Below are 230,686 nucleotides of genomic sequence, written 5' to 3'. Positions count from 1 at the left end.
AAAATCAAGCCAAAATCATTAAAGACCAGCGTATTGTTATTAAGTGCAATACCATCCTTAACATTGATAATATAGCCCTTATTATTAAAAATTGTTGAATTGATCACTTTGGCATAATTGAGATTAGTCACCTTAGTTTCATCTTCACTCAACACTTTATGGCTATAAATTGCGAAACCTTCTGAATCTGTTATTTTATTACCTTTAATAACAGAAGCACTAATGTCAAAATCAGGAAATTCACTATACAAAACAGCACCTTGTTGTGCTTGATTGTTCTCTAATAATGAATTAACTAGATTCACTCGCGCGGAACGAATTTTGCTGGTTTCAGACTCAATAAATGATTCAACATTATAAATCGCACCACCAAAATTTGCTTTGCCATTGATAAGATAGCTTTTGTCAAATTTTAGCCGTTCATAATTGAGAATTAATCCACCTTTGTCTTTGCATAAAGACGCAGTACAACCTTGCAAGGTAATTTCGTAAAATTCCACACCAATTGCAGCATCTCTAATTTCATCATCAGCTTTAGGACGAATTCGCTCAATATGGAAAATTCTATCAGTACCCTTCATTGTTATGACGGCATTTTTTGTACCAGGAATATCATCAACAATGGTAGTTTCATACTGCGTTCTAAAAACCATCGGTTTAGAGATGCGAACTTGCTCGTTTAGGAGATATTCTTTCGTAGATAAGATAATATTATCTGTGGCATCTTTACCACCACAGCCATTGAGACCTGCTTCAGGTTTACCCTGATTAATATATTCAATTGCTTCACGTAACGAACATTGATCATCATTTTTGGTGATATCTTCAGTGGTCGTAACCACAATATCTGCACTGAATACATGCCCTGTTGCACACAACAATACAAGACCTAAGCCCCGTCTGAGCATTACCATCTCCTTAATTTTTCTTTATTTTTTTAAGTAGCGAACTTTAATTATGTAGCGCTATTTGTCCATTTTGACTAATCTGTCACAAATTTTTAGAATTCTCAATTATTTTTAAGTAAAAAATTGCCGAGTTCAGATAAAGTCTACATTTTGAGTTTTGAATAACATTTAAAAAGCATTTAAGCACTATACTGATCGATGAGCGCGTAGATTTGCTTAAGGGTTGCGTTGGATAGCTTAACTTTTTCACCCTGTAGTAACTTTGATAATTGATCAACCGTTTGTAATAAGGTACTGGTCTGTATCGGGCCATTGGTCAGCAGATAATCAATAATTAAAGGATCAAAATGCACACCTTTACGATCTAACACAGAATGTAATAAGGCATAGCGGTCAGCATAGGATTGACCTGTTGGCACTTTAACACTCACCGCTTGAGTTAATCTCGACTGAAGATCTGGTAACTCAAGTTTCAGTTCAATTGGCGCAGATCTAGATGAAAAGACTAGTTGTCCTCCACCATCATTATTATTATTTATTAAATGAAATACCGCCTTTTGCCAATGCGGTACACCACTAATCGCTTCAATATCGTCTAGAGCGACCAAATCATAACGATCCAATGAAGTAATCGCCTCAATTGGAGCATCGAGCAATTCTAGCAATGAAACTTTAATTGCAGATTTCCCTACATCTAGATATGAGTCACATATCGCAGTTAATAAGTGACTCTTACCTGTGCCCGCACCGCCATAAAGGTAAAATCGATTCATTAATCCAGCATGAAGTTGGCGAACTGCATCAATGACGGGTCCCCAACCTGGGCCGGAAAAATCACTGATCCGTGCATCAAGTTGAGGTTCTATATCAAGTTGCAGTTGCCGCATAAATGCTTGGTCACCTTAAGGTTCTTTATTTTGTTTCTGCACATCGATTTTTTCAGATGTTGCAATATCTTGTTGATTATTGATTGATTGTGGTTTGAGATCAAGCTCAATATCAACCTGATCGGTTTGGATTGTAATTTCACCACCACCATGATCAGCTACGGCAACAGCTGGCGTACCATAAATTGTACTCCTTTCATAAGTGTCACGTGCATGTCGGAGCAGTACCACGATTACAGCTGCAACAGGTAATGCAATCAACATACCCAAGAAACCAGCCAATTGTGCACCAGCCAATACAGCGAATACGACCGCTACTGGAGAAAGACCAATTTTATCTCCCAATAAGAATGGCTGAAGCACATAACCTTCAACAGCTTGCCCTACCATGAACACCACTGCAACTAAAAGGAGTTGAGTCCAATCCATACCAAATTGGAAGAAAGTTGCTATCACGGCAGCAATAATTCCTACTGCAAATCCTAAATATGGGATGATACTTGCCAAGCCTGCAATCATGCCAATAATCAAACCAACTTCCAGACCAATCAGTTGTAGACCAACGGCATAAACAATACCCAAAAGGATCATCACGAGGAATTGTCCTTTTACAAAAGCACCTAGTACGCTATGGCACTCACCTACGATTTCAAGCGTTGAAGCTTCATAAGGACGTGGAATGAGTCGACGCAAACTATTGAGCATTCGATCCCAATCTAAGAGGAAATAAAATGCAATAATTGGAATCAGTACAATTGTCCCACCAATCTGAATAAAATTCAGACCAGATTGTGCCAATTTGAGTGCCATCGCTTGGATACTGTCAGCACTATAATTAGTTTGAACATACTCCATAACAGCTGCTGAAATTTGATCTACATCCAACTCTAATGGCACTAAATTGAAAGTGTCTGATAACCACGGTAAGAAGCTATAATTTACCCAGTGAACTACTTTCGGGATGCTTGATTTGGCATACATGAGCTGTTCCCAGATTAAAGGAACCAAATACCACATCGCCCATGTGATCACGACACCAATACCGATAAATACCAAACTGATGGACAACCAACGAGGTAAACCTATCTTATGCAATCGATCAACCAATGGACTGAAAAGATAAGCTATTAAAAATGCACCAATAAATGGGATTACGACCGGTTTTAATAAGTATAAAATCCAGAGAAATAAAGCTATCCCTGCAAGGATAAAAACACGGCGTAGGGTACGATCTACCATAGAAACTCGCCTTTTTTAAGATTATTCGTTATGTAAAGGAAAATATTTTAGTAAAGATAACATTTTAGTGCATAAATAACATAAGAGTTTCGTATATTCAGGTTATAATCCCCGCGCGAATGCGGAGACTTCAATATGAGCAACTCAACTTCTACCCCAAACACTGGTTTAAGCTACAAAGATGCAGGTGTCGACATTGAGGCGGGCGACGCGTTAGTCGATCGTATCAAATCTGTCGCTAAACGCACGACTCGTCCTGAAGTAATGGGCGGTCTTGGTGGCTTCGGTGCACTTTGTAAAATTCCTAAAGGTTATGAAGAACCTGTTCTCGTATCTGGCACAGACGGTGTTGGTACAAAATTACGTTTAGCATTGAATTTAAACCGTCATGACACAATTGGTCAGGATTTGGTTGCAATGTGTGTGAACGATTTACTTGTCTGTGGTGCTGAACCACTCTTCTTCCTTGATTACTACGCAACTGGTCACCTCAATGTTGATGTCGCAGCAAATGTAGTGACAGGTATCGGTCAAGGTTGTGAGCTTGCTGGATGTGCATTGGTCGGTGGTGAAACTGCTGAAATGCCAGGCATGTATGAAGGTGAAGATTACGATTTAGCTGGTTTCTGTGTAGGTGTTGTAGAACAAAGTAAAATTATTGATGGCTCTAAAGTTAAAGCTGGTGATGTATTAGTTGGTGTTGCTTCAAGCGGCGCACACTCTAATGGCTACTCTCTTCTTCGTAAAATTTTAGATGTAAAAAATGTTGATTTAACTCAAATTGTTGATGGTCGTCCACTTGCTGATGTTGCAATGGAGCCAACTCGTATCTACGTTAAACCAATTCTAGAGCTTCTCAAACAGGTTGATGTTCACGCGATGGCACACATCACAGGTGGCGGTTTACCAGGTAACTTACCTCGCGTATTACCAAATGGTGCCCAAGCTGTAGTAAACGAAACTTCTTGGGAATGGCCTGAGCTGTTCAAACTTCTTCAACGTGAAGGTGGTGTAGAACAATTTGAAATGTACCGCACATTCAACTGTGGCGTAGGTATGGTTCTAGTTGTTGATGCTGCTGAAGCTGATAAAACTGTTGAAATCTTAAATCAACTCGGCGAAAAAGCATGGACAATGGGCCACATTGTTGACAATGCTGAATCTGTCGAAGGTGCAGACGAAAAAATTCGTGTGATCTTCGCTTAATCTGTTTATTGTTATAACATGATTAAAATTGCTGTTTTAGTATCAGGTAACGGATCAAACCTACAAGCGTTAATCGATGCAAACCTTTCAGGTCAAATTGTCGGTGTGATCTCGAATAAACCTGCTGCTTACGCACTTGAGCGTGCTGCTCATGCCAACATTGCAACTGCAGTGATTGAACATAAAAACTTCCCAGATCGTGAAGCATTTGATGATGTTATGCATCAGCAACTGCTCGACTGGGAAGCTGATCTTGTGGTTTTAGCGGGCTTTATGCGTATTTTAAGTGCTAAGTTCGTTAAAGCATGGGAGGGTAAAATGATCAATATCCACCCTTCTCTACTGCCAAATTACAAAGGAATGCATACACATCAACGTGTATTAAATACCGGTGATTTATGGCATGGATGTACAGTACATTATGTCACTGCAGAACTAGATGCAGGTCAAGCACTTGCTCAAGGCGTACTCAAAGTGTCGCACCATGATAATGTTGCATCTTTAGCTGATCGTGTACATCAACTTGAACATTTAATTTATCCTCAAGTTGTAGAATGGATTTGTAATCAAACCATTCGAGTCACATCCGAAGGCGTGCACTATAAAAATCAACTTATGAAAGATCCCATACAGTTCTGTCATATTTGATTTGTAAAAACGCAGCTTAGGCTGCGTTTTTTAATGGATTCAAAATAGTTTTTAAATGTTCAGCCAATCGCTCAGGATGCTCGAGTGGGAACATGTGTCCACCTTCAAAAACACTAAAAGGCACACCAAACTTCTTCGTCACTTTATGAGGGAATTTTCGTGCTAAGAATGGACCTTGAGATGCAGCAATTAATTGACTCGGAACTTTGAGCTTGGGTTGAGGCAACCACCACAATGAAGGATTAGTTCTAAAAATATCAACTTCTATAGATTTTGGAATCGCCAACTCAACGCCGCCACGCGTTGGATCTTCAACTAATGCAAATTGAATATAGTCATTAAAACATTGCTCATCAAATGCAGCATATAATGCTTTGGGTCGAAGTAATGTTGCAGCTTGCTCTCGACTATCCCAATGATCACGTCGACGTTTAGACAATGCCGCTGGCGACATTTGATCCACTGCTTTTAACTTCAAAGACTTTGCAATATGCATAGCAAATGATTCCACCCCCATAATGAGAGGTGGATCTAAAAGAATAGTTTGACTAAAAAGTTCTGGGCATTTCAACGCAGCTTTGAACGTCAAAACTCCTCCTAAGGAGTGCCCGATACCAATCACTTTACGACCATGGGATTTCTGAACAATATTATCAATCACTTGCTGTGTCATACCTTCCCAGTGTTGATCTACAGGATAGCGTTGATCAACACCAAGATTGGTCGTATAAATCACATCGAATTGATCAGACAAAGCATCAAAAAATTTTTGATAAACTTTCGATGGAACCCCGTTGGCATGAGCAAAATGGATCAATGGTTTCATTGGATTCGATTCACCTGCTCAGATTGAATCTGCTTGGAAATTGAAGAAGCAAAACCTTGACCAATTTCACTTCCAAGTCGTCCAAGCACAGAATCAAAGGGGCTACGTTGAATAGTATAATCTACCGTTTTTTCGACTTTTAATTCGCGTTTCAGTGTGTGAATACTGCCAATCCGATCTGCTATACCGAGCTTCACAGCCTGCTCACCAGTCCAAAACAAACCTGAAAATATAGCAGGATCTTGCGATTTCAATTTATTGCCACGACCTTTTTTGACTGCATCAATAAAATGTTGATGAACATTATCCAATACACCTTGTACGTGTGCACGTTGTGCAGGATCAACTGGTTGTGTCATCGACAACAATGCTTTGTTCTCACCTGAAGTCATGGTGCGATCTTCAACGCCAAGTTTTTGCATCAAACCACTCACTCCATAGTTTGGCATAATGACGCCAATAGAGCCGACTAAACTTGATGGATTAACAATAATTTCATCCGCAGCAGACGCAATGTAATATGCACCTGAAGCACCTGTGTCACCAATTAATGCATAAAGTTTTTTATCTTTATAAACTGACTTTAAATATTGGATCTCTTGCCAAATTTCATCAGACTGAACTGGAGATCCACCTGGAGAGTTAATATTTAAAACAACAGCTTGCGATTGTTTGCTTTCAAATGCTTTTCTCAGACCTTTAATGGTGTCTGCACTATTCACACTTTGCTGATCTGCAGCAATCGTTCCCACGATATCCACCGTAGCAATATGCTGTGATGACACAGCACTTTCAGTGGAAGTCGTTGAGCAACTTTTCCCCATGACCAAAACAATAAATAACAGATATGCGAAAGTAAGAAATTTAAAAAAGATTCCCCAACGTCTTGCACGTCTCTGTTCTTCTACAGATGCGAGAACAGCTTTTTCTAAAATTTGCCATTCTTTTCCGTTAGGTTGGTTATTTGGTTTTTGATTTTCATTTTGTGGTTCAGGCGGCCAAGCGGACATACATACCATCCAAATTAAATTTAAGCTGACATTATATACAAGGAATGCGGTCAAACTATTTATAAGTCAAGATTTAACATATAATAAACCCAAATCACAATATTCTATGAACTTACCAAATTTTGAATCTAATGCCTGAAACCAAAACATCGACCACCACCCGCCTGTTAAATTTCTTCAGTCGCCGTCCGATTCGTTTTTCACGTTTTTTTGCAAAAATGCTTGCAGGGCTGATTAATACGCTAAAAATTACAAAAACTACGAACACCATCCGCCTCAATATCGACATTTGCTTACCACATCTTTCTGATGAAGAAAAACATTTAGTGACTCGTGCAGCGGTAAGAAACGAACTTCAATCTTATATGGAGTTTTTTAGTATTTGGGGAAGCTCAAACGAAACCAATATTTCAAGAATACGCAATGTCACTGGTGCTGAATATTTTCATGAAGCAATGGCTGAAAAGAAAGGTATTATTTTACTCGCACCACATTTTGGTACATGGGAAGTCATGAATGCGTGGTTCGCACAATATACCAAGATGACCATCATGTATAAACCCATCAAGAATGAAGAAGCAGATCAATTTGTGCGCCAGGCTCGTAGTCGTGAACAAGCGACTTTAGTCCCTACAGATGAGAGTGGCATAAGACAAATTTTTAAAGCCCTTAAATTAGGGGGGACAACTGTGATTCTTCCAGATCACAATCCTAAACACGGTGGTGAAATGATCGATTATTTCGGCATACCACTCGAGTCCAGTAATTTAAGTGCCAAACTCATCCAAAAAACTAAAGCCAAAGGCCTTTTGGTCTATGCAATTCGCAATGAAACTGAAGATTTTGATGTATTTATTGAGCCAATGGATGCTTCGATTTATGAAGGCACGCCCGCTGATGGAACGTTAGTAATTCACCGTGCAATAGAAAGTCTGATTCATCGTTATCCTGAACATGCTCATTGGAGCTACAAACGTTTCCGTGCAAATCCTGATCTACATAACATTTATCGTATCCCTGCAGAACAAGCCAGAGCAAAAATAGAGCAAGTCAAAAAAGCAAGTTAATCTATGGGGATATTCCGAGTTAACCACGCATTTTGATCTCGATGATATCGAAATTGTACATCTCCGTTTTTATCGAAGGTCATTCGAATGCTGCCCTTCAATTGGGTATCGAGTAGCGGAATATTAAGGGCTTTTAAACGCTCTTTGACAACAGGATGTGGATGATTATAGCGGTTATCAAAACCAGCCGATGCAATGGCAATTTTAGGTTTAGTATTTTTTAAAAAGTCGTAAGATGAACTATGCCGACTGCCATGATGTCCCAAGATTAAAATATCTACTTTAAGTTCAGGATACTGCTTTAAAATAAGATACTCTGTCTCCCACCCTGCATCTCCCATAATCAGAATATGCTTAAAATCGTTAGCATAGGGTAATGTCAGATATATTACGCAAGAGAGCTCATTACGATTTTGACTGACAAAATTTATTTGTGATTCAGCTGGTGAGAGAAATTGTATATTTATCTTACCCAATTGCACCTGTTGATGCTGTCGACAATAATCAAATTTCACTTGCTGAAACCTATCATCTTTTTCATTTGAGATAACTTGATCAATTTGTATATGTTTTTCGATAGCGCGGTATGCACCAGCATGATCTTGATCAAGATGACTCATAAAAATTTGATCTAATTTTGATATGCCACGTTGAATTAAGAAAGGGACAACTACACGTTCTCCAATACTAAATGTATTCTCATCAAAGCTCCCGCCTGTATCAACTAAAGCATTTCTCCCTGATGACTGTAAGAGTATGGACTGTCCCTGCCCTATGTCCAATATTTCGATAATGTCGTATCCATCATCACGTTTAGGCATCAGCAATGCCAAACCTAAAACGGGTATCCATAATCGAGGGATTACATTGTTTGGCATAAAGAACATCAATACTGCCAAAGCGAGCAAAAACATTTGTGCTTTCGTTAACGCCACCCATTTCAATGGATTGTCTAATATTGCTCCCAGCTTATTCAGCATCACCAAAAGAATAGATATCAACATATCAGCCAGATGAAACAGAAATTGACCAAAAAAAGGAATAAAGCTGAGACAATAGCCCAGTACTTCTAAGGGCACGATCAAGGTCCCAATCATTGGAACAGCAACTAAATTAGCAAATGGCGCAAGCAAAGAAATCTGTTGAAATATCAGTAAAGTGAGTGGGATCAGTGCAATAAATATTTTCCATTGGGATTGCAAAAGTATTTTAAGATACATTTTTGCTTTATCTAGAAAATGATGCTTATTGATTAAAGAGGTGTTTTGCTGTTCATGAACGATCGTTTGGTATACACGAATCAAAATCAAACATGCGCCGTACGAAAGCCAAAATGCAGCAGATAAAATACTAAAAGGGTCTAAATAGAGCATTAAGCTCGCACTGATAAGTAATAGCACAAAAGGCTTAATCTTAAATTTAAATAAAATAGCGATACTAATTAGACAAACTGACAATGTAGTTCTTAGTGCAGGAATTTCAAGCCCTGAAAAAAAACTATAAATAATTACCCCACATACAAAAGGGATTAAAAGTAAATATGTTTTGGGAACTTTTAGAAAAATATGAGGGCGAAAAATTGATACAAGATACCCCATGAACCACGATAATAAGCCAGCAAAAATTAGAACATGTGGACCTGAAATAGCCAATAAATGCGTAATGCCTAGTTTTTTAAATAATTCTTCTTGTTGCTCCGTCAGTAGACTCTTATCACCTGTGAGTAACGCGACTAGCAAACCCTTATTCCTGAATACTCCCTGTTCGATATCATCCCTAAAAGCTAAACGTGCTTTTTCAATGCTCAGGCTCAATCGTGCGAAAAGGCTCCGATGCACATCGGTTGAAGATAAATAACCTTCAGAATATAACACCGCTTCACTTACAGGTACGATCCAATCTACACGCATTGTTCCAGCTATATTTTGCTGCAACAACCATTTCTCTTGATCAAATACCCCATCTACTGCATAACTATGTGCGGGTCTTAATTTTCCCGTAACTTTATAATAGCGCCCTAGATCTAATGTCGTATCAAGTTTTGACTCTCGCAAATATAATAATAGCGTTTGAGATTGTCCTTGATTCTTGTCGATCACTTGCGCAAGCTGCTGTATTGATCGAACTTCCTGATCGATTTTCAGCTGATTAATTTTATTGATATAAACAACTATTTCTTTTTCTTCAATATATTGAACACGTTTCTCTAAACGATCGTGTAAGGCTATTTTTGCATGTTGATGCCCCAAAACAAATGTGATCAGACAAATTCCCGTTAGCACAAGCATTCTTGATAATGACTGGACAATACTTGAGGTGTGAGGATAAATGAATCGATCAGGTTGCCTCATTAATCGTACAAAGTAACCCATGATCAAAATGATACTTGCCATACCCAGCATGAGAGTTGAATATTCAGCTTCACCCTGAAAGCTGATCGTAGCAACACCAATGATCCAAAAGATGAGAATAAATATTAAAAACATCTAACTTTTATGTTTATTTTTCTTAAATAGATTAAAGCCCACCTAAGTGGGCTTTAACAAGACTGTTAATCGGATTTTTAGGCTATACCCACAATCCATCTTGCATATGCAAAATCTTATCAGCAGTTTGTGCGAGCTGCTCATCATGGGTCACGATGAGCATTGCCATATTAAATTCTTTACGCAGATCGGAAAGCAATTCAAAAATTGTGACGGCAGTTTTACGATCTAAATTTCCAGTAGGCTCATCTGCCATCATCAATTTAGGTTGAGCCACTAAAGCCCGTGCAAGTGCAACGCGTTGTCGCTCACCGCCAGATAACTCACCTGGTTTATGCGTTAAACGATGTGACAAACCTACTTTATTCAACAAATATTCTGCACGTTCTTTTACTTCTTTAAAATTTGCATCTTTACGTAACATCAGCGGCATTGATACATTTTCTAAAGCCGTAAACTCAGGAAGTAAATGGTGAAATTGATACACAAATCCGAGGTGTTCATTACGTAGGAAACCGCGTTCGGCTTCGCCTAAAGTGTCAAAACGCTGCCCATTAAGCATCACTACACCTTCGGACGGACGATCAAGCCCCCCTAATACATGTAACAGCGTACTCTTACCTGAACCACTTGATCCGACAATCGAAACGAATTGTCCTTGCTCAACAACTAAATCCAATCCCTTAATCACTTCAACAGTTGATTTACCATCTGTAAAATGTTTATGAATATTTTTGGCTTCTAAGACAATATTACTCATAGCGTAAAGCCTCTGCTGGTTGAACTTTGGCAGCACGCAGCGCTGGATAAATTGTTGCAAGGAAACTTAGCGCTAGTGATAAGCTAACAATCACCACCACATCTTGCCAACGTAGATACGATGGTAAATAGTTAATGAAATATGCATCGAACAAATTTAGTCCAAAAGCGGTGTTCAGCCAGCCAATAAATCCACTGATGCTCGTTGCAAAGATGATACCTAGTGCTGCTCCTGCCAGTGTTCCTACAACACCAATCACCGTACCCTGTACCATAAAAATCTTAGTGATCGTTGCTGGTGACGCACCTAAGGTTCTTAAAATAGCAATGTCGGATTTTTTATCAGTAACCACCATCACCAATGAAGATACAATATTAAATGCTGCAACCAAGACAATGAGGAAAAGTAAAAGGCTAACCATTGCTTTTTCCATCTGAATGGCACTAAAGAGATTGCCGTGCGTATAAGTCCAATTTGATGGATAGAAATTGCCTGGTAAATCCATAACAACTTCTTCAGCGACTTGTGGAGCTTTGAAGATATCATCTAGCTTCATACGGATACCTTGTGCACCATCCGGCAGTCTCAACAGTGTCGAAGCATCATTTAGCGCGATGTAACCCATCATCGAGTCCACTTCCGCACCAATACTAAAAATACCGACAATTTTAAAACGTTTAAATCTTGGAACAACGCCAGCGGGTGATGGTGTCGCTTCAGGTAATACCAATGTTACATTGTCATTGAGACTTAAACCTAAAGCATCCGTCATCTGCTTGCCCAAAACAATCCCGAACTCACCTTTCTTTAATGAGTTGAGGTCGCCTTGAACCATATGATTTTGAATAATAGATACATTTTTTTCATAGTCAGGCTCAATACCCGTAACCATTATCCCTGCAACCTGTCCTTGGGCTGTTAACATCCCCTGCAACTGTGTAAAAGGTGCAACACCCGTCACATGTTCATGTTGGTCTATTTTCTTTGCAAGCTCAGGCCAGTCTGTTAGAATTTGTGTAGAGGAAACAGTCGCTTGAGGTACCATTCCCAAGACACGGTTTTTTAATTCACGATCGAAACCGTTCATTACAGATAACACAGTAATGAGAACAGCGACGCCCAAAGTCAGACCGATCATGGAAACTAAAGCAATAAAAGAAATAAAGTGATTACTTCGCCGTGCGCGAGTGTATCTCAACCCTATATACAGCGAGATCGGTTTAAACATACCATCTAGTCCGAGGTGTTTTAATGGAAAATCTTCAGCATCAAAGTGGCAATATTGAAAGACGCGTCATGTCACGTATTGATGCTGCCTTAAGAATAAATTATCAGATCATCACTAAAGATGTCGCTTTGAATGATCCCTATGATTCAAATTTTGTACTACCGCGCTATTTTCTCTTACTTGCAGAATTAGATCAATTTGATCATGCGCTTATGTACGAATTAGAACAATTAAATCAAAAAGATCAACAAATTGCTCGGATATTATCCTTATTTAATCAAAAATTAAACCTGATTACGGGCTCACTTTACGACTCTATTGTACAAACCATGTTACCAGTACCTACTCAAGTCAATTTGTCTGAAACGGGTTTTAGTTTTTATGCTGAGCAACATATCCCTGAACAAACCTATATACATATCACATTGAGTCACCCTGAAAATGATTTTCATATCGCTGCAACTGCACAGGTTGTCTACAGCAATCAAGAAGAAAATGGGCTGTTTAGAACTGGTGCATATTTTCTAACGTTACATCCCCAAGACAAAGTAAAGTTAACAGAAGCCTTGAAGCATTTAAAAAACTCACAGAACCACTGAGCATTAAACTTAAGGTTTTAATACTTTTTGTTTAAATTTCCGATTCGCTTCTATATCCCGATAAAAATACATAAATAATCCCAGAAGTAGAATCATTGCTCCCAGTATCATGCCAAGCGTTAATTTCTCATGATTAAACGCAGCACCTATACCAAGTGCTAGAACTGGAGTCATTACATTTGTAAGGGACAATGTGGTGGGTTGTATTTTTTTGACCAAGTAAAAATAGCAAAACATAGCGACTAATGAAGCCATAACAACAGAATATATGATCGCAAGTAACGACTTCATTGAAGGTAATTCAGTAGGTAAGTATTTCCATATAAATGGCACAATTAAACATGCAACGATAGTAGAAACAAGTATTGAACCAGTCGCCTGAGCCATTGGTGCTACATCAGCATTTATTTTTTTTACCCAAAAAATTGACATTGCGTATGAAAAAACGCTGAGCAACATTAAACCAATTCCAATGGGATGGATATGTTGTGCTGATCCAGTAAAACTGATCACTACGAGCCCAGTAATCGCGACGATCATTCCTAACCATTGAAGCTTATGCAAATCATGTTGAAAGATAAATTTTCCAATAAGTCCTGCCATAATTGGTGCTAATCCAAACATCAATGCAATCATGCCAGAACTTAGGTAATCAGTAGCCACATAAGTAAAAAATTGCGAACCAATCAAACTAAATGACCCAGCAAAATAACTATGCAATGCAACTGAATTTAAAGGAAATTTCACCTTTAAAACAATGAGAAGTAATGCCGCGATAGGAAGTGCCAACCCTAATCGAATCACCAATGCCCACATTAAATAAATATCTTCTACACTCCACACAATCGCAAGTGGAGTTGTTGCCCAGATGATGACCAATAAGGCATAAATGAGCATAAGTTTAGATTTTTCTGGCATGTGAACTCGATTGATAAGATAAATCAGGCAGTTTTTCTTTTTTGTTTTTGAATTGTTTGATCCAAAGCACTTGAAAATTCACGCTTATCTCTTTCTGAAATTGGCGGTGGTCCACCGGTTTGAACGCCAGCCCCTCTCAAAGTTTCCATGAAATCACGCAAATGTAATCGTGCCTTGATATTAGCTTCTGTCCAAATTTCACCACGTGGATGAATTGCAACGCCACCCTTTTCGATGACTTGAGCTGCTAGAGGAATATCCTGCGTCATGACAATATCATGTTCTTTCATACGTTCGATAATTTCTTTATCAGCTTGATCTGCTCCACTCATCACTTGTATTGAATCAATACGAACGGAAGGAGTTATTCCTACATTTTGATTGGCGACAAAAGTTACTTCGAGTTGATAACGATCAGAAGCTCTTAAAATAACTTCACGCAAAATTTTAGGTAATGCATCAGCATCGACCCAGAGTTTAAATGGCAACACGCCTCTTTCCTTCATTGTCTTACCACGTCATCTTATCAAATTTTACAGATGGCTGGTTTGATATGATGAATATAAAGCGGATCGTTTTTTTATAGTGAGGAACTTCTCTCCATATTATTCAAATACATGAAAAACCTTATTGTTGTCAGTTTAATCAAAATTAAAACTAATTGTTTGTTTTTGCTTAATGTATGAACGATTAAAACTTTTTTTGATACGAAGCTTTTGACAATTGATATGTCTATCCTTAATATACAAGCACCTCGCAACGTCCCTATCGTCTAGAGGCCTAGGACATCGCCCTTTCACGGCGGTAACCGGGGTTCGAATCCCCGTAGGGACGCCATTATCGTTTCATACGATCACTCAATATTCAAAATTACTATTATTTCATTGAAGAATTGTAGTTTTTCACTACAATAACTCGCTTCATTTGTTTCGAATTTTCAATCCTATGCACTCATCTCCGAATGATGCTTCGCATCAGGGCAATTCTGCGCCTTTACAACGCGCTATGAGTACTCGACATCTGGTTATGATTTCGCTTGGCGGCGCAATCGGTACTGGACTTTTTTTAGGTTCGGGTGAAGTCATTGCACAAACGGGGCCTGTAGGTGCCATTATTTCTTATATCCTTGGCGGGATTATCGCCTACATGGTTATGCTGTGTTTAGGTGAGCTTGCCGTTCATATGCCTGAGTCTGGTTCGTTTGGTGCTTATGCCAAAAGATATATTGGACCAGGAACAGGCTATACCATCACTTGGTTATATTGGCTAACTTGGTCGGTTACTTTAGGAACTGAGTTTACAGCTGCCGCCCTCCTCATGCAGGAATGGTTCCCAGATAGTTCCATGTGGATGTGGACTATAGTCTTTGGTGTATTCGTATTTGTTTTAAATATGATTTCCACAAAATGGTTCGCAGAATCTGAGTTTTGGCTGGCATTAGTTAAAGTTATTACTGTTGTTGCATTTATTCTCTTGGGTCTACTCGCAATTTTTGGCGTAATTGGCTATCAAGGTTACGAAACGGCGCCTTTATTTAGCAATTTAACTGCTCAAGGTTGGTTTCCTGAAGGTCTATTCCCAATTTTTGCTACGATGCTTATCGTAAACTTCGCATTCTCTGGAACAGAATTAATTGGGGTTGCTGCTGGTGAAACTAAAGACCCAGCTAAAAATGTTCCTAAAGCAATTAATACAGCGATTTTTCGTCTGTTGATTTTCTTCGTCGGTACGATCATTGTAGTAACGTCACTTCTTCCACACCAAGAAGCTGGCTTAGCTGCTGAAGGTGTGAGTAGCTCTCCATTTGTGACTGTTTTCCAGCATATTGGTATTCCCTATGCAGAAGATATTATCCGTTTTGTAATTATTACTGCTTTATTGTCAGCTGCTAACTCTGGTTTATTTGCTGCGTCACGCATGATGTGGTCTTTGTCTTACAAGAAGCAGCTCCCTGCAGTATTTTCTAGAGTGAATGCACGTGGTATCCCCTATGTTGCAGTGATCGTGACAATGATCGGTGGTTTACCAGGCTTATTGTCAGAACAATTCGCACCTGAGACTATTTTTACCAATTTATTAGGTATTGCTGCTTTTACAATGGTCGTTGTGTGGATGAGTATTTGTTTAAGCCAATTTAATTTCAGACGCGATTGGTATAAGCAAGGGCGCAAAAAAGAAGAACTGGGCTTTGCTGCTCCATTATTTCCAATTGTCCCAATCTTAGGTTTTGTGTTCTGTTTTATCACATGCTTAAGTATGGTATTTGATCCGAGTATGCGTATTAGCTTTTTCGGGTGTTTAGCATTCATTGCTGTTTGCTATGCCAGTTATTACCTGTTTTATCACGATAAATCTTGATTTTTGAAATAGCGACTTCGGTCGCTATTTTTTTGCTTAGACAATTCCTATTTTTTCGATTGCTTTTCTAATATTTCTTAGAGATTTGATCTAAATTTAGCCTTAAAATTCAATATTGTTTTATTTTCATACGAACACACGTATTTTTTAATTTTTTTGCTGAAATGCGTTTGACACCCCCCTATTTTCACCCTATTATACGCCCACCTCTGAAACGTCCCTATCGTCTAGAGGCCTAGGACATCGCCCTTTCACGGCGGTAACCGGGGTTCGAATCCCCGTAGGGACGCCAATTTTCAGAAGTAGATTTTATTAAGTCCCTATCGTCTAGAGGCCTAGGACATCGCCCTTTCACGGCGGTAACCGGGGTTCGAATCCCCGTAGGGACGCCATTAATTTCAATTGAAATAACATGGTTTAAAATATATTTCTGTACTGTCCCTATCGTCTAGAGGCCTAGGACATCGCCCTTTCACGGCGGTAACCGGGGTTCGAATCCCCGTAGGGACGCCATATACGAGATGATACATCTCAAAGAAAAGCCCAAGCATTTAAGACTTGGGCTTTTTTTATTTATAACTTAGCCACCCCAAAAATCGAACATAAAATAAACAACACTATCATCTTTGCAGGTTATGGTGGTTTAAACCCTAAGTAACGCTTGGAGAAGATGATGTTGGACAACACCGTACTTAATCCCCTAGCATCCCCATCACAATTAAATACAATTAGTCCTAAAACAAATAAAGACTGGGTTGAGTTTTTTTTAGACCCTAAAGTGAATCGTGAATGTAAAAAAGAATATGCCGAAAGCTATGTTCTTTCACGATTCGATCAACTCGATACGACTCATTTAGCGTGGATTGATCAGGTAGACCAAGTTAGGCAACATATAAAACACGAACATGATCAAACATGTTCTAAATTTCAAAGTTATTTAGATCACCGAAAATCAGGCCTTGGGCGTGAATACTTTCCAACCATCTCTCATGCTTTAGAATTTTTATATAAAGTTGCTCCAGTAAAATATGCAGATGGCTCATGGCTATATTCATCGCTTACGCACCCCTCTCTGTTTGAGAGCAAAGATCTAAGTTATATCTACTTAGAAGAACTTGGCTTGGGAGATGCTAAAGCAAATCATGTTTGCATGTATCAAAACTTACTGCGACATTTCGAGCTTGAACCATACATTAATTATTTAGATGATATGTATTTTGAACAAGCCGCTGTTCAACTTGCTCTCGCATATATACCACATGATTTATTTCCACTGGTAATTGGATTTAACTTGGGTTATGAACAATTACCACTACACCTGTTAATCACCAATTATGAGTTAGCAGAACTTGGAATTGATCCTCATTATTTTAATGTTCATATTACAATTGATAATACACACAATGGACATGCTGAAAAATCAATACTGGCATTTATTGATCATTATCATCAAGCTCAAGATAAATCAAAATATCTTGAATTGGTTAAAATGGGCTTCCAAATGAATGATCTTGGCTTGAGCTCGACGAATATCATTCAAGAAATTGATCTCACTCAAAGCGTTTATCAACTTCTGCAAAGAAAAGCAGTTGTCGGTCAACATATCCATAACCAAAAATGTCAATTCAATGGCAGATCAATTAACGAATGGCTCGCTCAACCTGAATTAATATCAGAATTTGTTCAAATCTTGATTGATAAACAATGGATTATTAAAAACAGACCTGTCGAAGAAAGTCGTTTTTGGAAACTTATTCACGATAGTGATGGCAAAATGTTTGGTGTATTTAATGCAACAGAGAAAATGCTGATCAAAGACTGGATTCAAGGCGAATCATTAACTGTTCGTTTAAAAAGAATGCCTGTAACAGGAGATCAAAACTGGCTCTCAAAATACAATAATCAACATGAGCTTGAACAGATCAAACATCAATGTCATTCATTAGATGATACAAACGATAAACTCGCATTATTAATTCCATATCTCTCACCTTACTATCATCCACGAGCGATCGGATTATGGGCAACCCAAGAAGTCTCTAAGTTACTTTTCCCTTTTCAAACGCTTGCGCTTTAGTTTTAAGTCGCCTCATAAAATAAGGAGCCATAAAGGCTCCTTATATATAGATTCACACTATGCAGATTTTCTTGAATTAACTTTACCTTGAATGATAGCCTTCACATTTCCTTTTGCATAATTCAGAAAAACTTTTAAAGGTGAAAGTTTTGGATTAGGTTGATTACCCTCACCAATCGCTTTGAATTGTGCCGCATACCAAATAATTTCCATAATTGCCATTTTATCAATAAATGGAATTCCTGTTTTAATTGGTTTTACTGCATACCTAACATCGTGTCCTGCAATCAAACGATCAGTTAAATCCGTTTCTACAGCGAGCGGGCGTGCAATTCCAATAAAGTCACATGCACCACTTTCTAAAGCATCATTCATCCCTTTAACGGTTCTGAATCCACCTGTAACCATCAGTTTGCATTTTACTTCTTTACGTATTTTCTCTGCGAAATCTAAAAAGTAAGCCTCACGTGCAATGGTACTTGCTTTACGCTGTTCAGCTTTAGCACCTGCCATTGCGGGCGCTTCATACGTACCGCCTGAAATTTCAATTAAATCGATTCCTGCATCATCAATAGCTTTAAATACTTGAATCACTTCTTCTTCAGTAATTCCACCACGTTGAAAATCTGCGGAATTCAATTTCACTGAAACGATAAAATTATTAGATGTTGCAGCTCGAACAGCTTTATAAATTTCTAGTAAGAAACGCATACGATTTTCAATGCTGCCACCCCATTGATCATTACGTTTATTGGTCAGTGGCGATAAAAATTCACTGATTAAATATCCATGAGCACCGTGCAATTGAACACCCTCAAAGCCCGCTTTTTCGCAAATCGCTGCAGAGGTTGCAAATCGTTGGATTAGATCTAGGATTTCCTCATGCTCGAGAGCCCGTGGTGTAGCAAAGGTAGTTGCCAACATAGCACTAAATGGCACAGCAGACGGTGCAACAGTTTCTTTATTTAAGCCTTTAGGACATTGTCTGCCCGGATGAGACAATTGAACAAGCTGTACCATTCCATAACGTTTACCGAGGTCAGCCCAGGCCTTTAATTTAGGTAAATCTCGCTCATTTTCAACCACAACGACACCAGGCTCATTTTTCGCACGTAGATCAACCATCACATTTCCTGTGATTGAACACCCTAAACCACCTCTTGCCCAAGCTTCATACAAGCCTGTGTGCAAATGATTTGGTTCACCAGCAGCATTCGCCAGAGCTTCACTCATTGCGCCTTTAATAATGCGATTTTTGAAAGTTGTATTGCGAATTTGAATCGGCTCAGCAATTTTACTCATCTTGAAGTTCTCAATTTTGTGCTTATCTAAACCTAAAACCAATTAGGCGTGACTTCCCTGAATTTCAGTCTAGAATTGACAATCCTTCTTGTCAAATAACTTTTATAAACTACTTTGTATAAGATGTTGCGTATAAGCATGAATCGGTGCACTGAATAAACGTTCTGTCTCTTGAATTTCTACAACTTTTGCATCTTTCATCACCATAACTCGATGGCATAACGCTTTCACAATTTTCAGATCATGACTAATAAAGATGTAACTGATCCCTGTTCTCTGCTGTATATCTTGAAGTAAGTTCACCAATTTTATTTGTGTATTACGATCTAATGCAGATGTTGGCTCATCCAGAATGAGTAATTGAGGTTTCAGAATAAGTGCTCTGGCCAGTGATACTCTTTGTCGCTGTCCACCCGACATTTGATGAGGATAACGATGAAGAAATTCTTTTGTGAGATTAACCTCTTCAAGGGCTTGGATTGCGAGATTTAATTTTTCACTCTTTCTCAATTTTTTTAATCTTAACCCTTCAGTTAATAATGACAAAACATCCATTCTTGGGTTAAGACTCGAAAAAGGATCTTGAAAAACGATTTGAAAATCTTTTCGATGCGCTCTTAATTGCTTGTCAGACAAACGATTAAGATTGATACAATTTAATTCAATCGTACCTGTTGACTCTATGAGTCGTGCAAGCGCGAGTGCGGCACTGGTTTTTCCAGATCCACTTTCACCTACAATACCAAGCGACTCTCCTTGTTTAAGCTGAAAACATACATCTTCTACAGCTATAAATTGATTTTTAAATACATTCAGAAAATTCAGCTTAGGTGGATACTGCACTCGAAGATGTTCAGTATTTAAAAGTTCTTTCGCCTGTTCACTGATAGGTGAAATCGAATCAAACTGCTGATTAAGGAGCAATCGGGTATATTCATGGCGGGGCTGCTGGAATATTTGAGAGGCTTCACCCTGTTCAACTGTGACACCTTTTGACAGAACCAACACCTGATCAGCATATTGTTGCACCAACCTTAAATCATGACTAACCAAAACTATGGCCATATTTTTTTGATACGCTTGGTCTTTAATTAAATTTAAAATTTGCTTCTGTAGTGATACATCAAGGGCTGTTGTTGGTTCATCTGCAATTAAAATTTCAGGTTCCGAAATCAGAGCTGTTGCGATCATCACCCTTTGACGCTGTCCACCAGACAACTGGTGTGGATATCGCTTGCGGATGTCTAATGAATTCCCCAACCCTACATCACAAAGCACTTCTTCTATTTTTTTTCGAATGTCTTTTCTCTTAAGCCCCTTCGACCATAAAGGTTCTGAAATAATTTTTTCAATTGTATGTAATGGATTAAGTGCCGTCATTGGCTCTTGAAATATCATCGCGATCTTATTGCCACGTATTAAGCGCAACTGATCTTCGTGTTTTAGACGCAGATCTTCATTTTGAAATATGATTTCACCACTTAAGTCTAGAGCACGATCTTGAAGACCTAGAAGACTTAGACAAGCTAGAGATTTTCCTGAACCACTTTCACCAACAATCGCTACTGTCTCACCCGCATTTAGCTTAAAAGACAAATCAGTTAAGATTTTTTGTTCATTCAACTGAATATTGAGCTTGTTGACTTCAAGTATTGGTTTAGCCTCTTGGATCAAATGCATCTCGAGCTGCCTCTCCAATATAAATAAGAATAGATAACACAACTGCTAGACTAAAAAATCCAGATAAAACCAACCACGGTGCTGATAGATTATTCTTACCCTGCAGTAAAATTTCACCAATTGAAGCTGTATCAGGTGGCAAACCATAGCCCAGAAAATCCAAGGCTGTAAGTGCGGTAATATTAGCGGTAAGAATGAAAGGAAGCTGTGAGAGTGACGAACTTATAGCATTGGGTAAAATATGTTTGATAATAATTTGACTATCTGTAGCACCGAGTGATCTCGCAGCTCGCACATAGTCCAAATTTCTGGCTTTCAGAAACTCTGCACGAACAAGACCAACTAACGCAGTCCAACCAAACATCAGCATAATTAAAAACAGCCAATATACGCTTGGTGTAAACATGCTCACTAAGATCATCACAATAAATAACATTGGTAGACCACCCCACACCTCTAACAGCCTTTGACCGATCAGATCCAACCAACCGCCAAAGTAGCCTTGGATAGCACCAATGGTAATTCCTATGAATGCAGATCCAATAGTAAGTGCAATGCCGAACAACAAAGAGATACGAATACCATATATTAATCTTGCCAAGACATCACGACCTTGATCATCTGTGCCTAACCAATTCACGGAGGTCGGTGGAGATGGTACAGCTTCGGCCAATTCATAATTAGGTGTTTGATATGAAAATGGGATGATAGGCCAAATCTGCCATCCATGATCATTAATCAATTCTTGAACAGCTGGATCTTTATAATCAGCCTCAGTCTCAAAGACACCACCGAATGTTGTTTCAGGATAAGGCTTAAAAATTGGGAAATAAATTTCTTCTTTATAATAAATAAGTATTGGTTTTTCGTTGGCAATAAACTCTGCCCCCAAGGATAAAATAAAGATCGCGATAAATAAAATGAAGCTAAAGAATCCGAGTCGATGTGACTTAAATTTTGAAATTCGTTGATCGAAAAGTGGAGACATTTTTATGCTCCTTGACGATCAAAATTGATTCTTGGATCAATCAATTGATATAGAACATCACTGAGTAATCTCAAAATTAGACCGACCAACGTAAAGATAAACAATGTTCCAAAAATCACAGGATAATCACGCTGCTGAATTGCCTCAAATCCAAGCAAACCCAAACCATCAAGATTAAATATAATTTCTACAAATAGATTACCAACAAAAAAAATTCCGATCAGTGCTTCAGGTAATCCTGCTATAACGATCAACATCGCGTTACGGAAAACATGATTGTATAAAACGCGTTGCTCGGTCAAACCTTTAGCACGAGCTGCCGTCACATATTGTTTATTTAATTCTTCCATAAAAGAGTATTTTGTTAGATATGTGAGGGTCGCAAATCCACCTAATATAATAGTAAGGACAGGCAATGTAAGATGCCAAAAATAATCTTTAACTTTATCAATGAAACTGAGTTCAGCAAAATTCTCAGAGACCAATCCTTGTAATGGGAACCATTGTAAATAGGATCCCCCCGAAAAAATCATAATAAGTAGAATACCAAATACAAAAGTTGGCACTGCATAACCAACCGCCAATACTAGGGAGGTCGTTTGATCAAACAGACCGCCATGTTTATTCGCTTTTCTAATCCCTAGAGGAATGGCGATACTGTAGATCAGTAAGGTACTCCATAATCCAAGGGAGATCGTGACTGGCATTTTTTCCAAAATTAATGTTGTTACTGATTTATTTTTAAAAAAGCTCGTTCCAAAATCGAGTTGAAAATATCCTTTGAGCATTTGAAAAAAGCGCTCATGCACAGGGCGGTCAAATCCATATTGCGCTTTGATCTGCTCGACCATTTCAGGACTGAGTCCTCGTGTACCCTGATAATGACTCTGGACTTCATTGATGTGAGATGTCGAACCATACACAACACCAATGCCTTGAAACTGTTCAGCTCTCTGTATTGCCTGTTCAACAGGTCCACCAGGAGCAATTTGAACGACGGCGAAATTGATGAGTAATATCAAAAATAAGGTGGGAATGATCAGCAAAAGTCGTTTAAGTATATAAAGACCCATAAATTTAACCTTTAACGTGAGCCTTTACTTCGACCAAGATAAGCAGACACTTTGCGAGCTTGCTGTTGATCTACCCACCAATAATCTTCACCAACAGCGAGTTTGGGTTTAATCTGTGGTTGTTTATACATATTCCAATACGCATACCATTCACGATCATTTCCGTAAGTAAGTATCTGATAATATCCTGCACGTAATAAACGATCTAAGATACGTGTATTTAATATTAATTTTTCTCGATCGGGTGCATGAATAATACGTTGTATAATTTCATCTATAACGCTATTTTTCACACCAGAAAAATTATAATTTCCCTCTTCATCTGCAGCATGACTGCTCCAAAATTGCGCTTGCTCATTCCCAGGATTTAGTGATTGAGGCATCACCATCGTGGTTAAATCAAAATCATATTGACGCATCCGCTGTAAATATTGAGGCATATCGACTTGCCGAATCGAAACCTGAATACCCAATTTTTTTAAATTTCGAATATAAGGCATGAGCGTCCGTTGTAAGCCTTCTTGATGAAGAAGCAACTCTAATTGAATTGGTTTTCCATCACGCGCATGCAAATTACCATTTTTAAATGAATACCCCTGGTCAATTAAAATTTTCCGAGCAGTGAGTAAGCCTTTACGATTGTAGCCTGTACCATCAGTGATAGGATATTTCCACGCTTTTAATACTCCTTCTCGTTGTAAAGGATGTAACCGAGATAAATAAGGTTTTAATATTGTTAATTCTTTAGGACTTGGGACTGACTTTGCCTCTAGCTCACTAAACTGGAAATGACTTTGTAAACGTTGATATTGTTGATAAAACAATGCTTTATTTTGCCATTCAAAGTCATAAGCATAGGTCATTGCTTGTCTAAAATAGATATCATTTAGCGGTTTTTTTCGTGTGTTAAAAACGATACTTTGTGTCGGAGCAGGGTTTTGTAAAGCTACACTATATTTTTTAACCAACCCTGAGTTAAATGCTGGAAAGTTGTATTCCGTCTTCCATTTACGAGCAAATTTCTCTTGGTGAAATGTATATTGTCCAGCTTTAAATCCTTCAAATGCAATGTCCGAACTACGGTAATAAACATATTTAATTTGATCAAAATTATAACGACCACGATTTACAAGTAAATCCTTAGCCCAATAATGGGGATTACGCTGATAGGTAATACTACGACCAGCATCAAGATTTTTAATTGTATATGGCCCTGATCCTAAAATGGGTTTGAGTGTTGCTCGACTAAAATCTTTAGATTCCCAATCCTTTTTAGAAAAAATGGGCATCTGTGAAAGTATTGCTGGCATTTCTGTATTACTTTCTGATTTAAATACCATTTTTACGGCATGTTTAGACAGAACCTGAATTTTATCTAAATCAGACAAATACATCTGTAAACCGGGATTGGTTTTGGTTAAATACATTTCAAACGTGAATTTAACATCCTCAGCCAGTACAGGAGATCCATCATTAAATCGAGCACGTGGATTTAAATGAAAAATCACAAATTTTGTTCGGCTTGGATCAAACTGAATTTTCTCAGCCAAAAGTGGATAAAACACATTTGGTTCATCTAACGACTTTGAAAATAGCGTATCGAACAAGTAATTTGTGCCTTCAACCCAACTCCCTTGCCCATTCATACCGTTTAGATTATCAAATGTCCCATCAGCCGCTTTCACCAACTTTCCACCCTTTGGTGCATATGGGTTGGCATATGGCATCGCATCTAAATTCAGATATTTCGGTTTTGACTGTAAAGCAATATAAGGCGTGGTTTGAAGATTTGCCCATGCACTGATATGAATGGGCAAGAAGAGGAAAATAAACTTTGCTTTTGACAAAGTTGATGAAATGCACATCTCGAAATGAAATTCCTGATTGCTTAAGCAGACTTAAGAATGTGGAACTTTAATCGTAGCACCAATCTGTAAAGGTGTGTTTGGTTTCAAACCATTCATTTCTGCAAGCTGATCAATGTCTATACCAAATCGATTCGCAATTCTGTACAGGGAATCACCACTACGGACTTTATAATCTTTGACGACTTTAGGAACTTGAATAATTTGACCTCTTTGTAATCCAGCACGTAGGTTCAGCTTATTGAGGTCAGCAAGTTCTTTTGCAGTCATATCAAATCGTGTAGCTATAACATGAAGAGACTCGCCTGATTTGACAACATAATCCTCTGTATCTCGCGATTTTGATTGACGGACTGTTGTTTTTTCAGTACTCGCTGCTGTCTTTTCAACATCGCCACTTACTTTTAATTTTTGACCAATTTGAATGACTGATCTCGAGTTTAGATCATTCAACGTAAGTAATGATTGAAGCGACATATCATATTGTCGCGCAATGCTTGCTAAGGTCTCTCCACTTTTCACAGTGTGAGACTCCACTTTCTCAGCAACCGAATTATTTCGTGTCGAACTCGGCTTTGTGGAAGCTTTATTTTCATCTTCTTTCAAATTCAGCTTTTGCCCAACTTGTAATCCTGCATTCGTTCGTAAGCCATTCATTTCTGCTAACTGTGCAACAGAAAGATTATATTTGCTTGCAATGGCATTCAAGCTATCGCCTGATTGAACAACATATTGCTCTGGTACTTTAGATCCCGCTGGTACTTTAATGGTTTGACCAACCATTAATCCTTTTTCAATATCCAAATTATTCAGTGTCGCCAACTCAACAACGGTTAACTTATTCGCATTTGCAATGTTGTACAACGTATCTCCTCGTTGTACGCGGTAAGTTTCAGTCTGAATTTCCGGTACAGTTTTAGCATTACTCGCGCGAGTCGTTGATGAAGCTGTAGCAGATTGCACTTCTTCTAAAGGAACATTAATTTTTTGACCCGCGTACAGGCTACTATCAGCTTTCAGTCCTGAGCTTAATGACGCTAACTCTTGAGTCGAAAGTCCGTATCGATCAGCGATTAACTTTAAGTATTCACCGCGTTTGACCGTATAAGATTTCGTTTGAACCTTAGTTAGCGCTTGTTCAGTTTTGCTTGATTTAGATGCTTGAGACTGGATTAGATTTAACTTCTGCCCAACCAGTAAATTACTATTGATAGTCAGACCATTCAATTCAGCCAATTGTTGGACACTTAAATCAAACTGGTTTGCAACACTAGTCAGACTATCATTTGCTTTTACAATATAAGTTGCTGGCTTTACATCCGTTTTCTGAGCAGATGTCACTGGTTTAGCATCGTAGAGATATAGGGTCGCACCTACATATAAGGTTGCATTTGGATCTACTTGGTTCCATTTTGCAATATCTCTCCAACTTACGCCGTTTTTCATTGCAATAATTGCCAGCGTGTCACCAGGGAGCACCGTATACGTACTACGCTTACCCTTAGGTGGTTCTACAACCACTTCACTTTCAGTTTTCTTAAATGCCTTGCCTTGATTAAGCTGGGCTTCCTCAGAAGTAGGCAATGTACTTTCTGCTACAGATTTAGGATAAGCAAAGCCAACTTTAACTTCTGAACCTTGTCCTGCTGCCACAGACTGACTTGTTTGAATCGCAGTTAATTTAATCTTGCCATCCAACGGATCGACAATCTCAGTACCTTGAGGTGCAATGGCACTAATCTCTCTAACGACTTCCGCTTTTTCTGCTTCAGTGGCCTGTGGCTCAATGACCGAGGCAATAATTTGATCAGAACTCGTAGTTGTTGTGTTTTTTTCAGGTGCAATTGAAGCTAAGATTTTGGCTTTTTCTTCAGCAGTGATTTCTGGTTCTACACGTACAGGTTTAACATTTTGCGCCGGTGTAACAGCAACAGGTATACGAGGTGCGCTTGGCACCACTGCCGAAGCAGCAAAAGCTGCCAATGCATCAGAACCAGAAGGAGTCCTACCCTTCGAAGTTGAAATTGTTGTAGAAACTGAAGGTGTTTGAGTATTATTAACTGGCTTCGCTGTTTGAGTTGCCAATACGGAAGCATTTGAAGCTTTTGGTGTATTTACTGTCGTTGTAATTGTGGTTGCTGGCGTAGATGTAGAAACAGGGCTTGAAGCGCTCGCCCATAGACCTGTACTGCTTGGTTTAAGTGCTTTCAATTTACGATCAATATTTGGATTTAAATCTGCTGGAATTAAAATTCGCTGTAGACTTTGAGGATCAATAATATCACCACGATGCCCTGGATTCAGTTGATAAAGTTCTGCACGACTTAAGCCTGTCAAAGAAGCAATTTCGCTTAAACTCGCACCTGCTGGAACTGGAACTTCTCTAAAGTGAGGACGATTCGCAATTGGTGGTAATCTTACGCCATACTTTTCAGGGGATTTGATAATCTGTGCAACCGCAAGGAAACGTGGAACATAGTTCATTGTCTCTTGAGGCAAACGTAATGACCAATAATCTGTAGGTAACCCAGCAGCCTTATTACGGTTAATCGCTTGTTGAATACGTCCAGGACCAGCGTTATAAGCCGCTAAAGCTAATTCCCATGATCCGAATTGGTTATATAAACTTCCTAAAAACTCGTAGGCTGCACGTGTAGACTCAACTACATCACGGCGTCCATCATACAAATTAGTCTGTCTTAATCCATAAATACGACCTGTACTTGGGATGAATTGCCACATCCCTGCAGCTGCCGCTGAACTCGTTGCAGCAGGATCATAGGAACTCTCAATGACGGGAAGTAAAGCAAGTTCTGTAGGTAATCCACGGCGCTCTGCTTCCTTTACAGTATGATAAAGATAACGAGAAGCTCGAGCGGATAAACGATCCAGATAAGGCTGACGCGTAATAAACCAACTTCTTTGAGCATCAATCCGTGGATCCCACTTTGTTTCATCCATTTTAAAACCAACGGTCATACGTTTCCAAACATCGCCGTGCTTTAAAATAAGTAAACGATCACCTTCAACTGCACGCATATCAGTTGCAGATAAAAGATCTTCAAGTGAATCTAAACTACTGGCATCTAACATGCCGAGTTGATTCGTCTTTTGCGTCTTTGCAGAAGTGGGACTCGCTGTACAGCCAGTCATTACGCCTAATCCGGTTACTGCGGAAGTAATTACTGAAATTTTAAATAAAAAAGTTGCAGATGGCTGCCACACTGCGGTGGTTGTTTTAGACATACAAATTCCGAAAGACGCATAGTAAATTTATTTTATATAAGCCATTTTAGAGGAGCTCGTTGTTCAGGCAAGTCTCTTCTTGATGAGTAATTGCTTATAAATGTTACAAGACATTAAAAAATATCCAGTTATCGCACTGATGTTTCGCATTTACGTATACAATAAAATTTCCGAACTTGATGTTCAACACTTTATTCGATTGATTGGTTCAAACTATGTCTGAAATAACACTTTATGTTGATGGCGCATGTCGTGGTAATCCTGGGCTAGGTGGCTGGGGTGCATACATCATCACTAAGGATACAGAACATAAAATATGTGGTGGTGAACCAGACACGACCAATAATCGTATGGAGTTAACCGCTGCAATCGAAGGAATCAAATTTTGTCCTGTTGATACAAAGCTTATCATTTGGACAGACTCAAACTATGTAAAACGCGGTATTACTGAATGGATCAGTGGTTGGAAAAAGAAAAATTGGAAAGACGTAAAAAATCCTGATTTATGGCAAACTTTGGATCAAGTTTGTCAAGGTCGAGACATTGAATGGAACTGGATTAAAGGTCATGCAGGACATCCAGGCAATGAAATGGCAGATCAGTTAGCTAATCAAGGCGCTGACCAAACGGCTGAACAATTTAAAAACTCCCTGCAAGCGAATGATAAAAAAAAACAGTCTGAAGATTGGTTGCTCAATGATCCGTTTGGTTTAGATCTCAATGATCAAGATGAAGAAGTTGAAGAAGAAGTTGAAATTGAATTAGCAGAAAATGATGATCAAGCTGAATACAGCACGGACGAAGTCACCTCTAACTCCTCAGATATTGTTAAGGATATTATTAAGACAGTTGATGCACAGGACTTAAATTCTGAATCTGTAGAACAAAGCGTTCCTCAGTTAGCTGAAAAATCGCATCCACATATTGTGGTCACACCTGCTCGTTTAAATTTACAGGGACCACGCCAACTGATTTTAGATACGGAAACTACAGGTTTTTATTATCAAGATACAGACCGTATTATCGAGGTAGGTGCGATTGAAATGATCAATCGTAAACTGACAGGAAGTTCAATTCACATTTATATCAATCCCAAAAAACCAGTCGGTGAATCTGAAGCGATTCACGGTATTTCTGATGATTTTTTGAAAGATAAACCTATATTTGAAGAAATCGCTGCTGAACTGTACAAGTACTTAAAAGGTGCAGAAATTATCGCACACAACGCAACTTTCGATATGAACTTCTTAGATATGGAGTTCAAACGTGCTGGCTTTGGTACGCTTTCAGAAGTCTGCGCAGTGACCGATACACTTGCAATGGCAAAAGCGAAACATCCAGGTCAAAAGAACTCATTGGATGCATTAGTGAAACGCTACGAAGTTCCACAGCGTGATCGTACCTTCCACGGCGCCTTACTGGATGCAGAAATTCTGTCAGATGTTTATTTAGCCATGACAGGTGGTCAAGTTTCATTTGATATCGATGCACTCTCAGCGCATGATCATCATTCTGAAACTGGACAAAATCAGTATCAAAAAATTGAGGTAGATTTACCAATCATTTATGCTTCTGATGAGGAATTAGCAGCACACCAAAAATGGATCGAAGATTACCAAGAAAAAAATGGTGAGCCGTGTTTATTTGCTAAATAATCTGCCATCTGCTTGATTCATTTTGTAAAGTACGATCAGTTCGGCTATATTCATTTAGAGCAAAAATTCCCCTTATCTGGGCTCTAAGCAAAATTAATGGCCAACATAGGTTTCGATCGATGTCTTATCAAAGTTCAATTTATTTTGACCCTACAGCATTACTTATTGTTAAAAAAGAAATTGATCAAATCATCGATCAGGTCGAAAATACAGTATCAGAGCTTATCGAGGATCAAACACTTCCTTTTGGGATAGATGACGCATTCATTCGACTTGAGCAATCCAATCAAGTTTTTGCCATGATCGAGCTTCCTCATCTCGCACAACTTGCACACTACTGTGCGCAAGTCATGTCAAAGATGATGCAAAATCCAACTGCAAAAAACCTGAAATACGCTGCTGCATTAAGTGATGGTACAACGATGCTAAAGCGATATATCGAATTTATTTGCTTACGTGAAGTCGATGTCCCCCAATTTCTCTTAGATACACTTAACCATCTTGAGCGAGTATTGAACATCCCTTGCACAGCTTTGGGTAATGGAATTCAGACCACTCAGAAACAATTAACTTTAACACCGCAAGCTTCATCGAATCAGATTAATTCATCTGATTATTGGAATACACTATATAAAGATTGTTTAATAAAATTAGTGACGCAAAATGAAACTGAAGACGATTTTGATCGTTTTAAACTCATTGTAGATCATATAGCACTGCTCTCTCTTGAAACACCGAGTCAACAATATTGGCTTCTGATGCAAATCGCATTTAATCAACTTGACCAACTCATTCTCAGTGATGCACGCCTAAAATGGTTGGCTAAAATTGGCAGTCAAATTCGGGAGTTTTTAAATGCACCCCAGCATTTTCAGGTCGATGAAACTGACTTTGCTGATGCTTTAGCGATTTGTATTAGCCAAGAAAACTACGATTCACAAATGCTTCGTGAGTATTTTCAAATCTCGGACAACATTTTGACTGATGTTCAACTACAAATTTTTAGTCGCCATCTGTTTGGACCTGATCAAAGAACAATGGATACCGTTGCTCACTTGATTACAGAAGAATTGAATCAATTAAGATTAGATATAGAAAGTCACTATCAAAGTTTTACCGACGATCAAATTTTAGATATTCGCTTAAAGCTGTATCGTATGGCAAATATCTTTTTAGTCATGAATCTTAATGAAGCTTATGCAGAGATGAAACTGCAAGCAGATCATTTTCATCGAACCTATATTCAACAAAATGCCGATTTTGCTCAACGATTAATGAACAGCATGCTATCGGCTATGAACTCTATCGGGATTTTGAAGCGAAATTTTGCACCAACTCGCATTCAACTTGATGTGAATAATATGAATATATCACTGGATCGGCTAGATGATGCACATGAAACGCTGCAAAAAGAAGCTCGAATTCTCTTGCAAGAACTAGGCGATAAACTTTTTCAAAACAATGATGTTCAAGACACAAATGATTTATTAAACATCACAACCAATTTAAGACAATTAAGCGGTGCTGCTCTATTTCTTGATGCTCAAATATTAAGTAATGCGCTAAAAAATAGTGCTGAGGCGGTTGAACACTATTACGATATTCAGAAATCACTCACCCATCAACAACTTCAGCACATTCTAGATGTGCTTGCCAGTCTAGAACTTCATCTTGATGGCTTGAAGTATGATTATCCTATTCATAAATCAGTATCTGAGACTGCACTCATCAGCAGTCAAAAAATTAAAGCGGTTGCCTAATGTCTGAACTCTCTGTTGCTTATATTTTTAAACAACACCAACTTCTCGTCGATGAAAACTTCCAATTACCACGTGTTGAACGTTTAGAGAGTGATCTGATTTTCAAATCTGGTGATCAGGTAATTGCACGAGATCTACATATTGAAGAAGCGATTCCTGAAGGTTATCAACTTGTGCCAATTCGACAGTTGATCACTCAATGGTCTAAGCAACAATTTGAACAAGCGAGCCGAGCAGTTCAATTATTAGAATGGCGTCGTAATCATAAATTTTGCAGTCATTGCGGTACAGAAACAGATGTGCACCGTTCAGAATATGCCATGATCTGCCCAGCATGTAATTATCACCAATACCCTCGTGTTCAACCTTGTGTCATTACCGTAATCACACGAGGTGACAATGAAATTTTGCTGGCGAAAAATGCAAAAAATAAATCCAATATGTATGGATTAATTGCAGGTTTTGTCGAAGTTGGTGAAACTTTAGAAGAGGCTGTGCAACGCGAAACCATGGAAGAAATTGGTCTAAACGTTAAAAATATTCAATATCTTGCCAGCCAACCTTGGCCATTCCCAAGTAATTTAATGATTGCTTTTCGGGCCGAGTATGATTCAGGTGACATTGTGCTTCAAGAAGATGAAATTAGTGATGCCCAATTCTTTAAATTTGATGATTTACCAGAAATTCCATTTGCAGGAAGTATTGCGCATGCCATGATTCAACATGTCATTCACAATACTCCTTTCAAATCTGAATAAATCAAATCCGAATCGTTATAGATTTATTTGAAGGACTCTTCTAAAACTTTCAGGATGAGAGATCGAGTTTTGAAGAGTCGATCAAATAATGTGGCAGTTGTTGCCATGATTGATACATGTCCAGTACGAGGCACCCGAATGAGCTGGCTATGATTCTCTACAGCTAACAGTGCTTGATGCATCTCTTCAGAATTATGATCTTTTACCAACGTATCTTGATCTGCTAGAAAAATATAGTGCTGAATATTATTTTTCTCTACAAAATAGTATGGCATCACCGCTTTGAAATTTACTGCTTTATCGAATGCATGTTCAGATAAATGATCACCTAGATAGTTAAAGTGATAGGGTCCAGCCAAACCAATCAACGCTTTAATTCGATCTCGCCCTTCAAAGTCAATGAATGAAGGATGGTAAATCAGTGACATCACATTAAAAGCACCAGCAGAATGTCCGATAAGCGCTATTTGATCTGCACAAATACCATATTTATCAGCACTTTTGATTAAATACTGAATTGAATCTGCAAGGTCAGTTACGTAATGAGGAAAAATATGTTCTGGCGCCAGATGATAGTTTATTACGGCGAGGTTATATCCAGCACGTGTCAAACTTTCTCCAAGAAACTTGTAATCGTCCTTACTTCCTCTACTCCATGCACCACCATGCACGAATATAACTAAAGGTTTATTCGCTGGCGCTTGGCAAACATAAAGATCCAGTCGTTGCCGAGCTTTAAGACCATAAGCAATATTTCTTTTTACAGAATAGCCTTTATTTGAGGTCAATTGATTTAATGCCAAACCACCCAAATTATATGGGCGAAAAGCATTTAGTTTTTGATTCAATTCGGTCAGTTTTAACTGAACTGATTTCGGAAAAAATTGCGCAATCTTATTCGACATTATTGGTAACTAACACCAGCATCAGGATCAATTGCAACGGGTGTTTCAACATAAGGTTGAGTAGTCACCGCTGACGGGTTCATAAGTGATGATGATTGAACACCTGCGCCTACTTGAGCAGATTCCACATTATCAATCAAAGTGATAATTTTTGTGACATTTCCCACACGTTGCAACACTTCGATGAGATCTTGCTCTTCAGCTGTATTTAAGCGCCCCATCACATACAACACACCATCCTCAGTGTGAACCAAGACTTTACTGTCTGATACAACTGGCGCGCGCATAATTAAGCCACGTGTGTTCGCTGTCGCAGTCGCATCTTGCATAATGGTAGAGTAACCAATTTGAGGACCAACTGTGATGTAATTATGAATAGATTTCACATCACTCATCGCTCGAACATTATCTTCTGCTAACTGTTTCAAATGCGCATCAGGCACTTGACCTGTTAACAAGACATTACTGTGAAAGCTATTCACATTGACTCGAGATTGTTTAAAACGAGCATCCAATTTGTATAAATTGATTTTTGCTGTTCGTTCAATTGAAGAGTCAATAAATACCTGACCTAATGAACGAGCTCCACTCACCACCCCAACTGGTTCTGCGCCAGTTCCACCTGAAATAAAACTTGCACAGCCTGAAAGACTAGCAACACACGCCATCGAAATTACAATACGCTTCAACACTCAATCCGTCTCCTCGTGAAACTTGAATTTTTTCTATTGTTGGAAATGGCTTAGCTCATTCGGTTCATAGATTAATCAAGTCTGCATTTATTGTAAATGCATTTTCAATCCACTCGAGATCATAATCTATATCAGAAATTTCATGCTGTAACGGTTTTGCAATTTTTTTATGAAAATCAAAACAAAACACATCAAAACGATAATAAAACTCTGTATAGCTTGGAAATTTTTGAAGAAATGACATTGCTGTTTTCGCAATTTTAATTTGCTTGCTCGATGATATTGATTCTAGGGCTGAAGCATAGGTTGTTTTTGATCTGGCTTTGACCTCAACAAATACAAGCTCAGGATCACGTTGAGCAATCAGGTCTATCTCACCATAACGAGAATGAAAATTTCGAGCCAGCACAATATAACCCTGTGAGATCAATACTTTTTCAGTTTGGTCTTCAGCCCATCTACCTAATTGTTGAGAACTCATCCATTTAAGTCCTCTTAAATATTTTTTAATCTAAACCATGTTTTCTCGAAGCACGCAGGTTTTCTTTCGATCCGATGCTCTTTAAAACTCAAATGCCCAGTCTGACCTTGAATTGATATTTGATCAGGATTCTTCGTTTTCAACATCAAATCCGCCAAACGCCAAACATCTTGACCGAAGGCATTAAGACGTTGGAATGCAGCAGTATTTTCTGTTGTTTGATTAGTTTTTTTTAAAAATTGAACCATGACTGGTACATCACAGAATTTAGTTCCCTTCGGAATATCCATATTATGATCAATAGCAAAAGCCTGAACATACAAACGTTTTGAAGGCTTATTCTTCAATGAGTTGATCCACGCCATACTGCCTAAAAGCAACACCCCTTCATTTGACTTTATATCAGGCAATTGTTGGACTAGAGAAAATTTACCATGAAAATTTTTAAACACGGCATTTACAAAGCTTAAGCTCTCAGACTCAGTACCAGACTCACGCAATATATAGAGATGTTGAACTCGATCCTTTTCAATCTGTTTAATTAAGACTTGAGCATCATCAGTTTTCGATAAACTAAACTGCCACACTTTTGCATGCTTAGAAGGAACTTCATTCAGTGCTAAAACAGGAATTTTAAGCGGTTCTTTCATTATTGCTTCGACATCCTGTCTCGCTAGTGGACCAATAATAAGTTTGGTGTTTTGACTGACTTGCGTCTTTAGGATCTCTTTTAATCGTTTTTGATCCGAATTGACATATTTGATTGGCATTTCACTTTTAGACTTTTGATAAGCCTCATCAATACCATTTTTAATACTATTACTGGCTCGCGCCATAGGGCCTGAATCAGGTAAAATAACCAATACTTCCGCTTGGGCTTGGAAAATCATTCCCCATAAGCCAATACCAATGAATTCTTTTTTTATTCTTAATAGATCCAACATGGAGAAACCTTATGAGTGCTCAGTTATTTGTTGTAGCGACGCCAATTGGGCACTTAGATGACATGACTTATAGAGCAATTGATGTTTTAAAGTCTGTCTCTCTTATCGCGGCAGAAGACACACGTCAGTCCGCTCTTTTAATGAAACACTATGATATCTCAACTCCGCTTACAGCGTGCCATGATCACAATGAAAGTAACAAAATTGATATAATTATCGATAAGTTAAAAAATGGTGAAAATGTTGCACTCGTCAGTGATGCAGGTACACCATTGATCAGTGATCCTGGTTTTAAATTGGTTCGTGCAGCTCAGGACCATGGTATTCGTGTCGTTCCTGTTCCAGGTGCATGTGCAGCTATCGCAGCATTAAGCGCTGTGGGTCTACCCAGTGATCACTTTAGTTTTGAAGGATTTCTATCTTCGAAACAATCACAACGTCTTATTCAATTAAATAAACTGAAAGACAACACGCATACCATGATTATCTATGAGGCACCACATCGAATCCTAGACTCTGTAACGGATATGGTCTCTGTGTTCGGGGCTGACCGTGAAGTCGGGTTTGCACGTGAAATTACCAAAACCTTCGAAACAATCAAAAAAATGACCCTTGGAGATTTACAATCATTTATTGCAAATGATCATCACCAGCAAAAAGGGGAAATTGTATTGGTCATTGCTGGAGCAGCCACTGAAAAAGACATGCAGCAAGAAGAATTAGATAAATTACTCAATCGTTTATTGCAAAATTTATCTGTAAAAGCAGCATCTCAACTTGCAGCTGATCTCACTGGAATCAAAAAGAAAGTGGCATATCAACGCGCGCTAGAGCTCAGTGGCGCGAATGATTAAGCAAAATAAAAAAGCACCATATTGATGGTGCTTTTTTTATTAATCTTTTATTGATTCATCAGGTGGAACTTCAGTAATACGACCACCACGTGCTAGAAAAGCAGCAACTTCATCTTCCAGTGCCTGACGTTGTTTGAGTTTAGCTGTCACTGTTAATGTTTCAGCTTCAGCGACATCGGCATCAGATACAGTAACGTCACTTACGGCCGCACCTTTTTCTGCTGCTTGTGATTCATTTTCGTCTACAACACTGTCTTCGTTGTCATCAAAATCATTTGCGTCTGTCATTTCAAACTCCCCATCAATGTTTTCACGCACCTGATTGGAACGTGCTTTGATTTTTAGAGAAATGTATCAAGCTCTTTATCGTTCGCATAGTATCTAAAGCACCTCATTTGTATATTTTTTAATCATATTGGTAAAAAAATATATACTGATGATTCTTTTTAGATCAGATTTCAATTCACTTGATATCTTGTATTACTGAGCTGACTCAAACCATTCGCTTGCGACATAAACGCCGATTTTAACGCACTGATATTTTCAACTTGTTTCAAACCAAAGTTTCTCGCCCAAACAATAGGAAAAACAGGAGCAGATTCCATCCACCCAATCATAGACATACTATGCATCATGGCATCGTTTTGAAATTTACGGCGATGCTCATATTTCAATAAAGTTTGCTCATGAGCCCAAACGCCACGTGCGTAGTCCGAAAGTAGCGCATCGCATAGAATTGCTGCATCAAGGCAACCAATATTCACCCCCTGACCTGCAAGTGGATGAATAACATGGGCTGCATCACCAATTAGCGCTAAGCCATTTTTAATATATCGTTGAGCAGCTCGTGCTTTCAGTGGGAATTTTGCTCGAGGCGTTGCGGCTAATACTTTGCCCAACATATGATGACTCTCTCGTGTCAGTAATTGTACAAAATCTTCATCTGAGAGTGACGCAAATTCGTCTGCATAATCATCTGGTAAAGTCCATACAATGGATTGCCAATGACCATATTCTTGATCTTCTAAACTTGCCATTGGGAGAAAAGCCAGTGGCCCTGTTTCTAAGAAGATTTGTCTCGCAACATGTTGATGAGCTTGTTCCGTCTTGATCGCACAGCTAATACCAGCCTGATGATAATCCAAAACATCCAAATCAATCATGGCTTGTTCACGTACGAATGAGTTTGCACCATCCGCACCAATTAAAAGTTTCGTTTTCAATTGAGTTTGATCAGCGAGATGAAGAATCCAACAACCATTTCCTTGCTCAATACGTTTCACTTGAATCTGAGTACGGTAATCATCAATCTGGTCGATCATCATGCTCTGAATCGCAAGGTTTAAGATACTTGGTTCGACCATTGAACCTAATATTTGTGCTTGATCAGGTTTAGAATGCGCTGATGTTCCAAAATTGATTTCACCAAAGCCATTTTTGTTCCACACCTGCATTCCCGTGTAGGGTTGTTGACGAGCCAACTTATCCCATACATGAACATGCTTAAGCAAATGAATAGTGGCTTGACTCAATGCAAGTACACGAGGATTCAATGATTTTAAGGTCTTCTCGTGATCCAATATCGGTGCTGCATCAAGTACAGTCGCTTGAACTCCACCTTTAGCCAGCAATAAAGCCGTTAATCCACCAACTAAACCACCACCCACAATCACGACATCTAAAATAGCATCATTCATGCTTTTAACCCCATTGCATAATTGGCAACGAGTGGCTTAATACCTGGAATATTTTCAAAGCACATTAGACCTGTATTTCGCACAAATTTTAGGATTGGATTTTGATTACTAAAGCCTCGCACCACAGAATCACAAAACTTAATCACACGTTGCTGATCTTTGAGTCGAGATTTTTCATACTCTTTCAGTACAGCAGCTTCACCTAAATCGGCATTTTTGATGACTTGTTGTTTTAAATATCGGGTCAATACATATGCATCACGCATACACAAATTAAAACCCTGTCCTGCGACTGGATGAATCGTATGAGCAGCATTACCCATAAGTACAACACGTCCTACTGCTTGTTTTTCAGCCAAAACTTGAGATAAAGGAAAACTAAATCTACGACCAGTTTTCTCAAATTTACCAGCTCGATCGCCATAGGTTTTTTGAAGAGCATCTAAAAAATGCTGATCATTTTCATCACCTAACCACTCTCCCTCAGTACCTTTAGGCACTGGCCAAACAACAGAGCGACGGTATTCACCAGGTAAAGGCAACAATGCTAAAGGACCAAGTGGGCTGAAACGTTCAAAACCGACATGGGAGTGAGGTTTGGATGTCTGCACTGTAGTGACAATCGCCACTTGATCATAATCATGCACTGATGCACCAACACCAAGTGCTTTTCGACAGAAAGAATCACGTCCATCTGCTGCTATGACTAATTTGGATTTAAACTGCAAATGTTCATTCGCTTTTGATGCTTCGAGATAAGCTAAATGTTCATCCTGTTTAAGTGACGTCACTTGAACACCATCAATTAACTCAATGAGTGGATTTTTTTTGACTTCTGATAACAATACTCGTCCAAGCCATGCATTCTCAATCACTTGACCAAAGCTTTCTACTTTCTCTTGAGCCGCAATTAAACGTGCCTTACCGAAGCTTCCTTCTTCTGTGATATTTACTTCTAAAATAGGCGTTGCATATTGTTGCAGTGAATCCCAGATTCCCAATTCTTGATAAATTTGCACGCTTCGACGTGACAGCGCACTATTACGGGCATCAAAACTTGAATGATATGGTGCAAGGTTAGCATCATCATAGTTAGGATAGCTGATCGCCTCTAACAATTTCACTGCAATGTTAGTTTTAGCCAGCATAAGAGCAAGGCTTAATCCGACCATTCCACCACCGACAATGATGACTTCTTGTTGCATGTTTTGATCCTTATAAAAGCAAGCAATAGCTGCATACACATAAATTCTTAATCAAATTCATCTTACAATAAAGTTTTTACTTTTTATAATGAATTAGCGTTATTCAAGATGAAGCCATAATTCATTTTTCAATATTGAATATGACATTGAAAAAAAAGCCGATGCTTCCATCGACTTTTGAGATTTGTGACAATGGTTAACTCGCCATCAATGCTTCGATATCTTCAATAGTTTTCACTACTTTAGCAGTCAGGTTTCTCGGTCCATCTTGAGTGACAACAATATCATCTTCAATACGAATACCAATCCCTCTCCATTTTGGATCAACAGTTTCATCATCAGGAGCAATATATAATCCTGGCTCAATGGTCACCACCATACCTTCTTGATATGTTCGCCATTCTCCATCGACTTTATATGCCCCTACGTCATGAACATCCATGCCCAACCAGTGACCAGTTCCATGCATATAAAATTGACGATAGGCTTCTGTCTCAATGATTTCATCGAGATCACCCTGCATGATTCCAAGATTAAGCAAGCCTTGCACTAAAATACGAACAGCAACGTAGTGTGGCTCTTTGTAAGAGTTACCAATTCTAACCGCATCTATTGCAGCGATTTGTGCATCGAGCACTATATTATAAAGCGCTTTTTGTTGAGGATTAAATTTACCATTTACTGGAAATGTTCGAGTGATATCTGATGCGTAAAACTCATACTCACAAGCTGCATCTATTAAAACTAAATCGCCGTCATTGAGTTGTTTATTATTTTCAACATAGTGCAATATACAAGCATTTTCACCACCACCCACAATACTGTTATACGATGGTACACAGCCATTTTTACCAAAAATATAATTCAGTTCCGCTTCTAAAGCATATTCCATCATTCCTGGTCGTACAGATTTCATCGCTTGCATATGTGCTTGAGCAGAAATATCAGATGCGATTTGCATTAACTCTATTTCTTTTGGCTCTTTGTGTAGACGCATCTCATCTAAAATTGTATCTAACTGAATCAATTGTGTCGGTGCAGCGGTACCACGTCGGCTTTCACCACTTGCTTCTGCAATCCATTTTGTAATTTTTGCATCAAAACTGGCTTGTTGACCAATTCTATAAAATAATCTTTCTTTTCCTTGAAGCTTTGCGATGATTTCTTCGTCTAGTAGATCAATCGCATAAGCTTCATCCGCATCATAATCATCGACTGCACCATCAATCCCTGCACGGTAACCTGTCCAGATTTCCATTTCTCGATTGCGTTCACGACAAAATAAACTATAAGTATAACCTTCTTCTTCAGTATCAAATGTTTCAATTACAGCAACTGCTTCAGGCTCTGCAAACCCCGTTAGATAAAAAAAGCTACTATCAGCGCGATATTTATAATCAGCATCACGATTTCTAAACATTTCTTCACGTGTTGCAATAATTGCAATGCTTCTTAAGCCTATCTCTGCGGCTAATTGATCACGTCGTTTTTGAAAATCTGATTGAGTAAGTTTCATATCTTTTCTGCAGCTTAGGCTATTTAATTTAAGAAAATATAGTACTACTTATAAGTTAAGTAGTACTCTTGATTAAATGTAATCAACTTGGTCGATGAGGTGTAAACATCTCAACGACACTTTGCTCATTTTTTTTTGAAATTGTTGGTTTTGCATGTTTCAGTAATGAGCTTTCTTCAACAGCAATCTTGGTTCGTCCAACAGATAAACTCACTGGAATTAATCGAACAAATTCATAAAGTTCTTGATAGCTAATTTCACCTTCTTCATCATTATCAGAATCTTCAAACTCTACTGCTGCAATATCTTGCAAGTGTTCAATCAACTCAGATTCATCAGTACGAATATGCCCAGACGCTAATCCAAACCCCAATACTACTCCAGCACACCAATCTGCTAAAGCTTGAACACGCTCAGACAATACATGTTCATCATCAGGCAAAATGGGTAAATAATCTAATTCATCTTCTGATAAAGCATGCGAAACATCTTCAGATTCCTCAGCCAGTAAATTAAGCGCAGTAGGTTCTAATTGAGGCACATTCAATGTAGACAAAATTTGTATCCACTCCTCATGAGATGGCGGTTCAGTTACACAAACAATACCTGTAAGTAGACCATGTAACTCACTAGGACTAGTAATTTCCTCAATTGAACCGAATTGTTGGTTCCAATCTGTCCAACCTGAAATATCGTCTTGCATTCGCTTTTCCAATCTCTATACTTCTGTATATATTACCTTTGATTGCGAAACTACGCGACCTCGTTATGTTAGAACAATTACAGCGTTTACAAACGCATTTAGGCACGCTTAAACATCGTTTGTCCGAAACCGAACAAATGAATAGTTCTCTTGAAGCTAAGCAGAAAGAACTTCAGGAAACTCATCAAACTCAAACTGCTCAAAAAAATAGCGTCATCACTCAAAAGCAAGAACAGATTGAAAGTCTAAATGACAAATACAATCAATTGGATGGTATTTATAAAACTTTAAATCAAGATGCTACTGCTTTAGCAGAACGTTATAGTCGTTTAGAAAAGAGTTGTACTGATTTAAAAAATAGATTTCAGGAAATCTTGGCTGAAAGGAATGAGTTGAGAGTCATCAAAGAAAAAATGTTGGCTGAACAACGTCAAGCTCAAAAAGAAATTGATGAATTGAAGGCTGAAAATCAACGTTTAATCAAAAAAAATGAACTCGCTAAAACTAAGGTTGAGCAAATCATTCAACGATTGGCCATTTTAGGTACTGATCAAGATCATCATGCCCAAGAAATCCAACAATTAGAAAATCCGGCTGAACAAAATGAGGAAGCATAATTATGTCTGAAGTCGTTACAGTCGAGTTAAGACTAATTGAACAAACATTTAGACTTTCAACCACTCAAGATCGGAAAGATGATTTACAACGTGCTGGTGATTTGCTGAATGAGAAATTTCAAGAATTTCGTAGAAAAGCACCTAACGTAGAACACAATAAGCTCGTTATCATGGTGGCTTTAGAGCTTATGCAAGAAGTTTTAATAATGAACAAATCCTTACAAGAATATTCTCATTGTGAACGCTTACTTGCAACAATCTTGGAAGACGTTGAAAAAACTGTATAAATTTGATCTAAGTTTGCACAGTCAGTTTTACTGAGTGAATTATCACGCAAATAATGGGTACACCAAGGTTTGCCAATCTCACTCATTTCGTTATACTTAATTTCACTCTGGGATGTTCGCCAGCGGGTCTATTCCCCTGCCGATACTTAAACTTATGGATTGTGTTCTGTATATTTAGAGCGTATGCCCACCTCGAGTGGGAAACCCAGCAAGTATACGTCGCGTCCACCTTGAACTCGTCGGGTTCAGGGTAACGACACATGCAGCGGCATCTCCGGAGTCTTCAATTTCTCTATATTTATAATTCAACGTTTTCTTGTTTTATTTTTTCAATTCATACCATAAATTCTCAACTTACTCCTTTACTCAAAATATAAAAATTTATTGAAATAAGTCACACTATATTTTTATTTTTCAAATTAATTTATAATATTTATGTGTAGTGTTATTTAATTAACTTTTTTTTAGTTTTATTCTAAATAAATATTTAAATTATATTTAACAATATAAAAATAAAGCATTTAATTTGTAAATTTGGTTAATAATGACCTAGCAACTTTTCCAGAATTTAAATTATCATTCCTCTTAATAGAAATTACATAAAAAGTATTTCATTTTAATGTCTTCTTATTGTTTAAAGACTTCATATTAATAGTCAAACATCATAAACAATGAGAATAGATTTATATTTAAAGGAAGAGAATATGTCTAAATTAGTAAAATTGGCTGGGGTTGCGAGTATTGCTGCATTACTAAGTGCATGTGGTGGTGGAAGTGACTCGAAGCTTGACACGCCAAATGGTAATTATATTAAACCAGGCGATGTGAGCTCTACATTTATACCTTTTAAAGATAAGGATTTTTTAACAAAACTTAAAGAAAAGCTTGGTTTTTCAGAATCTTTGAATGTCATGGATGATCGATTTAATCAAGCATTAGGACATATGATTGGCGAAACATTGGGTGATGGACCCATTACTCGTACAGGTAGAGTAATTGAATTAACAGATCAAGGAACAAGTGCATTTACAATTTTGAGAAATTCAATTTGTACTGAGCTCACTAAAAGTGGAACTACTCAAACAATCAAGCTAAAAAGTGGTAATGATTCTTGTGCAACTAGTTTCGGCAAGGAAGTCGTAACATTTAAAGGAGGATCTATTTCGCTTACTGAAACATTAAGCTCTACCACAGTTGAGTTTAATAATGCGCTTTATACACCGTGGACTGATACATCTAAACTATATTTAGTCACTGGTAAAATTGTAAAAGATACAGTTGGTTCTAATGGCGCAATTTACTCTGTAAAAGATCCTTTAAAATTCCAGATTGTAGATAAAAATAACCCTAGCACTACATTGGAATATATGGGGCTACAGGATTATGAATACCGTTTTTTTGATGAACAATTACAAAGTGTGTCAAGTAAAGGTACAATCGTTGGCCAACCTAAAGATGCTAATTTTTCATATGCATTTAACTTCAGTGTAACTCAACCATTCGAAAAAGAGTGGTGGAGAATTTACCCGAAAGCAGGCGGTAAGTTAGAAATTATTGATGAGTACAATCAAAAGATTGTCGTTGAACAAACTAAAGATTATTCATCATCCGCATCAGTTCGCTTTAACTCAGGCGTGCCAACTAATGTGTCTTGGAGCGATATCGTTAAAAAGAAATAGGCATAAAGCCCCCATCTGGGGGCTTTTTTTAACCATTTAATTTCATATGTTGAGCATTCTCTGACATTCTGAGCTGCTCATAATGCACTGGATCATATGCGCATGCACTTATCAACAAAGTAGAAGTAACTACTGCGATAAAAATTTTCATCTCACATTTACTCTTTAACCTAGATGTGAGTAATTTAAAGCATGGCTAAAAACAAATAAAACCGATTAAAATTATAAAAACAATCTATTTTTTAGATTATTAGTTACTCATCTTGAAGCGCACACTCATAATTCTTAGGATCATCACTACATCGTATCTTTTTAAGAATAGACATCATTTCAGGATGATAATGCCCTTCTTTTGTCATCTGAATTCTAGCTTCGCGCATAATTTTCAAATATCCAGGTTTCTCAGCATCTCTTATATTCATCCAAAATTTAGGATCAATTTTAGATTCAGTTTGATCAATAAATCTATAAGCCGGTGTTAATTGCTTGGAAATAATCTCCCTTGCTATAGGCCCCATTCCAGCAGGAAATTTATTTCGATGCATAATCAATGTACCCGTTACTTGAACGAGTGGAAAACGAATAATTGCGCCTCGTACCTCGCCCTTGCTTGTCATTCCACGATAGAGTTCTAAAGGTTCAAATAAGATTGCAGGCGCTGCGATAATATCAACTTCCTTATTGTTGAATTTCCCGCCTACCGAAGTTAAATCCACTGTAACTGGTTGAGCACCAACATTTTGGACTAATTTTTTTTGGGTTGCGTCAAAACTCATTACAGCGACTTTTTTCCCAGCTGCTTTAGATAAAGTATCAATTTTACGATCATTTACCATAATATAAGCAGCACCTAAAGGCACAATACCGACAACCTCATAATCCTTATTGACCATTTTCGAGTCAAATTCAGGTCTTGCTAACAGCTGAATCACTTTAGTCAGTTGTTTATAGTTTTGAACTGCACCTATTGCATCAATACTTCCAACAAAAGAGTTGAATTGCTTGGCACGTAAATTACTTATTCCAGCACCATCACAACGTTTACTTCTAAAGTCTTCAGTTAAAACCCGTTCATCTATATAGACTTTTAAATTAACTTCAGTGGATGTTTTTTGCTTTAATTTTGGATAATTCAAATCTATCTGCATTTGTAGCTTAGCCGTACGATTGACAGTCATTTGCACGCCGAAATCTTGAGCAACTTTAGCAATTCGTGGTAATTCACTCATATAGCTCGTCGCTTGCTCAAATGCTTCACCATGAGCACCGCTCGGTGAATACACACATAAGGTGACTTGTTTCGGAATCTGTTGCCAAACTTTTGAATCATTCAGTAGTTTTTTTATTTTATTCACAGAATGGCTGGACAGTGATAAATCCAACTTAGAGCTAGTTTGAGCATTTACATGATTTGTGATTAGACCAGAAAGACTAATTACTGTCGTGAGCATAACCATACGATAAGCATGCTTGCTCTTTTTAAATAGAATACCGTAATTTTTATTTTTCATTATCGTTCCTTTTTTCTATTTTTTATGATCAGAACTTCATTGATCTGATTGAGTTCAGCTTATCGGCTTCAATTAAAAATTAAATTGACCCTAATCTTTTATTTGTTACACCTAGAGTAAATGAAAAATATACTATCGAAAATATTCAAATCAGGTTGATTAAACCTGAGTAAAAATCGATAAACTACTTACCCTTACACATTCACTTAGATTGGTATATTTTGAAATGCAGTTGCAGACACAGCTTTTAAGAAAAAATCTACGCTCTCGCAGAAGACAACTCTCAATTTTTACGCAACGACGTTCTGCTTTTCATGTTTTGTCAAAAATCCAATCTCACTCTAAATTTAAATCTGCACAAAAAGTTGGGATTTATTTAGATGCATTCGGTGAAGTCCAAACACATATCCTAATCATGCATTGCTTTTCGAAGCATAAAGTCGTTTATCTCCCAAAAGTCTCCAGACTTGATTCAACTTTAAAATGGGTTCCGATTTCAAAGCATCAATATCTAAATAAACGTTTTACTAAACATAAATTGGGAATGTATGAGCCTATGCATAGATTGGGGCAAAATGTAAAACAAATTGATGTACTGTTGATGCCCCTAGTAGCCTGTGATTATCATGGAACACGTATGGGTATGGGAGGTGGCTTTTATGATAGAACGTTAAAGCATGCGAGCAATCAACCCTATCGCATCGGTTTAGCGCATGACTTTCAATTAATCTTAGATCCTTTAAAGCGCCAACCTTGGGATCAGCCATTAGATGAGTTAATCACTCCTAAAATAAGATTAAAATTCAAACGAAGAATGTTAATTCACCCTAAATCCAATTGAATTTATCAAGATTAGTAGAAATAAATCGAATTTTATCGATTTTCACCCTTGTATTTTTTAAATTACACATCACTATAAAAATATGGCAACACCGTTGTCACTCATTAGGAGTGCTCATGACTGATATTATTATGAATGAAGAAAACTTAGAACTTCAGACCCCTAGCGTGTTACCGCTATTAGCTTTGCGTGATGTTGTGGTTTATCCCCACATGCAAATTGCGCTTTTTGTCGGCCGTGAAAAATCGATTAAAGCAGTTGATGTAGCTCGTAACAGTGACAATTTAGTTTTTGTAGTAGCTCAACAAGATTCTCTTACAGAAGAAATTGATCACGACAATTTATATCAATACGGTACTGTCGCGAAGATTGTACAAGTCGTAAATCATGAAAACGATGAAAACTGCATTAAGGTTTTAATCGAGGGTATTTATCGCTCTAAATTGGTTAACATTTACGATCAAAACGATTATTTAGAAGCTGAACACAGCCTTAGCCCAATGACGATCCGTATGGAGTCGGCAACTCAACAAACTCGCCTCGAAGAATTACGTGGTCTTTTCAGCCAATATGCTGAAGCGAAACTACGTAATGCGCGTGAGTTAATTAATGCTGCAAATAAAATCGATGATTTATTGCAACTCATGTTCTTTGTCGCTACACGCGTGCCGTTAAACATTGAAGTGAAACAAAAATTCCTCGAACACGATGAATTTGAAGCTCATTTACAAGAGTTAATGACTTATTTGCTTCAACAGTCTGAAGAACAACAGATTGAGCAAAATTTACATGACAATGTAAAACGTCAAATGGAAAAGAATCAGCGCGAATATTTTCTAAATGAAAAAATGAAAGTTATTCAGCGTGAACTTTCTGACATGAATGGCGGTGCTGAAGATGACATTGCTGAGATAGAAAAACGCTTAGCTGAAGCGGATCTTCCTGAGCATGTTCGTAAAAAAGCAGAAGGTGAATTCCGTAAGCTCAAAGCAATGCAGCCTGCATCGAGTGAAGCAGCCGTAGTTCGTAATTACATCGAAACTATTTTAGATACACCATGGAATAAGGCGAGCAAAGTAAGTATCAATCTTGCTAAAGCTCAAGATATTCTTGATGCTGATCATTATGGTTTGGATGAAGTTAAAGAGCGTATCGTTGAATATCTTGCTGTTCAGTCACGTGTAAAAAAACTACGTGGACCAGTATTGTGTCTCGTAGGTCCTCCTGGTGTAGGTAAAACCTCATTAGGTGAGTCTGTAGCTAAAGCAACAGGTCGCGAATTCGTTCGAATGGCACTTGGTGGTGTTCGTGATGAGGCCGAGATTCGTGGACATCGCAGAACTTATATAGGTGCGATGCCAGGTAAGATTGTGCAATCACTTTCTAAAGTCGGTGTAAAAAACCCTTTATTCCTACTCGATGAAATTGACAAAATGGCTCAAGATCATCGTGGTGATCCTGCATCTGCCTTGTTAGAAGTGCTTGATCCTTCACAGAATCACAAATTCAACGATCACTATCTCGATCTTGATCTTGATTTATCTGAAGTCATGTTTATTTGTACTGCAAACAGTATGAATATACCTGAAGCTTTGTTAGATCGTATGGAGGTCATTCGCCTTCCTGGTTATACAGAGGAAGAGAAAATCAATATTGCTGAGCGTTACTTAGTACCTAAAGCAATCAAGAATAATGGCTTACGTGCTAAGGAATTGAGTGTACATGAAGAAGCAATTCGAGATATCGTACAACGCTATACACGTGAAGCTGGTGTTCGAAGTTTAGAGCGTGAAGTTTCTAAAATCGCACGTAAAGTGGTTAAAGAAGCGGTTAGTAAAAAAGCGAAAAACCTTCAAATTGAAGTTAATTCTGCAAATCTACCTGACTACTTAGGGCCACATAAATTCGATTTTGGTATGGCTGAAGAAGAAGCTCAAGTCGGTCGTGTTAATGGTCTAGCTTGGACTTCAGTTGGTGGTGAACTACTGACAATTGAAGTTGCAGCAATGAAAGGTAAAGGCAAATTCGTAACCACTGGTTCTTTAGGTGATGTTATGAAGGAGTCTATTACTGCAGCGATGACCGTAGTGCGTACACGAGCTGATGTTTTGGGTATCGATTCTACTCGCTTTGAAGAAACCGATATTCACGTGCACTTACCTGAAGGCGCTACGCCTAAAGATGGTCCTTCAGCTGGTCTTGCTTTGACGACAGCATTAGTTTCAGCGTTTACTGGCATTGCGATTCGACCTGATATTGCAATGACTGGTGAAACTAGTTTGAGTGGCCGTGCAATGCGTATTGGTGGTTTAAAGGAAAAATTACTGGCTGCGCATCGTGGCGGTGTAAAAATGGTCTTTATTCCACAGGAAAATGCACGCGATTTAGTCGAAATTCCTGATAATGTGAAAGAAGGTTTAGATATCAAAGTTGTAAAATCAATTGATGAAATTTTACCACTAGCATTAACCTCTATGCCCAAACCATTAGTCAAAACACCCATTGTGAAAGCAGTTGACGAATCAAAATCTGCACGACACTAATCGGTCTTTTAAGTGAAGAAAGAGAGCTTAGGCTCTCTTTTTTTTATAAGATGTCAATGGATGCAAAATTAACAACTCATTATGTTTTAACTTTTGATTTTATAAATTCATCACTTTGAAATGTATAATATCGTGAAACTTCTAGTGACACATTTTCATGAAAATTCGTATCTTGACCATTGGTCAAAAAATGCCAGCATGGGTTCTTACTGGTTTTGAAGATTATTTCAAAAGAATTCAACCTTTTGTACAAACTCAAATTGTTGAGCTTCCTATGGCGAAACGCGGAAAGAATGACTCTGAAGCTGATATTTTAAAATACCGTAATATCGAAGGCGATAGCATTTTAAATGCACTGAAAGGAAATGAACTTTTAATTGCACTTGAAGTGGGAGGAAAAGAGTTTAATACAGAAAAATTAGCTGAAACCATGAAAGGTTGGATGCTTGAAGGGAATGATGTTGTACTCGCGATTGGTGGACCTGATGGACATTCTGATGCAGTTCGTAAAGCTGCTGCTTGGCACTGGTCTTTATCTAAATTAACGCTACCCCACCCTATGGTTCGCATTCTGTTGATTGAACAACTGTACCGTGCCATGAGCATTAATCATAACCATCCGTACCATCGTGCTGGATAATCGTTCCGAATTTGCAACATGATGTTCAAATTTAAATGGTTACTCTGACTTCTAAAATTTGCGATGATCACCTCATACATCTAAGAATGGAACCACCCTCATGACTATTCAAACGCTACCTGGCTTATTCATCTCACATGGCTCTCCAATGCTGGCTTTGAATCCTGAACAGGTTGGTCCAGCTTTACATCGCTTGAGTCTCAATTTGCCCAAACCTAGAGCGATAATCGTCATGTCTGCACATTGGGAAAGCAATGCACTCGAAGTAAGTACGGGGGCTAGACCTGAAACATGGCACGATTTTCGAGGTTTCCCAGATGAACTCTATGAAATTCGCTATCCTGCCCCTGGTGCTCCAGATGTTGCTGAACAAGTTTTAAATTTATTCGCTGAGGCACAAATTACTGCACATGCCAATAGTACACGACCTCGTGATCATGGCGTATGGATGCCTTTATTACATATGTATCCAGAAGCTGATATCCCCGTAGTCGAAATCTCTTTACCCATGACGATGTCTGCTGAAGCGATATTTAAAATTGGTCAAGCTCTCGCTCCATTAAGAGATCAGCAAATATTATTAATTGGCTCTGGAAGCATTACCCATAATTTAAGAGAGCTTGCTTGGCATGGTGAAACGAGTGAAGTTCCAGAATGGGCATCAACTTTTAGAAACTACGTAGTACAGAAGCTAACTCATTCGGATTATCCTGCTGTGTTAGCGTGGAATACGATTCCTTATGTTCATCGTAACCATCCTACGATAGAACACTTTGCACCTTTATTTTTCTCTATGGGCACTGGTGATCGTTTTAGCATTGTACATAGTAGTTTCACCATGGGTGCTTTAGGAATGGATATTTATCGCTTTGATTGAGAGAAAATAAAATATCATTTTTCAAATAACCATCACGAATTAATCATCGATCAATGGATACATTTTGATACTGAAAAGTGCAGAATGTATCCATATTTTTTTAGATGTCCTGCGTTATCCTTCCCCTGATCAATACAATTTAGAAAACTTGTTATGAAATTAAAATTAATTGCCTTGGCTATTTTGCCTATCACACTTGCTGCGTGTCAGACTTCCGATCTACAAAAAGCTGGGGATTTAGCTGTGTCTGTGCTTCAACAACAAAATGCTGATCAAACTCTCGCTGCATACCAATGGCAAGCCAATCCACAAAATGCGGCTCAACCAATCACTTTAAACTTCACCGCTGATAAAAAACTTTCAATACATACGAGCTGCAATACTTTATTTGGCGGGTTTGAGCTAAAAAACAATACTATCGTAGCGGCTCAACTTGCATCTACCATGAAGGGATGTAATGGTTTGGCTGCCGAACAAGAACGCTTTACTGGAAATCTATTTTCCCAAGCTGCTGTTCCTTTCGTGCTTAATTTAAATGATCGTGATAATCCAACGTTGACTTTGGTACAGCCGAATGGTGAAAAGATTATATTCACGGGTAAAATGACACCTGAAACAAAATACAAAACTCAAGGTGAAACCATATTTCTTGAAATTTCGCCAGAAACTAAACAATGTACTGGTGTAGCTCCCCAAACTTGTCTACAAGTCAGAGAAATAAAATACAACGATAGTGGTATTAAAACACAAGTCGATAAAGACTGGACTTTATTCTACGATCAAATTGAAGGTTTCTCTCATAGTCCGAATGAACGTCAAATCATTCGTGTAAAACGTTATGAAATTAAAAATCCTGCTGCAGATCAATCAAAGTATGCTTATATTTTTGATATGGCTGTAGAGCGTGAAGCTGTAAAAGGTTCTCTATAAAGAATAAAAAACCGAGGCTGAGCCTCGGTTTTTTATTTTTAAATATATTCTTAGAATACACCCTGAGCTAACATCGCATCAGCAACTTTTACGAAACCAGCAATATTCGCACCATCTACGTAATTCACAGTACCATCTTCTTGAGTACCGAATTTTACGCAGTTACGGTGAATTTCTTTCATGATTGCATGTAAACGCTCATCTACTTCTTCGAAAGACCAACCTAAACGAAGCGCATTTTGAGACATTTCAAGACCAGAAGTTGCAACGCCACCTGCATTAGATGCCTTACCTGGAGCATATAGAATTTTTGCTTCAACGAATTTTTCAACTGCAGCAAGTGTAGAAGGCATATTTGCGCCTTCAGCTACGCAAATTACACCATTTGCAAGCAATTTATCTGCATCATCAGCATCTAATTCATTTTGTGTAGCACATGGAAGTGCGATATCACACTTAATACCCCAAGGACGTTGCCCTTCAAGATATTCAAAACCATGCTTCGCAGCAAACTCAGAGATACGACCACGTTGAACGTTTTTAAGCTCCATGACTTCAGCTAAAAGCTCTGGAGTTAAACCATCTTTAATGTATACAGTACCAGCTGAATCTGAAAGTGAAACAACTTTTGCACCTAAATACATTGCTTTGTCAGCAGCAAACTGAGCAACGTTGCCAGAACCAGAAATTGTAACTACTTTATCTTTAAAGCTTTCGCTACGAGTTTTTAGCATTTCCTCAGCGAAATACACTGTACCGTAACCAGTTGCTTCAGGGCGCGCTAGTGAACCACCGAAAGTTAAACCTTTACCTGTAAATACGCATGAAGTGTCATTGCTGAGCTTCTTCATCATACCCGCCATGTAACCTACTTCGCGGCCACCAACACCAATATCACCCGCAGGGATATCTGTGTCTGAACCTAAGTGGCGATATAACTCGATCATTAATGCTTGGCAGAAACGCATAATTTCGCCTTCTGATTTACCTTTAGGGTCAAAATCAGAGCCACCTTTACCACCACCCATTGGTAATGTAGTTAATGCATTTTTGAAAGTTTGTTCAAAACCTAAGAATTTTAGGATTGAAAGGTTCACTGAAGGGTGGAAACGCATACCACCTTTGAATGGACCAATTGCTGAGTTGTACTGAACACGGAACGCACGGTTAACGTGTGTTTGACCTTGATCATCAACCCAAGAAACGCGGAATTGAATCGCACGTTCAGGTTCAACTAAACGTTCTAATAAACCATGAGCTGCATACTTAGGGTTCTTTTCAATAAAAGGCCATAAGCTTGTCATCACCTCTTCAACAGCTTGAAGAAATTCTGGTTGATGTGCATCACGTGTTTTAACGTAGTCTAGGAAGTCGTTAAGGCTGTTGTATTTCAACGCTTAATCCTCAGCAGAAAATGGATCAAAATTGGTCAAAATTTCAATATATTGATAAGTTTTGGCGCAAAGTATTAAATATCTTTTACAGGCACTGTACAATAGTTTTCATATTTTTTTTTAATATTTTTTTAATTTCAATTACTTAATTATAGCATTTAATAATTTTTAATTATCAAATTCATTACTTTTAATTATAGATTAATGCTTATTCGGCGCTTTTATTGCGCAATAAATGACCCATAACAGCGCACCCCAAACTAACATTAATCATGTTAAAATCATTCATATTTCGCACCTATGATCGATCTCCTTTTCGCTTTATTAAGTTTTAACGTACATGCACGCACAAATCTCATTGATACAACAAGTTGATGCTTTCCTACCTCAAACTCAATGTGGCCTATGTGGCCACCGTGATGGTTGTTTACCTTATGCTAAAGCTATTGTAGAAGGAGAAGACGCGAATAAATGTGTCCCTGGCGGCCAACCTGTCGCTGACGCAATTGCTCACTTACTGAATCGCCCTATACTTAAAGCTGAAGAAAGCGTTTGGCCAATTCAATCTGATGGTCGCCCACAGCGTATGAAAGCGATCATACGTGAAGACGAGTGTATTGGTTGCACTAAATGCATCAGTGCTTGCCCTGTAGATGCCATCATTGGATCAGGAAAGTTAATGCATACTGTTTTAATTGATCTTTGCACTGGATGCGAATTATGTATACCACCTTGTCCAGTCGACTGTATCGATCTTGTTGAAGATTTACAGCCCATACCAAATGAGCAATCCCGCATTCTAGAACAAAACGATCTTAGAAATCGATATTATGCTCATATTCAACGTGAGGAAAATCGCAGACTTCATCGCAAAGGTCCTGTTGTTAAAGCTGAAATTGATACTGCACTTTTTGCTCAATTTTCAAAACAATTACAATCCGTACCTACTATTCAAACGATAGAAAAAACAGCACTTCATAAGACATTAGATGCAAAATCTACAATCGAACTTGCCAAATTACGTACACAAATTAAAAAGCTTGAAAAACAACTTGCTGTACGTGAGAGTCTCGATAAGCAAGAGCAACTCAATACTTTATATGAAAAACTCAATTCAATTGAGGGTGTTTAAATGAACGTTAAAACACCTAAAACTATAAAAAACATGACAAAAAAGCAAATTCAAATTTTTTTTGAAAGATTAAGAGCTCAACGTCCAAACCCTAAAACAGAGCTGAATTATTCTTCACCCTTTGAGTTGTTAGTTGCTGTAACCTTGTCAGCACAAGCCACTGATGTAAGCGTAAATAAGGCCACAGATAAGCTTTTCCCTGTAGCAAACACACCTGAAGCAATCTATGCCTTAGGTGTAGAAGGATTAAAATCTTATATTAAAACAATAGGTCTCTATAACTCTAAAGCTGAAAATGTCATCAAAGCTTGTGAAATATTGATTAAACAACACAATAGTATTGTTCCTAACAACCGTGCTGATTTAGAAGCACTTCCAGGCGTAGGTCGAAAAACTGCAAATGTGGTATTAAATACTGCTTTTGGTCAACCAACCATGGCAGTTGATACCCACATCTTTCGATTAGGTAATCGTACTGGACTTGCGGTAGGAAAAAATGTACTCGAAGTTGAACACCGTCTAGTTAAAGTGATTCCAAAAGAGTTTATTGTAGACGCTCATCATTGGTTAATTTTACATGGACGATATTGCTGTATTGCGAGGAAGCCAAAGTGCAACGAGTGTGTTGTGAGTGATGTGTGCAATTGGCCTGAACGTTTCGAATATGGAGCGATAAGACAAATCGATTTAAAACAGATTTAACGATCAATAGATTTTCTTAGTTCTTTTTTCTCTTTATCTAATTTCATCTGTGTTTGACTATCGCGAAGTAATTTAAAACTTATAAATACCAAAAAAGACAATACTGCCAAGCATGCAAGCATCAATAAAATAATGGCAATATTTTGCACTTGTTTACCTTCACATCATAAAAAAAGAATCCCTAATATGACTTAGGGCTTCTTTTTTGTCAAAGCTGAATAATGATTATTTAGTTTGATCTAAAATTGCAAAAAGTTCTTTTTGAACTTCTTCAATAGGACGAAGTCCATTCAGCTTATCATACGTTGGCGCATTTTCACCTGAAGCTGCACGACCTTGGTAAAAGCCAACCAACTGTTCAGTTTCAGTATGATATGAACCTAAGCGCTTACGAATTGTTTCTTCTTGGTCATCTGGACGCTGAACTAAATCTTCACCAGTTTCATCATCTTTGCCTTCCACTTTTGGTGGGTTGTAAACGATATGATAAACACGACCTGATGCTGGATGTTGGCGACGACCCGATAAGCGTTTAACGATTTCTTCATCAGGCACATCAATTTCGATCACGTGATCAATATCAATGCCTTCTTTTTCCAAAGCTTCAGCTTGAGGAATCGTACGAGGGAAACCATCAAAGATACAACCATTTGCACAATCTGGTTGTGCAATACGCTCTTTAACCAGACCAATAATCAGTTCGTCAGAAACTAGACCACCATTGTCCATTACAGATTTTGCCTGTAGACCGAGTTCAGTTCCTTCACGAATTGCAGCACGGAGCATATCACCGGTTGAAATTTGTGGGACATTGTAGCGCTTGCAGATCAACTGAGCTTGAGTACCTTTACCTGCTCCAGGTGGTCCGAGTAATATAATGCGCATAAATAAACATCCTCATTTTAACTATATCGACGATACTTGGTTAATGTCTTTGGCAGGCACCAATCCAGCATCAATTTATAAGAAAGCCACAAATAAATGAATCAGACCCGCGAAGAAACCTGTTACCCCACCTAGCACAATTAAGATCCATTCGTCTTCCTGGAATGCAGGACGTAATAGATTTTGAAACTCGCGCGGCGTTAATTCACGGATACGTTCTTTAAACATTTGATAGATTTTCTGTGCGCGGCTCGCATTAAAAGCTGGGTCGCATACAGGCACCATCGTAATTTCAATTGAGCGATCGATCAAGTCTGTCTTGAGTTTTGCATACTCTTTTGGACCTAAAGATAGCTGTAATGATGTACGAACCAATGGTGTTTCCATGATTTCATTGATATGACGTTTAACAATACGGCGTGTTTTGTCTTTTTTTCCACCATACATCATTTCCATCATAATAGATTTCAATGTAATCAAATCTTCAGTCACTACACGGGCAAATACATCAGATACTTCTTCTTGGCGCTTCATAAACGCACCTTGAATATTATAAGAACCAATGCGTGGAATGACAGGTTTTATCCAAGGGAATTTACGATCTTTCGTTAATTCAAAGAATTGTGGATAACGTATATAGTGTGGTTCAACTGGATTAAATACCATCCAAATTGCAATCCAATTTGTTAAAAAGCCCCAAATTGCTGCCCAGAATGGTACAGTCCAATGCCAAGGCACGACAAACCAAACGATCATTTGGAAGATACCAAAGAACATACCAATTAATGCACTGATATGCCAAATGAAGTTAATTTCTTTTTGACCCACTTTTAGGAACATATTGACCATCAATTGACGGTCGCCTTCCATTTGACTCACTACCATCGCACGCATATCCACGAGCGACTCAACATTTAAAGTTAATTCGGTTACGAGCTCTTTCAAAACATTTGGAAGTTGCTTATGTGCTTGCGCATAAATACGTCGCTTGATTGAGTAAGGTAAGTTTTCCCATAGAACCGCATTGCGATCCATCATCACTTCATCAATTAAGTGCTCTAACTCAAAGCCAACCTGTTCACCAATGATACGAGCAGTATCCTCGGGATCCATCGCATCTAAGAACTCTCGTAAGGAGCCAAGTTTTGATAGTGTATTGTCGGTAATAATACCCGATATACGTCCTGCCTTACGTGGAACAATTCCTTGCCATCCCACCGGAAGCGGACCTAAGTGAAAACCCCAAAACTTAATTGGATAAAACACCATCTTGAGTGCCATCCAGACGTGAGCCCAAGTCACAAATGCGGTTACTGGGATAATACTCAGTACTGCATAAAAATCAGGTCGATTGACGAAGGCTTGCCACAAATCACTCACATATCCAAACATTCATGACTCTCATATTCATATATCTAATTGCAGTCGAACTTGAGGTATAAAACCATAAAGCTTTCTAAAATCCTACACTTAAGGTGTAAGCAAACTGTAGTTCTGGTTTAGTTTCAAAAATCACTTGGTTTCCTTGCGTGATTTCCTCTCCTGCTTTTATCCCTACACTAAATGTACTAATTCTTTCTTTATTCAGCATGACATAAGATAAATCTATACCACCACCGAGTTGAGATTCCTTTTCACCATTGACTGTTTTTGATTTTAGATGACCAGCAAATGCACCTAAATAAAATCCATTTAAGTCCTTAGTTCCGAGAATTATTGGGTAACGAAAACCGACTTGAGCGCCCACATCGTGGTCGTCATTTAAGAAAGCGCCAAGCTTTCCGTATCCAATAGCGTATGGAGTGACGTATTCTAAATTCCCATGCGCTAACCGTTGTGTAACACCAGCACCCACATTTATTTTAGAAAATTGCTCTGGTTTCAATTTTGCTTCAGGATAAAACGATGAAAAATCTGCGTATGCTAAATTCCCTACCCACATCACGACAGCAAAGGAAACGATTTTTCTCATTATTTTCTCCATTCTCTCAAACTGAGAACAATATTATTATTCATCCATAGTGCTTCGACTTTAACAGAATAATTTTCGTTCTTATATACAACAAGCTTTAAAATTAGTGTCTATTTGGTCAAATTTTAATTTTTATAACATACGAACTATTTATTAATTTTTCAAATTTTATAGTCAATCTGAGTTAAAATACTTTGATATAAAGTCAGCTTTTACCCGCAAAAAAGTAAAGATCTATGAAGCAGCAGTTCCCACTGAAGAATGTACAACAAGAAAAGCGAATTTTTCGCAGTCGAGTGGTTTTTGCTATTTGCGTGGTAATCTTTTTTTTACTTGTTCTATTGTCTCGATATGCGTATCTGCAAATTGTGCATTACGACCAGTTTAAAAATGCATCGGACAAAAACCGAATTCGTTTACAACCGATTTCCCCTGCACGCGGTTATATTTTTGATCGTAACGGCATTCTACTGGCTGACAATTATCCAGTTTTTACGGCTACATTAAGTAAAGCGGATGTGCATGATATTGAAGATACGGTAGAACGCCTTAGAAAGATTATTGACTTGAGCGAAGAAGACATCGAACGCTTCATGAGTCGTGTGAAAACCGCAAAAAAGACTGAACGTGTAACGCTTAAACTAAACTTAACTGAAACAGATATCGCCAAATTTAGCGAAGTAAAGTTTAAATTTCCTGGTGTTTCTATTGAAACCCAAATGACGCGTTATTACCCACATGGTGAACTATTTGCCCATGTTATTGGGTATGTCGGTCGTATTAACGACAAAGAACTCAAAAGCATTGATAAAGATGCTTACGCAGGTACAAACCTGATCGGTAAAATTGGTGTAGAAAAATTTTATGAAGACCTGTTGCATGGCTCACCTGGCTTTGAGTCTATTGAGACAGATGCTTTCGGTAATGTCTTACGGAAATTAGGGCGTAAAGATTCTGTACGCGGTAATGACCTCTATTTATCACTTGATTATGGTCTCCAAACCGTAGCTGCTGAGCAACTTGCGGGGCGTCGTGGTGCAATTGTTGCAATGGATCCACGTACAGGTGAAATTTTAGCGCTCGTTTCAAGTCCGAGTTTCAACCCAAATTTATTCGTAACCGGTATCAGTCATACGGACTACAGTGCACTTCGTGACAATTTAGATCAACCACTTTATAACCGAGCAGTTCAAGGGACTTATCCACCAGGTTCTACCATTAAGCCTATGGCTGCATTAGGGGGTATTCACTACGGTATTGTCGATTGGTCAACTGCTATTTCAGATCCAGGTTATTTCCACTTACCAGGAGACTCTCACAAATTCCGCGACTGGAAAAAAACGGGGCATGGTGTAGTCAATATGCATAAATCCATTGTTGTCTCTTGTGATACTTACTATTACGTTCTTTCTTACCAGATGGGGATTGATCGTATGAACACATGGATGCGTCAGTTTGGATTTGGTGAGAAAACGGGTGTAGACCTTCCTAGCGAAAGCACAGGCTTGTATCCTTCGCCAGAATGGAAAATGCGTACTCGCAATTCTAAATGGCTCAAAGGTGAAACAATCTCAGTCAGTATTGGGCAAGGTGCATTCACTTCTACCCCTTTACAACTCGCGATGGCAACTGCAATTACCGCAAATCATGGTGCCCATGTTACACCGCATGTATTGCGTGAAACCAAAGGAACAAAGCAATTCAAAGTCCACAATGCACCAGATTATAAAATTGCCTTCAATGGTACTGATGAAGATTGGATTAAGATGCGTGATGCCATGGTAGATGTGATCCAATCTGGAACAGGTAAAGGGATTCGTGGTGGACTGCAATATCAAATTGCGGGTAAAACAGGTACCGCTCAGGTCAAGAGTATTGCGCAAGGTAAAAAGTATAACGAAGCTTTATTAACTGAACGTCAACTCGATCACGGCTTATTTGTAGGCTTCGCCCCTGCCGACAACCCAGAAATAGCGATTGCAGTGATATGGGAAAATGGTCGTGGAGGTTCAGGAGCAACCGCGCTCGCACGTCCTGTATTAGATTATTGGTTACTCCATCGTGATCGTAAGCCAATAAAACCGATGAATCATGTTGTCAGCGGCGGCTTAATGACAGCAGGCATTAAGCCTGGTGAATTACCTAGCGGATCTACTAATTTGTCAGCCGATCCAAATGCACTTCCTCGTGAACTCCAAACATCACGTAACAGCAACAGTGCAACGAATGCAACGAATGCAACGAATGCAACGAATGCAACGAATGCAACGAATGCAACGAATGCAACGAATGCAACGAATGCAACGAATGCAACGAATGCAAACACTGACACTCAACGTAACACGAGTCAATAAATGAAAAATCAACTCCGCATCATTGGTGGTGAATGGAAACGCCGTGTATTACCTTTTGCCCCTATTGAGGGTTTAAGACCAACACCAGATCGTGTACGCGAAACTTTATTTAATTGGTTAATGTGGGATATTCAACAAGCGCAGGTGCTAGATGTTTGCGCTGGATCTGGTGCATTAGGTTTTGAAGCGCTATCTCGAGGGGCAGCTCATGTCACGATGATCGAACCTAATTTAGAGCAAAATAAATTTTTAAAATCAAACTTAGCGCTTTTAAATGTGAATAATGCAAAACTGATTCAAAGCACTGCCCAAATCGCGCTAAAACAACTCTCAAACAATCAATTCGATGTAGTTTTTTTAGATCCTCCCTATAGTTTAAATCTTTGGGAGGAGTTGGCTTCATTGATTGACCCAAAACTCAAAGCAGATGCATTTATTTATGTCGAAGCCGATCAACCATTGTCATCACTTAATCTACCTTCTTCATGGCACCTCATAAAAGAAACCAAAGCTGGAACAGTTAAATCAGGCCTTTATCGAAAAATAGATTAGACATTTAAAACGTCTGATTCCAAAAAATCCGAATCAATCTGCCTCGATCGTAGGGAAACGAGGATAAAAACTCGTACCCTATCGTTTGATTCTGTTTCAGCAAATACTCAACACCATATCCAAACGTAATGCTTAATTGTTCCAGATTTGATAAGTCAAAATGACCTGTATCAAGTTTATTCTTCAATTCATTCCGATCAAAAGCTGTGAAATTAAAAAACTTAATACGTTCGGATTGAAAAATTGAATGCGTCAATACATCAAATCTCGAATATTCTTTCTCATTTAATTCTGCAATCTTCGTCTGTTCACTATTTAAATCTTCTATGGCAGGCTCATAGTGAAGTTCTTGCTGAGCTTCAAAAAAATTAAAAATGAGATTTTGATCATTTGTATTTTCATCATGATCCAAGGAATTCGCGTGAACAGCAGAAATTGAATAAAACATCAAAGCTTGTAAATAAAGTTTTAAATTTTGAATCATATTAATTTTACGTTTCTATATCATATTATTATGCATGAAAAAAAGCCTCCACTCAGGAGGCTTTTTTACTTAAAGCATTAAGCTAGACCTTTTTCTTTAAGTACTTCTAGCATCGTTGAACCAAGTTCAGCTGGGCTACGTGTATATGCCATTCCAGCACGTTCAAACGCAGCGAATTTTTCTTCTGCCGTTCCTTTACCACCTGAAATAATAGCACCAGCATGACCCATTCGCTTACCTTTCGGTGCAGTCACACCAGCAATATAACCAACAACAGGTTTGGTCACATTTGATTGGATATATTCTGCCGCTTCTTCTTCAGCTGTACCACCAATCTCACCAATCATAATAATTGCATCTGTGTCTGGATCATCTTGGAACAGTTTCAAAGCATCAATCTGATTCATACCAGGGATTGGATCTCCACCAATACCAATACACGTTGATTGACCTAATCCTAACTTCGTAGTTTGTGCAACAGCTTCATAGGTCAACGTACCAGAACGCGAAATAATACCGATTCGTCCTGGCTGATGAATATGTCCTGGCATAATACCAATCTTACATTCACCCGGCGTGATAACACCTGGACAGTTTGGACCCACTAAGCGAGTGCCATTTCCATTGGTTTCTAGATAGCGTTTCGCTTTCAGCATATCAATGGTTGGTACACCTTCAGTGATAACAACAATCAGTCCAACGCCAGAGTCAACTGCTTCAACGATAGAATCCAATACAAATGGCGCAGGAACGTAAATGACCGATGCATCAGCACCAGTCTCTTTCACTGCATCTTTCATTGTATTGAATACAGGTAGATTTAAATGAGTTTGACCGCCTTTACCTGGAGTCACACCGCCCACAACCTTAGTACCATAAGCCAAAGCTTGTTCTGAGTGGAATGTACCATTTTTACCCGTAAAGCCCTGTACCAATACTTTAGTGTCTTTATTAATTAATACGCTCATGATTGATACTCCTTATGCTTTTACTGCAGCAACAATTTTTTCTGCGGCATCAGATAAGCCGTTTGCAGAAATTAGTTTAAGACCAGATTCATCAAGTAATTTTGCACCTAGTTCTGCATTATTCCCTTCTAAGCGAACAACAACAGGCACTGTTACATTTACTTCTTGAACCGCTGCAATAATTGCTTCAGCAATCATGTCACAACGCACAATACCACCGAAGATATTGATCAGCACACCTTGAACTGACTGATCCGCTAAAATGATCTTGAATGCTTCAATTACACGCTCTTTCGTTGCGCCACCACCTACATCCAAGAAGTTTGCAGGTTGACCACCATAGAGTTTAATGATGTCCATGGTTGCCATCGCAAGGCCTGCACCATTCACCATACAACCAATATTACCTTCTAAAGCAACATAGTTAAGGTCAAACTCAGATGCCTTAAGCTCACGCTCATTTTCTTGCGATTTATCTCTTAAAGCAGAAACTTCTGGCAAGCGATATAAAGCATTCGAATCAATACCAACTTTGGCATCGACACACAAAATTTCACCGTTTTCACGGACTGACAATGGATTAATTTCAAACAATGCGAAATCATTTTCTACGAACGCTTGATAAGCTGCAGACATAATTTTAACAAATTGATTAATCTGTTTATCTTTCAGCTCTAAAGCAAAAGCGACTTTACGAGCTTGGAATGGAAGTAAGCCAACCAATGGATCTACTTCAACTTTAATAATTTTTTCTGGAGTTTCTTCAGCAACTTTTTCAATTTCGACACCACCTTCAGTAGAAGCCATGAAAGTAATACGACGAGATGAACGATCAACAACTGCGCCTAAATACAATTCACGCTCAACTGGATAGACATCTTCTGCAACGAGTACACTGTTAACTGGTTGCCCATTTGCATCCGTTTGATATGTAACTAAACGAGTACCAATAATTTGCGAAGCATATTCTTTTGCTTCATCAGCTGACTTAACGACTTTAACGCCGCCAGCTTTTCCACGCCCACCGGCATGTACTTGTGCTTTCATAACAGCGAATTTTCCGCCTAGCTGTTCAAATGCTTTTACTGCTTCCTCTGCATTTGTAGCGATGATGCCTTCCTGAACTGGCATACCATATTTTTTTAACAGCGATTTCGCCTGATACTCGTGTAAATTCATTGTTTTACCTTTTACTACTTTTCACTTTTTATGACACACCAATATTTAAACTTCCTTCGCAATAAATATTGGCATTTATTAAATTTAGTCTTCTAGTTTTAGATGATTATTCAAACAAAAACAACCACCAAATGCAAAAAGAGCGACCTCAGCCGCTCTTTATTGTGTTATTTACGTTTACGCTGAATCGCATGAATTGCTCGCCCATCTACTGCTAACGCAGCTTCATGAACTACTTCAGAGAATGTTGGGTGACCAAATGTCATTAATTGAAGATCTTCAACGCTTGATACAAATTCAAGTGCGATCATACCTTGGTGAACGATATCAGACGCAGCAGGTCCAATCACGTGCATACCAAGCAAACGATCCGTTTTAGCGTCAGCAACAAATTTCACGAAACCAGCATTTTCTCCAGCTGCCATCGCACGACCATTCGCCGCGAAACCAAATTGACCTGTTTTAACTTCGTGACCTTTTTCTTTCGCTTGTTCTTCTGTTAAACCAACCCACGCCGCTTCAGGGTGTGTATAGATCACAGAAATAATCGTGTCATAGTTCACTTGAGCTGCGTGACCATGAATACGTTCAACAGCCATTACGCCTTCTTCCATTGCTTTATGTGCAAGCATTGGACCACGTACTAAGTCACCAATTGCATATACACCTTCAACAGAAGTTGCACACCAATCATTTACTTCAACCAAACCACGTTCAGTAAGTTTAATGCCAGAATCTTCTGCTAATAAACCTTCTGCATACGCTTTACGACCCACGCAAACGATCAATTTGTCGAAAGTCTGAGTTTTGTCTTCGCCACCTTGAGTGTACTTAACTGTCACTTCACGACCATTGATTTCTGTACCAGCTACTTTTGCGCCAACACGAATATCAAGACCTTGCTTCGTTAATACTTTTTGGTAATCTTTTGCCAAAGCTTTATCAGCCATTGGTAAAAATGCATCCATTGCTTCAAAAACAACAACTTCTGCACCCAAACGACGCCATACTGATCCTAGTTCAAGACCAATTACACCTGCACCAATTACACCTAAACGCTTAGGTACTTCTTGGAATTCAAGCGCGCCAGTAGAATCAACGATAAGATCTTGATCTACAGGAGCAACAGGAATATTTACAGGAACAGAACCAGAAGCAAGAATGACATATTTAGGTTCTAAAATTTGAGTTTCACCTTCATGTGGAACAAACTCAACTTTTTTACCAGCTAATAATTTACCTGTACCCTGCAACCATTCAATACCGTTACCTTTCAATAGGCCATCAATACCCATTGTAAGTTGGTTGACGATTTTATCTTTACGAGCAAGTAACTTTTGAAGATCGAATTTCACTTCGCCCGTTGTAATACCATGATCATCTAAATGATGAACAGTATCTTCATATCGATGTGAAGAGTCTAAAAGTGCTTTAGATGGGATACAACCCACGTTCAAGCAAGTACCACCTAAAGATGGTTTTCCTTTATGAATACGCTTTTCAATACACGCAACTTTGAAACCCAGTTGTGCTGCACGAATAGCAGCTTCATAACCACCTGGACCACCGCCGATTACTACTAAATCAAATTGTTGAGACATTCTTCTCTCCAAAAATGGGCCTAGAGGATCGCTCTAAGCCCATGGATTTATTCTTTAGAATTAAAGATCAAGGATAAGTTTAGCTGGTTCTTCTAACAATTCTTTGATTGTTACAAGGAAACCTACTGCTTCTTTACCATCAATTAAACGGTGGTCATAAGAAAGCGCTAAATACATCATTGGTAAGATTTCAACTTGACCATTTACCGCCATTGGACGTTCTTGGATTTTGTGCATACCCAAAATTGCAGTTTGTGGCGTATTTAAAATTGGTGTTGAAAGCAATGAACCGAAAGTACCACCATTAGTAATCGTGAATGTACCACCTGTCATGTCTTCAATGCCGAGCTTACCATCACGTGCTTTGAATGCGTAATCACGGATTCCATTTTCAACTTCAGCATAGTTCATGCGATCAGTATCACGTAATACTGGAACGACTAAACCACGGTCAGAAGATACCGCTACACCGATGTCATAGTAACCGTGATAAACGATATCATCACCATCAATTGAAGCATTTACAGCTGGGTAGCGTTTAAGTGCTTCAGTTGCAGCTTTAACAAAGAATGACATAAAGCCTAAACGAGCACCATGACGCTTTTCAAAAGCATCTTTGTACTGAGCTCGCATGTCCATGATTGGCTTCATGTTAACTTCGTTGAACGTCGTTAACATTGCTGTTTCTTGCGTTGCAGCAAGTAAACGCTCAGCCACACGCTTACGAAGACGTGTCATAGGAACACGTTTTTCAATACGCTCACCTACAGCTACACTTAATGGTGCAGCAGCAGGAGTAGCTGGTTTAGATTGGTGATTCGCCACATCTTCTTTAGTGATACGGCCACCACGACCTGTACCTGAAACTTCTGATGCATTGATACCAGTTTCAGTTAATGCCTTACGAACAGCTGGAGCTTGGTCTTGAACAGGAGTTTGAGCACGTTCAACAACAGGAGCAGCACCCGCTTCTGTAGCAGCAGCAGCTTGCTCAACTTTCTCTTCAGATTGAACAGCTTGAGTTTGAGAAGCACCTGAAACAGCACCTGCTTCAAATGTAGCAATTACTTCATCAGAAAGAACTGTGTCGCCTTCACCTTTGATGATATTTGCAATCGTACCATCTGCAGGAGCAACAACTTCAAGTACAACTTTATCCGTTTCGATATCACAGATCACTTCATCACGTGATACCGCTTCACCTGGTTGTTTGTGCCAAGTTGCAATTGTTCCGTCTGCAACTGACTCTGGGAATACCGGTGCTTTAATTTCGGTTGCCATTCTTAAGATTCTCCTGATTATTCTGCTACGATCGCAAGCGCTTCGTTAACGAGTTGTGCTTGTTGTTTTGCATGTAAATATGGTGAGCCACAAGCCGGTGCAGCAGATGCTTCACGTCCTGCATAGCTGATTTGAATTTGTTGACCTGACTTCATAACACCTTCGTACAAACGTGGTGCGATGAATAACCATGCGCCTTGGTTCTTCGGTTCTTCTTGCGCCCAAACAAGCTCTTTCAAATTTGGATATTGTGCAAGTACTTCCGCTAAACGTGCTTCTGGATATGGGTACAATTGTTCAACACGAACAATAGCAGTGTTGTTCAATTCATTTTCACGACGTTTTTCAAGTAAATCGTAATAAACCTTACCACCGCAAAGCACTACACGAGTCACATCCAACTTATTAATGTTATCAACTTCATCAATCACAGTTTGGAAAGTGCCGTTCGCTAATTCATTAAGATTAGATACCGCTAATTTATGACGTAATAATGACTTTGGAGACATGATAATCATTGGTTTACGAATTGGGCGAATCGCCTGACGACGTAAAGCATGGAAAATCTGTGCAGGAGTTGTAGGCGTCATCACTTGCATGTTTTCTTCAGCACATAGCTGTAAGAAACGCTCTAAACGAGCAGATGAGTGCTCTGGACCTTGACCTTCAAAACCATGTGGAAGAAGCATCGTTAAACCACAAACACGCTCCCACTTTGTCTCACCAGAAGCAATGAATTGGTCAATAACAACTTGAGCACAGTTCGCGAAGTCACCAAATTGTGCTTCCCAAATAATTAAGCTCTTAGGTAGAGTTGTTGCATAACCATATTCGAATGCCAATACTGCCATTTCAGACAATAATGAGTCATAAATCGCTGTACGCGGTTGATTTTCTTTAATATGACAAAGTGGAATATACGTCGAACCGTCAACTTGGTTATGTAGCTTCGCATGACGATGCGAGAATGTACCACGACCAACATCTTCACCAGTTAAACGAACAAGATAACCCTCGTCCAATAACGAAGCATAAGCTAGAGTCTCAGCTGCACCCCAGTTCAATGGCATTTCACCAGTTTGCATTTTAAGACGATCATCGATCACCTTAGAAACTTGACGCTGCATCACGAAGCCTTCAGGAAGCTCACGCATTTTGCGACCAAGTTCTTTTAAACGCTCTTCAGGGAAAGTAGTATCCCAAACGTCAGTGTATTCGTGACCTAAGTATGGCGTCCAGTCAACGAACATTTTTTTATTCGGTTCAAGTACAAGTGCATTCGCAACATGTTTACCTGCTTCTAAATCAGCACGGTAATCTTCGATCATCTGATCTGCAGTCGCACGATCAATTACACCTTCTTGTACTAATTTGTCAGCATATAACGCACGAGTCGTCGTTTTCTTATTAATGACTTGATACATCATTGGCTGAGTTGCTGCTGGCTCATCTGCTTCATTGTGACCGCGACGACGGTAACAGAACATATCGATAACAACGTCTTTACGGAAAGTATGACGGAAATCATGTGCAAGTTGAGCAACAAACAATACAGCTTCAGGATCATCACCATTCACATGGAAGATTGGTGCCTGAATCATTTTCGCGATATCAGTACAGTATTCAGTAGAACGTGCATCACGTGGATCTGATGTTGTAAAACCAACTTGGTTATTGACAACAATATGAACTGTACCACCTACCGTATAACCACGTGTTTGTGACATTTGGAAGGTTTCTTGGTTCACACCTTGACCAGCAAATGCAGCATCACCATGTACGATTACTGGTAATACGTCATCACCACCAATGTCTTTACGACGAACTTGACGAGCACGTACTGAACCTTCAACTACAGGCCCTACGATTTCTAAGTGTGATGGGTTAAATGCCAATGCCAAATGAACTTCGCCACCTGGAGTCATTACGTTTGACGAGAAACCTTGGTGATACTTAACGTCACCAGAACCTTTCTTGTGAAGTGATTTACCTTCAAATTCACCGAAAAGATCTGCTGGGTTTTTACCCATGATATTGACAAGCAAGTTGAGACGACCACGGTGTGGCATACCGATCACAACTTCTTTACATCCCACAGAACCTGCGCGTTGAATAACAGCATCAACCATAGGAATGAAAGATTCTCCACCTTCCACACCAAAGCGCTTAGCACCAACATACTTGTTGCCTAAGAATTTTTCTAAGCCTTCAGCTGCAGTTAAACGCTCAAGAACATGTTTCTTTTGTTCTGCTGAAAAACCAAACTGGCCTTTCACACCTTCAAGACGTTGTTGAATCCAACGTTTCTCTTTAGTGTCAACAATGTGCATATATTCAACACCGATAGAAGCGCAATACGTCGCCTCCATCGCATTGACCATTTCACCCAAAGTTGCTTCAGTTTTGCCAATTGCAAGATTACCTGTATTGAATACAGTATCTAAGTCAGATTTGGTTAAACCATGAGCCGCTAGATCAAGATCAGGCACTTCTTCTCGTTTTGCCAAACCTAATGGATCTAATTTTGCTTTTTGATGACCGCGGTTACGGTATGCAGCGATTAATTGTAATACGCCAATCTGACGACGCTCGTGCTCAGAACTAACTGAACTTTGAACGACAGGCTGAATACGGTTTGAGTTACGACCCAATAAAAGGAATTGCTCACGTACATTGCTGTGTGGTTGATCCCCTTTTGGGAACTTACCAAAGTATTCTTGCCAATCAGCACCGACTGATTCTGGAGCAACTAAATACTGCTCATAAAGTTCTTCAATATACGCTGCACTGTCAGCGGAAAGTTCAGTGTCAAGACGCAATGCGTCAGCAACTTCTTGCATTTGTGGACCCATTTCCTATTGCAAAACATTACAGGGAGCTTTCTAAGCTCGCCCATGATTGATAATGCCAAATCGGTAAATTGACATTCACCCATCTGGTACAAAAGACCATGGGGCGTATAGCATTAGAGAGTTTCTAATACCAATGACGAATCATAACGCCCTCATTGGCATCATCACTCTTCTTTATACTCGATAAAATTACCGAGCAATTTTTGCAAATTGACTTAGAAAAAATTAAAAATATTAGTCTTTTCTAAAACAACTTTTCAATTTCATTATCCCTGCTTTCAGCTTAACACCAAACCACCAAAATGTTGATTTAATGTACAGATTGAATAATATTCATGCTAAAAATTTTGTTCAAATCCTATCATGAACTTCACTTCAAACTGATTTTATTGACACATACCATTCATAAATTAGCTAAATACAACTATAAACCATTGAGATAATATTAAGGTGCATTTAGATAAATTCTATTAAAATTCATAATTATTAGACTAAAGCCTAAAATTATAGATTTAAATACATGCAACTTGGATCATAAAACCGATATCTTAACATTTTAAAAAGATATTTGCAGATGCAAAACGTTTTCATTTATCCCTAAAGTGCATATTTTTTTATGATTGGGGCAAATCTAACCACTTCAACCAAAATATCTCGAAAACAAAATTTAACACCAAGTTTTGATTAAAAAAAAAGCACACCAAAGTGTGCTTTTTTTTGGAACAGCATTAACCAGCTTGATCTAACAACATGCTACGAATGTGACCAATCGCTTTTGTTGGATTTAGACCTTTAGGGCATACTGATACACAGTTCATGATACCTTTACAACGGAATAAACTGAAAGGATCATCTAAACGAGCCAAACGGTCTTGAGTTGCAGTATCACGCGAATCAATAATGAAACGATATGCATTCAACAATGCTGAAGGACCCAAGAATTTATCAGGGTTCCACCAGAATGATGGGCAAGACGTTGAACAACATGCACAAAGAATACATTCATACAAACCATCAAGATGCTCACGCTCTTCTGGAGATTGTAAACGCTCTTTAGGTGGTGCAGGTTGATTATTAATCAAGAACGGTTGAATTTTGTCGTACTGATCATAGAACTGATTCATGTCTACAACCAAGTCTTTGATTACTGGAAGACCTGGTAATGGACGAATAGTAATTACTTCTGGCAAATCGTTTAGGTTCCAAAGACACGCTAAACCATTTTTACCATTGATGTTTACACCATCAGAACCACAAATACCTTCACGACATGAACGACGGAACGTTAAAGTTTCGTCTTGAACTTTCAATGCAAGTAGCGCATCAAGCAACATACGGTGCTTATCAGTCAACTCAAGCTTGAATGTTTGCATGTACGGTGCTTTATCCTTATCAGGATCGTAGCGGTAGATATTAAATGTACGAGTACCTCTACTCATCTTACTTCTCCCAATTAGAATGTGCGTGGTTTAGGTGGAATAGCATCAACTGATAAAGGCTTGTAACGTACTGGTTTGTACTCAAGACGGTTATCAGCAGAGAACCATAAAGTATGCTTCATCCACTCATCATCACGACGGCCGTAAGGATATGCTGGATGATCTGGAGATTCTTCAAAATCTACAACAGTATGCGCACCACGACATTCTTTACGTGCAGCAGCAGAGATTAAGGTTGCTTTTGCAACTTCGTATAAGTTTTCCACTTCAAGTGCTTCAATACGTGCAGTATTAAATACTTTTGATTTGTCTTTTAAGTGGATATTACGGATACGAGGCTCAAGTGCAAGAATCTCTTTCACACCTTTTTCAAGAAGTTCAGTTGTACGGAATACACCTGCATGGTCTTGAACGATATCACGAATTGCATCAGCAACTTCTTGCGCGTTTTCACCTGAAGTTGACTCATCTAAGCGACGGATACGCTCAACAGTTTGCTGAAGCACAGTTGTTGGAAGCGGCGCATATTCATCACCATGATGCTTAGTCACATAGTCAATGATATGTTCGCCAGCAGCTTTACCAAATACAACTAAGTCAAGCAATGAGTTTGTACCTAAACGGTTAGCACCGTGTACAGACACACATGAACATTCCCCAATCGCATAGAAACCTTTCACTGGTTTAGTGAAATTGCGATCCGCAGCATTGGTAGAATAAGTATCACTGTCTTTGTCGTAATGTGCTTCTAGCGGAGTAGTTTCAGGCGACTCAGGAACAACAACTTGACCATGAATGTTAGTTGGAATACCACCCATTTGATAATGGATTGTTGGGACAACAGGAATTGGCTCTTTTGTGATATCAACGTTCGCGAACTTCTTACCAATCTCAAATACAGATGGAAGGCGTTTCATAATCGTATCAGCACCCAAGTGCGTCATATCAAGAAGGATATAATCACCTTTAGGACCACAACCACGGCCTTCTTTGATCTCTTGGTCCATAGAGCGTGATACGAAGTCACGTGGTGCCAAGTCTTTCAAAGTTGGAGCATAACGCTCCATGAACGGTTCACCATCTTTATTACGAAGGATTGCACCTTCACCACGACAACCTTCAGTTAACAATACACCTGCGCCTGCAACACCCGTTGGATGGAATTGCCAGAATTCCATATCTTGTAATGGAATACCTGCACGAGCAGCCATACCAAGACCGTCACCAGTGTTGATATATGCGTTTGTAGATGCACGGTAAACACGACCAGCACCACCCGTTGCGAACAATGTTGCTTTCGCTTGGAATACTGCAATTTTACCTGTTTCTTGGTCAATTGCTGTAACACCAAGCACATCCCCTGCTTCGTTACGGATCAAATCAAGCGCGATCCATTCTACGAAGAATTGTGTACCCATTTTCACGTTGCTTTGATAAAGCGTGTGAAGAAGTGCGTGACCTGTACGGTCGGCAGCAGCACAAGCACGAGGAACAGCTTTTTCACCGTAGTTCGCAGAGTGACCACCAAATGGACGTTGGTAGATTGTGCCGTCAGCGTTACGGTCAAATGGCATACCTAGATGTTCAAGTTCATATACAACTTGTGGCGCTTCACGAGTCATAAACTCAATTGCGTCTTGGTCACCTAACCAGTCAGAACCTTTTACTGTGTCATAGAAATGGTAGTGCCAGTTATCTTCTTGCATGTTACCAAGAGAAGCACCAATACCACCCTGTGCAGCTACAGTGTGAGAACGCGTTGGGAATACTTTAGTCAATACCGCAACTTTCAAACCAGCTTGAGCAAGTTGGTAAGAAGCACGCATACCAGAACCACCACCACCAACGATGACAGCATCGAAAGTTTCGTGTGGAATATTTGTATAATCTTCTTTAGGGTTTATAGCGCCCATGATTGTTTCCTATCAATTCGCCCAAAAAATCTGGATTGCCCAGATCGCATATGCAAATACAGCAATAATTACTGCTGAAGTCAGTACAAGGCGTAAACCTGATGCTGATGGACCCATTTGACGAGTCGTCACATAGTCAGTGAATACTTGCCACATACCAATCCATGCGTGTGCAACAAGAGATAAGACTGCCAATAAAGATAAAATCTTCATCGGTAATGTCATCATAAAGCCGTACCACTGTTCGAAGTTGAAACCACCATTACAAAGGATCCAACCAAACACCACAACAGTATAAACAGCTAAAACTACAGCACTTACACGCTGGATAAACCAATCGCGAGAACCTGAACCCGTTAAACCAGTAGCACTTTTCATTAGAGTACGATCCATACAAATGATGCAACGATACCAATTGCAGATAAAATTAATGCGATTGTTGCTGCTACACGACCACTTTGTAACTCTTCAGCGATACCCATATCAGCAAGCAAATGCTTGATACCTGCGATGAAGTGGTAGATTAAGCCAGCGACAAATACCCATACGATGAAGCGCACGATAAAGCTATCAAAAATAGCTTGAACTTGTGCAAAGCCCTCAGGAGAAGACAATGATTTGTCTAAGATCCATAGAAGAACTGGTACGAGTAAAAATACGATGACACCTGAAAGACGGTGTAAAATAGATGCAATAGCCACAGGGGATTTTAAGTTTACGTCTAAAACTTGACCCATGGACAAATTGACAGGTCTGTTGCTTTTCACAGCGGGCATCCTGTAGTTAAAAACTCCATCCGGAGTTTGTTGGAATTAATTCGAAGGAAAGCTGGCATTTGTTAGACAAATAAATTGTCTAAACCTTTATACGACACGGAATTATAAAACGTGCAATTTCAAATTACAAACCTACAAAGCAAGCGTCAACCATAAAATATTTTTAAATAAGAATCATTTACATCTAGCTCTTCATAGTTAAATCATATGTACATTTAAGTACAGACACTAAGCTATTAATATTTATATCAATTTATTTTGATTTAACGATATTGAATTCAAATTTACGATTCATCATAATTAGACTAAAGCACAACTCACTACAAAAATATATTTTTTTAAGCATCAGAATATTTATTTTTATTTTTCAAAAACTTAAATTATATTCATTTTCAAATAATTTGTACTTTTAAAACTAATTAGAAAAATGAATATTTACCACATTGTCATTGTTTTTTTATCTAATTCAATTGGGGAATTGCAAATGTAAAAAAGGATTAAAATCATAAACACCTATAGCTTAATTATAGAATAAATTTGATTTTCCAATGTTGAATTCATGACTTAAAATGTAATGAAACATGATAAATTAGACACTTTTTAATCAATTAGTAAATAAAGTGAAAAAAAATATTTCATTGTCATTGTTACTCTATTTATTCAGTCTATCATCTTAAAAAAACAGACAAATTCTATAAACAATCGCTTTTCACAACCTTTTAACATATTGATAAAAGGTATTAATAATCAAGCATTACTTGGTTCAAATCATCAAAATATGCACGTTTTTGTCTTTTTTTTTATGCCACTACCGTTGAATTTGTCTTATTATACGGCGGCGCTAGTGAAAAGCAGATAAATTCCTACTGATTAACTGAGTTTAGAACCAGTCACTTTAGGTCGTCATTTTTATCCATAAGTATAATTGACAATTTTTGACTACTCACTAAGCTTAGAGCAAATTTTGAAACCGTCTAACTCACGGATTACAACAGATTATTTCGGGTTAGATAAAACATTCACCAGGACAGGAGATCTATTGAATGTCTGAAGCAACTGGCAAAAAAGCCGTATTACAGCTTGATGGCAAAGAAATTGAATTACCAATTTACAGCGGCACATTGGGCCCAGATGTAATCGACGTTAAAGATGTATTGGCCGCAGGTCACTTCACTTTTGATCCTGGTTTTATGGCTACAGCGTCTTGCGAGTCAAAAATCACATTTATCGATGGTAATAAAGGTGTTCTATTACACCGTGGTTATCCAATCGACCAACTAGCTACTAAAGCCGATTACTTAGAAACTTGCTACTTATTATTAAATGGTGAGCTTCCTACAGCTGAGCAAAAAGAAGAGTTTGACGCTAAAGTTCGTAACCACACTATGGTTCACGATCAAGTTAGCCGCTTCTATAACGGTTTCCGCCGCGATGCACACCCTATGGCTATTATGGTTGGTGTTGTTGGTGCGTTATCAGCGTTCTATCACAACAACCTTGATATCGAAAATGTTGATCACCGTGAAATTACTGCGATCCGTTTGATTGCTAAGATCCCTACGCTTGCTGCGTGGAGCTACAAGTATACTGTTGGTCAACCATTCGTTTACCCACGTAATGACTTAAGCTACGCTGAAAACTTCTTGTACATGATGTTTGCTACTCCAGCAGATCGTGATTACAAAGTTAACCCTATTCTTGCAAAAGCAATGGATCGTATCTTCACGCTTCATGCTGACCATGAACAAAATGCTTCTACGTCTACAGTACGTTTAGCTGGTTCTACTGGTGCTAATCCGTATGCATGTATCGCTGCTGGTATCTCTGCACTTTGGGGTCCTGCTCACGGTGGTGCAAATGAAGCTGTTCTTAAGATGCTTGATGAAATCGGCTCTGTAGAAAACGTTGCTGGCTTCATGGAAAAAGTGAAGACTAAAGAAGTTAAACTCATGGGCTTCGGTCACCGTGTTTATAAAAACTTCGATCCACGTGCTAAAGTAATGAAAGAAACTTGTGATGAAGTTCTTGGTGCTTTAGGTATCAATGATCCACAGTTAGCTTTAGCAATGGAATTGGAGCGTATCGCACTTTCTGATGAATACTTCATCAAGCGTAACCTTTATCCAAACGTAGACTTCTATTCAGGTATCATCCTTAAAGCGATTGGTATCCCAACAGAAATGTTCACTGTAATCTTCGCACTTGCACGTACTGTTGGTTGGATCAGCCACTGGTTAGAAATGCACAGCGGCCCATACAAGATTGGACGTCCTCGTCAGCTTTATACTGGCGAAGTTCAACGCGATATCGTTCGTTAATTCGAACTGCGTCGACAGTCAAAAAACCACCCTTTGGGTGGTTTTTTATTCTCTGATTAACAACAAAATATTGTTTTCAGCCCTGATGAAATAGAAACCTCGTATATCTAGAATATCTACAAACAAAAAAGCCTGATTAAATCAGGCTTTTTTTGATCAGTGTTGTGAATAATGATCCAAGTTTAATGAGCTTAATTGCTGTTTTAATTTTGCAAGAGACCATGGCCATGCTGCAAAGTTACGACCATTTTCATCCAAATAGTAACTCTTACAGCCCCCTGCATTAAATACAGTAGTTTTAAGATGCTTTTGAACCAATTGATTATGTCGCTTAACAACGTTGTCTTTAATCAAAAGCTTGTTAATATTTTGCTTTTTGATCTTTAGTAGACCATCAAGAATATAATCTAATTGAGCTTCAGCAATACCAATAAATGAGTCATAAACTAGAATATTTGGTCCTAACACCAAAAATGCATTTGGTACATTGGTAATACTTGCACCTAAATAAGCTTCTGGTGAACTATTTTTCCAGCGATCCGCCAAGAGCTTCCCATCCATATCATAAATGCGCTTACCAATTGGCGGATGCGATACCTCAAAACCCGTACCCCAAATGATGACATCTACTTCATGACGCTCACCATTGGCTGCAACGACCGTATTCCCATCAATCTCAACCAACCCCTCATTGATTAGTTTCACATTATCTTGTTGCAATGCTGGATAGTAATTGTTGGCAAATAAAAGACGTTTACAGCCAATATCAAAATTTGGTGTGACTTTTTTTCTTAATTCATCATCTTGAATTTGCAACTTCAATAATTGTTTGCTTAAGAAATTAACAGGTTTCAGCACCTTCGGATTACGCAAACCAAAGTTAATGCCATTTAAAATTTGGGCAATACTGCTCCGCCAAGTGGATTGAATAACGGGAAATTTCTGGATCAGTGATTTCGCTTGATCATTCAAATTCATATCAGCTTTTGGCAACACCCAAGGTGCTGTACGCTGAAACACAAAGAGTTCTTTCGCTAATGGCTGAACCTGAGGAATAAATTGAATCGCTGAAGCACCTGTACCAATAACAGCAATACGTTTACCTTTCAGATCGTACTCATGATTCCATCTTGCAGAGTGAAACATTTCCCCCTTGAAACTTTCTACGCCCTTAGTTTTTGGAAATGATGGCTCAGTAATCGGTCCCGTTGTAAAGATTACCGTTTTTGCCAGATACTTTCCTTGAGAGGTTTCTAACGACCACTGCGCCTTCTCATTATCCCAACGTGCTGTTTTTAATTCATGATTAAATAGGATTTTTTCAGTCAGTTGATGCTTCTCAACCACTTCCTCAAGATAACTTAAGATTTCTGGCTGCTTGGCAAACAAATGACTCCATTTGTGACTTGGCGAAAAGGAAAAAGAATATAAGGCTGAAGGAACATCACATCCACATCCTGGATAATTATTATCGCGCCATGTACCACCAACTCGGTTCGCTTTTTCTAGCACAATGTAGTCGCGATAGCCTGCCTGATTCATTTTATATGCCGCAGCGATACCGGAAATACCTGCACCAACAACAATCGTGTCATACACCTTTTGTGGTTGTTCAACTTTAAGTTCTTTATCTGCATTGTTTTTTTTCTTTACTTTTACTTCTGTTTTTTCAGATTGATCATCACTTTGAATTTTTAAATCTGCTTTGCTTTCTAATTCGTTATCGAATGTCATTCTTTTATCTCTCTATTATTTTACAAACCGCTTAAACCATGGATAACCTACACCTAACATCTTGGTATATAAGGTTGGTGAAGCACGCTTCATCAACCAAAATAATTTCGCGTCTGGTTGTGGAATCGTATAAAGAATGCCTTTATCTAAATTGTTTAAGGTTTTTTGTGCAACTTGATCGCTTGTGACAAATGCATGATTCTGCAATAAGTCATCCGCTAAACCCGAGTAATTGGAAGGTAATCGCCCATTCTTCATAATATTAGTAGGTACTAAAGTTGGGCAAAGCACATTCACACGGATATTATCTTGATGTAATTCTGCAGATAACGTTTCAGATAATGCAAGTACACTAGATTTCGTCACGTTATAAGCTGTCATTTCAGGTGCAGCTGTAAAACCTGCTGCTGAAGCAACATTAATAATTGCCCCATAACCTTGTTGTTTAAACTTTGGTACAAAAAAGTGGCAACCGTGAATCACGCCCCATAAATTGACATGCATACACCATTGCCAATCTTCTAGTGTCACCTCATCAAACTTACCCCCTAACCCCACGCCAGCATTATTAATAACAAGCGTCACAGGATGATTAAAAAGGTTTTCTGCTTGATTCGCCAATCGCTCAACATCTTCCTTTTTTCCTACATCGCAGGATTCAGCAAATGCTTTTTGCCCTGTGGTCTGAGAAATCAGCTGAACAGTTTCTTCAGCTGCAGCCAAATTAATATCAGCACACACCACTTGACCACCACGTTTTGCAATTTCCAATGCAAAACTGCGTCCAATACCACTTCCCGCACCCGTTACCACAGCATAAGCCTGATGGCTCGGTTTCATTTTCTTCTTAAAAAAAAGCATGAACTATCCTTATTCTTATACCTTTAAAGCAGGCATGAATTCCTTCGTAAAGTATGGTGTCAAAATACCATCCACTGGATTTAATAAACGTTCTTTGTAGTACTCTAAAAACGCTGATGTATCATGATCATTCGGATGGAAGTCTGGTTTGAGATATTCGAAAATATGTTTGAGCGAACTGCCATAAACACCATCTTTTAGCCCAAAAATCAGACCTATACTTCGATACATATCTTTGTAGTAACTTAAACTGATTAGATTTGATGGCTTACGATAAAATGGCACAATTAATGATGCAGCAGAAATCAGCACTAAAATCGTAATAAGCGCTGGGAAAAAGCCTGCTATTCTTAAAGCATAGTTACTCGAAAGAAGTTGGAACACATCATATGCAATATCTTTATGCTCTGATTCCTCAAGCATATGCCACATCCAAATTGCGCGTTGTTTCTCATCTTGAGATTCGAAGAAAATATGCTCATGATTCATCATGTATTCAGCAAGCACAGCGGTAAAATGCTCAATCCCAGCCATAAGCGATAATTTCATTGGCTGAGGTAACCGATTAAAACCATATTCAAAAACGTGATGCGCCAGAAATCTAAACAATTTGACAGGCAAATCTGCCTTTAAAAAAGCGTCATTTAATTCTTCATGAAGTTTAGAATGTAAAGCTTCTTGCCCAATCAGCGCTGTCACTCTTTGCTTGAGTAATGGATCTTGAATAAAGTCACGATGATAACGTGCTGTATCAATAACGAGATCCTCACCATAAGTTAAAAAAATTGAAAGTGAGGCAAAGTAAGCACTTGCTAATTCCGCATTCAAATAAAATTTTGGATCAATCTTTTGATGATCAAAATCAAATTTCATATGACGAATTGGAATAGCTTTTGATTGATTCTCAGGATCAAATTTAGAACCGTTTAGAAATTTAGAAATTTTTTTTAGTGGCTGAGTTAATAACATGGCGAACCTTCTCTTTTATCTCAGTGAATAAATTCAAATAATGTGAATTCTTCGACGTTTCTAAAAAATTAAGATAAAAAGACGAAATAGCCATTTGCATAATAAATCTTTAGAGATGGCATAATTGCTCATTCATCAAGATTGTCTAACAAAATTATTAAGTTTTAATCAGTAAATACCATTTCATTATCATTAAAGGTCAACACCATTTTTAACAAGTAATGATTCCAATTAGTGATATTTTGAGTGTCACATAAACTTTAAGTAGATTAAGAAATAAGTATGATGTTGTGGATGCCACTTATTTTAAAATGGATAAAATTTGACGCTTTTAGATGTAGATCACTCACCCAAGGTGAAATCACGTTGAGCCAAAGTGTCTTTGGTGATCTTATAGATTATGACAGGGTGAAAATCATGAATCATCCGTTTCTACCGTGGCAACCCTCAGCGGTATTTATGGCGCCAAAGGGCTATTTGCATATTCGCAACAAACATTTCAAAACTGACTATTCGAAAGAAAATAAAATCTATCAAGGAATTTTCATTCACGAGATGACTCATATTTTACAACACCAACAAGGACAAAATGTTTTGCTCAAAGGCGCTTTTCTGCAAAGTGCGTATTTTATTTCCTTCAAAAAGTATAATCCTTATGCCTATAAATTTGACCCTAAAAAAAATTTCAATGACTACAACATTGAACAACAAGGCGATATAGCTAGAGATATATTTTTGAAAAAGATTCCAAATATTATTTTGAATCAATAAAAATTGTAAAATTAAAAGAATATTTTTTATTCAAGCTATTGATTTGTGAATCAGAAACACCATATCAGCTTTGACATCTGATTTACTGTGTCGCAAATCCATTACGATTTAATTTTTTATGTACAAACAATGGCAAAAGCTAGTATCTACTTTTATTTTAGATAGAATACATATGAATCGTAGTTTTTGCTGTGCAAGAAATAAGATCTTTTATCATGTTTTAATGATGTAAATTTGAGCCATTTGGCAGTTATGTAATATCACATACACACAGCTGAATAATTACTCCAATAAAATCAGCACGTGCTGTATATAAACCTATAGGATAGGACTTGGTTTAAATGAATAGTTTTAAAGTTTCTCTTGCTCAATTCTCTCCATTTGTCGGCAATTTAGAAGCCAATGTTCAACGAATGATTGGACTCGCTAACGAAGCCAAACAGCAAAATGCCAATATCATTGTGTTTCCTGAACTTTCGACCATTGGTTATCCTGCAGAGGATCTCCTACTTCGTCCAAGCCTAAGCAAACGTACAGCATCAGCTTTCGAAAAACTGGCTGAAGTGAAAGACATTGTGATGGTATTTGGTTTTGTTAATCAAGCTGATTCGGGTGCACGCTATAACTCTGCAGCCGTTATGAAAGATGGGCAAGTATTAGGTATTTATAACAAGCAAAATTTACCAAATTATAGTGTTTTTGATGAAAAGAGATATTTCGCTGAGGGTCATCAACACCTTGTATTTGAGTATTTAGGACATAAATTCGGTGTATTAATTTGCGAAGATGTCTGGACACTTGAGAGTGTTCAACAACTTGCCAAACTGAATGTTGAAACTGTTCTTGTGTTAAATGCCTCACCATACGAAGTTGGAAAGCCTCAACACCGTGTTGTTACGCTTAAAGAGTTAGCTAAACAATTGAATCTCAATCTTGTTTATGTCAACCAAGTAGGCGGGCAAGATGATCTCATTTTCGACGGAACAAGTTTCGTTGTGAATGCAAATGGTGAAGTTGTACTTGAAGCACCAAGCTTTAAAGAAGACCTTTTTCATGTTGAATATGAAGCAGAGCTTAAATCTTTTAAAGCCGCTACCAAAGCACCTGCATTAGATACGATTGCAGAAATTTACCAAGCTTTGGTTTTGGCAACACGAGATTATGTACAACGCTCAGGTTTCCCTGGTGTCATTCTTGGTCTCTCTGGTGGTATCGACTCAGCACTCACCCTTGCAATCGCTGTCGATGCTATTGGAGCAGATAAAGTTCAAGCGGTTATGATGCCTTACACATATACCTCTCAAATCAGTGTTGAAGATGCGACTGAGCAGGCAAAACGTATGGGAGTCACTTTTGGTATTGCGGAAATTCACCCAATCGTTAACAGCTTTATGCAGACATTACACCCATTCTTCGGCAATTCTCCAGCTGATGCGACTGAAGAAAATTTACAAGCTCGCGCACGTGGCACCTTATTAATGGGTCTGTCGAATAAATTTGGTAATCTTGTTTTATCTACAGGTAACAAATCTGAATTATCTGTTGGTTACTGCACACTGTACGGTGATATGGTCGGTGGTTTTGCTGTACTTAAAGATGTTTATAAAACGATTGTATTTGAGTTAGCAAAATACCGTAATAGTTTGGAAGATACGCCTGTAATCCCTGAACGTGTGATTACTCGCCCACCTTCTGCTGAATTGCGCCCTGATCAAAAAGATCAAGACTCATTACCAGCTTACGATGTTCTTGATGCAATTTTATATGCATATATTGAAGAAGATCAGAGTCTTGAAGATATTATTTCTAAAGGTTTTGATCGAGATATCGTGACTAAAGTCATTGGATTGGTTGATCGCAACGAATATAAGCGCCGTCAGGGTGCAATTGGTCCACGTATATCCTCTCGTGCATTTAGCCGCGAACGCCGCTATCCAATCGTAAATGGATGGAAAGCAGGTGTCTAACTCGACACAACTCAATCAATTTGCTCAAGCACTTATGCTTGAGCAAATTCGGTTTACGCTACAGTATTTATTAAATGCAGAATCTAATGCTGTACTAGACACGTTTGTTTCACAGGCTTATGCTCAGTTTAATCGAATCAAACTAAAAGACATTGTAAATCTTGAACAACTTCATGCTGTTGTTTCAAAATATGCTTTTGAATTAAATCTTGGATCTGATTTACTAGAGTTTATTGGCGCAGTTTCACAACGTATTTACCTTCATTTAAAGGATTCAAATGCTTTAATCGGAGATTTAATTTCTGCCCATGATTTTGGGCTATGGCTAAATAAAATTCTTGAATTAGATCAAGTACGTTATGGTTTAAAACAACAAATTTTAAGTAATGAGAAGGCACATGCTGTGAGCCTTCAATTAGCAGATCAAATTTTAGAAAAATATACACCTTGGCTGGATAAGCTTCGGAAAAACAAAGTTCAAAACAATACGATCAAATCAAAGATTTTTAATTTTCTCCAAGATCAGCAACACATATTAGAGTCAAAACTAGAATCCCAACTTGCAGATGCAATATTGATTCAATTAGGCGAAATTATCACGCTGCCTCAAAATGAACTTTATGAAATCATTCAACATATTTGGTCAGATCTACAATTTCAAAAAATTTCAGCCCAGCTTGAGCAGATTGAAGCAATTGATGTCGAAGATTTTTTTATTTTGGTCTATGAAACCTGGAGAAATTTACGCCAATCCTCTGAGATTCAATCCATCATTTTAGAAGTGGTTGATGAGTTCTATGAATATTTTGGTGATTACAGTTTACAAGCTTTACTCACTGCTGTTGGACTAACTCAAGAAGATTTAGTGATCGAAGCACATCGTTTTGCACCTCAACTTATCAGCATGTTAAATGATTTTGGCGTTCTAGAACAATTAATTCAAAGTTTGATTCAGCCTTTTTATCAAGCACAATCTACACTTGATCTTATCTCAAAACATTTTGAGAAATAAAAAAAGACCATGCGGTGAGCATGGTCTATAAAAATGGTGGCTATGACGGGACTTGAACCTGTGACCCCCGCATTATGAGTGCGGTGCTCTAACCAACTGAGCTACATAGCCGTAAACTGTGTGCGCATTATCTTAAGTTATCGTTGTATCGTCAAGCATACGAAAGCACTAATGATCACCCTTTATACAAATAAACCTTATTTGAACAAAATTAATGCATAATTATATGATTTTATTGTAATAGTAAGGTTTTAATGACATCAAAATCATGCTCAATCCTCAATATTTCATTCTCATATGCTGTTTAAGCCTTGTGAGCGGATGCCAAACGATTCATCCCATATCTGTGAATTATCACGGTGTACGCATGGATGTCGCTCAATGGATCAATGCTCAAAACTTTATAACCATGCAACAAAAACGAACTCTAGTTCAATTAAGCCGTGCTCAACAAAAGCTCGTGCATATTGATGTTATTCCTGAAGATCATAAACTTGCCGTGAGTAAAGAGAATGCGGTTGCTCTTCATTGTGCACAGCTTTATTTGTCTGAGCAAAAAATTGAAAGCTTGCAAAATATTGTGTTTTCAAATGTAAATCAGACAGCCGTTTTAGCACAATTTGAACAAGAGTTTCCAAAAATTAAGCTAGATTCTCAGCTTATTCAGTGCCAATGAAAACTCAAGATTTCACACATAAAAAAAGACCACACTAGTGAGTGTGGTCTATAAAAATGGTGGCTATGACGGGACTTGAACCTGTGACCCCCGCATTATGAGTGCGGTGCTCTAACCAACTGAGCTACATAGCCGTAAACTGTGGGCGCATTATCTACTTGATTGATGTATCCGTCAAGTAATATCGACACTGTTTGATCAAAATTTGTTGAAGTGAGCCGATAAGCCGGGTTCTGTCTAGAACGATCATTCCTCTAGGCATACAATCACTCATATGCTCAAGCGACCTACCCGAATCCAGTATGGGCCATACCTTAAGGATTCCTATTTGGTCTTGCTTCAGGTGGGGTTTACCATGCCATGAACTGTTACCAGTCATGCGGTGCGCTCTTACCGCACCCTTTCACCCTTACCATTCTCTAGGCTAAACCTAAGTTCAGTTGCAAAATGGCGGTCTACTCTCTGCTGCACTTTCCGTAGGCTTACGCCTCCCAGGCGTTACCTGGCACCTTGCCCGATGAAGCCCGGACTTTCCTCCCCTGCTTTAGTCACGAAGACCTTCACAGCAGCGATCGTCTGGCTCACTTCAAGTGGCGCATCTTAACAAACTTTGAGATCAATTGCTCGTGCTTTTTTGAGCAATTAGTTTTTTATACTTTTCCAGCAATTCATCCTCAGATTCCACATGATTAGGATCTTTAGGAATACAGTCTACTGGGCAGAATAATGAACACTGGGGTTGGTCATGATGACCAACACATTCAGTACATAGGTTCGGATCAATTTCATAGATCAGTTCACCCATATAAATCGCTTCATTTGGGCATACAGGCTCACAAACGTCACAATTGATGCACTCATCCGTAATAATTAAAGACACTCTACCAACCTTGCTGATGCTTACGTTCAAATGCCTCAACAACTGCTTTTGGCACAAATTTCGTCACATCACCTTTCAAACGTGCAATTTCACGAACTAATGTGGATGAAATAAACGAGTATTGCTCTGACGGCGTTAAAAATACAGCTTCAAAATTTGAATCTAATTGACGATTCATATTTGCAAGTTGAAACTCATATTCAAAGTCAGACACTGCTCTTAAACCTCTGAGTACAGCTGTTGCCTTTTGCTCTTGAAAAAAATTCACCAATAAACCATCAAAACCAACAAACTCTACATTGTCTAAATGGCTTAACGATGATTTTGCAAGCGCAACTCGCTCATCTAAACTAAACACTGGATTTTTGTGATGACCAATTGCAATAGCAACTACAACTTCATCAAACATTTTTGCAGCACGAGATACAAGATCAATATGACCATTGGTAATAGGATCGAATGTTCCCGGATAGATGACACGAGTTTTAGACATCCATTTATACTCTAAGATTATTATGTAGGCGCATAGTTTAACAAAAACTCAATTCACACGCACACTTGTTGACAGTGAAATGACTTCACCTCAAGCCAAGTTTGAGGCAAAATAGGTCTAATCTTGGAATATTTGTATTATGTCGAAATCGATTGTAGTAAAAAAAAATAATAGTGGCACTATTGCGCTTAACAAACGTGCACGTCACGATTATTTTATTGAGGAAAAATTTGAAGCTGGTTTAGCGTTACAAGGTTGGGAAGTAAAATCTCTTCGTGCTGGACGCATGAGTATCACGGAAAGCTATATTATTTTCAAAAATAATGAAGCTTATTTATTTGGTGCTCAAATTCAACCTCTTCTTTCTGCTTCAACTCATATCGTTCCCGAAGCAACACGTACTCGTAAGCTACTTCTTTCACGTCGCGAACTCGAGAAACTCCAAGGAGCGATCAATCAAAAAGGTTACACATGTGTACCTTTGGCGTGCTATTGGAAAGGTCGTTTAGTCAAACTCGAAATTGCACTTGTTAAAGGTAAACAATTACACGATAAACGTGCCACTGAAAAAGACCGCGATTGGCAGCGTGATAAAGCAAGAATTTTTCATAAATAAAAAAACCGCTCATTTGAGCGGTTTTTTTATTAACAAAACCTTAAATTTCCATAACAGTTTGGAGCAAAGCTTTGATTTTTAAGTTGTAAATCTTTTAATGGAAAATTTACATTGGTATTCGGCAAATGAACATTCCCAACACCAAGTTTGTCACCAAACAGACAATCAAGTGCATTACAAGATGGAGGATTTCGACTGATATAATCACTGATTGGTCCAACCACTTGTTTTAACACATCATTCGTAATATCGATACGCTTCTCAGGTGTTACATCCCCAATATTAATCGAATCATTAAACGCCATCCACCAACCCTGTTGTGCAGCAACGTCAGCATTTGGCCACCAGATTTCACTGTTTTGCACAGAGAGCGAGAATGGATTGTTTACAGGGATTTTATGAATTAAACCTAAGTTTTGATCTACCGTAATGTTGGCTTTTAAACCTGTAATGTTACCACTGACCTCTTTTTGCAAATTCAGTAATCCTACCCCTAGCACTTGGATATTAGCCGTGAGATTACCACCAAAATTCAATTGATTAATATTGGCAACACCTGTCAATTGTGCAGAACTCATTCGAGTACCAAAGACCGTAGTTCCATTAATCTGAATTGGTGCCGTCGTTTCTTGTAATGCTAAATTGTAATTATTCGATTTAAAATCGAGTGTCAAAGTAGGTGCGATAATACAAATTAAACAAATTCTTGCATTCACTTTTCCATCGATAGTTTGACCAGTATCAGCATAAGTCATACTTCGAGCATTGGTATAGCCCATACCCTGAGTGGGATTAATTTTTAAATAACCACTGAGTGAGTTAATACCATTCGGTTTGTCAGAGTTTTCATCACCAAGCGTCAGTAAACCTAATACTTTTTCAGCACTGAGACGCAAACCCACAACTTCTCGAGTTGATGCAGATGTTGGATTTTTTACCGCAAACTCTAAAAATGGATTGGTTAACTTGGCTGAAGAACCCGCACGACCTTCTCTAGTGTCTGACATACCGCTCAAACTCAGATTTTCGATATCAATATCACATCCACCTGCTCCATTAATACCACCACAGCCAAGTTGTAAATGCTTAATATTTGCATTGAGTTCTATATCTGCTTCCATTCCAAGCTTATAAAAGCCAACACCTTTACCTCGCATATTGTTTGCCCCATCATTGGGATCAATATAACTCATACTTAACAAAGCTTGGCCATTTGTCGCTGATAACTCTTCATCACTCATCATTTTTAAATCATTATGAATGTTATTAGCCGTTGCATACAAAGGAATCAACACTAAGCATGATGTTGATAAAATCAATTTGATAGAACCAAGTAAACTCTTCAACATTAGAGTCTCCATATTATTTTTATTCAGGCTTAATCCATAAGCAACATCATTACTATCTATAAATTAATGAAAAAAATAAAGAGGCTTAAAACTTGCTAAAAGAATTAAAATATAGAAATTAAAATAAAATTGAATATTTTCTAGAGACTTACATCACATTATTAATTTTTAAAATGTGATGTATATTACAATTTATCCGATGAAATGCAAACTTAAAAATCAAGTATATCTATTATTTAGCAGAATTTTAAACTTCCATAACAGTTTGGGGCAAAGGATTGATTTTTTAACTGTAAGTTTACCAAATCCATATTCACTCTTGAATTTGTTAATGGAACCTCACCTAATCTAAAATTACCTGCTAAACAACTTGTTGCTAAAAAACCACATTCGATTGGATTAGCCTGTAAATAATTACTAATTAGCGGTACAACTTGTTTAATCACTGCATCTGTCACAACCACTTTTTGACTCGGAGTAACATTACCTATATCAATTGGGTCCTCGATTGAAAGCCACCAACCTGTCTGAGCAGCAACACTCGCTCCAGTCCAATGTATATCTTGTTTTTGCATCGATAGAGAAAATGGATTGCTCAAAGGTAAGCGGTGAATATATCCAAGGTTCTCTGAAACTTTAACATCTACATTTAGGTTTGAAACATTACCCGTAATGTCACCAGATAGTGGTATAGGCACAAGCCCCCAGAGTTTAGCATTTGCAGAAATTTTACCTGACAATGCAATGTTATCTATTCGAGCAACACCTGTTAAATAGACATTTGACATTCTGTTACCACTAATAGTTTGGCCATTAATTTTTCAAGAGCCGCTTCCCTCAGCTAAATTTAAAGCATAATCATTAGACGTAAAGTCTGCACTTACGAAACCTGTTGTACTCTTTGCTTTTCCGTAAACTAATTCTCCAAGATTGTTAAAATTTACACCAGAACGAGCTGCTGTTGTCGCAGTTCCAACAGCGTCCTTAATCTTCAGATAACCACTTAAACTATTTATACCATTTGGTTTTTCAGAGTTCTCACTACCAAGCGTTAATAATCCTAGTACTTTTTCTGCACTTAAACGAACACCAACCATTTCACGTGTTGAAGCTGAATCTGGGTTTTTTATAGCAAACTCTAAAAATGGATTGGTTAGTTGGGCACTTGATTGGACGCGTCCTTCACGAGTTTCTGCAATCCCTGACAAACTTAAGTTATCGATATCAATATCACAACCGTTTGCACCATTTACTCCACCGCATCCAAGTTGCAATCTTTTGATGTTAGCATTTAAATCTAATTGGGCTTCCATTCCCATTTTATAAAATCCAATATTTTGACCAGGATTCTTATTGACGGAATCTGCAGGTGAAATATAGCTTAAGCTCATGAGTGCTTTACCTTCAACATGTGAAAGTTCAGCGTCAGTCAGTTCTTGCATTGGAGCAGCATACGCTAATGTTATTGAAGTCAATCCATAGATGACAGGAATACAAAAATTTCTTGATTTCGCTAATCCTATTAAGATCATCATTGTCTCCACAATTTTTTATTTTTATGTCTTGTCTAATAAAAAGACAATGTAATATTCACTATTATATAAATTTTTACTATCAAATTGTGATTGATCTAACATTTTTTGTATTTAAATAATTCATATTTCAAAAAAATGGTCTAGTAATGAATCACTTATATCAACTTAGCAACTTGTAAATTAATGTATTTTTATTTAAATCTTTCATTTAAATAAACAACAGATCGAAGTGATTAAATAAAATCTCAAACATAAGTAAAGATGATGAGCTTTAAGAAAGTCATCATTTAAATACCCAGACGATCTGATTGAAACTAAATAAATTCTTTTCACTCCATGAAGACAAATGTCGCCATGCGGCCGGTTTTTGAATTACGGCGATGAGAATAATATGTTTGATCCTCCGTGTAGCTACATCGCTCACCTCCAAGAACCTGTTCCACCCCTAAACTTTTCAATATATGGCGAGCAATCGCATACAAGTCTGCGTAATACTTAGCCTCACGATCTCCCTTTTGAAATGCTGAGCTTAATTCTGGAATCCTATCGCAGAATGTGTGCATTACTTCCACACCCACTTCAAAGCATGGCTGACTAATTGCCGCACCTAACCACGCCCAAGAGGGTTGAGTGCTCATGGCATTAACTGTATTTTCAATAATGCCATTTGCCAATCCTCGCCAACCTGCATGCAAATTAGCGACTTCAGTACCATCTTTGTTACCGAGAACGACTGGCAAACAATCTGCCGTCATCATCATTAATGCATGATGTTTTTGCTGTGTCACTAAACCATCGCCATTCAGGGCGTGTAAGTTCATGTCATCATTTACAACATGACAGATTGTACTGTGCGTTTGGTTCATCCAAGTCAATCGATTCACCCCATAGACTGAGAGGTCACTTAACAAGTGCATTCGATGCTGATGAACACGTTTTGGTTGATCATTTACATGCAATGCCAAGTTAAAACCTTCTAAATCAGTCTGTGGTGTTTTAAGTGCGTTAGGGTGACTTAATTCTGTTTGTCCTACCACAACACCTTTGGGCAAACCTTGCACAATTTGCATGTAAACTTTCCTTTAATTTAGTAAGCCTTATTTTCCGTACGAAGAGTCTCAAGTAATGCTGTGAAATCTTCAGGCCATGGTGCTTCAAACATCATTTCTTCACCTGTCCGTGGATGTATTAACCCCAATTTTGATGCATGAAGCGCTTGACGTCTAAACTCTCGTAAATGAGTAGCAAGTTTTTCCGAAGCACCCGCAGGTACTTTGACACGACTGACATAAACTGGATCACCGACCAAAGGAAAACCAATATAAGTGAAATGAACACGAATCTGATGAGTACGTCCAGTTTCTAATTGTGCTTGAACACGTGTGAAATTTTGGAATCTTTCTTTCACATTATAGTGAGTCACGGCATCACGACCACCTGGTAAGATCGCCATTTTTACACGATCTACAGGATGACGTTTAATCGGCTCATCAATTTTACCGCCTGCAATAATATTGCCATAACAAATTAAATCATAAATTCGATAAACTGATTTTTTCGCTAACTGTTTACTTAAGGAAAATTGAGCTTCTAAATTTTTAGCTACAACCAAGAGACCACTAGTATCTTTATCGATACGGTGTACTAGACCAGCTCGAGATAATTCTGCTGATTTTGGAAAATGATATAAAAGTGCATTAACCAAAGTACCATTCGGGTTTCCTGCACCAGGATGTACAACCATCCCCACTGGCTTGTTAATGACTAAGATATCATCATCTTCAAAAATAACATCTAAAGGGATATTTTCAGGTTGGCTGGTGACTTGGGCTTCAAGCTCTACATTAAGCGTGAGTAGCTCATTCCCTTCACTTTTATATTTTGGTTTCACAACTTGACCATTTACCAACAAATGACCATCCTTCAACCATTGTTTCAATTTTTCACGCGAAAATTCGTTCCAAGCGAGTGCTGCAACTTGATCTATTCGCTGACCAAGAGAACTCTCATCCACTTGAAATTGCAACGATAAACGTGTTGCAGTTGGGGCTGAAGTATGGTTATCTGCATCCTCAGAATCTTCAAGTAAATTGATGTCGATTTCTGGGAAATTAGAATTAGAAGTTTGTGCTGAAGTCATTTGCTCATTCGGACAAAAGTGGTTTAATAGTGCAATTGTAGCCTATTGCCCGTATAAACAGAGGAATTTTTATGTCGCTACCACGTTATAAAGTTACAATGCTTGCTTTATCGCTAGGCTTAGCAGCAACATTTGTGGGCTGTAGCAGTAATCCCAAGAAGGATGTTGTGGATACTGGACCTAAATCAACCGAACAATCTTATTTCGATAAAGCACAAAAAGCATTAGATCGTGGTCAATATAGCGATGCAGCACAATCATTAGAAGCAATTGAAACTTATTACCCTACAGGTCAATATACTCAACAAGCTCAACTCGATCTTTTATATGCTCGTTTTCAACAAAAAGACTATGAAGCTGTTATTGCGCTAGCAGACCGTTTTATTCGTTTAAATCCTCAACATCCTAATGTTGATTATGCTTACTATGTTCGTGGTGTGGCGAATATGGAGCAAAACTATGATGGTCTCATCCGCTATACATCACTCCAACAGGCTCATCGTGATGTCAGCTATTTAAAAGTTGCATATCAAAATTTTGTTGATTTCATTCGTCGTTTCCCAAGTAGTCAGTATGCTGTAGATGCTGCTCAGCGCATGAAATTTATTGGTCAAGAACTTGCTGAAAGTGAAATGAATGCCGCTCGCTTTAACTTAAAACGTAAAGCTTGGCTTGCAGCAGTTGAGCGTGGACAATGGGTTGTGGAACATTTCCCTCAAACACCTCAAGTACCAGAAGCGCTTGCAACGATTGCTTACGGATACGATAAACTCGGTGACAAGGCAACATCTCAACAATACGTTGAAGTGCTAAAGCTAAACTACCCTCATCTTGTGAAGTCTAATGGTGAGGTCGATTTACGCGCAGCACGTAAAGATGGAAGTTGGTTAAATCGTGCAACCTTGGGTATTTTAGGTCGTGAGGCACGCAGCCAAACAACGGCAGAAGTATCAGCAGAGCAATCTGACAACACCAATACACAACCCGGTTTATTGAATCGCTTAAGCTTTGGCTTGCTTGGTAATAAAGATCACAATGTGGAAAGTGCGCCAGCAAATGAAAGTATGTACGACCCACAGCGTCAATAATCCATTCTTATGAATCAAAAAAGGTGGGATTACCCACCTTTTTTATTGCATGGCTTTATTTATCGTCTTAAGTGTTTAGGATAGACTTAATTCAATCACTTTATTCCTCATTCTTTTGGCTTTTTAATTATGGCAATTCCACAACATACGATTGATCAAATTTTAGATCGAACTGACATCGTCGATCTTATTGGCCAACGTGTGAAATTAAAAAAGTCAGGTCGTACCTATTCAGGCTGTTGTCCTTTTCATCAAGAGAAAACACCTTCTTTTCACGTCTACCGTGATAAGCAATATTTCCACTGTTTCGGTTGCCAAGCCAATGGAAATGCAATTCGCTTTATGATGGATATTGATAATCGCAATTTCATCGAGGTGATTAAAGACCTGGCAAGCCAAACCGGTATCGAATTACCTAAAGACAATCAAGACAATAAAAAACTCTCATACAAGAGAGAACCTATTAAACCTAATCAAGAAAAGCAACCGCAGGCACCCATTGAAGCAGATGCAGCAGAAATCATTTCTCAGCCTACTTCAGCTTTTGATGTAGATCCTTTTGAAGCATTTCAAAACTATGAATTCGATGAGTATCAATTTAATACAGATGACTTGAATTCAGTTGAGGTCGCACCTGAAGGTAATTTATACGATCTTCTTGAAAATGTTGCTTTATTTTATGAAAAACAACTTCCAAATAGCCAAATTGCGCAACAGTATTTTCAGCGACGCGGACTAAGTGATACCACGATTAAGTATTGGCGATTAGGTTATGCCCCAGAAGATTGGCAACATCTTGAAAAAGCATTTCCGCAAGATATTGAAGGATTAAAACTACTCGGTTTGATCAGAACCAGTGATTCTGGTCGTGATTTTGATCTACTACGAGAACGTGTCATTTTTCCTATACGTGATGCAAAAGGTCGCGTTGTCGGATTTGGTGGACGAGCATTGAATGACGAGATCAAACCCAAATATATCAACTCGCCAGACTCTGAAGTTTTCCATAAAAACCAACTACTCTATGGCTTATATGAAGGTCGTAAGCTCAAAGCCAATCATTGGTTAATGGTTGAAGGTTACATGGATGTCATCGCATTACAGCAAGCTGGCATTCCTGGCGCAGTTGCCACCTTGGGGACGGCGAGCAATGCTGATCACTTGAATCTATTATTTAAACAAAATAATCAGTTAACTATTGCTTTTGATGGTGATTCGGCTGGTCAAAAAGCAGCTCGACGCACTTTAGAAATTGCACTTCCCCTCTTAAATGATGGTCGTGAACTGAAATTTTTTATTCTACCTGCGGAGCATGATCCTGACTCATTAGTTCGTAAGGACGGTGTTGAAACTTTCAATCGACTTTGGCAACAATCACCACTCTTATCAGAGTTTGCTTTTTCTCTTCTCAGTCAACAATATCAAATTAATACACCTGAAGGTAAAAGTCAGGTCATGGCTGAGCTAAATCAACTCACCAATCTGATGCCTAAGCAAGGTTCGTATCGCTATTTGATTCGTCAATATTTCAAAGAGAAATTAGGATTCAATAAAAAGTGGCAGCCTCAAGTGAGTCTTGACGCTTCATTATCATTTAATATTCGCACACGAGATGAAGATTTCGCAGTGGCAATGTTAATGTACCATCCTTTTCTTTATATTCATTTTGAAGTATTACGCGCAGTGATTCCTGAGGATGAATTGCTTGCAAAAGTATTAAAAATCTTTAATGTCATTTTTGATGATCTGCCAGATGACCAAGAGTTGGCGAGTTATTATATTTTGGGTGCATGTAGCCCATTTCATCATGAACTCTCTGAGATTTTAAAACGTACCAATATTCAAACACTCACTGAAGCCCCTGAAATGGCTGATAAACTTGCCTCAGAATACTCACTTTCACTTCAAGAAAAATACCTGAGAATCAAATTTAAAGCAGCAAAATCATTAAACGAGTCTAAAAACTTAAGACAACAACTGAATGAGCTAACCAAAAAAATTGGACTACGCTTACTACATGAATAAATAAAAGCGGTCAGTGACCGCTTTTATTTTTGAGTTTTCGCTGAGCACTAAAAATATCTTCTAAATGTTCTTTAATCGTTTCATAGACATCAGGATTTTCATCTTTAGCGACTTCTCTGAGTAAGATGGATGTAGGATGTAATAGCTTTTGCGTCAAACGATGCGCCATTTCCTGCATGACAATGGCTGCATCATCGCCAGAGGCTAAACGATCTAATGCATGGTTTAATTCAAATGCTTTAACTTTATCTCCATGAGCACGATACTCACTAATTGTCGCTCCAGCTTGTGAAACTTTCTGCTGAGTCACCAATTGTGTTGCTAGTTGATTGACCATCACTTCAGCTTCAACAGCGGCTTGGCGTCGCTGCGCTAAGTTTTCATCAATAACACCTTGAAGATCGTCCACCCCATAAAGGTAAACACCATCCAAACTTTCAACCTTAGATTCAATATCGCGAGGAACAGCCAAATCCACCATCAACATTTGACGGTAACGACGTTTTTTGAGTGCTGACTTAACATCTTGATAGGAAATGACCTGATGTAAACTTCCTGTACAACTTGAAATCACATCAGCGCGATGTAAATTTTGAGCTAAATCAAAAAAAGGAATAATTTCTACCGCAACACGATGTGATATTTCTTGCGCCAAAATTTCTGCCCGTTCCTGACCACGGTTACAAATTAAAATTTTAGCAACGCCCATTTCAGCTAAGTGCTTTGCAACCAAGCTATTCATTTCACCTGCTGCAACCACCATGACGGTTAATTGTTCAGGCTTACTAAAAACTTGTAGTGCTAACTGTGCTACCGCATAACCCATGGATACAGCATGACTACCGACCGCTGTTTCTGAACGCACTTTCTTAGCAGCATAAAATGCATATTCGAAAATACGATTTAAATTTTGTGAAACAACTTCAGACTCTTTTGCTAAATTAAGTGCAGACTTAACTTGCCCCATAATCTGAGGCTCTCCAAGCATAAGTGAATCTAATCCTGATGCAACACGCATCAAATGTGTCACAGCATCTGTATTTTCATAACGGTAAATATGATTTTGTAATTGTTTTACATCAATGCCATTTTTTTGAGCGAGCCAATCTAATACCATGTCCGCATTATCGGCGATGGCGTAGACTTCAGTACGATTACAGGTTGACACCACAACCATATCGTTCAGCTGGTCATGGTGACTTTGTTCAGTCAACAACAGTTTTAACTTTTCAGGGTTAAAAGCAACTTGCTCTCGTAATTCAACTGAGGCTGTTTGATGGTTGACACCCAATGCAAAGAAAGACATATCAGATCATCAATTCGCTAAATTTATGCTATTGTGCAATAACGGTGTCATAAAAAGCAGTACTTGGATAAAAAAATTGCGTCAAACAATGAGCCGCACAACCGGCATGACAATTCGACAGTATTCTACCACACTCTTGTTAGTGAGTAGCATGACTTACAGTGCTCATATTAGAGCATCTGGAGAATTTTACCATGCCAATTTAAATCATAAAGTTTTACAACAGGCGATGGTTGCAGAATTTGCTTTAGCTGCACATGACACACCGACTGCTTTACACAACTATACCGTACTTGCGATCCAAACCAGTTCAACAGCTTTAAAACAACGTGCACTTAACGTCGCACTCGAACAAAACGACTTACAAGCCGCTTTAGATATTGCAACCCATTGGGTCGTGCAAGAACCCAAAGATGTACCTGCAAAATTCTATCTTGCACATATCGCATTAAAGTCACACGAATATGAACTTGCTGCGGATGTGCTCGATGATATTTTAAATTTAGATCCTGAATCAGATTTAGAACAAATTCTTGAAGGCATTTCTCCGGAATCCCCTGAGGATCGAGCATATTTATTAAACACTTTACATAATAGTAAAACGCGTAACAATCCTTCAATTCTCGTTTTGATTGCGAGTTTACAAGCACAAAATAATGAAATCGAAAATGCCTTAATTACTTTGAATAAAGCGTTAAAAAAACGCCCCAAATCAACAGGGTTTATCTTACTGAAAGCCAACTTACTCATGGCTTTAGGCGACGAAGAAGAGACGCTAAAATGGTTTGAAAAAAGTGCGCGTAAAAATCGTAATAATTTAGAGCTCAGTCTGGCTGAAATCCGCTACTTAATTAAACTAAATAAAAATGAACAGGCTTTAAGCAAATTAAAACGCATCATAAAAAAATGGCCAGATTCGGAAGAAGCACTTTTTATCGCAGGTCTAACCTCAATTGATCTCAAAGAGTATGAGCTTGCTGAACAGTATTTGGTCGAACTACGTGCATCTGGACAATATCAAAATGATGCTTATTTTTATTTGGCATTGAATGCTGAACGAAAACAACATTTTGAAACAGCTAAAGCTTATTATCGACTCGTAGATGGTAATTTATATATGGTTTCTAGACGAAATCTAATTTCAATCTATGACAAACAAAATCGCTTAAGTGATGCGCTGCGCTTCCTGACTCAGGAGCGAGTGAATTACCCTCAACATGCGAGTTTCTTATACCAAGCACAAGCTGAAATACTCAAAAAAATGGGCAATAACAAAGCTGCTTTGGGCTTACTCAAAGAAGCTGCTAAAAACTTAACTGATGACCCTGAAATTTTATACTCTCAAGTCTTATTACTTGATCCATTTACGGATCGCGATCAATTAGATGAATTACTTAAAAAATTACTCACGATTGAACCCAATAGTCCAACATATCTAAATGCGTATGCATATACTCTGGCGTTGCAAAATCGTCGTTTAGATGAGGCGAGACAATATGCCGAACAAGCTTTAGACAATGCCCCAGAGCAAGCATCTATCTTAGATACCTTAGGTTATATCTGCTTTCTTCAAAACGATTTTGACACCTCCACCCGTGTACTTGCGAAAGCATATCAAATCAGCCAAAGTCCAAATATCGGCATTCGATATGCTAAATCGCTTTATATGCTGGGTTCACTGGAAGAGTTTAGCCAAGTGTTACTTCAACTCCATCAAAATCACCCAAATCATCCTCAATTGCATCAACTCGATAGTTTATTGTTGCCACAAAATATCAAAAAGAGTTAATACTGTATGATCTTAAATTTAAAATCTTTATTGTTGATTGCCACAAATAGTGCGCTTCTTGGGTTAACTGGCTGTCAATCAATTCAAACTCAACCATCACCGCCAACAACGCAAAACCTTGAACAATCAAATCAATTTAATCTTCAGGGTAAAATTGGCGTTAAGACTCCCAAGCAATCAGGCAGCGCTTTTTTTACTTGGCAACAGCAAGATGAACAGTTTGATATCGAGTTAAGCGGAATTCTTGGAGTCGGTAAAACTCAAATTTCAGGTCAACCTGGGCAAGTGACACTGAACAGTGCCAAAACTGGTGAAATTACAGCCAACTCACCTGAAGAGTTATTGTTTCGTGCAACAGGTTGGGAAGCACCTATTACTTATTTAGTCGATTGGGTACAAGCTAAGCAAGCGACTGAAGAAGCTGAAATTCAAAAAGACGAATCGATGCGAATCAGTGAAATTAAAGAACAAGGTTGGCATATTCAATTATCTTACAATGGTCAATCTATACAACCAAACCGTTTGATTTTGAAGCAACAACTTGAAGATGGAACTGAAAATCGTATTACAATGGTAATTCAAAATCGTTAAGTTTGATCGTTTATGATTCGTGTACCGTCTCCTGCAAAACTGAATTTGTTTTTACACATTACGGGTCGCCGTGAAAATGGTTACCATGAATTGCAAACCATTTTTCAGTTGATAGATCTTTGTGATTGGATGGAATTTACACCAAGCTCTAATCAATCTATCTCCATTGCAGGCTTATCAGAAGTAAGTCTTGAACAAAATTTGATTTATCGTGCAATGATGATGCTGAAACCCTACGCCAAAAATGAAAAATTAGGCATTCATGTCAACATCGAAAAAAATATACCGATGGGTGCAGGACTCGGTGGTGGTTCTTCAAATGCGGCTACTGCATTAATAATCATGAATCAAATTTGGCAATGTGGCTTAAATCGTGATCAATTAGCAGAAATTGGTGTACAACTGGGTGCGGATGTTCCCATCTTCATCCATGGTCGTAATGCATGGGCAGAAGGTGTTGGTGAACACTTAACATTCATAGACTTAGATCAAAAACAATACATTGTGTTAAAACCTGACTGTTTTATCAGCACTCAACTGCTTTTTTCACAAAAATCGTTGACAAGAGACACGAAGACCTCTAAATTTTGCGCCTATCAGATAAAGCCATCTGATTTCAGAAATAACTTTGAACCTCTGGCAAGAAGTCTATATGCTGAAGTCGATGAAGCAATGCAATATTTAGATCAGTTCGGTGTTGCAAAACTTACAGGTACAGGTGCTTGTGTTTTTACTGAAGTAACGACTGAAATGAACATTGATGACATTCTTGCTCATTCACCTTGTAAAGCTTACTTAGTGAATAGTTTAGAACAATCACCATTGAATCAAATCATCGTTTAAATGATAGGGGCGTCGCCAAGTGGTAAGGCAGCGGGTTTTGATCTCGCCATCCGTTGGTTCGAATCCAGCCGCCCCTGCCATCATTTTCACCTGTAAGATGTATTGTGTTTTAGGGGCGTCGCCAAGTGGTAAGGCAGCGGGTTTTGATCTCGCCATCCGTTGGTTCGAATCCAGCCGCCCCTGCCATTAAACACAACATCGATTTAGGGGCGTCGCCAAGTGGTAAGGCAGCGGGTTTTGATCTCGCCATCCGTTGGTTCGAATCCAGCCGCCCCTGCCAATTTAGTTCAAAAAGACAGAACATTGGTATCATGAGTTGAGTCAAACAACCTTGACAAACCCATATAAAACCATTAAAGTTCTGCCGCATTAGGGGCGTCGCCAAGTGGTAAGGCAGCGGGTTTTGATCTCGCCATCCGTTGGTTCGAATCCAGCCGCCCCTGCCATCTCATTCTATACATTTCAACCGCCAAGGGTGCTTCATGCCCAATCTTGTCGTTTTTAGTGGAACTGCGCATCCACAATTCGCCCAAAAAGTCGTTAGCCACTTGCATATCCCTCTAGGTGCTGCATCTGTAGGTCAATTCTCTGATGGTGAAATCGCTGTCGAAATCACTGAGAATGTCCGTGGTAAAGACGTATTCATCGTTCAGCCTACTTGTGCTCCAACTAATGATAACCTTATGGAAATCTTAGTGATGGCAGATGCATTGCGTCGTGCAAGTGCTGGTCGTATCACTGCTGTGATTCCTTATTTCGGTTACGCTCGCCAAGACCGTCGTCCTCGTTCTTCACGTGTTCCAATTACTGCAAAAGTGGTAGCAGATATGCTAACAACTGTAGGTATTGACCGTGTTGTGATGATCGATCTTCATGCTGACCAAATTCAAGGTTTCTTCGACATCCCTGTAGACAACATTTACGGTACGCCAGCGCTTTTAGCTGACTTACGTCAACAGTCTCATGACAACCTTATGGTTGTTTCGCCAGACGTTGGTGGTGTTGTTCGTGCTCGTGCTGTTGCGAAACAAATGGGCGATATCGATTTAGCTATCATCGACAAACGTCGTCAAAAAGCAAATGAATCACAAGTGATGCATTTGATTGGTGATGTTAAAGATCGCGACTGCGTGATCGTTGATGACATGGTTGATACAGCTGGTACTTTATGTAAAGCCGCTGATGCATTGAAGACTTTTGGTGCGCGTCGTGTCGTAGCCTATGCTACTCACCCTGTTTTATCTGGTAAAGCGATCGAGAATTTGAAAAACTCTGTTATCGACGAACTTGTTGTGACAGATACAATTCCACTTTCAGAAGAAGCTTTAGCTCTTGGTAAGATTCGCCAAGTTTCAGTTGCAAGTATGGTTGCTGAAACAATTCGTCGTATTAACAACGAAGAATCTATTAGCGCAATGTTTGATTCTTATCTATAATAGAGCGCTAAAATTTTAAAGCCCTGCCTTTTGGTAGGGCTTTCTATCACTAGATCGGTCGCAGATCTAGTTCACTTAACTTAAATAGGATGTCTCTCATGGCAAACTTCGTATTAAATGCAGTAGCACGTGAAGAAGCAGTACAAGGGAAAGGTGCGAGCCGCCGCCTTCGTCTTCAATCTAAAGTTCCTGCTATCATCTATGGTGGTGATGCTGCACCTGTAGCAATTACACTTGAGCTTCGTCAGCTTGTTAAATTCTTAGAAGACAACGCTTTCTTTGAAGAAGTAATTGAAATTGATGTTGATGGTAAAGTTGAAAGCGTTAAAATCCAAGCTTTACAACGTCACCCAGCTAAAAACACTCCAATGCACGCTGACTTCAAACGCGCATAAGTGTTGATGGTGTAAATTAGTGTCTCATATTTCACTGATTGTTGGTTTGGGCAACCCTGGTAAAGAGTATGCTCAAACCCGCCATAATGCAGGCTTCTGGTATGTAGAACGTCTTGCAGAACAATATGGCATAACACTTAAAAATGACCCTAAGTTTAATGGATTAAGTGGTCGCGGTAATGTAGAAGGACAAGATGTTCGACTTTTATTACCTTCAACCTTTATGAACCGTTCTGGTCAAAGTGTTGTACCCTTCGCAAAATTCTACCAAATCTCTCCAGAAGCAATGCTTATAGCTCACGATGAACTTGATATGGATCCAGGTATCATTCGCCTCAAAACGGGTGGTGGTCATGGGGGTCATAACGGTTTACGTGACATTGTTCCTCATACTGGCCCCAACTTCCATCGTTTACGTATTGGAATTGGACACCCTGGATCAAAAGACCGTGTATCAGGTCATGTTCTAGGTAAAGCACCCTCAAGTGAACAAACGCTCATTGACGATGCAATTCATCACGCACTAAGTCGTACAAAATTATTAGTGAATGGTGAAATTCAGCAGGCAATGAATCAAATAAATGCCTACAAGCCGTAGTTGATAAATTTAATTTTTGTTCAACAATTTTTCTTGCCACGATGAAAATTTGAGGGCAAAATGCGCTTTCAAATGCTTCACCCAAATTAAAAAACTGTTGTTTCTAGATAATAAAACAATCTTAGAACAACTCAGGAGACGCTTCCCATGCTATCTCGTTTATTAAAAGCTAAAATCCACCGTGCAGTTGTAACACAAGCTGAACTTCATTATGAAGGTTCATGTGCAATTGATGGTGTATTACTAGATTTAGCTGGTATTCGTGAATATGAAGAAATTCATATTTGGAATGTAACTAATGGTAAGCGTTTTACAACTTACGCAATCCGTGGTGAAGAAAACTCAGGCATTATTTCTGTAAATGGTGGTGCTGCACATCAAGCAGATTTAGGTGACATTATTATTATCGCGACTTTCGGTGATTTTACTGTTGCAGAAGCTGATGCACATAAACCACGTTTGGTTTATGCAAATCCAGATAACACTGTGAATCATACAGCAAATTGTATTCCAGTCCAAGTTGCTTAATGATTGACTAAAAAACTCGCTTACTTGAGCGAGTTTTTTATCACTAATTATCACAAACTTACTCTTCATCCACCAACTGCAAGCTCTGGCTAATCCCATCTGCTCTTAACCAAGCTAATTCATAACTGGCATTCGCCAAAGCTAGAACCCGACGTTCAAACTCAGTCCAGATCGATTTAACATGTGGAGCTGAAATACCTAAACCACTCTGCTCTGCTAAATGCTTGTTTTTTTCGCAAATTTTAAGCGCGTGATACAATTTTCTACCTTTTGAAGCATTCTCTAATACTCGAATTCTTTTTGATTCAATGAATTTTTCCACCTCAGAAAGTTGAGCATGAGGAAGCATTGGAACCAAAATTTGATCCAGTTGTTGATCTAAACGCTTCCAAATACTCAGTCGTTGTTCTTCATTATAAGTATTCCATTGAATCACTTCATGATTAAAACGTCGACAACCACGACATACCGCATCACCAAACACTGTTGAACAACGTCCCGCACATGGTGTTAATGAAGGGATTCGACGCGCTGTATTCAAAATATTTTCCTCATATAAAACCATAAATTTTCTATGGCTTTCTCGCATATTTTCAAAAATCGCGTTAGAATACGCGCCTGATTTTATCCCTATATTAATACATTTGGAGTACTCCATGAACGCTACTGTAGAACAGCTTGCACCTGTAGAACAGCAAGCGACCACTGGTTGGGTTGTTGCGGCACTTTATCAATTTAAAGAAGTTGAAGATTCTCTTGCACTTCAACAAAAATTACTTGAGTTGGTAAAAACCATCAACCTATGCGGTACTCTTATTGTTGCCCATGAAGGGATTAACGGAACAGTTGCAGGTGACCGCCATGCAATTGATGTCATTCATCAATTCCTTTTAAATGAAGGATTTAATGATATGGAATATAAAGAGTCACATAGTGACGAAAAACCATTCCGTAAAATGAAAATCAAACATAAAAAAGAAATCGTGACTTTAGGTGTTCCAGTGAAGCCACGCGACTTGGTTGGTCACTATCTAGACCCTAAAGAATGGAACGAACTTATTGCACGTGATGACGTGATCTTAGTCGATACAAGAAATGATTACGAATACAAAGCAGGCACATTCAAAGGGGCAATTGATCCGAAAACTGAAACGTTCCGCGAATTCCCTGAATATGTAAAAAACAATCTTGAACAGCATAAAGATAAAAAGATTGCCATGTTTTGTACAGGTGGAATTCGTTGTGAAAAATCAACTTCACTACTTCTTCAAGAAGGCTTTAAAGAGGTATATCACCTCAAAGGTGGTATTCTTAAATATTTAGAAGAAACCCCTCCTGAAGAAAGTTTATGGGAAGGTGAATGCTTTGTTTTTGATGGTCGTACTGCGGTTACACACGGAGTGGAAGAAGGTCAAAATGTGAAGTGCCATGCTTGTGGTTGGCCATTAACCCCTGAAGAAGTAGCATTACCAAGCTACGAACATGGCGTATCATGTGTTTATTGTATCGATAAAACAACAGAAAAGCAGAAAGAAGGTTTCCGTATGCGCCAGTCTCAGATTATTGCTGCAAAACGTAAACGCCTCTAAATAAAAAATATTTTATTTAACTTACAAAAGCGTTGTCTACATTACAGTGTAGATGACGCTTTTTACATTGAACAAACAAAATTTCAATTCTGATATATCACCATAACAAAGTTATTTTATAACAACACAAAACACATGAAGTCATTCAGATAAATTTAATACGAAGGAAATAAATTTAGCTCAAGGATGAAAGTCATGAATCGAGTGCCATTCAAATATCTTCCTGTTCAACGAAATTTTGCTCACCATAATCATTTAGATCGTGTATCAGCTGTACCGACACATTTAAAATTTATATATATCGATTCACTTAATTCTGATGTTAAATTGCATATACGTAACCAATCCCATTATTTTATCGTAACGTTAGGTGCTTGTATCGGCGCAATTATTGCTTTGGCAATCGGTTTTCAGATGAGAAACTCAATGAGTCTTATCTTCATCATTAGCATAGCTCCCTTTCTCTTCAGCTATATCCTACGAGAAGTCTATGTTCATACACTTATACAAATTCAACATCCTAAACTAATGCATTAACTTAATTTCACTGTATTTTTTCTTAAAAACATCTAGCATAGGTTTAACTTTAAAATACAAATCACTTATGAAAGATTGGATCATTTCAGTGATGGAGCAATTGGGCTATTTCGGCATTGCTCTATTAATGTTTCTCGATAATGTGTTTCCACCTATACCCTCAGAGATTATTATGCCTTCAGCTGGCTATACCGCTTCTCAGGGTCAATTACTTTTGATCGGTGTCATTATTTCAGGAAGTATAGGCTCGCTCTTAGCTGCCGCTACGCTGTATTGGTTAGGACGTAAGATCTCTGATCAAAAGCTCTATGCATTCGTTGATAAATATGGAAAGTATTTATTTATTAAAGTAGCTGATGTTGATAAATCATTAGAATGGTTTGAAAGATATGGACATCGAATCGTTTTTTTTGGACGTATGGTTCCAGCAGTACGATCTCTGATTAGCATACCTGCAGGCATGAGCAAAATGCCTTTTGCAAAGTTTATGTTTTATAGTGGTTTAGGCACGATTATATGGACCACCTTTTTAGCATATGTGGGTTATTATTTTGGAAATAATACTGAAATGATGCACAAAATATTTAGCCAAGTCAGCTATCTAATTATTGCTATTGTGATCAGCATAATCATTTGGATTGTGTACCGCAGACAAAAAAGAAAGCACTCAAAATAAAAAAGCACCTTACGGTGCTTTTTTATTAGTTCGGCGTGTGATACATCAAATACAATTCATTCAAGTTATCTGGAATTTCTTCTGCAAGCTCATCCATCAATTGACCGTTACGGCGGAAAGACTCCATTTGAGGATCTTCTTCGTCAACTCCACTAAACACCATGATTGGCAGAGTGAGATCAACCAATTGCTCTTCAAACTCAGGTGTGAACCATGCATCTTCATTTAAGAACATTGCATCGACAAAGCCTACACTCCAATCCCCAAGGCTTGACTCTACATCTGCTTCTTCAATTTCAAAAGGAAATTCAATACCTTCTTCATTGGCAAGTTTTTGACGTAAATCTTCTAACCAAAGTTTAATTTGAGCTACGATCTCTGCAGGCACTTTCTTTTGATTATTGTCAAATAACTCATCCAACCAACGATCAAATTGAGGACCTACAGCTGTCGCACACAAAAAACCATGAGTTGCAGCAAAATCTAGACCATGCTCATTTTGGTCGCCATCTAAGTAGTCACTTAACAAGTCTAAATCTAATGCACTCATTATATTTCCAAAGGTTGTATCTTAATTTCGTAGAATAACATTTTAGATCAGGATACCCAATCTAATTTAGTCTTCATCATCGTCGAAATCATCATCGTCAAAATCATATTCAAGATCTTTCAATTCACGATCTAAACGACGCTGTGCAAGTAAGTCATCAATCAAGCGACGCTTTTCTAATGATTCTTTGGCGCTAATTTTGCTCGTAGTTTCATCAAAACTAACATCATCATCACCGTAGTTATCATCTAGTTCAAAATCTGTAGAAGACACTAAAACTACCTCATGTGTGAAAAAATGAATGGGGCTAGGCGCTATTTATCTTTGTTCAGAATACTTGTCAAGTTTTATTTTATTCTTCGCTGATATTTATACAAATTTTAGTTTTTTTTGGACAAAAAAATATGTCATTATTTAATCAAGGATCAGAGCCTTATTGCTGGTTTAAAATAAAAAGCATGATGTGCTTGAAATGAACAATTTTGACCCAATATTGACTTAAATAGCTTAATTCATTGGTTTTCAAAACCAATTATACTGAGTTAATACGATACTAAAGATAAGTTAATTGTGCTAGAATGCACGGTTTTTCCCCGCCACAGATTCAACGAGAAGAGAGCAAAGATGAGCGATATGCATTCCCCTACTTCACAAGTAGCGGCTCTGATTAGCCGAGGCAAAGAACAAGGTTACTTAACCTACGCTGAGGTTAACGATCATCTCCCAGACTCGATCACTGAAAGCGAACAGATTGAAGATATCATTCAGATGCTTCAAGACGTCGGTATTCCTGTACACGAACGTGCGCCAGAATCTGACGATGCAATGTTTGATGGTAGCAGCGCAGAAACGACTGACGAAGTTGCTGAAGAAGAAGCAGCCGCAGTTTTAGCATCTGTAGAAAATGAGCCTGGTCGTACAACTGACCCTGTTCGTATGTATATGCGAGAAATGGGAACAGTTGAACTGTTGACTCGTGAAGGCGAAATTCAGATTGCAAAACGTATCGAAGAAGGTATTCGTGACGTTTTAAACTCAATTGCTTATTGGCCAAATGCGGTTGAAGTTGTATTACAAGAATATAAAGATTACGAAACTGGCGAGCGTCGTTTAGCCGATATCCTTTCAGGCTATTTAGATCCAGAGTCTGATGAAGAAATTCCAGAAGTTTTAGAAGAAGTTGATGCTGATCTTGAAGAAGAAACAGAGACTAAACCAACTAAAGATGTAAAACTTGATGACGATGATGAAGAAGAGTCTGAAAGTGATGATGATTCTGAGGGTGATTCAGGTCCAGACCCTGAAATCGCAAAAGTGCGTTTTGCAGAGTTAGAAACTGCGTGGAATGCGACTAAAGATGCGATCGCAAAACATGGTCGTAACAGTAAAGAAGGTAAAGCAGCTCTTGAGTCGCTCGCAACCGTCTTTATGATGTTTAAGTTCACACCACGTTTGTTTGACATCATTTCTGAAATGATTCGTGGCACGCATGAACAAATTCGTACAGCAGAACGTGAAGTAATGCGCTACGCAGTTCGTCGTGGTCGTATGGATCGTACTCAATTCCGTACAACGTTCCCTGGTCAAGAATCAAACCCAGCTTGGTTAGATGAGCAAATTGCTAAAGCCACTGCTGACCAAAAACCATACTTAGAGAAAGTACGCCCTGACGTTCTTGCTTTCCAACAAAAAATCGCTGATATCGAAAAAGATCTAGACCTTACTGTACGTGAAATTAAAGATATTTCTAAACGTATGGCGATTGGTGAAGCAAAAGCACGTCGTGCTAAAAAAGAAATGGTTGAGGCGAACTTACGTTTGGTAATCTCCATCGCGAAAAAATATACCAACCGTGGTTTACAGTTCCTCGATCTGATTCAGGAAGGTAACATTGGCTTGATGAAAGCCGTAGATAAGTTTGAATACCGTCGTGGTTATAAGTTCTCGACTTATGCAACTTGGTGGATTCGTCAGGCGATTACACGTTCAATTGCTGACCAAGCACGTACAATTCGTATCCCTGTCCATATGATTGAAACCATTAACAAGATCAACCGCGTATCTCGTCAATTGCTTCAAGAAATGGGACGTGAACCTACACCTGAAGAGTTAGGTGAACGCCTCGAAATGGACGAAGTCAAAGTTCGTAAAGTGCTTAAGATCGCTAAAGAACCGATTTCAATGGAAACACCGATCGGTGATGATGAAGACTCACATCTTGGTGACTTCATTGAAGATGGTAACATCACTTCACCAGTTGATGCTGCCACTTCTGAAGGCTTGAAAGAAGCAACACGTGAGGTACTTGAAAACCTGACTGAACGTGAAGCTAAAGTCTTGAAGATGCGTTTTGGTATTGATATGCCGACGGACCACACTTTGGAAGAAGTTGGTAAACAGTTTGATGTAACACGCGAACGTATTCGTCAGATCGAAGCAAAAGCGTTACGTAAATTACGTCATCCATCGCGTTCTGAACATTTACGCTCGTTCCTTGAGAATGACTAATCTATCCATAGGATAATACAGGCTTGAATATGGGGGACACTCCCCCATAATATAAAGCATGTAGCAAATAATTCTAAATACCTGCGCATAGCAGGTATTTTTACTAATGAGGTGTCCTATGACTGACATGATCGATCGCACTCCATCACGCGAATTACAAGAGCATCTTTGGGTGTTTCCGATGGACTATCCAATTAAATTGATTGGTCTTGCAGGTGAGGATTTACGCAAAGCAGTGAATGACATTTTTGTTAAACACTTCCCTGATTTTGATGGTAATGCAATGACAATTACACCATCGCGTACAGGCAAATATCATTCAATTACTGCGCAACTTCGTTTTGAAGAGCTTGAGCAAGTACATCAAGTATATGCAGACTTAGCAGCCTGCCCTTTAATTAGAACCGCACTTTAATAAAAAAACACGCTTCATGCGTGTTTTTTTATGTTTGTTAATTATTCATCAAGTACATGCCTAGGTCACACTTAATTCAACAATATTGTCTATAATAAAACTCATTTTTGAATGTGAGCCTTAACCTCCGTGGATGTCAAAACCAAACCTCAATTGATTATTCGTCACTATAACCAAACCACTTCTTATGAAGATCGCTTCCATGAAATGAAGCTGATGACAGAGCAGCGTGATGAACAAACAGCAGATGAATTTTGGATTTTGCAGCACGATTCTGTGCTTACCCAAGGACAAGCTGGCAAACCAGAACATATATTAGTGCCTAGCCATATTCCAGTTGTTCAAACTGATCGTGGTGGACAAGTCACTTGGCATGGTCCAGGTCAATTGGTTGCATATTTTATGTTTGATTTAAATCGATTAGGCTGGAATGTCCGTACTTTGGTCAGCTATGCAGAAAATGTCATGATCGATTTATTAAAAAAATACGGTATCGAAGCGTATGCTAAACCAGATGCACCTGGTGTTTATGTTGATGGTAGAAAAATTGGATCCCTCGGCTTTAAAATCAGAAAAGGTCGCAGCTATCATGGACTCTCACTTAATATAGATTGTGATTTGGAAGGCTTCCAAACCATCAATCCTTGTGGTTATGCAGGTCTTGAAATGGTCAGAATCTCTGACTTAATAAATCCCTACCCAAGTTTTGATACGCTAGTTCAAGACCTCATTGCCTATCTAGAAAAAAGTGACCTGTTCAGTCAAATTATCGTGAAAGATCATTAAAACTCCTTTACTTTGTCATTAGATAATTTTAGAGTATTTACTCTAAATTATAAAACTATGTGATAAGGGACAAGTGAGTGATTTCTATTAACTCTGTAAAGCCCGCGCTAGAACAAGCTTATGTCAAACTCATGCTTGACGTGATTGGCAGAGGCTTAGCGATGGCAAGTCAAGTCGATGAAGAAATAAAACAGGAAATTGCTAAATTTCCTGTCGGCTTCACGATTTCAATGGACGTTTTCAACAGTGATGCGGCTTTTATTGCACAAGTGAATCCACAACATCAACTTGTCTTAGTCGACCATGCATCAAAAAAACCAGATTTAACGATTACCTTTAAACATATGCATCATGCTTTTTTGGTATTTTCTTTCCAAGAAAGTACTGCACAAGCATTTGCAAATGACCGTATGATTGCTGATGGCGATTTAGGTCATGCAATACGTTTAGTGCGTTGTCTAAATAAAATGGAAGCCCTTATTCTTCCAAAATTAGTCGCTGAACTTGCAGTCAAAGAATATCCAGTCAATCTGTCATTAAAAGAAAAATTGACAGGTGCAGCAAATATTTATCTCAAAGTTGCTCAGTCATATATTAAAGGGAGTGCTTAAGCATGGCTAAACCATATTACGAATTTTTCTGTCCAGTGAAAGTGATTGCTGGTAATGCTGCGCTTGAACACATTCCATTTGAGCTAGATTCAATGGGTTCAAAAAAACCACTCATCATCACAGACAAAGGCGTACGTGCCAATGGTCTACTTGAACCAGTGGAAGCTGCTTTTGCAGCGACAGAAGTAAAAATTGGCTCAATTTTTGATGAAGTTCCACCGGACTCAAGTTTAGAAACAGTAAAAGCCGTGACTGAGATGTATCGTAACAATCAATGCGATGCCATCATTGCAATTGGTGGTGGTTCAGTCATCGACACAGCAAAAGCTGCCAATATTCTCGTCTCGGAAGGAGGCGAAGACCTGCTGAAATATTCAGGAGCTCACAACCTGCCTCGCCCATTAAAGCCTTTTTTTGTTATCCCAACAACATCAGGTACAGGCTCTGAAGTTACGATGGTGGCTGTGGTTTCAGATACAGCGAATAATCAAAAAATGGCATTCGCTTCGAAATATTTAATGCCTAGTGCTGCAATTTTAGATCCACGTATGACTTTAACACTACCTCCACACCTGACAGCAATGACAGGAATGGATGCAATGACACATGCTGTTGAGGCCTATACGTGTTTGGCAGCGAATCCTATCAGTGATGCTTACGCTACTGCTGCAATTAAAAAAATTAGTGAAAACTTGTTTAAAGTTTTGGAAAACCCAAAAGATGCTGATGCCCGTTTAGAACTTGCTCAAGCATCAACCATGGCTGGAATTGCATTCTCAAACGCAATGGTCGGTATTGTTCACTCTCTTGGACACGCTCTAGGTGCAGTTGCTCACTTACCACATGGTTTGTGCATGAACTTATTCCTCCCTTATGTGCTCGATTACAACAAGGATGTGAATGGCGATAAGATTGCTGACCTGTTACTACCGCTTGCAGGTACTGATATCTATGCACAGACACCAGCAAATCAACGTGCAGATAAAGCTATTGCGATTATCAACACAATGCGTGACCGCATCTATGATTTAACTAAACTGCCACGTACATTGCGTGAGACAGGCAAAGTTACGCAATCTCAATTAGATGAAGTTGCCGAAAAAGCGTTAAATGACGGATCTATCATTTTCAACCCTAAAGAAGCCACATTAAAAGATTTGAAATCTATCTTAGAAAAAGCTTGGTAAATTTCTCAAAATAAGTAAAGATACGCTTAAAACTAGCCTGATGTTTTTTTAGACATCAGGCTTTTCATTTGTTTGTTGTTTTAACTCATGAGTTCAACACCTTTGGCATAAATCCTGCTAAAAAACTCGCACAGACTACTGACAAACTGCATCAATTTGGTTTAGATTGGCGCACTTTTGAAAAAACATTAGGGGGGATCGTTCGTCTCAAACGATCCTTAATTGATTTGACTGATCCTTGATCAACGATTAAGAGGATAAAGCCGTTGACTAATATAACTGGGACTCAATCGGCAGCTAAACTGCAAAAAACGCTAGGACTCTGGCACATCATTATTATCGGTTTAGCTTATATTCAGCCAATGACGTTGTTTGATACTTTCGGTTTAGTATCAGAAGAAAGTAATTTCCACGTTCCTACATCATATATTTTTGCACTTGTTGCAATCTTACTGACTTCATTGAGTTATGGTCATATGATCCGTAGATATCCATCTTCAGGTTCAGCGTATACCTATGCTCAAAAATCTATCCACCCTAACGTTGGTTTTATGGTTGGCTGGTCATCATGGTTAGATTACCTGCTCTCACCCATGGTCAACATCATCCTTGCGGTGATTTATCTTGAGGCTTTATTCCCTGATGTCAATCATTGGGTCTGGGTCATTGTGCTAACAGCATTTATGACGGGTATTAACCTTCGTGGTGCGCGATTTGTTGCAAATTTCAACAGTTTAATCGTATTCGTACAATTAATTGTGATCGCTGTATTTACATGGATGGTCTATACCAAGCTCCAAATGGGATATAACGCGGATGGTCCAATCTCTGCTGAACAACGCTACCAACTTTGGAGTTTAGAACCATTTTGGAATGAGTTAACTTCAGTGGGTGCCTTGATCACAGGTGCGACATTACTCTGCTTCTCATTCACAGGATTTGACTCACTCAGTTCTCTCGCTGAAGAAACTAAAGATACTGAAAAAACGCTTCCAAAAGCGATTTTCTTAACTGCTTTAATTGCAGGGATTATCTTTATCGTCAGCACTTACTTCATGCAGATCTATTTCCCTAATAATCCGGGATCATACTTCCAGAATATTGCAGAAACTCAACCTGAAATTTTGTTGTTGGTTGGTGGATCTTTGTTCCAGTCTTATGTACTGGCATTTGCCATCATTACTGTTATGGCATCAGGTATTTCTGCGCATGCAGGTGTGTCACGCCTTATGTATGTTATGGGACGTGATGGCGTCATCAATAAGAAAATTTTTGGTCACATCAGCCCTAAAAACTTCACCCCATCATATAACATCATGATTGTAGGTGCAGTCGCATTAACCGCTGGTTTTATGGATTTAGACTTTGTCATTTCATTAATTAGCTTCGGTGCGTTAACAGCATTTAGCTTTGTGAACTTATCTGTTATCTCACGCTATGCATTACGCGATGGTCGTACTAAAACAGCGAAAGAAATTATTAATTTCGTTATCGTACCATTACTCGGCTTTATTGCAGTATTTGCATTGTGGCTAGAAGTCGATCAAGCATCGCTTAAGTATGGTTTGATTTGGGCTATTGGTGGTATTTTGTATTTAGGTTATAAAACCAAAGGCTTTAAATACCCAGCTCCACAACATGATGAGTTTAATGATCGTTAAAAATTTATTTTTAGGAAAGGCGCTTCGGCGCCTTTTTTTATTGTGCAAATTGACCAAAATGATCAAACATCAATCAAAATTTCTGATTTAAAAAAATAAAATCTACATCCTAATAGGCAGCTTTATTTCAAAATAATGAGAAAAACAACACACTTAAACCTATATATATGAAATTAAACAAAAAAAAGATTGGCAAAAAATTACATATTTGTCAGGATACTCATTGACCAAAAATTACACGATGTGTATAAAGAGCAAAATATTTGAGTAAAAGCTCTAATAATATTCATTACACAGGGAATGTAATAATGCGTTTGAATACACTGACTGGGGCGATTTTGGTCGCAATGTTTCCAACCGCTGGCGCTTATGCTGCAGCTATGGATCGTTCAGGCCAATCGATGAATGGCTTTTTACAGCCAGGAAACTATGTAGATTTTAGTTATTCAATTTTGGATGCTGATCTTTCAGGAACAATGAGAACTGAACCTTCGGGCCCTGCTTCTGCAGGATTAAGAGACCCGAATGGTTGGAATATGCCTACAGCAGATGATATTAATGCAGGTGGGGAAATTGCGGGCACAAATTTAAGTGATATTGCTGACACGTTCGGATTTGCAAATATTAATTTAAAATTTCAAGTAACTGACAATATTTCATTAGGTTTAATTTATGACCAACCTTTCGGAGCAAAAGCCTCTTATTCAAATTTTGATAAAAAACATTCCAGAGTCAACAGCTCAGGACGATTGCCATTAGGTGACCTTGAATCTGCGACAAAATATGGTGCATTTCACAGTGAGTATGGTAGTACAAAGGCTGAAGTTTCGACAAATAGTTTATCTCTAGTTGTAGGCTTCCAACCTAATGAACACCTTAATTTTTATGCAGGCCCAGTTTATCAAACAGTAAAAGGTGATCTTAGTTTACAAGGAACTGCTTACAGTCTGTTAGGTGGTTATTTATGTAATTCACAGACTAGTGGTGTAGCACTGTGTAGTACTTTTAAGGAAAAAGGTACAGGTTCAAGAGACCTTCTTGGTCGTGATACAAGAAAAGATTATCAAGGCTATAAAGCAAGTATGCCTGAAGAAGGTGCTTTTGGTTGGCTAGCGGGTGCTGCATTTCAAATTCCTGAAATTGCATTAAGAGCTTCATTAACCTACAGATCAAAAATTTCTTATTCAGTTCAAGCTGAAGAAAGTATGCCTGAAGTGATTACAGATACATTACCTATTGTACATCCTGGGTGGCATATTGTAGATAAAATTGGGGCACTTGGTACCGACTACCAATATACAGAAGGTAAAACCTCAGCAGCAACTCCACAATCAGTTAACCTTGATTTCCAATCAGGTATTATGGCTGATACATTAGCTTATATCAATTTACGTTGGGTAGATTGGTCTGAGTTCAAAATCCGTCCATACAAATTTGGAGTTTTAACTTCTTCTATTACGGAGGGACAAGGTAAAGGACCTCGTGGTTTCGACTTAATCGCTTATGAAAAAGATCAAATATCTGCAACATTCGGTATCGCAAGAAAATTAAATGAAAAACTCGCATTGACCATTATCGGAGGATGGGACTCTGGTGCAGGTGAATATGTTTCTACCTTAGGTCCATCTGAAGGTTTTTGGAGTGCAGGATTAGGTGGTCAGTACAGCTTTAATAAAAATACATTCATTCAAGCGGGTGCGCGATATTTTTGGTTAGGTGACGCAAAAGCTCAATCTGCTAGTTGGTTCGGAACCGATCGCTATGATGCAGATTTTAAAGACAATACAGCTATTGGATATAGCTTTAAAATTGGTTACCGTTTCTAGAGTTTTAAAAGCACGGATTTTTCATCCGTGCTTTTTTTAAATTAATCGACAACTAAAACCTAATTTAGTATCAATTTGATTATCTTTGAATCCTAAATACTCAATAAACCTATTTCGATCATCCACAATTTTCTGTTCATCTATAGACATACGATGGCGATTTTTTTGCGCTAAAGAATATGTTTCATCTACAGAAGCTTGATATATATGACATAATTCAAGCTGTTTCTTACTTTTTAACACCAAATTTTTTCCTGTCCGCTCGAAATCATTTCGTTTTAACGCCGCACTCCAATTTTCCAAATTTTTGAACATTTTTGCTTTCATCTGAGCTAATGCTTGATCGATTTCCTGTTGAGTCAATGGATTAATATTATTTAAATCCGCTTGTTCTTTATTTTCATTTTGTGCTATCACTTTAGAGGTCGTCATTCCTGCACATATGATTACTATGATTCCATAGCTGTATTTTTTAATGTTTTTTATCATACATCTCCCCCAATTTAAAAAAATAAGATTTTCTTCAACTCATTAGACAGTGAACAATGAAATTCGTCTATTTTAAAGTGTAACTTCATAGCGTTTCTATCCATTCATTTTTTATTTTTATCATTAAATTACTGATTATTCTTTACATTTAATATCCTATGTATAAAAAATTTTCCTTTAAGCTGTACTGAATCATTGATGCACACAATCCCTTTGGAATCACCTAATTCGCAGAAACCCTATAATTTAAAAAAAATTGTTCTTCAAGCAGAATCACAAGGAAGAGATTTTATCGATGATTTTTTTAACTTGGACTAGCGTAAAAAAGGTCACCTTTCGATGACCTTACTGACTTAAGTTAAATCTTTAAATCCTTGTTGTCGCCATGCTTCATAAACAATCACTGCCGTAGCATTAGATAAATTTAAGCTTCTAGAATTTGGCGCCATGGGCAAACGAATCCAATGTTGCTTTGGGAACATCATACGGACATGTTCAGGTAGTCCGCGCGTTTCAGGCCCCATGAGTAAAGCAACTGGCCTATTCAGATTCGAGGTATGTGGTGTTTCGGTACCTTTGGTCGTTAAAGGATAAATCGAATCTTGATCCACACCTTGACTCTCTAGATTTTCCAGACATGCTTCAATATTATCCCATATCTGCATGCGAGCCCATTCATGGTAATCTAATCCAGCACGCTTTAACTTCTTATCATCCAGCTCAAAACCTAGCGGTTTGACCAAATGTAATTGTGCTCCTGTATTTGCACATAAACGGATAATGTTTCCTGTATTTGCAGGAATTTCTGGTTCGTATAAAACAACATGAATCACAATAATTTCTCAACTTTATAGCAGACTTTTACAGTTCGTCTTGCCATTTCAACTGTTCTCTTAATTTCACCACCTCACCAATAATGGTCAAAGTTGGCGCCTGAATTTGATTTTCTAACACTTTCGAAGCGATATCTGCCAAAGTCCCCACAACAACTTTTTGTTCTGGTGTCGTACCTTTAGAAATTAAAGCAACAGGCATGTCTGCTCGTTGACCATGTTGAATAAGCTTTTCACAGATTTTTTCTAATCCAACAAGCCCCATGTACAGTACCAATGTTTGGTGTTCATACACGAGTTCATTCCACGGAAGTTCAGGAGAACCTTCCTTCAAATGTCCAGTCAAGAAGCGAACACTTTGTGCGTAATCACGATGAGTTAAAGGGATACCCGCATAGGCTGAACACCCTGATGCTGCGGTAATTCCGGGAACGACCTGAAATGAAATTCCTGCCTCATAGAGTTCTTGAATTTCCTCACCGCCTCGCCCAAAAATAAAAGGATCTCCTCCTTTTAAACGGCAGACACGTTTGCCTTCATTCGCATATTTCACGAGTAAAGCATTAATACCTTCTTGTGGAACAGCATGATTTGACCTTGCTTTACCCACATAGATTTTTTCAGCATCCCGGCGGCATAACTCCATAATAGCACCAGAAACTAAACGGTCATAAATCACAACATCTGCTTGTTGCATCAACCTTAAAGCTTTGAGTGTGAGAAGCTCGGGATCACCTGGACCTGCCCCAACTAAATAAACTTCACCTTTGGGTTTGTTCCATTCTATTAAAGACTGATGAATAATTTTTTCTGCTTCAGCCAGATTATTATTAAATACACGCTCTTTGAAAGGTCCAGCATACAGCTCTTCCCAAAAGATACGGCGTTCATCAGGATTTTCAATTTTTTGTTTTACACGTTGTCGCCATTCACCAGAGATTTTAGCTAATGTTCCGATTCCATGCGGGATAACAGTCTCAAGTTGAGTTCTAATCTGTCTGGACAATACTGGGGATGTCCCATTACTCGCAATTGAAATAACAAGTGGAGAGCGATCAACAATTGCAGGGACCATAAATCGGCAATGTGGTGGATCATCAACACTATTCACCAATACATTTAAGTTTTCACATTCTTCAAAAACTTGTTGATTCACTAAAGGCTGATCTGTGGCAGCAATCACTAAACGGTAATCGTTTAATTTTAAATCGTGATCTTCAAAATGAGCTTGAATGTATTGACCAGAGCTTTTCTCGACAATCTCTAAAAGTTGCGCCTCAATCTCAGGTGAAATAACCGAAATTTTTGCTCCTGATTTTTGCAGTAACAGTGCTTTGCGATATGCAATATGCCCTCCACCGACAATCAAGCAAGGTTGCTGCTGCAATTTTAATGAAATTGGAAAAATATCCACTGAATCGATCCTCATATGCCCACTATATTTTAGCACCTTCTCCACGACTCAAGCTGCTTAAAAGTAAGCAAGTGGTAGCTTTTTTAACAGATGCATATCGATGAAGGGACCTAAAACGGATAAAACTTGAACTCTATTTGGATAGTCAAAAATCCTGCTGATGCCGATGATAAGTTCAACAGTAAAGGAGATTATCGAGATGGCTGGTTCATATATTGATGTACATTCATCAGCAGGTTCGTTTAAAGCATATCTTTCAGTACCTGAAGCAGGTAAAGGTCCTGGTCTTGTGTTATGTCAGGAAATTTTCGGTGTTAATGAAGTTATGCGTCAAAAGGCAGACTTTTTGGCTGAAGAAGGTTATACCGTTATTGTTCCTGATTTATTTTGGCGTATTCAACCTAATGTAGAACTCGGTTATACCGAAGAAGACTTTCAAAAAGCATATGACTTATATACTCAATTTAATCAAGATCTGGGTATTGAAGATATCAAATCTACAATTGAAAAACTCAAATCCCTTGAAACAGTTGATCAAGATGCAGGTACTGGATTGGTCGGATACTGCCTAGGCGGTAAATTGGCATATCTCGCAGCTTGCCGCATTCCAGATTTAAATTGTTCTGTTTCTTACTATGGTGTAGGAATCGAGCAAAACCTAGAAGAAGCAGTCAACATTCAATCCAAACTGGTACTTCATTTTGCTGAACAAGATCAGTTCTGTGATTCTAACACTCGTGATCAAATCCTACTTGCTCTGCAAAACAGCTCAAAAGTTGAAACATATATTTATCCAGATGTCGATCATGCCTTTGCTCGCCCACAGAGTATGCATTATCACAAGCCTAGTGCACTCATGGCACATGAAAGAACCATTACAGCTTTACGCAAAGCAATAGGACCAAATTACGACCTCGCTGCGCTATGGGAAGAGCATGTTCGATTTGAATTTGACACTCGAAATGTTCCAGACACGATGGCAACAATGGTGGCAGAGCCTTATGTCAATCACATTCCAACATTGACAGGTGGCGTCGGCTACAAACAATTAGCTCGCTTCTATCAATACCATTTTGTTCATAACAATCCAAAAAATATGAAACTGACGCCTATTTCACGAACTGTAGGTGCAACTCAAGTCGTTGATGAATTCATTATGAGTTTTACTCATGATGAGGAAATTGATTGGTTAATTCCTGGAATTAAACCGACGGGAAAATATGTAGAGATTCCAATGCTCGGCATTATCAAGTTCCGTGGACCGAAACTATGTCATGAGCATATCTATTGGGATCAGGCAAGTTTACTGGTGCAAATTGGCGTATTAGATCCAACTGGACTACCTGTTGCAGGTGTTGAAACTGCCAAGAAACTTTTAGATGAAACTTTACCCTCAAATGAACTGATGCCAACTTGGCCATCCAGTGAAAATAAACCGATTGGCGAATAAAGGAACTCATTCTGACAAGCAGAATTAAGATGAAGGATTATGATCATGTTAAATGAAATGACACCTGTAATACAGTTGGAGCAACGCTCGTTACGCCAACTCTTAGGTCAGTATGCAACTGGGATTACAGTAGTAACTGCATTAGATTCAAATCATAAAAAAATTGGGATGACAGCGAACTCATTTACTTCTGTATCGCTTGATCCACCTTTAATTTTATGGAACATCGCAAAATCTGCGACACATTTCGAAGATTTCAAACAGGCAGAATATTTTGCCATCAATATCTTGAGTGAAGATCAGTATCAAGAGTCTAAGCATTTCTCAAAATCTTCTGATGACAAATTCGAAGGCTTAGATGACGTTGATGAGTATATGGGCATCCCCATTCTAAATAAATCCTTAACCACTTTTGTTTGTCGTCAGTATGAGCTTCATGAAGCTGGGGATCACTACATTATTGTGGGACAAATTGAAGCCTGCCGTAATCAGCTTGGAAATCCATTGGTGTTCCATAACGGGCAATATAAACAAGCAAATCTTCATCAAGCATTTGCTGGTGTATAGCGAATTCACGAAATTTAAGGATTTTTTAAAATGAATCAACATCACTTTTTCAATGATAATCGCTTTCTACTCGGCTCATTTGCTTCTAACTGCTCAGGTGGAATGACCATTTCAACTCTTGAAGATCGATGGAGTGCGAGCTGGGAAAAGAATCTCGAACTTGGAAAAATGCTAGATGAAGCTGGTATCGACTTCATGTTACCGATTGCTCGCTTTACAGGCTATGGCGGTGAAACAGACTTTCAGGGAACAATTTTAGAGACCATGACCTGGGCAGCCGCATTATTGGCTTTAACCAAAGACATTACAGTTTTTGCGACAATTCAGACCGTCCCCAATCATCCAGTTGTAGTTGCCAAGCAGATTGCAACGCTATCTGAGATTAGTCAAGGTCGTATTGGACTCAACATCGTTGCAGGCTGGAATAAACCTGAATATGAAGCACTCGGTCTACATTTACCTGATGATCACGAAACTCGTTATGGTTATGCACAAGACTGGTATGACCTGATTAAAAAAGTATGGACCAGTGAAGAAAAATTTGATTTTGAAAGTAAGTTTTTCAAAACCAAAGGAACTTATGGAAAACCAAAACCACTTGTACATCCGCCTATCTTCAATGCTGCTGGTTCAAAAAATGGACGTGAATTTGCCGTTAATAATGCGGACTTTCTTTTTACACCAGCTTCAGATTTGGGCAGAAGCAAGATTGAAATTGATGAGCTTAAACAAGCAGGTCGCGACGTAAACCGAGAAGTCAATGTAATGACCTTTTCCCATGTCATTTGCAGACCTACACAAGAGGAAGCCAAAGCAGAATGGGATCGTCAATTAAACAATGCTGATACTGTTGCCGTTGACAATCTGATGAGCTTAATGTTTGCACATGCTCAAAGTTTCCCAAAAGAAGTTCAACAATCCATTCGTGATGCAATGAGTGTAGGCCATGGTGGCTTTCCATTAGTCGGTACACCTGAACAAGTCGCGCAAGGTATTTTAGATTTACATGAAGCTGGTTTTAGAGGAACGACTCTTTCATTCCTCGATTATAGCCGCGAATTTCCGTATTTCCGTGATCATGTTTTACCAATTTTGGAAAAGCATAATATTCGTTAATCCACCACTTAAGCCGACAGTTTCACTGTCGGCTTATTTATTTTAAGAGGGAATTTAGCTGTGAATTATATTTTAAAGGGGTTATTCACTGGATCAATCTGCTTTGCATTAGGCACTGCAGTTCAAGCGGCAAATTGGAGTGATACTTCACTGGCTGTCAGTTATGGTCAAGATTTCTCAGAACCATTTAAAGACGGTGATTTTGACAAATATATTTTTAGTCTTGTACACCTAAGCGGCTATAAATATGGCACCAATTTTTTTCAACTCAATATGCATCAATCCTCAGCTGAACCAAATGCAAACAAAGCTTCTGGTCGAGGAGCTCAAGAGGCATATGCAATTTATCGTCATACTTTAGATATCCCAAGTATCACGCAACACAAATTGAATGATTCTAGTTGGTTCAAGACATATGGTTTTACAGTAGGTTTTGACTGGAATACAAAGAATGATGATTATGGTTCAAATCGACAAATGTATGTTGCTGGTCCAAGTGTTACATTAAATACACCAGGCTATCTTAATCTCAGTTTGCTAGGCTATTACGAGAGCAATGATGCTAATGTACTGAGTAAAAAATATACCTATGATCCTTACTTAGCACTTCAAGTGCTTTGGGATTTTCCTATTATGCAATCGAATTGGAATTATCAAGGCATAGGTGTTTGGATGAGCACCAAAGGGAAAGATCCTTTTGGTGAGCCTACCGCCAGCGAAATCTTTGTAGACATGTCTTTAATGTATTCTTTACTTAAAGATAAATCTGCCAATCAACCAAAATTGAAAGCTGGGATTGCTTATCAATACTGGAAAAATAAATATGGTAATGATGCATCTGGTGTTGCTGGTTCAGGAGCGACCGCGAGTAGCCCTATGTTACGTGTTGCTTACCACTTTTAAATAACATATCAAATTAATCTAATTTAGTACCAAAAGAGTATTTTTATATTCAGCTATTTTAGATTAATTTATTTATTTGAGATAAAACAAAAAAAGCAAAATCATGGATTGATTTTTGCATAAGTAATGATAAGCAAGCTAAGGATAGAGGTATTTATGTATAGCCAGCAACATAGGTCTATTTCTACGATTCAATCACATACGCAGAATATTCATGATGCCAACCATTGTCTTGATTTAATCATTGGCCCACATGATTTAGTCGATTTTAATCAATATGAACCATTGGATTTTAGTTTTCATGGATCACAAATCGGTCGTATGATTATTGGGGATTTAACATATGGTAAAGATGTAATTTTCAAAACGCATACGCATGAAAATATGAACCACTTTTGTATAACGCGCCCTAAAAATGGGCGACCATTATTTAAAAAAGATGGTCAAACTTTTTACGCCTGTTATGATCAAGCATCCATTGTTTCACCTGAAGATAAATTTGAACTAATTATTGACAAAGACTGTGTGCAAACTTTCATTTCTTTTTCAAAGAATTTTGTTGAAAAAATACTTTCAGATTTAATCTCTCAACCAGTTACCGAAGCTTTGGTATTTCAAAATGTGATGGATCAAAACAACCCAAAAATTAAAGCATGGTGGGATTTAATTGACAGTATTAAAAATTTCACAAACAATTTTACCAATACTTCATTTTTTCAAGAAATGCGCTCAGATTTTGAATATATTATCGTGAAGTCATTATTATTATCTCAACCCAATAACTATAGTGATTTAATTTATAAAAATACTTTAGATTATCCTGACTTCTTTACTCGCTTGTTAGAATTCATACAAAAAAATATACATCAAAAAATTGAAATTTCAGATTTAGAATATGCATCTGGATTAAGCAAAAAAAAGCTGAATACAATTTTCAAAAAATATTTAAAATGCAGTCCAAATGCTTATATACGCCATTACCGACTTAAATGTATTTATAATGAAATTTCACAGTCTACGCATAAAATTAATATTACTGAAATTGCTTATAAATGGGGTGTTACACATTTAGGTCGTTTTTCACTTGAGTATAAAGATGCATTTGGGGAAAAACCGAGTGAGACCTTAAAAAAAATTATTGAAAGGCAAACAGGCAGTGCTCAACTCATTCATTAAAACAGTTTCATTAAAACACGCAAAAAAAAGCTAACTCAATTGAGTTAGCTTTTTTGTGTTTATCGATTAATCGATAAAACTTTGTCCACCCATATAAGGACGTAAGACTTCAGGAATCTCAATCGAACCATCTTCACGTTGATAGTTTTCCATCACCGCGAGCAAAGTACGACCAACTGCTAAACCTGAACCATTCAAAGTATGAACAAACTCTGTTTTCTTTTGATCAGCACGGTAACGAGCTTTCATACGACGAGCCTGGAAATCCCCCATGTTTGAACACGATGAAATTTCACGATAGGTATTTTGGCTTGGTACCCAAACTTCTAAGTCATAAGTCTTCGTTGCACCAAAGCCCATATCACCACCGCATAAGATGATTTTACGATATGGCAATCCAAGCGCCTGTAAAATACCCTCAGCATGCCCAGTTAACTCTTCCAATGCTTGCATAGAGTCTTCAGGTTTAACAATTTGAACCATTTCTACTTTGTCAAATTGGTGCTGACGAATCAAACCGCGTGTATCACGCCCATAAGAACCAGCTTCACTACGGAAACAAGGTGTATGAGCAGCATATTTCAACGGTAGACGCTCAGGATCAATAATCTCATCACGCACAAAGTTGGTCACAGGCACTTCAGCAGTTGGGATCAAGTAATATTCTTTGTCACCTTGAAGCTTGAACAAATCTTCTTCAAATTTAGGCAACTGACCAGTTCCACGTAATGAATCAGCATTCACTAAATACGGTACATAAGCTTCTGTATAGCCATTTTTCAATGTATGTGTATCTAACATGAACTGCGTTAGTGCACGTTGTAAACGTGCAAGCGGACCCTTGAGCACACTGAAACGAGTACCTGTTAACTTAGTCGCTGTTTCGAACTCGAGTCCACCCATCCACTCACCAAGATCAGTGTGATCTTTAATTTCAAAGTTGAATTCACGAGGCGTACCCCATTTTAAAATTTCAACGTTGTCATTCTCATCTTTGCCCTCTGGCACCGACTCATGAGGTAGGTTTGGAATAGAAAGTGATTTTGCTTCAATTTCAGCTTGTAGTTCTGTTAATGCAAGCTCAGCAGCTTTAATTTCATCTCCGATCGCGCTCATACGAGCCATGATTTCAGAGGCATCACCACCTGCTTTTTTGATTTGACCAACTTGTTTAGCACCCGAATTACGTTCTGCTTGTAAAGCTTCAGTCTTAGACTGAATTTCTTTACGACGAGCCTCTAAAGATGCCCATTCTTCTACGTTGAGTTGCACGCCACGTTTAGCTAAGGCTAAATTTACAGCCTCTATATTATTTCTAAGTAATTTCGGGTCGATCATGGTTAATCTTTTCAGGGAAAAAAACTGCCTATAGTGTAAGCGCTTCGTTGAAAAAAATACAGTCGAAGCGCTGACAGCTGAAGCTTATTGAATCAAATTAAAATAGAGTCAATTACTCAGCAGTGAGTTTGGGTAGATTTGGAAGATATTCTGACTGTATCAAACCATTCACACTCATATAAGGTAAAGTGAGTTCAGACATTCCTTCAGCATAGGACGCGAGCTCATACAGCGGATAAACAAAGACGATACCATCAACTCCGTAATAGAAATTGTCACTTAATTCGAGTTTATCTTGTTCAATATTGTGATCTGTAAGCCACATACTATTAGCACTATAAAGTGTTTCTAATAGCTTTTTATTTTGACCTTTCACAATTAAATCTTGTAGTGCTATTCTTTTTTTAGTTTTTAAATCGAAATGAACATATTCTTTATGGTACATCCCATGTGCTGCACCAGCAGGATATACATAGCTCAGATATTCAAAACTCGCAATATTCTGATGTTGACTTAAATAACGTACCACAGTCTGACTTTGACTCAACTTCAGCGGATCAACAGTTTTAGTCTCTGAGCTCTTAGTAGCCGATTGAAATGGGATAGGGTCTGCTTTTTCTATCCGATTTTTAAAATACGTATTAATCCACGGATGATTAGTTTCAACCGTTTGGAATGAATATTCTGTACACCCTGCCTCATCGCATACTTGCTTCTGTTTAGGCTTTAATTCGACGTTCATCGATTCGATATACCAAGATTCTGATTGTTTTGCTTGCGCAGCAGTCTCATTGCTTTTTTTAGTTTCTGCATCAGATTTAGGCTGACAAGCGCCTAACATGATCATTGATGCACAAATAACACTCAATTTTCCAAACCGATTCATGTGTTTTAGCATATAGCCTCCAATAAAAATGAGTGTTTAACACAGAGACTATAAATTCTAGCTGACATGAATTCAGTTGAAATTTGTAGTTAAAAAAAGCAGCGATAAACGCTGCTTTTATATATTATTGGTCAATAATGTCTGTGCCTTTAGGCGGTGTAAAGTTAAATGTTGAATCGTGAATACCTGCATTCACTTTCACATTACTAAATTTAACGTGTGTAGTTTGTCCTAATGAATCTTCTAAAATCATTAAGCTTGGCGCTTTATTTGCACCGAAACTAATGGTCAGACTCTGAAAGGCACCATCTTTCTGCTTAGGATATAACGTGTAATAAGTTTTAGCTTTATTTGGCTGTGTTACACGATATGACTGCATAATTTGGTTGGTATTACCAGACAATAATAATGCTGGTGTATTGGCAACTTGCTCATCCATATTTTGACGAATTGCCTGCTGTAGATCTGGGTCATAGATCCAAATCATCTTTCCAGAAGTCACAATTGTTTGTTTTGCTGGTGCTGTAGTTTCCCAATAGAACTTACCTGGACGAGCAACTTTCATCACCCCAGTAAAAGTCTGATTCATATGTTGAGCACTCAAACCTTGTTTTTGTGGTGCTTTACTAGATTTAGTGGCTTTCGTTGTTTGTTCAAAATTCGCCGTTAAACTTTTTATTCCGTTTAATTGACGAACCAAGTTTGCGGTCGCTTGTTGCTCCGAAGCAGCCACTGGCGCTGCGAAAACTTGAGTGCTTGCGACTGGTGCCATCATTGCAGCACTCATTGTAATTGCACCAATCGTTTTACGAAGCATTGTCATGATCCCACCTTTTGTTATTGATCATCATTTGATATGGAGTCATCTTAAACCAAATTTGATCGCTAATAATTGAGAAAATAAGAACTTTTGTATTGTTATTTAGCTAAATTGTTGAAAATACTTCATCATGATGAAGATTCACTTCAGTTCAAAAACTTTCTTTCAGATATAAAAAAACCCACTCAAGAGTGGGTTTTTTGGTTATGCCTGATAAAACTTATACAGTTTCAACAGATACATAACGACGGCCAAATTGACCTTTAACTTCGAATTTGATCACGCCATCAGCGGTAGCAAATAAAGTATGGTCACGACCCATACCAACGTTAGCACCAGCGTGGAACTCTGTACCACGTTGACGAACGATAATGTTACCAGCAGTCACAGCTTGACCACCGAACATTTTAACACCTAACATTTTAGGATTTGAGTCACGACCGTTACGTGTCGAACCACCTGCTTTTTTAGTTGCCATGTCTATTTACTCCTCGTAATTAGCCTGAAATAGCTGTAATTTTCAACTCAGTGAACCATTGACGGTGACCTTGTTGTTTACGATAGTGTTTACGACGACGCATTTTGATGATGCGGATTTTGTCGTGACGACCATGGCTAACTACTTCAGCAGTTACTTTAGCACCAGCAACAACTGGAGCACCAATTTGAATGCTATCACCGTTCACTAACATTAATACGTCATCAAACGTAATAGTAGAACCAGTTTCAGCTTTCAATAATTCAACTTTAAGGGTTTCACCCTCAACAACACGGTGTTGTTTACCACCGCTTTGGATTACTGCGTACATAATGTACTCCAACAGGCCCGTGTCGTCGTGCCGATAAAGGAATATATCGATCTTAAAACGAACGCCACTGGGGGTTATTCAAGGGCAAGGATTTTAAGTGATAATGAAATAAACAACAAGGTCTTTTGTCTAAAAGTTAACTTTCATCCCGAAATATCTATTTCTTACATGAAAATAACAATTTGCTGATTGATTAAACTATATTTATTCACAAAATGAACTACTTCGAATATCAAATGACATATCAAGTTTTATTGGTATTATGAAGATTAAATCACAAACATGAATAGAAACTGAACAACATTAAGAAAATCATGCATATTCATGTGGCAAAGCGACCAAAACTTTCACTTAAATTGTTACACTAGCTGAGTAACATCTACTGTTTGTATAAGGACTTCATTGTTATGGCCATCGATTTTAAGCAAGACATTCTCGCACCTGTTGCTACAGACTTTGCTGCGATGGACCAACTTATTAATGAAGGAATCAGCTCTAAAGTTGCTTTGGTGATGTCAGTCAGCAAACATGTGGTTGAGGCAGGTGGTAAACGCATGCGTCCTATTATGTGTTTATTGGCTGCTCGCGCTTGCGGTGAAACCAACCTAGAGCATGCCCAAAAGTTAGCTGCAATTATTGAAATGCTGCATACCGCTACACTTGTACATGATGATGTCGTAGATGAGTCTGGGTTACGCCGTGGTCGTCCTACAGCGAATGCAACATGGAATAACCAAACCGCTGTCCTCGTTGGAGACTTCCTCATTTCTAGAGCGTTCGATTTGCTCGTAGATTTGAACAATATGGTGTTATTAAAAGACTTCTCAACAGGAACATGTGAAATTGCTGAAGGAGAAGTACTTCAACTGCAATCTCAGCATCAGCCTGAAACCACTGAAGCGACGTATTTAGACATTATTCACGGCAAAACATCTCGTTTGTTTGAATTGGCGACTGAAGGCGCTGCGATTCTTGCCAATCAACCTCAATATCGTGAAGCACTTAGAAAATACGCAGGTCATTTCGGGAACGCATTTCAAATCATAGATGATATACTCGATTACACCTCTGACGCAGAAACACTTGGAAAAAATATTGGCGATGACTTAATGGAAGGTAAGCCAACACTGCCACTGATTGCTGCTCTACAAAAAACTTTTGGTGCAGAGCACGATATTATCCGTCGTAGCATCACTACAGGTGGGACTGAACATTTGGATCAAGTGATTCAGATTGTTCAAAACTCTGGTGCACTAGATTACTGTCGCGAACGTGCTGTTGAAGAAACTACAGCAGCTCGTGAGGCATTGTTACAACTGCCTGAAAGTATTTATCGTCAAGCGCTTGATAATTTGGCGCAATTAGCATTAGATCGAATCCAATAAACTTCAACTAAATAAATTTGCGTATGCATATAAACTTTAATGATCTTTTTAAACAAATGCAGGAGCAACTTGACCATAATCAAGCTGCTCCAGACGAAAACATACTCATTGAACTCGTTAATCGCATCCGTCCATCAGACAGTTATAACCTAGAAGAAATTAATCAAAAATTTCAGGCATTGATACAAGCGTTATTAATTACGCCGACTGCAGCCACCACTTTTCAAGCCTATATCGTTCATCTGATCAATCGCTATAAACAAACCACTATTTATGCGGACAGTGGGATTCTTTCTCTAGATGGTTTTTGGAATCAGTTGGGTCAACGAATGGGAGCGCATGTTCTTCCCCTTTTGACCGATGAAACTGATTTAAAAGATTTAGTCTTCCGTGTCTTTCATTTACGTAGCGATAAATATTGGCTAGAAAATATTGAAGATCAGCAATGGATTCAGTTTTTTCAGATTGTCAATCAAAGTAATGGCAGCTTAGATGCAAAATTTGGCATCAAACGCGACATGATTAAAGCCATTACTGTTTTATCTTACCGTATAAGCGGTATTGGACTTTATCCTGAGTTTATTAATGCACAACCAGAACTGACTGAATATGAGTCACCTTTTTTGGTGCAGAATCGTGAAATCATTGAATTTATAGAGCTATACAAAAAACATTATAGTGAAGCTGATGATCTTACTGAAATGGTCGTACCCGATGCCAACCAAGCTTTGGTGATGATCGAGCAGTGTCGCGATGTCGTTTTGAAGATTCGTCGTGCTACGAAAAGAATTGGGGTGAGTTTAAGTCTCACTTATTTATTGTCTTTGCTTGAGCAATGTTTAGATCGTATTGAACTATTACTGAACTTATTGACTGAAACTGGAAAAGTTCAATACTTAGCACTCGCTGAGTTATGTCAAGATTTAGTTGCGGCTCACTATGAGGAGCGAAGTGTTCGAGAGCTTTTAAAAACAAACAGTGAATTAATCGCATTACAAGTCACTGAAAATGCCAGTAAAACAGGCGAACATTATGTAAGTACCAATAAAGCTGGTTTCTTCAGTATGTACAAATCAGCCGCAGGTGCAGGCGTCATTATCGCTATCATGGCGACCTTGAAGATTCTCACTGCGCGCATCGCCATGGCACCTATCATGCAAGCCTTCGCGTATAGCATGAACTATGCATTAGGTTTCATGTTGATCCATGTACTGCATTTTACCGTTGCAACCAAACAACCTGCTATGACTGCAGCTGCCCTAGCCGCGACAGTTCAACAAAAGAAAGGGTCTCGAACTGCACAAATTGCAGAACTTGCTGCACTGATTATCAATATTATCCGTACGCAGTTTGTCGCTATTCTCGGCAATATTTCCATTGCAATTCCGGTTGCAGCATTGATCACCATGATGTGGCCGTTGATTCTGGGTGAACAATTACTCAATCACAGTAAAGCAACATATTTACTTCATAGTTTGAATCCTTTTACATCCCTAGCAGTCCCACATGCAGCTATTGCAGGTGTATGTCTATTTTTATCTGGTTTGATCGCAGGTTACTTCGACAACATGGCAGTGTATCGTAAAGTCGGACCTCGCTTAAAAGCACATCATCGTCTAAAAAACTGGCTAGGTGCTGACAGACTGGAAAAGTTTGCAAACTATATTGAACGTAATTTAGGAGCACTAGCCGGGAATTTCCTGTTCGGAATTATGCTAGGCAGCATGGGGACAATTGGCTTTATTCTTGGTCTGCCTTTAGATATTCGTCATATTGCCTTTGCTTCAGCAAACTTTATGCAGGGTCTATTGAGTATCAATGGCACGCCTGAAATAGGGCTCATTATTGTTTCATTCCTTGGTGTATTATTAATTGGTTTGACCAACTTATTTGTCAGCTTTAGTCTCACTATTATTGTGGCATTACGCGCACGACGTGTTCGTTTTGAACAATGGAAACCTCTGGCAAAATTAGTATTTACTCACTTTGTTACACGACCAATGGACTTTTTCTGGCCCCCAAAACAACCTTTAGAGGTTGAAGATCCAATTTCACCAAAGAAATCTTCTCATTAGATATTTGTGTTATTTTTTGTGCTAAAAATAAGATGCACATTGTAATGAAATTACTATAAGTTATGCTTTTACACTGACTTGAAAAAAAGTGTACTGGCGAGTACACTTTGACGCATTCATGCAATAAATGTATGCGACTATAATATAACTCAGGTTATTTTATATGCCTTACTTACTGATTTTAATAGGTTGTTTAGGAATAACGATAAGTAGTATAGGAATCTATATTCCAACGATACAACAGCTCGATCTCACTGCTGTTTCATGGATGAGTCAACACCGCAATCCCCTCATAGATGGAATTGCGGTTTTATTGTCTCATATTGGCGGTTTACCGATCATGCTGATGTGCGTGGCGATCTGGACCTTACAGCAATGGCGATTAAAACAATATGCTAACTGTCTATTTATCTCACTTGGTCTCGTTGGTGGTGCCTGTCTTGGCTGGTTACTCAAATATGCTTTCGACCGACCTCGTCCAAATGCAATTTATCAAATCGTTGAAACTTATGGAGCCGCATTTCCAAGCGCACATAGTCTCTATGCAGCAGTGATTGCTGGTTTGATGATCATAATCTTTCGAAACCATCATCAAAGTAGAATCATTTTTGTCGCTGCCTGTATATGGTTTGTTGGCATGGGTTTTTCACGGGTTTATCTCGGTGCTCATTACCCGACAGATGTTGTTGCAGGTTGGAGTATTGCGTTGATATGGCTGACTATACTGTGGTTAGTCCTATCACAACGGATAGCAAAGCAAACAATTATTTTTAGAGAAAAATCTAACGAGGTGGAATAATGATGTCGGCAAAGCTTTGGGCCCCTGCCCTCACTGCTTGTGCTCTTGCAACAAGTATTGCACTTGTGGGTTGTAGCAAAGATCCAAAAGATGCAGAGCAAGCCGCTGCACAACAGCAAATGCCGCCAACTGAAGTTGGTGTCATCGTTGCTCAACCACAAAGTGTTGAACAAACTGTCGAGCTTTCGGGTCGAACTTCAGCCTATCAAATTTCTGAAGTACGTCCGCAAGCAAGCGGTGTGATTTTAAAGCGTCTGTTTGCTGAAGGTAGTTTTGTACGTGAAGGACAACCTCTGTACGAAATTGACGCAAATACCAACCGTGCGAACCTAGACAGTGCAAAAGCAGCCTTAGTTCGTCAAAAAGCCAATCTCAATGCGCTTCAAGTTAAAGCTGACCGTTATCGCCAACTTGTCGGGATCAATGCTGTGTCTAAGCAAGAATTTGATGATCTACAAGCACAAGTAAAATTGGCACAAGCAGATGTTGCAGCTTCAGAAGCAGCGGTGAAAAACGCGCAGATTAACTTAGGTTATTCTACTGTTCGTTCACCCATTTCAGGTCAATCAGGTCGCTCTAGTGTGACTGCAGGTGCATTGGTAACGGCTAATCAACCTGAAGCATTGGTGACAATCCAACAGCTTGATCCAATCTATGTTGATATCAACCAATCAAGTGCAGAGCTTCTTCGCTTACGTCAACAGTTGAGTCAAGGCAGTATCGACCGCAGCAACAACACTAAAGTTCGGTTAAAACTTGAAGATGGCAGCATCTACCCTATTGAAGGTAATCTTGCATTCTCTGATGCGAGTGTAAATCCAGAAACAGGGACAGTTACGCTACGTGCAGTGTTCTCAAATCCGAACCAATTATTATTGCCAGGAATGTTCACTAATGCTCAAATTGTGCAAGGTGTAATTCCTAATGCGATTTTAGTGCCTCAAGCGGCTGTGACCCGTACACCAACAGGTCAAGCGACTGCGATGATCGTGAATGCGAAAGGTGCAGTTGAAGTACGCCCAATCGAGACTGCAGGTGTTCAAGGTAAAGATTGGATTGTGACCAAAGGTCTAAACACAGGTGACAAGGTCATTGTAGATGGTGTGGCGAAAGTTAAACCTGAACAACAAGTTGTAGCTAAACCTTATCAACCTCAAGCTGCGGCACCTCAAGCCGGCAAAGATGGTCAACAAGCAAAGCCAGCAGCTCAATCTGAACAAAAAGCTACTTCAAATGCATAAGGAGTAGACTGAATGGCTCACTTTTTTATCCATCGCCCAATTTTCGCTTGGGTGATTGCATTGGTCATCATGTTGGCGGGTATTTTATCCCTCACCAAGATGCCAATTGCGCAATACCCAACGATTGCACCACCTACGGTATCGATTTCTGCAACATATCCGGGTGCATCTGCTGAAACTGTTGAAAACACAGTAACACAAATTATTGAACAACAAATGAATGGCTTGGATGGGTTACGTTATATCTCGTCTAACAGTGCGGGTAATGGACAAGCTTCCATTACACTAAACTTTGAACAAGGTATCGATCCTGATATTGCTCAGGTACAAGTTCAAAATAAACTTCAATCAGCGACTGCACTTTTGCCTGAAGACGTACAACGTCAAGGTTTAAAAGTTACCAAGTCTGGCGCAAGCTTCTTACAAGTTATTGCTTTCTATTCTGAATCAGATGCATTAGATGCAAATGACATTAAAGACTATGTAAACTCAAATATCTCTGAACCACTTAGCCGTGTGACTGGTGTTGGTGAAGTGCAAGTATTTGGTGGTTCATATGCTATGCGAATTTGGATGGACCCATCCAAAATGGCCAACTTGCAAGTTACACCGAGTGATATTGCAAATGCATTAAGAACTCAGAATGCGCAAGTGGCGGTAGGTCAATTGGGTGGTGCACCTTCTGTACAAGGTCAAGTTTTAAATGCGACTGTAACTGCTCAAAGTCTTTTACAAACACCTGAACAATTTTCAAATATTTTCCTTAAGAACTCACCGAATGGTGCACAAGTTCGTTTAGGTGATGTCGCTAAAATTGAATTAGGTGCAGATAACTATGCATTTGACTCTAAATTTAATGGTCAACCTGCAGGTGGTGTAGCGATTCGTTTGGCAACGGGTGCAAATGCATTAGATACAGCCCAAGCGATTGAAGATCGTTTAAAAGAATTACGTCCAAACTACCCAACAGGTATGGTGGACAAACTTGCTTTTGATACAACACCATTTATTGAGCTCTCAATTAAAAGTGTTGTGAAAACCTTAATTGAAGCGATTATTCTCGTATTCTTGGTCATGTTCTTGTTCCTACAAAACTGGCGTGCAACCATTATTCCAACAATGGCTGTTCCAGTGGTTGTATTGGGTACATTTGCCGTGATCAACATGTTCGGATTCTCGATCAACACATTAACCATGTTCGCTATGGTTCTCGCCATTGGTCTTCTGGTGGATGATGCGATTGTCGTCGTAGAAAACGTTGAACGTGTGATGGCAGAAGAGCATCTTGAGCCTGTGGAAGCGACTGAAAAGTCGATGGGACAGATCTCTGGTGCATTAATTGGTATTACCTCTGTCTTAACTGCAGTATTCGTACCTATGGCATTCATGGGGGGTACGACAGGTGTAATTTATCGTCAGTTCTCGATCACACTCGTTACAGCAATGATTCTTTCATTAATTGTTGCGTTAACATTTACCCCTGCACTGTGTGCAACCATGTTGAAAAAACATGATGCAAGCAAACCTCAAAGCAATAACATTTTTGCCCGTTTCTTCCGTTGGTTTAACAATGGTTTTGACAAGATTTCGGTGAAATATCAAAGCGGCGTAAACCGTTTAACACATGCCAAGCTATTTGCAGGATTGGTGTATGGTGTCGTGATTGCTGTGATGGGTTGGTTGTTTGTCAACCTTCCTTCTTCATTCTTACCAGATGAAGACCAAGGTGTGGTGATGACTCTCGTTCAGCTACCACCAAATGCAACGCTTGAACGCACTGGTAAAACCATTGATCAAATGACAGGCTTCTTCCTCAATAACGAGAAAGAACATGTTGAATCTGTATTTAGTGTTGCTGGTTTCTCGTTTACGGGTATTGGTCAAAATGCGGGTCTTGCCTTCATTAAGTTGAAAGACTGGAAAGACCGTACCTCTCCTGAATCTCAGGTCGGTGCAATTATCCAACGTGGTATGGCACTGAATATGATTGTGAAAGATGCCAGCTATATCATGCCTCTTCAACTTCCAGCAATGCCGGAATTGGGCGTGAGTGCAGGCTTTAACCTTCAGTTGAAAGCAGCTGCAGGTCAAAGTCACGAGCAATTATTAGCAGCACGTAATGCTGTACTCGGCTTAGCTTCTCAAGATCAGCGCTTAACAGGTGTTCGTCCTAACGGACAAGAAGATACGCCTCAATATCGTGTCATCGTCGATCATGCTCAAGCAGGTGCTATGGGAGTCAGCATTGCTGAAATCAATAGTACGATGGGTATGGCATGGGGTGGTACATACATCAATGACTTCATCGATCGTGGTCGTGTGAAAAAAGTGTATGTCCAAGGTGAAGCGAGCTCTCGTATGATGCCTGAAGACTTAGACAAGTGGTATGTCCGCAATAACCAAGGTACGATGGTTCCATTCTCAGCATTCGCAACAGGTGAATGGACTTATGGTTCACCACGTTTAGAGCGTTATAACGGTGTTTCTTCCATGAACATCACAGGTACTCCAGCTCCGGGTGTGAGTTCGGGTGATGCGATGGCTGCAGTTGAAGAAATCATTGCGAAGCTGCCTTCAATGGGCTTGCAAGGTTTCGATTACGAATGGACTGGTTTATCTCTCGAAGAACGTGAGTCTGGCGCACAAGCACCATTCCTTTATGCTCTTTCGTTATTGATTGTCTTCCTTTGCTTGGCAGCCTTATATGAAAGTTGGTCTATCCCATTCTCTGTACTCATGGTTGTGCCATTGGGTATTATTGGTGCACTTGCCTTAACATTCCTGGGAATGATTATTTTGAAAGATCCAAACCTTTCAAATAACATCTACTTCCAAGTGGCGATTATTGCCGTGATTGGTTTGTCCGCGAAGAATGCGATCTTGATTGTAGAATTTGCGAAAGAGCTTCAAGATCAAGGTGAAGAACTCTTCGAAGCAACCTTACATGCCGCGAAAATGCGTTTACGTCCAATCATTATGACCACATTGGCTTTCGGTTTTGGTGTTCTTCCACTAGCTCTCGCTTCTGGCGCAGGTGCAGGAAGTCAACATTCCGTGGGTTATGGTGTACTTGGTGGTGTAATCAGCTCAACACTTTTAGGGATCTTCTTTATTCCAGTGTTCTATGTATGGATCCGAAGTATCTTTAAAACAAAATCAAAACAAAATAAACAGGAGCAAATTTCGTGATGCAAAACGTATGGTCTATTACAGGTCGTAGCATTGCGGTATCTGCAATTGCGCTTGCTTTGACAGCATGTCAAAGCATGCGTGGTCCAGAACCGGTCACTCAAGCCAATATTCCAGGAAGTTATCTTGGCAATGCTTCTGGTCCATCTATTGCGGAGCAAGGTTATAAGGAATTTTTTGCAGATCAACGCTTAATCCAAGTTTTGGATTTAGCCTTGGCAAATAACCGTGATCTTCGTAAAGCGACGCTAAATATCGAATTAGCACGTCAACAATTTCAAATCAGCCAAAACAATCAATTGCCTACGATTGGTGCAAGTGGTGGAGTTTTACGACAAGACACGATCAATTCGCCAAGCCCAGCAACAACCTATAATGTAGGTTTAGGTTTAACGGCTTATGAAATTGATTTTTGGGGTCGTGTTAGAAGCTTGAAAGACAATGCCCTAGACACTTACCTTTCAACTGCAAGCGCACGTGATGCCACTCAAATTGCCTTGATTAGCCAAACAGCTCAAGCTTGGTTGGCTTACTCATATGCACAAGCAAATCTTAAGCTCGCTGAACAAACGCTGAAAGCTCAACTTGAATCTTACAATCTCAACAAAAAACGTTTTGATGTGGGGATCGACAGTGAAGTTCCGCTTCGTCAGGCTCAAGTCTCTGTTGAAACGGCACGCGGCGATGTTGCTGAATACAAGACTCAAATTGCACAAGCGGTTAATGCGTTAAACCTCCTTGTGGGTCAACCGCTACCTGACAATTTATTGCCTAAAGAGAGAATCACACGTGTGACATCAACCACTGCTTTTGCGGCTGGTTTGCCAAGTGATCTACTCAACAACCGTCCAGATGTTAAAGCGGCTGAATATCAGCTAAGTGCGGCTGGTGCGAATATCGGTGCTGCAAAAGCGCGTTTATTCCCAACCATTAGCCTCACAGGTTCAGCAGGTTATGCATCAACAGACTTAAGTGATTTATTTAAGTCTGGCGCTTTTGTTTGGTCTGTTGGTCCTAGTCTAGATATTCCAATCTTTGACTGGGGTACACGTCGTGCCAATATTAAAGTCTCTGAAACACAGCAACAGATCGCATTGTCTGATTATGAAAAATCAATTCAATCTGCGTTCCGTGAAGTGAATGATGCTTTGGCAGTACGTCAAAATATCGGTGAACGTTTAACTGCACAACGCCGTTTAGTTGATGCGACCAATACAACCTACAAACTCTCAAATGCCCGCTTCCGCGCTGGTATTGACAGTTTCTTAACTGTATTAGATGCACAACGTACATCGTATAGTGCTGAGCAAGGTTTATTGCTGCTTGAACAAGCGAACCTTAACAACCAAATCGAGCTCTATAAATCACTCGGTGGTGGCTTAAAAACCAATACTACGGATCAAGTGATTTATCAGCCTTCAAGCTCAGATTTAAAATACGACAAGAAGTAATTTTTTGTTTGAACAAAGCTCACCTCGGTGGGCTTTTTTATTGTCCCAAATACTGATATTTTGTCATTAATTATCCTTTTTATAACGACTTCAATCACATGCTGTTAAGTAATTTAGAATCTGTACCTGGTCATCAAATTCAACAACAATTTGACGTGGTATATGGCAGTACCGTCAGAAGTAAACACGTTGGACGTGATTTACTCGCAGGACTTAAGAATATCGTCGGTGGAGAACTCACCGCATACACGGAATTACTTGAAGAGTCTCGTCAAGAAGCAATGAACCGTATGATTGATAAGGCACGTGGCTTAGGGGCGAATGCGATTGTCGGAATTCGTTTCTCAACTTCCAATATTACCCAAGGTGCTTCCGAATTATTTGTTTATGGCACCGCTGTGTATGTCACACCGAATGCACCTAAGATTCCTGATCCATTCACCTCTTAAGGATTCGTTATGGATGGTATCATTTTTCAGGTGGTCATCTTTCTCATCCTATTTTGTATTGGATTTGGATTTGGTCGCTATAATGAACAAAAGCATCTTAAGCAACTTGATGAACAAGAAGCGCGCTTAGCTTATATCAAGTTAGATAGTCAGCGTTTTAAAACCTCTGAAAACCACGGACAAATGATCAGCAGTAATGTGGTGATTTCGCATGATTATTTTAAGTTTGTACTTGCGCAAATCCAAAATTTCTTTGGTGGACGCTTACGCAGTTATGAAAGTATTGTTGAACGTGCAAGACGTGAAGCTATCGTTAGACTTAAACTTGAAGCAGAAAAAATGGGCGCAACTGAAATCTTAGGGTTAAGACTCAGCACCACAGATTTAGGTCTTCAAGGTGGAATGGTTGAAGTATTCGCTTACGGAACTGCTATACAAAAGAGAGACTAAAAGTCTCTCTTTTTCTTTACAGGTATGTAGTAGTCACTCAAGCCCTACACTTTACTTGAGGAGTCTTCAAAACCCTTATCGCTCGCATGATCATTGAAATAGAAACCCAAACATAGTTGATTAAATTGTTCTCGTCGATATGGGATCATGATCATTAAAATTTACTTTACTTTCATTTTTCGGATCATTCGATACAGTATTGCTGGTGATAACCGTGAAATAAAGACGCCTAATTTTTCTTTTGCTCCACCCACGACAATATACTCATCCCCTTTCAATAATGCCTGTACGGTTTGTTTAGCAAATTCCTCTGCTTCTAAACCATTTTCAATGGCCTCATCTTGATAACCTTGGGGCTTTCCTTCACCGTTTAAAGCGTTAAAAGACACATTGGTTTTCACAAATCCTGGGAAAATTACCGAGACACCCACACCATCTTGCGCAACTTCAGCACGTAAGCTATTCGCCCACATATGAATCGCACCTTTGGCTGCCGAATAACTCGCACGATATTGTGTGCCCAATAACCCAGCGACACTTGAGATAAAGGCAATTCGTCCTGACTTCTGTTGCTGAAAAGTCGGCAAAACCGTTTTGGTTAAAAAGACTTGAGAGAAATAGTCAACTTCCATGATCGCACGTTCAGTTTGCATGGTCGTGTCTTTAATTAATGCACGTTGTGATAGACCTGCATTATTGATTAACCAATCAATACGTCCCTTTTGTTGGAGGACTTGTTCATAAGCATGACGAACTTGGGATTCATCCGTGATATCCGCTTTGATAGAAATATGACGTTCTGGGTGTGCCAAAGACTGCCTTACCGTTTCCAGCTCTTCAAAACGACGAGCCGTCAATATAACCTGTGCCCCTAAGCTGGCACATTCAGCAGCCAACGCTTTACCAAGACCCGATGATGCACCTGTAATCCACACCACTTTCTGATCAAGCTGTTCCAACTTTGCCATTCCCTTTATCCTTATGGTTTAAGCATTTAATTTTGCTTTTTGCTGTCCTTCATTATCAAGAAAAACCAAAAAATGGTCAAAGTACTTCACGATACTTTGTGCATCATGAATTTTGCTTAAATTTTCGAATCGCTTATAGCCCAATCCTGTGGTCAGACTGATCACACCATTTAAGGTTTTATCCACCACCATATTGAATTTCAGCATTTTTTTAGGCTCACGAATTAAACTCGTAACGCCTTGATCAACCACTTTAGTGAAGGCTTTTAAGCCAGGAGCAACATATTGATTTTGACCTTCACGCATACGTTCTGCACAGCCCAGTAGCTCATTCACAATAACTTTTTCAACTGGGTACGAAATATAGTATTTTCCATCTTGTTCATACATCAAACTTTGTACATGATTCACCATAGGCGTTAAGCGATCATTACCAAAAAATGATACCGACCAAGGCATGTATTTCAAGATTGCATCTTGCACTTGTTTCAATACTTTTGCTGAGTCTTGATCCTTCGCATTAGAATCTTTGACCAATGTGCCAAAGGCTTGATCAATAATCTCACAAGCAATTTTGGACAGGTTATCTCCAAGAATTTTAGCTTGCGCTTCACGATCTCCTGCATTGAGTTTTTGGTGTATGGTTTGATATTGCTGATAAGTTTCAGGTTGTAAGCGCAAAGAAATAGTATAAGTCATGCGATTGTTATCCTTTATTGTCTGGCCGATTCCGCGAGTTGACGCTGGCTTTAGTGTTATTCAAAATCAATTACTGTTCGATTGTGTGTGATTTGAAACGAGAATGCATTTGCTTAACATGCCTCTCCATGCATTTTTTTTGCTACAATAGATGCAATTTTTTATCTACTTTTGATCTGTTCGAACTATGACTGATTCAGCGCAAAATATTGCTACAACCTACGATCCGACCGAGATCGAAAAAAAATGGTACCAAACTTGGGAAGAACGCGGTTACTTTAAGCCGTCTGAAAAAGGCGAGTCTTTCTGTATCATGATTCCGCCACCAAACGTCACTGGTAGCTTGCACATGGGTCATGGTTTTAACAATGCCATCATGGATGCTTTGACACGTCATAAGCGTATGTCTGGCTTTAACACGCTTTGGCAACCAGGTACTGACCACGCAGGTATTGCAACGCAAATGGTTGTAGAGCGTCAGTTGGGTGCGCAAGGTGTAAGCCGTCATGACTTGGGTCGTGAAAAGTTCATCGAAAAAGTTTGGGAATGGAAAGAACAATCTGGCGGTAACATTACTCGTCAAATCCGTCGTTTAGGTTCTTCTGTCGACTGGTCACGTGAACGCTTCACCATGGATGAAGGTTTATCAAACGCGGTTAAAGAAGTGTTTGTAAAACTTCACGAACAAGGCTTGATTTACCGTGGTAAACGCCTTGTAAACTGGGATCCAAAATTACAAACTGCCCTTTCTGACTTGGAAGTTGAGTCTGATAAAGAAGAAGCAGGTTCACTGTGGCACTTCAAATACTTCTTTGAAGATAAGTCACTGCGTACCCACGAAGGTAAAGATTACATCGTTGTGGCAACCACTCGTCCTGAAACACTGTTAGGCGATACAGCGGTTGCGGTTGCACTTGATGATGAACGTTATGCACACCTTGTAGGTCAAAACATCATCCTACCAATCACAGGTCGTGCGGTTCCTATCGTAAAAGACGAATATGTTGATAAAGAATTCGGTACAGGCTGTGTAAAAATCACCCCTGCGCATGACTTCAATGACTATGAAGTGGGTAAACGTTGCGAATTACCAATCATCAACATCTTCAACAAAAATGCTGAAGTGTTGGCTGAGTTTGAATATATCGCAAAAGCGGGTGAGCAAATTTCTAAAACCATTCCTGCGCCTGCAGACTACATTGGTTTAGAGCGTTTTGAAGCACGTAAAAAGTTAGTAGAACAAGCGGAAGCTGAAGGTTGGTTAGACCAAATTCAACCGTACACGTTGAAACCACCTCGTGGTGACCGTTCAGGTGTAATCGTTGAGCCGTTATTGACGGATCAATGGTATGTGAAGATTGCTCCTCTTGCTGAACCTGCAATCAAAGCGGTTAAAGATGGCGACATCAAATTTGTACCTGAGCAATACAGCAACATGTACATGGCTTGGATGAACAACATTCAAGACTGGTGTATCTCTCGTCAATTATGGTGGGGTCACCGTATCCCTGCTTGGTACGATGCAGAAGGCAATGTTTACGTTGGACGCAATGAAGAAGAAGTTCGTGCGAAAAACAACATTCCTGCTGATGTTCAATTAGATCAAGACGAAGACGTATTGGATACATGGTTCTCATCGGGTCTTTGGACATTCTCAACTTTAGGTTGGACTGGCGACGAAGCGAAAGATAAAGAAAACTATTTCTTAAATACTTTCCACCCGACTGATGTGCTTGTCACTGGTTTCGACATCATCTTCTTCTGGGTTGCTCGTATGATCATGATGACCATGCACTTCATGAAAAATGAAGATGGTACGCCTCAAGTGCCGTTCAAAACTGTGTATGTACACGGTTTGGTACGTGATGGCGAAGGTCAGAAAATGTCTAAATCTAAGGGTAACGTGCTTGACCCATTAGATTTGATTGACGGTGTTGATCTTGAAACTCTCGTACAAAAACGTACAACAGGTTTGATGAACCCGAAACAAGCGGCGAAGATTGAAAAATCAACCCGTAAAGAATTCCCTGAAGGCATTCAATCTTACGGTACAGATGCTGTTCGTTTCACATTCTGTGCGCTTGCAAACACGGGTCGTGACATCAAGTTCGACATGAAACGTGTTGAAGGTTACCGTAACTTTGCCAACAAAATCTGGAACGCGACTCGTTTCGTGATGATGAACTGCGAAGAGCAAGTGATTGGTCAAGAAGTTCGCCAAGACCTTTGGGAATTGCCTGAACAATGGATCGTAAGCCGTCTGCAAAAAGCAGAACAAGCAGTGCAAACCGCATTTGCAACGTATCGTTTAGATTTGGCTGCACAAGCGATTTACGAGTTCATTTGGAATGAATACTGTGACTGGTATGTAGAGCTGACTAAGCCTGTTCTGAATGATGAAAATGTATCGGTTGAGCGTAAAGCTGAAGTACGTCGTGTTCTTCTTTCTGTGATGGAAGCGTCTTTACGTTTGGCTCACCCGTTGATGCCGTACCTCACAGAAGAAATCTGGCAAACACTTGCGCCGAAACTGAACATCGTTGGCGAAACGATTATGCTTGCACAGTACCCTGTTGCTGACCAAGCGCTGATTAATGAGCAAGCTGAAGCTGATATGCAATGGCTTCAAGGTTTGATTGGTGCGGTACGTAACATCCGTGGTGAAATGGGTCTAGGTAATGCTCGCTTGTTGCCTGTTCTACTTCAAAACACAACTGAGGCGGAAAAAGCGCAAATTGCACGTATTGAACCGTTGTTTAAAGCATTGGCGAAAGTTGAAAGCATTACCTTCCTAGCGGATGCTGAACAACCGCCATTGTCTTCTTCATCTGTAGTCGGTCATGTGTCTGTATTCGTTCCAATGAAGGGTTTAATTGACCCTAAAGCAGAATTGGGTCGTCTACAAAAAGACTTAGACAAGGTTCAAAAACAGCATGACCAAATTGCAACTAAACTTTCTAACGAAGGTTTTGTGGCAAAAGCACCTGCGGCTGTGGTTGAAGGCGAGAAAGTGAAACTTGATGAGTTTGCTGATCAGTTAGCGAAGATTAAAGCGAATATGGAGCAAATTGCAGCGCTTTAATGTGTTGTTAGTTTGATCTAATTTGTGTATAAAGGGCTGATTATTCAGCCCTTTATTATTTAGAATATGAAATATATTGAACATATATCAGGTAAAGTACCTCACACCAACAAAGATATTAATATTCCATTAAAATTAAGAAATTTAATTATCACAGGTAAAAATTCATCTGGAAAAACTCAATTTTTAAAGGCTTTAAAGGAAAAATTAGATATATATATTCAACAAAAACTATCACAAGAAAAAGATAATATTCTCAGACGCATTACACAATATGAAACAGATTTAAAGCGCTATCCAAAAGGTACTAAAGATTATAGTTCAAGAGAACGCTGGTTAAAGAATGAGTTAGAGAATCTTTCAAAAATTGAAGATGGTATTTCTCTTGATATCCCTGAAGTATTGCAATTAACCTATAAATTCGAAAAACGTGAAGCATCTATAATTTTATTTGAAGCTATGAGAACGAGTAATATTCGACATGCGAATCAAACTACTTCAATCAGCACCGAAATTAGTGATGCTCAAAGTAATTTTTCTTCCAATATTGGAAATAAACTAGAACAACATTTATATAATATTACAGTAAACCAATCTTTATCATTAACACACAAAAAAGACTCTTCTTTATTTGAAAAGTATACCAATTGGTTTGAAAGTTTTGATGAAAATTTAAAATTTCTATTTGAGAATGAATCAACTCATTTACTCTTCGAAATAAACGACACTGAAAATAAATATTATATTGTTAAAGACTCTCAAAAATTTAGCTTTCAAGACTTATCTTCAGGATATCAAGCAATCTTCAACATTTATTCAGATCTTTTAATACGTACTGAATTTTTTAATATTCCTCCCTCTGAGCTCGAAGGAATTGTATTAATTGATGAGATTGATGCACATCTTCATATATCTTTACAAAAATTAATTTTTCCTTTCTTCACGCGATCTTTTCCTAAGTTGCAATTCATTGTAAGTACACATTCTCCTTTTGTTATTACCTCAACAGATAATGATACTGTTGTATATGACATTTCCAGTGGTGAATTTTTTGAAGAAGATTTAAGTCGTTATTCACATGAGTCAATAATCAAAGAGTTATTTCATGTAAAAAATGAAAATGAGAATCTAAAAATTCTCTCTGATCAGCTTTTAAAATTTATTGAAGAAAAAGAATCGATAGAAAACTTGAATGAAGTTCAAAACTTATTAGACAAATTAAACAAAGATTTTGAGAAGTTATCTGTTGAACTACAACTCCAATACATGGTAGCAAAAAATAAGCTTACAAAATTGAAACATGAGGGTAATTAATTCATGTTTTCAGTTGCAAGACCACCTACTTTCCCTAAAAGCTTAACCACATCTACTAAGGATTATCGTGCATCTGATGTAGTTGAAGTACTACAAGATATATTCTTCTCTAAATGCTATCTATGCGAAAGAAAAGGATTTCCCGACGTAAATATTGAGCACCGTGATCCACATGAAGGTGACCCTGTCAAAAAATATGACTGGGCTAATTTATTCTACGCATGCGTTAGATGTAATGGAATTAAAGCCAATATACATAAGAATATTTTGGATTGTTGCCAAGCTTTAGATGTAGCTCAAGCTATCGAATTACACTGCCCAATTGTCAATAATGATGACCACAAAGTAATTGTAAAGGTTGGAAATTTAGGAAGTAACCATGAAATTGAGTCAACAATTCGCCTTCTAGACCAATGTTTTAATGATACGAATACAGCTCTAAAAGGTATAAGTAGACATACATTGATAAAGCAAATTCAGAGATATCAAACTAAGCTTTTGATGATTAAAGATGAGCTTCTAGATGATAGTTTAATATTAACAACATCTGAAAAAAATCTGAGAATAGAAAAGTTAAAGGCTATGTGTGACCCTGAATTTCCTTTCTCTGCATTTTGGAAATGGTATATCACTCGTGATGTAGATTTATCAAAAATTGTAGGCAATGTCTTTTAAAGCCCTCACCCCAGCCCTCTCCCATAGGGAGAGGGAGCGTCATTTGATTTAATGCCTGTATAAATTTCACAAGGGAGTTCCCTCTCCTTTCAGGAGATGAGCAGCACTGCTGCGCAAGGGAGAGGTATTTTTTAATTCAACACACACCTGCCACAAATCCTCCAACACCCCATCCGTCCGCTCTAACACATCATGATTCCAATACCGCACCACTGTTAAACCCAAAGCCTCTAAAAACTTAGTGCGTTCAACATCATATTCAACAGCATCATCCATTGCATGCTGACTGCCATCCAACTCAATTACCAAACCAATTTCATGACAGTAAAAGTCTACAATATATGGTTTGATCACATGCTGACGGCGAAATTTAAGATTCATAAATCGCTTGGCACGTAGAAGTTGCCACATCAGATTTTCAGCATCGGTGGCGGTGTGGCGCATGCTTTTGGCGAATTCTAATAGTTGGGGATCTTTTTCATTCTCCTCTCCCATAGGGAGAGAGAACTTTTCATTGTGATCTTCATTATTTTTTTGAATTAAGCTAAATCTTAAATTGAATGAAAGGATCTTTATAACCTTCATCAACTTTAAATCCTGCTTGCTTGATTTCCTCTTCTTCTTCCTTACGAGCCAACAAACATTCTTCTCTGTATTTTTCTAGTTTTATTTGTTTTTCATTGATTGATAATTCATCTAGATATAAATCATCAGCACCATAAAAACTTAAAGCACTGTATATTGAAGCTAAGTACCGTATCTCAAATGTGGCTGAGTAATCACGGTTATAAAAAATAGAAATTTCAAAATCCCCCACATAAAAATAACTATCGAGAGATAAAAAGTCTTCGGATTCTAATACAGATTTAAATTCATCAAATTGAATGAGATCAGGGGCGAGACAAGTATGATCACCAGAAGCTAGAATTTTGTTGTAGTCTTCTTTTTTATAACGAATATCATCTAGACCATAATAGTTTTGACATCCTAAATCAAATAAATCCTGCATAAAGCGTTTGTAATCTTGGAAAGCATCTTCTAATGAACTATTCGCTTTCGACCACCTTTGCTCGAACTCAATTCCTTCAATGATCTCATTGGTTTGTTTAAGGGAAAGATCATAGACATTGTCAAATTTCAAAGTCTTACCATTAAGTTCTAAATTCAGCTCAGTATTCCTTTCATAAGGATCATCACCAAAATTACAAGCATAATAACAATATCGATTATTTTTGGGTTCTTGTACGGTTTCGACACCCTTTACACGATTTTGGTTTTTAAAGCGAATGAAACTATCCTGTGCCAAGGAAATGACGACTGTTGAAGCATCAGTTAAATCCACTTTAACAAAACCTGACCGACTCTTAGGCTCTTGATTCTCCTGTTGAGCTTCGACAACGGCACTCTGCGTTAAATTTGAACCAAATAATTTATAAGCTGTGAATAATATTGCAACCACAATAAAAGCTAAGATGATGAAAAAACTCATTTATTCTTTTTCTCTTTTTGTATGTATATAAAAATGACTGAGCATTTAATTTAGACATAAGTCTTGGCATCTTTAAAATAACGTACCTTACTGCACTTATTCAAACTAAAAATAAAAAAAACTAAAATATCCCACATTCCAACAACATCACGATACCACTCTCTTCCGTCATATACATCAACCTTTGCTTTTAAGATTTTAACTATTGCTTTATCCCCCATCTCCTTGCAAAGCATTGCTTCTCATCCCATAGGGAGAGGAGAAAATTATTAGAGAACTCTATGCTCTATCAACATTTCCCCACTCCCTTTTTATCAGTTCTCCACCACTATACGGCCATTCAACGGCTGTACAGGTCGATTATTCGGATGTCCCAATAACTTGGCAAAGTCCTCAATCTGCTTGACTGAGGCTGTTTGAATCTCTTTTAAAATCAACCAACGTACACCCTCAGAACATGGTGGTGTGGTGAGTGATCCACTAAAACGATAATAGTCTAAATTCTTAGGCAATAAATGATTAACAGACTGGGGCTGTTTTAACTCAACTGTTTGCCCTTTTTGCTTCGGTAAAGAATTCCATATTCTTGCCAATTGCGGATTCTCTGCACCTTGTGCATACATCATCCCCACTACAGCCAGCTCTCCTTTGGCATTGGCATGTACAAAATGGATTTCTAGCGGATATTGTTTGCCATGGATTTTATTTTCACTTGGGGTATGCAAATGAAACTGCTTGAGTTGGAAACGATCACCATCCAGCATCAACTCCCCGCCTTCCTCAAAGTCGACTTGTACGGTGTGTCCATTGTTATGAATACGTTGAATCAAAATTTGATAGCTAAACTGCAACGGTTTCAAATCCGCTTTTACAGAGCGCTCAATGTTAATTGGCGACTGATTATGACCAGAACAGGCTGCAAAATTGGGGCTCAGTGTGTTCCATTGTTCAGGGTGGTGATAATCCCAATCTGCACCTGCCCATACACTTGAAGAAAGAATAGAAAGTGAAAATACTTGAAAAAAACTTCTCATCATTAAACCTTAATACGCGAACCGTTCATTAATTTATGTGATTTTTACCATTATTATTTTGATCTATTTGATATTTTCTCATAGATCAAATGATCTCCACATCTTGATCATGACTGAATCAAAAATGGAACATAGTTATAGAAACTATGAGAATTTGGAACAATGACGATATTGATCAAAATGATTTTATGAAGGGTTAATGCTTATTTTTTAAGATAATTTTTATTGTAAATTTACTGTATTTTTTTATTATAATTTTACTTAACGGTATAAAAAAAGCTTCTTCAAGCCTAGCAGATATAAATATCCCGTGAGTACTTGAAGAAACTGTCATAAAAAATGATTAAAGAGACGAACGATTTTATTTAATAAAATTATTCACGATTAGATCTTTTACCTCATCTCCTCGACCAGCTAAAACCGCCTTCATCGCATACAATGAAGTCGCCTTCACTTGCTCAAATTTTGGTTCTGGTGGCATCACCAACTCTACTGGGTTGGTATGAATATCGATTAGTGCAGGACCATCATGAGCTAAAAATTTCTGAATAGCTGCTTCCAAACCATGACCATCTTTTTGAGTCATGCCATAAATCCCGATCGCTTCAGCGACTTTGCCAAAATCTGGGTTTGCTAACTTGGTAAAATTATCCAGTAAGCCATCAACTTTTTGTTCAAGCTCTACAAAATTGAGCGAATGGTTATTAAAGACAACAATTTTGATCGGCAACTTTTCCTGCACGATGGTCATGAGATCACCCAACAGCATACTCAGACCACCATCACCACATAGCGCAATCACCTGACGTTCAGGAAAGGCTTTTTTAATCCCGAGTGCTTGAGGCATCGAGTTTGCCATAGTACCGTGCAGTAAACTACATAGCAATTTACGCTTACCATTGGTATCGATGTGACGAAGCATCCATAGTTTCGATGAGCCTGCATCTCCAGTGAAAAATGCATCATCATCTGCATATTTGTTGAGGAGCGCCACCACATATTGCGGGTGGATCAAACCATCTTTACCTATACGCTCTTCTTTCAAACGAGCTGCATCTGCAACTTTCTTTAAATCTAAGCACTCTTGAATAAAGTGTTGGTTCTGCTTGTTTTCAACTAAAGGGATTAATGCGCGCAGCGTTGGTGCAATGTGTCCAACAGCACCAAAATCTATAGGATAGCGACGACCTAAATGAGTAGCATCGACATCGATTTGAATAATCTTCGCGTGTTTAGGATAAAACTGTGGCCACGCAAAGTCCGTTCCAAGCAGTAACAATACCTCACTATGATTAATCGCATGTAAGGCTGCTTTATTACCATACATACCATTCATCCCCATATTATGAGGATTATCATATTCAATAAAATGTTTTGCACGTGAGGTATGCACAACGGGTGCATTTAATTTTTTCGAAAGTTCAACCACTTCATCGTGAGCATGCTGAGCTCCAATACCCGCATAAATCGTGACTTTTTGATGAGCACTGATGAAGTTTTTAATCTGATCAAGTTCAGCAGGATTAGGCGTAGTTTCAGGCTGCGGATGATGTACCTTGAAATCCAATGTTTCCTGAATATATTGACTGCTGATATTGGTTGGCATAATGACCACCGCTACGCCACGTTTATTCAGTGCTGCCTGACAGGCCAATGTCATCACATGTCTGACTTGACTGGCTGCTTTGATCTCCTCGCAATATACAGAACAACTTTTATAAATTTCTTTAAAGTCGACATATTGGGGAAAATCTAAATAGCCTGCTTGTTCGGTTGAAAGTTGGCTTGCGATCAAAACCACAGGCGCACCATTACGGTGTGATTCGTACAGACCATTAATAAAATGCAAGCTTCCAGGACCACATGAGCCAGCACATACTGTTAAATTGCCACTCATCAATGAATCTGCACCTGCTGCAAATGCACCTACTTCTTCATGGCGAACATTGATCCATTGAATAGAACTTCGCGATAAAGAATCGGTAAAGTGATTAAGCGTATCTCCAACGATGCCGTAACAGTGCTTTACGCCGACTTGTTCCAACACTTCAATCATAATGTCTGAGACTTTTTTACTTTTCATGTTATTCCTAGTTTTAGTTTTTAGAGCATTATCGTTATATTATGGTCAATACATCAAATAAATGCGACAAAATACACATTTTATATAAATTATAATATTAATTTTTTAATAATAGGACAATCAACCATTGAGAAATACGGAATGAGTAGATGTCATTAACAGCTATTTATAGCTCGTATGTTTTGGATTCAAAGAAGTGAATGTTCAATCAAAAATGCTAACCCAGAAGCTTTTGACATTTCAATTAAACGCTGCTTTTCCAATTTGAGTTGTTGTTTTAACAATGAAACTTCTTGATCAATCTGTAGATAGAGCTTTTGAATATTTAAAGCACCTTGAGTTTTTTGTACTTCAATTTTTGCCTTGTTTGACCACACTAAGCTATTAATCAATATCTGGATTTGCTTTTCTAAAGTTAAACTCTGAGCTTGTAATACTTGTTGATAGTACTTCAATTGATCTTGCTGAATAGCTTTCTGTATACCGACTTGAAGTTGCTCGACTTCAAGTTGTAACTTCAATAGCGTGAATAAATCCTCTTGTTCATAAGCTTCATTAACACGTTGTAATAATGCCGTCTTTGCAGCCTTTTTGGATTCATCCGGTTCACGGTCTGGATGAATGATAGATGCTGTTTTGAGATATACTGTTTTCAGGGATTGATTCACTAACTTTTCTGCTTCGGCGTGTTTATCTTGCTGCCGTTTAAGTTTGGCTTGCTGCCTTGCTTGTTGATACTGCGCTTTGTCCCACAATGAATCGTCATCAATCGTTGAATCATTTTGTTCACCATGAGCATCTGGTGCTTGACTAGATTCGAAGTTGTTCTTTTTATCTTGCTTATTTCGTGGTTGAGCAAACACCTGTTCGAAATAAATATGTAATTTTTCAACTGTCTCAAGTTGAGTTTCATTGAGCATATTTGATTTGCTCAACATTTGGGTCAAGTTAAAACACTTCTCTTCCACAACCTTTTGAGACGACTTATTTAAATCAATTTGACTTAGGCTATTCCATAGACTTTGTAATTGCTGAAACAGCACTTGATAAACATCACGATAGACAGGAATAAGTTTCTTCTGCGTGTAGGTACGAATTTCTTCTTGGGCGTGTTGCCATGCGGATAATTGTAATTTTTGCTGCTCAATCTGATTAATCAAAACCCGTAGCTTATGATCTTGAGGAACTTGAACAAGTTGTGCAAAAGAACTGGTTTGAATTTTGAATGAAGTCACGTTAGGTGCTTAGTCCAATGAGAGAATACTGAGTTTAGCAAAATGTGGATGCTTTATTTTAAGCATCAATCACAGTTTGATTTCGACCATTGGTTTTTGCTTGATAAAGATGTCGATCTGCTCGTTTAAGAATGGCATAAGCATCAGTATCGTTGAGATCAGTCACACTGACACCAATACTGACGGTCAAAGTTTTCTCTGCCAAAATAACAGCTCGTTCCACCATTGTACGAATTTTCTCTGCCAAAATTTGCGCACCCATTAGATGTGTTGCAGGCAATAAAATTACAAATTCTTCACCACCATAACGTGCCACAAAATCGGTTTCACGTGTTGCTTGATCAATGATTTTTGCTACTTGTTGTAACACTTGATCCCCTTGATCATGACCATATTGATCGTTGACTTGCTTAAAATAATCGACATCCAATATAAGTGCTGCATAGCCAATTTGATTTCTTTTATGCTGAGCAAACCAGTATTCAAGTTGTTCGTTTAAAGCACGGCGATTGTGTAAACCTGTTAATGCGTCATGTCGTGACAATCGAATCAACTCAAGATTAGCCAACTCAAGTGCTCGAGTGCGCTCTTGAACCTTCCGCTCTAGAGATTGGTTTGCCTCAAGCAATTGTTGTTTCTGTTCCAATAAGGTTTGCGTCATGCTTTGTAGAGAATGTGATAATCCTTGGATTTCACGGATGCTGCTTTGACTATGAAATGCCGTATGCACGTCTCCCTGTTCGACCGCATAAGCCGATTTGGCTAAAGCCTCAATGGGTCTGCTCAATTTATTGGCAAGTTGATAAATCACATAAAAGATAAACAGCGAGACGAATAAACCAATCAGAAAGATTTTGAATTGCAAATCACGCATATCTGCCAAAGCAATCGCCAAAGGTTGACGAATTACCACATGCCAACCAATATCACTTTCAGTCTCGGACTCCACCGCAATATTTGTGGTTAAGAAATCCTGCCCTTCATTCCAATCATCAATATAATAAAGTGCATCGTTGACTTGAAGTTGAGGTGGCTTGACTCGTCCAATACTTTTAAATGGATACAGCAGTTCACCCTGTTTGTTTAAGATAAAGACTTCTATGCCACGCTGAGATGCTGTTTGAGATAAGGCTTTATTGAGAATATGACGTGCCCACTCCCAATCTGCATGTGCAGCTAACACTCCTTTTAATTTTTGAGTATTTGGATCATAGATTGGTGTTGCGAAATCAATAAAACGCATCGGTTCATGAGGATTTAAAGCTTGAATTTTTTTTGCCAATAACACAGCTTCATGCACATCACCTAAGTACGTACCCTGTAAACCTGCCTTAAACCATGGCCGTGAAGAAACATTTTCACCTTCAAGAATACCATCCGCAGCGATTTGAACATCACCGTTTAAATCCGTTACCCCCATCCAAGCATAATAGACATACGCATTTTTGACTTGTTCCAAGCGTGTACGAACACGTGGACCATCTAGATTTGCTTCTGAAAAGAATGGAGATTGGCTGAGCAGCACCATTTCGCGCTCGCGTTCGGCAAGAGAAGTTGCCAAGGCATTACTGATATTTTTTGCTGCGACATGTAGGGTCTGTCCACTGGCTTTAGCCAAGTGCTGAGATGCGATATTTCCAATATACAACGATACGCATATCCCAAGGATAATGGTTAATCCAGCAAATATGAACAGAACGCGATTACGGAATGAATCCAAAATACACCTTAACTCTTGGTTAAACACCGAAACATGCAACCATAAGAATATAACAGAATATTACAAATACATAACAAACATTTCGGCTCATTGTAATGAATAAAAAATGCCAACCTTATCTCATATATTCAAAATCATGATTAACATTAACAACTGTAATTCCACTCCCTATCTTTTTAAACAACATGATTTAATGTTCAATTCACGCACCACATCTACATAAAGTCATAATAATTCGACAATAATTCTGTATTTCTTTTTTTTGGCGCTTGATAGCTTAGGTAGAATCACCTAGAAAATTGAGAAACAAATGGATTTTGCTTCTATCTTTTTTTACGACACCACATGGGCATTTGTTTTCGAGATTTTAGTCCGATGTGTGGTGATGTATTTACTGATCATTCTTTTTCTTCGTTTGACAGGTAAGCGAGGAGTTAGACAGCTCTCTATCTTTGAAGTTGCCATTATTCTTTGTCTTGGATCAATTGCTGGAGATCCAATGTTTACGGAGGATTTACCCTTAATTCAAGCCGTAGTCGTCATGAGTGTGATCATCTTACTTTACCGCACCACAACGTGGTTAATGATGAAATATCAGCCTTTCGAAGACTTAGTCGAAGGTAAATCCTGCTACATCGTTAAAGATGGCATGCTCGTCCTTGAAGCATTCAAGCGAGGTAATATGTCGCATGATGAGTTCTTTTCGGAAATGCGTCGTCAATCTGTTGAGCATTTAGGTCAAATTCGAGTCGGTCTATTAGAATCCGATGGGAATTTCAGTATTTTGTTTTATCCCGATGAACAAGTTAAATATGGCTTACCAATTTTTCCAGATCAAGCTCAATCAATATACAAGGTAAAACCTAGCGTAATATATGCGTGTACACATTGTGGATTCTGTACTGAACTTCATCAACCACTTCAAGATTGTCCGCGCTGTTCTTGCCAAGATTGGACACAAGCAATCAACAGTCTAAGAGTTGGTTAGCAGATGAATAATCTAAAGTCTGTAGAGACGAAGTAGATTATTCATCCTCAGCACTGACTGAATCGAACATAGGTGGTTGAGATTAATCCAACACTTTCACCACAATTTTACCAATGTGATCACCTGCATCCATTGCCAAATGAGCCGCTTGAATCTCATCAAAATTAAAAGTTTTATAGATCATCGGTAGACATTCACCTTTTGCCCATAACGGCGCAACATGTGTCTTTAAATCTTGGGCGATTTTGGCTTTTTCTGCTGTGGTACGTGCACGCATGGTTGAGCCAGTAATGGTTAAACGCTTCATCATGATTTGACCTAATTTTACGCCGTCAGCTTTAGCTCCTCCAAGAAATGCGATATAAACCAAACGCCCATCACGACGTAATACATTCAAGTTTTGGGCTAAATAAGGCGCTCCAACCATATCTAAGACAATATCTACGCCATTTTCTTCCGTCGCTTGCTGAATGACCTGTTCAAAGTCTTCCGTTTTATAATTAATTGCATGCGTCAAATCTTGAATTGCTTTTACTTTCTCATCTGAGCCAACAGTCGCAAAAGTTTTTAAGCCAAATGCTTTACACAACATTAATGCCGTTGTTCCAATCCCACTGGTTCCGCCATGGATTAAAGCCGTTTCCCCCGCTTTAGCTTTGCCCATTTGAAAAATATTCGCCCAAACGGTAAAAAATGTTTCTGGAATTGCAGCAGCTTGAATATGACTCACTCCTTCTGGAATAATAATCAGCTGAGATTCAGGCACCACACAGTATTCGGCATAACCACCACCATTGGTGAGTCCGCACACTTGATCCCCCACCTGATAGGCGTTTACCTCAGCCCCTACAGCAACGACTTCACCTGATACCTCTAAACCTGGTACAGGTGTCACCCCTTTTGGCATTGGATATAAACCTTGGCGTTGTAAAATATCAGGACGGTTAATGCCGAAAGCATGTACTTTCACCAAGACTTCATTGTCTTTAGGTTGCGGAATATCAACCGTTTCATAAGCCAACTTTTCAATGCCGCCTGGTTCAGTAATGATCACGTGTTGCATGCTTTGTGCCATAATCAAATCCTTTATTTACAATACTTTTCATTCATTTCAATCAATTTCATCATAGTTGATCACATTGATAAAGTCCTGTATTACTTATGTATAAGGATGAAAACGAATCATTATTTTTTGGGGAAAATAATATGCGTTACTTGCTGCAATTTATTTTGCCATGCAGTTTTGCTGCCTTGGTCATCATCTGTTGGACTTTTTTGTTAAGTTTTCCATGGGATTCAGCAGTGATTGCGATGACCTATTTCCAAATTGGGCTGGTGTTGTTATTGCTTTATGTTGAGTATGATGCGAGCAAAGTGGATGGTGCAGCAGGTTGGACTTTTTTAGTTTTCTGTTTTTTTGAAATGATATTGTTCGTCGCTTTGGGGATCATTCGTGTCATTGTTGGTGGATGGCAAGTTTTAGATCTTTTATTTTGAGCTGTGCCTCAGACACGAATATTAAAATAACTCAATAACACAAACAAATCTTCGTATTTTTTTGATTTACAACGGAATTGTAACCTTAATATCTTAGATTTTAAGGTCGTCATGGATCGTACACTCGAGAATTTTAAAATGAAAAAGCAGACTCTAGTTGTCACACTATCGCTCATGCTCGGTTTAGCAGGATGCTCTGGGGAAGATCAACCTAAATCAACCTTACCAAATACCCCTGAGCCACCCATACCAATTCAACCTGAAGATCCAAAACCATCCCTACCACCAGATCTCGAACCTGAAACACCGATCAATGTTCCACAACCAAACACTTATTTAAATCTGGATTTTACTGAACTTTATTCAATACCTTCTGATTGGAATATTCTGCCTTCAAATCCAGGTAGCATTCAATTTAAAGAAGGTGCCTTACTGATTGATGGTCGCAAAGATTTAACCAAACCCACCACGATCATGTTAAGTTCGGATTTTCAAAAGCTTCGCAACTATAAAATTGAGTTAGAATTTGAATACCTTGAGCGTAATAACGGTACTCGTTGGGGAAGTATTATTTATCGAGCTTCAGATGTGTTTGCTCAACCTGAATATACACCATACTACCAATTTGCTATTCGTGCAGATGCATCTGCTTATAATGGTCTAGAACTCGCACTTAGACGCTCAAATAACACATGGAATGTCATCAATACATCCAAATTCGAATCAAACATTGCTTTAAATACACCTTATAAGGCTACAGTTGTTGTTCATAATCAACGTGTTCGTCATTACTTGAATGATCAATTGGTTTTTGATGGTGAATTACCCACCAACCTAAACCAAGGTGCCATTGGACTTTCAGCAGCAGGATTGCTGATGAAGGTCAACACAATACAGGTGATTGAACAACTTGATGCCCTCCCTACTCAAGATCGGATTACAGATGTCATTGATCACAAATATCCAGTTGCAATGGCGCCTGCTTTAGCGCAACCAGCCGCCTCATTAACAAATGATAACGCTCATACCGCCACTTATATTGCTTACCAACTTGATGAACAATTATTTTTAAAAGATTTCGACAATAAGACCTCGATGCACCTCAGAAGTCTTCTTTCTGATCAAACCAAAAGAACACTTCCTCTTCTGCATATCGACTCTGAAAACACACTGGCTGAATTAAGATCTTTGTCTTCAGATTATGATTTTAGTGATGTCACGCTAGTCTCTGATGATCCATATCTATTAAGAAAAGCGCGTGTGGAGATTCCAGAAATCCGTACAGCATTGGATTGGTCTGAAAAGTACAATTTGATTTCAGATCAAAATAGTGTTGTGAAAATTGCACAGGCAACCAATACATCACTTTCTAAAATTGTGATTTTACCAGCCCATTTGGTTCAGTCTCATGTAGTTGCACACTTGCAACGTTTATTGATCACACCTTGGGCAGGTTTTACCCACAATATTTCTGGACAGACCAGTCCTAAGCTTGATGCCTATCAAGCTGCTGAGATATTAACAACAGGAGTAAATGGCATTTATACACATCAGCCTGAATTATTTCATTCCATCATGCGCTCAATGGCGCCCAACACCCTACTTCGTAAACCACTCATTACAGGTCATCGTGGAATTCCATCTCAAGTTGATGAAAATACCCTTGAAGGTATTCTTAAGGCGATAGAAGTTGGTGCTGATGCCGTGGAATATGATGTATATCTGACGAAAGATGACCATGTCGTTTTAATGCATGATAAATCGGTTTTACGCACAACGGGTATCGCAAAAAATATTGAGAACATGACGCTCGAAGAAGTTCGTAAACTAAAAACGACCGGGCAGCGACTTGCCATACCGACGATGGATGAAGTATTGGCTGCAGTAGTTAAAAAGTACCCACATGTCACCAATTTTATCGAGATTAAGAGTGCAAAACCCGAAATAATTTCAAAAATTAAAGATTTACTTGATAAATATGATGCATATGGTCAAGCCATTGTCATAAGTTTTGATGGGCAACAAATTCTTGAAATGAAGAACACTCTAAAAGGTGTATCAACGGGTTTATTGGTATATCCACCAAAGGAACAAACTACTTTTCTAAACATTCGAAGAATTTTGGAAACAACACGACAATTTTCTTCAACATTCAATCCGAATTATAGTGGTTTGAATCAGGACGTCATGTATCTAGCAAGTTTACGTGGTGTGACCTTTTGGCCTTGGACGTTTCGTTTAATTAAAAATGATTTCAATCGTATGTACATTCAAGGTACACATGGGTTGACCACAGATTATGCACAAGATGCATCGAATTTTGTGGTCAAAATTGAAACTCCACCACAAATAACAGCAACTGTTGGTCAACCTTTACAAATCACTGGGAAAAAATTAACGCAATTGGGTCAATCAAGTTACCAAAGCTTCAATACGATGCTCGTACTACCAGGCTCTGCAAAATATAGTCTAAATGGTCAATCTGTGAGTTTCAGTGAACGTGGTATTGCCTATGTCATGCCAAGCTACCAATACACCATAGCACCCAATTTCACCTATACGATCTATGCAAAACCCGTGACTGTGACCATTCAATAAGCAAATCTCATTGATATTCGAAGACCAATTCAGCTCGCTGAGTTGGTTTTTCAGAACATAGTATTCACCCTCATCTTTTCAAAAGATTTTGACTGGTCTTTTAATGGTGTTGACCTCTATACACCACAATATTTAAAACTGATGAATTTCATAAATATTTAATATGTAATAATTTTTTTACTTTATGACAAATCCATAGAATTGTCATTTTATGTACTTAGATTGTGTCTCGCTTAGGGACATACTTTTCGAGTACTTTTTAATGATGAAATTTACAACACTGACGTCAGCAATATTATTAACATTAAGCTTAACGGCTTGCTCCGATGATGATCAAAAAAACGCTGTATCAAATCCAGATCAAACGGAAAATCCTAATCCATCTCCTGAACCAGAAACACCAGACATTGAAGTACCTATACCCGAAATACTTTTTGAAGAAAATTTCAATGCTTTAACTACTATTCCAAACAATTGGACTCAACTTCGCAGCAGTCCAGGGAATCTTGAGGTTAAAGATGGAGCACTACTCATCAATGGTACGGCGCATGATACTCAAATGACGACCATCATGTTGCCAAACGAACTACAGCAACATCGTAATTATCGTATCGATATGGATTTTGCTTTCTTAGAAAATAACAATGGCGGGCGTTGGGGTAGCATCATCTATCGTGCCGCTGATCAATATGCTGATCCAGCTTTTACTCCATACTATCAATTCGCATTTCGTGTTGATGCAACCGCTGCAAGTGGTCTTGAACTTTCTATGCGTCAACCTAACAACACATGGAATGTTTTACAGAAATCTGCTCATAAAGAGAATTTTGAGTTAAATAAAACCTACAAAGCAACAGTCATCGTACATGGTCAACGCGTACGCCATTATATTAATGATGAACTCGTACTCGATAGCACGCTACCCTACAATTTAGATCAGGGTGGCATTGGCATTTCTACAGCAGGCACTTTGATGCGTGTAGATTCAATTAAAGTGACTGAGCAACTCGAAGCCCTACCAGAGTCTAATCGAGTTACAGATCTAATCGATCAGCAATTGCCAGTCTCTATGGCACCAGCACTCGCTCAGCCTGCTGGCGCAACTACACTGAACTCAGCTCCATTAGCAACTCATGTTGCCTATCAACTGGATGAGCAACTCAATCTTCTTAACCAAGATCAAAAGAAAATTACTCATTTAAAAGATTATTTAAATGATTCAACACGACGTCATATTCCGCTATTAACGATCAATTCAGAAAAAACAATTCGTAATCTGAAAACGTTGACAGAAAACTATGATCTCGCTGATATCACCTTGGTGTCGGATCAGCCTGAACTCTTACGTAAAGCTCGTGTTGAAATCCCTGTATTGCGTACAGCACTCGACTATTCAAAACAATCTGGTTTCACCAATAGTAAATCAGATATTGTAAAAATTGCGCATAATACCAACTCTTCTTTATCAAAAATTGTCATTTTACCGCCGCACTTAGTGCAATCAGAAGTCGTATCTCATCTACAACGCTTATTAATTACACCTTGGGCAAGCACACTTCATCCAGATCAAAAAGATGGCATTGATGCATTCAAAGCAGCTGATATTTTAAGCACTGGGATTAATGGGATCTATACACAACAGCCAGATGTTTTCCAAAACATTATGAAGCAGATGGCACCGAATACCTTGTTAAGAAAACCCCTCATCACAGGCCATCGTGGTATTCCAGCTTTAGAGGATGAAAATACTTTAGAAGGAACAATCAAAGCTATTGAGGTAGGTGCTGATGCAGTTGAATATGATGTTTATTTATCGAAAGATGGTCATGTTTTCTTGATGCATGACGGGACGCTAAAACGTACCACAGGTGATAGCAGAAACACTGAAGATCTGACCTTAGCTGAAATTCGTCAGTTACGTACGATTCCCAATGGTCGCCCAGTTCCAACCATGGATGAGGTTTTGGCTGCCGTCAAAAAATATCCCCATGTGACCAATTTCATCGAAATTAAAAGCGCAAAGCCTGAAATTGTAGCGAAGATTAAAGAGCTTTTGGATAAGCATAATGCCTATGATCAATCGATTGTCATTAGTTTTAATGGTGATCAAATCTTACAGATGAAAAATACGTTACCGGGTGTTTCTACAGGTTTCCTAACGAGTACACCGAACGCACAAAGTAATATTGTAAACACACGTCGAATATTAGACGCGACTCAAAAATATTCATCTACATTTAACCCATCTTTTGCAGGATTAAGCAAAGAGTTAATGTCGATGGCGAGTTTACGTGGCGTAACTTTCTGGCCTTGGACTTTCCGTACCAATAAAGATGATTTTAATCGTATGTATATACAGGGAACACATGGCTTAACCACCGATTATGCTCATGAATCTTCTGATTTAGTCACAAAAATCAATACTCCAGGTCAAATCACTGCAAAAGTGGGACAGCCTGTTGTTCTCAGTGGTGAAAAAGTTACTCAAATAGGTAAGGCTTCAGCACAAAACTTTAATTCAATGATTGTTCTGCCTGGTTCTGCCAAATATAGCAAAAATGGTCAGTCGATCACGTTTGGTGAACAAGGCAAAGCCTATGTTATGCCGAGCTATCAATACACGATTGCGCCGAATTATAACTACACCCTGTACGGTAAACCCGTGACAGTCACGATTCAATAAGAAGCTTTAAAATTCACATGCCCAATTGTTAAGTTTAAAGCTTCAATTGGGCATTTCTTATTTTTTTAAATTTTGAATCACTTCGGGTAAAAAAGAACGGTGAAATCCATCATAGGCTTGATTATTCTCAGCCGGACTCAATGGAAATATACGTGTGCCTTGAGAAGCTGCGCCATCAATCCTTATCGTGACACCCGATATAAATTTAGACGCTTCAGACAATAAATAGACGATCACTGATGACACCTCAGCTTCTGTTCCCATGCGTTGCAAAGGAACTTTCTCCGCCATACTTGGAATCACTTTTTCAGCCATTTCACCAGTATATGTATCCATACCTGATGACAAAATCCATCCAGGTGCTACGGCATTCACACGAACTCCAGATTTGCCCCATTCGACAGCAGCTGTCTTGGTCAGATTATCAACCCCTGCACGGGCTGCGCCTGAATGTCCCATATTCGGCATACCTCCCCACATATCAGCAGTCATGTTGACAATACTTCCACCATGCTTATTCATCCACTGATTGTAAGCTTCGCGCATGAGATAGAATGTAGCGTGTAGATTGTTTCGAATGACAGCATCAAATCCATTGGCTGAGATTTTTTCTAAATGCGCTGGAAATTGTCCGCCTGCATTATTCACCAAGCCATCAATTCGTCCGAATTTTTCAATCACTTCGCTAATCATGGCTTTCACTTGTGCTTCATCACGATTATCACAAGCGATGCCATAGGCTCTGCCACCATCTTCCATGATTTCAGCAACAACTTTATCGAGTTTTTCTTGGGTACGCCCTGTAATAATCACTTGTGCATCCAATGATGCAAGCTCATGAGCTGTACAACGTCCAATACCAGAACCACCTCCTGTCACAATGATGACCTGATTCTGAAATAAATTTTCCTTGAATACTGAGTTATATGTCATGCCAATCCTTAGGTTGTAATTTTTATCGACTTGCAAAATTATCCCGATTTTTTAACAGTTGCAAGATCATAGAATTTTATAATTGTTGTTTTAAATGCTAATCAAACCTTTCATTCAAGGGCTATGGCATAGTTTTTACAAAACGCATTAAGATTTTTCTTACCACAGGTAAAAATATTAAGATCAATGGAAATGCGATTAACCAAGACATTGCCCACGTCTTTATCCAGACCATCCAGATCCCATCAAAAAATCCACGATTCATTACAATATTAATTAAAGAAATTGAACCACTCATCAAACATGACAAAATTAACGGCATCAGCCAATTGAGATGTTTGGGGTGAAATTTTGGGAGTGCTTTATTCATTGTAGCGCCTAATCATTTCATCTCATTTAATTTAGCACCAATGCGATCTCTATTCCTATATTTTTCAAGTTTCAAGCATACAAAACATGATCCAATAACGTTAAAATTTTGAACCTTGAGGCATGATTTAATAATTTTTCTTAGCAAATGAATATTAAATAGAATGGATTAGTTTCCATCTTAATCAAGACTCTTGAGCGATAAAAAAATATTTAACTTAAAACGATGATTTTATTTTTTAGCTTTTCTACTCTACGAAAATATTTTAAGTTTTTAGTTCAATTTTACCGTTAATCTCTATTCTTTAGATTCAAGGCATTTTTTTTGCAGTTTTTGCATAGCCTCTCTAGGCATAGGCGCTGTCATCATTTGTTGGTATTCTAAACAAGCTTTACTAGGGTGTTTTTGTTGTATCGGAGCATTAACACACGCCGTTAAGAGCATCAAAAGCAAATACGCTAATATTTTCATAATATCTTTAATTTATCGTTAGTGTTCATTCTATCTTAGCTCATTAGGACTACTGTGGTCGTTATTAAAATTTAAATAGAAAAACCCGCCATCAGGCGGGTTTTTTTTAAATCAGTCAATCTTAAAGACGAACCAACTCAATAATCTTCTCAGCAAGCTCTTCAACTGCTTCGACAGCAAAACTTGCATCAGTACCTGTTGCAGTATCGGTAATCACTACCACACCAGTTTCACGTAATAATGCAACGTGTTCAGCAGTTAAGCCCGCTTTAGCAATCGCAACAACACCTTGTTGGATCAATAAGCTTTCTAATACTTGTGCATTCACAATTGCAGCATTTGATACAGTTACCGCAGCAGGTTTTTGACCCAAACGCGCCGCACGTGCTTCTGATGTTACAGGCTCATTATGTGCAGTCCACTCAACTGCCTCTTCAACCATACCTGCACCAACTGTAACGTTGCTTAAGCGGTCAATAAAGATAAATGAACCTGTGTAACGGCTATCTTGATAACGGTCAAATACGACTGGCGCATCAAATTCAATCGTTACATTCGCAATCGCATTCAGCTCTAAGTTTTCAACTTGAACTTTTTCAAGCGTATTTACGTTTGTACGGAAGTTAATTGCTGTTACCTTAGCAGGAACAGTTTGCGTACCAATCTTCACGTTATATAACTTACCAATCGCAAGCGGTTGGTCAGCCATCCATACAACAGTCGCTTGAACAGAACGAGAAATTGCCGGTACTTCTTGGTCTGCACGTACAAGTACGTTACCACGAGAAATATCAATCTCGTCGTTTAACGTTAATGTCACTGCTTGACCAGCAACTGCACGTTCTAAGTTACCATCAAAAGTAACGATTTCTTTAACTGTAGATGATTTACCTGATGGCAACGCGGTAATCGTATCTCCAACGTTGATATCACCTAGTGCGATCGTACCGCAGAAACCACGGAAATCGAGGTTAGGACGGTTCACATACTGTACAGGGAAGCGGAAGTCAGCTTTAGCTGAAGTACGATTAATCTCAACAGATTCAAGCGTACCCATCAAAGTTTCGCCTGTGTACCACGGCGTATTTGGAGATTTGTTTACAACGTTATCACCATTTAACGCAGAAATCGGCGTAAAGATGATGTTAGATGGTTTACGGTCACCCAATTGTGCAACAAAGCCTGCGTATTCTGTTTGAATCTCATTAAAGCGTGCTTCAGAGAACTCAACCAAGTCCATTTTGTTGATCGCAACAATAATGTTCTTAATACCAAGTAAGCTTGCAATATACGTATGACGACGTGTTTGTGTCTGAACACCGTAACGCGCATCAATTAAAATGATCGCAAGGTCACACGTAGACGCACCTGTAGCCATGTTACGTGTGTATTGTTCATGCCCCGGAGTGTCGGCAATAATGAACTTACGTTTTTCTGTAGAGAAATAACGGTAAGCTACATCAATAGTAATACCTTGTTCACGCTCTGCTTGTAAACCATCTACAAGTAGCGCTAAGTCAGGTGCATCACCTGTTGTACCGACTTTTTTAGAATCACGTGTCACTGCTTGCAATTGATCTTCATAAATCAATTTTGAATCGTAAAGTAAACGACCAATTAAAGTTGATTTACCATCATCTACGTTACCGCAAGTCAAAAAGCGTAATAAGTCTTTATTTTCGTGTTGTTTTAAATAACCCAAGATATCTTGGCTAATCAAATCTGATTGATGAGACATGGCTCATAGCTCCACAAATATGTTGAAATCGGTGTATTTGAATCCCCCTCGTTCCCCCTTTGAAAAAGGGGGATGACTCCTCTCTTTTACAAAGAGATGAGCAGCACTGCTGCGCAAGAGAGATTCTAGAAGTAACCTTCTTGCTTTTTCTTTTCCATCGAGCCCGCTTCATCATGGTCAATCATTCGACCTTGGCGCTCAGAACTGGTTGCAAGCAACATTTCTTGGATAATTTCTGGCAAAGTGTTAGCAGTTGACTCCACCGCACCTGTCAATGGGTAACACCCCAAAGTACGGAAACGAACCGATTTCATTTGTGGAACTTCGCCTTCTTTTAAAGGCATACGCTCATCATCCACCATAATTAACGTACCACTACGCTCAACCACAGGGCGTTCTGCCGCCAAGTACAATGGAACAAGTGGAATACTTTCTAAGTAAATATATTGCCAAATATCAAGCTCAGTCCAGTTCGACAATGGGAACACACGGATACTTTCACCTTTGTTCACTTTACCATTGTAAAGATTCCAAAGTTCTGGACGCTGGTTTTTAGGATCCCAACGATGTTTATCATCACGGAATGAATACACACGTTCTTTGGCACGTGATTTTTCTTCATCACGGCGAGCACCACCAAATGCAGCATCGAACTTGTATTTATCTAATGCCTGTTTTAAACCCTGAGTTTTCATGATATCAGTATATTTCGAACTACCATGATCAAATGGGTTAATCCCAGCATCCTTACCTTCTTTATTTTGGTGGACGATAAGATCGAAACCGTGTTGCTTAGCCATATTGTCGCGGAAAGCAATCATGTCCTTAAATTTCCAACCTGTATCTACATGTAACAGTGGAAAAGGGAGTTTTGCAGGATAGAATGCTTTAAGCGCTAAATGCAGCATAACTGCCGAGTCCTTACCAATCGAATAAAGCATGACTGGATTTTCGAATTCTGCAGCAACTTCGCGAATGATATGAATACTCTCAGCTTCAAGCTGTTTAAGATGAGTAAGTCTTTCCTCATTTAATGACATGGACAACACCAGCTAGAATATGTGTACTTATGACACTTTTGAAAATTTATATTCATTATAGTGATTTAGACAACGGAGCTTTATCTCGTTTTTTTATATTAATATACTCAAATAGAATATAAGCAAAGAGACAATCTAATTATGATAACAATTACAGGCCTTTCAAATATAAAATACCAAGAATGGTTAGCCCTTTGGTCAGCTTACCTTGAATTCTACAAGACCGAATTGAATCCTCAACAAGCGGCTCTGACTTTCAAACGATTATCTGATGCGTCGCAAACCGATATGTTTGGCTATGCCATTATAAAAAATCAAAACGTCGTCGGAATTGTACATCTCATTTCTCACGCAAGCACTTGGACTAAACTCCCTTATTGTTATCTCCAAGATTTGTTTATTGATGCAAATTATAGAAATCAGGGCTTAGCCAGGAAATTAATAGAATTTAGCTATGACGAATGTAAAAATAATTATGATAGAGTGTATTGGTTAACCCATAAAAGCAATGATAACGCTAGACTTTTGTATAATCGTGTTGCAACCGAGACAGGATTCATTCAATATAAAAAATCTCTAAATTAGTTATTTTTATCTCCCATGCTTAGCCTTGAATCTCTTAAACAACATTTAGAGCGAGCTCAAATTGCTGGTCATATTTATCAGCATCATCAAATTCTAGTGTTACAAGAACCGTTTACTGAAAATGGTTATGCTTTAAATATTTTTGTTCAGCACGAGTTAACTGCTGATCAAATTGGCTTACAGTTTGCTGTTGAACATACTGATCAAAAACTAAAGTTCTTGATTGGCGTTACACACAGCAATCAAGATCATAGAAGTGAAATTAGTATTGGTCATTTAAAAGGCAATCAAAAAGCTTTTAATTTGTGCTACGCCTTTTACAACTATCCAAAACATTTTTTTGTAGTTGAAACAGATTTATATGCGAACGCTGAACAATTTAAAGACTGCTTAGAAAAGCAATTATTCAGTCAACCTGAGCTTAGTTTTTTAGACACAGCCACTAAAGTAAATCCAATGGGGCAGAATTACCCATGGATGAAGGATTATATCGCGCAACTTAGCTTAGAAATGAAAGTTCGGATACAAACAAGTCTCATGTAAAAAAAGCCACCTTTTCAGGTGGCTTTTTCAAATGCTAATCTAAGAATATTAACGTCCTAATTTTTTGACATCTAAAGGTATTTCAATACCAACAGAAGCACCTGCATCATTACCATGACGATCTGAATCTGCAATCCAACCATCAATCTTTAATGGCAAATTCGGCTTCACAAAATGCGTCCAAGTTAAATCTAATGCTTGGATATCATCTTCCTCAGAAAATGCAGCATTGGTATCTCGATTTGATTGATTTACTTTTGCAAATAATACGCGACCTGAAAGTCTATTCATGGCATCAAAACGAATATTTCCACCCAAAGAAATCATCTCACCATCTCCTCCAATCGCATGTGCAAGAGGATAGCCATGTTGATAATATCCATCTGTATAAACACTGTGATTATAAGATATTCCTTGGGCCTTCCCATTTGTAGTGGTGTCTACCCACTCAGCATAAACTTGATAAGGCATTTTTTTTAAAGATGAAGAATAATCCACCCCAGCCTGATACATTTTCTTAGCAGGTAAGCCACCTGCTTCATCTTCCCCCACGTATTGAGCATAGACGCCGATTGGCTGGTTCAATAAATAGCTTAGATTCAAACGCGCATCAAATCCAGCAATCTGGTTAGATGGATTAACAGTATCCCCGTAAACATTATCCTTACCAATCCAAGCATCCCAGAGAGTTCCTAAATCCTCAGGGCGACCTTCACCACCCCATTGAATCATGCGTGATGCACCGAACTCTAAATAAGGTAAAGGTTGTGCGGTCAAACGCAAACCAATAATTTTAGCATCAGGAACTGCTTTATAATCATCTAACTGGCCCCCAAAAGCTTGGTATTGCCAAGGCCCGATCCATGAGAGCCATTTATGGTCAAAAGCAGACTGTTCAGCACGCTGTAGAGTGAAACCATATACTGGTCGACTTGCGTCTCCACGTATCAAACTACCATCGTGTGCAGGCCCCCAGTAGGTTGGAATCTGACCCGCAATGAGCCATTGATTCCAAAGTTTACCCGCAAGATATGAACCTTCTAGGTTAACGTCTTGACCATTGTCTATCTGAGGGTCTTTTTCACCTCTAACTTTGAACTTCGCATCCCAATTTTGCCCTCCAAGATTTAACTCAGCACCAAGCGCGTATTGTGCTTTTTGATAATCGGCAAAAGATTGTGGGATTTTCTTTTGATCACTCTCCACGAAAGCATCAACTTTTAATGTTTCATTTTGCTGCTGAATCGCTCTTTCGACTTCCTGAATAACCTTTTGTTGTTCGATGGAGTTAATTTTAGCATTGGTGAGGGCACGTTGGACTTCATCACCACTTAGCGGCCATGTCGAGGTGCTTATTTGAATCACACCTTGTTGATTCAGCCAATTTAAATCATTTCTCAGGTTTTCATCGTTGAGGAGAATGCCATTGGCAAAGACCAATGGACTAGAAAATAGTAAGCTCGATGAAAGGATTTTTATAAGTCTATTCGGGTTCATCACAAATCAATTTAGGATTATATCTTATTGATTATTTGAATTTTTAATTTATAAATCCATTAACTTTACATTAAGTATTTAATTAGATACATTTAATAACATTGTGTAAATATTTTGATAAACATACAGCTGGTTAGACAGATTAGCTTTAATGATAATTTTCTATATTTTTTATCCCCTTAATTAAATATTTTGTGATTAAAACCTCAAAATACACTCACACTAAAAAATTTAAATTTAATTTTATGTTAAGAAAAATAAAAAAAGCCCTTCAAAGAAGGGCTTTTTTTATTTCACTATTACGCATTTTTGTGACGCATATGTGGGAATAAGATCACATCGCGAATACTTGGTGCATTGGCAAATAGCATTACCAGACGATCAATACCAATCCCTTCACCTGCTGTAGGAGGTAAACCATATTCAAGCGCCTCAACGAAGTCGGCATCATAGTGCATTGCTTCATCATCACCCGCATCTTTTTCAGCTACCTGTGCTTGGAAACGCTCAGCCTGGTCAATTGGGTCATTTAACTCTGAGAAGCCATTTGCAAGCTCACGACCGCCAATGAAGAACTCAAAACGGTCAGTAATGTGCGGGTTGTCATCGTTACGACGTGCCAATGGAGAGGTTTCCGCAGGATATTCAGTAATGAAGGTCGGTTGACGAAGTTTCGTTTCTACAGTTTCTTCAAATACAATCGTTTGAAGCTTACCTAGACCAAAACCTGGCTTCACTTGCTCTTTAAGTTCATTCTTAACAAACTCAGCTAAGAACTCGCGATCATTTACATTTTCAGGTGTAAATTGTGGGTTATGTTCAAGAATTGCATCAAACATTGAGATTTTCTTGAATGGACCTTTGAAGCTATACACTTCTTCGCCATAAGGTACATCTGTCGAACCTAAGATATCAATGGCTAACTTTTCAAGCATTTGCTCGGTCAATTCCATTAAATCTTTGTAATCTGCATATGCTTGGTAGAATTCGATCATGGTGAATTCTGGGTTGTGACGTGTAGACACGCCTTCATTACGGAAGTTACGGTTAATCTCAAACACACGTTCAAAACCACCTACAACCAAACGCTTTAAGTAAAGTTCAGGTGCAATACGTAAGAATAATGGCATGTCTAAGGCATTGTGATGCGTTTCAAATGGACGCGCAGAAGCACCACCTGGAATCACATGCATCATTGGTGTTTCAACTTCCATATAACGTTGTTCAGTCAAGAAGTTACGAATACCAGCAACTACTTTTGCTCGAATTTCAAAAGTTTTACGCGTTTCTTCGTTAACGATCAAATCAAGATAACGTTTACGGTATTTAACTTCTGTATCTGTTAGACCGTGGAACTTATCTGGAAGAGGACGGAGTGATTTAGTGAGGAGTTCAAAATGTTCAATATGCACATAAAGATCACCTTTGCCTGAACGTCCAATGTAACCTTTAACGGCAATAATATCACCTAGATCAAGACCTTTAATGGTGTCTAAAGTCTCTGCAGATAATTCTTTACGTGCAACATAAAGCTGAATACGGCCTGTCATGTCTTGAATCACCATGAACGAACCGCGGTTCAACATCACTCGGCCCGCAACTTTGACATAAACTTTTTCACTGCCTTCAATTTCTTCTTTTGATTTATCAGCAAACTGATCCTGAAGGTCTTGTGCATAATGTTCACGCTTAAACGTGTTTGGCCAAGGGCTAGTACCCTGCTCTTGAGCCTTATCTTGAATCTGTTTTAACTTGGCATGACGCTGTGCGATTAAATCGTTTTCGGAAATGGCTTGTTCAGAAGTCGATTGAGCGTTTTGTTGCGTCATCTCTGCCTCGTAATTTTATTTAAAAAAGAAGTTGCATAGCATAGCAGAATTCCAAGTACTTGAGCATTAGAAAAAATAATCAGCCATTTGAAAAACGCTTAATTTCATCCACTAAAGTCTAGGTCTGAACATTTCTTAGACCAAAAGCTAAGTTGTACTTTGAATACAGCACTCTACAATCATCCTATAAATTGTGGAAAAGTATACTTTCAACACTCATAAAAAATACAATGGATTTAATGATGACTTATGAACACTCAAGAGCCTAAAGTATTGTTTATGCATGGATTAGATTCTTCAAGAGAATCTACCAAGTTTCAGGCAATTCTTTCTAAAAATAAATATTGCATTAATGTTGATTATCGAAATTTAAAATACGCTGCTGTTGAACGTTTTTATATCGATATGATCGAGAAAATTAAACCAGACATTTTAGTAGGACATAGTCTAGGTGGTTACTGGGCATTAAAGATGTCAAATCGATTTCAGCTTCCTGCTGTGATTGCAAATCCGAGCCTAATGCCATCTTTTGATCCTGATTATCCAGCGATTACAATTGAGGAGCTTCAATCCAAAACCTCATCTCAAATCGCTTATATCGAACTTGGTGATGAACTGATTGATATGCATAGTACCTCTGACTTATTAGAGCCATACATGTACGTTGAAAGTATTATTGGTGGCCGTCATCAACTGGAAAACCCTGATCGCCTGAATTACCTGATCGGATTAGTCAGCCACTCAAATCATCAATCACATTAAAAAAGCCTTGTGAATCACAAGGCTTTTCGACTTAAATTTGAGGTTTTGATTTATCGTCCAAAACAGACCAAATATTCATTCCTAAATCCGCGTGTAAGTCTGGCAAATCAAGGAAAATACTCGCCCCTAAAACAGTGTGCTGACATTTATCCATCAATTGCTTAACTGCTTTTAATGTACCACCTGTGGCCAATACATCATCAACAATAATCACTTTTTGAGCCTGTACATCCGCAGACATTTCTAAACGGTCCATGCCATACTCAAGGCTATAGCCCACACCAATTACTGGTGGTGGTAATTTTCCAGCTTTACGAACCAACAACAACCCCTTGCCAGTACGTTGCGCCAACAAACTCGCCAAAACAAACCCACGTGCTTCAACAGCAACGAAACTCTCTACCTCTGCCAATTGTTCCGCAGGAATACTTTCGATTAAGGCATCAGTTAAAGGTGCAATGCTCTGCATGAACAAAGGAGTTAAATCAAAGAAACAAATTCCTGGTTTTGGAAAATCTTGGACCGTACGAATGTGTGACCACAATGATGTAGACAAAGAAGTAGACATAGGAGATAAAAATTAGACAAAAGAATGCGTGAATTTTAACGAATTATTGACAAAAAATATAGCAAACATGAGCTAAGAAAAAACACCAACCAATATAACTTATTGATTTTTAATAAACCATTTTTTAATTAAATAATAAGTATAAAACACAAACAGTATAAATTTTATATGAATAGCTGGTAAATCAATACGCGACAAAAGTCTGACAATTTTTTTTAAATCATAATACATATAATTTTGGCAAATATTTCAAAGATTTAATGCTCAGTCCTATCATTCATTAGCATAATTAGCATGCGTTTTGTCCTAATCTGCCATTCAGCTTCTCTTTTAGTCAGCTAAACTCCGTTATTTACTTTACTTTCCACCTCGAACTGCGTAAAAATTTGCTTGAATATGAACGATAAAAATTCATATCACTTGAGTCTAGGTGTGAGAAAGATTTTGGCTGACACCAATAAATGGAATTGTCAGTATTTTTGGAGAATCAAATGAAAAAATATCAATGCATCGTTTGTGGATGGATTTATGACGAAGCAGAAGGCTGGCCACAAGATGGCATTGCTGCAGGCACTAAATGGGAAGATATTCCAGATGATTGGACTTGCCCAGATTGCGGCGTATCAAAAGCAGATTTTGAAATGATTGAAATCTAATACAGATTTCCTTTAAAGACCATTTTGATATGGTCTTTTTTCTTATTTACTAAAAAAATTATCAGTATTGGAGAGTACTATGCAACCGATCATCATTGTTGGCTCTGGCATGGCAGGTTACACATTAGCGCGAGAGTTTCGCAAACTGAATGCTGAACAAGCACTTGTTATGATTTGCTCAGATGATGCGGTGAACTATGCAAAACCAACTTTATCTAATGCACTTGTAGGTAAAAAAGCGCCAGAGCAAATTGCCTTAGGTGATGCTGAGAAAATGTCTGCGCAATTGAATATGCAAATTATTCATCATGCGACTGTAACTTCAATTTCTGCAGATCAACATCAATTGACCTACACAAAAAATGGACAAGTTGAAAACCTTATATACAGCAAATTAATATTAGCTGTAGGTGCTAACCCTATTCGTTTAGCCATTTCAGGTGATGGTGCTGATGATATTCATGTAGTTAACTCACTGATTGATTATCGTGAATTTCGCTCTAAGCTCGACCTTAAACAAGACAAGCGTGTTGTCATTTTAGGTGCAGGCCTCATTGGGTGTGAGTTTGCCAACGATTTGCAGAACACTGGTCATCAAGCGACTGTGATTGATCTTGCCCCACAACCTTTGGGTCGCCTTCTACCAGAACACGTTGCACATGCTTTCCAGCAAAATCTTGAAGAAACAGGTATTCAGTTTGCATTAAGCACCACTGTAGATCGTGTAAGTAAAAATTCAGACGAAAGCTATATCGTAACGCTTGCAAATGGACAGAGCTTTACAGCTGACGTTGTTCTTTCCGCTGTTGGCCTGCAACCCAATACATCAGTTGCACAAGAAGCAGGAATCCATACCAGCCGTGGAATTGTGACTAACACTTTAATGGAAACCAATAAGACCGATATTTATGCATTAGGTGATTGTGCAGAAGTAAATGGTTTACTGCTTCCGTATGTCATGCCAATTATGCAACAAGCACGTGCTTTAGCTAAAACATTGTCTGGTGAGAATACACAAGTTCATTATCCAGCGATGCCAGTCGCAGTGAAAACCCCTGCTGCACCACTGACTGTATTACCTGTACCTCAAGGTGTAGAGGCAACTTGGGAAACTGAAGAACTCGATGACGGAATGATTGCTAAAGCACTTGACCAAGAATCAACGCTTCGTGGATTTGTGCTACTTGGACCAACAGCAGCAAAGCAACGTTTAACATTGACCAAACTGGTTCCAGATTTAATTCCAGCTGCCGTTTAATTATTCGAAGATTTAGGGTATTTTCAAAATGAAAGTACCCTCTTAGTTTGGACACAATAACAATGAATAACGCACTAGAATATCAAGTTTCACCTTATGCTCCATTCATGCAAGAAAGTAAAGTGAGTCTAGGCAATGGGATCGACCTTCATATTGAAGTTGGGGGCAAGGCTGAACATCCTACGATTATTCTCATCATGGGACTGGGTGCGCAGATGCTTTTTTGGCCAGATTTTTTTTGCAAATCATTAATAGATCAAGGTTTCAGAGTCATTCGTTTCGATAACCGAGATATTGGGCTCTCAACAAAAATTAAGCACAAGGGACCTCGCCTCAATACATTTAAACTTATGGGTCGATTTGCTTTTGGTTTAGGAAATCAAGGCTCTCCTTACAATTTATACGATATGGCTGAAGATGTAGCCTTACTCATTGAACGATTAGGACTTGAAAAAGCGCATATTATTGGTGCATCAATGGGGGGAATGATCGCTCAGATATTGGCAGCAAAATATCCAGAAAAAGTGGATAAACTAGGATTATTATTTACCAGTAATAATCAGCCATTTCTTCCGCCACCATTTCCAAAACAATTATTTAGTCTTATTGGTCGCCCTGCATCGAATGATGAAGATGGTATTGTAAATCATAGTATTAAAGTCATTCAGACGATTGGTTCACCTGGTTACGTCAATCAATTGGAAGTTATTCAAAACGCTCGTAAATTATATAAGCGTAGTTATCATCCAGCGGGTGTACTTCAACAGTTTTTAGCAATATTATGTACAGGCTCATTAGTTTCTATCGATAAGCAAATTCAAAAGCCAACACTGGTTGTACATGGCTCAAAGGATCGTCTACTCCCTTTTAGCCACGGCAAGGCAGTATCAAAAGCAATATCAGGCGCAAAGTTTGAATTAATCGAAGGAATGGGGCATGATATTCCTGCGCATTTCATCCCACAACTGAGTGGTTTGTTTGCAAAACATTTTAAATGATAAACACTAGGACACTATGGCTGCATTACCATCCCTAAGACAGCTGTCATATCTCGTGACTCTGTCTGAGACGTTGCATTTTACAGAAGCAGCACGTCGCTCATTCGTTACTCAGTCTACGCTTTCTGGCGGGATTATGGAGCTCGAGCGTTTATTGGGTGGCGTTCTCGTTGAACGTGATCGCCAAAATGTACGTTTAACCCCTCTCGGTGAGCAAGTGGTTGCACGAGCACGTGTCCTTCTTGCTGATGCTCAAGATCTCATGCGACTGAGCCGTGAGATGAGCGAACCACTTACTGGTGACCTTCATTTAGGAATTATTCCAACAATTGCACCATTTATTTTGTCGCAATTGTTAGAAGAAGTTCATAAAGAGCTGCCTAAAATTCAACTACATCTTCATGAAGCACAGAGTGAGCATTTGGTTGAAAAGCTAGAACATGGCAATTTAGACATGATCATGTTAGCGCTCCCATTCGACACACGTGGCTTAAAAGTTGCTGAAGTTGCGAAAGAGAGTTTGTACTTAGTTGCAAATAAAGCTGACCACAAAACGTCGCAAGCTAAATCTCTAGAAGATCTTGATTTGACACACCTCATGTTACTTGAAGAAGGTCATTGCTTAAGAGACCATACTTTAAGTGTATGCCCTATCGGTGAACGCAAAAATGATCATCGTCTTAAAGCGAGCTCATTACCAACCTTGGTTGAAATGGTGAGTTCTAATCTGGGCTTTACATTACTACCTCAGATTGCGGTAAATACACATATGCTGAAAAATAATGATCAATTGGTGATCCGACCAATTGAGAATGCCCCTTCACGCATTCTGTCATTGGTGACGCGTAAAAGTACGCCATTGCAAAGCGAATTTGATGTCCTTTTACAAATTCTACAGCGCATTACTGCTGATATTTGCTAATAAGCCATCACAAAAAAGGAGCCATTTGGCTCCTTTTTTTATAAAAATTATTTAAGATTTAAAGAGCTCAAGCAATTTATGTTGCGCATTATGAGGAGTCTCACCTTCATCGCATTGCGCACGTGACCAAGTTCCATCACCATTTAACAACCAAGCTTGTTGATTATCTTTCATATAATTCAATAAACCATGTTGATAAATATGCTTTCTCAAAGTTGGATCCTCAACAGGGAAACAAACTTCAACACGATTAAATAAATTACGATCCATCCAGTCTGCGCTTGAACAATACAGTCGTGGTTGCCCTGCATTTCCAAAATAATACACACGTGTGTGCTCTAAGAATCGTCCAACGATAGAGCGCACACGGATATTCTCAGAAAGACCTGGTAAACCCGGTCTTAAGCAACAAATTGAACGTATGATTAAATCAATCTGCACACCAGCTTGTGATGCTTCATAAAGTTTATTAATCAGTTGCACTTCAGTCAGCGCATTCACTTTTACGATAATCTGAGCTGGCTTACCCGCTTTGGCATGAGCAATCTCTTCATCAATATAACTAATTAACTGTGTATGCAACGTAAATGGCGCATGAAGTAATTTCTTCAATTTTGCCATTTTGCCCATTCCAGTCAACTCTTGGAATATACGATGCACATCTTCACAAAGCTCTTTGTCCGTTGTCATCAATCCGTAATCGGTATAGATCCGGGCATTGGTTGCATGGTAATTCCCTGTACCTAAGTGCACATAACGAACCAATTTATTATTTTCACGGCGCACAACGAGAATCATTTTTGCATGTGTTTTATAGCCTACGATGCCATAAACCACCACAGCACCAGCCTCTTGCAAAACATTTGCTACTGCAATGTTTGACTCTTCATCAAATCGTGCTCGAAGCTCAATGACAGCTGTGACTTCTTTACCATTACGTGCAGCTTCAGCCAACACTTGAACAATCTCAGAATCAGGCCCACTTCGATATAATGTTTGCTTAATCGCTAAAACTTGTGGATCTCGTGCTGCCTCACGTAATAAATTAATAACTGGAGCAAATGATTCAAAAGGATGATGTAAAAGAATGTCCTGTTTCTTCATTGCAGAAAAAACATTTTCAGACTTCTTTAATACTTTAGGAATGACCGGCGTATGGGAGTCATATCTCAAATGCGGACGTTTAAAATTAGACACTAAACGTGCCAAGTTCACAGGTCCATCGACTTTATATAATTGTTCTTCATGTAAGTCGAATTCGTTGAGAAGATAATCATAAATATGTTTTGGACAATTTTCTGTCACTTCTAAACGGACAGCACGTCCGAATCGACGAGAGTTTAACTCCCCTTTTAATGCTTTTGCCAAATCTTCGACATCTTCATTAAGGGCTAAATCCGCATTTCGCGTCACACGGAATTGATAACATCCTGTCGCAGTCATTCCTGGGAATAAATCAGAGACATGCTCATGAATAATCGCTGACAGCATCACGTGGTGTTCTTTACCATCGGTTAACTCGTCAGGTAAACGAACCACACGTGGTAAAGAACGTGGCGCAGGGACAACGGCTAAATCAATCTGTCGTCCAAAAGCATCTTTACCTTCTAGCGTGACGATAAAGTTGAGTGATTTGTTGACTAAACGCGGGAATGGATGTGCTGGATCTAAACTAATTGGAGTAAGTACTGGCGCAACTTGTTCCTGAAAATATTTTTTAATCCATTGGGATTGAGCAGGTGTCAACTCTCCTCGACGTAAGAAGCAGATATCTTCTTCACGTAATTTTGGAAAAATTTCATCATTCAAAATACGATATTGACGCTCTATTGCAGCATGCGCAGTCTGTGAAATTTTCTCAAGAACTTGCTTTGGTGTTAACCCATCTGGACTACGGCTTTCATTACCGAGCTCCAATTGCTCCATAACACCCGCAACACGAATTTCAAAGAATTCGTCCATATTTCTTGAAAAAATCAATAAGAAATTCATTCGCTCAAGCAATGGATGCAATGGATCAACCGCTTGTTCTAAAACACGAAGATGAAAATCTAAAATCGAAAGTTCACGATTGATATATCGTTCATTATAAGTATATTCAGTTGGAGTATTTGTCATCGCGGTATTCATACCACAAACCTGCATGCTAAAGATCTGTCTTAAGTATGCTTCAAATTTATGACAATTTCATAAAAAATGCACATGATCACTGTGCATTTTTGATCTCACGAAAGTTTTTTAGACAATTACTTCTCACGGAATTCTTGAAGCATTCATGTAACGCAAAATAATACGCTGTTTATTTTTGAGTTTTCGATCTTGACGGTGATGTTGATAATAACGCGGATTCGGCAAAATCGCTGCCAAAAATGCGGCTTGCTCACGTGTTAGACTGCTTGCCGATTTTCCAAAATAGTGACGTGCTGCAGCTTCCACACCAAAGATATGATCTCCAAATTCAATAGAGTTCACATACACCTCAAGAATGCGTTGTTTTGACCACATACGCTCCATCATGACTGTGGCGACAGCCTCTTGTCCTTTACGCAAAAAAGAACGCTTATTAAATAAAAATAGATTTTTGGATAATTGTTGGGAAATGGTAGATCCACCCGCAACCACTTGTTCTTTTTCTTTATTTCTTTCCAAAGCATGTTTTATGCCGTCAAAATCAAAACCATGATGTTGCATAAATTTAGCATCTTCAGCTGCAATAATCGCACGTTTCAGATGATCACTGATATTCTCATAATCACGCCATTGATGCTGAATAGGCTTCGAACTGTCGGTCCAATATGTCCAACGCATGAGCATCGTTGTATCAACAGCATTGGTTCTCCACCATGCTAGACTTGAAAAAATCCATAGTTGAATTACAAGGATGATACTGACAATGACCAATAAAGTTCGAACAATAAATGCTTTCATGTCAGTGTGTTGCTCCTTTTATTAGCGTAGTGCATGCTTGACCTTAATCCATATCATTATCACAGAATACAATGACATGACTGAAATGCAACCACCCCAATTTCAAAGCCAATCACGTCTACCATTAAGTCAGATTACGTTTTTACTCATTACACTGAATGTTGGACTTTTTATATGGCAAATCTTTAGCGGGGTGGATGTATCAAACCCAGCAACAATAGATGCTTTACGCTGGGGTGCTGATTATGCACCGCTGACTTATTTAGAGGAACCCCTTCGGATCTTCAGCAGTACATTTTTTCATTTTGGTCTTATTCATTTAATGCTCAATATGTGGGCATTGTATATCTTTGGCAATGTCGCTGAGAAAACATTTGGGCATGTTTATTTTCTAGGCTTGTACCTATTAGCAGGCATTATGGGAAGCTTGGTCAGTGGACTGATTGATATTCGGAATAGTTACGAGCTATTGGAGCATGTCAATCGTGATTTATTTCCACGTGTATCCGCAGGTGCATCAGGTGCCGTTATGGGTTTGGGTGGTGCTTTAACGCTCTTATCTCTTTTTCCGCCTTTACCACAACAACAATTTCTCTTTGATCGTAAATCGCTGCTGATCATCTTGGCATTGAATATTGCTATGGGATTCATGATCCCTGGAATAAATAATGCAGCGCATATCGGTGGAATGTTGATGGGTGCAGTCATGGCTTTATGTTGGTACATCGGTCAACGATTTAGACTAGGCTTCACCACCACCATCGTGGTACTTCCTCTAGGCATCTTCTTATGTTGGCTCATGTATCAATATAATTTAGGCTTAGTGAGCGGAATACAACCCATTTGGGCTGAAATGTTGCAGCAAATGAAAATGCAATTGGCATACTAATTCCAATTGCATTTTTTAGACCTCATAAATTTTATGATTGATTGAGTTCGCGCAAGCTTTTTAATGGAGGAATCTCAGTTAAGTAGCTTAAACGATAACGACCAATCAGCGCACATAAGATCATCATGCTCATGGGTAGAATCACCCAGATTTCCCAATGCGGTTGTATTGCGAGATCCATTTTATAACTGGCGATCGCACTGATGACCTCAGCAAAAAAACACGATACTAAGCCAGCCATAAAACCGATAAATCCAATTTCTAAACTCAGCATATTTTTCAAATTGGATTTTGAGCTGCCAAATGATCTTAAAATCGCGACTTCTCGCTTTCGCTCATCCATCAATAAATTAATGCAAGCAATCAACACCAAAAAGCCTGAAACACTGACGAGAAGCGCAAGAATGGTAATAATCTGAACCAGAACAGATACTAAGTTTTTAATTTCCTCTAAAATTAAGGAAACATCGATAAATACAGTATTTGAGAACTGCTGAATTAGATTGACCAACTTGGATTTTTCATATTGAGGTACAAAAAAACTTCCTAAATAACTTCCAGCATTTTCATCCATCGTATTCGGTGCAAAAATGAAGAAAAAGTTTGGACTAAAGCTTTCCCACTCGACTGTTCTTAAATTTACAACATTGGCTTGAAGTTCCCCTTCTGGCAAGCTAAAACTGAGTTGATCACCCACTTTTATCCCTAACTCTTCAGCAAGATTTGCTTCAACAGAAACATCTCCCACCTGCTGCAATTGCGACTGCCCACTGACAATGACATTATCTTCTGGATAGCCTTGAGCTTGAGTCAAATTCAACTCTCGTCTGAGTGAGTTATTTTGCGCTCTTAATGATTCTGAAAATGGCTGACCATTATGTTTAATTAGGCGTCCGCGGATATTCGGATACAAGGGTGTACTTGGCCAACCTTCTTTTTCGATCTGAGCTTTAAATTGCTCAACTTCAAATGGAGGAAGACCATAAATAAATTGATTTGGCGTACCTTCAGGTAACTGTTGCTGCCAACGATCTAATAGATCCGTCCTTAATACAACAAGAACTGTAATCAGGCTCAGACCTAATGCAAGTGCAGTTATTTGAAGTGCTGTTTGATTAGGTACACGTACATAGGCTGACCATCTATTTTTCAAAGATTTAATCATCTTTAATAGCAACCAAACTATGCTGAACATACTTGCACACAATGCGAGGATCGTACCGATAACGAGCAATGAGAGCTGTATATTTTGAGTGAGCAAAATACAAAATAAAATAAGACTTACAGCTCCCGCTCCCAATAAGGTCAAGAGAGAACGCGTAGATTTAACATCCTCACGGATAACACGAATTGGAGGCGTATTTAAGAGCTGCATCAAACTTGGGACAATAAATCCAAACATCACAATGACACTGGTGAATATTGCAATCGGCAAAGGACCCAAAACCAAATCAAACAAGCTAAATTGGATGTCTAAATGCGGAATTAGTTGCAACATAAACTGCAATAAAATATAGCCTAGACCAATCCCTAACCCAGTACCGATGAACATCGCAATTGCGACGGCAATCATAAGCAATGCAATATAGTTCTTAAGAATTTGGAACTTTGCAGCCCCCATACATCTCATTAAAGCAACATGATCTTGATTTTGTTGAACGTACCGTTGACTGGTCAACGCAATTGCAATACCGCACAGTAAAATTGTAAGAATGTTTGCAAGCTGTAAAAAAGTATCTAGATTTTCAATTGGACGCATCAAGCGGGTATTCGCCTCATCCGCAGTTCTCAAGCGAATTGAGCTTTGGGTTTCCATTGCTTGCTGATCATCTGCATTTGGTTCAATCGTCTTTTTAGGATAGAGCTGATCAAAATATGCCGTCAACTCATTGAGTCTATTCGGCTCACCAGACATAAGCAGACGATATTCGATACGACTTCCGGGCTGAATCGCATTGGTTGCCGCAACATCAGATTGTGAAATGATCACTGTAGGTGAAAATGCTGAGAACCCGAGTTCTTGGTTAGAATCTTTTTCAATGACCCCTGTGACTTTAAAACTCGCATCTGCGATTTGAACCCTATCCCCTATTTTGACATTTAATAAATCTAAAGCACGTTGACTTAGCCATACTTCTCCTGACCGAATAGCAGTCTGATCAGGTTGAATAATGAGTTCACCACGTAGCGGATAATTGGACTCAATCGCTTTGACATTCACCATGACAAATTGTTCATCAGTATGTGCCATTGAACCAAAAACTGTCACTTGGGACTGTTGTAGATTGAGTTGACTTGCCTTCTGTTTAAATTTTTCATTGAGCGGATATTGATCACTCAACACTAGATCTGCAGCTTGAAGCTTAGCCGCCTGCAATGAAACAGCTTGTTGAATCTGATCATTACTGAACTTTAAAGCGGTTGTCGCACTAATCGCGAGACTCAATGCAAAAATGAGCAAATAAATCCCTGTGCTAGCAAAACTTTGCTTCAACAAAGGTTTAAATAGCGCACTCATACACGCTCTCCAGATGTTGAAGCACCTTGTACTTTTTGTAATTGACCATTGATCAATTCATAATGCGTCTCACATTTTTGTGCTAGCTTTTGATCATGGGTGACTAAAACCAATGTAGTGCCCAGCTCCCGATTCAAATCAAATAAAAGCTGTTCAGTCTCCTGGGCTGTCGTCCCATCTAAATTTCCCGTTGGTTCATCCGCAAATACAATTTTGGGCTCAGCAATTAAAGCGCGTGCAATTGCTACGCGTTGTTGTTCTCCCCCAGACAGTACTTTAGGTGTTTGAGTACTTTGACGATTTAAACCCACTTTATTCAACCAATAAAGGGCTTGTTGTTCTGCTTTGGCATAATCAAAATTCTTTTGAATTCTCAGCGGTAACATGACATTTTCAAGCGCAGATAAAGAAGGTAAAAGCTGAAAGGATTGAAATACAAAACCAATATTTTCAAGTCTAATTTGAGCGCGTTGCTCTTCGCTTAATTGCTCAACTGCTATACCATTAATCGACAATGTTCCTGAACTTGGCTGATCTAATGTCGCCAGAATTCCCAACAGTGTAGATTTTCCAGAACCCGATCTGCCTGTGATTGCGACTTGCTCGCCAGGATAAATTTGTAGATTTAGATTCTCAAAAATCGTCAACTTTTTTTGTTGGATCTGTATCGTTTGTGTCAATTGCTGTGCAGAAATTAACGCTTGTGGCATGATTGAAGAAGTTGAGTCATTACGAACCATAGAAAGCCTTTATGCAAATCAGTCAAAGTTTAAATATTGTTACGTTGAGAAAAACTGCCTTTTTATTTATCTGCAGTTGTCTGTTTCTTTTACCGATCAATAGCTTTGCAAAAACTATCCTTATTCTTGGTGATAGTTTAAGTGCTGGTTACGGCGTGCCCACCGAGAAAGGTTGGGTCAATCTTTTGCAAAAACGTCTTGATCAACAGTATCCGAAACAACATCGAGTGGTCAATGCAAGTGTCAGCGGTGAAACAACCAGTGGTGCATTAGCACGTTTGCCTAAATTGCTACAAACACACAAACCAGATATTGTCGTAATTGAATTGGGCGGTAATGACGGTTTACGAGGTCAACCTCCAAAAATGATTCAACAAAACCTAACTCGATTAGTTCAATTGAGCCAAAAATCTAATGCCAAAGTACTCATATTTGGCATGAAGATTCCTCCAAACTATGGCTCAGCGTATAGCAAAGCCTTTGAAAATAATTATAAAGTTGTGAGCCAGCAATTTAATGTGAAGTTGCTCCCTTTTTTTCTAGAAGGTGTTGCTGGAAATAATAAACTCATGCAAAAAGATCTGATTCATCCCAATGAACAAGCTCAACCTAAACTCTTAAATAATGCATATCCTTATATTAAAGGCGCTCTATAAAGTTATAGACATATAGATCCATAAATCCCAATCAATAAAAAAGCCAGCTTAAGCTGGCTTTTTTAAAATGCTGATATTAGAAGTCAAAGAATGTAACTTCACCTGTTTCAAGTGAGTATTCTGCACCTACAACTTTTAATTTACCTTGTGCAATCAAATTTTCCAACACCGCAGAACCATGGCGCAATTGGTTAACTGAAGCAAAAACATTTGAGCGAACCGCGTGCACTGAAAGTTTTTTCAGATCATCTTTTAACTCAGTTTGCATTAAAATTTCGACTGATGGACGTACGCGATTGACAATAGACATCAAATTAACAGAGGGCGGTTGTTGAGGATTACGTAATGCTTCAATCGTTGAGTCGATTGCGCCGCAATGTGTATGACCCAATACAATCACTAAAGGACAATTAAAACTTTCGGCTGCAAACTCCACACTTCCAACTTGAGATGGAGCTACGATATTGCCTGCTACACGAATAACAAATAAATCACCTAAGCCCTGATCAAAAACCATTTCAGCTGGAACACGTGAATCAGAACATCCTAATACAATCGCAAATGGCTCTTGAGTTTCAGCCATCTGAGCGCGCTCATGATGCGTCAATAATCGTTGATGCTTGGTTTGACCTTCAACAAAACGTTGATTACCAATTTTTAAACGTTCTAAAGCTTCTTGTGCAGTTAGCATCTTGTATCCATGGTTTATCAAGGTTTGAGGTAATTTTAATACTGTGCTTTTTGATTGTCACTGACAAAATTTAAACTCTGTTACAATTTTTGTTAATTGCTAAAAATATCTTCAATTTCTTCAAATCTGATGATTATGATCATTCCTTACTGAAACACTTTTGCACCTAACTCAATGCTCAAATTTATGTTTATGAAGCAAAACTTATTTAAATCGAGAACCAATTATCACAAAAATAGGATTTATTTTTTTACTTTTAACTACTACTTTATAAAAGTCACTTGATTATAATGTCGCCCTGTTTTAAGGGATTTCACCTGCATGTTTGTTCATTTTCCTTTACCCATATTAAAGCATCAACATTTATTTTCCATTTTACTCGCGTTAATGCTCAGCCTCGGTATCTCATCTACCCAAGCAAATACTGTTGAATTTATCGACTATCAAAAAGTTTTAAATGAAGAACGTGCTTGGGCAGGACTATCCAATAAAACGATTCGCGTCGGAGATGTTGTGTGGTCTTATAGCGAAGGTGGTCCTGCTGATCGACCTGCCTTGTTGCTAATTCATGGTATAGGCATGAATCGAGACAGTTGGAATCATGTAGCTCGGAATCTCACACAGCAATATCGTGTCATTATTGTTGACTTGCCTGGAAGTGGACAAACGCTAATACCAAAAGGATTTGACTTATCACTTCCTCATCTGACTGAACAGTTACGTCGTTTTGCAGAAGCATTACGCATTGAAAACCAGCTTAATCTAGCGGGTCACTCTGTCGGTGGATCAATCGGACTGTTGTATGCTGCTAAATATCCTCAAGAAATGAGAAGTTTATTTCTGATCAGTGCCGGTGGATTATTCAGAAGCAACAAAACATTCTTCCTTAATAACCCAATTTATTTAAAACAGCTTTTAATCTCACAACCTGGAGACTTGAATTATGTTTCTAGGAGAGTCATGCATAAAGCTCCCTTCGTACCCAGTTTAATCAAGAAACAACAAGAGCAAGCACTTATTCAACGTGCGGCGGATACATCTGAGCTGATTCATCAGCTTGTTAAACTCAATCAACAGTACACCGTTGAATCATTTGCTCAATTGTTAAAAAATATTGAGGTTGAAACATTGATTTTGTGGGGAAAACAAGATCAGATAGTGAATGTTGAAGTTGCACATGAATTAGGGACCGCCTTAAAAAAAGCACATCCCCCTATTCTATTAGATCAAATTGGTCATACACCTATCGTAGAAACACCTGATCTTGTGGCGCAACATTACTTAAGTTTTTTAAATAAGATGAATACCGTTAAAACGTCATCATCAAATTAAGGATATTGAGAATTTTCATGGAAAAAAATCCTAAAATCGAACAGTTGATTGAGGCACATTTGGCATTTCTTGATCATGAATTTTCTCAAGATGACACCATTGAAAATGAATTTTTATATTTTTATCAATGGTTTAGAAAACAATCTTTAAAGCAAATTTGGTCTTTCGAGGCGATTAATGCGCTGCTTCAAAAACAAATTCTAAATACGCCTGCAACTGATTCTCTCATTCAACAGATTGCGGAGCATATTCGATTTGCGTTGGTTCACCCGCTTAATGAAACGACTCAAATCGAAGATATTATCTCGGTTCACACCATTGATCGAATTGCACTTTATATTTCATCTAAAAGTGCTCACCGTCAAGCTCTAATTAAACGTATTGTGAACAATCCCGCATTTTCGAGTATGCTCACCGAGTTAATCCATCATTCTATTCAGGATTATATTGATAATTCAGTGATGAATAAAAAAGTACCCGGTGTCGGCCGCTTTATGAAAATGGGGAAATCAGTTCTTGAAAGTGTCACTGATTCCAATCTTGATGATACGGTCAAACATTATCTTCAAAAAAATATTATCAAGATCAGTCAAATTAGCGAACAAGTGATTAACCAACACTTTGATGACAATAAGCTATATCATTTCCAAGCCAATCTTTGGCACAAAATAAAGCAAGTACCACTCTCTGCTGTTAAAAACTATGTTGAGATCAATGATCTACCAAATACTGTAGCAATGGGACATGATATTTGGGATCACCTCCGTCAAACTGAATATCTAAAGCAACAAGTACACGATGGTATTTACACGTGGTATTGTCATAATCAAGACCGCTCTTTCGATCTGATCTTGCAAGATATCAATATCAATGAAAGCCTTGTTCAAAATGAACTGCAACAGTTGCTCAGTCCAGTAATTAAGCATATGATTTCTAGTGAACACCTTAAACAACGTGCACGTGTCTATCTTGAAAAATTTTATTATTCAGATCAAGCATTAGAAATTTTAAAATGATATTAAAAAAGCCGCTTTAAGCGGCTTTTATATGACTAAGATTAAAACTTAATATTCATGCCCACAGTATATCTGCGACCATCTAATACGATATCATAATCACCATTGGTAACTTCTTTATTCGCTAAGTTATAAATACCCGTTGTAAGGCTTAACTTATCAGTTGCTTTATATACAGCACCAATGTCAAAAGTCCCGTAACCTGGCGTACCTTTGCCCATTGAAGTACGACTTAAATAATCACTGGTTTTGCCACGGTAGTTGTAGTCAGCCCATGTATTCCAAGTATCTGATATATCGTAATCTAGACCAATATTTAGCATATGTTTTGGCATTTTATTTAAAGGTTTTCCTTTAAACTCACCACTTTTTTGCTCTGATTTTGTATATGTATAACTGGTTCGAGCTTGTAAGTTATCCATTAAATCGTAATCTAATGTGAACTCTGCACCACTCATTTCAGCATCTGAAACGTTGTTCATTTGACTAACAAAACGGTAAGGTTTACCTAAAGCAGAACATTTCCATTCTGATTCTGGAGAACTATTCGTAGTTCCAGGAGTCTCACATAAACGATCTTCTACAATTTTATCTTTAAAGTCCGACTTAAAAACCATAAGACTAGTCGTTAGACCAAGTTCTGGGGCTGCATAATTGAAGCCTAATTCATAACTTGTACTTTTCTCGGGTGCTAAATTCGGGTTACCGATAATTACAGCACTTCCTTTACCTGTTCTACTACCAAAGCCTTCTGAAATTTGGCTGATAGTAGGTTGTTTATAACCAGTACTTACACCACCTTTTAAAGTGAATCCATCGGTCAGGTGATACACCCCGTAAATTCGAGGTGTAATCTCGCCACCAAAATATTCATCTTCGTTATATCGCGCACCGACTGTCAAAGCGAAGTCATCTGTGACACTCCACTCATTTTCCAAAAACAGTGCGAACAACCAACGATCAAGCGTTGTTAGTCCTGTAATATTCACGAGTCCGTTTGTCGTATCAACAATTTCTTCTTGTTGATATTGTCCACCAACGGTCAAAGCATGTTTACCCAAGAAAAATGAAGCTTGAGTATTAAATACTTTTAAATCTTCTGTTTTCTCATCTGTTGCAACGCCGCTATAAATCTTTTTCGTGGTCTCATCTTGATAGTAAGAGTCGATAGTAAATCTGTCGTAACGTGCTTTGTGGGTCAGTGTATATAAATTCTTTTCATTTTCATTCACTGAACCAGTAGCTGTCGCTTCAATACTTTTGCCTGGTGTTGTTGTGTATTTTTGACCAGCAAAATCGTATCTAATACCAATATCGTTGTTCTGATCTACACTCCAAACAAGCTCTGCTCCCAACTTACGAATTTTCTTTTCAGATTCACTCGAACCAGATTTCTGCCCCTCACCACCAACGTAATCACTCTCATCATTACCTTGGAAGCTTCCATCAATACTCAAAGAAAGCTTGTCTTGAATTAAAGGCCCCGTTACAAACATACTCACATTGTAACTGTCGTTTGAAAAGTCATTATCCGACTTCGTATATTCAGGTGAAAGACTTCCATACCATTCACCAGAAGATGCTTTTTTGGTAATGATATTAATAACGCCACCCATTGCATCTGAACCATAAAGTGATGACATTGGTCCACGCACAACTTCAATACGTTCAATCATATCAATCGGCGGCAAATATGCGCCAATTTTCCCACCATCTGTACCATTACCATTCACTGTTCGACCAGCACTAATTTGGCGACCATTGATGAGATATTTGGTATAACTAGAACCCATTCCACGGATACTGATATCTTTATTATTACCACCGCCCTGAACCGACACACCTGGCATATTTTTTATCGCATCAATCACATCTGTATATGATTTTTTTTGAAGTTCCTCAGCAGTAATCACTGAGATTGATGCTGGCGCATCCGCTATATTTTGCTCATAACCACTCGCTGAAGTTACGACAATTGTTTTTAACTTAGTTGTATCTTGTTTTGCATTAGTATCTTGACCAATTTGCTCTTGTGCAAAACTTGAAACCGACATAGTGGTTAAGACAGCAAACGCTAACTTAGATTTTAAAAATGTCTTTTGCATTGTGTAATTACCAAAGAATGTGTGGAGAGATCTTGTTCGAATTGTGTCGCATTGTAACAAATGATAATCACTTTGCAATAAATTATGATAACTATTCTCATTTATAGTTTTGTTTTTTCATTTCAATTTTATTGATATTACTCATTTTGTTCATTTTTCATAAAAAAAAGCCCCCTTTTAATGGGAGCTTTTCAAATCAACTTTTGTAAATTTAAAGGCAACTTATTTCATATAAGCGCCTTCTGATTGGCTGTGGTCTGTCTGGTCCACAACACGTTGTAACTCTGGGATATGCTGTTTTAGCGTAACTTCAACACCTTGTTTAAGTGTCACATCAATTGCTGAACACCCTTGACAGCCACCACCAAATTTCAAGACCGCTGTTAAACCATGCGCAGCATCTTCAACCACTTCAACCAATGCACAGTTTCCACCATGCCCTGCTAAACCAGGGTTAATTTCTGACTGTAATACATAGGTTATACGTTCTTCAATCGATGCATCTGGACCTACACGTGGCACTTTCGAGTTAGGTGCACGGAAAGTCAACTGACCACCAAAGCGATCTTTGTTGTAATCAATCACTGCATCCAATAAGTATGGGATTGATGGTGTATCAATATATGCAGCAAATTTTGGATATTCTTGTTTATAGTCGGTTGGAACGACTTCATCTGGTGCACTATATGCCATGCAGCATTCAGCACGTGGTGTACCCGGATGTTCTACGAAAACACGTACCGCGATACCAGGAGTATTTTGCTTTTCTAAAAGTTCAAACAAATACTCTTGCGCAGTTGGTGTAATTAATAAATTTGGAATTTCTTCAGCAACTGCAGTGCTGGTGTTCTCAGTCGACATAACAATTTTTCCTCAAGCTGAAGACTCTATTTTAACTGAAGATCGGGGGTAATATTTAAAATTCAACTAAATTTGTCAGAATTATTATATTAATAACAATTAAATTTAAAAAAATGGCATGATGAACAGAATTAAAGCAATTTACTCAATCTTATCCATATGCTTGATTTACCTTTTAATCATACTGTCACCATCGTTTTAATTACGGTTGCCATTTCACTGGTTGCATTTTCCAATCAAAATATTATGAATCGTTTGATTTTTTGGCCTCCAGCCATGCAGAAAGGTCAATACGATCGATTTATCACGCATGGTTTTATACATGCAGATGGAACACATCTACTGTTCAATATGATCACACTCTTTTTCTTTGGAAGTGTAATTGAGAGTTTTTATCGACAATACTTATATGAACTCGGATTTGTTCTGTTCTATTTAGGCGGTTTAATCGCGGCAATTATTCCAAGCTATTTAAAACATAAAAATGATCACCGCTGGGCAAGTCTAGGGGCTTCTGGAGCAGTGTCAGCAGTCTTGTTTGCTTATATTTTATTTCAACCATGGAAACTGATATTTGTCTTCTTTATTCCAGTTCCAGCGATTATTTTTGCCGTGCTTTATGTTGCTTATAGTATTTGGTCAGGTAAACGTGGAAACAGTAACATCAACCACAGTGCACATTTATGGGGTGCAGCCTACGGTGTCGTGGTTACGATATTGATTGAACCTCAAATTATTCCACATTTCTTCAGCAAGTTGCTTCAACTACCTTTCTAATTCTTTGATCATTGCGGAGGGATAAAACACTCCGCACAAATACCCTTAAATTCAAAGTTGATGCTGGTAACTAAATCAAAAACACAAATTCAACAATGATAATGATTATCATTTATATATTCATGTTAAGCTTTTATCAAACCTCGAGGTATTGATATGACTTACATTAAACTTCCATTGGCACTCATTCTTTCCTTCAGTGCCTTTGTTTCATATGCTCAACCTGTTCAATTCACTTATCAAGATCAAACTATTCAACTTCAAAATAAACCACAGAAGCTGGCTGTGTACGAACTATCCGCGTTGGATACACTGAATGCTTTAGGTATTCAAGCATCAATCGTACCCGAAACTACTTTTGTTGGTGCTTTGAAAAAATTTAATGACAAACAATATTTAACAGCTGGATCTTTATTTGAACCCAACCAAACCTTATTAAAAGAACAAAAGCCAGATCTCATCATTGTCGGCGGGCGTTCTGCCGCGAAATTAGATGAGGTCAAAAAAATTGCACCTGCAATCAACCTCTGGCCTGATACTCAAAACTTCAACCAAGACCTTAAAAACCGCACATTTTTTTTAGCTAAAATGTTTAATAAGGAACAACTCGCACAATCTAAATTAGATCATGTCTATGCCCTTCAAGCACAACTTAAACAACTCACTAAAGGCAAATCCGGCCTGATGCTTTTTGCCATGGGTGATAATTTTATACCGCATGCAAAGAATGAAAGATTTGGATTTGCCTATGATATTTCTGGCTTAAAGTCAGTGGTGCCAACTGCAGCACCTCAAGCCTCAAGTGCTCGACCTGCTCCAAACTCACCAGAAGCTCTTGCTGCCGCGCAACGCAATTTAGAGCGTCTAGCACAAGCAATAAAACAAAATCCTGATTTCATCATTGTGTTAGACCGTGGTGCTGTAAACACTCAAAACTATGCTGCGAAACAACATATTCAATCACATCCATTACTCAAGAATAGTCAAGCAGTCAAAGAGAATCGTGTCATCTTTGTTGATGCCGATGCCTGGTATTTAACGGGCGCTGGCTTAGATAACACTGCATTTATGTTAGAAGAATTGATCAATGGTATAAAAAATACTAAATAATTGATTTTATTTATAAAGGAAGTCTTTGGCTTCCTTTTTTTAGAAATATCTCGTAATAATTCAATCAATATCTGGTAATTAATGCCACCTAGATCATTAATTTTGTCAGGATAATGTAGGCATCCGCGAATTTATTCATTTTTTTTTGAGATTTTTTGCATGTCTAATCAACCTGATGGTTTACAATTTTCCTCTAACACGTCCTCTAAACCCAGCAGTTCAAAATCAGGCCAACGCATCGTCAGTGCGGCATTACAACAGATTCAGCCAGAATACGCTGATGCAGTTATCAATGAAAAGAATTGGCGCAAATCCTATCCGATTCATTTTAAACGGTTGGTAGAATGTGGGCTCTCATCACCTGAAGCTGCGCTGCGCATCGCTCAAGATGGACTTCAACAAGCTTATGAAGAGTTTAGTTTTCAACGTGATCAACATACACACGCATTGAATGAAGTGATGAATCTTAAATCAAAAGATTTAAATACCTATACACTTCAAGGAAACTCTACTGCTGAGCCACAATGGTTTGTACCTTATCAGGGTAAAAATTTAGAAGGTCAAACCCTACTCGAGCAAATTCAACTTTGGTTAGACCGAGGTATTATAGAAGCATCACATGCTCAGGCACTACAAGCGTGTGTGAAACATCCAGAGTGGTTTGACCTTTCGGATCGTACAATGGTGCTGTTTGGTGCAGCTTCTGAAGCAGGACCTTTACCTTGGCTGGCGAAATGGAAAGCCAATATCGTGGCGCTTGATTTAAATCATGAGCGTGTGTGGACAAAGATTTTGAATACTGTTCTGCAAGGCAATGCGACCTTATACGCTCCAAGTGTGGAATCGATAGATTCATCTGCATCTATACGTGAAGCTGCAGAGCGTTTAGGCATTAACTTATTAACAGATACCCCAGAGATTGCACATTGGCTCACCCAGTTTGATCAAGACTTAGATCTTGCCGCGATTGCCTATTTAGATGGCGAAAAGCACGTTCGTGTTTCTATGGCGATGGACGCCATTATGCAACATGTCAGCCAACAAAAATCCAATACCAGTTTAATGTATATGTGTACGCCCACTGACGTCTACGCTGTACCACAGGAAGTGATTCAAGGCGGTTTAGATAAGTTTAAATCACGCTCTAAACTTGAAAATATTCTGTCCAAGAGTATTTCGACTGTATCTCGTGATTATTTTTTCAAACAAAACGAAGAACGCTTATTCCAATGTCATGATAAACAGTATGGGATCTGCGACTGTCTTGTGGTTGAACAAGGTCCAAATTATGCGTTGGCGAAAAGGATTCAACAATGGCGCGCTACGTTAGCACGGTCACAAGGTCAACGTGTCAGCATTAATATTGCTCCATCGACCACTACACATTCGGTAACCAAAAACCCATTATTAAAAGCTGCTTTCAATGGTGCCAATTTGTTTGATGTTGAAGCATTTGAACCCGCGACGACCAATGCGATTATGGCTGCGTTGTGGATTCATGATTTGAGAAACCCACAGTCGGTTGCCAATCCTGACATCGCCCTCAATCATCCATTAGACTTAATCATGCATGGTGCTAATCATGGTGGATTATGGCGTGTAGCATATCTCGCACGCACCGCCCTACCATTTGCCGCCTTATATGGTTTTGCTGAAGAAAAACTCCCCTTGAAAAAACTTTGGTCTAAGTTCCAAAAATAAGCGACAAAAACAATTGATCATAAAAAAAGCGCTGATTGTTCAGCGTTTTTTTAGTCTTTAAGTATTGATTTCAATCAGGTGAACTGAAGGAACAACCAGAATAAACCACCTGACAAACAGATTGTTGCTGGCAGTGTAAAAATCCACGCTGATAAGATTGTGCGAACCATTTGGAAGTTTAAGCCCGACTTATTCGCAACCATCGTACCTGCTACAGCAGAGTTTAAAACGTGTGTTGTTGACACTGGCATACCAAAGCCATCAGCAGCAGCAATCGTTGACATTGCAACTAACTCTGCAGACATCCCCTGACCATAAGTCATGTGTTGTTTACCAATACGCTCACCAACGGTAACAACAATACGTTTCCAGCCTACCATCGTCCCTAGACCTAATGCCAATGCAGTCGCAACTTTCACCCATGTTGGAATGTATTGAAGGAATGAATCTAAGTTATCACGGTAGTTGTCCACTGTTTTTTCTTGCGCTTCAGTCATGGCAGGTAAAGCTTCTGCTTTATCTAAACGCTTGAATGCAGTCGTGCTGAGGTACATATCATTACGGAATTCAGCTACTTGATCTTCAGGAACATCTTTAATGGATGTGTAGCTTCCTACTTTTTCACCTAAATGATCCGTTAAACTTGCCAAAGCTGGCACAACTTCAGGTGTGATTTCTTTGGTTTGGATATATGATGTGATAATTTCACGCGCTTTTTCATCTGGAATATCTTGGTGATTTGGATAAATCAAATCAGCAGTTTGAGCAGATAACTGACCAAACGTTTGGATATGTTGTTGATCTAGACTCTTGTTTAAAGAGTATGCCAATGGCACGATCCCGATCAGAATCAACATAATCAGACCCATACCTTTTTGACCATCATTTGAGCCGTGTGCAAAACTTACACCGGTACACGTGAAAATCAAAATGGCACGAATAAGTGGCGGCGGGGGTTTATTCCCTTCTGGTGGTTGGAATAATTCCACTTGTTTCTTAAAGATTTTTTTAACCAATAAGAACAATACAGCCGCAAATGCAAAACCGATTAATGGTGAGAATAAAAGTGCTTTACCCACTTTCATCACCTGTTCCATGTCTACACCTGACGCACCATTACCTGCGTTTAAGATGTAGTTCATGATGCCCACACCTAAAATCGAACCGATCAGTGTATGAGAGCTAGAAGCAGGGATACCGAGGAACCATGTTCCTAAGTTCCATACGATTGCGGCAATCAACATGGCAAAGACCATGGCAAAACCAGCACCTGAACCGACGTTCATAATCAATTCAACAGGCAATAGCGCGATAATACCGTAGGCAACTGCACCACTTGCGACCATTACGCCAAGGAAGTTACAGAAGCCTGCCCACATTACAGCGACAGGTGCAGATAAAGCGTTGGTATAAATGACCGTTGCCACAGCATTGGCCGTGTCATGGAAACCGTTAACGAACTCGAAACCCAATGCGATAAACAATGCCGTGGCCAACATGATCACAGCATAAAGATTTAAAGCAGGCACATGAGATAAATCAGCAGCCAACTGAAAACCAATGTAAATCAAGGTTGAAACAATCAGTGTAAGGAACACTGGCATAAAGAATTTCGGCGTTGGCACGTGAACATTCGTCGACTGCATAGGCGTTGACGATTGTGCTGAATCTGAAACTGGAGTTTGATTAGAATTCATGCAAGCAGAGAAAGAGGATAAATATCCCCTCTATTGTTCAATTTAATTATTACAATTATATGACAAAGAGCTGTCATATAAGTCATCCAAATGACACTTATTAAAGAAAATTAAACTTTAAAAACTAATAATATTCAAAATTTAACAATAATAATCAGATAGTTAATACAAAACCCTCGTCTTTAATCTTTATTTCAATCGGTAATTAAATATATGAAATAAAGATGACATCACTGTCACATTTGTTCCAACGGCAGTTATTATTACATTAGATTATGACAACATGATGAAATATAGACAGTTTCAGTTTTGATAGGTTGATCATCGTAGTCGATGGATGAAATTCATCCTTAATTTTTTGGGAATAGGTTCATAAATTTTTATTTATCAGAAAAGTGGACGTAACTCTGCTAAAATATTGCACCATTATTTGTGCAGATTTTTGTGAGAGTCATTTGATGTCTACCCTCGCCACCTTAAAAGCGCTTCTTGCCAAACGTATCCTGATTATTGATGGTGCAATGGGTACCATGATCCAACGCCACAAATTGGAAGAAGCTGATTACCGTGGTGAACGTTTTGAGGATTGGGCCTACGACCTTAAGGGTAATAACGACTTATTGGTTCTAACTCAGCCACAGATTATTCAAGGCATTCATGAAGCTTATCTTGAAGCTGGTGCAGATATTATTGAAACCAACTCGTTCAATGGAACGCGTGTTTCAATGTCTGACTACCATATGGAAGACTTGGTTCCTGAGATTAACCGTGAAGCAGCTCGAATTGCCAAAGAAGCATGTAAAAAATATTCAACACCTGAAAAGCCACGTTTTGTCGCGGGCGTATTAGGACCAACGTCACGTACCACTTCAATTTCACCAAATGTAAATGATCCGGCATTCCGTAACATCACCTTTGATGAGTTAAAAGTTAACTACATTGAAGCGACTAAGGCATTGATTGAAGGTGGTGCAGATATCATCTTGATTGAAACGGTCTTCGATACCCTAAATGCCAAAGCTGCGATCTTTGCAGTGAAAGAAGTGTTTAAAGAAATTGGTTACGAACTGCCAATTATGATTTCGGGCACCATTACCGATGCATCTGGGCGTACACTCACAGGTCAAACCGCAGAAGCATTCTGGAACTCAATGCGCCATGCAGAGCCTTTATCGATTGGCTTTAACTGTGCACTGGGTGCAGATGCGATGCGTCCACACGTCAAAACCGTGTCTGACGTTGCGGATACTTTTGTTTCAGCGCATCCAAACGCAGGCTTACCAAATGCCTTCGGTGGTTATGATGAAACTCCTGAAGAAACTGCAGCATTTATTAAAGAATTTGCTGAAAGTGGCTTAATTAACATTACGGGTGGTTGTTGTGGTACGACGCCGGATCATATTCGTGCGATTGCGCAAGCCGTTGCAGGTATTACGCCGCGTCAAATCCCTGAAATTGAACCTGCATGTCGTTTAAGTGGTTTAGAGCCATTTAACATCACTAAAGATTCATTATTCGTCAACGTCGGTGAACGTACCAACGTGACAGGTTCTAAAAAATTCTTACGCCTGATTAAAGAAGGTAACTTCACTGAAGCTTTAGATGTTGCTCGCCAACAAGTTGAAGCCGGTGCGCAAATCATCGACATCAACATGGATGAAGGGATGCTGGATTCGCAAGAAGCGATGGTGCATTTCCTGAATCTGATCGCGTCTGAGCCTGATATTTCACGTGTGCCAATCATGCTTGACTCTTCTAAATGGGAGATCATTGAAGCAGGTTTGAAATGCGTCCAAGGTAAAGCGGTTGTAAACTCAATTTCCTTAAAAGAAGGTTATGACGAGTTTGTAGAACGTGCTCGCCTCTGCCGTCAGTACGGTGCGGCAGTCATTGTCATGGCGTTTGATGAAAATGGTCAAGCGGATACAGCTGAACGTAAAAAGGAAATCTGTAAGCGCTCTTATGATGTCTTAGTCAACGAAGTGGGTTTCCCATCTGAAGATATTATTTTTGACCCGAACGTGTTTGCGGTCGCAACAGGTATTGAAGAACACAACAACTACGGTGTGGACTTCATTGAAGCAACCGGTTGGATTAAACAAAACCTTCCAAATGCGATGGTGTCAGGCGGGATCTCAAACGTATCGTTCTCATTCCGTGGTAATGAGCCTGTTCGTGAAGCGATCCATGCGGTGTTCTTGTATCACGGCATTCAACAAGGCTTAACCATGGGGATCGTCAACGCAGGTCAGCTTGCAATTTATGATGATATCGATGCTGAGCTAAAAGAAGCTGTTGAAGATGTAGTACTGAACCGTAACCAAGGCGCAAGCGGTCAAGAAGCGACTGAAAAATTGCTAGCTGTTGCGGAAAAATATCGTGGTCAAGCGGGTGCGCAAAAGGCTGAAGAAAACCTTGAATGGCGCAATGAACCGGTTGAAAAACGTCTTGAATATGCGCTAGTAAAAGGCATCACCACATATATCGATGAAGATACTGAAGAAGCACGTTTAAAATCAGCTCGTCCACTTGATGTGATCGAAGGTCCACTCATGACAGGTATGAACGTGGTGGGTGACCTGTTCGGTGCCGGCAAAATGTTCTTACCACAAGTGGTGAAATCTGCACGTGTGATGAAACAAGCCGTGGCTTGGTTGAATCCGTTCATTGAAGCAGAAAAAACCCAAGGCGAAGCCAAAGGTAAAATCTTGCTTGCTACTGTTAAAGGCGACGTACACGACATCGGTAAAAACATCGTGGGTGTGGTACTTGGCTGTAACGGTTATGACATCGTTGACCTTGGCGTGATGGTACCTTGTGAGAAAATCTTACAAACAGCGATTGATGAAAAAGTTGACATCATCGGTTTGTCTGGTTTGATTACACCGTCATTGGATGAAATGGTTTTTGTTGCCAAAGAAATGCAACGTAAAGGTTTTAATATTCCATTGATGATTGGTGGTGCAACAACATCGAAAGCGCATACTGCGGTGAAAATTGCACCGCAATATCAAAATGATGGCGTGTACTACACTGCCGATGCATCTCGTGCAGTCGGTGTTGCAACGCAACTTTTATCTGCTGATATGAAGCCGCAATTGGCAGCTGACTATGCAGCGGATTATGAAAAAATCCGTACACGTCTAGCGAATAAGCAACCGAAAGCTGCAAAACTTTCTTATGCTGAATCGATTGAAAATGGTTTCAAAATTGACTTTGAAAAGCATGCGCCAGTAAAACCAAACTTCATTGGTTCTGAAACATTTACCAACTATCCACTCGAAACTTTAGTTGAATACTTCGACTGGACACCGTTCTTTATTTCTTGGAGTTTGGCGGGTAAATACCCGAAAATCCTTGAAGATGAAGTCGTCGGTGAAGCAGCACGTGATTTGTTTGAACAAGCACAAGCGATGCTCAAAGACATCATCGAAAATAAACGTTTCGATGCGCGCGCTACTTTTAGTCTTTACCCTGCCAATCGTGTTGCAGCGGATACTGTTGCGGTAACGGATGAAAATGGCAATGTGACGCATACCTTTGAGCATATTCGTCAGCAGTCTGACAAAGTGACAGGCAAAGCGAATTTCTCACTAGCTGACTTTGTTGCACCGAAAGACGTGGCGCAAGATTATTTGGGTGGTTTCACTGTATCGATCTTTGGTGCGGAAGAACTTTCACAGGAATACAAAGCTAAAGGTGATGACTATAACGCGATTATGGTTCAAGCCTTGGGTGACCGTTTTGCAGAAGCATTTGCAGAACACTTGCACCAACGTATTCGTAAAGAGTTCTGGGGCTACCAAGCGGATGAACAGTTAACGAATGAAGAGTTGATCAAAGAGAAGTATGTGGGTATTCGTCCTGCACCGGGCTACCCTGCTTGTCCTGAACATTCTGAAAAAGCGCCTTTGTTTGATTGGTTAGGTACGACAGATAAGATCGGAACTTACTTAACAAGTAGCTTTGCGATGTGGCCACCTTCATCAGTCAGCGGTTTCTATTACGCAAGCCCTGAAACGGAATACTTTAACGTGGGTAAAATCTCTGGTGATCAGTTGGAAGATTATGCGAAGCGTAAAGGTTGGACGTTGGATGAGGCGAAACGTTGGTTAGCGCCGAATTTGGATGATTCAGTGATCTAAACATGCTAAAAAGTCCTTCTCTTGAAGGACTTTTTTATTTCTTAAATTAAACTGAGTCCTGCTCAAATAATTCAATTATTCATACTCTTACCCATTCATCATCTGGTTCATATAAAGACTATAATTTGATCTGATTAATCTAAAATTTTATTTATCTTATGATTTTGACGAAATTCCTCATTCCCAATTCAGGTTGAATTAGGTCTAATCAGTTATTTCTAATTTACAAAATAATACATGTAAATTACTTACGAAAAGTTATATTTTAATAATGCATTAATCTGATATTTTTTAATTATATTTTCTCTGTAAAAGTTCACAGCATTTAAAAGATTTCAATAAAATCAAATAAAAAGAGAAGAATTTCATGTTGTACTGTGGTGGTGAAAGTCATCCTATTCATTATATTTCTGATTATAAAATGACGGTTCTCGCACGTTATGATAAAGATGAACTTGGACGTACCGTAATTGAGACCTTTTGGGCAGGAGATCCTAACTTCAATGCTGGTCCAGTCGCTTTCCCATCTGCTTTAGATGCTGAAATTATCCATCAAATTGAAAATAAGAATTTGAAACCTCATCAGAATAAGTGGGAGCGTTGAAATCTCTCCGCAATTGATCTCCCCCAAATGATGTCTTCTTTAGGAGGGACAGTAACCGTTAATGTATTTAATGCGTATATTGCCACTCAAGAAAATACCTTGGTCACGTCCAATGTCAGTTGTCCTCGTATGAGTTTAATTCCTACAAGTTTTAGTAATGTTGATACTTCTGAACCCAACCAACATTTAACGATTCAATTTGGTGATTTTATTTTTAAGACTTTAAGAGAATATTGGAATGAAATTACATCAGATGAGTTTCTACGTTCTATTGAAGTCATCAACAATAAATCGGATAAGGAATTAGCAACCTTAGCGAAGCAAGCAATTAAAGCAATTTCGATTGTCCCAATAGACCAAATCAAGTTTGGCATAAATGATCAACTTGCTTTGTTTTCTCCACCAAGTCGAATGTGGAAGTTTGCTGAACAAGGTGATTTTAACCAAGAGATATTAAACTGATTGAATAAAAATAAAGGAAAATAAATGAAAGGTTTTGCGATTCATAATGCACCAACTGACCATGGTGGTCGGATTCCATCAACGCAGGTCAGAAGTTCTCAAGAAGGAAATCTTTTTGTTCGCGCTGGTGATGGTCATTTCTGCCCTAAATGTAAAGTCTGGTCAACCGTACAACCAAGCCATAACCATGTCATTTTTGATGATAAGCCTGTGGCTTATGTAGATGATATTCTAAGCTGTGGAGCTAGAATTTTACCTCAACAGTCTCACGTAGTAGGAGGTAGTGGTGGAGCTAATTTACGTTCATCTACACCTGTTTTTCAGCCTATTAGTTCTCAACAGAACCTCAATAATAATTTAACGGATAACAAAAATGAGCTCTTAAATGGCTATTACTACAATATAAACACTGGACTATATGAAGGGAGAATTTCTAACGGCAAAGGTAACCTAGAAGATGTCTATGCATGTAATGGAAAGAAATCAGATAGTGAGTTTATCTCTCCCCAATATGCAAATATTACTCATAAAAAATTTCAAGAGTGCTCACGAGTCGTTTCGCATGAATCAGGAACAGCTACTATAGAATGTATTTATATTGCTTTTACTGCCAATAATTATGCAAAACAAGTGGAAAAAGATTTACATTCATTATTGATGTCTGGCTATTCCACTATGCCTAAAGGAACAAAGACTCCATTACCAGATAAACCAGCTAATGGAAAAGCTGAAGATCCTAAATATGGACTAGCTCGTAAAGGCGTTTTAAAAGTTTGCTTAGGAGAAGCGGATCCAACGGATGGTTCAACACATTGGGATGGAACAGACTTCTTAGCATGGGGGTTAGAAAGCCCATATAAATATAAAGATAATACAAATAAGCCACATGCTAAATTTAGAGAATATAAGAAAATCACAATTCCTAAATCTGTATATGATGAATTTTTGGCGGGATCACTAAAGGAATACCCTAAAGGAAGAGTTAAATATAGCGGTGTTTTCTATGATATTCCTGCAAATGTTTTTAAAGATCAAAAAAATTGGACAACTGGAAACTTTGAATACAACACTGGTAGCAAAGTTAGTAAATCATTAACAGCAAAAGTAACCGCAGGTCATACTATTTTTTGGAGAGCAGCATGAAATTTAAAATATTAATTCCAATATTTATTAGTTGTTCCGTTATAACTATGGGGTATGCTAAAACAAATAATTATTTGATTAGCAAAGACATTAAACCAAAATATAATCTTCAATTAAGTGGTTCATACCCACTAATAGCAGGAAACCAATTCAAAGAAGTGAATAGTTCTATTGTAAAATTTATTACAACTAATTTTGATAATGAAGATAATAACTATCCTACTGAAGTTGGTTTTGAAAAATTATATCAAAATAAAGATATATTGAGCTTTTCAATTAACTATAACATCAGTAACTCAACAGAAAGATACTTTAATAAATACTATGCGCTGAGCCTATCCAGTAATAAAGAATTAAATCTTTCTCAGTATCTTAAAGACAAGAAAATATCTAAATACAATATACTGAAAAATATAAATAGCTTTATTGCTCCTTGTCTTACAACACAGAAATCTCTCCCTGATTACTGTTCAGATATGGCATTACAAAATTTAATTGAGAACAATAAAAAGGTGAACTTTTCAGATATCTCTAGTTTTTTTATTAAAAGTAATGATGATATAGGAATAGGTATTGATTCCAATAAGTTCACGACTACTTTCATCTACAATATAAAAACTAAAAAAATTAATTTAAATTAATAATTTACATACCAAAATCCATACCCCGATCTTTCTTAGATTGGGACCACCATCACACTCAATCACTAAATTGGCAGCAGGACAGTAAAAATCTACGATGTAATTTAAGATTGGCTTTTGGCGATAAAACTGCAAACCTAAAATTTGCTTATTGCGAAGCCGTGACCATAACAGCTTTTCAGCATCAGTCATGTTATTGCGTAAATCACGCGAGGCTTGTTTTAAATTTTTATTGTAGGGCTTCATTTTTATTCTCTTTTTTAAAATCTCCCCTAGCCCTGAGCCATATATGGCGCAAGGGAAAAGAGGGAAATTTCACGCATCTAAAACCGCAATCAAATTCGCGGAAAGTCCCCCTGAGCGAGACTTAAGCACTGCTTTATGTAGAAGCGCAAGAAAGGGGGATTTAGGGGGATTCTTTTCATCAATATATACATCAAAAACCGTCCCTTTTCTAACCACCCCACCCCAAATCATCCGTTTTAACATTTTTAGATCAGCAAATATTTCAAGTTTAGTGAATAATTAATACTTATTAATGAAATTACCAAAAGTTTGATATTTCCATGAAAAAACTCATCAACCACCCTGAAAACTTGGTTGTCGACATGTGCAAAGGCTTTGTCTTGGCACACCCAGAACTTGCATTCACTGAATCACACAAAATCATTTCAAGAAAAGAAAAACACAACAATGTTGCCCTGATCAGTGGTGGTGGTAGCGGTCATGAGCCTGCACATGCGGGCTTTGTCGGTCAAGGCATGTTAGACGCAGCCGTATGTGGCGATGTCTTTGCATCACCTTCGCAAATTCAGGTCTATAAAGCACTGCAACACGTCGCAACCGACAAAGGCGTGTTGATGATTATCAAAAACTATTCTGGCGATATGATGAATTTCCAGAACGGTGCAGCCTTAGCCATGGAAGATGGCATCAAAGTCGACTATGTCAAAGTCGCAGATGATATAGCAGTTAAAGATAGTTTATATACAGTCGGTCGTCGTGGTGTCGCAGGCACAATCTTTGTTCATAAGATTGCAGGGGCTGCCGCATCAAAGGGCTTAGAGCTGAGTGAAGTTAAAGCGGTGGCACAGAAAGCAGCTGACAATGTGATCAGTTTAGGTTTTGCCTATAGCTCATGTACTGTTCCTGCCAAGGGTACACCAACGTTCACGCTTGCTGATGATGAAATGGAATACGGCGTCGGTATCCATGGTGAACCAGGCATTCGTCGTGAAAAAATTTTTCCAGCAAAAGAACTGGCACAACGTATGGTCGATGACCTGTTTTTAGATCGCCCAGACATGAAAGAAGTCGCAGTATTGATCAATGGCTTTGGCTCAACTCCGATGCAAGAACTGTATCTGTTTAATCGTGATGTATGTGAACACCTTGCACATAAAGGTATCAAAATTTACCGTACTTTTGTCGGCAACTACATGACCAGTATCGACATGAATGGCGCATCCATTTCATTACTTGAATTGGATGATGAACTCAAAACATACTTAGATGCAGAAGCCAACACCCCTGCCTTTAAACTTGATGGTTCACCAGCTTTAGCCATTGAGTTTGCGATAAAAGATACGGCTACCCAACATCAAGGCAACAGCCAAGTTGAAACTGCAGCAGAACATGCTGAAATTCAAAATGAGCAATTCACCATTGAAAACATGCGTTATGTGGTCGATGTCATGGCTGCCTGTATTATTAAAAATGAAGTGCCATTTTGTGAGTTAGACGCGCACGCAGGTGACGGCGACTTCGGCATGAGTGTGGCTAAAGGCTTTAAACAACTTAAGAAAGAATGGCAAAGCTTGATCCAAGCACAGCAGATGGATGAATTCTTGCTCAATAGCTCCATGATCATTATGGAACATTGTGGCGGTGCTTCGGGTCCCATCTGGGGTTCTGCATTCCGCTCTGCAAGTAAAGCCATTCAAGGTAAAACCACGTTAAGCGTGGCAGATTTTGCCGATATGCTGCAAGCCGCAGTAAAAGGTATTCAAACTACAGGTGAACGTTCATTTGGACGTGGCGCGGTAGTGGGAGATAAAACTCTCATTGATGCGCTCGTGCCATGCGCAGATTCATGGTCAGCCAACACCGACAAAAGCTTTAAGGAAAACTTTATCTTAGGTGCTCAAGCTGCTGTTCAAGGTGCTGAATCGACCAAAGAGATTGTTGCACGTATGGGTCGTGCAGGTACTGTCGGGGATCGTAGCTTAGGCTATCCTGATGCAGGTGCATATGGTTTAGGTGTGATTTTTACCGATATTGCTGATCATCTAAAATAACATCTAAACATGACATGAATGATTGATCTGTTCTACAAAAAAGCCCTGATGATTCAGGGCTTTTTTTGCTTTTTATTTTTTAAAACTTGACAATAATGCGCTGGTAATCGACTGATTATGTGATGCCACACGAGACTTCTTCGCTTTCGCTGACTGGTCAGCTACACGTTGAATTTTGACTGCTTTTAATTTACCTTGATTTTCAACAACCTGAAATTTGACTCGGTCATTGCGTTTTGGCTCACCTTCATCTGTAGGAAAGTCAGAAATGTGGAAAAAAATATCCTCACCTGCACCACCAATAAAACCAAAACCTTTATCGGCATGATAAATTTTAATTTTTCCTTGCTGGACTTCAGACTTCATAACATTCCCAAAAAACGGTATACAATTTTCAATATTATACACGCATCTTAAAGCGCATCATCTTTGCTGATCACTTTAAATAATCATGCAAATGCTGTTGGACAATGACACGTTTGTGTCCTTTACTTTGTTGTTCCGATAACAATGATTCCGCATCTAAGACCACCACTCTGTGACCATCATCCTGTAGACGTTTCACACCTTCAAATAACATTCGAGCACCGACATCATGGATTAAAGTCAGATGTGTAAGATCAAGCACTACTTTATTTTTACCTACAGGCTCATTCTGTAACTCACGCAAGAACATTTCAGTCTCTGTAAATTGCAAGACACCACGTAGCTCATACACCACCATGCCATCATCATATTCACGGCGACTTTGGATAATGGTTTGTGCTGAAGGGGTTCCCTCCATTAAATGTAATCCCATATCACTTGATAGACGTTCAAAGATTTCCACACCTCGAACACTATTGCCGTGGCTGTCTAATTTAGGCGAAAAAACTGCAATTCCAACCTGACCTGGTAAGACACCAATGATCCCCCCTGCCACACCACTTTTGGCAGGAATACCAACGGTGGTCAACCAATCTCCAGCTGCATCGTACATACCACACGTCATCATGACGCTAAGTACCTGACGACATACCTGACGATCTAAAATACATTTTCCCGTAACAGGATCTTTTCCACCATTCGCTAATACACTGCCCATTCGCGCTAAATCTTTCACGGTGACTTTAATCGCACACTGTAGAATATAACCATGAACAATATGCTCTGGGTCTTCTTCTAGCACGCCGACGGTACGCAACATATATCCAATCGAAAGATTACGAAATGCTGTTTTGAGTTCAGATTGATAGACTTGCTCATCAAAGGTTAATTCACGCCCACACAGTTCACTCAAGAAACGTCGTAAATGTTCTGCACGAGAAACAGTCTTTTTATGAGGTAATAAAGAATGTGTCGTAATCGCACCCGAGTTAATCATTGGGTTCTTGGGAATCGATCGTTCTTTTTCTAATGAGATTTGATTAAATGCTTCCCCCGACGGCTCAACGCCAACTTTTTCTAATACTTTAGCTAAACCATGTTCTTGAATCGCTAATGCATAAGCAAATGGTTTAGACATTGATTGAATCGTGAACTCAGCCTCATCATCCCCTGAAGAATAAATCGTACCATCAATGGTTGAAAGTGCTAAAGCGATACGATTTGGATTGGCAGCTGCCAGTTCTGGAATATAGTCAGCTAATGCTCCTTCGGTATTCGCATGACATTGATCCAATACATGGGCAAGATAATCAGGTACAGGTGTCTTCATTTTTATTCTCTTGGTGATGAGTGGAGACCCAAAATAAGATCTCAAATTTTAAATTCAGCTGTCGATATCGTGTCACATTTGACTTGATTACGACCATTCTGCTTTGCAAGATATAGTGCTTTATCCGCTGCACTATAAATCCTTTGCTTTACTTCGTCTGTGTATAGATGTGGTAAATTTTGTGACATCGCCACGCCAAAGCTTGCGGTCACTTGAATAAAAGTCGCTGGGTAATCTCAATTTTTTCACTTTCGATCGTTCGACGGCAGCGTTGTGCGATGATTAGTGCTTCGTCGATATCACCATCTGTCAGTACTAGAACAAACTCTTCACCACCGAGCCTTCCTACTATATCCTCTTCTCGTGTTTGCTGTTTTAAAATGAGAGCAATACGTTTGAGTACAAGATCACCAACATCATGATCATAATTGTCATTAATCTGCTTGAAGAAATCGAGATCTAAGATGATGAAAGCAAAGCTGCGATTTTGTTGAATTAACTTACTAATAAACTGATTGATGTAACGACGGTTATAGATGTTGGTTAACGCATCTTTCTGACTTAGTACTTCAATCTTACGCTCACGTCGTCTCCACTGCGACAAGATCAACTCAAAAAATACTGCTGAGCACAACAGTATAGGTAAATATAGTACCGCCATACTTTTCAGCCAAAAAGGATTGGCATATAAATTAGATTGATTCAGTGCATCACTAAACAATGGTGCATAAGTCAGTTGACCATTGGCCGTCAGTACTGCCAACCACACGATAATACAAGCAATAATAAAAGAGACGCTATAGATGATGCGCTGTTCATATAACACAAAACCAATTAATACAATATTGACCGTTCCCGCCATCACCGCAGGACTATAAATCCCAACAGTGTATCCTGAAAAAATGACAATCAATCCATAAAATAAGGGGATTAAATAGCCCAAGATTCGGCGAGCAGTAGCATTTTTTCGAAGCATTAAAGCGATTATCAGAAAACAAATGGTCAAAATCACTTGTAAACATGTGGTCAATGTCCGATGAGGATAATATTCTGGATCTAACCAAATTTGATATTCTGAATGGAAAGTTAGGTAGTACCACAACCAATGACCAATGAGCATCAACAGCCCAAATATAAGTAACAGAATCCCTTTATTAAAGTTGGACCAGTTAATAATAGAACGTTCAGATTCTAACAAGACATATTTGATAGCTTGCAATAAACTGCGCTGTTGTTGTACTTCATTCTCTCGAGTCATCATCTAATTGTATTATCGAATATTCATATTTATTTTTATTAAAATTTGGATGTATTCAGCGATCATGTCAATGCGCTTTAAGCATTAAAAAGACTGCTTTATCGTTCAGATCAATTTATGGTATGAATTTGATGATCACTGACCAAAACAAAAGCATTGCTATAAAAAAACCTAAACGTATGTTTCTCTATAGTTAGTAGTACCAAAACCGAAATTTAATCATTCAACTAAGCTGACTGATATAACTGTACCTGATTTCGTCCGCTTTCTTTGGCAATATATAAAGCGTGATCTGCACAATGCGTAATGACATCTTGATCAGATAACTCATGGGATAATGCAATACCAAAGCTTGCCGTCACATTTAACGAGGTTCCATCATCCAGCACAATTGGCTGCTGTGCAATTGCGTTACGGCAACGTTCTGCGATATCAACCGCTTGATCACGACTGAGATTGTCCAGAATTAATATAAATTCTTCACCGCCATAACGTCCAACCGTATCACCAATACGAACATGATATTCCAAACGCGTCGCCACCTGTTTCAGGACTTCATCTCCTGCTGCATGACCATATTGATCATTAATTTGTTTAAAATGATCCAAATCCAATAAGATCACAGCATAATCAGCACGATCCTGCTGAAAATGTGATAACACTTCATTGATCTGGCGACGGTTATAAACGTTCGTCAGCGCATCAAATTTACTGCTGGTTTCGAATTGTTTTTCACGACTGCGCCACTGAGTGAGTAAAATCTCAAAGAATAAAACGCTCATAAGTAAAATGGGCACGTAGAGCTGTACCATGCTCATGACCCAAAAATCATTTTGGTAAACGATACTTTTATTCAACTCATCACTAAACATAGGTGCATAACGAATTCGATCGATATGCGTCAAGTAACACGTTAATAACGTGTATATCGTAATTGGAATTGCAATCCCATAAATAATTTTACGGCTATAAAATACCAACCCGACCAATACAATACTGATGAACCCTGCCATCGTTGCAGGGCTATAAATTCCAATCGAATACCCTGAATAGATCATGGTCATTCCAAAGAAACTAGGGGCAAAGTAAGCAATGAAGGTTTGAAACTTAGCAATATGCTGAAACTTAAAACAACTCCAAAACAGCACAAGATAAATCACGGAGGTCACCAACAATTGGGTAACACGTAATTCAAAATAGTCAGGATTTAACCACTGTGCTTTTTCAGGGGTATAAAAAGCCACAATTAACCAGCGAGCGACCTCAAGTTGGCTTAGAATTCCAAAAAAGAGGATAAGCCGTCCCTTTTTAAAATCACTCCAATTGATCAGCATATTTTGAGGATCAAGGATGTACGTATTGGCCATACGATACAATCGCTTAATCATATGTTGAATCTTCCTGATTAACTTCATTCTGTCCTTTTATCTTTTATATTGTCTTTTTAAGCAGCGTGAACTCGCTCTACAAACAAGATCCCATCAAGATGGTCAATTTCGTGTTGAATGATTCGTGCAGGGAATCCTGAATAAGTCTCAGTAATTTCCTGTCCTTGCATATTACGATAACGGACACGGATTGATGAAGCTCGAGCTACTTCCGCACGTCGATTCTCTACACTTAAACATCCCTCTTCTCCTAAAACAACATGATCAGAACGCTCCAATATTTCAGGATTAATCATGTAAATAGGCTCCATCTCAGGCGCATCGGGATACCGTATATTGGGTTTTGAAGCGACGATAATAATCCTTTTAGAGACATAAACTTGTGGTGCAGCAATACCGACACCATTGCGCTGTTGCATCGTAAAATTCATTGCTTCAACCAGATGCACTAACCAAGTACTACTAAACTCAAGTTCACTTACCGGCGATGCAACCAATTCAAGGATCACTTCACCTTTTTGAGCAACGGGTAGTATCGTCATAATACGTTCATCTCAATTAAGATAAGAATTTGATCTTCATAATTTTTTAAATTTTAAATCAAATATTTGATTAATAGTCAACCAATCTTAAAGCATTTCAATATGAAGTAAAACTGATTTAAATGACGAATTTGTGACCTGATAATTTTATGGCTCAAGTTTCACTTTTTTGTATGACATCAGCATCCTGAAGTTCGTAGTAGTGTCTAACCTGATTACGACCACGTTTTTTTGCCAGATATAATGCTTGATCTGCATGACGAATCACCGCTTCTTTATTTAAATTAAATTCAGAAATGGCTATACCAAAGCTTGCTGTCACTCTGATCGTCGTACGTTCATCGATATAAAAGAGCTCATTTTCAATTTCTTTGCGACACCGCTCTGCGACCTCCATCGCAGCTCTGAGGTTTTCATTCTGCAACAGCATCACAAACTCTTCACCACCAAATCGCCCGACAATATCTGTATCACGTATATTTTGACGTAGTACATTGGCAACACGCTTTAAGACGTTGTCTCCGATATCATGACCATAGCTATCATTAATACTCTTGAAATGATCAAGATCTAACAGAATGAGAGCAAATTTTCGTTCTTGTAATTGAATTTCATTGAGTTCTAAACCTATTTTTCGACGGTTATAAATCCCCGTAAGCGGGTCCATTTGACTCATTAAATTAATTTGTTTTTCTCGATTTCTCCATTGCGTCAACAAAATCTCAAACAATACAAAAGTCGCAAAAAAAATAGGCACGTAAAAATAAAGTTGTGAATAAACCCAGAATTCATTAAATACCATGACTGAATAATTGAGCTGATCACTAAAGACCGGTGCGTAGGTCATATAACCCAATGCACTACTGACAATTGCAATGAGCATATATACAGTGACTGGTAAAAAAAGCAGATATACAATCTTGCGTTCAAATAAAACCAGACCAACTGTTAAAATACTGATAAATCCCGCAACGGTAGCAGGACTACTGATACCAACCGAATAGCCACCATAAATAAAGCTTACGGAAAATACCAAAATAATAAAGTAAGGTAAATATTGTCTCACCCATTCTTTATGACGCCATATGACACAAGGAATAGTCAGTAAGAACTGTAATACACAGCACAGCAACATCCGTGATAGGTGAAAATAATAATAATCAGGATTGAGCCAATGATGTAATGCAGGATGATGAAATGAAAATAAATACCATGTAATCCAGGTGATATGTGCAAGCCCGCCCAATACCATGACCAGAATACATTTATTTAAGTTACTCCAATTCATCAACACACTTTGATTCATAAATGAATGAAGTGTATAGGGGCGAAAAATTCGATTGAATAGTCTTAACATAATGAACTAACTCAATTGAAACAGCTCATCAAAATAAACTATATTTTCATTTAACTCTGTAATCATTAAATCTATTTCACCCCCTACAAAATATAGTGAATAAAATCACATATTTTTTATTATAATTGCACTTATTATCACAATCTAACCTTAAGATTAGGATTTATCAAGGTTTTTTTACCATTTATTCTATTTTTTTTTAAAGCTTTTTTTGCTTAAATCCAGCTAACGATACGCTCAAGCATTTTAATTTGACTCAGCTAAAAATTGCTAAGCACACTCCTAACTCTTAGAGATCGAGTTCTCGATAAATAACTTTAATTTCTTGTGCAATGTGAATACTGACTTGATGATGCAAATATTGAATCAAAATATCAAATTGCTCTGCACCATCGTCTAATCCAGTACAAAAATATTCAGTATGAGGAGGAAGCGTTTTTAACCACTGACTTTGATAAAAATCGGCAACGGATTCAAAGTTAAGATAACGATGAGGATGCTGTTGTAATGATTTTACAAATTGCAGAAATCGAGCTTCCCAAAAGTGGATAATCATACATTTAAAGTCTACTGGTTAAATTCAATTTCATTGTTACGTCGATCTGCTTTATTTTGCAGATCGAATCATTCAAATCAATGTCCAAGGATGTAGATTTTTCAGAGTGAGTAGACGGTTTGCTGTTGAACTTGATATTTTTTCTTCCACTGAAGATAACCTAATAAGGCTAAAACAATAAATGCGCCATAAAGACCAGCCGTCAAATATAGATCTTTATACATAAACATCATGACATAGATGATATCCACCGCGATCCAAGCAGGCCAAATTTCCAAATATCGTTTAGACGTCCAATATGTAATAAGCAGACTTAAACTTGCCAATTGAGCATCTAAATAAGGAATGGAAGCATCCGTAAAATAATCCAGACCTAAACCAAAAATAAGTCCTGCACACATCGTAAAAAACACATGTTTGATAATTCTCAACCCTTGAATACGATTGATGGCAAGTTGCTCTTGTTGTTTAAACTGAGCTTTCCATATCCACCACCCATACACACCTAAACCGATAAACACGCATTGCAATATCGTTTCACCATAGAGTTGATAGTCATAAAATAACTTTGCATATAAGCCATAAGCCACGAGATTCACAGGCCAACACCAAATATTACGGCGAATCGTGAGGGTTACACCCAATACACTCATCAATACTGAAATAATTTCTAAAAGGCTCATACACTACGTAAAATGATCGTGGTTTATTTGATACGCCTATCCTAACGTATATTGAATGGCACCATACATGATTCTTAACGAACACGACTTAGCGCTGTTCAATTTGAACTGCACAGTTTTGACCTAACCATTAAACTCCTCTAAAAATAGAATATCCTCAATGGAAAATAATAATGATGAATACAACTCAAATGACCAGAATAACTATTGAAATTCGTAATCATCTGATGCTGATTGGTTTAAACCGTGCTGCGAAGCGCAATGCATTTGACAGCCTTATGATTGATGAACTTTCACAAACACTTACCACCTACGAAGACCAGACCGATTTACGCTGTGCTGTGATTTATGCACATGGAGAGCACTTTACGGCAGGATTAGATCTGGTTGAGCTTCAGCCGCGTATGTCAGATGGTATATTTTCGGAAGATATGAATCTGATTAACCCATGGGGCACGACTGGTCGTAAACGAAAAAAACCAGTTGTTGTCGCTGTGAAGGGGTATTGTTTCACTGCTGGAATCGAACTGATGTTAAATGCCGATATCTGTATTGCCCATCAAAACACCCAATTTACTCAACTTGAAGTGCAACGTGGCATCCTCCCCTTTGGCGGAGCAACTTCACGCTTCGTGAAAACTGCAGGTTGGTCTAATGCAATGCGCTACTTATTGACGGGGGATTTTTTTGATGCTGCAACTGCATATCGACTTCATTTAATTACCGAAGTAACAGAACAAGATCCGCTTGACCGTGCCATTGAACTTGCCAAATCCATCGCTTCAGCTGCTCCACTCGCTGTTCAAGCCACATTGACGGCTGCTCATGAAGCGATTTCACATGATGAACAGTACGCTTTTAATCAGTTAAAGACTCATCTTCTTCCACTAATACAATCTGAAGATGCAGTCGAAGGTATGCGAGCAATGAGCGAAAAACGTCAACCTCGCTTTAAAGGTCAATAGTTCAATATCGGGAAATATAGACATGCAAGCCATTCCAAATGTGAACCAGATGCCAAGAAGCATCAATAAAACTCAAGTTCAGTTTCCTGCCTTAGATAGCTATATGCTCACCGGCACTCGCTACCTATCATCTGGTGTGAAGACTGTTGCACGTATTATTGTGGCTTCAGCGACAGCGGTTCCCCAACCTTTTTATCGCAGATTTGCAGAGTATGCTGCAGAACGTGGTTTTGAAGTGCTAACCTTTGATTATCGTGGTGTGGGGGCATCATCTCCAGCACAACTCAAAGGTTTTAAAATGAGTTATTTGGATTGGGGGAAACTTGATCTCGCTGGTGCCATTGAATACTTTTCTAGCGATACTTTCCCCTTATTTGTGACTGCACATTCCTATGGTGGTCAAGCCTTGGGACTTACCCCTAATCATCATCGAGTCAGTGCCATGTGTTGCTACGGCACAGGTGCAGGTTGGGCAGGATATATGCCGTTCAAAGAAAGATTCAAAGTATCCGTGATGTGGAGCATTGTGTTTCCACCCATTGTCGCAGTCACAGGTTATTTACCTTGGAGTAAATTCAATATGGGCTCTGATCTGCCTTTAGGGGTATATCAACAGTGGCGTCGTTGGTGCAAAAATCCGTTATATTTTTTCGCTGACCCAGAACAAGAGGATTTAAAAGCACAATACGCAAGTGTTAAAACCAAAATTTATGCTGTTTCAGCATTAGATGATGACTGGGCTCTTCCAAATTCGAGAAAAGCCTTTATGCAACATTATCGTTCTGCTGATATGCGCTACATTGATATCACAGCTAAACAATCTCAAATGCCTGCAATTGGACACATGGGATACTTCAAAAAAGGCGCAGAGAAAATTTGGGATGACATGCTCCAAAATTATCTCAATTTAGTTAATGATTAAATTCTAAATTACTGAATGAAGTCAGATTGATGCTCTACCCCTTGTGCGTCAGTATGTCGATACATGATGCCATATTGACTCACATAGTATTCAAGGGATTGATTGCGAAATTCCCATAAAATCGACCACTCACCTAAATCAAATTGATTGATCTGACATAAAGTTCGTGATGGCATCTTGTTCAAAAACTCATATTGAATTTGCTGAGCAAACTTGATATCACGATGATTTACACGTTTCTCAAACATTAATTTTGCAACCTCATCAAACATACGAATGTCTTCGACAGAATCTGTATCATACACCAAGCGCGCTGGCTGGCTGAGATCAGTAGACTTGAGGAGTTTTGTTAAATCAAAGTGCCTCTGCGTATTCCCCATAATCAATTTAGGTTGTAATAATAGTCGCCATACGGCATAGCAACTGACCAAAGCAAAACACACCACGATTAGCATCATATTTTTTACTCATTCCGATGATTATTCGTTGAATCGTTCATTACAGAAATGATTATTTCTTAATTTTTATTTTTAATTTTCTTGGGGTTATTAAGTTTTAACTTTTAAAATATTAACTTAAAAACCAGTAGAGGGATGGCACGAAACGTAACAACTCATTTCAAAATCCAGATGTTATGTAAACCGTGTAAATCTAGGTAATTTTACTCAATCAATATCACTTAAAAGTACATTGAAAGATTCTCATTAAAATAGGGTTTAAAATCTTAGTGTTCTAAATCATTACGACATGTTTTGTCGTTTAACTTGATCCGCATCTACATTATTCATTTCTCAAATTTTATAATTTAACCATGAACTATTCCCGTAAACGCAAACCCATTACCAGTACATGGCCAGTTGAGCATGACTGCTTCCTCATTGAAAACAGTCATCTTGAACTCGAAGCATTGCAACTGACGCTGCCTTATTCTGCTCAAGAAATTCAAGATCGCCAAGAAATCTTGGGGCTCACGAGACGTCGTCGTCAAATGAAAAAATTAGGTCAATTTTAATTTTCTAATGCAGCTAAAAATAAAATCCCAATAATCGATCAAGTTTAAGCATTTTTTGTTTAATGAATTAACCCTCGTCCCCCTCTCTGACAATGAATCAATTTCGCCATATTCTTAGATGGTGATTTGCCATCATTTTTGCTCAAAAATAATTATTATTTAAATGCTCTCTCAAAAATGGATCCAAAATATTTATTTTCAAAGTTTATTATTGACTTTTTATCTAAAAAATAGAATTATTGGATCCAATTGATAAGGAGATCAACTCATGTTTGTAAAAAATACTTGGTATGTGGCGGCACGACCTGAAGAAGTACAAGATAAGCCTCTAGGAAGACAAATTTGCGGTGAAAAAATGGTTTTTTATCGTGGAAAAGAAAACCAAATACATGCCATTGAAGATTTTTGCCCACATCGCGGTGCACCTTTGTCATTAGGCTTTGTTGAAGATGGTCAACTGGTCTGTGGTTATCATGGGTTAGTGATGGGATGTGACGGTAAAACGGTTTCAATGCCTGGCCAACGTGTACGTGGCTTTCCTTGCAATAAAAGCTATCGCGCAATTGAAAAATTTGGCTTTATTTGGGTATGGCCAGGAGACCAATCGCTTGCAAGTGAAGATCAACTCCCAACTTTAGAGTGGGCTGAAAATCCAGAATGGGCCTATGGTGGTGGACTATTCCACATCAACTGTGATTACCGTTTGATGATTGATAACTTAATGGATCTCACCCATGAAACATATGTTCATGCAAACAGCATTGGTCAAAAAGAAATTGATGAAGCTGCACCAACCACTCGTGTTGATGGTGACCATGTTGTGACTGAACGTCATATGGAAAACATTTATGCACCTCCATTTTGGCAAATGGCTCTAAAAGGTAATAATCTCGCTGCAGATGTTCTAGTAGACCGTTGGCAAATTTGTCACTTTCATGCACCTAGCAATGTTCATATTGAAGTTGGTGTTGCCCACGCAGGACATGGTGGTTACAACGCACCGGAAAATAAAAAAGTGTCTTCAATCGTTGTAGATTTTATTACCCCCGAAACGGAAACGTCTCACTGGTATTTCTGGGGAATGGCTCGACACTTCCAACCCGACAACATCGAATTAACTAACCAAATTCGTGAGGGACAGGGCAAAATTTTCTCGGAAGATTTAGATATGCTTGAACAACAGCAACAGAATTTATTGAGACATCCTGATCGTAAATTGCTGATGCTGAATATTGATGCAGGCGGTGTTCAATCTCGAAAAGTAATTGACCGCTTGATCAGCTTAGAGCAAACGAATGATGAGCAGAAAATTACAACTTTGAATGTTGTTTAAAGTAAACCCACATTTTATCAGTTTTTCATTTTACCAAGGAGCGATACTCACATGGATGTGACTATTCAGAAGATTTATCGTCATAATGAACACATTTTATCTTTCGAACTGGTAAACACCCATGGTGAATTATTACCAGCTTTTCAAGCCGGTGCACATATTGATGTGCACTTAGGTAATCAATTAATTAGACAGTATTCTTTGGCAAATTGTAGTTCAGAGCAGCACCGTTACGTCATTGGTGTCCTGAATGATCCTTTATCACGTGGTGGTTCTAAATTTATTCATGAACAACTTCGTGAGGGTCAGCAGCTCAAGATTAGTGAACCACGAAATTTGTTTGCCTTGGTTCCTGAGACAGAATATGCATATTTGTGTGCAGGTGGAATCGGTATCACTCCTATCTTAGCAATGGCTAAAGAGCTTAAACGCAATAATCAGCCCTTCCAATTACTGTATTTTGTGAAAACGAGAGCTTCTATTGCATTCCAACAAGATTTAGAGGCTCTAGGAGATTCCGTCCACATCCATATTGATGATGAACCTGAAACACATATTCTTTTGAATACGGTCTTTGCCTCTCCTCATATCGATCATCATATTTATGTATGTGGCCCAGATGGTTTTATGAACTATGTGATCCATACCGCAGAAACGCTCTCTTGGCCTAGTCATCAAGTACATAAAGAGCATTTCAGCGCACAAGCTATTGATACCAGTCAAGATGGCAGTTTTGAAATTGAGATTTTAAAAACAGGGCAACGTATTCATGTCGCAGCTGATCAATCTGCAGCACAAGCTTTAGAACATGCTGGAATCTGTATCCCTTTATCTTGTGAACAAGGTATTTGTGGCACTTGCTTAGTGAATGTAGTTGAAGGTGAAATTGATCACAGAGATATGTATTTAACTGAAGAGGAACAAGCTGCAAATGATCAATTCACACCTTGTTGCTCAAGAGCCAAATCTCAACGAATTATCATTGATGTTTAATTTGGATCGATAGATTTTCAAGTGTAGCCCTTCATTAATTGAAGGGTTTTTTATATAGACCCATCTGTGTGAAATATTGAACGCATAGTCTCCCCTAAAGTAACCACATGACTATGCTCACGCATTAAACTTTCAGCGCGTGCTGAGTCTTGTTGCTTTAATGCATTGAATATTGAGCAGTGTTGGATATGCGCATATTGCAAACGACGAATTTCAGACAGCGCATTATTTTTATCATAAGTCAGTGCTTGTGCAGATGCCATAGGTAACTGATTGTTTTTACTGAGTGCTTGCACAATTGCGACATTATCCGAGCCTTGAATAATAGTATTGTGAAAAATAGTGTTGTAATGGTGATAGGTTTCTAAATCATCGCTTGTTAATTCTGGTTTATTGAATATGGAATCAATTTGCGTAATACAATTCAAAAGTGTTTGATGTTGATCTAACGTCATGCCTTTTTCAGCAAGCGTTTTTGCAGCAAGACCTTCTAAAACTCCACGTACATGCAAAGCATCATGAACTAATTTGGATGAAATTTCTCGAACAGTATAGCCTCGAGTTGGATTTTTAACGAGTAAGCCTTCTTGCTCTAAAAGCCGAAAAGCCATTCGAATAGGTTGACGCGATACACCTAGCATTTCAGCAGTCGGAATTTCAGCCAAACGAGAACCTCCTGCAATCTCCCCAGAAATAATCATTTTTCGAAGTTCAATTAACACTTGCTGCCCTGAAGACATATAACTACTCAATTTTTTTGATCATGATTGATCCTAACGAGTCAGATTTGGAATATCAATCTCTGTTGACTTAAAGGACGCTTTTAGGCCGGAAATTCACTATTCTATTTTTGATAACTGAGGTGATTATGAGTTCGTATCATCAATATTTATTTTTTGAAGATTGGTTGCCATTAACTCTAGATTGTTTCGAATTAAATAAGCTAAATGGATATCTACCCCATCTAACATTTTTTGTTCTATCTCATTAACAATGTTTCGACATTGTTCGAGTTTTTCAAATCCTTTAGGCGTTACATTAATTAAAATTCTTCGTCCATGTGAGGGATCTGAAGCTCTACTGATCCAATCGTGGTTTTGTAAATCTTGTAGAATTTTATTGGTAGATTGCGGTTTAATAAATGAACGTTCTGCAAGTTTTGCATTAGATAGATTGCCTTTCGCAGCGATAACTGACAATGCTGTAAACTGAGATAAGGTGATATCTAAGTCTTTTAAACGTTCAGTTAAAAGTTTACTCACAATACGATCAACCCTTGCAATTATATAGCTCAGTGTCGGAATCGAATGATTAACTTCTGACATTTTATCTTCCTTAATAGATGAACAAAAGTATGACTACTGTCGTAATCATACTTTTAACATAAGTTTAACGTGTAGTTATATTTAGCACAGCATCAGACTGCTCTGCACGTGGCTTGCGTACAAGCATTAATGCCGCAATAGCTGCAAATAAAATCAGTGGAATACTTGCACCAATGACCATTGCTGAACTAGAACCTAACGACAGTAGCATGCCAGCAAATAGTGGCCCAGCAAAAGATCCTATACGCCCTACTGCGACTGCAGCGCCTACGCCCGTCCCACGCATTTCTGTTGGATAGAACATCGCTGCCAATCCATAGAGCGCTGATTGGCCACCTACAATAAATAGACCACACCCCACAGCAGACAATACAAGTAAGGCAACAGTTGGAGAGATTGCAAGACAGCACAGTGATAACAAGATGCCAATATATATAAATTTAATTACAGTACTCATGCGAATCTTATCAAGTAAAGTTCCCATGAGAATCGATCCGAAGATACCACCGATGTTGTAACCAATTTGAACATAATTCGCTTCTGTTTTTCCTAAACCTTGTGCACCCATCAATAGTGGCAACCAGTTGAGTAAAAAATATAAAACAACTAACGTAAAGAAAAAACTGATCCAAATTTGAATCGTGGAAAAACGCCGTTCTTTTGCAAACAACACTTCAAAGAATGGGGTAGAAGTTTTATTCTTCGTCGCTGTTAAATAGTCTTTAGACTCCGGCAAATATTTCATTAGCAAAGGGATTAGAAGAATTGGAGCGAAGCCACCAATGTAGAAGATATGTCTCCATTGCGCATCACCAGCTAAACCCATTGCCACGAATGATGTCAACATTCCACCAAATGGAATACCGCTATACATAATACTGACTGCAATGCCTTTATGTTTCTCTGATACTGCCTCTGATGCCATGGTGATCATCATTGGTAAAGCACCACCCATCCCTAACCCAGTTAAGAAACGAATGATTAAAAGCAGTGTATAATCAGAAGCATATGCCGTTAGAACTGACATCACTCCAAAAATTAAAATACTGGTCAATAGAACTGCCTTACGCCCAATTTTATCAGCGTAACGACCTCCTAATAATGCACCAGGTAAAGTACCCAAGATTGCCGCGCTAAACGCCCATGCCATTTGAGTATTATCTAAGCCAAACTCTGCTCGCATCCGTGGTGCTGCTACGCCCATTGATTGAAGATCGAAACCTTCAAATACAGCGATAGCGAAACACAGTACGAGTGTAAGCGTAGCTTTAGTCTTACTACTTACACTTTGTTCCATTTTTTATTGTCCCTTTTAGAGCTTTTAAAATACTTTAAAAAAAATACACATCCTATGTATTGCCTCCGTCCAGGCAACTCAAAAAATATCACCTAAACTTATCAAATAATCAATATTTTTTTTCAAATAAAATTCATTTAAAGTATTATTTTAATAATTATCAATTAATTATAAAAAATTTATAAAAAATTCAAAAAAACACTTGTATGTAAGTTTAACTGATATTATCTTAATTCCATCAGGACATAAAACAAACATTAAGGAGCTTATCATGTCTTATCAAAATCGCTGGTCCACTGTAGATGTAAACGTTGAAGCTGGCATTGCTTGGGTCACTTTAAATCGCCCAGAAAAGAAAAATGCGATGAGTCCAACCTTAAATAAAGAAATGATTGATGTACTTGAAACGCTTGAACTCGATCCAGAAGCAGGTGTTGTGGTACTCACTGGTGCTGGAGATTCTTGGACAGCAGGTATGGACTTGAAAGAGTACTTCCGTGAGGTTGACAGCCAGCCAGAAATTTTCCAAGAGCGAATTCGTCGTGATGCATCACGTTGGCAATGGCATTTACTTCGTTTTTATTCAAAACCAACGATTGCAATGGTAAACGGCTGGTGCTTCGGTGGTGGATTCTCACCACTAGTCGCATGTGATCTAGCCATTGCAGCAGATGAAGCTACATTTGGCTTGTCTGAAGTGAATTGGGGAATTCCTCCAGGTAACTTAGTGAGCAAAGCTATGGCTGATACAGTTGGTCATCGTGCTTCTATGTACTACATCATGACAGGCAAAACCTTCTCTGGTGTTGAAGCTGCAAATATGGGCTTAGTGAACAAGAGTGTTCCACTCGCACAATTACGTGCAGAAGTAACTGAACTGGCAAATAATTTGCTTGAAAAGAATCCAGTTGTACTGCGTACAGCGAAGAATGGTTTTAAGCGCTGTCGTGAGCTGACTTGGGAGCAAAACGAAGATTACTTATACGCCAAACTGGATCAATGCAACTACCGTGATGATGAAGGTGGTCGTGCACAAGGTATGAAGCAATTCTTGGATGACAAAACAATCAAACCAGGTCTTCAAACTTATAAACGTCCTGCTTAAGCAGAATCTACTTTTTTCGTCATGATGGACATGTAAGGAAACATTCACCATGCAAAACGTACAGTTACTTATTCACGGCCAATCTGTTGCAGCAAGTTCAGGACAAACTTTTGAAAGAATCAGTCCAATTAATGGCTCAATCGCATCAACGAGTGCAGCAGCGACTTTAAGCGATGTTGATCGTGCAATTGAGTCAGCGCATGAAGCATTCAAAACTTGGTCTCTTCTATCACCAACAGACCGACGTTTAAAATTGCTTAAAGCTGCAGATTTGATGGATCAAAAAACTGAACAGTTTATTCAAACTGCAATACATGAAATAGGTTCAACTGCGACGTGGTATGGCTTTAATGTCCATCTTGCTGCCAATATGCTGAGAGAAGCAGCAGCCATGACTACACAAATTGATGGAAATATTATTCCATCAGATGTTCCTGGCAATATCGCTATGGGTGTTCGCGTTCCATGTGGTGTCATCGTTGGTATGGCGCCGTGGAATGCTCCTGTTATCTTAGCCACTCGTGCCTTAGCGATGCCTCTGGCTTGTGGGAATACAGTCGTACTTAAAGCATCTGAAGCTTGCCCTGCAACACATCGATTAATTGGGGAAGTACTTCATGAAGCAGGTATTGGCGATGGTGTTGTCAATGTCATTACTCATGCCCCGCAAGATGCTCCACAGATTGTAGAGCGTTTAATCAGTCATCCATTGACTAAAAGAATTAATTTTACAGGTTCAACGCATGTAGGACGAATAATTGCAGAAACTGCAGCGAAATACCTCAAACCAGTGTTGCTGGAACTTGGTGGCAAAGCACCGGTCATTGTATTGGAGCAAGCGGACCTGGACGAAGCCGTTAATGCCATCAGTTTCGGCGCTTTTTTCAACCAGGGACAGATCTGTATGTCGACAGAGCGTGTTCTTGTGGATGAAAAAATTGCAGACCAATTCATCGAAAAATTGATCAATAAAGTTCAGAATATCAGAGCAGGAAATCCACTTGAGAGTCAAGAACCTCTGGGCGTTCTAGAAAGTTTAAAAGCTGCAACAAGAATCAAAAATTTAATTGAAGATGCACGTGAAAAAGGTGCATATTTACCACTGGGTTTAAGCATTGATGGTGCTATGATGCAACCTACTATCGTAGTTGACGTCACTAAAGATATGCAGATTTATGCCGAAGAATCTTTTGGTCCTGTGTGCACCGTTCAACGTTTTAAAACTGTTGATGAAGCAATCGATTTAGCAAATGACTCAGAATTTGGATTATCTGCAGCAGTTTTTAGTCAAGATTTATCCCTAGCTCTAGATGTTGCTAAACGTATCGAATCAGGTATTTGTCATATTAATGGTGCAACCGTTCATGATGAAGCGCAAATGCCTTTTGGTGGTGTGAAACAAAGTGGTTATGGACGATTTGGGAGTAAAGTCTCAGTTGCAGAGTTCACTGAGCTGCGTTGGATCACCATGCAAACCAAAACTCGTCACTACCCTATTTAACGAACATTTCAAAGAGTTGACATGAAGTCAGCTCTTTTCGTTGGAAAAGAATAGCTAAAAATACATGGAGTGAAAACAATGTCGAATATGACGGTTCATACGCATAAATATCCTGAGCGATTTGTTAAATTAGGCAGTCACGAGATTGAGTTTCAATCTAAAAATGGCACTTTGTATATTTCCCCAAAAGAACAACTTAAACCATACCCACAAAAAATTACTGACCGTTTAATTCAATATGCTCAAACGCATCCCGATCGTGTATTTGCAGCAAAACGTGGTCATGATGATGAATGGATTAAGCTTACATACGCAGAAACATTAGATCGAGCATGGCGTATTGCACAAAGTTTGAAACAGTATTCACATCTTTCAACTGAACGTCCTATTGTCATTCTATCTGGAAATGATCTAGAGCATCTAACTTTGTCAATGGGAGCAATGCTTGCAGGGATTCCATTCTCCGCAATTTCTCCTGCCTATTCACTTATTTCTAAAGATTTTGGCAAGCTCAAACATGTGTTTGATGTTCTAACACCAGGTTTGGTTTTTGCTAATGATGGTCAAGCTTTTGCTAAAGCGATTGAACATTGCTGCGATACAGATGATATTGTGATAGTTACGAATTCTGGAAAATTTGGTGAGAAAAATTGCCTTGCTTTCTCCTCACTCCTCTCCTCTGAAATTAATGATATTAAAGATCATTATGAGACAATTGATGAACATCAAATAGCGAAATTTCTATTTACATCTGGCTCAACTAAAATGCCGAAAGCGGTACCTACAACTCATTTGATGCTATGTACCAATCAACAAATGCTGCTTCAGACCTTCCCTGAATTTGAAGAGACCCCCCCAGTATTGGTTGATTGGTTAGCATGGCATCATACTTTTGGTGGTAGTCATAATGTAGGAATCGCATTATATAACGGCGGCACAATTTATATTGATGACGGCAAGCCAGTTCCAGGAAAGATGGAAGAAACCATCAGAAATCTTAAGGAAATTGCACCTACTGTGTATTTAAACGTTCCTAAAGGATGGGAAGAAATAACCGTAGCACTTGAACAAGATGCTGAGTTACGTGAAAATTTTTTTAGTCGAGTTAAAATTTTGTTTTTTGCTGGTGCTGCACTATCAGAAGCTGGTTGGAACAGACTTGACCAAATTGCGCAGTCACACTGTGGGGAACGTATTCGTATCATGAGCGGTTTGGGGATGACTGAGACTGCACCATCATGTGTGTTTACAACTGGTCCCAAAGTAATGGCTGGGTTCATTGGATATCCAGCTCCAGGTTGTGAAGTGAAATTAGTTCCTTATGGTGACAAACTTGAGTTTTGTGTTCGTGGTAAAAATGTCATGAAACATTACTGGCGTCTACCTATGGAACAACAAGCTAATATCTTTGATGATGAAGGCTTTTATCGCACTGGGGATGCAGTGAAGTTAGTAGACCCATCCGACCCGAGTCAAGGACTCATGTATGATGGCCGTATAGCTGAAGATTTTAAGTTGAATACAGGTACCTTTGTCAATGTTGGAACATTACGCAATAAAGTTCTCATTACAGGTAATCGACTTATTCAAGATGTTTGTATTACCGGATCTAATTTAAGTGCGATTGGTTTTTTAATATTTCCCAAAATTGCAGATTGCGCTGAGTATGCAGGATTAGATTTAAGTCTAGTGGATACTAAAGAGGTGCTTCTACACCCTAAAGTTCAACAGTGGTTTAAGCAGTTTTTAATTGATTTCAACAAAGATGCGACAGGTAGTTCAAACACTGTTTCAATGCTTTACCTCATGATTGAACCTCCACTTCTTGATGCAGGAGAAACCACTGATAAAGGCAATCTCAATCAAAGTGGTATCTTGAAACGTCGCATAGCAATGGTGGAAGAGTTATACGAAAAAAACATCAATAATCCACTCATTATTCGCATTCCAACCCTTAGAAATTAACTCAACTTTTTTATTCAGCAGCGTTTAGTCAAACGCTGCTTAGACAGTTGCATTCAAAATTAGGATAACGCTATGCAGAAAGATAGTGATTTTGAGCTGTTTCGGGACAATTATCGACGCTTCCTAGCAGAGTTTGTCGCCCCATATTATGAGTCATGGGAAGAGCAAGGACTCATGCCTCGACAAGTTTGGGATCAACTTGGACAAAATGGATTTTTATGCGTCGATGTACCTGAACAATATGGAGGTTACGGCGCACCGATATATTATTCACAAATGATCGTTCAAGAAACTGCTCGAGCGGGCTTCTCTGCGTTAGCCGTTGCAATCGGTGGTCAGAGTGAACTTGTTTCACCCTATATCCAGAATATTGGAAGTGAAGATCAAAAACAATATTGGTTACCTAAAATGGTATCCGGTGAAGTTGTTACAGCTATTGCAATGACTGAAGCCAATGCAGGCTCAGACCTACAAGCCATCCGCACTCAAGCCTTATTAGATGGCGATCATTATGTAGTGAATGGTTCAAAAACGTTTATATCGAATGGTCAACATGCAGATCTCATAGTTTTAGTTGCTAAAACTGATCCTCAAGCAAGAGCTAAAGGTATTTCGATTTTATTGGTGGATGCTCATTTAGATGGAGTAAAAAAAGGTCGTGGTCTAAAAAAAATTGGACTTCAATCTCAAGACACTGCCGAATTATTTTTTGACCAAGTCAGAGTTCCTAAAGACCAATTATTAGGTCAGGAAGGTCAAGGCTTTAGCTATCTCATGCAAGAACTTCCACGTGAGCGTTTGAGTATTTCTCTCATGGCATTAGGCGCTTTGCAAGGTGCTTTAGAAATTACTCAAGAATATGTCCTCGAACGTAAAGCTTTTGGACAATCAATTGCACAATTTCAAAATACTCGTTTTGTAATCGCTCAAGCCAAAATTAAAACTCTAGCAGCCGAAGCCTTTGTCGAAAAATGTAAGTTGCTTTATCAACAGGGAGTATTGGATGTAAGCGAAGTTGCGGCATTGAAATGCTTCATCACTGATACCCAATGTGAAGTCATTGATCAACTTCTGCAATTGTTCGGGGGATATGGATACATGCGGGAATATCCAATATCTCGATTTTATGTCGATGCACGTGTTCAAAAAATTTATGGGGGAACCAATGAAATTATGAAAGAAATCGTTGCAAGAGAACTTTTAGGAAAATAACACAAAGATTACCTCTATGTATTAATACTATTTCAGGATGAAATAAAGATGAAAAAATTATGGATCACACCACTTCTATTATGTACCGCTCCAGCATTTGCAAATAATTTTATCGACCAAAGTAAAGTCGAATTAACTGCACGTAACTTCTACTTTGACCGTGACTTTAAAGTTGAGAATAGATACCCCGCATTAAGAGACTGGACACAAGGATTTATCTTTAAAGCGCAATCTGGATTCACCGATGGAACGATTGGTTTTGGTTTAGATCTATTAGCGACTGCAGGTTTTAAACTGGATGCTGATGCTAAATATGGAGGTACAGGAAACTTAATTCGTTCCTTGGAAACCAATGAGCCTGCAGATCAATATGGTGAAGTTGGAGTCACTTTAAAAGCTAAAGTTTCTGAAACCGAGGTACGTATAGGGACCCTTCAACCCATGACTCCTGTTTTAGTCGGCTCTCCAGCACGACTTTTACCTCAAACTTATCGAGGTGTTGCAGTTCAATCTAAAGATATTCAAGGTCTGGATCTCCAAGCATCCTATATTGATGAAGTAAATCAACGTGATTCTACAAATTATGAAGCTATAAAGATCTCTGGAGTAAATGGTCGTTATATTTCTGAAGAAACAGATTATTTGTATTACTTAGGTGGACATTATGACTTGACTAATAATCCATTGCGGTTGACTGCATTTCATATGGATGTTAACGACTTATATCGCCAATCGTTGTTAGGCATAACCTATAAATATCCAATCTCAAATCAATCCACTTTTACGACACAGTTGCGTTACTACATTAGCGATGAAGATGGGACTGCTAAAGCGGGTTTAGTTGACAATAATTTACTTCATAGCCATTCAGAACTTCAACACCAAAACCATAAGTTTATCTTTTCTACATTTCACCACTTTGGAGATACTGCTTTTCCGTACTTAACTGGAGGAGAAACTGGACTAGCAATTGATACTTGGACTGGTGAGTTTTTGAATGCGAAAGAGCGTGTTTATAGCCTGCGTTATGAATACGATTTTAAAGACTATATTCCAGGTCTTCGTTTTATGACCCGCTATACCCATGGTAGCAATATTTACGCACCACAGTTGGGTGGTACAGATTTTTCGGAAGATGAATTGGATTTTGATCTAGCTTACACAGTTCAAAATGGCCCACTAAAAAATTTAGGTTTACGCGCGCGTTACGCGATCTACGATAATGATATGCCAATTACCGCCAATATTAAGCCAGCCAATGAAACTCGTATCAATATTGATTACACGTGGAAATTTAAATAATAACAAAAGGGTTCTTTACTGAGGAACCCTACCCTCTCTAAGGATAATAAGTATGAAATATTTAATCGGCTTATTGGTCTATACCACCAGTGCATTAAGTCTGGCAAATACCCAATATTCACCACAACCCATAAAACTTGAACCCCTTGCGACTTTCAATGTTGAACTCACAGCCCCAGTTTGGGAACTGGGTAAAACTTCAGATTTAGGGCAAAGACGCATTATCCCGATCACTGGAGGATCTTTTTCTGGACCAAGTTTGAAGGGGCGTATTCTTAATAATGGTGCAGATTGGCAAAAGGTCGATAGCAAAGGGTTGGCATATATAGATACACGCTATTTATTAGAAACTGATGATGGTGCTCTGATTTATTTACAAACTAAAGGTTATCGCCATGCTTCACCACAAGTACTAGAACAATTAAGTCGTGGCGAAGATGTTAATCCCACTCAATATTACTTCAAGTTAACCATGCAGTTTGAAACTAGCTCAGAAAAATATGCATGGTTAAATCAGACAATTGCAGTTGGAAGTGCAATGCGTCTCGGAAAAGCCATGATCTATGATGCATTTGCAGTGAAATAAATATTAAAAGGAGTACTTTTCAATGGACGAACAAGTTTTATCTTATTTACCCCCTATTCATCATTTATTGGGTGGTCATCAACTTCAGTGGGACAAGGAAAAGCGAGTAATTTCAGTTCAATATATTGCTCTTGAAAGTTTTACCAACCCTAGGGGAAGTGTTGAAGGAGGCATGATCTGCGCCATGCTTGATGATGCAATGGGAATTTTAGCTGCCTTAAATCAAACAGAAAAACCAGCTGCCACAATTAATTTAACAATTAATTTCTTCAGACCATGTGAAGTTGGTGAAGTATTGGCAAAAGCGTGGTTCATTAAAGAAGGACGTAAAATTTTAAGCATTGAAAGTGAAGCTTGGCAGCATGGAAAGTTAGTGGCAAAAACCAGTGCTGCATTTATGGTTCTATAAGGATTAAAAAAAGAATGGATATCTTAAAATTAAAGGATTGTGTCGATAATGACAAAATAAGTTCATATCAAAAATTCGTCGTTTTTTCTGTTTTATTTTATACATTATCGATGGATTCGATTTCATGATAATGGCTTATTTGGCAAGTTCAGTTGCCAATGAGTTTTCATTAACTGGTACTAATATAGGAACTTTAATTAGTGCTGGTTTAATTGGTATGACCGTCTGTTCATTTTTACTTGCACCTCTCGCAGATAAAATCGGTAGACGTAATTTAATTAACCTTTGTCTATTAATCTGTGGTCTGAGCATGTTTGCATCTGCATTTGCCACCGACTTTAAACAATTGGTTCTGTGCAGATTTTTCACTGGTGTTGGTATTGGTGGTGTTCAAATCAGTGCTATGATTTTGGCCAGTGAATATTCTCCGACTAAATATAAAAGTTTTAGTGTTGGTATATTATCTGCCGGTTATGGGATTGGAGCAATTAGCGGAGCACTACTTGCTGTATATAGCTTAGAAAGTATCGGTTGGAGACAAGTATTTCTAATTGGTGGATTCGTTACTACATTTGCTTTTCTGTGCTCATTGAAATTTTTACCAGAATCGATCGATTATTTATTACTAAAACAACCAAAACATGCTTTGGAAAAATTGAATCAAATTTTCTCTAAAATGCATAAAAAACCAATTCTCACACTACCCAAAGCATATGTAGAAAATCAAAAGTCTTCTTACGTAGAAATATTTAACCACAAGTATTTAGTTAAATCCCTTGTATTATGGGTTTCTATATTCTTTATTCTTTTTGGTTTTTATTTCGTGATGGGCTGGACACCTAAAATTCTCAATAGTTCTGGTCTAGATAACTCATTATCTATTAAAACTGCCATGATGATCAGCGTGGGTGGTATTTTAGGTAGTTTTATCATTGGTGTTCTTAGTTCTAAAGTCAGCGTATACATCAATCAAATTGCCTTTTTAATCCTCACGTACGTATGTATTTTATTGTTTGTGAACAATACAGATAATTTAAATATATTAATTATCGTTGCCACAACGCTAGGATTCTTTATTAATGGCTGTTTAGCTGGAATCTATGCCATTTCTACACAGCTCTATGAGGCAGATGTACGATCAACAGGCGTGGGGATTGCAACTGGTGTTGGTCGTTTTGGTGGTATTTTCTCTCCAATCATTGCGGGATACTTTTTAGACCTAGGGAACTCGCCTTTAGAATTGTACGGAAATTTTGGTTTTGCATTTGTTTTAGCAGCTATTGCCATTTTCATCATCTATAAGTTAAAACAAAAATCCGTAGTAAATACACCATATGTCGTTTTACAAAAAGAGCCACAATAATTTATGCTCACGAATATATAACTTTGTATTGTTAAGATAAGTTGTTTCATCAAAATCTATTGATAGAAACAACAAAAGGTCAGTGAAATCACTGACCTTTTTAATTTCTTGTTCAAAGTTTAAATATCAAAGAATACAGTTTCATTTTCACCTTGAATACGAATATCGAAACGATAAACGATCTGACCATCACGCTCTTCACGCTTAGCAATGAGTGTTTGACGACGTGGCGCCCACTCAATGCCATTCAAAATTGGGTCTTTCGCATTCGCTTCAGCTTCATCCTCGAAGTAAACTCGAGTATGTAAACCTAAATTGATACCACGCGCAAAAATAACCAGCGCGATATGTGGTGCTTGCTGTGAACCCTTACGTCCAGGAACAGCACCTGGTTTGATCGTATCGAAGCTCCAAAAACCAGTGTCAAAATCCGCACCCGCTCTACCCCAACCTAAAAAGTTTGGATCTGGCTGCTTCCCTTGCGTATCCTGTTGACTTGGATAAACACCATTGGCATCAGCTTGCCAAATTTCTACGAGTACATCGCGAAGTGGTAAACCCAATCCGTCAAAAACTTGCCCTTCGAGGCGAATACGTTCACCTTGAGTGCCATCTTTCACCATTTGATTATTGAAGCTATGCTCAAATACTTCTATACCTGCTTGATTAGGCATTAATCCAATATGGACATATGGACCACCTGTTTGAGATGGTGTTTCATGTAATTCTTCAAATTTCCAGCCATTCATCCTGATGCTCCCTATCAAGTCAAATCATTTTCAAAATATGTCGCACGACGACCACGTAAAGTAATGTCAAAACGATAGCAACGACTATCTGCTTCAATAAAGTTGCTCTTGTCTTCGAGCGCAATTAAAGCTCTTCGCTGTTGTTCTGAAGGAACAGTTTTTAAAATTGGACAGCTATCAATTAATGTATCGCCTTCAAAATAAAACTGGGAAATCAAACGCTGTGCCCAGCCATCTGCCATCACAGAAAAATGGATATGTGCTGGACGCCACTCATTGATACGGTTACGCCACGGATAAGGTCCTGGTTTTATCGTTCTAAAAATGAAGAAACCATTTTCATCTGTGAGCATTCGACCGCAACCACCAAAGTTAGGGTCCATAGCTCCCACATACTGATCATTAGGATGGCGATAACGTCCTGAGGCATTCGCTTGCCATACTTCAATCAGAGCATTTTTAACTGGACGACCAAATTGATCACGTAAATAACCATAAATAATGACGCGTTCACCAACAGGTAAACCATCTTTTGCATAATTTAAAATTAAATCATTGTCTTTAGGACCCAATAAGTCTGCGCTAAAGTGAGGTGCAGTAACCTCGGTTAATGTTTGCGCAATCGAAATCAGTGCATTTTTCGGTGAACGTAATACACTGGTTTTATATCCCGGTGCATATGCTGGTGGATGATCATCTGTATTTCGCTGTGCATAAGCACCCATCAGAATTTGAGACATGAATCTCTCCTTATTCAATTTAAAATATCGTCCGTTTATTTAATTTTCTCAGGCGAAATGCCTAACTCTGCAAATACTTCTTCTGCCATATGCATTGCAGCATTGGCTGCAGGAAGTCCTGCATATAAAGACGCATGCAAAAATAATTCTTTAAGATCATCTTTAGTAACGCCATTGTTGAAACAAGCACGAATATGCATTCTGAGCTCTGCTTCACGCCCCAATGCAAGTAAGATTCCAATCGTCACCAAACTACGTGTATGTCTTGGCAATCCTGGTCGTGACCAAACCTCACCCCATGCAAAACGACTAATGAAGTTTTGAAAATCAGCATTAAATTCATTTAAATTTTCAAGTGAACGCCCGACATGGGCTTCACCCAAGACTTCAGTACGGACTTCTAGCCCCTGCTTATAACGTTCTTCATCATTCATGAGGTTGTTCCTCTTTAAAATTGAAATTATTTGATGTTCAGATGTGCTTAAGACTGAATAAAAGCAAGCAATGCTTGGTTAAATTCAACTGGTCGCTCAATATTGGATAAATGCGATGCATCTATGACTGCAAGTTGACAGTCAGGTATATGTTGTTTTAAAAACTCACCATCATTCACTGTGGTCACAGGATCTAAGCCGCCACATAATGCCAAACAAGGCACAATAATTTTTCCAAGTTGATTGCGTAAATCCGTCTGAGCTAAAGCACGACAAGAGGCTGCATAGCCTTTAGGCTGAGTGACAGACAAACTCTGAATGGTTTTTTGAGCTGTCACATCGTGTAAATAATCAAACTGTTCACTAAACCAACGCGTATGTGTAGTACTGACGATATCAGCCAAACCATTTTGTTCAACCGCATCTGCACGACTCAACCATGCCTCGGCATTTCCAATTTTTGCTGCTGAATTTGCAATCGTAATAGAGTTAAAACGCTCTGGTGCAATTATGCCTAATTGAATCCCAGTAACTCCCCCCATGGAGATACCACAAAAATGTGCTTTTTCTATAGAGAAATGATTGAGTACATCAAGGACATCATTGGCCAAATCAATGATTGTGGTATTTTCAATGACACTACTTCTTCCATGACCACGTGTGTCATAGCAAATCACATCATAATCTTTGGAAAAATAATCAATTTGGGCTTGCCACATGCCATGATCAGTGCCCAGTGAGTTTGAAAAAATGATGCTTGGTTTTGTATCGTCACCAAAACGATAGACCGCAAGCTGCTGACCATTACGATTATTGATTAATGTCATTATGGTGTACTTCCTTGAACGCTCTCTAGTACCGCATCTATTTGTGCTTGAGTATTTCCTAGATAATGTTGCGGATTAAAAATCTGACGGAGTTGATCTAGATCAAAAATAGCTAATATTTCTGGATTATTTTGTACAACATCGAGTAAGTGTCGTTGTTCGGCAACTGCTTGCTTACAAGCAGCTTCCACAAGATGATGTGCATTCAATCGACCCATCTGAGGTGCGAGTGACATCATCAGTGCTTCAGCCATGATTAATCCTTGCGTGCACTCTAAATTTCTGAACATATTTTCAGGATCTACTTCTAATCCCGTAAATACATCGATTGCTCTACTTAAACTACCCGCCGTCAGTTGAAATAACTCTGGTAACGCTAGCCATTCAGCATGCCATGCACCTAAACTTCGTTCATGTTCTTGTACTAAGCTTTGGTAGATACTTGACATCAATGCAGGGACGCGATTTGCAGCGGCTAGAATTGAAGCAGCTGCAACAGGATTACGCTTATGAGGCATCGTCGATGACCCTCCACGCCCAGCACCACTCGGTTCAAACACTTCTGCAATTTCTGTTTGCATCATGAGTGACCAGTCACGGGCCATCTTGCCCAAGTTTCCTGTAATCGTTGCAAGTACATGTGCAATTTCGGCTACACGATCTCGCTCCCCATGCCATGTACATACGGGTGTATTTAAACCAAGTTTTTGTGCATAGGTACTCACTACAGCCGAACCATATCCAGTTAATGAAGCTAAAGTACCTACCGCACCACCTAACTGCGCTGTTAAGACATGTTGCTGTAACTGCTGAACACGCTTTAAATCTCGATCTAAACTAGAGAGCCACCGTGCTGTTTTATGTCCAAAGGTAAGCGGTAAACCTTGTTGCAACCATGTACGTCCGATCATCACCTGATCACGGTATTGAATCGTCAGTTTTTTAGTTGCCTCAATAGCTTGAATAAGTTGCTTTTCGATCAGCTGTAACGCATCTTGAGCTTGCAGCATAAAGGCCGTATCAATGATATCTTGGCTGGTCGCACCCCAATGCACATAACGAGAAGCATCTTCATTGATTTTTTTTACAGCAGCAGTGAATTGCTTTACGAATGGAATTGCAATATTGCCAGCGAGACCACTGGACTGTGCCAAATGATCAAAATTAATAATGGAATGAATTTCTTGTTCTGCAACACGTTGAATCGTTTCAGCAGCAATTAAGGGAACAACACCAACTTCAGCTTGAGCTTGAGCCAGTGCAACCTCTGCACGCAACATATATTTTACGAGTGCTTCATCACTAAATATGATATTTACATCATTCTGATAAAACAAACTTGCATATAACTGACTCATAACTTATCCCTATTACGCTTCATCATGTTTTTCACCATAAAGCGTCTTTCCAAAAATTGCTGTTAAACTTTTTCAATAATTAAAGCGATGCCTTGACCCACACCAATACACATAGAGCACAATGCATATTTGCCGCCAGTTGCCTCTAGTTGGTTGAGAGCAGTCGTCACCAAACGCGCACCTGATGCACCCAATGGATGACCTAATGCAATTGCACCACCATTTGTGTTTACACGCGCATCATCGTCGGCTAAACCTAGGTCACGTGTACACGCCAATGCTTGTGCTGCAAATGCTTCGTTCAGCTCAATCACATCCATTTGCTCTAGTGTTAAACCTGTTTGAGCCAATAACTTTTTAATCGCAGGTGCAGGACCAAAGCCCATAATGCGAGGTTCAACCCCAACAGTGGTTGCACCAATTACTTTGGCACGAGGTTTTAAACCATATTTTTCAACAGCTGCATCAGACGCAATCAGAATCGCTGCCGCACCATCGTTAATGCCTGATGCATTACCTGCGGTTACTGTACCGTCTGCTTTTACAACAGGTTTTAACTTAGTTAACGCTTCTAAAGTGGTTGATGCACGAGGATGTTCATCTTTTGCCACCACAACCGCATCACCTTTACGCTGTGGAATAGTCACAGGCACGATTTCTTGATCAAAGAAACCACGTGCTTGCGCTGCAGCCGTACGTAGTTGGCTGGTTAAAGCAAATTGGTCTTGATCAGCACGACTAATATTGAACTGTTCAGCCACGTTTTCAGCCGTTTGCGGCATGGTTTCAACACCATACATTTCTTTAAGCTTCGGGTTGATAAAACGCCAGCCCATGGTGGTGTCTTCAATCTTTTGACTACGACCAAATGCACTCTCAGATTTACCCATCACAAATGGAGCACGTGACATAGATTCAACACCACCTGCCACAATCACGTCAGCTTCACCTGCTTTAATGGCACGCGCGGCCATTGCTACGGTATCGAGTGATGAACCACATAAACGATTTACTGTGGTTGCAGGTACTGTATAAGGAATACCTGCTAAAAGCGCCGACATACGACCGACGTTACGGTTATCTTCACCGGCTTGGTTGGCACAGCCAAATAAAACGTCATCGACGACATTCCAATCCACAGAAGGGTTACGTTCTATTAACGCTTTTAATGGCACTGCACCTAAGTCATCCGCACGGACAGGGG

204 protein-coding genes, 10 tRNA genes, 2 other RNA genes and 3 pseudogenes (1 of these 219 cut by a window edge) are annotated in these 230,686 nt (G+C 38.7%); 109 read left to right on the top strand and 110 right to left on the bottom strand.

All coding sequences use genetic code 11. The annotated features are described in order from the left end of the window. From rbtA to cxpE, 3 genes are all read right to left on the bottom strand, one after another. Window positions 1–908, bottom strand: the 5' portion of a protein-coding gene (rbtA, locus tag FTV17_RS01095) for a rhombotarget A (RefSeq protein WP_179997808.1). Its footprint begins 883 nt before the window's first position; the window shows 908 of its 1,791 coding nt (coding positions 1–908); the start codon lies at window positions 906–908; its stop codon lies off the left edge, out of view. A 179-nt stretch (window positions 909–1,087) separates the two neighbouring features. Beyond that, complete coding sequence (hda, locus tag FTV17_RS01090) at window positions 1,088–1,795, bottom strand: DnaA regulatory inactivator Hda (protein ID WP_035266869.1); 708 nt, start codon at window positions 1,793–1,795, stop codon at window positions 1,088–1,090. 15 nt (window positions 1,796–1,810) lie between these two features. Continuing rightward, the gene (cxpE, locus tag FTV17_RS01085; RefSeq protein ID WP_179997807.1) at window positions 1,811–3,034 is read right to left on the bottom strand and encodes a chloramphenicol efflux transporter CxpE; all 1,224 of its coding nucleotides are present in this window, start codon (window positions 3,032–3,034) and stop codon (window positions 1,811–1,813) included. A 135-nt stretch (window positions 3,035–3,169) separates the two neighbouring features. Here cxpE and purM point away from each other — a divergent pair, with 135 nt between their 5' ends. Then, window positions 3,170–4,240: a phosphoribosylformylglycinamidine cyclo-ligase gene (purM, locus tag FTV17_RS01080; RefSeq protein ID WP_179997806.1), complete on the top strand. Its 1,071-nt coding sequence runs from the start codon at window positions 3,170–3,172 to the stop codon at window positions 4,238–4,240. An 18-nt stretch (window positions 4,241–4,258) separates the two neighbouring features. After that, window positions 4,259–4,888 (top strand): phosphoribosylglycinamide formyltransferase, encoded by a 630-nt coding sequence (gene purN / locus FTV17_RS01075; RefSeq protein WP_179997805.1) that lies wholly within the window; start codon window positions 4,259–4,261, stop codon window positions 4,886–4,888. Window positions 4,889–4,904: 16 nt separating this feature from the next. Here the strand turns inward: purN and FTV17_RS01070 are convergent, their stop codons facing one another. Continuing rightward, a complete protein-coding gene (locus FTV17_RS01070) occupies window positions 4,905–5,714 on the bottom strand; it encodes an alpha/beta fold hydrolase (RefSeq protein WP_179997804.1) in 810 nt (269 codons plus the stop codon). After that, window positions 5,711–6,724 (bottom strand): signal peptide peptidase SppA, encoded by a 1,014-nt coding sequence (gene sppA / locus FTV17_RS01065; RefSeq protein WP_179997803.1) that lies wholly within the window; start codon window positions 6,722–6,724, stop codon window positions 5,711–5,713. The genes FTV17_RS01070 and sppA overlap by 4 nt, the downstream gene beginning before the upstream one ends. A 131-nt stretch (window positions 6,725–6,855) precedes the next feature. On the opposite strand from sppA, the gene FTV17_RS01060 reads away from it, so the two are divergent. Further along, the gene (locus FTV17_RS01060; protein ID WP_179997802.1) at window positions 6,856–7,791 is read left to right on the top strand and encodes a lysophospholipid acyltransferase family protein; all 936 of its coding nucleotides are present in this window, start codon (window positions 6,856–6,858) and stop codon (window positions 7,789–7,791) included. Here FTV17_RS01060 and FTV17_RS01055 read toward each other — a convergent pair. The 3 genes from FTV17_RS01055 to FTV17_RS01045 all read right to left on the bottom strand — a co-directional run bounded on the left by FTV17_RS01055 (window position 7,788) and on the right by FTV17_RS01045 (window position 12,265). Beyond that, window positions 7,788–10,277: a DNA internalization-related competence protein ComEC/Rec2 gene (locus tag FTV17_RS01055; RefSeq protein ID WP_179997801.1), complete on the bottom strand. Its 2,490-nt coding sequence runs from the start codon at window positions 10,275–10,277 to the stop codon at window positions 7,788–7,790. The two genes, FTV17_RS01060 and FTV17_RS01055, sit on opposite strands and share 4 nt — an antisense overlap. Before the next feature lie 82 nt (window positions 10,278–10,359). After that, the gene (gene lolD / locus FTV17_RS01050) at window positions 10,360–11,037 is read right to left on the bottom strand and encodes a lipoprotein-releasing ABC transporter ATP-binding protein LolD (protein WP_035266856.1); all 678 of its coding nucleotides are present in this window, start codon (window positions 11,035–11,037) and stop codon (window positions 10,360–10,362) included. Then, window positions 11,030–12,265, bottom strand: a complete 1,236-nt coding sequence (locus FTV17_RS01045; RefSeq protein WP_092766794.1) for a lipoprotein-releasing ABC transporter permease subunit — start codon at window positions 12,263–12,265, stop codon at window positions 11,030–11,032. The genes lolD and FTV17_RS01045 overlap by 8 nt, the downstream gene beginning before the upstream one ends. Window positions 12,266–12,288: 23 nt before the next feature. On the opposite strand from FTV17_RS01045, the gene FTV17_RS01040 reads away from it, so the two are divergent. Then, on the top strand, window positions 12,289–12,864 hold the full coding sequence (locus FTV17_RS01040) for a PilZ domain-containing protein (RefSeq protein ID WP_092766795.1): 576 nt from the start codon (window positions 12,289–12,291) through the stop codon (window positions 12,862–12,864). 9 nt (window positions 12,865–12,873) lie between these two features. Here FTV17_RS01040 and FTV17_RS01035 read toward each other — a convergent pair whose 3' ends face one another. Together FTV17_RS01035 and FTV17_RS01030 are read right to left on the bottom strand one after the other, a co-directional pair. Continuing rightward, window positions 12,874–13,782, bottom strand: a complete 909-nt coding sequence (locus tag FTV17_RS01035; protein ID WP_179997800.1) for a DMT family transporter — start codon at window positions 13,780–13,782, stop codon at window positions 12,874–12,876. Between the two features lie 23 nt (window positions 13,783–13,805). Beyond that, the gene (locus tag FTV17_RS01030) at window positions 13,806–14,288 is read right to left on the bottom strand and encodes a YaiI/YqxD family protein (protein ID WP_179997799.1); all 483 of its coding nucleotides are present in this window, start codon (window positions 14,286–14,288) and stop codon (window positions 13,806–13,808) included. A 255-nt stretch (window positions 14,289–14,543) separates the two neighbouring features. Between FTV17_RS01030 and FTV17_RS01025 the strand changes: the two genes are divergently transcribed. The 6 genes from FTV17_RS01025 (at window position 14,544) to FTV17_RS01000 (ending at window position 18,217) form a co-directional block, all read left to right on the top strand. After that, window positions 14,544–14,619, top strand: a tRNA-Glu gene (locus tag FTV17_RS01025). 108 nt (window positions 14,620–14,727) lie between these two features. Then, entirely contained in the window at window positions 14,728–16,140 is a 1,413-nt protein-coding gene (locus tag FTV17_RS01020) for an amino acid permease (protein WP_035266846.1), read from the top strand. Window positions 16,141–16,356: 216 nt separating this feature from the next. Further along, window positions 16,357–16,432 (top strand) — tRNA-Glu (locus FTV17_RS01015). 24 nt (window positions 16,433–16,456) lie between these two features. Beyond that, window positions 16,457–16,532: transfer RNA gene (locus tag FTV17_RS01010), tRNA-Glu, on the top strand. Window positions 16,533–16,577: 45 nt separating this feature from the next. Beyond that, window positions 16,578–16,653: transfer RNA gene (locus tag FTV17_RS01005), tRNA-Glu, on the top strand. Between the two features lie 160 nt (window positions 16,654–16,813). Continuing rightward, window positions 16,814–18,217 carry an iron-containing redox enzyme family protein gene (locus FTV17_RS01000; RefSeq protein ID WP_179997798.1) on the top strand — a complete coding sequence of 468 codons (1,404 nt, stop codon included), beginning with the start codon at window positions 16,814–16,816 and terminating at the stop codon, window positions 18,215–18,217. A gap of 57 nt (window positions 18,218–18,274) precedes the next feature. On the opposite strand, the gene FTV17_RS00995 is transcribed toward FTV17_RS01000, so the two are convergent. The 6 genes from FTV17_RS00995 to FTV17_RS00970 all read right to left on the bottom strand — a co-directional run bounded on the left by FTV17_RS00995 (window position 18,275) and on the right by FTV17_RS00970 (window position 28,371). Next, entirely contained in the window at window positions 18,275–19,519 is a 1,245-nt protein-coding gene (locus FTV17_RS00995) for an NADH:flavin oxidoreductase/NADH oxidase family protein (RefSeq protein WP_179997797.1), read from the bottom strand. Window positions 19,520–19,621: 102 nt separating this feature from the next. Continuing rightward, entirely contained in the window at window positions 19,622–21,199 is a 1,578-nt protein-coding gene (locus FTV17_RS00990; protein ID WP_179997796.1) for a dipeptide ABC transporter ATP-binding protein, read from the bottom strand. Then, window positions 21,177–22,187: an ABC transporter permease gene (locus tag FTV17_RS00985; RefSeq protein WP_179997795.1), complete on the bottom strand. Its 1,011-nt coding sequence runs from the start codon at window positions 22,185–22,187 to the stop codon at window positions 21,177–21,179. The genes FTV17_RS00990 and FTV17_RS00985 overlap by 23 nt, the downstream gene beginning before the upstream one ends. Before the next feature lie 2 nt (window positions 22,188–22,189). Next, window positions 22,190–23,260: a microcin C ABC transporter permease YejB gene (locus FTV17_RS00980; protein WP_179997794.1), complete on the bottom strand. Its 1,071-nt coding sequence runs from the start codon at window positions 23,258–23,260 to the stop codon at window positions 22,190–22,192. Window positions 23,261–23,271: 11 nt separating this feature from the next. Beyond that, the gene (locus FTV17_RS00975; protein WP_373687175.1) at window positions 23,272–25,119 is read right to left on the bottom strand and encodes an extracellular solute-binding protein; all 1,848 of its coding nucleotides are present in this window, start codon (window positions 25,117–25,119) and stop codon (window positions 23,272–23,274) included. A 39-nt stretch (window positions 25,120–25,158) separates the two neighbouring features. Then, the gene (locus FTV17_RS00970) at window positions 25,159–28,371 is read right to left on the bottom strand and encodes a LysM peptidoglycan-binding domain-containing protein (protein WP_179997792.1); all 3,213 of its coding nucleotides are present in this window, start codon (window positions 28,369–28,371) and stop codon (window positions 25,159–25,161) included. A 215-nt stretch (window positions 28,372–28,586) separates the two neighbouring features. Here FTV17_RS00970 and dnaQ point away from each other — a divergent pair, with 215 nt between their 5' ends. The 3 genes from dnaQ (at window position 28,587) to nudC (ending at window position 32,544) form a co-directional block, all read left to right on the top strand. Beyond that, window positions 28,587–30,026, top strand: a complete 1,440-nt coding sequence (gene dnaQ / locus FTV17_RS00965; protein WP_179997791.1) for a DNA polymerase III subunit epsilon — start codon at window positions 28,587–28,589, stop codon at window positions 30,024–30,026. Between the two features lie 119 nt (window positions 30,027–30,145). After that, the gene (locus tag FTV17_RS00960; protein ID WP_179997790.1) at window positions 30,146–31,786 is read left to right on the top strand and encodes a chemotaxis protein; all 1,641 of its coding nucleotides are present in this window, start codon (window positions 30,146–30,148) and stop codon (window positions 31,784–31,786) included. Then, window positions 31,786–32,544 (top strand): NAD(+) diphosphatase, encoded by a 759-nt coding sequence (nudC, locus tag FTV17_RS00955; protein ID WP_035266832.1) that lies wholly within the window; start codon window positions 31,786–31,788, stop codon window positions 32,542–32,544. Before FTV17_RS00960 ends, nudC begins: the two co-directional genes overlap by 1 nt. Window positions 32,545–32,567: 23 nt before the next feature. Here nudC and FTV17_RS00950 read toward each other — a convergent pair whose 3' ends face one another. From FTV17_RS00950 to FTV17_RS00935, 4 genes are all read right to left on the bottom strand, one after another. After that, the gene (locus tag FTV17_RS00950) at window positions 32,568–33,449 is read right to left on the bottom strand and encodes an alpha/beta hydrolase (RefSeq protein ID WP_179997789.1); all 882 of its coding nucleotides are present in this window, start codon (window positions 33,447–33,449) and stop codon (window positions 32,568–32,570) included. Continuing rightward, window positions 33,449–34,141: a BON domain-containing protein gene (locus tag FTV17_RS00945; RefSeq protein ID WP_179997788.1), complete on the bottom strand. Its 693-nt coding sequence runs from the start codon at window positions 34,139–34,141 to the stop codon at window positions 33,449–33,451. The genes FTV17_RS00950 and FTV17_RS00945 overlap by 1 nt, the downstream gene beginning before the upstream one ends. Before the next feature lie 64 nt (window positions 34,142–34,205). After that, the gene (locus tag FTV17_RS00940) at window positions 34,206–34,622 is read right to left on the bottom strand and encodes a YraN family protein (protein ID WP_179997787.1); all 417 of its coding nucleotides are present in this window, start codon (window positions 34,620–34,622) and stop codon (window positions 34,206–34,208) included. A 14-nt stretch (window positions 34,623–34,636) separates the two neighbouring features. Further along, window positions 34,637–35,566 carry a penicillin-binding protein activator gene (locus FTV17_RS00935; RefSeq protein WP_179997786.1) on the bottom strand — a complete coding sequence of 310 codons (930 nt, stop codon included), beginning with the start codon at window positions 35,564–35,566 and terminating at the stop codon, window positions 34,637–34,639. A gap of 11 nt (window positions 35,567–35,577) precedes the next feature. Between FTV17_RS00935 and rsmI the strand changes: the two genes are divergently transcribed. Then, window positions 35,578–36,420: a 16S rRNA (cytidine(1402)-2'-O)-methyltransferase gene (rsmI, locus tag FTV17_RS00930; protein WP_179997785.1), complete on the top strand. Its 843-nt coding sequence runs from the start codon at window positions 35,578–35,580 to the stop codon at window positions 36,418–36,420. Window positions 36,421–36,459: 39 nt separating this feature from the next. Here rsmI and FTV17_RS00925 read toward each other — a convergent pair whose 3' ends face one another. The 5 genes from FTV17_RS00925 to FTV17_RS00905 all read right to left on the bottom strand — a co-directional run bounded on the left by FTV17_RS00925 (window position 36,460) and on the right by FTV17_RS00905 (window position 41,541). Further along, window positions 36,460–36,708 (bottom strand): hypothetical protein, encoded by a 249-nt coding sequence (locus FTV17_RS00925; RefSeq protein WP_035269751.1) that lies wholly within the window; start codon window positions 36,706–36,708, stop codon window positions 36,460–36,462. A gap of 170 nt (window positions 36,709–36,878) precedes the next feature. Beyond that, window positions 36,879–38,117: an FAD-dependent monooxygenase gene (locus tag FTV17_RS00920; RefSeq protein WP_179997784.1), complete on the bottom strand. Its 1,239-nt coding sequence runs from the start codon at window positions 38,115–38,117 to the stop codon at window positions 36,879–36,881. Further along, window positions 38,114–39,322, bottom strand: a complete 1,209-nt coding sequence (locus FTV17_RS00915) for an FAD-dependent monooxygenase (RefSeq protein ID WP_179997783.1) — start codon at window positions 39,320–39,322, stop codon at window positions 38,114–38,116. The genes FTV17_RS00920 and FTV17_RS00915 overlap by 4 nt, the downstream gene beginning before the upstream one ends. A gap of 196 nt (window positions 39,323–39,518) precedes the next feature. After that, complete coding sequence (gene pepP, locus FTV17_RS00910; RefSeq protein ID WP_179997782.1) at window positions 39,519–40,838, bottom strand: Xaa-Pro aminopeptidase; 1,320 nt, start codon at window positions 40,836–40,838, stop codon at window positions 39,519–39,521. A gap of 82 nt (window positions 40,839–40,920) precedes the next feature. Beyond that, window positions 40,921–41,541, bottom strand: a complete 621-nt coding sequence (locus FTV17_RS00905) for a UPF0149 family protein (protein ID WP_179997781.1) — start codon at window positions 41,539–41,541, stop codon at window positions 40,921–40,923. Window positions 41,542–41,606: 65 nt separating this feature from the next. Here FTV17_RS00905 and FTV17_RS00900 point away from each other — a divergent pair, with 65 nt between their 5' ends. The 4 genes from FTV17_RS00900 (at window position 41,607) to FTV17_RS00885 (ending at window position 44,124) form a co-directional block, all read left to right on the top strand. Further along, window positions 41,607–42,158, top strand: a complete 552-nt coding sequence (locus tag FTV17_RS00900) for a hypothetical protein (protein ID WP_035269763.1) — start codon at window positions 41,607–41,609, stop codon at window positions 42,156–42,158. 2 nt (window positions 42,159–42,160) lie between these two features. Next, on the top strand, window positions 42,161–42,445 hold the full coding sequence (locus tag FTV17_RS00895; RefSeq protein ID WP_179997780.1) for a cell division protein ZapA: 285 nt from the start codon (window positions 42,161–42,163) through the stop codon (window positions 42,443–42,445). A gap of 101 nt (window positions 42,446–42,546) precedes the next feature. Next, window positions 42,547–42,730, top strand: a non-coding RNA gene (ssrS, locus tag FTV17_RS00890) — 6S RNA. A 419-nt stretch (window positions 42,731–43,149) separates the two neighbouring features. Next, on the top strand, window positions 43,150–44,124 hold the full coding sequence (locus FTV17_RS00885) for a hypothetical protein (protein ID WP_179997779.1): 975 nt from the start codon (window positions 43,150–43,152) through the stop codon (window positions 44,122–44,124). Window positions 44,125–44,378: 254 nt separating this feature from the next. Here FTV17_RS00885 and FTV17_RS00880 read toward each other — a convergent pair whose 3' ends face one another. Further along, entirely contained in the window at window positions 44,379–45,635 is a 1,257-nt protein-coding gene (locus FTV17_RS00880) for a putative solute-binding protein (RefSeq protein ID WP_373687168.1), read from the bottom strand. A gap of 226 nt (window positions 45,636–45,861) precedes the next feature. Here FTV17_RS00880 and FTV17_RS00875 point away from each other — a divergent pair, with 226 nt between their 5' ends. The 5 genes from FTV17_RS00875 to FTV17_RS00855 all read left to right on the top strand — a co-directional run bounded on the left by FTV17_RS00875 (window position 45,862) and on the right by FTV17_RS00855 (window position 51,466). Continuing rightward, window positions 45,862–46,476, top strand: a complete 615-nt coding sequence (locus FTV17_RS00875) for a 5-formyltetrahydrofolate cyclo-ligase (RefSeq protein ID WP_179997778.1) — start codon at window positions 45,862–45,864, stop codon at window positions 46,474–46,476. 116 nt (window positions 46,477–46,592) lie between these two features. Then, window positions 46,593–49,019, top strand: a complete 2,427-nt coding sequence (gene lon, locus FTV17_RS00870; protein ID WP_179997777.1) for an endopeptidase La — start codon at window positions 46,593–46,595, stop codon at window positions 49,017–49,019. 157 nt (window positions 49,020–49,176) lie between these two features. Further along, window positions 49,177–49,659 carry a 23S rRNA (pseudouridine(1915)-N(3))-methyltransferase RlmH gene (gene rlmH, locus FTV17_RS00865; RefSeq protein ID WP_179997776.1) on the top strand — a complete coding sequence of 161 codons (483 nt, stop codon included), beginning with the start codon at window positions 49,177–49,179 and terminating at the stop codon, window positions 49,657–49,659. 100 nt (window positions 49,660–49,759) lie between these two features. Beyond that, a complete protein-coding gene (locus FTV17_RS00860; RefSeq protein ID WP_179997775.1) occupies window positions 49,760–50,536 on the top strand; it encodes a class III extradiol ring-cleavage dioxygenase in 777 nt (258 codons plus the stop codon). A gap of 153 nt (window positions 50,537–50,689) precedes the next feature. Continuing rightward, window positions 50,690–51,466, top strand: coding sequence for an META and DUF4377 domain-containing protein (locus FTV17_RS00855; protein WP_179997774.1), 777 nt, complete (start codon window positions 50,690–50,692; stop codon window positions 51,464–51,466). 50 nt (window positions 51,467–51,516) lie between these two features. Here FTV17_RS00855 and gdhA read toward each other — a convergent pair whose 3' ends face one another. Further along, window positions 51,517–52,860, bottom strand: a complete 1,344-nt coding sequence (gene gdhA, locus FTV17_RS00850; RefSeq protein ID WP_179997773.1) for an NADP-specific glutamate dehydrogenase — start codon at window positions 52,858–52,860, stop codon at window positions 51,517–51,519. A gap of 340 nt (window positions 52,861–53,200) precedes the next feature. Here gdhA and FTV17_RS00845 point away from each other — a divergent pair, with 340 nt between their 5' ends. Together FTV17_RS00845 and nth are read left to right on the top strand one after the other, a co-directional pair. Further along, window positions 53,201–53,992 (top strand): RnfABCDGE type electron transport complex subunit B, encoded by a 792-nt coding sequence (locus tag FTV17_RS00845; protein WP_179997772.1) that lies wholly within the window; start codon window positions 53,201–53,203, stop codon window positions 53,990–53,992. Then, window positions 53,993–54,694 (top strand): endonuclease III, encoded by a 702-nt coding sequence (gene nth / locus FTV17_RS00840; RefSeq protein WP_179997771.1) that lies wholly within the window; start codon window positions 53,993–53,995, stop codon window positions 54,692–54,694. On the opposite strand, the gene FTV17_RS00835 is transcribed toward nth, so the two are convergent. The 4 genes from FTV17_RS00835 to FTV17_RS00820 all read right to left on the bottom strand — a co-directional run bounded on the left by FTV17_RS00835 (window position 54,691) and on the right by FTV17_RS00820 (window position 57,551). Beyond that, on the bottom strand, window positions 54,691–54,843 hold the full coding sequence (locus FTV17_RS00835) for a hypothetical protein (RefSeq protein ID WP_179997770.1): 153 nt from the start codon (window positions 54,841–54,843) through the stop codon (window positions 54,691–54,693). The genes nth and FTV17_RS00835 overlap by 4 nt on opposite strands. Before the next feature lie 76 nt (window positions 54,844–54,919). Then, window positions 54,920–55,579 carry an adenylate kinase gene (gene adk / locus FTV17_RS00830; protein WP_035268488.1) on the bottom strand — a complete coding sequence of 220 codons (660 nt, stop codon included), beginning with the start codon at window positions 55,577–55,579 and terminating at the stop codon, window positions 54,920–54,922. 75 nt (window positions 55,580–55,654) lie between these two features. Then, the gene (locus tag FTV17_RS00825) at window positions 55,655–56,971 is read right to left on the bottom strand and encodes a membrane protein (protein WP_035268489.1); all 1,317 of its coding nucleotides are present in this window, start codon (window positions 56,969–56,971) and stop codon (window positions 55,655–55,657) included. A 64-nt stretch (window positions 56,972–57,035) separates the two neighbouring features. Continuing rightward, complete coding sequence (locus FTV17_RS00820; RefSeq protein ID WP_179997769.1) at window positions 57,036–57,551, bottom strand: hypothetical protein; 516 nt, start codon at window positions 57,549–57,551, stop codon at window positions 57,036–57,038. Between the two features lie 236 nt (window positions 57,552–57,787). On the opposite strand from FTV17_RS00820, the gene mrdA reads away from it, so the two are divergent. After that, window positions 57,788–59,905: a penicillin-binding protein 2 gene (gene mrdA / locus FTV17_RS00815; protein ID WP_179997768.1), complete on the top strand. Its 2,118-nt coding sequence runs from the start codon at window positions 57,788–57,790 to the stop codon at window positions 59,903–59,905. Continuing rightward, on the top strand, window positions 59,906–60,457 hold the full coding sequence (rsmD, locus tag FTV17_RS00810; RefSeq protein WP_179997767.1) for a 16S rRNA (guanine(966)-N(2))-methyltransferase RsmD: 552 nt from the start codon (window positions 59,906–59,908) through the stop codon (window positions 60,455–60,457). A gap of 4 nt (window positions 60,458–60,461) precedes the next feature. Here rsmD and FTV17_RS00805 read toward each other — a convergent pair whose 3' ends face one another. From FTV17_RS00805 to sdhC, 10 genes are all read right to left on the bottom strand, one after another. Then, complete coding sequence (locus tag FTV17_RS00805; RefSeq protein WP_179997766.1) at window positions 60,462–60,869, bottom strand: hypothetical protein; 408 nt, start codon at window positions 60,867–60,869, stop codon at window positions 60,462–60,464. Between the two features lie 149 nt (window positions 60,870–61,018). Next, window positions 61,019–61,909: a succinate--CoA ligase subunit alpha gene (gene sucD, locus FTV17_RS00800; protein ID WP_035268498.1), complete on the bottom strand. Its 891-nt coding sequence runs from the start codon at window positions 61,907–61,909 to the stop codon at window positions 61,019–61,021. 12 nt (window positions 61,910–61,921) lie between these two features. Next, a complete protein-coding gene (gene sucC / locus FTV17_RS00795; RefSeq protein WP_179997765.1) occupies window positions 61,922–63,088 on the bottom strand; it encodes an ADP-forming succinate--CoA ligase subunit beta in 1,167 nt (388 codons plus the stop codon). A 167-nt stretch (window positions 63,089–63,255) separates the two neighbouring features. Continuing rightward, window positions 63,256–64,689, bottom strand: coding sequence for a dihydrolipoyl dehydrogenase (gene lpdA, locus FTV17_RS00790; protein WP_035268502.1), 1,434 nt, complete (start codon window positions 64,687–64,689; stop codon window positions 63,256–63,258). Between the two features lie 60 nt (window positions 64,690–64,749). Then, on the bottom strand, window positions 64,750–65,970 hold the full coding sequence (odhB, locus tag FTV17_RS00785) for a 2-oxoglutarate dehydrogenase complex dihydrolipoyllysine-residue succinyltransferase (RefSeq protein ID WP_179997764.1): 1,221 nt from the start codon (window positions 65,968–65,970) through the stop codon (window positions 64,750–64,752). A 17-nt stretch (window positions 65,971–65,987) separates the two neighbouring features. Then, window positions 65,988–68,810, bottom strand: a complete 2,823-nt coding sequence (locus tag FTV17_RS00780; RefSeq protein WP_179997763.1) for a 2-oxoglutarate dehydrogenase E1 component — start codon at window positions 68,808–68,810, stop codon at window positions 65,988–65,990. Window positions 68,811–69,550: 740 nt separating this feature from the next. Further along, on the bottom strand, window positions 69,551–70,261 hold the full coding sequence (locus tag FTV17_RS00775) for a succinate dehydrogenase iron-sulfur subunit (protein ID WP_035268507.1): 711 nt from the start codon (window positions 70,259–70,261) through the stop codon (window positions 69,551–69,553). Window positions 70,262–70,275: 14 nt separating this feature from the next. After that, complete coding sequence (gene sdhA, locus FTV17_RS00770; protein ID WP_179997762.1) at window positions 70,276–72,174, bottom strand: succinate dehydrogenase flavoprotein subunit; 1,899 nt, start codon at window positions 72,172–72,174, stop codon at window positions 70,276–70,278. A 12-nt stretch (window positions 72,175–72,186) separates the two neighbouring features. Beyond that, complete coding sequence (sdhD, locus tag FTV17_RS00765; protein WP_035268511.1) at window positions 72,187–72,552, bottom strand: succinate dehydrogenase, hydrophobic membrane anchor protein; 366 nt, start codon at window positions 72,550–72,552, stop codon at window positions 72,187–72,189. Next, window positions 72,552–72,950 carry a succinate dehydrogenase, cytochrome b556 subunit gene (sdhC, locus tag FTV17_RS00760; protein WP_179997761.1) on the bottom strand — a complete coding sequence of 133 codons (399 nt, stop codon included), beginning with the start codon at window positions 72,948–72,950 and terminating at the stop codon, window positions 72,552–72,554. Before sdhC ends, sdhD begins: the two co-directional genes overlap by 1 nt. Before the next feature lie 1,043 nt (window positions 72,951–73,993). On the opposite strand from sdhC, the gene gltA reads away from it, so the two are divergent. Next, complete coding sequence (gene gltA, locus FTV17_RS00755) at window positions 73,994–75,268, top strand: citrate synthase (RefSeq protein WP_035269948.1); 1,275 nt, start codon at window positions 73,994–73,996, stop codon at window positions 75,266–75,268. Between the two features lie 156 nt (window positions 75,269–75,424). Here gltA and FTV17_RS00750 read toward each other — a convergent pair whose 3' ends face one another. Genes FTV17_RS00750 through FTV17_RS00740 form a run of 3 tightly spaced genes read right to left on the bottom strand, consistent with a single transcriptional unit; the run spans window position 75,425 to window position 78,832 of the window. Beyond that, window positions 75,425–77,002 carry an NAD(P)/FAD-dependent oxidoreductase gene (locus FTV17_RS00750; protein WP_179997760.1) on the bottom strand — a complete coding sequence of 526 codons (1,578 nt, stop codon included), beginning with the start codon at window positions 77,000–77,002 and terminating at the stop codon, window positions 75,425–75,427. Between the two features lie 15 nt (window positions 77,003–77,017). Further along, the gene (locus FTV17_RS00745) at window positions 77,018–77,863 is read right to left on the bottom strand and encodes an SDR family NAD(P)-dependent oxidoreductase (RefSeq protein WP_179997759.1); all 846 of its coding nucleotides are present in this window, start codon (window positions 77,861–77,863) and stop codon (window positions 77,018–77,020) included. A 15-nt stretch (window positions 77,864–77,878) separates the two neighbouring features. Further along, entirely contained in the window at window positions 77,879–78,832 is a 954-nt protein-coding gene (locus FTV17_RS00740) for a metal-dependent hydrolase (protein ID WP_179997758.1), read from the bottom strand. A gap of 282 nt (window positions 78,833–79,114) precedes the next feature. Here FTV17_RS00740 and FTV17_RS00735 point away from each other — a divergent pair, with 282 nt between their 5' ends. The 3 genes from FTV17_RS00735 to FTV17_RS00725 all read left to right on the top strand — a co-directional run bounded on the left by FTV17_RS00735 (window position 79,115) and on the right by FTV17_RS00725 (window position 82,582). Next, the gene (locus FTV17_RS00735; RefSeq protein WP_092766833.1) at window positions 79,115–79,603 is read left to right on the top strand and encodes a hypothetical protein; all 489 of its coding nucleotides are present in this window, start codon (window positions 79,115–79,117) and stop codon (window positions 79,601–79,603) included. Between the two features lie 341 nt (window positions 79,604–79,944). Continuing rightward, on the top strand, window positions 79,945–81,570 hold the full coding sequence (locus FTV17_RS00730) for an NAD+ synthase (protein ID WP_179997757.1): 1,626 nt from the start codon (window positions 79,945–79,947) through the stop codon (window positions 81,568–81,570). Beyond that, a complete protein-coding gene (locus tag FTV17_RS00725) occupies window positions 81,563–82,582 on the top strand; it encodes a hypothetical protein (protein ID WP_373687167.1) in 1,020 nt (339 codons plus the stop codon). Before FTV17_RS00730 ends, FTV17_RS00725 begins: the two co-directional genes overlap by 8 nt. A gap of 34 nt (window positions 82,583–82,616) precedes the next feature. Here the strand turns inward: FTV17_RS00725 and FTV17_RS00720 are convergent. Continuing rightward, window positions 82,617–82,693, bottom strand: a tRNA-Met gene (locus FTV17_RS00720). 202 nt (window positions 82,694–82,895) lie between these two features. Between FTV17_RS00720 and FTV17_RS00715 the strand changes: the two genes are divergently transcribed. Continuing rightward, window positions 82,896–83,258: a hypothetical protein gene (locus FTV17_RS00715; RefSeq protein ID WP_373687166.1), complete on the top strand. Its 363-nt coding sequence runs from the start codon at window positions 82,896–82,898 to the stop codon at window positions 83,256–83,258. Window positions 83,259–83,315: 57 nt separating this feature from the next. Here FTV17_RS00715 and FTV17_RS00710 read toward each other — a convergent pair. The 4 genes from FTV17_RS00710 to coaD form a co-directional block, all read right to left on the bottom strand. After that, window positions 83,316–83,392, bottom strand: a tRNA-Met gene (locus FTV17_RS00710). Between the two features lie 72 nt (window positions 83,393–83,464). After that, an RNA gene (gene rnpB, locus FTV17_RS00705) (RNase P RNA component class A) lies at window positions 83,465–83,846 on the bottom strand. A 28-nt stretch (window positions 83,847–83,874) separates the two neighbouring features. Further along, a complete protein-coding gene (locus tag FTV17_RS00700) occupies window positions 83,875–84,138 on the bottom strand; it encodes a YfhL family 4Fe-4S dicluster ferredoxin (protein WP_035269914.1) in 264 nt (87 codons plus the stop codon). A 1-nt stretch (window position 84,139) separates the two neighbouring features. Further along, window positions 84,140–84,631 carry a pantetheine-phosphate adenylyltransferase gene (gene coaD / locus FTV17_RS00695; RefSeq protein WP_035269911.1) on the bottom strand — a complete coding sequence of 164 codons (492 nt, stop codon included), beginning with the start codon at window positions 84,629–84,631 and terminating at the stop codon, window positions 84,140–84,142. Between the two features lie 139 nt (window positions 84,632–84,770). Here coaD and smpB point away from each other — a divergent pair, with 139 nt between their 5' ends. After that, a complete protein-coding gene (smpB, locus tag FTV17_RS00690) occupies window positions 84,771–85,247 on the top strand; it encodes an SsrA-binding protein SmpB (RefSeq protein WP_035269908.1) in 477 nt (158 codons plus the stop codon). A gap of 29 nt (window positions 85,248–85,276) precedes the next feature. Here smpB and FTV17_RS00685 read toward each other — a convergent pair whose 3' ends face one another. From FTV17_RS00685 to rluD, 4 genes and pseudogenes are all read right to left on the bottom strand, one after another. Next, window positions 85,277–86,572, bottom strand: coding sequence for a hypothetical protein (locus tag FTV17_RS00685; RefSeq protein WP_373687174.1), 1,296 nt, complete (start codon window positions 86,570–86,572; stop codon window positions 85,277–85,279). Between the two features lie 260 nt (window positions 86,573–86,832). After that, a pseudogene (locus FTV17_RS15615) lies at window positions 86,833–88,128 on the bottom strand (hypothetical protein). Between the two features lie 332 nt (window positions 88,129–88,460). Next, on the bottom strand, window positions 88,461–89,201 hold the full coding sequence (gene pgeF, locus FTV17_RS00675) for a peptidoglycan editing factor PgeF (RefSeq protein WP_179997753.1): 741 nt from the start codon (window positions 89,199–89,201) through the stop codon (window positions 88,461–88,463). 17 nt (window positions 89,202–89,218) lie between these two features. Then, the gene (rluD, locus tag FTV17_RS00670) at window positions 89,219–90,271 is read right to left on the bottom strand and encodes a 23S rRNA pseudouridine(1911/1915/1917) synthase RluD (protein WP_179997752.1); all 1,053 of its coding nucleotides are present in this window, start codon (window positions 90,269–90,271) and stop codon (window positions 89,219–89,221) included. A gap of 71 nt (window positions 90,272–90,342) precedes the next feature. Here rluD and FTV17_RS00665 point away from each other — a divergent pair, with 71 nt between their 5' ends. Next, a complete protein-coding gene (locus tag FTV17_RS00665) occupies window positions 90,343–91,359 on the top strand; it encodes an outer membrane protein assembly factor BamD (protein WP_179997751.1) in 1,017 nt (338 codons plus the stop codon). 129 nt (window positions 91,360–91,488) lie between these two features. Continuing rightward, on the top strand, window positions 91,489–93,384 hold the full coding sequence (locus FTV17_RS00660; RefSeq protein ID WP_179997750.1) for a DNA primase: 1,896 nt from the start codon (window positions 91,489–91,491) through the stop codon (window positions 93,382–93,384). A gap of 10 nt (window positions 93,385–93,394) precedes the next feature. Here the strand turns inward: FTV17_RS00660 and hemA are convergent, their stop codons facing one another. Beyond that, on the bottom strand, window positions 93,395–94,690 hold the full coding sequence (hemA, locus tag FTV17_RS00655; protein ID WP_179997749.1) for a glutamyl-tRNA reductase: 1,296 nt from the start codon (window positions 94,688–94,690) through the stop codon (window positions 93,395–93,397). A gap of 76 nt (window positions 94,691–94,766) precedes the next feature. On the opposite strand from hemA, the gene FTV17_RS00650 reads away from it, so the two are divergent. The 11 genes from FTV17_RS00650 to panD all read left to right on the top strand — a co-directional run bounded on the left by FTV17_RS00650 (window position 94,767) and on the right by panD (window position 100,870). Further along, window positions 94,767–96,479 (top strand): tetratricopeptide repeat protein, encoded by a 1,713-nt coding sequence (locus tag FTV17_RS00650; RefSeq protein ID WP_179997748.1) that lies wholly within the window; start codon window positions 94,767–94,769, stop codon window positions 96,477–96,479. Window positions 96,480–96,485: 6 nt separating this feature from the next. Further along, the gene (gene lolB / locus FTV17_RS00645) at window positions 96,486–97,070 is read left to right on the top strand and encodes a lipoprotein insertase outer membrane protein LolB (protein WP_179997747.1); all 585 of its coding nucleotides are present in this window, start codon (window positions 96,486–96,488) and stop codon (window positions 97,068–97,070) included. 12 nt (window positions 97,071–97,082) lie between these two features. After that, entirely contained in the window at window positions 97,083–97,913 is an 831-nt protein-coding gene (ispE, locus tag FTV17_RS00640; RefSeq protein ID WP_179997746.1) for a 4-(cytidine 5'-diphospho)-2-C-methyl-D-erythritol kinase, read from the top strand. A 5-nt stretch (window positions 97,914–97,918) separates the two neighbouring features. Next, window positions 97,919–97,993: transfer RNA gene (locus tag FTV17_RS00635), tRNA-Gln, on the top strand. A 31-nt stretch (window positions 97,994–98,024) separates the two neighbouring features. Continuing rightward, a tRNA-Gln gene (locus FTV17_RS00630) sits at window positions 98,025–98,099 on the top strand. A gap of 19 nt (window positions 98,100–98,118) precedes the next feature. Continuing rightward, window positions 98,119–98,193, top strand: a tRNA-Gln gene (locus tag FTV17_RS00625). A 91-nt stretch (window positions 98,194–98,284) separates the two neighbouring features. Next, window positions 98,285–98,359: transfer RNA gene (locus tag FTV17_RS00620), tRNA-Gln, on the top strand. Window positions 98,360–98,395: 36 nt separating this feature from the next. Further along, window positions 98,396–99,349, top strand: a complete 954-nt coding sequence (locus tag FTV17_RS00615) for a ribose-phosphate pyrophosphokinase (protein WP_035269283.1) — start codon at window positions 98,396–98,398, stop codon at window positions 99,347–99,349. A gap of 98 nt (window positions 99,350–99,447) precedes the next feature. Next, entirely contained in the window at window positions 99,448–99,744 is a 297-nt protein-coding gene (gene rplY / locus FTV17_RS00610) for a 50S ribosomal protein L25 (protein WP_179997745.1), read from the top strand. 19 nt (window positions 99,745–99,763) lie between these two features. After that, on the top strand, window positions 99,764–100,342 hold the full coding sequence (gene pth / locus FTV17_RS00605) for an aminoacyl-tRNA hydrolase (protein WP_035269278.1): 579 nt from the start codon (window positions 99,764–99,766) through the stop codon (window positions 100,340–100,342). A 147-nt stretch (window positions 100,343–100,489) separates the two neighbouring features. Beyond that, on the top strand, window positions 100,490–100,870 hold the full coding sequence (gene panD, locus FTV17_RS00600; RefSeq protein ID WP_035269276.1) for an aspartate 1-decarboxylase: 381 nt from the start codon (window positions 100,490–100,492) through the stop codon (window positions 100,868–100,870). 58 nt (window positions 100,871–100,928) lie between these two features. On the opposite strand, the gene FTV17_RS00595 is transcribed toward panD, so the two are convergent. After that, window positions 100,929–101,435 carry a DUF1289 domain-containing protein gene (locus FTV17_RS00595; RefSeq protein WP_179997744.1) on the bottom strand — a complete coding sequence of 169 codons (507 nt, stop codon included), beginning with the start codon at window positions 101,433–101,435 and terminating at the stop codon, window positions 100,929–100,931. A 91-nt stretch (window positions 101,436–101,526) separates the two neighbouring features. On the opposite strand from FTV17_RS00595, the gene FTV17_RS00590 reads away from it, so the two are divergent. From FTV17_RS00590 to FTV17_RS00580, 3 genes are all read left to right on the top strand, one after another. Further along, window positions 101,527–102,459, top strand: coding sequence for a rhodanese-related sulfurtransferase (locus tag FTV17_RS00590; RefSeq protein ID WP_035270894.1), 933 nt, complete (start codon window positions 101,527–101,529; stop codon window positions 102,457–102,459). Between the two features lie 195 nt (window positions 102,460–102,654). Beyond that, window positions 102,655–102,996, top strand: a complete 342-nt coding sequence (locus FTV17_RS00585) for a hypothetical protein (protein ID WP_179997743.1) — start codon at window positions 102,655–102,657, stop codon at window positions 102,994–102,996. A 67-nt stretch (window positions 102,997–103,063) separates the two neighbouring features. Next, window positions 103,064–103,672 (top strand): DedA family protein, encoded by a 609-nt coding sequence (locus FTV17_RS00580; RefSeq protein WP_035270685.1) that lies wholly within the window; start codon window positions 103,064–103,066, stop codon window positions 103,670–103,672. A gap of 25 nt (window positions 103,673–103,697) precedes the next feature. On the opposite strand, the gene FTV17_RS00575 is transcribed toward FTV17_RS00580, so the two are convergent. Next, complete coding sequence (locus FTV17_RS00575) at window positions 103,698–104,222, bottom strand: YecA family protein (RefSeq protein ID WP_179997742.1); 525 nt, start codon at window positions 104,220–104,222, stop codon at window positions 103,698–103,700. Between the two features lie 66 nt (window positions 104,223–104,288). Beyond that, entirely contained in the window at window positions 104,289–104,495 is a 207-nt protein-coding gene (locus FTV17_RS00570) for a PA3496 family putative envelope integrity protein (protein ID WP_092766845.1), read from the bottom strand. 297 nt (window positions 104,496–104,792) lie between these two features. On the opposite strand from FTV17_RS00570, the gene rpoD reads away from it, so the two are divergent. From rpoD to FTV17_RS00535, 7 genes are all read left to right on the top strand, one after another. Next, window positions 104,793–106,730, top strand: coding sequence for an RNA polymerase sigma factor RpoD (gene rpoD, locus FTV17_RS00565; protein WP_373687165.1), 1,938 nt, complete (start codon window positions 104,793–104,795; stop codon window positions 106,728–106,730). Between the two features lie 127 nt (window positions 106,731–106,857). After that, window positions 106,858–107,145 (top strand): YbeD family protein, encoded by a 288-nt coding sequence (locus tag FTV17_RS00560; RefSeq protein WP_179997950.1) that lies wholly within the window; start codon window positions 106,858–106,860, stop codon window positions 107,143–107,145. A 129-nt stretch (window positions 107,146–107,274) separates the two neighbouring features. Next, a complete protein-coding gene (lipB, locus tag FTV17_RS00555; protein WP_179997740.1) occupies window positions 107,275–107,931 on the top strand; it encodes a lipoyl(octanoyl) transferase LipB in 657 nt (218 codons plus the stop codon). 77 nt (window positions 107,932–108,008) lie between these two features. After that, entirely contained in the window at window positions 108,009–108,542 is a 534-nt protein-coding gene (locus FTV17_RS00550) for a hypothetical protein (protein WP_179997739.1), read from the top strand. A 2-nt stretch (window positions 108,543–108,544) separates the two neighbouring features. Further along, window positions 108,545–109,729: an iron-containing alcohol dehydrogenase gene (locus tag FTV17_RS00545; RefSeq protein ID WP_179997738.1), complete on the top strand. Its 1,185-nt coding sequence runs from the start codon at window positions 108,545–108,547 to the stop codon at window positions 109,727–109,729. 266 nt (window positions 109,730–109,995) lie between these two features. Then, entirely contained in the window at window positions 109,996–111,390 is a 1,395-nt protein-coding gene (locus FTV17_RS00540; protein ID WP_035267885.1) for an APC family permease, read from the top strand. A 308-nt stretch (window positions 111,391–111,698) separates the two neighbouring features. After that, window positions 111,699–113,216, top strand: coding sequence for an outer membrane protein transport protein (locus FTV17_RS00535; RefSeq protein ID WP_179997737.1), 1,518 nt, complete (start codon window positions 111,699–111,701; stop codon window positions 113,214–113,216). A gap of 36 nt (window positions 113,217–113,252) precedes the next feature. Here FTV17_RS00535 and FTV17_RS00530 read toward each other — a convergent pair whose 3' ends face one another. The 3 genes from FTV17_RS00530 to cysG form a co-directional block, all read right to left on the bottom strand. Beyond that, window positions 113,253–113,705 (bottom strand): hypothetical protein, encoded by a 453-nt coding sequence (locus FTV17_RS00530; protein WP_179997736.1) that lies wholly within the window; start codon window positions 113,703–113,705, stop codon window positions 113,253–113,255. A 353-nt stretch (window positions 113,706–114,058) separates the two neighbouring features. After that, complete coding sequence (locus FTV17_RS00525) at window positions 114,059–114,538, bottom strand: tRNA (cytidine(34)-2'-O)-methyltransferase (protein WP_179997735.1); 480 nt, start codon at window positions 114,536–114,538, stop codon at window positions 114,059–114,061. A gap of 28 nt (window positions 114,539–114,566) precedes the next feature. Continuing rightward, window positions 114,567–115,952 (bottom strand): siroheme synthase CysG, encoded by a 1,386-nt coding sequence (gene cysG / locus FTV17_RS00520; RefSeq protein WP_179997734.1) that lies wholly within the window; start codon window positions 115,950–115,952, stop codon window positions 114,567–114,569. Between the two features lie 199 nt (window positions 115,953–116,151). Here cysG and FTV17_RS00515 point away from each other — a divergent pair, with 199 nt between their 5' ends. The 5 genes from FTV17_RS00515 to FTV17_RS00495 all read left to right on the top strand — a co-directional run bounded on the left by FTV17_RS00515 (window position 116,152) and on the right by FTV17_RS00495 (window position 121,164). Further along, window positions 116,152–117,402, top strand: a complete 1,251-nt coding sequence (locus FTV17_RS00515; RefSeq protein WP_179997733.1) for a dienelactone hydrolase family protein — start codon at window positions 116,152–116,154, stop codon at window positions 117,400–117,402. Window positions 117,403–117,447: 45 nt separating this feature from the next. Continuing rightward, window positions 117,448–117,969, top strand: a complete 522-nt coding sequence (locus FTV17_RS00510; RefSeq protein WP_179997732.1) for a flavin reductase family protein — start codon at window positions 117,448–117,450, stop codon at window positions 117,967–117,969. Between the two features lie 30 nt (window positions 117,970–117,999). Further along, entirely contained in the window at window positions 118,000–119,085 is a 1,086-nt protein-coding gene (locus tag FTV17_RS00505; RefSeq protein WP_179997731.1) for an LLM class flavin-dependent oxidoreductase, read from the top strand. 60 nt (window positions 119,086–119,145) lie between these two features. Next, window positions 119,146–119,988 (top strand): hypothetical protein, encoded by an 843-nt coding sequence (locus tag FTV17_RS15445; protein ID WP_257219853.1) that lies wholly within the window; start codon window positions 119,146–119,148, stop codon window positions 119,986–119,988. Between the two features lie 156 nt (window positions 119,989–120,144). Beyond that, the gene (locus FTV17_RS00495) at window positions 120,145–121,164 is read left to right on the top strand and encodes an AraC family transcriptional regulator (RefSeq protein ID WP_179997730.1); all 1,020 of its coding nucleotides are present in this window, start codon (window positions 120,145–120,147) and stop codon (window positions 121,162–121,164) included. Between the two features lie 66 nt (window positions 121,165–121,230). On the opposite strand, the gene serS is transcribed toward FTV17_RS00495, so the two are convergent. From serS to rplU, 5 genes are all read right to left on the bottom strand, one after another. Continuing rightward, the gene (gene serS, locus FTV17_RS00490; RefSeq protein WP_179997729.1) at window positions 121,231–122,502 is read right to left on the bottom strand and encodes a serine--tRNA ligase; all 1,272 of its coding nucleotides are present in this window, start codon (window positions 122,500–122,502) and stop codon (window positions 121,231–121,233) included. Window positions 122,503–122,614: 112 nt separating this feature from the next. Further along, the gene (locus FTV17_RS00485) at window positions 122,615–123,400 is read right to left on the bottom strand and encodes an RsiV family protein (RefSeq protein WP_179997728.1); all 786 of its coding nucleotides are present in this window, start codon (window positions 123,398–123,400) and stop codon (window positions 122,615–122,617) included. 112 nt (window positions 123,401–123,512) lie between these two features. Further along, on the bottom strand, window positions 123,513–124,211 hold the full coding sequence (gene lolA, locus FTV17_RS00480) for an outer membrane lipoprotein chaperone LolA (RefSeq protein WP_179997727.1): 699 nt from the start codon (window positions 124,209–124,211) through the stop codon (window positions 123,513–123,515). Window positions 124,212–124,428: 217 nt separating this feature from the next. Further along, window positions 124,429–124,686: a 50S ribosomal protein L27 gene (rpmA, locus tag FTV17_RS00475; protein WP_035267862.1), complete on the bottom strand. Its 258-nt coding sequence runs from the start codon at window positions 124,684–124,686 to the stop codon at window positions 124,429–124,431. 19 nt (window positions 124,687–124,705) lie between these two features. Then, complete coding sequence (gene rplU / locus FTV17_RS00470; protein ID WP_035267860.1) at window positions 124,706–125,017, bottom strand: 50S ribosomal protein L21; 312 nt, start codon at window positions 125,015–125,017, stop codon at window positions 124,706–124,708. Window positions 125,018–125,424: 407 nt separating this feature from the next. Here rplU and sdsA point away from each other — a divergent pair, with 407 nt between their 5' ends. From sdsA to FTV17_RS00430, 8 genes are all read left to right on the top strand, one after another. Then, window positions 125,425–126,402: an All-trans-nonaprenyl-diphosphate synthase gene (gene sdsA / locus FTV17_RS00465; RefSeq protein WP_179997726.1), complete on the top strand. Its 978-nt coding sequence runs from the start codon at window positions 125,425–125,427 to the stop codon at window positions 126,400–126,402. Window positions 126,403–126,425: 23 nt separating this feature from the next. Next, window positions 126,426–128,477 carry a site-specific recombinase gene (locus FTV17_RS00460; RefSeq protein WP_179997725.1) on the top strand — a complete coding sequence of 684 codons (2,052 nt, stop codon included), beginning with the start codon at window positions 126,426–126,428 and terminating at the stop codon, window positions 128,475–128,477. A gap of 163 nt (window positions 128,478–128,640) precedes the next feature. Beyond that, window positions 128,641–129,276, top strand: a complete 636-nt coding sequence (locus FTV17_RS00455) for a phosphatase PAP2 family protein (RefSeq protein ID WP_179997724.1) — start codon at window positions 128,641–128,643, stop codon at window positions 129,274–129,276. Then, window positions 129,276–130,517, top strand: a complete 1,242-nt coding sequence (locus tag FTV17_RS00450; RefSeq protein WP_035267853.1) for an efflux RND transporter periplasmic adaptor subunit — start codon at window positions 129,276–129,278, stop codon at window positions 130,515–130,517. The genes FTV17_RS00455 and FTV17_RS00450 overlap by 1 nt, the downstream gene beginning before the upstream one ends. A gap of 12 nt (window positions 130,518–130,529) precedes the next feature. Continuing rightward, window positions 130,530–133,706, top strand: a complete 3,177-nt coding sequence (locus FTV17_RS00445; protein ID WP_179997723.1) for an efflux RND transporter permease subunit — start codon at window positions 130,530–130,532, stop codon at window positions 133,704–133,706. Next, window positions 133,706–135,157 (top strand): multidrug efflux RND transporter AdeIJK outer membrane channel subunit AdeK, encoded by a 1,452-nt coding sequence (adeK, locus tag FTV17_RS00440; RefSeq protein ID WP_179997948.1) that lies wholly within the window; start codon window positions 133,706–133,708, stop codon window positions 135,155–135,157. Before FTV17_RS00445 ends, adeK begins: the two co-directional genes overlap by 1 nt. 98 nt (window positions 135,158–135,255) lie before the next feature. After that, window positions 135,256–135,606: a YbjQ family protein gene (locus tag FTV17_RS00435; RefSeq protein ID WP_092766864.1), complete on the top strand. Its 351-nt coding sequence runs from the start codon at window positions 135,256–135,258 to the stop codon at window positions 135,604–135,606. 9 nt (window positions 135,607–135,615) lie between these two features. Next, entirely contained in the window at window positions 135,616–136,056 is a 441-nt protein-coding gene (locus FTV17_RS00430) for a YbjQ family protein (protein WP_092766865.1), read from the top strand. A gap of 161 nt (window positions 136,057–136,217) precedes the next feature. On the opposite strand, the gene FTV17_RS00425 is transcribed toward FTV17_RS00430, so the two are convergent. Together FTV17_RS00425 and FTV17_RS00420 are read right to left on the bottom strand one after the other, a co-directional pair. Continuing rightward, window positions 136,218–137,024: an SDR family NAD(P)-dependent oxidoreductase gene (locus FTV17_RS00425; RefSeq protein WP_179997722.1), complete on the bottom strand. Its 807-nt coding sequence runs from the start codon at window positions 137,022–137,024 to the stop codon at window positions 136,218–136,220. 18 nt (window positions 137,025–137,042) lie between these two features. After that, entirely contained in the window at window positions 137,043–137,723 is a 681-nt protein-coding gene (locus FTV17_RS00420) for a hypothetical protein (RefSeq protein ID WP_035266700.1), read from the bottom strand. Between the two features lie 187 nt (window positions 137,724–137,910). Between FTV17_RS00420 and FTV17_RS00415 the strand changes: the two genes are divergently transcribed. The 3 genes from FTV17_RS00415 (at window position 137,911) to FTV17_RS00405 (ending at window position 142,794) form a co-directional block, all read left to right on the top strand. After that, window positions 137,911–140,805: a valine--tRNA ligase gene (locus tag FTV17_RS00415; RefSeq protein ID WP_179997721.1), complete on the top strand. Its 2,895-nt coding sequence runs from the start codon at window positions 137,911–137,913 to the stop codon at window positions 140,803–140,805. A gap of 66 nt (window positions 140,806–140,871) precedes the next feature. Beyond that, the gene (locus FTV17_RS00410; protein ID WP_179997720.1) at window positions 140,872–142,119 is read left to right on the top strand and encodes an AAA family ATPase; all 1,248 of its coding nucleotides are present in this window, start codon (window positions 140,872–140,874) and stop codon (window positions 142,117–142,119) included. A 3-nt stretch (window positions 142,120–142,122) separates the two neighbouring features. Beyond that, on the top strand, window positions 142,123–142,794 hold the full coding sequence (locus FTV17_RS00405; protein ID WP_179997719.1) for an HNH endonuclease: 672 nt from the start codon (window positions 142,123–142,125) through the stop codon (window positions 142,792–142,794). A gap of 66 nt (window positions 142,795–142,860) precedes the next feature. Here the strand turns inward: FTV17_RS00405 and FTV17_RS00400 are convergent, their stop codons facing one another. From FTV17_RS00400 to FTV17_RS00370, 7 genes are all read right to left on the bottom strand, one after another. After that, window positions 142,861–143,289: an endonuclease domain-containing protein gene (locus FTV17_RS00400; RefSeq protein WP_179997947.1), complete on the bottom strand. Its 429-nt coding sequence runs from the start codon at window positions 143,287–143,289 to the stop codon at window positions 142,861–142,863. A 49-nt stretch (window positions 143,290–143,338) separates the two neighbouring features. After that, entirely contained in the window at window positions 143,339–144,283 is a 945-nt protein-coding gene (locus FTV17_RS00395; RefSeq protein WP_179997718.1) for a hypothetical protein, read from the bottom strand. Between the two features lie 50 nt (window positions 144,284–144,333). Continuing rightward, window positions 144,334–144,504 (bottom strand): hypothetical protein, encoded by a 171-nt coding sequence (locus FTV17_RS00390; protein ID WP_179997717.1) that lies wholly within the window; start codon window positions 144,502–144,504, stop codon window positions 144,334–144,336. Window positions 144,505–144,597: 93 nt separating this feature from the next. After that, entirely contained in the window at window positions 144,598–145,317 is a 720-nt protein-coding gene (locus FTV17_RS00385) for a carbonic anhydrase (protein ID WP_179997716.1), read from the bottom strand. Window positions 145,318–145,678: 361 nt separating this feature from the next. Continuing rightward, window positions 145,679–147,400 carry a thiamine pyrophosphate-dependent enzyme gene (locus FTV17_RS00380; protein WP_179997715.1) on the bottom strand — a complete coding sequence of 574 codons (1,722 nt, stop codon included), beginning with the start codon at window positions 147,398–147,400 and terminating at the stop codon, window positions 145,679–145,681. A 188-nt stretch (window positions 147,401–147,588) separates the two neighbouring features. After that, window positions 147,589–148,635: a molecular chaperone DnaJ gene (locus tag FTV17_RS00375; protein WP_218945245.1), complete on the bottom strand. Its 1,047-nt coding sequence runs from the start codon at window positions 148,633–148,635 to the stop codon at window positions 147,589–147,591. Window positions 148,636–148,693: 58 nt separating this feature from the next. Further along, window positions 148,694–150,355 (bottom strand): sensor domain-containing diguanylate cyclase, encoded by a 1,662-nt coding sequence (locus tag FTV17_RS00370; protein ID WP_218945244.1) that lies wholly within the window; start codon window positions 150,353–150,355, stop codon window positions 148,694–148,696. Between the two features lie 310 nt (window positions 150,356–150,665). On the opposite strand from FTV17_RS00370, the gene FTV17_RS00365 reads away from it, so the two are divergent. Further along, on the top strand, window positions 150,666–151,343 hold the full coding sequence (locus FTV17_RS00365; RefSeq protein WP_179997714.1) for a DUF421 domain-containing protein: 678 nt from the start codon (window positions 150,666–150,668) through the stop codon (window positions 151,341–151,343). Window positions 151,344–151,425: 82 nt separating this feature from the next. On the opposite strand, the gene FTV17_RS00360 is transcribed toward FTV17_RS00365, so the two are convergent. After that, window positions 151,426–152,418 (bottom strand): NAD(P)H-quinone oxidoreductase, encoded by a 993-nt coding sequence (locus FTV17_RS00360; RefSeq protein ID WP_179997713.1) that lies wholly within the window; start codon window positions 152,416–152,418, stop codon window positions 151,426–151,428. A gap of 131 nt (window positions 152,419–152,549) precedes the next feature. Here FTV17_RS00360 and FTV17_RS00355 point away from each other — a divergent pair, with 131 nt between their 5' ends. The 3 genes from FTV17_RS00355 (at window position 152,550) to FTV17_RS00345 (ending at window position 158,121) form a co-directional block, all read left to right on the top strand. Further along, window positions 152,550–152,840, top strand: a complete 291-nt coding sequence (locus FTV17_RS00355; protein WP_179997712.1) for a hypothetical protein — start codon at window positions 152,550–152,552, stop codon at window positions 152,838–152,840. Between the two features lie 138 nt (window positions 152,841–152,978). Then, a complete protein-coding gene (locus FTV17_RS00350) occupies window positions 152,979–155,438 on the top strand; it encodes a glycerophosphodiester phosphodiesterase family protein (RefSeq protein WP_179997711.1) in 2,460 nt (819 codons plus the stop codon). 262 nt (window positions 155,439–155,700) lie between these two features. Next, window positions 155,701–158,121: a glycerophosphodiester phosphodiesterase family protein gene (locus tag FTV17_RS00345; RefSeq protein ID WP_257219852.1), complete on the top strand. Its 2,421-nt coding sequence runs from the start codon at window positions 155,701–155,703 to the stop codon at window positions 158,119–158,121. Between the two features lie 57 nt (window positions 158,122–158,178). Here the strand turns inward: FTV17_RS00345 and FTV17_RS00340 are convergent, their stop codons facing one another. The 4 genes from FTV17_RS00340 to cysD all read right to left on the bottom strand — a co-directional run bounded on the left by FTV17_RS00340 (window position 158,179) and on the right by cysD (window position 162,673). Continuing rightward, entirely contained in the window at window positions 158,179–159,054 is an 876-nt protein-coding gene (locus tag FTV17_RS00340) for an SDR family oxidoreductase (protein ID WP_179997710.1), read from the bottom strand. 121 nt (window positions 159,055–159,175) lie between these two features. After that, window positions 159,176–159,424 carry a DUF2798 domain-containing protein gene (locus FTV17_RS00335; protein WP_179997709.1) on the bottom strand — a complete coding sequence of 83 codons (249 nt, stop codon included), beginning with the start codon at window positions 159,422–159,424 and terminating at the stop codon, window positions 159,176–159,178. Between the two features lie 592 nt (window positions 159,425–160,016). Further along, window positions 160,017–161,633 carry a sulfate adenylyltransferase subunit CysN gene (gene cysN, locus FTV17_RS00330; protein WP_179997708.1) on the bottom strand — a complete coding sequence of 539 codons (1,617 nt, stop codon included), beginning with the start codon at window positions 161,631–161,633 and terminating at the stop codon, window positions 160,017–160,019. A gap of 125 nt (window positions 161,634–161,758) precedes the next feature. Next, entirely contained in the window at window positions 161,759–162,673 is a 915-nt protein-coding gene (gene cysD, locus FTV17_RS00325; protein WP_035266686.1) for a sulfate adenylyltransferase subunit CysD, read from the bottom strand. Between the two features lie 141 nt (window positions 162,674–162,814). Between cysD and FTV17_RS00320 the strand changes: the two genes are divergently transcribed. Next, window positions 162,815–163,258: a GNAT family N-acetyltransferase gene (locus FTV17_RS00320; RefSeq protein WP_179997707.1), complete on the top strand. Its 444-nt coding sequence runs from the start codon at window positions 162,815–162,817 to the stop codon at window positions 163,256–163,258. A 15-nt stretch (window positions 163,259–163,273) separates the two neighbouring features. Next, a complete protein-coding gene (locus FTV17_RS00315) occupies window positions 163,274–163,801 on the top strand; it encodes a hypothetical protein (RefSeq protein ID WP_179997706.1) in 528 nt (175 codons plus the stop codon). A gap of 48 nt (window positions 163,802–163,849) precedes the next feature. Here the strand turns inward: FTV17_RS00315 and FTV17_RS00310 are convergent, their stop codons facing one another. Together FTV17_RS00310 and lysS are read right to left on the bottom strand one after the other, a co-directional pair. Further along, a complete protein-coding gene (locus FTV17_RS00310) occupies window positions 163,850–165,298 on the bottom strand; it encodes a capsule assembly Wzi family protein (protein WP_179997705.1) in 1,449 nt (482 codons plus the stop codon). Window positions 165,299–165,597: 299 nt separating this feature from the next. Continuing rightward, complete coding sequence (gene lysS, locus FTV17_RS00305; protein WP_179997704.1) at window positions 165,598–167,127, bottom strand: lysine--tRNA ligase; 1,530 nt, start codon at window positions 167,125–167,127, stop codon at window positions 165,598–165,600. Window positions 167,128–167,376: 249 nt separating this feature from the next. Between lysS and FTV17_RS00300 the strand changes: the two genes are divergently transcribed. After that, on the top strand, window positions 167,377–167,889 hold the full coding sequence (locus FTV17_RS00300) for a YqiA/YcfP family alpha/beta fold hydrolase (RefSeq protein ID WP_179997703.1): 513 nt from the start codon (window positions 167,377–167,379) through the stop codon (window positions 167,887–167,889). Window positions 167,890–167,920: 31 nt separating this feature from the next. Here the strand turns inward: FTV17_RS00300 and FTV17_RS00295 are convergent, their stop codons facing one another. Continuing rightward, on the bottom strand, window positions 167,921–168,457 hold the full coding sequence (locus tag FTV17_RS00295; protein ID WP_035266671.1) for an adenine phosphoribosyltransferase: 537 nt from the start codon (window positions 168,455–168,457) through the stop codon (window positions 167,921–167,923). Window positions 168,458–168,948: 491 nt separating this feature from the next. On the opposite strand from FTV17_RS00295, the gene rubA reads away from it, so the two are divergent. The 4 genes from rubA to oxyR all read left to right on the top strand — a co-directional run bounded on the left by rubA (window position 168,949) and on the right by oxyR (window position 172,291). Further along, complete coding sequence (gene rubA / locus FTV17_RS00290; protein ID WP_000760495.1) at window positions 168,949–169,113, top strand: rubredoxin RubA; 165 nt, start codon at window positions 168,949–168,951, stop codon at window positions 169,111–169,113. A gap of 79 nt (window positions 169,114–169,192) precedes the next feature. Beyond that, window positions 169,193–170,371, top strand: a complete 1,179-nt coding sequence (locus FTV17_RS00285; RefSeq protein ID WP_179997702.1) for an NAD(P)/FAD-dependent oxidoreductase — start codon at window positions 169,193–169,195, stop codon at window positions 170,369–170,371. A 62-nt stretch (window positions 170,372–170,433) separates the two neighbouring features. After that, window positions 170,434–171,369 carry an alpha/beta fold hydrolase gene (locus FTV17_RS00280; RefSeq protein WP_092766881.1) on the top strand — a complete coding sequence of 312 codons (936 nt, stop codon included), beginning with the start codon at window positions 170,434–170,436 and terminating at the stop codon, window positions 171,367–171,369. A 16-nt stretch (window positions 171,370–171,385) separates the two neighbouring features. Further along, a complete protein-coding gene (gene oxyR / locus FTV17_RS00275; RefSeq protein WP_179997701.1) occupies window positions 171,386–172,291 on the top strand; it encodes a LysR family transcriptional regulator OxyR in 906 nt (301 codons plus the stop codon). 51 nt (window positions 172,292–172,342) lie between these two features. Here the strand turns inward: oxyR and ppk1 are convergent, their stop codons facing one another. Both ppk1 and mtgA read right to left on the bottom strand, forming a co-directional pair. After that, window positions 172,343–174,421, bottom strand: a complete 2,079-nt coding sequence (ppk1, locus tag FTV17_RS00270; protein WP_035266707.1) for a polyphosphate kinase 1 — start codon at window positions 174,419–174,421, stop codon at window positions 172,343–172,345. Between the two features lie 123 nt (window positions 174,422–174,544). Then, window positions 174,545–175,219, bottom strand: a complete 675-nt coding sequence (gene mtgA, locus FTV17_RS00265; RefSeq protein ID WP_179997700.1) for a monofunctional biosynthetic peptidoglycan transglycosylase — start codon at window positions 175,217–175,219, stop codon at window positions 174,545–174,547. 76 nt (window positions 175,220–175,295) lie between these two features. Here mtgA and FTV17_RS00260 point away from each other — a divergent pair, with 76 nt between their 5' ends. Next, entirely contained in the window at window positions 175,296–176,108 is an 813-nt protein-coding gene (locus FTV17_RS00260; protein ID WP_179997699.1) for a rhomboid family intramembrane serine protease, read from the top strand. Window positions 176,109–176,139: 31 nt separating this feature from the next. Here FTV17_RS00260 and FTV17_RS00255 read toward each other — a convergent pair whose 3' ends face one another. Next, a complete protein-coding gene (locus FTV17_RS00255; RefSeq protein ID WP_179997698.1) occupies window positions 176,140–178,626 on the bottom strand; it encodes an ABC transporter permease in 2,487 nt (828 codons plus the stop codon). Beyond that, on the bottom strand, window positions 178,623–179,336 hold the full coding sequence (locus FTV17_RS00250; RefSeq protein ID WP_373687173.1) for an ABC transporter ATP-binding protein: 714 nt from the start codon (window positions 179,334–179,336) through the stop codon (window positions 178,623–178,625). Before FTV17_RS00250 ends, FTV17_RS00255 begins: the two co-directional genes overlap by 4 nt. A gap of 41 nt (window positions 179,337–179,377) precedes the next feature. Here FTV17_RS00250 and FTV17_RS00245 point away from each other — a divergent pair, with 41 nt between their 5' ends. After that, window positions 179,378–180,022: an arylesterase gene (locus FTV17_RS00245; RefSeq protein WP_035266652.1), complete on the top strand. Its 645-nt coding sequence runs from the start codon at window positions 179,378–179,380 to the stop codon at window positions 180,020–180,022. A 76-nt stretch (window positions 180,023–180,098) separates the two neighbouring features. Here the strand turns inward: FTV17_RS00245 and FTV17_RS00240 are convergent, their stop codons facing one another. Further along, window positions 180,099–180,713 (bottom strand): carbonic anhydrase, encoded by a 615-nt coding sequence (locus FTV17_RS00240; protein WP_035266649.1) that lies wholly within the window; start codon window positions 180,711–180,713, stop codon window positions 180,099–180,101. A gap of 321 nt (window positions 180,714–181,034) precedes the next feature. Between FTV17_RS00240 and FTV17_RS00235 the strand changes: the two genes are divergently transcribed. Both FTV17_RS00235 and FTV17_RS00230 read left to right on the top strand, forming a co-directional pair. Next, window positions 181,035–182,045: an alpha/beta fold hydrolase gene (locus FTV17_RS00235; protein WP_179997696.1), complete on the top strand. Its 1,011-nt coding sequence runs from the start codon at window positions 181,035–181,037 to the stop codon at window positions 182,043–182,045. Between the two features lie 17 nt (window positions 182,046–182,062). Continuing rightward, on the top strand, window positions 182,063–183,061 hold the full coding sequence (locus tag FTV17_RS00230) for a hypothetical protein (RefSeq protein WP_179997695.1): 999 nt from the start codon (window positions 182,063–182,065) through the stop codon (window positions 183,059–183,061). A 41-nt stretch (window positions 183,062–183,102) separates the two neighbouring features. Here FTV17_RS00230 and FTV17_RS00225 read toward each other — a convergent pair whose 3' ends face one another. Then, window positions 183,103–185,166, bottom strand: coding sequence for a TonB-dependent receptor domain-containing protein (locus FTV17_RS00225; RefSeq protein ID WP_179997694.1), 2,064 nt, complete (start codon window positions 185,164–185,166; stop codon window positions 183,103–183,105). A gap of 222 nt (window positions 185,167–185,388) precedes the next feature. Then, complete coding sequence (gene nfuA / locus FTV17_RS00220; RefSeq protein ID WP_179997693.1) at window positions 185,389–186,027, bottom strand: Fe-S biogenesis protein NfuA; 639 nt, start codon at window positions 186,025–186,027, stop codon at window positions 185,389–185,391. Window positions 186,028–186,186: 159 nt separating this feature from the next. Between nfuA and FTV17_RS00215 the strand changes: the two genes are divergently transcribed. The 3 genes from FTV17_RS00215 to FTV17_RS00205 all read left to right on the top strand — a co-directional run bounded on the left by FTV17_RS00215 (window position 186,187) and on the right by FTV17_RS00205 (window position 189,615). Continuing rightward, window positions 186,187–186,804 carry a rhomboid family intramembrane serine protease gene (locus tag FTV17_RS00215; RefSeq protein WP_179997692.1) on the top strand — a complete coding sequence of 206 codons (618 nt, stop codon included), beginning with the start codon at window positions 186,187–186,189 and terminating at the stop codon, window positions 186,802–186,804. 156 nt (window positions 186,805–186,960) lie between these two features. Beyond that, complete coding sequence (locus FTV17_RS00210; protein WP_179997691.1) at window positions 186,961–187,914, top strand: ABC transporter substrate-binding protein; 954 nt, start codon at window positions 186,961–186,963, stop codon at window positions 187,912–187,914. A gap of 159 nt (window positions 187,915–188,073) precedes the next feature. Next, window positions 188,074–189,615 carry a hypothetical protein gene (locus FTV17_RS00205; protein WP_179997690.1) on the top strand — a complete coding sequence of 514 codons (1,542 nt, stop codon included), beginning with the start codon at window positions 188,074–188,076 and terminating at the stop codon, window positions 189,613–189,615. Between the two features lie 74 nt (window positions 189,616–189,689). Here FTV17_RS00205 and FTV17_RS00200 read toward each other — a convergent pair whose 3' ends face one another. Then, complete coding sequence (locus FTV17_RS00200; protein ID WP_035269616.1) at window positions 189,690–191,312, bottom strand: inorganic phosphate transporter; 1,623 nt, start codon at window positions 191,310–191,312, stop codon at window positions 189,690–189,692. Between the two features lie 458 nt (window positions 191,313–191,770). On the opposite strand from FTV17_RS00200, the gene metH reads away from it, so the two are divergent. From metH to FTV17_RS00175, 5 genes and pseudogenes are all read left to right on the top strand, one after another. After that, window positions 191,771–195,457: a methionine synthase gene (gene metH / locus FTV17_RS00195; protein WP_179997689.1), complete on the top strand. Its 3,687-nt coding sequence runs from the start codon at window positions 191,771–191,773 to the stop codon at window positions 195,455–195,457. A gap of 367 nt (window positions 195,458–195,824) precedes the next feature. Beyond that, the gene (locus tag FTV17_RS00190; protein WP_179997688.1) at window positions 195,825–196,061 is read left to right on the top strand and encodes a hypothetical protein; all 237 of its coding nucleotides are present in this window, start codon (window positions 195,825–195,827) and stop codon (window positions 196,059–196,061) included. Window positions 196,062–196,088: 27 nt separating this feature from the next. After that, entirely contained in the window at window positions 196,089–196,523 is a 435-nt protein-coding gene (locus FTV17_RS00185; protein ID WP_179997687.1) for a hypothetical protein, read from the top strand. A 24-nt stretch (window positions 196,524–196,547) separates the two neighbouring features. Then, window positions 196,548–196,811: pseudogene (locus FTV17_RS00180) on the top strand (PAAR domain-containing protein); the annotation flags it as partial. Between the two features lie 851 nt (window positions 196,812–197,662). Further along, a complete protein-coding gene (locus FTV17_RS00175) occupies window positions 197,663–198,307 on the top strand; it encodes a hypothetical protein (RefSeq protein ID WP_092766896.1) in 645 nt (214 codons plus the stop codon). A 21-nt stretch (window positions 198,308–198,328) separates the two neighbouring features. Here FTV17_RS00175 and FTV17_RS00170 read toward each other — a convergent pair. Continuing rightward, window positions 198,329–198,553 (bottom strand): annotated as a pseudogene (locus FTV17_RS00170) (endonuclease domain-containing protein); the annotation flags it as partial. A gap of 320 nt (window positions 198,554–198,873) precedes the next feature. On the opposite strand from FTV17_RS00170, the gene dhaK reads away from it, so the two are divergent. Then, the gene (gene dhaK, locus FTV17_RS00165) at window positions 198,874–200,604 is read left to right on the top strand and encodes a dihydroxyacetone kinase subunit DhaK (protein WP_179997686.1); all 1,731 of its coding nucleotides are present in this window, start codon (window positions 198,874–198,876) and stop codon (window positions 200,602–200,604) included. 72 nt (window positions 200,605–200,676) lie between these two features. Here the strand turns inward: dhaK and FTV17_RS00160 are convergent, their stop codons facing one another. The 9 genes from FTV17_RS00160 to pnuC form a co-directional block, all read right to left on the bottom strand. Beyond that, the gene (locus FTV17_RS00160) at window positions 200,677–200,970 is read right to left on the bottom strand and encodes a cold shock domain-containing protein (protein WP_179997685.1); all 294 of its coding nucleotides are present in this window, start codon (window positions 200,968–200,970) and stop codon (window positions 200,677–200,679) included. A 70-nt stretch (window positions 200,971–201,040) separates the two neighbouring features. Further along, the gene (locus FTV17_RS00155) at window positions 201,041–202,300 is read right to left on the bottom strand and encodes a glutaminase (protein WP_179997684.1); all 1,260 of its coding nucleotides are present in this window, start codon (window positions 202,298–202,300) and stop codon (window positions 201,041–201,043) included. Between the two features lie 41 nt (window positions 202,301–202,341). Continuing rightward, a complete protein-coding gene (locus FTV17_RS00150; RefSeq protein WP_179997683.1) occupies window positions 202,342–202,488 on the bottom strand; it encodes a hypothetical protein in 147 nt (48 codons plus the stop codon). 20 nt (window positions 202,489–202,508) lie between these two features. Next, on the bottom strand, window positions 202,509–203,561 hold the full coding sequence (locus FTV17_RS00145) for a diguanylate cyclase (protein WP_179997682.1): 1,053 nt from the start codon (window positions 203,559–203,561) through the stop codon (window positions 202,509–202,511). A gap of 224 nt (window positions 203,562–203,785) precedes the next feature. Next, window positions 203,786–204,946: a GGDEF domain-containing protein gene (locus tag FTV17_RS00140; RefSeq protein ID WP_179997681.1), complete on the bottom strand. Its 1,161-nt coding sequence runs from the start codon at window positions 204,944–204,946 to the stop codon at window positions 203,786–203,788. 56 nt (window positions 204,947–205,002) lie between these two features. After that, window positions 205,003–205,491, bottom strand: a complete 489-nt coding sequence (def, locus tag FTV17_RS00135; RefSeq protein ID WP_179997943.1) for a peptide deformylase — start codon at window positions 205,489–205,491, stop codon at window positions 205,003–205,005. A 151-nt stretch (window positions 205,492–205,642) separates the two neighbouring features. After that, entirely contained in the window at window positions 205,643–206,776 is a 1,134-nt protein-coding gene (locus FTV17_RS00130) for a GGDEF domain-containing protein (RefSeq protein ID WP_179997680.1), read from the bottom strand. 358 nt (window positions 206,777–207,134) lie between these two features. After that, entirely contained in the window at window positions 207,135–207,401 is a 267-nt protein-coding gene (locus tag FTV17_RS00125) for a hypothetical protein (protein WP_092766902.1), read from the bottom strand. A gap of 101 nt (window positions 207,402–207,502) precedes the next feature. Continuing rightward, entirely contained in the window at window positions 207,503–208,084 is a 582-nt protein-coding gene (pnuC, locus tag FTV17_RS00120; protein WP_179997679.1) for a nicotinamide riboside transporter PnuC, read from the bottom strand. A gap of 173 nt (window positions 208,085–208,257) precedes the next feature. Here pnuC and FTV17_RS00115 point away from each other — a divergent pair, with 173 nt between their 5' ends. Both FTV17_RS00115 and FTV17_RS00110 read left to right on the top strand, forming a co-directional pair. After that, window positions 208,258–209,049 carry a crotonase/enoyl-CoA hydratase family protein gene (locus FTV17_RS00115; protein ID WP_373687164.1) on the top strand — a complete coding sequence of 264 codons (792 nt, stop codon included), beginning with the start codon at window positions 208,258–208,260 and terminating at the stop codon, window positions 209,047–209,049. A 22-nt stretch (window positions 209,050–209,071) separates the two neighbouring features. Then, window positions 209,072–209,971 carry an alpha/beta fold hydrolase gene (locus tag FTV17_RS00110; protein ID WP_179997678.1) on the top strand — a complete coding sequence of 300 codons (900 nt, stop codon included), beginning with the start codon at window positions 209,072–209,074 and terminating at the stop codon, window positions 209,969–209,971. 8 nt (window positions 209,972–209,979) lie between these two features. On the opposite strand, the gene FTV17_RS00105 is transcribed toward FTV17_RS00110, so the two are convergent. Then, the gene (locus tag FTV17_RS00105) at window positions 209,980–210,429 is read right to left on the bottom strand and encodes a hypothetical protein (protein WP_179997677.1); all 450 of its coding nucleotides are present in this window, start codon (window positions 210,427–210,429) and stop codon (window positions 209,980–209,982) included. A 353-nt stretch (window positions 210,430–210,782) separates the two neighbouring features. On the opposite strand from FTV17_RS00105, the gene FTV17_RS00100 reads away from it, so the two are divergent. The 3 genes from FTV17_RS00100 (at window position 210,783) to FTV17_RS00090 (ending at window position 213,309) form a co-directional block, all read left to right on the top strand. Beyond that, entirely contained in the window at window positions 210,783–210,983 is a 201-nt protein-coding gene (locus tag FTV17_RS00100) for a hypothetical protein (protein ID WP_179997676.1), read from the top strand. Window positions 210,984–211,251: 268 nt separating this feature from the next. Beyond that, window positions 211,252–212,316, top strand: a complete 1,065-nt coding sequence (locus FTV17_RS00095; RefSeq protein WP_179997675.1) for an aromatic ring-hydroxylating dioxygenase subunit alpha — start codon at window positions 211,252–211,254, stop codon at window positions 212,314–212,316. A gap of 51 nt (window positions 212,317–212,367) precedes the next feature. Continuing rightward, window positions 212,368–213,309, top strand: coding sequence for a PDR/VanB family oxidoreductase (locus FTV17_RS00090; RefSeq protein ID WP_179997674.1), 942 nt, complete (start codon window positions 212,368–212,370; stop codon window positions 213,307–213,309). Between the two features lie 50 nt (window positions 213,310–213,359). On the opposite strand, the gene FTV17_RS00085 is transcribed toward FTV17_RS00090, so the two are convergent. The 3 genes from FTV17_RS00085 to mhpT all read right to left on the bottom strand — a co-directional run bounded on the left by FTV17_RS00085 (window position 213,360) and on the right by mhpT (window position 215,931). Further along, a complete protein-coding gene (locus FTV17_RS00085) occupies window positions 213,360–214,049 on the bottom strand; it encodes a GntR family transcriptional regulator (protein WP_035269117.1) in 690 nt (229 codons plus the stop codon). A gap of 126 nt (window positions 214,050–214,175) precedes the next feature. Further along, window positions 214,176–214,634 (bottom strand): MarR family winged helix-turn-helix transcriptional regulator, encoded by a 459-nt coding sequence (locus tag FTV17_RS00080; RefSeq protein WP_179997673.1) that lies wholly within the window; start codon window positions 214,632–214,634, stop codon window positions 214,176–214,178. Between the two features lie 64 nt (window positions 214,635–214,698). Then, a complete protein-coding gene (mhpT, locus tag FTV17_RS00075; protein WP_179997672.1) occupies window positions 214,699–215,931 on the bottom strand; it encodes a 3-(3-hydroxy-phenyl)propionate transporter MhpT in 1,233 nt (410 codons plus the stop codon). A gap of 271 nt (window positions 215,932–216,202) precedes the next feature. Between mhpT and FTV17_RS00070 the strand changes: the two genes are divergently transcribed. From FTV17_RS00070 to FTV17_RS00035, 8 genes are all read left to right on the top strand, one after another. Further along, window positions 216,203–217,036: a p-hydroxycinnamoyl CoA hydratase/lyase gene (locus tag FTV17_RS00070; protein ID WP_179997671.1), complete on the top strand. Its 834-nt coding sequence runs from the start codon at window positions 216,203–216,205 to the stop codon at window positions 217,034–217,036. A gap of 49 nt (window positions 217,037–217,085) precedes the next feature. Beyond that, window positions 217,086–218,537, top strand: a complete 1,452-nt coding sequence (locus FTV17_RS00065; protein ID WP_179997670.1) for an aldehyde dehydrogenase — start codon at window positions 217,086–217,088, stop codon at window positions 218,535–218,537. A 78-nt stretch (window positions 218,538–218,615) separates the two neighbouring features. Then, window positions 218,616–220,502 (top strand): feruloyl-CoA synthase, encoded by a 1,887-nt coding sequence (locus tag FTV17_RS00060; RefSeq protein ID WP_179997669.1) that lies wholly within the window; start codon window positions 218,616–218,618, stop codon window positions 220,500–220,502. Window positions 220,503–220,574: 72 nt separating this feature from the next. Beyond that, window positions 220,575–221,714 carry an acyl-CoA dehydrogenase family protein gene (locus FTV17_RS00055; RefSeq protein WP_179997668.1) on the top strand — a complete coding sequence of 380 codons (1,140 nt, stop codon included), beginning with the start codon at window positions 220,575–220,577 and terminating at the stop codon, window positions 221,712–221,714. 48 nt (window positions 221,715–221,762) lie between these two features. Beyond that, a complete protein-coding gene (locus tag FTV17_RS00050; protein WP_179997667.1) occupies window positions 221,763–223,016 on the top strand; it encodes an OprD family porin in 1,254 nt (417 codons plus the stop codon). Window positions 223,017–223,068: 52 nt separating this feature from the next. Then, on the top strand, window positions 223,069–223,602 hold the full coding sequence (locus FTV17_RS00045; RefSeq protein WP_179997666.1) for a DUF3237 domain-containing protein: 534 nt from the start codon (window positions 223,069–223,071) through the stop codon (window positions 223,600–223,602). 22 nt (window positions 223,603–223,624) lie between these two features. Continuing rightward, window positions 223,625–224,011 (top strand): PaaI family thioesterase, encoded by a 387-nt coding sequence (locus FTV17_RS00040; RefSeq protein WP_179997665.1) that lies wholly within the window; start codon window positions 223,625–223,627, stop codon window positions 224,009–224,011. Window positions 224,012–224,075: 64 nt separating this feature from the next. Beyond that, a complete protein-coding gene (locus tag FTV17_RS00035) occupies window positions 224,076–225,374 on the top strand; it encodes an MFS transporter (protein WP_373687172.1) in 1,299 nt (432 codons plus the stop codon). Between the two features lie 119 nt (window positions 225,375–225,493). Here the strand turns inward: FTV17_RS00035 and pcaG are convergent, their stop codons facing one another. From pcaG to pcaF, 6 genes are all read right to left on the bottom strand, one after another. Next, window positions 225,494–226,123 carry a protocatechuate 3,4-dioxygenase subunit alpha gene (pcaG, locus tag FTV17_RS00030; protein WP_092766915.1) on the bottom strand — a complete coding sequence of 210 codons (630 nt, stop codon included), beginning with the start codon at window positions 226,121–226,123 and terminating at the stop codon, window positions 225,494–225,496. 14 nt (window positions 226,124–226,137) lie between these two features. Further along, window positions 226,138–226,863: a protocatechuate 3,4-dioxygenase subunit beta gene (pcaH, locus tag FTV17_RS00025; RefSeq protein WP_179997663.1), complete on the bottom strand. Its 726-nt coding sequence runs from the start codon at window positions 226,861–226,863 to the stop codon at window positions 226,138–226,140. A 35-nt stretch (window positions 226,864–226,898) separates the two neighbouring features. Further along, a complete protein-coding gene (pcaC, locus tag FTV17_RS00020) occupies window positions 226,899–227,297 on the bottom strand; it encodes a 4-carboxymuconolactone decarboxylase (RefSeq protein ID WP_035269644.1) in 399 nt (132 codons plus the stop codon). 47 nt (window positions 227,298–227,344) lie between these two features. Further along, window positions 227,345–228,127 (bottom strand): 3-oxoadipate enol-lactonase, encoded by a 783-nt coding sequence (pcaD, locus tag FTV17_RS00015; RefSeq protein ID WP_171076801.1) that lies wholly within the window; start codon window positions 228,125–228,127, stop codon window positions 227,345–227,347. Next, window positions 228,124–229,482, bottom strand: a complete 1,359-nt coding sequence (gene pcaB, locus FTV17_RS00010; protein ID WP_179997662.1) for a 3-carboxy-cis,cis-muconate cycloisomerase — start codon at window positions 229,480–229,482, stop codon at window positions 228,124–228,126. Before pcaB ends, pcaD begins: the two co-directional genes overlap by 4 nt. A 62-nt stretch (window positions 229,483–229,544) precedes the next feature. Continuing rightward, the coding region (gene pcaF / locus FTV17_RS00005; protein WP_179997661.1) for a 3-oxoadipyl-CoA thiolase at window positions 229,545–230,686 on the bottom strand (1,142 nt) is incomplete at its 5' end.

The organism is Acinetobacter sp. YH12239 (assembly GCF_013417635.1).
In the GTDB taxonomy this organism is placed as follows: Bacteria; Pseudomonadota; Gammaproteobacteria; order Pseudomonadales; family Moraxellaceae; genus Acinetobacter.
This window is presented reverse-complemented; position numbering and strand designations above follow the sequence as displayed.

What these genes read in the sequence shown, in the direction of transcription:
- FTV17_RS00055 (WP_179997668.1), top strand. Translation starts at nt 220,575, where the DNA reads ATGCAGAAAGATAGTGATTTTGAGCTGTTTCGGGACAATTATCGACGC.
- pgeF (WP_179997753.1), bottom strand. Translation starts at nt 89,201, where the DNA reads ATGCAAATTGTGCAAGGTTTGCCCAAAGGTGTTGTGGTAGGACAAACA.
- rluD (WP_179997752.1), bottom strand. Translation starts at nt 90,271, where the DNA reads ATGACTTCAGCACAAACTTCTAATTCTAATTTCCCAGAAATCGACATC.
- FTV17_RS00130 (WP_179997680.1), bottom strand. Translation starts at nt 206,776, where the DNA reads ATGAATTGGAGTAACTTAAATAAATGTATTCTGGTCATGGTATTGGGC.
- FTV17_RS00735 (WP_092766833.1), top strand. Translation starts at nt 79,115, where the DNA reads ATGATGTTGTGGATGCCACTTATTTTAAAATGGATAAAATTTGACGCT.
- FTV17_RS00285 (WP_179997702.1), top strand. Translation starts at nt 169,193, where the DNA reads ATGCAACCGATCATCATTGTTGGCTCTGGCATGGCAGGTTACACATTA.
- rplY (WP_179997745.1), top strand. Translation starts at nt 99,448, where the DNA reads ATGGCAAACTTCGTATTAAATGCAGTAGCACGTGAAGAAGCAGTACAA.
- rplU (WP_035267860.1), bottom strand. Translation starts at nt 125,017, where the DNA reads ATGTACGCAGTAATCCAAAGCGGTGGTAAACAACACCGTGTTGTTGAG.
- FTV17_RS00920 (WP_179997784.1), bottom strand. Translation starts at nt 38,117, where the DNA reads ATGAATGATGCTATTTTAGATGTCGTGATTGTGGGTGGTGGTTTAGTT.
- FTV17_RS00495 (WP_179997730.1), top strand. Translation starts at nt 120,145, where the DNA reads ATGTATAGCCAGCAACATAGGTCTATTTCTACGATTCAATCACATACG.
- serS (WP_179997729.1), bottom strand. Translation starts at nt 122,502, where the DNA reads ATGATCGACCCGAAATTACTTAGAAATAATATAGAGGCTGTAAATTTA.
- mtgA (WP_179997700.1), bottom strand. Translation starts at nt 175,219, where the DNA reads ATGAAAGCATTTATTGTTCGAACTTTATTGGTCATTGTCAGTATCATC.
- panD (WP_035269276.1), top strand. Translation starts at nt 100,490, where the DNA reads ATGCTATCTCGTTTATTAAAAGCTAAAATCCACCGTGCAGTTGTAACA.
- FTV17_RS00820 (WP_179997769.1), bottom strand. Translation starts at nt 57,551, where the DNA reads ATGAGAAAAATCGTTTCCTTTGCTGTCGTGATGTGGGTAGGGAATTTA.
- cysD (WP_035266686.1), bottom strand. Translation starts at nt 162,673, where the DNA reads ATGTCATTAAATGAGGAAAGACTTACTCATCTTAAACAGCTTGAAGCT.
- FTV17_RS00995 (WP_179997797.1), bottom strand. Translation starts at nt 19,519, where the DNA reads ATGAGTAAAATTGCTGAGCCGATTCAAATTCGCAATACAACTTTCAAA.
- nudC (WP_035266832.1), top strand. Translation starts at nt 31,786, where the DNA reads ATGTCTGAACTCTCTGTTGCTTATATTTTTAAACAACACCAACTTCTC.
- FTV17_RS00410 (WP_179997720.1), top strand. Translation starts at nt 140,872, where the DNA reads ATGAAATATATTGAACATATATCAGGTAAAGTACCTCACACCAACAAA.
- FTV17_RS00390 (WP_179997717.1), bottom strand. Translation starts at nt 144,504, where the DNA reads ATGGGGGATAAAGCAATAGTTAAAATCTTAAAAGCAAAGGTTGATGTA.
- FTV17_RS00045 (WP_179997666.1), top strand. Translation starts at nt 223,069, where the DNA reads ATGAAATATTTAATCGGCTTATTGGTCTATACCACCAGTGCATTAAGT.
- FTV17_RS00210 (WP_179997691.1), top strand. Translation starts at nt 186,961, where the DNA reads ATGACTTACATTAAACTTCCATTGGCACTCATTCTTTCCTTCAGTGCC.
- FTV17_RS00080 (WP_179997673.1), bottom strand. Translation starts at nt 214,634, where the DNA reads ATGTCAGAAGTTAATCATTCGATTCCGACACTGAGCTATATAATTGCA.
- FTV17_RS00530 (WP_179997736.1), bottom strand. Translation starts at nt 113,705, where the DNA reads ATGATAAAAAACATTAAAAAATACAGCTATGGAATCATAGTAATCATA.
- FTV17_RS01055 (WP_179997801.1), bottom strand. Translation starts at nt 10,277, where the DNA reads ATGTTTTTAATATTTATTCTCATCTTTTGGATCATTGGTGTTGCTACG.
- FTV17_RS00315 (WP_179997706.1), top strand. Translation starts at nt 163,274, where the DNA reads ATGCTTAGCCTTGAATCTCTTAAACAACATTTAGAGCGAGCTCAAATT.
- lon (WP_179997777.1), top strand. Translation starts at nt 46,593, where the DNA reads ATGACTGATATTATTATGAATGAAGAAAACTTAGAACTTCAGACCCCT.
- ppk1 (WP_035266707.1), bottom strand. Translation starts at nt 174,421, where the DNA reads ATGAATACCGCGATGACAAATACTCCAACTGAATATACTTATAATGAA.
- smpB (WP_035269908.1), top strand. Translation starts at nt 84,771, where the DNA reads ATGTCGAAATCGATTGTAGTAAAAAAAAATAATAGTGGCACTATTGCG.
- mhpT (WP_179997672.1), bottom strand. Translation starts at nt 215,931, where the DNA reads ATGGAACAAAGTGTAAGTAGTAAGACTAAAGCTACGCTTACACTCGTA.
- FTV17_RS00505 (WP_179997731.1), top strand. Translation starts at nt 118,000, where the DNA reads ATGAATCAACATCACTTTTTCAATGATAATCGCTTTCTACTCGGCTCA.
- FTV17_RS00405 (WP_179997719.1), top strand. Translation starts at nt 142,123, where the DNA reads ATGTTTTCAGTTGCAAGACCACCTACTTTCCCTAAAAGCTTAACCACA.
- lpdA (WP_035268502.1), bottom strand. Translation starts at nt 64,689, where the DNA reads ATGTCTCAACAATTTGATTTAGTAGTAATCGGCGGTGGTCCAGGTGGT.
- FTV17_RS00255 (WP_179997698.1), bottom strand. Translation starts at nt 178,626, where the DNA reads ATGAGTGCGCTATTTAAACCTTTGTTGAAGCAAAGTTTTGCTAGCACA.
- FTV17_RS00060 (WP_179997669.1), top strand. Translation starts at nt 218,616, where the DNA reads ATGTCGAATATGACGGTTCATACGCATAAATATCCTGAGCGATTTGTT.
- pcaB (WP_179997662.1), bottom strand. Translation starts at nt 229,482, where the DNA reads ATGAGTCAGTTATATGCAAGTTTGTTTTATCAGAATGATGTAAATATC.
- oxyR (WP_179997701.1), top strand. Translation starts at nt 171,386, where the DNA reads ATGGCTGCATTACCATCCCTAAGACAGCTGTCATATCTCGTGACTCTG.
- FTV17_RS00345 (WP_257219852.1), top strand. Translation starts at nt 155,701, where the DNA reads ATGATGAAATTTACAACACTGACGTCAGCAATATTATTAACATTAAGC.
- FTV17_RS00385 (WP_179997716.1), bottom strand. Translation starts at nt 145,317, where the DNA reads ATGAGAAGTTTTTTTCAAGTATTTTCACTTTCTATTCTTTCTTCAAGT.
- FTV17_RS00125 (WP_092766902.1), bottom strand. Translation starts at nt 207,401, where the DNA reads ATGATTATCCACTTTTGGGAAGCTCGATTTCTGCAATTTGTAAAATCA.
- sppA (WP_179997803.1), bottom strand. Translation starts at nt 6,724, where the DNA reads ATGTCCGCTTGGCCGCCTGAACCACAAAATGAAAATCAAAAACCAAAT.
- FTV17_RS00205 (WP_179997690.1), top strand. Translation starts at nt 188,074, where the DNA reads ATGTCTAATCAACCTGATGGTTTACAATTTTCCTCTAACACGTCCTCT.
- purM (WP_179997806.1), top strand. Translation starts at nt 3,170, where the DNA reads ATGAGCAACTCAACTTCTACCCCAAACACTGGTTTAAGCTACAAAGAT.
- FTV17_RS00855 (WP_179997774.1), top strand. Translation starts at nt 50,690, where the DNA reads ATGAAATTAAAATTAATTGCCTTGGCTATTTTGCCTATCACACTTGCT.
- FTV17_RS00905 (WP_179997781.1), bottom strand. Translation starts at nt 41,541, where the DNA reads ATGCAAGACGATATTTCAGGTTGGACAGATTGGAACCAACAATTCGGT.
- FTV17_RS00535 (WP_179997737.1), top strand. Translation starts at nt 111,699, where the DNA reads ATGCGTTTGAATACACTGACTGGGGCGATTTTGGTCGCAATGTTTCCA.
- sdhC (WP_179997761.1), bottom strand. Translation starts at nt 72,950, where the DNA reads ATGCCCGCTGTGAAAAGCAACAGACCTGTCAATTTGTCCATGGGTCAA.
- FTV17_RS00215 (WP_179997692.1), top strand. Translation starts at nt 186,187, where the DNA reads ATGCTTGATTTACCTTTTAATCATACTGTCACCATCGTTTTAATTACG.
- FTV17_RS01070 (WP_179997804.1), bottom strand. Translation starts at nt 5,714, where the DNA reads ATGAAACCATTGATCCATTTTGCTCATGCCAACGGGGTTCCATCGAAA.
- FTV17_RS00585 (WP_179997743.1), top strand. Translation starts at nt 102,655, where the DNA reads ATGAATCGAGTGCCATTCAAATATCTTCCTGTTCAACGAAATTTTGCT.
- FTV17_RS00740 (WP_179997758.1), bottom strand. Translation starts at nt 78,832, where the DNA reads ATGTTATTAACTCAGCCACTAAAAAAAATTTCTAAATTTCTAAACGGT.
- FTV17_RS00595 (WP_179997744.1), bottom strand. Translation starts at nt 101,435, where the DNA reads ATGGTTTTATATGAGGAAAATATTTTGAATACAGCGCGTCGAATCCCT.
- FTV17_RS00050 (WP_179997667.1), top strand. Translation starts at nt 221,763, where the DNA reads ATGAAAAAATTATGGATCACACCACTTCTATTATGTACCGCTCCAGCA.
- FTV17_RS00515 (WP_179997733.1), top strand. Translation starts at nt 116,152, where the DNA reads ATGGCTGGTTCATATATTGATGTACATTCATCAGCAGGTTCGTTTAAA.
- hda (WP_035266869.1), bottom strand. Translation starts at nt 1,795, where the DNA reads ATGCGGCAACTGCAACTTGATATAGAACCTCAACTTGATGCACGGATC.
- FTV17_RS00420 (WP_035266700.1), bottom strand. Translation starts at nt 137,723, where the DNA reads ATGACTTATACTATTTCTTTGCGCTTACAACCTGAAACTTATCAGCAA.
- pcaG (WP_092766915.1), bottom strand. Translation starts at nt 226,123, where the DNA reads ATGAATGGCTGGAAATTTGAAGAATTACATGAAACACCATCTCAAACA.
- sucD (WP_035268498.1), bottom strand. Translation starts at nt 61,909, where the DNA reads ATGAGCGTATTAATTAATAAAGACACTAAAGTATTGGTACAGGGCTTT.
- nfuA (WP_179997693.1), bottom strand. Translation starts at nt 186,027, where the DNA reads ATGTCGACTGAGAACACCAGCACTGCAGTTGCTGAAGAAATTCCAAAT.
- lolB (WP_179997747.1), top strand. Translation starts at nt 96,486, where the DNA reads ATGATCTTAAATTTAAAATCTTTATTGTTGATTGCCACAAATAGTGCG.
- pcaH (WP_179997663.1), bottom strand. Translation starts at nt 226,863, where the DNA reads ATGTCTCAAATTCTGATGGGTGCTTATGCACAGCGAAATACAGATGAT.
- sdsA (WP_179997726.1), top strand. Translation starts at nt 125,425, where the DNA reads ATGGCCATCGATTTTAAGCAAGACATTCTCGCACCTGTTGCTACAGAC.
- FTV17_RS00845 (WP_179997772.1), top strand. Translation starts at nt 53,201, where the DNA reads ATGCACGCACAAATCTCATTGATACAACAAGTTGATGCTTTCCTACCT.
- FTV17_RS00360 (WP_179997713.1), bottom strand. Translation starts at nt 152,418, where the DNA reads ATGGCACAAAGCATGCAACACGTGATCATTACTGAACCAGGCGGCATT.
- FTV17_RS00745 (WP_179997759.1), bottom strand. Translation starts at nt 77,863, where the DNA reads ATGCTTTTTTTTAAGAAGAAAATGAAACCGAGCCATCAGGCTTATGCT.
- FTV17_RS00510 (WP_179997732.1), top strand. Translation starts at nt 117,448, where the DNA reads ATGTTAAATGAAATGACACCTGTAATACAGTTGGAGCAACGCTCGTTA.
- FTV17_RS00825 (WP_035268489.1), bottom strand. Translation starts at nt 56,971, where the DNA reads ATGTTTGGATATGTGAGTGATTTGTGGCAAGCCTTCGTCAATCGACCT.
- FTV17_RS00200 (WP_035269616.1), bottom strand. Translation starts at nt 191,312, where the DNA reads ATGAATTCTAATCAAACTCCAGTTTCAGATTCAGCACAATCGTCAACG.
- FTV17_RS00980 (WP_179997794.1), bottom strand. Translation starts at nt 23,260, where the DNA reads ATGGGTCTTTATATACTTAAACGACTTTTGCTGATCATTCCCACCTTA.
- FTV17_RS00070 (WP_179997671.1), top strand. Translation starts at nt 216,203, where the DNA reads ATGTCTTATCAAAATCGCTGGTCCACTGTAGATGTAAACGTTGAAGCT.
- odhB (WP_179997764.1), bottom strand. Translation starts at nt 65,970, where the DNA reads ATGGCAACCGAAATTAAAGCACCGGTATTCCCAGAGTCAGTTGCAGAC.
- lolD (WP_035266856.1), bottom strand. Translation starts at nt 11,037, where the DNA reads ATGAGTAATATTGTCTTAGAAGCCAAAAATATTCATAAACATTTTACA.
- FTV17_RS00985 (WP_179997795.1), bottom strand. Translation starts at nt 22,187, where the DNA reads ATGTCTCCACTTTTCGATCAACGAATTTCAAAATTTAAGTCACATCGA.
- FTV17_RS00185 (WP_179997687.1), top strand. Translation starts at nt 196,089, where the DNA reads ATGATGTCTTCTTTAGGAGGGACAGTAACCGTTAATGTATTTAATGCG.
- FTV17_RS00925 (WP_035269751.1), bottom strand. Translation starts at nt 36,708, where the DNA reads ATGACAGACGCAAATGATTTTGATGACAACGAAGACAGTGTTGTAGAC.
- FTV17_RS00885 (WP_179997779.1), top strand. Translation starts at nt 43,150, where the DNA reads ATGTCTAAATTAGTAAAATTGGCTGGGGTTGCGAGTATTGCTGCATTA.
- FTV17_RS00895 (WP_179997780.1), top strand. Translation starts at nt 42,161, where the DNA reads ATGTCTGAAGTCGTTACAGTCGAGTTAAGACTAATTGAACAAACATTT.
- FTV17_RS00245 (WP_035266652.1), top strand. Translation starts at nt 179,378, where the DNA reads ATGCAAATCAGTCAAAGTTTAAATATTGTTACGTTGAGAAAAACTGCC.
- FTV17_RS00250 (WP_373687173.1), bottom strand. Translation starts at nt 179,336, where the DNA reads ATGCCACAAGCGTTAATTTCTGCACAGCAATTGACACAAACGATACAG.
- FTV17_RS00145 (WP_179997682.1), bottom strand. Translation starts at nt 203,561, where the DNA reads ATGATGACTCGAGAGAATGAAGTACAACAACAGCGCAGTTTATTGCAA.
- FTV17_RS00115 (WP_373687164.1), top strand. Translation starts at nt 208,258, where the DNA reads ATGATGAATACAACTCAAATGACCAGAATAACTATTGAAATTCGTAAT.
- cysN (WP_179997708.1), bottom strand. Translation starts at nt 161,633, where the DNA reads ATGTCTCATCAATCAGATTTGATTAGCCAAGATATCTTGGGTTATTTA.
- FTV17_RS00950 (WP_179997789.1), bottom strand. Translation starts at nt 33,449, where the DNA reads ATGTCGAATAAGATTGCGCAATTTTTTCCGAAATCAGTTCAGTTAAAA.
- FTV17_RS01060 (WP_179997802.1), top strand. Translation starts at nt 6,856, where the DNA reads ATGCCTGAAACCAAAACATCGACCACCACCCGCCTGTTAAATTTCTTC.
- FTV17_RS00875 (WP_179997778.1), top strand. Translation starts at nt 45,862, where the DNA reads ATGCAGTTGCAGACACAGCTTTTAAGAAAAAATCTACGCTCTCGCAGA.
- FTV17_RS00175 (WP_092766896.1), top strand. Translation starts at nt 197,663, where the DNA reads ATGAAATTTAAAATATTAATTCCAATATTTATTAGTTGTTCCGTTATA.
- FTV17_RS00970 (WP_179997792.1), bottom strand. Translation starts at nt 28,371, where the DNA reads ATGTCTAAAACAACCACCGCAGTGTGGCAGCCATCTGCAACTTTTTTA.
- mrdA (WP_179997768.1), top strand. Translation starts at nt 57,788, where the DNA reads ATGAAGCAGCAGTTCCCACTGAAGAATGTACAACAAGAAAAGCGAATT.
- FTV17_RS00780 (WP_179997763.1), bottom strand. Translation starts at nt 68,810, where the DNA reads ATGCAAGAAGTTGCTGACGCATTGCGTCTTGACACTGAACTTTCCGCT.
- FTV17_RS00235 (WP_179997696.1), top strand. Translation starts at nt 181,035, where the DNA reads ATGTTTGTTCATTTTCCTTTACCCATATTAAAGCATCAACATTTATTT.
- FTV17_RS00415 (WP_179997721.1), top strand. Translation starts at nt 137,911, where the DNA reads ATGACTGATTCAGCGCAAAATATTGCTACAACCTACGATCCGACCGAG.
- FTV17_RS00485 (WP_179997728.1), bottom strand. Translation starts at nt 123,400, where the DNA reads ATGCTAAAACACATGAATCGGTTTGGAAAATTGAGTGTTATTTGTGCA.
- FTV17_RS00960 (WP_179997790.1), top strand. Translation starts at nt 30,146, where the DNA reads ATGTCTTATCAAAGTTCAATTTATTTTGACCCTACAGCATTACTTATT.
- hemA (WP_179997749.1), bottom strand. Translation starts at nt 94,690, where the DNA reads ATGTCTTTCTTTGCATTGGGTGTCAACCATCAAACAGCCTCAGTTGAA.
- FTV17_RS01035 (WP_179997800.1), bottom strand. Translation starts at nt 13,782, where the DNA reads ATGCCAGAAAAATCTAAACTTATGCTCATTTATGCCTTATTGGTCATC.
- FTV17_RS00615 (WP_035269283.1), top strand. Translation starts at nt 98,396, where the DNA reads ATGCCCAATCTTGTCGTTTTTAGTGGAACTGCGCATCCACAATTCGCC.
- FTV17_RS00575 (WP_179997742.1), bottom strand. Translation starts at nt 104,222, where the DNA reads ATGAGTGCATTAGATTTAGACTTGTTAAGTGACTACTTAGATGGCGAC.
- FTV17_RS00380 (WP_179997715.1), bottom strand. Translation starts at nt 147,400, where the DNA reads ATGAAAAGTAAAAAAGTCTCAGACATTATGATTGAAGTGTTGGAACAA.
- purN (WP_179997805.1), top strand. Translation starts at nt 4,259, where the DNA reads ATGATTAAAATTGCTGTTTTAGTATCAGGTAACGGATCAAACCTACAA.
- FTV17_RS01020 (WP_035266846.1), top strand. Translation starts at nt 14,728, where the DNA reads ATGCACTCATCTCCGAATGATGCTTCGCATCAGGGCAATTCTGCGCCT.
- FTV17_RS00160 (WP_179997685.1), bottom strand. Translation starts at nt 200,970, where the DNA reads ATGAAGTCTGAAGTCCAGCAAGGAAAAATTAAAATTTATCATGCCGAT.
- FTV17_RS00590 (WP_035270894.1), top strand. Translation starts at nt 101,527, where the DNA reads ATGAACGCTACTGTAGAACAGCTTGCACCTGTAGAACAGCAAGCGACC.
- rsmI (WP_179997785.1), top strand. Translation starts at nt 35,578, where the DNA reads ATGAGTGCTCAGTTATTTGTTGTAGCGACGCCAATTGGGCACTTAGAT.
- FTV17_RS00310 (WP_179997705.1), bottom strand. Translation starts at nt 165,298, where the DNA reads ATGAACCCGAATAGACTTATAAAAATCCTTTCATCGAGCTTACTATTT.
- FTV17_RS01000 (WP_179997798.1), top strand. Translation starts at nt 16,814, where the DNA reads ATGTTGGACAACACCGTACTTAATCCCCTAGCATCCCCATCACAATTA.
- FTV17_RS00455 (WP_179997724.1), top strand. Translation starts at nt 128,641, where the DNA reads ATGCCTTACTTACTGATTTTAATAGGTTGTTTAGGAATAACGATAAGT.
- FTV17_RS00320 (WP_179997707.1), top strand. Translation starts at nt 162,815, where the DNA reads ATGATAACAATTACAGGCCTTTCAAATATAAAATACCAAGAATGGTTA.
- cxpE (WP_179997807.1), bottom strand. Translation starts at nt 3,034, where the DNA reads ATGGTAGATCGTACCCTACGCCGTGTTTTTATCCTTGCAGGGATAGCT.
- FTV17_RS00450 (WP_035267853.1), top strand. Translation starts at nt 129,276, where the DNA reads ATGATGTCGGCAAAGCTTTGGGCCCCTGCCCTCACTGCTTGTGCTCTT.
- lysS (WP_179997704.1), bottom strand. Translation starts at nt 167,127, where the DNA reads ATGACGCAACAAAACGCTCAATCGACTTCTGAACAAGCCATTTCCGAA.
- FTV17_RS00915 (WP_179997783.1), bottom strand. Translation starts at nt 39,322, where the DNA reads ATGCAACAAGAAGTCATCATTGTCGGTGGTGGAATGGTCGGATTAAGC.
- FTV17_RS00110 (WP_179997678.1), top strand. Translation starts at nt 209,072, where the DNA reads ATGCAAGCCATTCCAAATGTGAACCAGATGCCAAGAAGCATCAATAAA.
- FTV17_RS00425 (WP_179997722.1), bottom strand. Translation starts at nt 137,024, where the DNA reads ATGGCAAAGTTGGAACAGCTTGATCAGAAAGTGGTGTGGATTACAGGT.
- rubA (WP_000760495.1), top strand. Translation starts at nt 168,949, where the DNA reads ATGAAAAAATATCAATGCATCGTTTGTGGATGGATTTATGACGAAGCA.
- gltA (WP_035269948.1), top strand. Translation starts at nt 73,994, where the DNA reads ATGTCTGAAGCAACTGGCAAAAAAGCCGTATTACAGCTTGATGGCAAA.
- FTV17_RS00900 (WP_035269763.1), top strand. Translation starts at nt 41,607, where the DNA reads ATGTTAGAACAATTACAGCGTTTACAAACGCATTTAGGCACGCTTAAA.
- FTV17_RS00350 (WP_179997711.1), top strand. Translation starts at nt 152,979, where the DNA reads ATGAAAAAGCAGACTCTAGTTGTCACACTATCGCTCATGCTCGGTTTA.
- FTV17_RS00880 (WP_373687168.1), bottom strand. Translation starts at nt 45,635, where the DNA reads ATGAAAAATAAAAATTACGGTATTCTATTTAAAAAGAGCAAGCATGCT.
- FTV17_RS00340 (WP_179997710.1), bottom strand. Translation starts at nt 159,054, where the DNA reads ATGACATATAACTCAGTATTCAAGGAAAATTTATTTCAGAATCAGGTC.
- sdhD (WP_035268511.1), bottom strand. Translation starts at nt 72,552, where the DNA reads ATGAAAAGTGCTACTGGTTTAACGGGTTCAGGTTCTCGCGATTGGTTT.
- FTV17_RS00090 (WP_179997674.1), top strand. Translation starts at nt 212,368, where the DNA reads ATGGATGTGACTATTCAGAAGATTTATCGTCATAATGAACACATTTTA.
- FTV17_RS01030 (WP_179997799.1), bottom strand. Translation starts at nt 14,288, where the DNA reads ATGAAGGAAAGAGGCGTGTTGCCATTTAAACTCTGGGTCGATGCTGAT.
- FTV17_RS00140 (WP_179997681.1), bottom strand. Translation starts at nt 204,946, where the DNA reads ATGATTAAGCGATTGTATCGTATGGCCAATACGTACATCCTTGATCCT.
- sdhA (WP_179997762.1), bottom strand. Translation starts at nt 72,174, where the DNA reads ATGGGCGCTATAAACCCTAAAGAAGATTATACAAATATTCCACACGAA.
- FTV17_RS00240 (WP_035266649.1), bottom strand. Translation starts at nt 180,713, where the DNA reads ATGCTAACTGCACAAGAAGCTTTAGAACGTTTAAAAATTGGTAATCAA.
- FTV17_RS00545 (WP_179997738.1), top strand. Translation starts at nt 108,545, where the DNA reads ATGGCTAAACCATATTACGAATTTTTCTGTCCAGTGAAAGTGATTGCT.
- FTV17_RS00105 (WP_179997677.1), bottom strand. Translation starts at nt 210,429, where the DNA reads ATGATGCTAATCGTGGTGTGTTTTGCTTTGGTCAGTTGCTATGCCGTA.
- FTV17_RS00260 (WP_179997699.1), top strand. Translation starts at nt 175,296, where the DNA reads ATGACTGAAATGCAACCACCCCAATTTCAAAGCCAATCACGTCTACCA.
- FTV17_RS00040 (WP_179997665.1), top strand. Translation starts at nt 223,625, where the DNA reads ATGGACGAACAAGTTTTATCTTATTTACCCCCTATTCATCATTTATTG.
- FTV17_RS00560 (WP_179997950.1), top strand. Translation starts at nt 106,858, where the DNA reads ATGATCGATCGCACTCCATCACGCGAATTACAAGAGCATCTTTGGGTG.
- adeK (WP_179997948.1), top strand. Translation starts at nt 133,706, where the DNA reads ATGCAAAACGTATGGTCTATTACAGGTCGTAGCATTGCGGTATCTGCA.
- FTV17_RS00775 (WP_035268507.1), bottom strand. Translation starts at nt 70,261, where the DNA reads ATGAGTAGAGGTACTCGTACATTTAATATCTACCGCTACGATCCTGAT.
- FTV17_RS00085 (WP_035269117.1), bottom strand. Translation starts at nt 214,049, where the DNA reads ATGTCTTCAGGGCAGCAAGTGTTAATTGAACTTCGAAAAATGATTATT.
- pcaC (WP_035269644.1), bottom strand. Translation starts at nt 227,297, where the DNA reads ATGAATGATGAAGAACGTTATAAGCAGGGGCTAGAAGTCCGTACTGAA.
- lolA (WP_179997727.1), bottom strand. Translation starts at nt 124,211, where the DNA reads ATGACAATGCTTCGTAAAACGATTGGTGCAATTACAATGAGTGCTGCA.
- FTV17_RS00335 (WP_179997709.1), bottom strand. Translation starts at nt 159,424, where the DNA reads ATGAATAAAGCACTCCCAAAATTTCACCCCAAACATCTCAATTGGCTG.
- pnuC (WP_179997679.1), bottom strand. Translation starts at nt 208,084, where the DNA reads ATGAGCCTTTTAGAAATTATTTCAGTATTGATGAGTGTATTGGGTGTA.
- dhaK (WP_179997686.1), top strand. Translation starts at nt 198,874, where the DNA reads ATGAAAAAACTCATCAACCACCCTGAAAACTTGGTTGTCGACATGTGC.
- rsmD (WP_179997767.1), top strand. Translation starts at nt 59,906, where the DNA reads ATGAAAAATCAACTCCGCATCATTGGTGGTGAATGGAAACGCCGTGTA.
- FTV17_RS00435 (WP_092766864.1), top strand. Translation starts at nt 135,256, where the DNA reads ATGCTGTTAAGTAATTTAGAATCTGTACCTGGTCATCAAATTCAACAA.
- FTV17_RS00730 (WP_179997757.1), top strand. Translation starts at nt 79,945, where the DNA reads ATGAATAGTTTTAAAGTTTCTCTTGCTCAATTCTCTCCATTTGTCGGC.
- FTV17_RS00660 (WP_179997750.1), top strand. Translation starts at nt 91,489, where the DNA reads ATGGCAATTCCACAACATACGATTGATCAAATTTTAGATCGAACTGAC.
- FTV17_RS00580 (WP_035270685.1), top strand. Translation starts at nt 103,064, where the DNA reads ATGAAAGATTGGATCATTTCAGTGATGGAGCAATTGGGCTATTTCGGC.
- FTV17_RS00100 (WP_179997676.1), top strand. Translation starts at nt 210,783, where the DNA reads ATGAACTATTCCCGTAAACGCAAACCCATTACCAGTACATGGCCAGTT.
- FTV17_RS00190 (WP_179997688.1), top strand. Translation starts at nt 195,825, where the DNA reads ATGTTGTACTGTGGTGGTGAAAGTCATCCTATTCATTATATTTCTGAT.
- FTV17_RS00155 (WP_179997684.1), bottom strand. Translation starts at nt 202,300, where the DNA reads ATGAAGACACCTGTACCTGATTATCTTGCCCATGTATTGGATCAATGT.
- FTV17_RS00395 (WP_179997718.1), bottom strand. Translation starts at nt 144,283, where the DNA reads ATGAGTTTTTTCATCATCTTAGCTTTTATTGTGGTTGCAATATTATTC.
- FTV17_RS00940 (WP_179997787.1), bottom strand. Translation starts at nt 34,622, where the DNA reads ATGAGTTCTCAACAATTAGGTAGATGGGCTGAAGACCAAACTGAAAAA.
- FTV17_RS00280 (WP_092766881.1), top strand. Translation starts at nt 170,434, where the DNA reads ATGAATAACGCACTAGAATATCAAGTTTCACCTTATGCTCCATTCATG.
- rlmH (WP_179997776.1), top strand. Translation starts at nt 49,177, where the DNA reads ATGAAAATTCGTATCTTGACCATTGGTCAAAAAATGCCAGCATGGGTT.
- FTV17_RS00460 (WP_179997725.1), top strand. Translation starts at nt 126,426, where the DNA reads ATGCATATAAACTTTAATGATCTTTTTAAACAAATGCAGGAGCAACTT.
- FTV17_RS00365 (WP_179997714.1), top strand. Translation starts at nt 150,666, where the DNA reads ATGGATTTTGCTTCTATCTTTTTTTACGACACCACATGGGCATTTGTT.
- FTV17_RS01045 (WP_092766794.1), bottom strand. Translation starts at nt 12,265, where the DNA reads ATGTTTAAACCGATCTCGCTGTATATAGGGTTGAGATACACTCGCGCA.
- FTV17_RS00295 (WP_035266671.1), bottom strand. Translation starts at nt 168,457, where the DNA reads ATGTCTACTTCTTTGTCTACATCATTGTGGTCACACATTCGTACGGTC.
- FTV17_RS00430 (WP_092766865.1), top strand. Translation starts at nt 135,616, where the DNA reads ATGGATGGTATCATTTTTCAGGTGGTCATCTTTCTCATCCTATTTTGT.
- FTV17_RS00225 (WP_179997694.1), bottom strand. Translation starts at nt 185,166, where the DNA reads ATGCAAAAGACATTTTTAAAATCTAAGTTAGCGTTTGCTGTCTTAACC.
- FTV17_RS00230 (WP_179997695.1), top strand. Translation starts at nt 182,063, where the DNA reads ATGGAAAAAAATCCTAAAATCGAACAGTTGATTGAGGCACATTTGGCA.
- FTV17_RS00400 (WP_179997947.1), bottom strand. Translation starts at nt 143,289, where the DNA reads ATGGGAGAGGAGAATGAAAAAGATCCCCAACTATTAGAATTCGCCAAA.
- sucC (WP_179997765.1), bottom strand. Translation starts at nt 63,088, where the DNA reads ATGAATTTACACGAGTATCAGGCGAAATCGCTGTTAAAAAAATATGGT.
- FTV17_RS00665 (WP_179997751.1), top strand. Translation starts at nt 90,343, where the DNA reads ATGTCGCTACCACGTTATAAAGTTACAATGCTTGCTTTATCGCTAGGC.
- FTV17_RS00150 (WP_179997683.1), bottom strand. Translation starts at nt 202,488, where the DNA reads ATGTCACAAAATTTACCACATCTATACACAGACGAAGTAAAGCAAAGG.
- FTV17_RS00860 (WP_179997775.1), top strand. Translation starts at nt 49,760, where the DNA reads ATGACTATTCAAACGCTACCTGGCTTATTCATCTCACATGGCTCTCCA.
- FTV17_RS00445 (WP_179997723.1), top strand. Translation starts at nt 130,530, where the DNA reads ATGGCTCACTTTTTTATCCATCGCCCAATTTTCGCTTGGGTGATTGCA.
- FTV17_RS01040 (WP_092766795.1), top strand. Translation starts at nt 12,289, where the DNA reads ATGGAAAATCTTCAGCATCAAAGTGGCAATATTGAAAGACGCGTCATG.
- FTV17_RS00935 (WP_179997786.1), bottom strand. Translation starts at nt 35,566, where the DNA reads ATGTTGGATCTATTAAGAATAAAAAAAGAATTCATTGGTATTGGCTTA.
- FTV17_RS00355 (WP_179997712.1), top strand. Translation starts at nt 152,550, where the DNA reads ATGCGTTACTTGCTGCAATTTATTTTGCCATGCAGTTTTGCTGCCTTG.
- FTV17_RS00095 (WP_179997675.1), top strand. Translation starts at nt 211,252, where the DNA reads ATGTTTGTAAAAAATACTTGGTATGTGGCGGCACGACCTGAAGAAGTA.
- dnaQ (WP_179997791.1), top strand. Translation starts at nt 28,587, where the DNA reads ATGTCTGAAATAACACTTTATGTTGATGGCGCATGTCGTGGTAATCCT.
- nth (WP_179997771.1), top strand. Translation starts at nt 53,993, where the DNA reads ATGAACGTTAAAACACCTAAAACTATAAAAAACATGACAAAAAAGCAA.
- FTV17_RS00300 (WP_179997703.1), top strand. Translation starts at nt 167,377, where the DNA reads ATGAACACTCAAGAGCCTAAAGTATTGTTTATGCATGGATTAGATTCT.
- pepP (WP_179997782.1), bottom strand. Translation starts at nt 40,838, where the DNA reads ATGAAACTTACTCAATCAGATTTTCAAAAACGACGTGATCAATTAGCC.
- FTV17_RS00750 (WP_179997760.1), bottom strand. Translation starts at nt 77,002, where the DNA reads ATGACATTCGATAACGAATTAGAAAGCAAAGCAGATTTAAAAATTCAA.
- metH (WP_179997689.1), top strand. Translation starts at nt 191,771, where the DNA reads ATGTCTACCCTCGCCACCTTAAAAGCGCTTCTTGCCAAACGTATCCTG.
- FTV17_RS00065 (WP_179997670.1), top strand. Translation starts at nt 217,086, where the DNA reads ATGCAAAACGTACAGTTACTTATTCACGGCCAATCTGTTGCAGCAAGT.
- adk (WP_035268488.1), bottom strand. Translation starts at nt 55,579, where the DNA reads ATGCGCATTATATTACTCGGACCACCTGGAGCAGGTAAAGGTACTCAA.
- ispE (WP_179997746.1), top strand. Translation starts at nt 97,083, where the DNA reads ATGATTCGTGTACCGTCTCCTGCAAAACTGAATTTGTTTTTACACATT.
- FTV17_RS00990 (WP_179997796.1), bottom strand. Translation starts at nt 21,199, where the DNA reads ATGCATTTGATCCAAGAGGCTAAACCAATACTTGAAGTCAACAAGCTC.
- coaD (WP_035269911.1), bottom strand. Translation starts at nt 84,631, where the DNA reads ATGTCTAAAACTCGTGTCATCTATCCGGGAACATTCGATCCTATTACC.
- rpmA (WP_035267862.1), bottom strand. Translation starts at nt 124,686, where the DNA reads ATGGCAACTAAAAAAGCAGGTGGTTCGACACGTAACGGTCGTGACTCA.